Origin of the sequence: Pedobacter sp. BS3 (assembly GCF_008274585.1) — a bacterium.
Taxonomy (GTDB): domain Bacteria; phylum Bacteroidota; class Bacteroidia; order Sphingobacteriales; family Sphingobacteriaceae; genus Hufsiella_A.
Map to the genome: position 1 here is coordinate 1 of NZ_VTRT01000008.1, position 190,776 is coordinate 190,776.

138 protein-coding genes, 2 tRNA genes and 1 other RNA gene are annotated in these 190,776 nt (G+C 42.2%); 29 read left to right on the forward strand and 112 right to left on the reverse strand.

Annotated features, from left to right (window positions below; genetic code table 11):
* Positions 1-110 precede the first annotated feature (110 nt).
* The 42 genes from FW774_RS17855 to FW774_RS18060 all read right to left on the reverse strand — a co-directional run bounded on the left by FW774_RS17855 (position 111) and on the right by FW774_RS18060 (position 61,514).
* Complete coding sequence (locus FW774_RS17855) at positions 111-1,127, reverse strand: FAD:protein FMN transferase (protein WP_149349588.1); 1,017 nt, start codon at positions 1,125-1,127, stop codon at positions 111-113.
* A 234-nt stretch (positions 1,128-1,361) separates the two neighbouring features.
* On the reverse strand, positions 1,362-2,759 hold the full coding sequence (locus tag FW774_RS17860; protein WP_197739883.1) for a putative oxidoreductase C-terminal domain-containing protein: 1,398 nt from the start codon (positions 2,757-2,759) through the stop codon (positions 1,362-1,364).
* A 520-nt stretch (positions 2,760-3,279) separates the two neighbouring features.
* Complete coding sequence (locus FW774_RS17865; protein WP_149349589.1) at positions 3,280-4,635, reverse strand: Gfo/Idh/MocA family oxidoreductase; 1,356 nt, start codon at positions 4,633-4,635, stop codon at positions 3,280-3,282.
* Between the two features lie 13 nt (positions 4,636-4,648).
* Positions 4,649-5,680 (reverse strand): Gfo/Idh/MocA family protein, encoded by a 1,032-nt coding sequence (locus FW774_RS17870; protein ID WP_149349590.1) that lies wholly within the window; start codon positions 5,678-5,680, stop codon positions 4,649-4,651.
* Positions 5,681-5,703: 23 nt separating this feature from the next.
* Positions 5,704-8,058, reverse strand: coding sequence for an alpha/beta hydrolase family protein (locus tag FW774_RS17875; protein WP_242457871.1), 2,355 nt, complete (start codon positions 8,056-8,058; stop codon positions 5,704-5,706).
* A gap of 459 nt (positions 8,059-8,517) precedes the next feature.
* Positions 8,518-10,557 (reverse strand): SBBP repeat-containing protein, encoded by a 2,040-nt coding sequence (locus FW774_RS17880; protein WP_149349591.1) that lies wholly within the window; start codon positions 10,555-10,557, stop codon positions 8,518-8,520.
* Positions 10,558-10,653: 96 nt separating this feature from the next.
* Positions 10,654-12,216: a PQQ-dependent sugar dehydrogenase gene (locus FW774_RS17885; RefSeq protein ID WP_149349592.1), complete on the reverse strand. Its 1,563-nt coding sequence runs from the start codon at positions 12,214-12,216 to the stop codon at positions 10,654-10,656.
* A gap of 14 nt (positions 12,217-12,230) precedes the next feature.
* The gene (locus tag FW774_RS17890) at positions 12,231-13,520 is read right to left on the reverse strand and encodes an acetylxylan esterase (RefSeq protein ID WP_149349593.1); all 1,290 of its coding nucleotides are present in this window, start codon (positions 13,518-13,520) and stop codon (positions 12,231-12,233) included.
* A gap of 215 nt (positions 13,521-13,735) precedes the next feature.
* On the reverse strand, positions 13,736-14,938 hold the full coding sequence (locus FW774_RS17895; protein WP_149349594.1) for a right-handed parallel beta-helix repeat-containing protein: 1,203 nt from the start codon (positions 14,936-14,938) through the stop codon (positions 13,736-13,738).
* Between the two features lie 83 nt (positions 14,939-15,021).
* Positions 15,022-17,097 carry a hypothetical protein gene (locus tag FW774_RS17900; protein WP_149349595.1) on the reverse strand — a complete coding sequence of 692 codons (2,076 nt, stop codon included), beginning with the start codon at positions 17,095-17,097 and terminating at the stop codon, positions 15,022-15,024.
* 103 nt (positions 17,098-17,200) lie between these two features.
* The gene (locus tag FW774_RS17905; RefSeq protein ID WP_149349596.1) at positions 17,201-18,328 is read right to left on the reverse strand and encodes a glycoside hydrolase family 5 protein; all 1,128 of its coding nucleotides are present in this window, start codon (positions 18,326-18,328) and stop codon (positions 17,201-17,203) included.
* A 221-nt stretch (positions 18,329-18,549) separates the two neighbouring features.
* Positions 18,550-19,464 carry a DUF5017 domain-containing protein gene (locus FW774_RS17910; RefSeq protein ID WP_187774946.1) on the reverse strand — a complete coding sequence of 305 codons (915 nt, stop codon included), beginning with the start codon at positions 19,462-19,464 and terminating at the stop codon, positions 18,550-18,552.
* Between the two features lie 27 nt (positions 19,465-19,491).
* The gene (locus FW774_RS17915; protein ID WP_149349598.1) at positions 19,492-21,081 is read right to left on the reverse strand and encodes a RagB/SusD family nutrient uptake outer membrane protein; all 1,590 of its coding nucleotides are present in this window, start codon (positions 21,079-21,081) and stop codon (positions 19,492-19,494) included.
* A 21-nt stretch (positions 21,082-21,102) separates the two neighbouring features.
* On the reverse strand, positions 21,103-24,297 hold the full coding sequence (locus FW774_RS17920) for a TonB-dependent receptor (RefSeq protein ID WP_317132768.1): 3,195 nt from the start codon (positions 24,295-24,297) through the stop codon (positions 21,103-21,105).
* 728 nt (positions 24,298-25,025) lie between these two features.
* Positions 25,026-26,090, reverse strand: coding sequence for a substrate-binding domain-containing protein (locus FW774_RS17925; RefSeq protein WP_149349599.1), 1,065 nt, complete (start codon positions 26,088-26,090; stop codon positions 25,026-25,028).
* A 202-nt stretch (positions 26,091-26,292) separates the two neighbouring features.
* Positions 26,293-27,042, reverse strand: a complete 750-nt coding sequence (locus FW774_RS17930; protein WP_149349600.1) for a glucosamine-6-phosphate deaminase — start codon at positions 27,040-27,042, stop codon at positions 26,293-26,295.
* Positions 27,043-27,071: 29 nt separating this feature from the next.
* Positions 27,072-28,292, reverse strand: coding sequence for an N-acetylglucosamine-6-phosphate deacetylase (gene nagA / locus FW774_RS17935; RefSeq protein ID WP_149349601.1), 1,221 nt, complete (start codon positions 28,290-28,292; stop codon positions 27,072-27,074).
* Positions 28,293-28,509: 217 nt separating this feature from the next.
* On the reverse strand, positions 28,510-29,628 hold the full coding sequence (locus FW774_RS17940) for a right-handed parallel beta-helix repeat-containing protein (RefSeq protein ID WP_149349602.1): 1,119 nt from the start codon (positions 29,626-29,628) through the stop codon (positions 28,510-28,512).
* Between the two features lie 6 nt (positions 29,629-29,634).
* Positions 29,635-32,226, reverse strand: a complete 2,592-nt coding sequence (locus FW774_RS17945) for a right-handed parallel beta-helix repeat-containing protein (protein ID WP_149349603.1) — start codon at positions 32,224-32,226, stop codon at positions 29,635-29,637.
* A 73-nt stretch (positions 32,227-32,299) separates the two neighbouring features.
* A complete protein-coding gene (locus FW774_RS17950) occupies positions 32,300-33,502 on the reverse strand; it encodes an AGE family epimerase/isomerase (RefSeq protein WP_149349604.1) in 1,203 nt (400 codons plus the stop codon).
* Between the two features lie 8 nt (positions 33,503-33,510).
* The gene (locus FW774_RS17955) at positions 33,511-34,983 is read right to left on the reverse strand and encodes a sodium:solute symporter family protein (RefSeq protein WP_149349605.1); all 1,473 of its coding nucleotides are present in this window, start codon (positions 34,981-34,983) and stop codon (positions 33,511-33,513) included.
* A gap of 44 nt (positions 34,984-35,027) precedes the next feature.
* The gene (locus tag FW774_RS17960) at positions 35,028-36,086 is read right to left on the reverse strand and encodes a Gfo/Idh/MocA family protein (RefSeq protein ID WP_149349606.1); all 1,059 of its coding nucleotides are present in this window, start codon (positions 36,084-36,086) and stop codon (positions 35,028-35,030) included.
* 195 nt (positions 36,087-36,281) lie between these two features.
* Positions 36,282-37,703 carry an L-serine ammonia-lyase gene (locus FW774_RS17965; RefSeq protein WP_149349607.1) on the reverse strand — a complete coding sequence of 474 codons (1,422 nt, stop codon included), beginning with the start codon at positions 37,701-37,703 and terminating at the stop codon, positions 36,282-36,284.
* Between the two features lie 29 nt (positions 37,704-37,732).
* Positions 37,733-40,087, reverse strand: coding sequence for a TonB-dependent receptor (locus tag FW774_RS17970; RefSeq protein WP_149349608.1), 2,355 nt, complete (start codon positions 40,085-40,087; stop codon positions 37,733-37,735).
* Positions 40,088-40,097: 10 nt separating this feature from the next.
* Positions 40,098-40,478 (reverse strand): c-type cytochrome, encoded by a 381-nt coding sequence (locus FW774_RS17975; protein WP_149349609.1) that lies wholly within the window; start codon positions 40,476-40,478, stop codon positions 40,098-40,100.
* A 38-nt stretch (positions 40,479-40,516) separates the two neighbouring features.
* Positions 40,517-42,013, reverse strand: a complete 1,497-nt coding sequence (locus FW774_RS17980; RefSeq protein ID WP_149349610.1) for a PQQ-dependent sugar dehydrogenase — start codon at positions 42,011-42,013, stop codon at positions 40,517-40,519.
* Between the two features lie 7 nt (positions 42,014-42,020).
* Positions 42,021-43,172, reverse strand: coding sequence for a plastocyanin/azurin family copper-binding protein (locus tag FW774_RS17985; RefSeq protein ID WP_410522750.1), 1,152 nt, complete (start codon positions 43,170-43,172; stop codon positions 42,021-42,023).
* A 12-nt stretch (positions 43,173-43,184) separates the two neighbouring features.
* Entirely contained in the window at positions 43,185-44,483 is a 1,299-nt protein-coding gene (locus tag FW774_RS17990) for an enolase C-terminal domain-like protein (protein WP_149349611.1), read from the reverse strand.
* Between the two features lie 20 nt (positions 44,484-44,503).
* Positions 44,504-45,574: a dihydrodipicolinate synthase family protein gene (locus FW774_RS17995; RefSeq protein ID WP_149349612.1), complete on the reverse strand. Its 1,071-nt coding sequence runs from the start codon at positions 45,572-45,574 to the stop codon at positions 44,504-44,506.
* 7 nt (positions 45,575-45,581) lie between these two features.
* Positions 45,582-46,598 (reverse strand): NAD-dependent epimerase/dehydratase family protein, encoded by a 1,017-nt coding sequence (locus FW774_RS18000; RefSeq protein WP_149349613.1) that lies wholly within the window; start codon positions 46,596-46,598, stop codon positions 45,582-45,584.
* Positions 46,599-46,611: 13 nt separating this feature from the next.
* Entirely contained in the window at positions 46,612-47,877 is a 1,266-nt protein-coding gene (locus FW774_RS18005) for an Nramp family divalent metal transporter (RefSeq protein ID WP_242457873.1), read from the reverse strand.
* A gap of 75 nt (positions 47,878-47,952) precedes the next feature.
* Positions 47,953-50,316 (reverse strand): hypothetical protein, encoded by a 2,364-nt coding sequence (locus FW774_RS18010; RefSeq protein ID WP_149349614.1) that lies wholly within the window; start codon positions 50,314-50,316, stop codon positions 47,953-47,955.
* 41 nt (positions 50,317-50,357) lie between these two features.
* Positions 50,358-51,026 carry an alpha/beta hydrolase gene (locus tag FW774_RS18015; RefSeq protein ID WP_187774947.1) on the reverse strand — a complete coding sequence of 223 codons (669 nt, stop codon included), beginning with the start codon at positions 51,024-51,026 and terminating at the stop codon, positions 50,358-50,360.
* 245 nt (positions 51,027-51,271) lie between these two features.
* Positions 51,272-52,483, reverse strand: a complete 1,212-nt coding sequence (locus tag FW774_RS18020) for a Gfo/Idh/MocA family protein (RefSeq protein ID WP_149349616.1) — start codon at positions 52,481-52,483, stop codon at positions 51,272-51,274.
* Positions 52,484-52,594: 111 nt separating this feature from the next.
* Entirely contained in the window at positions 52,595-53,761 is a 1,167-nt protein-coding gene (locus FW774_RS18025) for an RsmB/NOP family class I SAM-dependent RNA methyltransferase (protein ID WP_149349617.1), read from the reverse strand.
* A 281-nt stretch (positions 53,762-54,042) separates the two neighbouring features.
* A complete protein-coding gene (gene guaA, locus FW774_RS18030; RefSeq protein WP_149349618.1) occupies positions 54,043-55,572 on the reverse strand; it encodes a glutamine-hydrolyzing GMP synthase in 1,530 nt (509 codons plus the stop codon).
* A gap of 143 nt (positions 55,573-55,715) precedes the next feature.
* The gene (locus tag FW774_RS18035) at positions 55,716-56,168 is read right to left on the reverse strand and encodes a copper resistance protein NlpE (RefSeq protein WP_149349619.1); all 453 of its coding nucleotides are present in this window, start codon (positions 56,166-56,168) and stop codon (positions 55,716-55,718) included.
* A gap of 177 nt (positions 56,169-56,345) precedes the next feature.
* Complete coding sequence (locus FW774_RS18040; protein ID WP_149349620.1) at positions 56,346-57,770, reverse strand: hypothetical protein; 1,425 nt, start codon at positions 57,768-57,770, stop codon at positions 56,346-56,348.
* Between the two features lie 151 nt (positions 57,771-57,921).
* Entirely contained in the window at positions 57,922-58,677 is a 756-nt protein-coding gene (locus tag FW774_RS18045) for a DUF4595 domain-containing protein (protein ID WP_149349621.1), read from the reverse strand.
* Positions 58,678-58,813: 136 nt separating this feature from the next.
* A complete protein-coding gene (locus FW774_RS18050; protein WP_149349622.1) occupies positions 58,814-59,278 on the reverse strand; it encodes a hypothetical protein in 465 nt (154 codons plus the stop codon).
* 59 nt (positions 59,279-59,337) lie between these two features.
* Positions 59,338-60,126, reverse strand: coding sequence for a hypothetical protein (locus tag FW774_RS18055; RefSeq protein WP_149349623.1), 789 nt, complete (start codon positions 60,124-60,126; stop codon positions 59,338-59,340).
* Between the two features lie 191 nt (positions 60,127-60,317).
* Positions 60,318-61,514 carry a helix-turn-helix domain-containing protein gene (locus tag FW774_RS18060; protein WP_149349624.1) on the reverse strand — a complete coding sequence of 399 codons (1,197 nt, stop codon included), beginning with the start codon at positions 61,512-61,514 and terminating at the stop codon, positions 60,318-60,320.
* 220 nt (positions 61,515-61,734) lie between these two features.
* Here FW774_RS18060 and FW774_RS18065 point away from each other — a divergent pair, with 220 nt between their 5' ends.
* Both FW774_RS18065 and FW774_RS18070 read left to right on the forward strand, forming a co-directional pair.
* Entirely contained in the window at positions 61,735-62,070 is a 336-nt protein-coding gene (locus tag FW774_RS18065) for a MerR family transcriptional regulator (RefSeq protein WP_149349625.1), read from the forward strand.
* A gap of 12 nt (positions 62,071-62,082) precedes the next feature.
* On the forward strand, positions 62,083-62,964 hold the full coding sequence (locus FW774_RS18070) for a diacylglycerol/lipid kinase family protein (protein WP_149349626.1): 882 nt from the start codon (positions 62,083-62,085) through the stop codon (positions 62,962-62,964).
* 67 nt (positions 62,965-63,031) lie between these two features.
* Here the strand turns inward: FW774_RS18070 and FW774_RS18075 are convergent, their stop codons facing one another.
* The 15 genes from FW774_RS18075 to FW774_RS18145 all read right to left on the reverse strand — a co-directional run bounded on the left by FW774_RS18075 (position 63,032) and on the right by FW774_RS18145 (position 86,236).
* Positions 63,032-64,084, reverse strand: a complete 1,053-nt coding sequence (locus FW774_RS18075; protein ID WP_149349627.1) for a metallophosphoesterase — start codon at positions 64,082-64,084, stop codon at positions 63,032-63,034.
* 7 nt (positions 64,085-64,091) lie between these two features.
* Positions 64,092-64,493 carry an META domain-containing protein gene (locus tag FW774_RS18080; RefSeq protein WP_149349628.1) on the reverse strand — a complete coding sequence of 134 codons (402 nt, stop codon included), beginning with the start codon at positions 64,491-64,493 and terminating at the stop codon, positions 64,092-64,094.
* A 260-nt stretch (positions 64,494-64,753) separates the two neighbouring features.
* Positions 64,754-68,413 carry a phosphoribosylformylglycinamidine synthase gene (gene purL, locus FW774_RS18085; RefSeq protein WP_149349738.1) on the reverse strand — a complete coding sequence of 1,220 codons (3,660 nt, stop codon included), beginning with the start codon at positions 68,411-68,413 and terminating at the stop codon, positions 64,754-64,756.
* A 261-nt stretch (positions 68,414-68,674) separates the two neighbouring features.
* Positions 68,675-69,277, reverse strand: coding sequence for a hypothetical protein (locus FW774_RS18090; RefSeq protein WP_149349629.1), 603 nt, complete (start codon positions 69,275-69,277; stop codon positions 68,675-68,677).
* A 161-nt stretch (positions 69,278-69,438) separates the two neighbouring features.
* Positions 69,439-70,497 carry a class I fructose-bisphosphate aldolase gene (locus FW774_RS18095; protein ID WP_149349630.1) on the reverse strand — a complete coding sequence of 353 codons (1,059 nt, stop codon included), beginning with the start codon at positions 70,495-70,497 and terminating at the stop codon, positions 69,439-69,441.
* A 65-nt stretch (positions 70,498-70,562) separates the two neighbouring features.
* Positions 70,563-71,591, reverse strand: a complete 1,029-nt coding sequence (cydB, locus tag FW774_RS18100; protein WP_242457874.1) for a cytochrome d ubiquinol oxidase subunit II — start codon at positions 71,589-71,591, stop codon at positions 70,563-70,565.
* 175 nt (positions 71,592-71,766) lie between these two features.
* On the reverse strand, positions 71,767-73,146 hold the full coding sequence (locus FW774_RS18105) for a cytochrome ubiquinol oxidase subunit I (protein WP_149349632.1): 1,380 nt from the start codon (positions 73,144-73,146) through the stop codon (positions 71,767-71,769).
* A 262-nt stretch (positions 73,147-73,408) separates the two neighbouring features.
* A complete protein-coding gene (locus tag FW774_RS20955) occupies positions 73,409-73,549 on the reverse strand; it encodes a cytochrome ubiquinol oxidase subunit I (protein WP_197739884.1) in 141 nt (46 codons plus the stop codon).
* Between the two features lie 465 nt (positions 73,550-74,014).
* On the reverse strand, positions 74,015-75,787 hold the full coding sequence (gene argS / locus FW774_RS18115) for an arginine--tRNA ligase (RefSeq protein WP_149349633.1): 1,773 nt from the start codon (positions 75,785-75,787) through the stop codon (positions 74,015-74,017).
* Positions 75,788-75,959: 172 nt separating this feature from the next.
* A complete protein-coding gene (locus FW774_RS18120) occupies positions 75,960-76,694 on the reverse strand; it encodes a ThuA domain-containing protein (protein ID WP_149349634.1) in 735 nt (244 codons plus the stop codon).
* Positions 76,694-79,273 (reverse strand): phosphoenolpyruvate carboxylase, encoded by a 2,580-nt coding sequence (locus FW774_RS18125; RefSeq protein ID WP_149349635.1) that lies wholly within the window; start codon positions 79,271-79,273, stop codon positions 76,694-76,696. The genes FW774_RS18120 and FW774_RS18125 overlap by 1 nt, the downstream gene beginning before the upstream one ends.
* A gap of 170 nt (positions 79,274-79,443) precedes the next feature.
* Positions 79,444-79,908: an RES family NAD+ phosphorylase gene (locus FW774_RS18130; protein WP_149349636.1), complete on the reverse strand. Its 465-nt coding sequence runs from the start codon at positions 79,906-79,908 to the stop codon at positions 79,444-79,446.
* Entirely contained in the window at positions 79,908-80,366 is a 459-nt protein-coding gene (locus tag FW774_RS18135; RefSeq protein WP_187774948.1) for an antitoxin Xre/MbcA/ParS toxin-binding domain-containing protein, read from the reverse strand. The genes FW774_RS18130 and FW774_RS18135 overlap by 1 nt, the downstream gene beginning before the upstream one ends.
* A gap of 49 nt (positions 80,367-80,415) precedes the next feature.
* Entirely contained in the window at positions 80,416-82,641 is a 2,226-nt protein-coding gene (locus tag FW774_RS18140; RefSeq protein ID WP_149349638.1) for a Tex family protein, read from the reverse strand.
* Between the two features lie 109 nt (positions 82,642-82,750).
* A complete protein-coding gene (locus tag FW774_RS18145) occupies positions 82,751-86,236 on the reverse strand; it encodes a PKD domain-containing protein (RefSeq protein ID WP_187774949.1) in 3,486 nt (1,161 codons plus the stop codon).
* Between the two features lie 354 nt (positions 86,237-86,590).
* Between FW774_RS18145 and FW774_RS18150 the strand changes: the two genes are divergently transcribed.
* From FW774_RS18150 to murA, 3 genes are all read left to right on the forward strand, one after another.
* A complete protein-coding gene (locus FW774_RS18150; protein WP_149349640.1) occupies positions 86,591-88,867 on the forward strand; it encodes an ATP-dependent helicase in 2,277 nt (758 codons plus the stop codon).
* A 50-nt stretch (positions 88,868-88,917) separates the two neighbouring features.
* The gene (locus FW774_RS18155) at positions 88,918-89,580 is read left to right on the forward strand and encodes a DUF4290 domain-containing protein (RefSeq protein WP_149349641.1); all 663 of its coding nucleotides are present in this window, start codon (positions 88,918-88,920) and stop codon (positions 89,578-89,580) included.
* 395 nt (positions 89,581-89,975) lie between these two features.
* On the forward strand, positions 89,976-91,301 hold the full coding sequence (murA, locus tag FW774_RS18160) for a UDP-N-acetylglucosamine 1-carboxyvinyltransferase (RefSeq protein ID WP_149349642.1): 1,326 nt from the start codon (positions 89,976-89,978) through the stop codon (positions 91,299-91,301).
* A 121-nt stretch (positions 91,302-91,422) separates the two neighbouring features.
* Here the strand turns inward: murA and FW774_RS18165 are convergent, their stop codons facing one another.
* The 7 genes from FW774_RS18165 to FW774_RS18195 all read right to left on the reverse strand — a co-directional run bounded on the left by FW774_RS18165 (position 91,423) and on the right by FW774_RS18195 (position 104,532).
* Entirely contained in the window at positions 91,423-92,448 is a 1,026-nt protein-coding gene (locus FW774_RS18165; protein ID WP_149349643.1) for a quinone-dependent dihydroorotate dehydrogenase, read from the reverse strand.
* 620 nt (positions 92,449-93,068) lie between these two features.
* Positions 93,069-96,224: a glycosyl hydrolase gene (locus FW774_RS18170; RefSeq protein ID WP_149349644.1), complete on the reverse strand. Its 3,156-nt coding sequence runs from the start codon at positions 96,222-96,224 to the stop codon at positions 93,069-93,071.
* 76 nt (positions 96,225-96,300) lie between these two features.
* Entirely contained in the window at positions 96,301-97,311 is a 1,011-nt protein-coding gene (locus FW774_RS18175; protein ID WP_149349645.1) for a DUF6528 family protein, read from the reverse strand.
* Between the two features lie 109 nt (positions 97,312-97,420).
* On the reverse strand, positions 97,421-98,980 hold the full coding sequence (locus FW774_RS18180) for a RagB/SusD family nutrient uptake outer membrane protein (protein WP_187774950.1): 1,560 nt from the start codon (positions 98,978-98,980) through the stop codon (positions 97,421-97,423).
* A 77-nt stretch (positions 98,981-99,057) separates the two neighbouring features.
* Entirely contained in the window at positions 99,058-102,432 is a 3,375-nt protein-coding gene (locus FW774_RS18185; RefSeq protein WP_187774951.1) for a TonB-dependent receptor, read from the reverse strand.
* A gap of 214 nt (positions 102,433-102,646) precedes the next feature.
* Positions 102,647-103,888 (reverse strand): FecR family protein, encoded by a 1,242-nt coding sequence (locus FW774_RS18190; protein ID WP_242457875.1) that lies wholly within the window; start codon positions 103,886-103,888, stop codon positions 102,647-102,649.
* A 59-nt stretch (positions 103,889-103,947) separates the two neighbouring features.
* Positions 103,948-104,532, reverse strand: a complete 585-nt coding sequence (locus tag FW774_RS18195) for an RNA polymerase sigma factor (RefSeq protein WP_149349648.1) — start codon at positions 104,530-104,532, stop codon at positions 103,948-103,950.
* A 220-nt stretch (positions 104,533-104,752) separates the two neighbouring features.
* On the opposite strand from FW774_RS18195, the gene FW774_RS18200 reads away from it, so the two are divergent.
* A complete protein-coding gene (locus FW774_RS18200) occupies positions 104,753-105,613 on the forward strand; it encodes a polysaccharide deacetylase family protein (protein ID WP_149349649.1) in 861 nt (286 codons plus the stop codon).
* A 72-nt stretch (positions 105,614-105,685) separates the two neighbouring features.
* Here the strand turns inward: FW774_RS18200 and FW774_RS18205 are convergent, their stop codons facing one another.
* The 8 genes from FW774_RS18205 to FW774_RS18235 form a co-directional block, all read right to left on the reverse strand.
* Positions 105,686-106,003: a hypothetical protein gene (locus tag FW774_RS18205; protein ID WP_242457876.1), complete on the reverse strand. Its 318-nt coding sequence runs from the start codon at positions 106,001-106,003 to the stop codon at positions 105,686-105,688.
* Entirely contained in the window at positions 105,972-106,925 is a 954-nt protein-coding gene (locus FW774_RS18210; RefSeq protein ID WP_149349650.1) for an SPFH domain-containing protein, read from the reverse strand. Before FW774_RS18210 ends, FW774_RS18205 begins: the two co-directional genes overlap by 32 nt.
* A gap of 97 nt (positions 106,926-107,022) precedes the next feature.
* Positions 107,023-109,911: a sugar-binding domain-containing protein gene (locus tag FW774_RS18215; RefSeq protein ID WP_149349651.1), complete on the reverse strand. Its 2,889-nt coding sequence runs from the start codon at positions 109,909-109,911 to the stop codon at positions 107,023-107,025.
* A gap of 429 nt (positions 109,912-110,340) precedes the next feature.
* Positions 110,341-112,338, reverse strand: coding sequence for a RagB/SusD family nutrient uptake outer membrane protein (locus FW774_RS18220; RefSeq protein ID WP_149349652.1), 1,998 nt, complete (start codon positions 112,336-112,338; stop codon positions 110,341-110,343).
* Positions 112,339-112,349: 11 nt separating this feature from the next.
* On the reverse strand, positions 112,350-114,227 hold the full coding sequence (locus FW774_RS20745; RefSeq protein ID WP_197739888.1) for a SusC/RagA family TonB-linked outer membrane protein: 1,878 nt from the start codon (positions 114,225-114,227) through the stop codon (positions 112,350-112,352).
* Complete coding sequence (locus FW774_RS20750; RefSeq protein WP_197739885.1) at positions 114,149-115,906, reverse strand: SusC/RagA family TonB-linked outer membrane protein; 1,758 nt, start codon at positions 115,904-115,906, stop codon at positions 114,149-114,151. The genes FW774_RS20745 and FW774_RS20750 overlap by 79 nt, the downstream gene beginning before the upstream one ends.
* A 151-nt stretch (positions 115,907-116,057) precedes the next feature.
* Entirely contained in the window at positions 116,058-117,014 is a 957-nt protein-coding gene (locus FW774_RS18230) for a FecR family protein (protein ID WP_149349653.1), read from the reverse strand.
* A 96-nt stretch (positions 117,015-117,110) separates the two neighbouring features.
* The gene (locus FW774_RS18235) at positions 117,111-117,668 is read right to left on the reverse strand and encodes an RNA polymerase sigma-70 factor (RefSeq protein ID WP_187774952.1); all 558 of its coding nucleotides are present in this window, start codon (positions 117,666-117,668) and stop codon (positions 117,111-117,113) included.
* A gap of 292 nt (positions 117,669-117,960) precedes the next feature.
* On the opposite strand from FW774_RS18235, the gene FW774_RS18240 reads away from it, so the two are divergent.
* Both FW774_RS18240 and FW774_RS18245 read left to right on the forward strand, forming a co-directional pair.
* Positions 117,961-118,713, forward strand: a complete 753-nt coding sequence (locus FW774_RS18240) for a class I SAM-dependent methyltransferase (protein ID WP_317132769.1) — start codon at positions 117,961-117,963, stop codon at positions 118,711-118,713.
* 126 nt (positions 118,714-118,839) lie between these two features.
* Entirely contained in the window at positions 118,840-119,295 is a 456-nt protein-coding gene (locus tag FW774_RS18245) for a type I restriction enzyme HsdR N-terminal domain-containing protein (RefSeq protein ID WP_149349655.1), read from the forward strand.
* A 232-nt stretch (positions 119,296-119,527) separates the two neighbouring features.
* On the opposite strand, the gene FW774_RS18250 is transcribed toward FW774_RS18245, so the two are convergent.
* Entirely contained in the window at positions 119,528-120,169 is a 642-nt protein-coding gene (locus tag FW774_RS18250) for a hypothetical protein (protein ID WP_149349656.1), read from the reverse strand.
* A gap of 110 nt (positions 120,170-120,279) precedes the next feature.
* The gene (locus tag FW774_RS18255) at positions 120,280-122,949 is read right to left on the reverse strand and encodes a valine--tRNA ligase (protein ID WP_149349657.1); all 2,670 of its coding nucleotides are present in this window, start codon (positions 122,947-122,949) and stop codon (positions 120,280-120,282) included.
* Positions 122,950-123,212: 263 nt separating this feature from the next.
* On the opposite strand from FW774_RS18255, the gene vap15 reads away from it, so the two are divergent.
* Together vap15 and FW774_RS20960 are read left to right on the forward strand one after the other, a co-directional pair.
* Positions 123,213-123,449, forward strand: coding sequence for a type II toxin-antitoxin system VapB15 family antitoxin (gene vap15 / locus FW774_RS18260; RefSeq protein WP_149349658.1), 237 nt, complete (start codon positions 123,213-123,215; stop codon positions 123,447-123,449).
* Entirely contained in the window at positions 123,424-123,621 is a 198-nt protein-coding gene (locus tag FW774_RS20960) for a putative toxin-antitoxin system toxin component, PIN family (RefSeq protein ID WP_197739886.1), read from the forward strand. Before vap15 ends, FW774_RS20960 begins: the two co-directional genes overlap by 26 nt.
* Before the next feature lie 395 nt (positions 123,622-124,016).
* Here the strand turns inward: FW774_RS20960 and FW774_RS18270 are convergent, their stop codons facing one another.
* The 7 genes from FW774_RS18270 to FW774_RS18300 form a co-directional block, all read right to left on the reverse strand.
* Positions 124,017-126,737 carry a carboxypeptidase regulatory-like domain-containing protein gene (locus FW774_RS18270; RefSeq protein ID WP_149349659.1) on the reverse strand — a complete coding sequence of 907 codons (2,721 nt, stop codon included), beginning with the start codon at positions 126,735-126,737 and terminating at the stop codon, positions 124,017-124,019.
* 235 nt (positions 126,738-126,972) lie between these two features.
* The gene (locus tag FW774_RS18275) at positions 126,973-127,575 is read right to left on the reverse strand and encodes a DNA-3-methyladenine glycosylase (protein ID WP_149349660.1); all 603 of its coding nucleotides are present in this window, start codon (positions 127,573-127,575) and stop codon (positions 126,973-126,975) included.
* Between the two features lie 45 nt (positions 127,576-127,620).
* A complete protein-coding gene (locus tag FW774_RS18280; protein ID WP_149349661.1) occupies positions 127,621-128,094 on the reverse strand; it encodes a GAF domain-containing protein in 474 nt (157 codons plus the stop codon).
* On the reverse strand, positions 128,094-128,813 hold the full coding sequence (locus tag FW774_RS18285) for a phosphatase PAP2 family protein (protein WP_149349662.1): 720 nt from the start codon (positions 128,811-128,813) through the stop codon (positions 128,094-128,096). Before FW774_RS18285 ends, FW774_RS18280 begins: the two co-directional genes overlap by 1 nt.
* Complete coding sequence (locus tag FW774_RS18290) at positions 128,813-129,907, reverse strand: AI-2E family transporter (RefSeq protein ID WP_149349663.1); 1,095 nt, start codon at positions 129,905-129,907, stop codon at positions 128,813-128,815. Before FW774_RS18290 ends, FW774_RS18285 begins: the two co-directional genes overlap by 1 nt.
* A gap of 164 nt (positions 129,908-130,071) precedes the next feature.
* On the reverse strand, positions 130,072-130,755 hold the full coding sequence (locus tag FW774_RS18295) for an MgtC/SapB family protein (RefSeq protein ID WP_149349664.1): 684 nt from the start codon (positions 130,753-130,755) through the stop codon (positions 130,072-130,074).
* Positions 130,756-130,861: 106 nt separating this feature from the next.
* On the reverse strand, positions 130,862-131,071 hold the full coding sequence (locus FW774_RS18300) for a hypothetical protein (protein WP_149349665.1): 210 nt from the start codon (positions 131,069-131,071) through the stop codon (positions 130,862-130,864).
* Positions 131,072-131,120: 49 nt separating this feature from the next.
* On the opposite strand from FW774_RS18300, the gene FW774_RS18305 reads away from it, so the two are divergent.
* From FW774_RS18305 to FW774_RS18315, 3 genes are all read left to right on the forward strand, one after another.
* Positions 131,121-132,173, forward strand: a complete 1,053-nt coding sequence (locus FW774_RS18305) for a Gfo/Idh/MocA family oxidoreductase (protein ID WP_149349666.1) — start codon at positions 131,121-131,123, stop codon at positions 132,171-132,173.
* A gap of 300 nt (positions 132,174-132,473) precedes the next feature.
* The gene (locus FW774_RS18310; RefSeq protein WP_149349667.1) at positions 132,474-133,112 is read left to right on the forward strand and encodes an SCO family protein; all 639 of its coding nucleotides are present in this window, start codon (positions 132,474-132,476) and stop codon (positions 133,110-133,112) included.
* Positions 133,112-133,540: a c-type cytochrome gene (locus FW774_RS18315; RefSeq protein WP_149349668.1), complete on the forward strand. Its 429-nt coding sequence runs from the start codon at positions 133,112-133,114 to the stop codon at positions 133,538-133,540. The genes FW774_RS18310 and FW774_RS18315 overlap by 1 nt, the downstream gene beginning before the upstream one ends.
* 164 nt (positions 133,541-133,704) lie before the next feature.
* Here FW774_RS18315 and prmC read toward each other — a convergent pair whose 3' ends face one another.
* The 3 genes from prmC to FW774_RS18330 form a co-directional block, all read right to left on the reverse strand.
* Positions 133,705-134,610 carry a peptide chain release factor N(5)-glutamine methyltransferase gene (gene prmC / locus FW774_RS18320; protein ID WP_207184767.1) on the reverse strand — a complete coding sequence of 302 codons (906 nt, stop codon included), beginning with the start codon at positions 134,608-134,610 and terminating at the stop codon, positions 133,705-133,707.
* Positions 134,611-134,626: 16 nt separating this feature from the next.
* A tRNA-Ser gene (locus FW774_RS18325) sits at positions 134,627-134,713 on the reverse strand.
* Positions 134,714-134,791: 78 nt separating this feature from the next.
* On the reverse strand, positions 134,792-136,801 hold the full coding sequence (locus tag FW774_RS18330; RefSeq protein WP_149349747.1) for an HD family phosphohydrolase: 2,010 nt from the start codon (positions 136,799-136,801) through the stop codon (positions 134,792-134,794).
* Between the two features lie 499 nt (positions 136,802-137,300).
* Between FW774_RS18330 and FW774_RS18335 the strand changes: the two genes are divergently transcribed.
* From FW774_RS18335 to FW774_RS18355, 5 genes are all read left to right on the forward strand, one after another.
* Complete coding sequence (locus FW774_RS18335) at positions 137,301-138,209, forward strand: hypothetical protein (protein WP_149349669.1); 909 nt, start codon at positions 137,301-137,303, stop codon at positions 138,207-138,209.
* A 45-nt stretch (positions 138,210-138,254) separates the two neighbouring features.
* On the forward strand, positions 138,255-140,432 hold the full coding sequence (locus FW774_RS18340; RefSeq protein WP_149349670.1) for a S9 family peptidase: 2,178 nt from the start codon (positions 138,255-138,257) through the stop codon (positions 140,430-140,432).
* Entirely contained in the window at positions 140,432-141,961 is a 1,530-nt protein-coding gene (locus tag FW774_RS18345) for a peptide MFS transporter (RefSeq protein ID WP_149349671.1), read from the forward strand. The genes FW774_RS18340 and FW774_RS18345 overlap by 1 nt, the downstream gene beginning before the upstream one ends.
* A 76-nt stretch (positions 141,962-142,037) precedes the next feature.
* Positions 142,038-143,792 carry a peptide MFS transporter gene (locus tag FW774_RS18350; RefSeq protein WP_149349672.1) on the forward strand — a complete coding sequence of 585 codons (1,755 nt, stop codon included), beginning with the start codon at positions 142,038-142,040 and terminating at the stop codon, positions 143,790-143,792.
* Positions 143,793-143,942: 150 nt separating this feature from the next.
* Positions 143,943-144,683 (forward strand): polyprenol monophosphomannose synthase, encoded by a 741-nt coding sequence (locus FW774_RS18355; RefSeq protein ID WP_149349673.1) that lies wholly within the window; start codon positions 143,943-143,945, stop codon positions 144,681-144,683.
* A 176-nt stretch (positions 144,684-144,859) separates the two neighbouring features.
* On the opposite strand, the gene FW774_RS20795 is transcribed toward FW774_RS18355, so the two are convergent.
* Both FW774_RS20795 and FW774_RS20480 read right to left on the reverse strand, forming a co-directional pair.
* Positions 144,860-144,988, reverse strand: a complete 129-nt coding sequence (locus FW774_RS20795) for a type II toxin-antitoxin system YafQ family toxin (RefSeq protein ID WP_317132770.1) — start codon at positions 144,986-144,988, stop codon at positions 144,860-144,862.
* 145 nt (positions 144,989-145,133) lie between these two features.
* The gene (locus FW774_RS20480) at positions 145,134-145,292 is read right to left on the reverse strand and encodes a hypothetical protein (RefSeq protein ID WP_187774953.1); all 159 of its coding nucleotides are present in this window, start codon (positions 145,290-145,292) and stop codon (positions 145,134-145,136) included.
* A 174-nt stretch (positions 145,293-145,466) separates the two neighbouring features.
* Here FW774_RS20480 and ruvB point away from each other — a divergent pair, with 174 nt between their 5' ends.
* A complete protein-coding gene (gene ruvB, locus FW774_RS18365; RefSeq protein ID WP_149349674.1) occupies positions 145,467-146,489 on the forward strand; it encodes a Holliday junction branch migration DNA helicase RuvB in 1,023 nt (340 codons plus the stop codon).
* Positions 146,490-146,719: 230 nt separating this feature from the next.
* On the opposite strand, the gene rpmA is transcribed toward ruvB, so the two are convergent.
* From rpmA to FW774_RS18425, 12 genes are all read right to left on the reverse strand, one after another.
* Positions 146,720-147,139 carry a 50S ribosomal protein L27 gene (gene rpmA / locus FW774_RS18370; protein ID WP_149349675.1) on the reverse strand — a complete coding sequence of 140 codons (420 nt, stop codon included), beginning with the start codon at positions 147,137-147,139 and terminating at the stop codon, positions 146,720-146,722.
* Positions 147,140-147,183: 44 nt separating this feature from the next.
* The gene (gene rplU, locus FW774_RS18375) at positions 147,184-147,495 is read right to left on the reverse strand and encodes a 50S ribosomal protein L21 (protein ID WP_149349676.1); all 312 of its coding nucleotides are present in this window, start codon (positions 147,493-147,495) and stop codon (positions 147,184-147,186) included.
* Positions 147,496-147,669: 174 nt separating this feature from the next.
* Entirely contained in the window at positions 147,670-150,129 is a 2,460-nt protein-coding gene (locus FW774_RS18380; RefSeq protein ID WP_187774954.1) for a family 20 glycosylhydrolase, read from the reverse strand.
* Positions 150,130-150,187: 58 nt separating this feature from the next.
* Complete coding sequence (locus tag FW774_RS18385) at positions 150,188-151,309, reverse strand: DUF5009 domain-containing protein (protein ID WP_187774955.1); 1,122 nt, start codon at positions 151,307-151,309, stop codon at positions 150,188-150,190.
* Positions 151,310-151,391: 82 nt separating this feature from the next.
* A complete protein-coding gene (locus FW774_RS18390) occupies positions 151,392-152,876 on the reverse strand; it encodes a T9SS type A sorting domain-containing protein (RefSeq protein WP_149349679.1) in 1,485 nt (494 codons plus the stop codon).
* Positions 152,877-152,905: 29 nt separating this feature from the next.
* Positions 152,906-153,856: a hypothetical protein gene (locus FW774_RS18395; protein ID WP_149349680.1), complete on the reverse strand. Its 951-nt coding sequence runs from the start codon at positions 153,854-153,856 to the stop codon at positions 152,906-152,908.
* 200 nt (positions 153,857-154,056) lie between these two features.
* On the reverse strand, positions 154,057-155,406 hold the full coding sequence (locus tag FW774_RS18400; protein ID WP_149349681.1) for a glycosyl hydrolase family 18 protein: 1,350 nt from the start codon (positions 155,404-155,406) through the stop codon (positions 154,057-154,059).
* 28 nt (positions 155,407-155,434) lie between these two features.
* Positions 155,435-156,427, reverse strand: coding sequence for a glycosyl hydrolase family 18 protein (locus FW774_RS18405; RefSeq protein WP_149349682.1), 993 nt, complete (start codon positions 156,425-156,427; stop codon positions 155,435-155,437).
* Between the two features lie 13 nt (positions 156,428-156,440).
* Positions 156,441-158,036 (reverse strand): SusD/RagB family nutrient-binding outer membrane lipoprotein, encoded by a 1,596-nt coding sequence (locus FW774_RS18410; RefSeq protein ID WP_149349683.1) that lies wholly within the window; start codon positions 158,034-158,036, stop codon positions 156,441-156,443.
* A gap of 29 nt (positions 158,037-158,065) precedes the next feature.
* On the reverse strand, positions 158,066-161,521 hold the full coding sequence (locus tag FW774_RS18415; RefSeq protein ID WP_187774956.1) for a SusC/RagA family TonB-linked outer membrane protein: 3,456 nt from the start codon (positions 161,519-161,521) through the stop codon (positions 158,066-158,068).
* 398 nt (positions 161,522-161,919) lie between these two features.
* On the reverse strand, positions 161,920-163,173 hold the full coding sequence (locus FW774_RS18420; protein ID WP_149349685.1) for a FecR family protein: 1,254 nt from the start codon (positions 163,171-163,173) through the stop codon (positions 161,920-161,922).
* A gap of 68 nt (positions 163,174-163,241) precedes the next feature.
* A complete protein-coding gene (locus FW774_RS18425; protein WP_149349690.1) occupies positions 163,242-163,820 on the reverse strand; it encodes an RNA polymerase sigma factor in 579 nt (192 codons plus the stop codon).
* Positions 163,821-164,454: 634 nt separating this feature from the next.
* Here FW774_RS18425 and FW774_RS18430 point away from each other — a divergent pair.
* Positions 164,455-165,135, forward strand: a complete 681-nt coding sequence (locus FW774_RS18430; RefSeq protein WP_149349692.1) for a DUF4982 domain-containing protein — start codon at positions 164,455-164,457, stop codon at positions 165,133-165,135.
* 707 nt (positions 165,136-165,842) lie between these two features.
* Here FW774_RS18430 and FW774_RS18435 read toward each other — a convergent pair.
* Complete coding sequence (locus tag FW774_RS18435) at positions 165,843-166,430, reverse strand: RNA polymerase sigma factor (protein WP_242457877.1); 588 nt, start codon at positions 166,428-166,430, stop codon at positions 165,843-165,845.
* 305 nt (positions 166,431-166,735) lie between these two features.
* Between FW774_RS18435 and FW774_RS18440 the strand changes: the two genes are divergently transcribed.
* Positions 166,736-166,807: transfer RNA gene (locus tag FW774_RS18440), tRNA-Arg, on the forward strand.
* Between the two features lie 127 nt (positions 166,808-166,934).
* Here FW774_RS18440 and FW774_RS18445 read toward each other — a convergent pair.
* From FW774_RS18445 to FW774_RS18475, 7 genes are all read right to left on the reverse strand, one after another.
* A complete protein-coding gene (locus tag FW774_RS18445; protein ID WP_149349693.1) occupies positions 166,935-167,327 on the reverse strand; it encodes a hypothetical protein in 393 nt (130 codons plus the stop codon).
* Entirely contained in the window at positions 167,320-167,940 is a 621-nt protein-coding gene (locus FW774_RS18450) for a SatD family protein (protein ID WP_187774957.1), read from the reverse strand. Before FW774_RS18450 ends, FW774_RS18445 begins: the two co-directional genes overlap by 8 nt.
* Before the next feature lie 188 nt (positions 167,941-168,128).
* Complete coding sequence (locus FW774_RS18455; RefSeq protein ID WP_149349697.1) at positions 168,129-168,593, reverse strand: YMGG-like glycine zipper-containing protein; 465 nt, start codon at positions 168,591-168,593, stop codon at positions 168,129-168,131.
* A 96-nt stretch (positions 168,594-168,689) separates the two neighbouring features.
* Entirely contained in the window at positions 168,690-169,319 is a 630-nt protein-coding gene (locus tag FW774_RS18460) for a Pr6Pr family membrane protein (protein WP_242457878.1), read from the reverse strand.
* 32 nt (positions 169,320-169,351) lie between these two features.
* Entirely contained in the window at positions 169,352-172,060 is a 2,709-nt protein-coding gene (locus FW774_RS18465) for a CHAT domain-containing protein (protein WP_149349700.1), read from the reverse strand.
* Positions 172,061-172,087: 27 nt separating this feature from the next.
* The gene (locus FW774_RS18470; protein WP_149349702.1) at positions 172,088-174,070 is read right to left on the reverse strand and encodes a PKD domain-containing protein; all 1,983 of its coding nucleotides are present in this window, start codon (positions 174,068-174,070) and stop codon (positions 172,088-172,090) included.
* Between the two features lie 115 nt (positions 174,071-174,185).
* On the reverse strand, positions 174,186-175,157 hold the full coding sequence (locus tag FW774_RS18475; protein WP_149349703.1) for a hypothetical protein: 972 nt from the start codon (positions 175,155-175,157) through the stop codon (positions 174,186-174,188).
* A gap of 188 nt (positions 175,158-175,345) precedes the next feature.
* Here FW774_RS18475 and FW774_RS18480 point away from each other — a divergent pair, with 188 nt between their 5' ends.
* Together FW774_RS18480 and FW774_RS18485 are read left to right on the forward strand one after the other, a co-directional pair.
* Entirely contained in the window at positions 175,346-175,933 is a 588-nt protein-coding gene (locus FW774_RS18480; protein ID WP_149349705.1) for an RNA polymerase sigma factor, read from the forward strand.
* Between the two features lie 18 nt (positions 175,934-175,951).
* Complete coding sequence (locus tag FW774_RS18485) at positions 175,952-176,677, forward strand: tetratricopeptide repeat protein (protein ID WP_149349707.1); 726 nt, start codon at positions 175,952-175,954, stop codon at positions 176,675-176,677.
* Positions 176,678-177,716: 1,039 nt separating this feature from the next.
* Here the strand turns inward: FW774_RS18485 and FW774_RS18490 are convergent.
* Both FW774_RS18490 and FW774_RS18495 read right to left on the reverse strand, forming a co-directional pair.
* Complete coding sequence (locus FW774_RS18490) at positions 177,717-178,139, reverse strand: deoxycytidylate deaminase (protein ID WP_197739889.1); 423 nt, start codon at positions 178,137-178,139, stop codon at positions 177,717-177,719.
* Between the two features lie 76 nt (positions 178,140-178,215).
* Positions 178,216-179,355: an ATP-binding protein gene (locus FW774_RS18495; RefSeq protein WP_149349709.1), complete on the reverse strand. Its 1,140-nt coding sequence runs from the start codon at positions 179,353-179,355 to the stop codon at positions 178,216-178,218.
* A 270-nt stretch (positions 179,356-179,625) separates the two neighbouring features.
* On the opposite strand from FW774_RS18495, the gene FW774_RS18500 reads away from it, so the two are divergent.
* The 6 genes from FW774_RS18500 to FW774_RS18525 all read left to right on the forward strand — a co-directional run bounded on the left by FW774_RS18500 (position 179,626) and on the right by FW774_RS18525 (position 185,215).
* A complete protein-coding gene (locus tag FW774_RS18500; RefSeq protein ID WP_149349711.1) occupies positions 179,626-180,243 on the forward strand; it encodes a LysE family translocator in 618 nt (205 codons plus the stop codon).
* A gap of 317 nt (positions 180,244-180,560) precedes the next feature.
* Positions 180,561-180,948, forward strand: an RNA gene (gene rnpB, locus FW774_RS18505) — RNase P RNA component class A.
* A gap of 79 nt (positions 180,949-181,027) precedes the next feature.
* A complete protein-coding gene (locus tag FW774_RS18510; protein ID WP_149349713.1) occupies positions 181,028-182,407 on the forward strand; it encodes a sigma-54-dependent transcriptional regulator in 1,380 nt (459 codons plus the stop codon).
* 15 nt (positions 182,408-182,422) lie between these two features.
* A complete protein-coding gene (locus FW774_RS18515; RefSeq protein ID WP_149349715.1) occupies positions 182,423-182,884 on the forward strand; it encodes a hypothetical protein in 462 nt (153 codons plus the stop codon).
* Positions 182,885-183,109: 225 nt separating this feature from the next.
* Positions 183,110-184,216: a helix-turn-helix domain-containing protein gene (locus FW774_RS18520; RefSeq protein WP_149349717.1), complete on the forward strand. Its 1,107-nt coding sequence runs from the start codon at positions 183,110-183,112 to the stop codon at positions 184,214-184,216.
* A 375-nt stretch (positions 184,217-184,591) separates the two neighbouring features.
* Positions 184,592-185,215, forward strand: coding sequence for a response regulator transcription factor (locus FW774_RS18525; RefSeq protein WP_149349719.1), 624 nt, complete (start codon positions 184,592-184,594; stop codon positions 185,213-185,215).
* An 82-nt stretch (positions 185,216-185,297) separates the two neighbouring features.
* Here the strand turns inward: FW774_RS18525 and FW774_RS18530 are convergent, their stop codons facing one another.
* The 4 genes from FW774_RS18530 to FW774_RS18545 form a co-directional block, all read right to left on the reverse strand.
* Positions 185,298-187,409, reverse strand: coding sequence for a PAS domain S-box protein (locus tag FW774_RS18530; protein WP_149349720.1), 2,112 nt, complete (start codon positions 187,407-187,409; stop codon positions 185,298-185,300).
* A gap of 390 nt (positions 187,410-187,799) precedes the next feature.
* Positions 187,800-189,425 (reverse strand): hypothetical protein, encoded by a 1,626-nt coding sequence (locus FW774_RS18535; protein ID WP_149349722.1) that lies wholly within the window; start codon positions 189,423-189,425, stop codon positions 187,800-187,802.
* A gap of 2 nt (positions 189,426-189,427) precedes the next feature.
* Positions 189,428-190,192, reverse strand: coding sequence for a hypothetical protein (locus tag FW774_RS18540; RefSeq protein ID WP_149349724.1), 765 nt, complete (start codon positions 190,190-190,192; stop codon positions 189,428-189,430).
* Positions 190,193-190,270: 78 nt separating this feature from the next.
* Entirely contained in the window at positions 190,271-190,666 is a 396-nt protein-coding gene (locus tag FW774_RS18545; protein ID WP_149349726.1) for a hypothetical protein, read from the reverse strand.
* Positions 190,667-190,776 lie beyond the last annotated feature (110 nt).

The window sequence follows — 190,776 nt, forward strand, 5'->3', positions numbered from 1 at the left end:
TAGTATTATATTTGAAAACAGATGTAGGATTTAATGGCAGTAGGTTTGACCATTTACACAAAATTCTTCACAGGCTCAAGGCCGGCTATTGAAACCGGCCTTTGTTGTTTTTATTGCAGTAGTTTATAAAATCCCTTTGTCGCTGTATCTGCCACAGAGCCATCCGGCCGGTGATAAATAAAATAGGCTTGCATATCTTTGTGCCTTTTCATGAAGGCTAACGCTTCATTTATGTGCATACCCATTAACGGGCTATCGTAACCATCGGCGGTGATAGCATCCTTAGCTACAATGGTCACGCTGATCATTTCATTTTGTATGGGATAACCTGTACGGGCATCCAGTAAATGCGATATCCGCTTATTCCCGTTTTGATAATATTTGCGGTAATTTCCTGCAGTGGTAATGGCACCTTTTTTCAGCGTCATAATCCGCTCTATAACAGGTGCATCAAAACTGTTATCAGCCGGACCTTCAATACCTACTTTCATGTAAGTGCCGTCAGGCTTTTTCCCTTTTACCCGGAGTTCTCCTCCTATTTCAGCCATATAACACCGGATTCCTTTTTTTTCCAGGAATAAAGCCAGCACATCCACGCTATAGCCCTGAGCAATGCCGTTCACATCCAGTTTTACACAGGGGTCATCCTTTATTAAGTGGTTGGCATTTAAATGAATCTTACCGGAACCGATACACTGCATTAAAGCTGATATGGTTGTTGAATCAGGCAAACCCGTTACCTTCTTCGTACCAAATCCCCATGCCCGTACCAACGGATATACGGTAATATCAAAAATTCCGCCAGTCTCTTTGTACACCTCTAATGATTTCTTTGTTACTGCCTGCAAATACTTATCGGCTATCAGTCCGGACTGCGATTCGTTGAACCGGCTGATGAGCGAATAGGGCTTATAGATAGAAAGTGAGCTGTCTATTTCTGCCAGCAGATTTTCAATGGCCGCTTTAGTGATGATACTATCTGTAGCATAATAAGTAACATGGTAGGTTGTTCCCTGGGCATAACCGCTGATATGGTAAGGTTTTATACCTAATCCCGGTGTTGCGCCATAAAGCGCCAGTAAACAGGCCAGACATAAAGCAACATTCCGTATTGAGATATGAGACATGAGATTTTAGATGTGAGAGGAGTTTAATTAGCCTACCCCTCTCCAAAGGAGAGAGCTATTAGTGCGCCCTGTCTTGTTTCTTGCTTCCATGTTCTTGCTTCTCACTTGAGCCTTTCGCCCTAAATCTCCTGCCTTAAACTTTTTCATGTTCCTTTAGCTTTATTCTTGCCTTATATTATCGCTTTTGGACTATAAACTTAATTTTATATCTTTGATAACAAGCAATTATTATAATTATTTTGCCATTGCCTTTTCAAGAGCCTGCGTAGTTGTATAATATTTAGCGAGCATGTTGGGCACCTCCCATTCCGGCAGTTTACTTTCTCTAAGATACTGTAAAAATCGCTTAGTTACTTCAGCAAAATGAGCTTCATGTCCTACTTTATAGCTATCCGGAATAACTACTTCCCAACCTTTAGCCGACTTTTTATATGCGATACCGGGATATGTTTTCTGCATTTCCTGAAAATTATTTTGCAGAACCTGTTCGTAATTGCTGTTTATTCCATTTATGGGTTCTATGTACAATACTGGTTTATATTGTTGCTCTTTTCCCTGACGGATAATTAGATTAGCTTTACTGCCCCGCATAATAGAATAGTGCAAATCTCCGGCATTTTCAGGAGCTTCAAAATTCCAGGTAACAGATACCTTAGCATGCACTCCTTTTATCGTATAATTCATTTCCCCGTTAGCATATACATTCAAAACACTATCACGAATATCTTTGCGCAGAAAATCCGGAAAAGTATCTAACTGGGTAGATTGCCGGAACTGGGAAAGATTTATGGGTGTTACCCAGCGCTTTGCCGACAACATTTGTATATCCTTACGATAGTCAAGACTTATGTCAGGAAAACACTCCCACTGTATCAGGTCTACCAGGTGCGTGGTAACATCTACCAATCCATCTCCTTCCTGGCTTACATCATAATACCAGGCCGGACGGGTAAGTGGGACACCGGAAACAGTCTTGAAAAAATGATGCACACTTTCTTTGGTTACGGCTGGATACTCAACCGTACCTTTCTCTAACTGCCCGAATATTTCAGAACGTAATGAAAATTCTTTTTGCAGGATACTTGTAATCTCATACCGTTCCGTCATGATATCATATAATAGCACATTATTCTTCTTTGCAGATTCAAACGCTTTTTTCAACAGCTCAAAACCGGCAGAATTAATAGCCATTGGCTTATCGGCCAATACGTTCAGTCCAGCATCTACAGATTTCTTAATGTACGCTGTTTTCTCCTGATTATTACCAGCTATTACAACCACATTACCGGCTTTTTCAACAAGCATCTTTTCAAAATAATTACTACCGGTATACACCTTCTCTACCCAATGCGTAGGGTCTTCAGCACGATTATTATACGATTCGATAAGCTTCAAATGAGCTTTAACTTCCAATCCTTCGGGTGCATATACATGCACTACCGGGCTAACATTATTGTACATACTTTTTTGTACCAATGCAGCATGAAAATGTCCCGGAGCTAATGTAATTAACCGGATAGAATCTACTTCTGAAGTGGCTCCGGAGCCTTGCTTATTGTTCTGACACCCGGTGTTTATAGCAATTACCATGCAAATGAATAGTGTTTTTTGTATTACGTTGGGAAATTTCATATTAAGTTAAAAGTTAAAACCGATAATATGGGTTTAGTTAAACATATATAAGCTGTAAATACTAATCAGAGCCTTATAATGCGGGTACTTCAATCAAAGTATTTTGTAAAGCATGGCCAGAAATACGTGGGAACAGATAGCCCCGCTTTACGCTCATACTACACGGCCCCTCTCACATGCCCGGGCAAGCCTTAGCCACTAAGCAGGTATCCGCTCCAATCTGGTTTAGCTAACACAAGTCAGTGCTACTATTACTAAGAACATGTTTAAATTCCATAGCTGTGGTAATGTAGATGGACGGTGTCTCCACCGTCCATGGCTTCAGCCGCTGCTAGTGTCCTCACCAGCAGCAATAAAACCATTGCTTCATGAAATTTAAACATGTTTTATACTGGTATCAAGTACCGTATTGCGATAGTCTCCGCCATATTTCCATTATCACTTCCAATCTTTTCTGATCGCAGACTATAGGCTATCTTACACCTCTTGCCATCCACTTGGAATAATAACCCTTTACTCATTACACTTTAGGCTCCCAGCCAGGCTGATATTCACGACTCCAATATTTTAAAGCTTCTTTATTATTCAGAATATGCCCATTTTTAGGATCAATATGTAACAATCCGCCAGAACGTTGTGCAATATTACCTAATTGCACTAATAAGGTACTTTGATGCCCACTAATAATATCAGCATTTAATGAAGTGCCTTTACGAATCCCTTCAAAAAAGTTTTGTATGTGTAATGCATCCAAAGCCTGTGATGGATTGGTCAGACTACCGGTATCCACTTTCACATCATTCTTTACTTCTTTAACTACGTTATTTTTCAGGTCATAAATAGTATAACCATTAGTGCCATTTATCTGCATAGAGCCATTATCCCCATAGAAAATAACACCCACACTTGAACCCTCTACTGTCCGTCCGTTACAACTCCTTCCTTCCCAGGTAATGGCAGTATTATTATCAAACTCCATAGCGATTACCTGAGTATCAGGAGTTTCCCAATCGTCCTTATAACGATAACGTCCACCTGCCGAAGTTACTTTTGTAGGATAATCCACTTTTAGCCCCCACCTGGCAAGGTCAACCATGTGAGTACCATTATTCAACGCTTCGCCAGTTCCCCAGTGCCAAAACCAGTGCCAGTTATAATGCAGCAGGTTATCTTTATACTGCCGACGAGGCGCCGGCCCCTGCCACAAATCAAAGTTGAGCCATTCGGGAACAGGAACAGCTTTCCCAATACCAATAGACGGACGATTGTTGGTATACCATGTTTTTGCAAAATAAGGTCGCCCGATTATGCCATCATGTAATTCTTTTATGGCTGCCTGAACATTGGGCCATGAACGACGCTGGTTACCCATTTGGATAACATTTTTATATTTTTTTGTGGCTGCAATAAGAATTTCACCTTCGTTAGGGTTGTGGCTGCATGGCTTTTCAAGATATACGTGTTTTCCAGCTTTCGAAGCTAAAATAGCTGCCGGGGCATGCCAGTGATCGGGAGCTGCAACCACCAGAGCATCTACATCTTTATATTCCAGGGCTTTCCTGAAATCGGGCTGGGCCTTGGGGCGCTTATTCTGTCTTTTCTCTACCTGACCAATACATCTGTCGGCTGCCCGACTATCCACATCACAAACGTAAACTATTTCACAATTTGGCTGACTTGAGAAATTGTTAGCTAATGCTAATCCACGGGCATTTACCCCCATCATAGCCACTTTAATCCGATCATTGGCTCCTAATATTCCAGCATAACTTTTAGCACTAAAACCGGGTAGAACACCACCAAAAGAAACGGCAGCGCCGCCAATTATTGCTTTTTTAATAAAATCTCTCCGTGTGTTTTCGCTTATTTCTTTCATAATTGATTATTTCTTACTTAGTAATTCCAGCTTTTTTAAATATTGAGTCTATACTTACAGAAGCTCCCCCTTTGACCTTGCTTTCATCAGCAGCTTCCATAAATGCACATATCTCCAGCGTTTCTTCCGGTTTTACCGGAACAATACCTGTCTGGAAGAATTGAATAATTTGCTCTAACAATGGATTATAACCTTTAAAATCTCCCAGGGATACAGTAGCCTTTTCAGCAAATACAGTTCCGCCGTAGGCACTCTTTCCCGAACGTGTACCACGAAATGTACCAATACGATCATCCTCCCAAACACCTATTGTTACATCGGTATCGTCTGTATGTACCCGGCTTACTTGTTTACATCCGGTACCCATTAAAGTAAACAATATCTCTACACCATGTATACCGTACCAGAAAAAATCAGGGTGTGTTTTTTCCAGTGTTGCCGGACTGTAGGTCTCTGCTCCTATAATCTTACCGAGTTTACCAGCCTTAACATCGTCTATACCGGTTATATAACGAAGTGACGAAGATGAAAATACCGGAACATTATATCGCTGTGCTGCATCAAATATGGCTTTTGCATCTTTTAATGAAGCTGCTATGGGCTTATCAATAAACAAACGTTTACCTGCTTTAATTACCGGCATAGCTTGTTCCAGATGTAAGCGTCCGTCATTGGTTTCCAACAGCACAACATCTACTTTTTTCAATAACTCAGAAATAGAGCTAACTATTTCTACCCCCATTTTTTTTACTTCTTCTGTGTAGCCCGGTATTCGTTCAACACTTTTGAGTATATCGTTGCTGCCCTTAGGATATGCCGCTACTATTTTGTATCCTCCATACTGAGGTCCGGCATTAAGATCATTTAATGTTCTGGTAAACGCTACGGCATGCGAGGTATCCAGGCCAATAATACCAATTCTTTTACCGGCTTCCTGTCTGTTGTTTTTTGCATACAACGGATCAATTATACCCGATACACCGATACCAGCGCCGGCTATTGCTGCCATTTTAATAAAATCCCTGCGATTACAGTTCTCTTTCATATTTTGTTATTTAAGATATTAATTTATGGTTCCTGATTGATTAAATTACTATAAAAGGTAGCAACCTGACTATACATCGGCACCGTCATCCGGTTAATCTCCCTGGGCGTATCAAATTGTAACTGTTCCGGCTGCTGATATAATTTATACACTGATTTTACAGATGGCATGACTTTCCTAACAGCTTCCATATCTGTATATCGATCTAACACCGGCGAAATGATCAGTAATGGTCGTGGAGCAATACAGGATATGATCTCCGGAAAATCGACTGGAACTTGCTGTGGATCTCCTGCATAAAAGCCCAACCGTGGGATAAATCCGTGTAAATGAGAATAAGTACGTATACTTTCATATCGACCGTTACTTGTGCGCCAGGGCGAGAATGCTGCCACAACAGCCAGACCGGCTATACGATTATCCTGCGCCGCAGCCATAAGCCCTACACTGCCGCCAATAGTATTGCCGAGCAAAAAAATATGCCTGCGGTCAATATCATTAAATGTTTCTAAAGCATCTACACAAGCCCGGACATCACTTACCATTTTTCCCATTTTAGACCATTCCGGATAACGCTGATAAAAATAGGGAGCTTCCTGATTGCGGGTGCCGAAACCAAACATATCAATGGCCATCACGGCAAATCCATGATTAACAAGCTCCTGGAATAACTTACTGTTACCATTGCCGCTATCTTTATCATAACCATACGCATAGCCATGCGCATACGCATACTGATGCAGAAATATAACAACAGGTATCTTGCCATTGGCCTGAACTTTTTTATTGCCTGATTTATCCACTGGGTAATATAACATGCCGCTAATATGATCGCCAATTGCTGTATAGGGCCCTATATAAACCGCTTTTGCTCCGGCTATTTTCGGGCGACCTATAATACCGTCAATCCAGTCAACCCGTGCCGGTATAGTTGGTGCTATTTCACCAGGTTTTATCCCCGGAGGCTCATTTCCCAGTAACCACTGCAAATTATTCAGGAATTGTTTTTTATGTGCAGCAAAAATTGTTGTATCAGGGTAGCTTTCTTTTAAATGTACAGGAGTGATTTTTTGTGAAGCAAGCTTATCGGCTGTATGTTCGTTCTCCCAAACGGTGAAAGAATAATTATAATACAGAACGTTTTCCCAGGGAAACTGCTTCCGATTGAACTTAATATCTAAAAAATCAATGCTTCGTTCCACATCCCTGGCTGCTACCGCATGCTCACCCATACGTGACAATACACCAATATTATCAGGTACACCGAGAAAACTATATACTTTTTTTACTGATTGGTAATTCTGCTCTGTTGACCAGGGATTTAGCTGCCTTTCTACAATGGAATAATGCAGTAATAATATGCGGGGAGCAATAAGAGACAACAATAAATTCTGGTCAATGGGCAGTTTGTCTTCACGTCCAAAGAAAAATCGTAAACGTGGGTGAAACCAGTGTGCTGCATTGGCACAAATATCATCTAATGTTTGGTCACAATACTGCGGATCACTATAACGCCAGGGGGTAACGCCACCAGTTCCGCTACTGCTTGACACTACGGCAGCTATACGATCATCAAACGCTGCAGCCCATAATGATTGTTTCCCGTTACGGGAATGCCCGGTAATTGCAATTTGATTTTTATTGACTTCTTTACGGGTAACCAGATAATCTATTACCCGCGATGCCCCCCAGGCCCGACGCATTAAACAGGTAAAATCATAATCAGGGTAAAGTGCCTGGTATGCCTGTGTATCATCCTTACTGTCTGCACCAGCATACACACAACCGATATATCCCCGCCTCACGGCCAATTGGGCCCAATCACGATGAGTCCATTGTGTCATATATACCGGTAAAGGTCCTTTCTCTTCCGGGAGCATCAATTCAAAAGTCATTTTAGCCTTATAACCAGGGCCAAAATGAAGCGTTATCAGTTGAATATGTGTTCTTTCCTCATACCCATCAGACAAAACTGTAACTTTAAAATCTTTAGGTGGTGGTGGAATTTTACCGGAAATCCAATATTGAAACTGTTCCTTTATCCACTGTCGCTTTGCTTCCCATTGCTGTAAGGTTTGAACAGGCTGGTTTCTGCCGTTTTGATTTAACACTAATGGATCGGGCAACATAGGGATGGATGGCATTTTGGAGAAATCGGGAGGCAACTCCCCTGAACGATGCAGCCATTCTAACCAGGTGCTGTCTTTCAATGTCACCCGTCGGCTGATAGACACACGATGATCCTTCGAAACATTAATAGTTAATATATCTTTCAAATAGGCTTTACGCTTGTCTACATCCGATTGTGCAAACAGCAAAAGCGGCATATATAACATGCTGAACAAGGTAATTTTTACTGAAATATTTTTTATAATCACTAACTGCCTGATTAAACTCAAAGGATAATTAATATGGGATAAACATCAATACTTAAAACAGAGCCTTATAAAGGCAAATTTTTCAGATTCTTGCAAACGTTTACGTACCCGAAAATATTAAATAGTAAATAAAAAAACAAATTCATCTTAATAAAATGTTATGTGATATATATGTTAAAACGGACTTTGATATAATTTAACAATTGTTTTTTACCTGGTTTTGCATCGTGTATTACTGGCTAAGTAACAATATAATTACCTGAAAGGGCCCAACATCCTGAATAACCATTCACCACCGATATCAGGAAATATGGGCCCGATAATTATTAAAACATGTTTAAATTTCACGAGATCATGTTTTTATAGCTGCTGGTGAAGGCACCAACAGCGACTGAGGCCATGAACGGTGTCTTATCAGCCCATTTACAATTACCACATACATGAAATTCAAATATATTCTTAGTTTTTCATCACTTTGATTTTTTGTACTGTACCATCTTGCTGAATTTCTATAATGTATATGCCATCAACCTGATTAGTCAAGTCGGCATTAAGAAAACTTCCGCTAACATTATCTTTCAGCAACACGGTCTGCCCGGATACATTGACTATTCTTATGGAGGCATTAGAGAATCCTCCCTTAGCTGCTATGGTTACTTTACCCTTGCTTGGATTAGGGTAAACTGCATTATTTCTTTGCTGTATTCTATTAGTAAGGGGCACTATATTAGCAGCATAGGCAAAATTACCATCAAAATCAACCTGTTTGAGCCTGTAATAGTTAACCCCAGGTAATGGATGGCTATCTGTATAACTATAGACTCTCCTGGTTGTTGAGCTTCCCCATCCGTCGAGTTTCTTTAACACGATGAAGTTAACATTATCAGTACTGCGTTCAAGCTCAAAATAGCTATTGTTTAATTCTGAAAGTGTAATCCAGGTTAATACATTGCCATCATTTGTTGCATGTCCATTAAAACTTTCTAATGTAACAGGCGTAGTTGTGGTTTGATTTATTTTTAAGATAAAGATATCCCAGCTTCCATCAACAAGTGTTAAGCTACCGGCATCTCCATACGCAGTTGTATGGCCAATACCTGTTATGTACACATTATCATCACCATCTACCTCTATGCCTACGGCCCGGTTTGTGCCAGAACTTCCATAATCTTTACCCCATATAGCTGAGCCATCTGTCCCGGAGAATTTTATTACGAAACTATTATCCTTATCTGCAACGGGTGCTGTTAGCGTAATATCATTCACACTCATTGAATTACGGAAATAACCGGCAACATACGCATTGCCTGCAGCATCCATAGCAACATTATAACCTGCATCACTCGCAGCGCTGCCAAAATAACGGGCCCATTGATATGCACCGTCTGATGCCGCCAGTTTTACAACAAAAGCATCAGCACCACCACCAGAAGCTGAAACATTGCCATTGCCAAAGTTTACCGTACCGGTAGAATAACCGGCAACAGCAACTTTCCTATCAGGTGCTGAGGCAGCGTCTACAGCTATGCTCAATACGTTCACCGTACTTGCTGTATTTATTATTTGTTTTACCCACACAAAATCACCAGTACTATTTAACTTTAAAATGTAACCTGAATAAACAGAAGTACTTGGTGCACTAAGCGTTGCAGAACCTACACCCGGATCGAAATCAACGTTAGAACCCGTAAAGTTACCGGCAACATATATATTATTATCTACATCAGGAGTAATAGCATAGCTGGCGTCTGCAGATGTACCTCCTACTTGTTTTACCCATACAAAATCACCGGCTGCCGTTAATTTAAGTATAAACACATCCCGATCGCCTGACGACGTAAGAGATGCAACTCCATCATTGCTTGGATCAAAATCTATGGTACTTTCAAAATCACCACTTACGAGTATATTACCACTTTTATCCACGGCAATACCTGTCCCTGTTTCGGTAGTTAACGTACCCGTATTTGAAAATACTTTTACCCACACAAAACTACCATCTGCAGCTAACTTCAGTATAAAAATATCTGAGCCGGTAGAGCCTGCGGTTACACTACCACCACCAAAATTTATTGTACCAGCAAAAGAACCCGTAACATATACATTCTTATCGGCATCAACAGCTATCGCCCTGGAATAGGCATGGCCTGAACCTGCAAAACCTTTTATCCACGTAAAATGGCCATCGGATTCTGACTTAGAGATATAAAATGCATTTATTGAGGAGCTTGTTCCGGGTGTAAAAGTGATTTCGGGGGTTCCGCCGAAATAACCTGCCGGTGTTGTAGTGCCATAATAGGAAGCTGTAGTATATACATTGCCGTCGGCATCTGTAGCTATACGCTTACCATTATACTGACTGCCATATTCGGACTTGGCATTCCCAATCTGGCTTACCCATACTTCTGTAGGGGTTTGAGCTTGTCCCTGAGTGATACTCAGAACAAGCAAAAAGGTTCCAAACAGAGCCTTTTTGAGATTTAGTAATTGCTTTTTCATATTTGTAATTATTTAAGAGTGATTAATTTAGCATATTACCGGTTACGTACACGGTTATAAATCAATTGCTATAAAACTAGACCCAAACAAGGTATTTCATTGCTTTTCCGATCTTGCTTTAGCTACATCTGCGTTTGTTACTGCCCCAGCCTTATTACCAAAATGAGACCGGATATAAGTTGCCACCTGGGCAATATCCTGATCGCTAAGAAATTTAAACGAGGGCATTTCCTGATTATACTGAACACCTTTTACAGTGATTGTACCAGATATACCTTTCAGTAATATTCTTAATAGTTTATTCTTATCGTCCAGTACCTGGGCTGTTCCTTTAAGCGGAGGGAAAGTGCCGGGTATACCACTCCCGTCGCTTTTATGGCATGAAGCGCAATAATTACTATAGATTACCGCTCCGGTTGTGGCAACCTGCTTATTTTCTGCTTTTTCAGGTAGTGATTTTTTTGTTGATGGAGCCTTTGCAAGTTTTTTATCCGTCTTTATCTTATATATCCTGATAATTTTGTCATCCCCTGCTTTGGGGTAACCTTCGCCAGGATTCCAGTCTCTGTTACTGGTTGACATATAAACATCACCGGAAGGTGATATACAAACATCGCGTAAACGCCCGAATTTATGGTCGAAGTATATTTTTTCATCCACCAACTTATTGCCTGCCGTATTTAGTTTCAGAATTCTGAACGTTTGTGTTTTCAAGGTAACCAGCAAGATGGAATTTTGCCATTCGGGAATGGCTGATGACTTATAATAATCAATACCGGCCGGCGCAATAACAGGTGTCCATGCTTTTATAGGTTCGGTAATAGGATGTATATTACAATATGTTTTCTCATCGGGCTGATCGCAGTACCCTTCAACATAAGGCCAGCCATAGTTACCGCCTTTCTTAATAATATTAAGCTCGTCTTCTATAGCATCACCATGCTCAGAGCTAAATAGAATGCCTTTGGAAGTATAAACTAACCCCTGGGGATTACGATGTCCGGAAGTCCAGATGGGGCTTCCGGGAATAGGGTTATCGGAGGGAATGGTACCATCAATATTGATACGCAATATTTTTCCGTTAAGGGAACTGCTATCCTGCGAATTTTTTGTCAGAGCAGCATACCCGGTAGACATCATAATTTTGCCATCGGGCGCAATAACAACCCGTGAACCATTATGCCCGGTATGTCCAGGAATGTCTTTTAAGAGTACGATAGGATTAATCAACGTATCGGCAGTATACGTGTACCGTACTAATTTTGACAGTATGGCGGTTCTTTCCTTATATGTATAATCGAAAAATATATAAGGTAGTTTTTTATCGGGATGGATAGCCATACCCAATAAACCCAGGGAACGAATCCGGTAGACTTCGGGAATTTTTAGTAATAATTTTTTTTGCCCGGTAACCGGGTTTACTTTACTTACCGTGCCGCTCTGTTCGGTAAACCATATCCAATTATCCGGTCCCCAGGTAATTTCCCATGGCACATTGAGATTTGCGAGAATGGTTTGTGTACCAATTACCGTTGAATCAAGAGTTACAGTCAGTTCCGGAACTGGAATATTATTCCTGTTACTTAGCTTATTATTAGTGCAGTTAGTAGTGAGTATCCAAGCCATCCACAGCGTTAAGACAAAAAGTAAAATCTTCATAAGGTAACTTCTCTTTATTTTTTACCAGTTAATTTTTCCTGTAGCCAGCTATCCATTCGCACCCGCTGTTCGGGATTATACTGATGTCCTGATTCCTTAATGATTAAAAGCTCTTTAGGCGCTTTAATAGTATTATAAACAGCATATGAGGTTGTTGGGGGACATGTCTCGTCATTAAACCCCCAGCTGTAAAAACCTGGTACTTTAATTAACCGGGCAAAATTTGCCATATCGTAATACTTAGAGGTTTGTATTTCTTTCTGGGTTACACGGCTGGCATCCTTAAGCATATGGGGCCAGCCACCGGCTCTGCCATGTAAATATCCAGTCAAATCAGAAAGCCCGGGGAAATAAGCAACCATATATTTGACCCGGTTATCTAATGCAGTTGTTGCAATGGTAAGTGCTCCACCCTGGCTCCCACCTGCCACAGCCAGATCTTTCCCATCAAATTGCGGTAAGCTGCAGAGATAATCAACTGCCCGGATACATCCCATAAATACACGTTTAAAATAGTATTCATCCCTGTTATCATAATTAAACAACGGATAGCCCTTGAGCCGCCCGGCCGCAAGTTTTTTATAAATGCTATCCGGAAGTGTTAGGGGTAGGCCATGAATCTCTATACGAAGTACTATAAATCCTTTTTCTGACATAGAAATATCTGCGCTATAACGCCCTACACCTGCTCCAGGAACCTTTAAAATAGCCGGATATTTACCTTCTTTTTTAGGTATACTCAATATACCGTAAATACGTGACCCAAGCCTGTAATTTTGAATACCAACCTCATAAACATTTACAGTTTCAGTACATTTATCAGACAATAAGGTCATGTGTGCATCCATTGGGATTTTAGCAGCTTCCGCTTTAGCCTTGTTCCAGAAAGCCAGGAAGTCTTCCGGCATTTCTGTTGTAGGTCTAATATGTTCTGGTTCAAAGGCCGCGGTTGCTAATCCACGGTAATTTTTGCCTTCAATATTGGTTGTAACGATACAACGAAGAAAACCGGGCTCCTTTAAGGAGCCTCCATTTATGATCTGTTTTGCGTCTCCTAATATTAGATCACCTGTTGTAACAGGAGCCATACGTTCCAGGCCTATCTCATACTTAATATGAACGTCCTTTAAAGGTGTATTATCCTTCAATACTTCAACCGAAAATATTGCCTTCTCTCCGATTTTATACACCCAGTCCGTATGATCTGCTATAACTCTAACTATTACAGATTGAGCAGAGACCCCACTGGGTTGTACAGCTGAAAGAAGACCAACCAGGATTAATTTTAGCAATGATTTTGGCATGAATACTAATCAATTATATTGCGACCAAGTCTGAATTTATATCTACTTATAAATAAATTCTAAACCAGGCAGAAGTTGCCTTGAATAAAATCGTTTACGTACCCGAATTTGATCAATAAAAAATGAAATTCCAAATTATTTCGCATATTATAGTATCTTATAAGCATTATGTTCATTTCGTTAGGATATTCATACCATACATCACAGTGTTGCAACTAATGACGATCATCGTAATATGCCAGTGCTGCTGCTTCTGTTGTAGCTACGCCCGCAGTAGTTACCGCTGTACCGATACTGGCAATACCCGTCCACGGAGCAACAGCACCGTACCCACCCTGACAACGATAAAGCACATTATACTGAACATTGGTATTGGTATTTCCTGAAAACCGTATCTCATCGCCATCAAGGCCAAGGTCACTGGACATAATTGCTCTTTTTTGCGTAACCGTACCACTATTTAATGTGGCTGCATCAGTTGCAGATATCAAATGTGTACGCCCTGTTGGGTTATACCCACTATGGTGAAATACTACGTTATATCGTGTGCTCTGATCGCCCGAAGTACTGAAATTAAAAATATTTTTTGTAATCATAAAGCTGGTACCAAATCGTTCATCTCCCGGATTTACATCATTAAATACCGGAATTTCTATGAATATAGGGTTTACGCCACCTGCATAGGTTCCGTTAGATTTAAACGTATTCTCATATACAACTCCCTCAGTACTTATATCTCCACGAAAACGAACAAAGGAACCTGAACAATCGGTAAATGTATTTTTAACCAGTTTTAAACGTGTTACGCCGTAAGCTCCATAAACCATGTGCGAATGAGAGTCTACCCCTACCCTGGTAAATGTACAATGTTTAACAATTACATTGTCTGAACCTGAATAATGTACACCTAAAGCGCCATAATATGCGCTTTGTAAATCAACAAAATAACAGCTATCAATAGTAATATTCGGACTATTTGAAAATGTTACTGCATAATCTGTAACGTCTCCGGTAAATTTCAGACCGTGCATGAGTATATTTTTACAGTTGGTAAACGCAAAAATCTTAGCAACAGAACCATTAAATACAGCTCCACCGGCTGTTCCTGCTGCTTTTAGTGTCAGTAAATTGGTGTTATGACCAATTGAGCCCAGGCTCACTGTAGAAGTTCTGGTATATGTGCCGTTAGCAAATACTACATCAACTGGTCCGGTTTGTAGTGAACTTTGGACATTTGTCCAGAAAGCGGCATTTAATGTGGTTGAGGTAGTAACATTGTAAGTAGTAGTGGCAAGCGTCTGAGATGTCTCTTTTTTCTTATTTTGGGAAAATGTCTCATTCTGCTTTAAAAGTGCTTCTCTTTTACAACTTACCAATCCAATGGGAAGTGTGATAATAATTAATACGATCTTTTTCATAATGATTTATTTTGTTTAGTTGACTTTTAAGTATTAATATCTCTATCTAACTCTACCTGCCGTATTGAATCAACAAGTGATTATTATGGCTCGATTTTCCATAAGTCTAAAGAACGCTGAAAATATATCGCTCCGTTGTTACCTAATGCCAGGCTTGTTCCGGTTATATTGAGCATTGTTGGTTTCATCGACACCGGATCTAGGCTAAAAATTTGTCCGCCTATGCTACCGTAAAGCTTACCATTGGGGTGTACCAATAAAGCATCCGGACGCCACAGTACTCCATTGCGGGTATCATGACATATTTTATGTAGTGAAATAACCTTAAGTTCAACCGGATCAAAAACGAATAGCGTTCCGGCAGCAATTCCCCAGATATTTCCATCTGGGCCGTTAATTAAACAGGTAATTGCTTTTGCACCTGGCACTGGTATCAATTCGGTTTCTTTTGTATTGGTTAAGGGATTCCAAATAAACAATTTGGCTTCCAATGCCTCAGGCAGAATTCCTAATCCACCCCAGACAGAGGTACCACCAATCACCAATTTGTTTGCATATACCAGCGTAATAACAGATTGACCGGCTACAATATCTTTATAACTATTTAATTGTTTGGATTTTATATCATACTCAACTAATACCCCGCCGTTCTTACCATAGTTAGGAACGGTTCCCCAAAAAACCTTATTTAAATCCGGAATCCCCAGTGCGGCAAATGGCCTGTCTTGTCCCTGAACCTGCCCTATTTTATATGGATTGCCTTTTTCAATGTCCCACGGTTTTTCGGTATTATAAACATAGAATCTTCCATGAGGATAAATGCCGAAATACAGGTTTTTACCTAACCTATTTATACTTTCCGATTGAGCTAATCCTCTATAAACCTCGGTTTTGCCTGTTGCGGGATCATATGCTGCATTAGAACCTGCTAAGTATCCGCCTGTCCATATCCTGCCGTCAGGACCGGTAGCTGTTACATTTATACCTATAGGTTGTGCTGGAATATTTAATCTGACCATAGTTTTTTGACCCGTTTTTGGGTCGAATTTTATTAAATTTCCGTAGGTATTCAACAATACTAATACATTTTCAGAATCCCATGTTGCAGCAAGCGCATTGCTGCCGATTGGCATTATTTCTCTGGGTTGTCCGGTAGCATCTGAAAGATTATATGAATAAAGTTTTGCTCCTCCTGAATAATATATCTGTTGTTTTTGGGGAGCTTTAGTAACCGTTTTAACATACATATTGTCAGGCATGGATGTAAAGTTTCTGGTACTGAGGTTATATATCAGGCTTTTTTTCACATTCTCTACAGTAAAAAAAATACAATCTCCACCTTTCAGGTTGTTTACCAACCCCATATTGTAAACAAACTCGTTACGCTTATACTCTTCTGGTAATATGTCTCTTTTAATACCAGTTTTTACATCAAGTTCAATAAGATGAGCATGTGAACCTATACCAGCATAAATTTTGTCACTAGCCTTATGATAGACCAGACTTCTTACATAGTTTTCTCCTTGAACCAAAGGGCCTTTACCAACATCACTAAAACCATCTTTTGGATGATAACGGAATACCCTGCAACTGGGATAAGAAGCACCGAATATTTCACCATTCTTGCCGGGTGTTAAATCCCAGAGATAACTTTCAGTACCTAAAGCCCTACCTACATTCTCTATTTTATCACTTCCGGGTTTATGCTTGTATAGATACCCACCGTAACCACCCGCCAGATACAGCCAACCGTCAGAAGAAACGGTCAGATCCCAGGAGCCGTCGGTTTTATTTACCGGTAGATCAACCACCAATTTATAATCATTGGTATCGAAACCTAATAAATGTGCAGGAACTCCTCTAACTACCGTATATACCAGCTTCTTTCCGCTATCATCTTTGGCAAAAATGCTACCTTGTATTACCGCATCTTTTACCTGGGGTCCCAGGTTTGTCAGTTTTATCTTATCGGATTGCAGCACTGTATCGCGATTGGGTATGAGATCTATTTTCGCTGGGATTTCATCGATCACCTTTACCTTTTCATTAAATGCAATGGCTGTTTTAACCGGATTCATTTTATAGAAATGATCCGGCTGATTTCTTTCTTCTCCGCATGCCAAGGATAACAGGCTGGTAAACAATATAAAACCATTCATTCAGTTGTGATCTGTTTTCATCTACAATATTGGCTCTCTTTATGCTGAATCCAGAAGCTAAGAATTCTATTCTTTATTTGGTGCCCTTCATACTATTTTAAGCTCACTGCCGATTTACCAATATATCTACCAGATTAGGATATAGAACATTTAAATTCTCATCAACAATACTGTAGCCGGCACCTTTATAGTCAAACGATGTACAAGGAGTCTTTTCTTCCTGCAAAATTCCAACAACATCACGATACCAGTTTGTGCGACTAGGCTCTGGCGTATTTTTTAATGTACCAAACTCACCGACAAATACAGGTGCCTTCAATCGCTTAGCCATATTAATACCTTTCATTATCGCCGTCTTTAGCACCGTCCTGTCATAATACCGCTGCCCGGTAGACTGCCAGTTTACTGGTAACTGATCAATCCATTCCGATGGTACCAACTGTCCGGGATAGTTAATGGGGATATCCTGACGTCCGCCGGTAGTAGCTTGCAAACCGTAAGCCGTTAACAAATAAGGGCCGTAATAATGAAAGGTTAATAAGATATTATGATTATCAGGTAATTTAAGTGCATCGTATTTAACATCCCCAGCCGATGTACATACGCCTACTACGATTGTTCGGTCTGGTTCAAGCGCCCGGATAGCACCGATTGCCATAGCGGCCACCCTGTTCCAGTTTTCCGGGTTAGCCGATACCGGCTCGTTCAGCAACTCATAAGCAACCATCGAGTCGGGATACTGAGCCAATTCGCCCGACAAATCTTCCCACAACTTTACAAACTTCCCTGGCTCATTCGGATCGGTGAACAAAGTGTTCTCTGTATTTGTAAACCGGTGATTACGGGTAATATGCAGATCGATCAAAGCCCGCATATTATATTTGATACACCATTGTATTGCCTGATGCAACAGATCAAATCCATATTGACGTATTTTTGTACCTTGAGCATCCCACAAAACCACTTCGTCTATACAGAGCCGTACATGATCAAAACCTAAGTCTGAGAGTAATTTTACGTCGCGTTCCTGAAAAAAGGCGCTCCGAAGCGCACTATTGTATTTCGGTGTTGAAAGCCACGAAGCCACATTTACCCCTCTCCTGATTTCAAAAACATCCGTTTTCACATCCGGAGCAAGTGTTTCATTCTGACCTTGCCCTAAAGCGGTTCCTTTTTTACAGCCTGTCAATGCAATAAAAAGCACGGAAATAATTAATACGATTTTTTTCATGATGATTTATGCTGTTTAGTTATTTGGATATCATCAACAATACAAGTCTTGTCATTCCACCTTAGGCCATCATGGTATAAATAACCCATTGATCGAAGCTCTGTGAAGTATCCGGATCGGGTTAAGATACAGCACTTGCCAGAATTCCATACGTTTAATTAAAAGAGGGATAACAGAGCAATATCCCCCTTTTTACGTTACAACCAATATTAACCAGATATTTAAGGAACAATCTCTAAGTCAACTTCCTTTACTACCGTTCTGGCCTCTTTTATTGTAGCGTTTGTCGCTACAAACCGAGCCTTATAGCTGCCGGCCGTTGTATATGTATAGGAATAAGAATCCTGGTGGGCATCTGAATATCCTTTGACATTCAATGGCCTGTCAGGACCCATATCTTTGCTCCCAACTTCCATGCCACTGCTTACACACCAGTCTTCGGTATAATCTGCCGTATTGCCAGCTGCGTTAGAACGAAGCGTGATAGTAGTTGAAGTAATGCCAGACCGGCCGGTAGTTTCTTTAGGACCGTAATAATATAACCCGAAGCCTGCTGTTGTTTGAGTAGCTAAAGTGGTTAGACCTAACACAGTATTGCTTTTAACTGCAAAATCTCTTATGGCCCATGTACGGCCTGTACCCTTTGTTGGATCGTAAATATACCTTAAACAAAAGTACATAGGCTTTCCATCCACCACCAGGTCACTGACATTAACCTGTCCGCCACTTATATAGGTTGCATTTGTTGCTAAGGTAAACCTATTGGTAATATCTGTCCAGGTAGCCGCCTTAATATCATCAATGGTATATTTCCCATTAAAATCTGTTGATACTAAAATAGAGAACTGATCAGGCTGTACACCATAATTCACGCTTGTTGACATAGTCACCGTAATATCTCCTGCCGGAAGAGTTCTTCCATCCCGGTAATCATAATCATTACCGATTTCGCCTGAATAAAAAGTAATAATGCCTGGATTGCCAGTAAGCTGAAAGTTAACTTCCTCACCTACTTTGTATTCTTTCTTCTCGGTAGTAATAGTTAAGTCCGGATCAGCCTCCAGATTTAACGATGTATCACAAGACGCCATACTAAAGACGCCAAGTAACAGTACCAGATAATATTTTGATTTCATGATCATAATTATTTAAATGTTATTAGATTACCATCCCGGATTTTGTGTCATTAACCTGTTTAGTGTAACCTCGGCAGCAGGTATAGGCCAGGTTAGCTGCTTTGGTGCAAGCGCATCTGCAAAACGGCTTCTATAATATGGCGCCGCACCAAACACACGGTCTATATCCTGTAGTACACTCTGCATCTCAAAAGCAAATACTCCCCAACGGATCAGGTCAAACCTGCGTAACTGCTCAAAGGCAAGTTCTCTCATACGCTCATCTTGTAATTCACTCTTAAAACTTTGATAATCCATGTTGGATAAATCATATTGGTTTATATCAGTAGCTCCGGGCATTAATTTTCCAAATGCACGACGACGAACAAGGTTAATTGCGTTATAAGCAGAGTCTGTTGGATGCCCGCTTACTTCATTTTCTGCCTCAGCAAACATTAACAGGACGTCAGAGTAACGTAATAAGGGAAAATTTTCGGGGGTTTGTCCTGTCGCTTTAGGGGTTACAACTTCATATTCTCTTCGAAATTTAGCTGCTTGCCTATCATATAAACTACTTTCTGTAGTAGCTGTAATCATTGTTTTTGCCCCATTTGCACCGGTATTGTTATACGTAAAATTTGCAATACACCAGTCCCTTCGCAAATCACCAACCGCATATTTATAATACAGTTTGGCCGTAGCCTTCACTCCTCCGAAACCATTTCCTGTTGCTGTATTAGATGTGAGAGGTCCATTTGCAAAACCCACGTATCCTGTTTCTGTGTAGCTGTCTGTTCTGTTTCCCCAAAACTCTACCTCAAAAATACTCTCTTTGATGTCGTACTGATCCTGCGCAATTTTTATAAAAATGTCAGAGTAATCTGGGTTAAGGGCATGTGCCGCCTGCGTATCTTCTATTACTTTCCGTGCCCATTCCCTGGCCTCCTTATATTTAGAGGTATCCTTTAATGGCTCTCCTGCCATGTATAAACATACCCTTGCCAAAATACCCCGCACTGCCGATTTGCTTACCCGTCCGCCAAATCCAATTTCGGTAATTGACGGAACCAAGGCTTCGGCAGCTTTCATATCGGATAAGATCTGTGCGTATACTTCCGCTATAGTATTCCGGGCTGCATCGGTATTCTTAGCTGAAGCTATTGGTGTTGTAAAAATAGGCACACCGCCATATAATTGAACCAGAACAAAGTAATAATAACCTCTTAAAAACAGCGCCTCCCCTCTCATCCGGTCTCTCAAACTGACATCAAGAGACTGGTTCTTATCTACATTAGCGATAAAAACATTTGCCCGGTTAATACCCTGAAACAAAGATCGCCAGTTGGCTGCAACATCGGCATGACTCGATGAGTAATTAAAATATTGCGGCCCATTGATAGGAGTGTTTCTTGCAAAATAGCCTTCGTCTGACTCTATGCCCATACGGTATAGCCAAACCGTACCATATACAGATCCTAACATATCGTATACCCCAGCCAATGCGGATGTCAGTTGAGCCTCTGTCTCATAATAATTTGTGGGCGCAAGAAAATCTTTTGGCTCCTTATCAAAGAACTTCTCACAGGAAGCAGTGGTTAAAACCACCGTAATCAAAACAAAATAAGTTATGTATTTCATGACACGTTCAATTTAACGGATTTAAAATGTTGCTTTAAGTGCTACAACTACGGTTCTGGGAATTGGATACGCGGAAAAATCAAACCCTGGTGTTAAGTTTGTGTTTCGTACCGAAACCTCAGGATCCATACCTGAGTAATTTGTCCAGGTAACCAAGTTTTGTGCCGCAACACTTAAATTCAATTTATTAAGAGATAAATGCTTAATGTACTTTTGAGGAAGGTCATAACCCAGTGAAACTGTTTTTAACCTGAGGTATGAGCCATCTTCTAATACACGTGATGAATGATAGCCAACTACGCCTTGTCCGCCGGTTCTGAATAATGTACTATTGGGGTTATCAGGAGACCATCTGTTGGCATAAGTAGCGTACTGGTTCAGCCCCCCTCTGGGGTTGCCATTTCCATCAAACATCAGCCGGTTAGCATTATATATATCATTACCGTATGACCACTGGAAGAATATGTTCAGCGAAAAGGCTTTATAGTTCAAGTTATTATTAAACCCTCCGCTGTGAACAGGTAGTCCCCGGCCGATAATGGTTAAATCATGCGGGTCAATTGTACCATCATTGTTCAGGTCTCGGTATTTGATATCTCCCGGCTGAACATTACCTGTACCATTGTCAGAAACATTCTTTTTCAAATTATATACGCCCGGACTTGGATTGTCAAAATCATCATAAGTATACACCCCATCCCAGATATATCCATAAATCATTCCCATAGGTCTGCCAATCTCGGATATATACAAGGGGTTGGCATTATACTGAGACTCGAAGGAAGGTGTTACAAAGAGTTTATCCTGGCCATCTGTTAATGCTAATACCTTATTACGATTAAAGCTGATATTAAAGTTAGATAACCATGAGAAGTTTTTACTCTTAATATTAACGGTATTCAGCGTCAGCTCCAATCCATCATTTCTTACACTTCCTATATTTTTAATTGCCGAGGTAAATCCTGTCGAGTTTGGTAATTGGGCTCTCAATAACAGGTCGCGTGTATTCTTCCGGTACAGGTCAACAGTCAAACCAATTCTATCTTTAAATAAACCAAAATCCCATCCAAGATCTATTTGCTCAGTTGTTTCCCATTTTAAATCTGCATTACCCAGATCAGATACAATTGCTCCCAGTACAGGAGTTGAATTATTCCATGAATAAGAAGCAGAGAAAGGAAGTGTTAAACTGGGAAAACGGTCATATTCACCCACACGATTATTGCCTGTTAAACCATAGCTGAGCCTTAATTTAGATTCTGAGATAAAATCAAGATTTTTTAACCAAGGCTCTTCCTGCATATTCCAGGCAGCAGATATAGAAGGGAAATAGCCCCATCTGTTCTCCTTACTAAATTTAGAAGAAGCGTCTGCTCGCATAGTGGCTGTGAGCAAGTATTTTGACTTATAACCATAATTTATCCTGGTATAACCTGAAAATAAAGAATACTCTGATAACAGTGCTGATGAGCTGTAGGTCGTTCCCTGGTCAATGCCACTCATACCCAGATTCTCGTTCGGAATTTGCTGATTAGCGTATCCATACGCGTTGTATTTAGACCCTTGAAAGGATACGCCACCCATCGCCGTTAATTTATGTACCTTATTAAAGGTCTTGGTATAGGTTAGGATATTTTCATTTGACAAAATAGTACGTTCATTATACCCTACACTTGCATTTATTCCACGACTATTAAAATAACTTATTAAGCTTCCCTGGGGGGTTTTTGAGTTATAAAAGTTTTCTGACCGACGGTTATAGGTACTAACCGTACCTGACATCTTTAATTGTAAATTTCTGTTTATATCGTATTGAATATATGCGTTGGTTAAAAAATTAGTTGTAAATTTTTTATTATAAGCATTATTACTGGTTACTACAGGGTTAAATGCAGCATAATATTGAGTCAATGATTCTTCATCCATATCCTCATCCAGCAGGTTTACGCTATCGCTACTGGTAACAGGTCTGAACCCCCAGGCCCTACTAAGCAGATAAGTTGTATACGAGCTACCTTCACCTTCGGCCACAACAGAACCAAAAGAGGTTTGCTTGGTCATATTAGCATTAATACCTGCTTTCAGTTTTTTGCTGATGACCTGGTCAACATTTACCCGCCCCTGATATTTATCATATCCCGTATTTATAATGATCCCATCCTGGCTATATGCAGAGGCCGAGATTGCATATTTTGTTTGTGCGGTTCCACCGCGAATAGCCAGGTTATGAATCCGGTTCAGGCTGTTACGAAAAATCTGATCCTGCCAGTTTATAGCCGCAATATTCTTATAATCATCAAGTGTACGGCCATTGGGATCGTATCTCGAATCAGTAGGTGAAATATCTGCCGGGGTATAAATTGCTTTATATGTTGATGACAGCTCTATCTCATATTTAACAAAATCGTATGGGCTCATTACCGGTATGGTTTTTTGCACCTGCTGAAAGCCAAAAGAGTTATTAAAAGTTACTACCGGAGCTCCGACTTTTCCTTTTTTAGTTTCGATAATTACCACGCCATTAGCTCCACGTGCCCCGTATATAGCTGTTGCTGAAGCATCTTTCAGAATATTCATCGATTCAATATCATCAGGGTTAATGGCAGCATTGTCCGGATCTTCTACCGGAAACCCATCAATAACGTACAAGGGCGAGTTACTTTGAGTTAAAGAGTTATTACCCCTGATGACGATATTCAGTGCCTGCCCGGGCTGCCCGTCTGTAGCTGATACGTTGATACCCGCTACCCTACCAGCCAAAGATTCCTCAAAGGAACCAACGGGTGCCTTATTCATATCTTCTACCTTAACCTGTGCAACAGATCCTGTAAGATCTGCACGCGTTGTTGTACCATAGCCAACTACAATTACTTCTTTTAATGCCTGGGCATCCGGGGTTAAAGAAATATTTAATGTGTTAGACCCAGCTACACTAATTGTTTTAGCCTGGTAACCCAAATATCTCACCTCGAGAATATCATGCGATACCGCCTGAATGGAATAAGCGCCATTGGCGTTTGTGCTAACTACCCGGTTTGTACCTCTAACCTTAATAGTGGCCCCGGGCAATGGTTGCTTTGTTTCTTCATCTACCACAATTCCTTTAATTGTTCTTAAAGTTTGTGCTCTACTTTGATGGGGACTGATTGATAAAAAGAGCAGTAATAAACTACTACAAAGCATCATTAATGAATAAATTGTGCTGTTTTTTGTCATATTAAATTTAGTTTAGGGATTAATATATATTCAATATTTTATGTGTACGTACCCGTTAATTTCAGAAATAAACCAATTGCAGTTTATATTAAATAACGGTTACGTACCCGAAATAGATATTATCAAATTAGTTATTACTTTTACTGGCTCCATAATAAATAAAACAATTAAATATAAAGAAATAAGAGTTGTAATTTATCTTCTGTCCAATATGCTTCTGTAAATAAGCAAATTCACCAATCGTTTACGTAACCGAATATATGAACTAAAAAAAATTTATGCAAGAAAAATGTTAATTTTTTGTTACTAACATCATATATTTTTTCAACAACATTTTTTATGTGCAACTATAAAAGTCATCATTCTTTTCGGTAGAGAAAGCCAGGACTGATTATATTTTGATTTTCTGATAAGCAATCACTGCCTTACATCGTTTCTAATAAAGTTTCAGGATTCACCGATTTTTTTTAGAAATAACCTATTTTTTATGATTTTCCCAGATTACAACTTTAACATTTGGTTCTTTACAATTCTTTGAGATCTTAATGCATTGGATGATATTATTTTAAAATAATGTATAGTTGAATATCGGATTATCATTTTCATACTCCTATTTTATAGCTAGAAACAGTATGTTAGCCTTTGTTGCTTCTAACAACAAACACACATTATCTTTTATAACGGCTGCTATTCAAATATCGCCAGTTTAGCTTCATCTGGTTATAAAGCTAATTCCGGTAGAACTCATAATTTTCTTTAGTGATAATATCAATTGGCATGAAGTAAATCTTATCAACGACAGAATCGTGCACTAAGAAGTTGTATAAAGCCATTATTCCCCTGTAACCCTGCTCCTGGGGTTTCTGACATATTAAGAAATCAATAACACCTGATTTCAGATATCCGATATTCTCTTTAAGGAAATCAAAACCTACCAAGGGAATATCCTTTATGTTTGCCTCCTGCAGATAATGAGCTACGAAAGAAACCCGTGAGTTGGTAACAAAAATTGCCTTAATATGGTGATCTTTTAAAACAGCTATCAGGTTTCTTTTTACCGACAAATAGTCTGTTTCCCGAATATCCGTTTTTATGATCTCGTTATTTTTTTTATTGTCGGCAAAATATGCTCTGAAGCCTTCTTCCTTCCGTAATACGTGGTGCTCAGTATCAATTTCTTTAGATATGTTTACTACCAATACTTTATCATTACTATTTACCAGAAAGCTAACCAGATGAGCCCCGAGATAACCGCTTCGGTATAAATGAGGTCCAATATAGCATAGGCTATTTTGGTTGGGGATATCTGAGTTGATGAAAACGTAAGGTATTTGCCGTTGCTGACAGGCTTCTACAAATGCTTTTGATTCTTCAATAAACATCGGCGCCAGTAATACGCCTTGTACATTATTTTCTAACACTGTTTCGGCCTGTTTTACAAAAGAACTTCTGTCATTCTGGTCAAAAAAGTACTTCTCAATATTAATTCCATAAGGCTTTATTTCTGCTTCGGCCTGTATAATGCCATTAAGTGGAGCTTCCCAATAGTCTGTTTCTTCAGAAACAGCGGGAATCAAAGCGGCAAATTGTAATATTTTTTTGGATGCTAATCTTCGGGCTAAAATATTAGGCTGATAGTTAAGCTCTTCAATAATGGCGTTGATTTTATCTTTGGTTTTTACCGAAACTCCTGTACGGTTATGTATCACCCTATCTACTGTTGCAATTGATACATTAGCTCTCCGTGCAATTTCTTTAACTCCAACAAGCTCTTTGTCCTTATTTTTTTTCATAATTTCTCAGTTAACCTATTATTTCATTAATGTTACAGTTAACCACAATTATAACTTATGTAATTTTCAATTAACGAAACGGTTTGTCTCACAACGAAGATATAGAGAATTATTTTTTCATGTATCATTTAGTATCACTTTCTGTCGAAATAGACTTGTATTTTATATTAATATGCGGATAACCGTATCAAATAAATATGGTCTATATAAGCGCACTGCTTTGCTTATCCAGAAATAAGATAGCTGCCGGATGTTTTCTTAAAATTGTGGAAGGATATTTTTCCTGGATATCTTTATTCAGTGTATTATAAACTGCTTTAGATTTTGTGCTTCCAGGCACCATACAATAAATATAATCAGCGTTTAGCAATGCCGGAATGGTTAATGTTAAGGCTTTAACTGGCACTAAATCCAGATTTTTAAAGCAACCATCGTTTACCTGCTGCTGGCGACATTCCTGATCAAGCTCCACAACTTTTACCAGTTCGGTATCGTAAAAATTTGCTACTGGCGGATCATTAAAGGCCAAATGCCCATTCTCCCCTATCCCCATGCAGGTAATGTCAACCGGATGTTTCATTAACAGGTCGGCATACCTGTTACATTCTGCAGCAATATCCGTAGCATTTCCATTCAGGTAATACACTGCATTGAATGCAACTTTATCAAAAATCCGTTCTTTTAAAAAATTACCAAAGCCTTGCGGTGCATCCGGACTGAGACCAATGTACTCATCCATGTGGAAAGCATTTATCTTGGACCAATCAATATCTTTTTGTATTAAGGCACTAAGGAACTCGTTTTGTGAGGGGGCGGCCGCAAAAATTACATTTATAAACGGTTTGCTTGTTAATAGTTCGTTTAGCTTGTCTGCTACCAGGGTAGCTGCACTTTCACCCAGCTGTTTTCTATCTTCGTATATACGTATATCCAGATTTTCTATTTTTATCATCGTTATGATTTATATTTTAATATAATTACTTAAACCACCGGACTATATTCACTGCTTTTTGAGTAGATTACTTTACCATTAATTATTGTTGTATCAATCATTATATCTTTATCAAATAACACAATATCTGCATCTTTTCCTTTAACCAACGACCCTTTATTGGTATCAACTTTCATGATCACTGCGGGTGTAATCGTCATCATTTTTATGGCATCCAACAGTGGTACATCGGCAAGCTGTATCATGTTTTTTACTAAACTATCGCAGGTAGCTACACTCCCGGCAAAAGCGCTTCTATCTGGTAGCTTGGCTACACCATCTTCTACAATAACACGCATACCATTATGCAGGCTTCCCAAAATGCTTTCACCGGGTGGCATACCGGCGCCCCGCATTGCATCTGTTACCAGGGCAATTCTGTCGGCACCTTTTATCTTGTATACTAATTTCAGCAAAGGCGGCGGCAAGTGCACACCATCAGCTATGAGCTCTACAGTCATAGCATCAATCAGGTATGCGCTCTCAATTACTCCGGCATATCTGAAAGCATTTCTCCGGGAAACTCCCGACATACATGAATAAAAATGGGTAGCATGAGTATATCCTTTTTCATAAGCCTCTAACACCTCTTCGTAGATAGCATCTGTATGTGCTATAGCGGCCAGAATATCCTGGGATTTTAGATATGCCCCCAGCTCCAAAGCGCCTTTCAGTTCCGGTGCAGCACTCCAACGTTTAACAACAGATGTATTTGCCAAAATTTGCTTATATTCATTGGGATCAGGATTACGGATATAACGTGCGTCCTGGGCACCCCGCTGTTTCATTGAAAAATAAGGCCCTTCAATATGCATCCCGATAAATTGCGCTCCCGATTCGTTTTTGGCATCTGCCAGCTCATACAATTCCAGTGTCTTTAATAGATCATCATGTTCGCAACTTAATGTAGTTGGGGTAAGTGCCGTTGTTCCGTAACGGGCATGTGTATCGGCTATTTCCAAAAACGCATCAAGATTGTTATCCATAAAATCATGCCCGCCGCCACCATGCACATGTATATCAATAAATCCGGGTGAAATAAACTTACCGTGCGCATTAATTTCTATTGCATCATTAACATCAATATTATCCTTGCTTACTTCTATAATTTTACCCCGATCAACAAGAACTGTACCTCCATTTATAATACGGTGTGGTGTTATAATTTGACCGTTATATATTTTTAATCTCCTGTTAGCTATTCCCTTCATAATAGGTATCCGTAATAAAATCTCATTTTAATTAGTGTGGCTTTATTCTAAATAACTCGTGTACGTACACGAAAATAGGTTAATTTTAAATAATAACAAAATGTTTATTGTGTATACACTTAAATTTCAGCCCATCAGTTTATATTGATCGTTGTGACCGGGTTGTTCTGCCTTTAAGCGCCGCAGACAAAAAACCGGGTACAACAAACATTCTTACTTAATTAAAAAATATGCTAATATCGCCCCAACCACTCCATCCTTTAAATTGAGCACCATATTTAGGGAAACTACCCATTACAACTGTATGGGTTATATCAACATTTGTGTTGTTACTGATTTTTATATCGTCTGTGTTTACATCAAAATTTTGCCTGAGTAATCTTTTCTTTTCTTCAGGAGTACCGTTTACCAGGATTTCACCTTCGGCGGCTGTTAAAAGATAGTGTTTGCCAACAGGGTCAAAGCCATAATGATGAAAAGCTATAGCATTTTTGGTATTTTTAAAGTGATTGCCTGTAAAGGTATAATGAGTGGCAAACGTCTCATCCCCAGGGTCAATATTATTGAAAAGCGGAACCGAAATAAATGGATATACCGGGAATTTTTCAGTGCGCACAAATGTTGAGTTCTCCACATCTCCGTAATCACAATGGTCTCTAAAACGCACATAATCACCTGTACAATCTTCAAAATAACAGCCAACCACATGAATATTAGAAGCGTAATGAGCATGATACATGAAATGAGAATGACTATCAATACCTACCCGCTTAAATGAACAATCTTTGTAGGTAACACTTGATGTGCCCTGCTGATGTACACCTGTTGCACCATAGATAATTCCTCTCATATCAGTCCAGGTGCAGTTATCTACCAATATATTTTCTGTCGTGTTGTCTTTACCTGATGTTATCTGAAGTGCATAACCCAGCTTTCCACTGCCTGTAAAATTGAAGTTCCTGATAATAATATTTTGTGAATTTTTAACAGCCATCAATACTGATTGTTGTTTATAGCCAACAGGTACGGTGAACAAGGTATTCTGGCCATCACCTTCCAGTGTTAAAGCGTTTTTTTTATTGCCCATTTCTTCCAGTATAAACGGTTTTTCAGTATAGGCTCTTGCATAATCCCCGCTCATAAACTTTACTATTACAGGTTCTTTTCGCAGTGTTTTTTGAACTTCTATCCAAAACCCTGCGTTTAGAAAGTCTGCTGCATTCTCAACAGACATTCCATTACCGTTACCTTGTTTAACAGGAGCTGCGTACCGGATCATTGCCATACTATTTAATGAGGCAAATAGTATCCAGAAAAGAAATAATCTAACTTTCATTTTATATTATTTAAAAAATCTTACACTTTGTTTCCGGTTACCGGCTATTAAAGAAGCTATATAAATTCCGCTATTTAGGTTAGCCGGCAAGGTTACAGTTGTTTGGCCCCGGTTTAAACTTATGTTAGCTTCAGCTAATTTGCAACCCATAATATCGTATATAAAAATTTGTCCGGACATTATTCCATCAGCATAAATTGTTGCTATAAGATGGTTATCTACGGTAGCATATATATTGAACCCATTATGTTTTAAACCTGCATTAATAGCTATTATTTTACCGGTGAATGTAGTTGTTCCATCCATATCAACCTGCTGTAACCGGTAATAATTAACTCCCTGAACGTAATTATCATCTATAAATGAATAGTTATGCCTCTTGTCAGAATTTCCGGCCCCTGTTACGTTGCCTATCTTGTTAAAAACTGCGCCGTCAGTTGATTGCAGTATGTTAAAACGTAAATTATTCTGTTCAGAAACCGTTACCCAGTTTAACCTGATGCCTTTGTCAGATAAAATTCCTTCAAAAGAAACCAGGCTTACCGGAAGAGCTGCACTGGCAAAACCCATCCGGATACTACCCAAGGTGGCTGTAGCCGAGTTATCCTGAATTACGTTTGTTTCGCTATTTGTACCATGTAGCATGAAACTATTTATTACAGTACCCGTTGTAAGCTGGTTTGCAGGTAAGCCCGTTGTGTTTAACTTTACTCCATCTGCCCATATATCATAAGTTCGTGGAGTTACTATATATTCTATACCGTCTCGAACATAGATATGATCAACCGCTGAATTATTACAGTAAATCTCTATATTATACAGTTGCCCACGTTTGAAAAAAGTATTATTTATTTCAGTGTATGAAGCATTACCTGTTTCTTCCGTTTTTTTTCTGTACTGAAAACTAATGCGGGACGGATTACTTGTTTTTATCTCCCAACGGAAGGCGTTAAAGATTTCCGGATTTGAAGTGTTGCCGGTAGCCGTCAGGGTACTGGCATTGCTAAACATGCCGGCACTGCCAGGGGTACTGTTATTGCCTAATATCGCTGTCCAAATAGCACGTGTACTTGTACTATCATTAAACTCAATAGTAAAAAACAGACTGGCAACGGCCGATGTTCCATTAATATCATACATGGAAAATTTTGCCGGGTTGCCTGAGCCGGAAGCATTGATCTTCAACGTTGAATAACCGGGATCTGCATCTTGTAACGTAAAAATGGCGTTTGAACTGGGATAACCGACCCTGGTTACACCTCCGCCGTCAACTGTTGGAATATAGGGCAAAAAACCGGGTGAACTTTGAGTAGATGTTGAATTAATGCCAACTGTTAACGGCGGTGTGCCTGTAAACACTTTACCCATATTGCCTGTGCCTGCCCCTAAGTTGTATGCCAGGCTTGTATTTTCGTTTTTCCATGTACCCGGGGTAGTGTTGGATGTAAGCTCCCAAGATAATGGAGTTGCGCTGGTATTTACCGTAGCTGTTATGTCGCCAATACCGGTCCAACCTTTTGATACTGCCCCATAGGCTGTTTTACTACTCATGGTCACTTTATAGGTTAATGAGCCGAATGTGTTATTATAAATCCTGACCTCATCGGTATTAATCTTAAAATTACCAAGCAACAAGCTTTTCTTTTGTACAGTTGTTCCTGATGTTAGAACAGCGCCTTCTGCCGCCGTTAACAGGTAGTTGCATCCTACGGGATCAAAGCCCTGACTTAAAAATCCAATAGGATATGAAATATTGCCGAAGCTATTTCCTGTAAAGGCATAATGTGTTGCAAAGGTTTCATCACCCGGATCAACATCATTAAAAAGCGGCATATTAATAAAGTAATAATCAGGGAAACCGCTGTTGCGAATAAATGTGCTTCCTTTTACGACGCCATAATCGCAATTATCTCTAAACCGCACATAATCGCCTGTGCAATCCTCAAAATGGCAATCTATAATGCTGATATGGTGACAATCGTAAGCATTATAAATCATGTGCGAACCACTATTTAAACCAATTCGCTTAAACGTACAGTTTTTATAGGTAACGTAGCTCGTGCCTCCGTATGAGCAACCTGTTGCACCATAAACAATGCCACGCACATCTGTCCAGGTACAAGCTTCTATTAATATATTTTTAGTGAAATTTCCGGTGCTGCCCGATGTTGTTATACGTAGCACATAATTAATGCCTCCATTACCGGTAAAGTTAAAGTTTCTAACAGTGATATTCCTTGAATTACGGATATCTACCATTACCGGTTGTGTTGCATAACCAGTTGGAATTGTAAATATGGTATTTGTTCCATCACCCTGAAGCAATAAGGCATGTTGACCGTTCCCCATGCTTTCCAATACCAAAGGGGTCTCGGTATATGCACGCCTGTAATCTCCGGCCAGGAAATTAACTGTTACATCATCGTGCCGTAACAATAATTGCACATCCGACCAAAAAGCTGCATTCAGAAAATCTGCCGCATTTATTGCCGATAGTCCGTTACCGCTACCCAGAGTGGCGGGCGCAACATACCGCACAAGCTGCCCATAACCCATGTACGGGATCAGCAAACTCAGCCATAAGCATAATCTTTTCATTGTATTGTATTTTAGGTTAAAGACTGTTTGTCCTGATGTAAAACGATATGTATTACCCGCAATTATTTAACCATCACACTTCTCTTATCATGCGCTCAAGCTGCGTAATTCCAAGCATTAAAAACCGTGGGTGATGATAATTTTCAATGCGTGTCCCTTCTTCCTGAAAAGTCATTTTTCTATCGCCACCAATATTCCAGAGCGCATATCCATACTTTTTAAGCGGATAATTATTTATAACATAAGTATATACTTTATCAAACCACCGGTAAGCCCATGCATCGCTACTGTGAGATATCAAAAGCAAAAGACCAACCAGCACTTCATGTTGCGCCCATAACACTTTCTCTAACAGCCATTTATTTTGTTCAACACTCTCTAAACAATGAAAAACACCACCATAAACATCATCCCATGCAACTTCTACGTGACGTTTAAACAAAGCCGATGATTGGTCGAAAAGCGTACAATCTTTACGTCTGATAGCTTCGTCCATTATCATCCACAGCGCTTCAATAGCGTGACCGATATAAACAAATTGTGATAAAGAGCCGTCCGGAATACTCAAGTCATGGTTCAGAAATTCGATCATCAAGTTAAACTCTTTATTGAGATGCTTATTCAACAAGGCTTCAATACACCTGTCGGTCAAAGTTTTGATCTGCTCATCCGGCTGCTGTTTTAACAAACTGGTAGATAAATTTAACAGTATCATCCAATGCCCTAAAACCCGGGCTGCTTTGATAGTTGGCACATCTGATCGATAGTCAAAATCATACACATAATTCTCACTGTCATATATCTCAACACATCGAAGTATAATTTCTTTGGCTTTATCTGTATACTCTTCTTTTCCTGTTGCCTGGGCATATTCTATGAATCCCCCGGCAATAAACAGATTTCCATATATATCGGGAGTATGCTCATCAAGCAATTCCCCCGTGCGGGTGTACGACCAGGGCCAGAACGGCTCATCAGGTAATTTAATTTTCATTACTAGCTCTACTGTTTTCTGAACGATATCTAAGTACTTGATATTTTTGTCGATATGGTTATATAGAAATGAATAAACCCAGATTCCCCGACCGTCAAACCAGGTACGTTTATTGGTTGTTATGTTGTTCCCTGCCCTATCGGTATTACACATAAATCCACCATATTCATGATCGATAATATATTGATCCATAAATGGCAAAAAATCATCAAATAGATATTTTTTGTATTGCTCTAATAATTCGCCGGGAGTTAAACCCGCTAATTTGGGTAGCAGCTGCATATTCTGTTCTATTTATCGCTGTTTAATGACATCAGTAACTTATCTGCCTCAGGCTTAAGTGTGGCTTTAGAAAGCATGCCCCAACCAATATAAATAATCATAGATGTTATAATGGGTGCCGATATATCCAGAGCAAGGCTTTCGGTATTCAGGAATTTAGTTATAACAAAGGTTAATAAGCCTCCGAAAATAGACAGCAAGGCTGCCCGACTATCACAATGCTTAAAAGTTGGTAACAAACCGAATATCATTGGAACTGCTGTTGGACCAACCAAAGCTGCAAACCAGGAAATAATCAGTCCGAATACACCACCAAATGATTTTGATTGCAGCGCAATAATGATGGTTACGAGGATAAAAAGAAAAGTGGTTACACGAGCTATCAGCAACATTTTCCTGCTGCTATAGAATTTCACTTTTTTATATACTATAGGTAAAATATCGCGGGTTATAACTGCTGATATAGTATTGGCATCAGCTGCAGTCATTGCCAATGTATTACCAAACATGGAGGCCAATAATAAGCCAATAAGGCCGTGGGGTAGAAACCGCATGGCCAGCAAGGGATAGGATTTAGTAGGGTCTGATAGGTTTTCTAAAAAAATTGGTGCAGCAAACATCGGGAAGAATAATACAAGTGGCCATATCAGGTACAACAGCATGGATAACATGGCTGCTTTACGGGCTTCGGAGCCCGACGAGGATGATATAAACCGCGTTGCCAGATGCCATGTGCCGCCACTATAACTGAAGAAGCTTACAATCATATATGAAACGGCAAATCCAAATGTATAAGGTGAATTGAATAACGCTGAATGTGATGACGGCAGTTTATCCCACATGGTAAAGATACCATTCGCCCCGTCACCTAACTCCAATAAAACCATTATCAACATTAATATTCCGGCAACAAACTGAATGAGGAAAGAGGCTAAATCATTAACCACATCAGCCCATAGGCCGCCCATCGTTATATAAACCATGCTTACGGCACCCACAATTAAAATACCTGTGATAATAGGCAGACCAGTAAATGCATTAATTAAAATACCTATTGCTGCCCACTTTGCGCCTACATCAAATATTTTTATTAATACTCCGCTCCAGGCCATAACTTGCTGGGTTGGCAGGTTATAACGTAATGATAGATATTCTGTTGGCGATTGAATGCCTGCCTTGGAACGAAGCCGGGCCCAGCGGGGAGCGATAATAAATGTAGTGCCAATCATGGCTAAAGCAATACTTAATGCCCACCAGATATACAATGCAAAACCATGAGTATAAGCTATTGCTGCATAAGCTACAAATACAGCTCCGCTATACCCCGAAACATGATGTGAAACTCCTGACAGCCACCAGGGTAATTTACCACCTGCGGTATAAAAGTCGGCTGACGATTTAATACGGCTGTATCCCCACAAGCCCATAGCTATGAGGATAAAAAAGTATACGGCTAATACAATGTAATCTATTCTTTCCATTAAGTTTACTGATAATAATTTATGTTAATTAATGATTTTATTATTTATAGTGGTAACCGAATTGGTTGCCCGATTTGTGCACTTTTATATATGGCAAGGATAATTTCTACAGATTTACGCCCATCGAATTCATCGACTAAAGGTTTTCTACCTGTACGAATAGCCTGAATCATATCTTCTATTTGTTCCAGATGTCCCATATAACTAATTGATAACGGATTGGAGACGCCACCTTCTGAAGCATTTGACAATGAGGCTGCCCTGATTTCTTCATCGTCATTGGCCGGATATTCAAATTGCCACTGAATGATATTATCGTTTTCTACAATGGCTGTTCCCTCAGTTCCCATGATCTCCAATCTCTTAAGTGTACCGGGATATACCGCTGTTGAACATTCAATAGTGCCTAAAGCTCCATTAGTAAATCTAAGTAATGCTATGGCTGTATCTTCCACCTCAATGGATGTATGCTTAATATTGCCTGTATAAGCAAATACTGATTCTACCGGCCCCATACACCATTGTAATATATCTACTACATGAATGGCCTGATTCATTAAAGCACCACCGCCATCCAGGCCCCATGTTCCCCGCCATTTTCCTGAACGGTAATATTCAGCACTCCGGTTCCATTTTACATAAGCGCTACCCATAACCATTTTTCCAAAGCGACCAGCATCAATAGCTTTTTTTAAATGATTGTTACCCGGATAAAAACGGCTTGGAAAAACAGCTGATATAATAACATGATTTAATTGTGCGGCATGGATTAGCTTATCAATTTTATCTAACGTTACCTCCAGAGGTTTTTCAATCAAGCAATGTTTTCCAGCTGTAATTGCCTTTAAAGCTGATTCTAAATGCGCTCCCGAAGGCGTACATATGCATACAATATCTAATTCTTCTATTTTAAGCAAATCATCTATTGAAGAACAAGCTTTACAATGGTATTGCAAAGCAAATACCTCGGCTTTAGCCGGAGTTATATTATATACACCTAACAGTTTTGCACTAGTAACAGCTTGAATAGCCTGTGCATGAATACTCGCTATTGCCCCGGTACCAATTATTGCAAAGCCAAACACCTTGTTGTATTCTTTCATAATCCTTTTGCATTTATCTGCTAAAATCCCATTTAATTACGCATCGGTAACGTACCCGAAAATAAACAAAAAAAACCTATAAACAAGAATTTATATTTAGTTGGGGAAATAATTTATTAAAAAACACTATGTGTCATATACTTCTTTTTTTGCCTGTACGCGGATAAATTAATTTACCAATACGCACCGCATTTATCAGCATTCCGGCAAACTTACCGGTATGGTAACCGCCAAACCTCCATCGGATGTTTCCTTATATTTAATGCTCATATCTTTTGCAGTTTCCCACATGGCTTTTATTACGCCATCTAACGTAACTCTTGCATTTTGAGAATTAGTTTGTAAAGCAAGCTGAGAGGCAGTAATAGCTTTAATAGCTCCCATTGCATTACGCTCAATACAGGGAATCTGTACCAGACCCGCTATCGGATCGCAAGTTAGCCCCAGATGATGCTCCATAGCAATTTCCGCTGCCATTAATACCTGCTGCTGCGAGCCTCCTAAGCATTCGGTCAACGCAGCTGCAGCCATTGCCGATGACACTCCAATTTCTGCCTGACACCCGCCCATAGCAGCCGAGATCGTCGCTCCTTTTTTAAAGAGACTGCCAATTTCAGACGCAGTTAGCATAAATCGTATTATACGATCAATATGAATGCCTTTATTGCAAAAAATTATATCATAGAATAATACTGCCGGTATAACGCCAGCAGCTCCATTTGTTGGTGCAGTAACTACACGCCCAAAAGCGGCGTTCTCTTCATTAACCGCCAGAGCAAAGCAGCTCACCCAATCCAGGATATATTGAAACTTATTACCCGCCTTTCTGATTGCGGTTAACCAGCTATTAAAATCCGTATACTGAGTGGTATTAATAAGGTCTTTATTAATGGAAGCAGCACGGCGTATTACATTTAAACCACCGGGTAATATACCCTCTGTATGACAGCCCCTGTATACACATTCATTCATTACCCGGAATATGTTTAAGACTCCTTCACGAATATCTGTTTCAGAACGCCAGGCCAACTCATTACGCATAATAATATCAGAAACTTTTAAACCCGACTGCAAACACCAATTTAACAGATCATCGGCGGTATGAATAGGAAATGGCAATGTAACTTCAGTATTTAGAGAGGTTTTCTCATCAGGATTTATCACAAAACCACCGCCAATTGAATAATATGTTTGTGACAGGGCTTTTCCGTTCTGAAGAAAAGCCTGAAAGGTAACAGCATTAGGATGAAACGACAACTCCTCTTCAAATAGAAAGCAAATATCATCTGACGCAAACGTAATTTCTTTAAGTCCTCCAAGAAGTAATTGATGTGAGGTATAAATCTGCTGTACCTTTGAATTAATCCCGGATGTATCAAAGGTAACTGGATCATAACCGCTCAAGCCCAATAGCACGGCTATATCTGTTCCGTGCCCCCTACCGGTTTTGGCTAATGAACCGTATAGTAAAATCTTAACCTGCTCAACACTTTCTAATGCCCGTTTTTGTCCAAGCCATACAACAAATTGTTGTGCAGCCCGCCATGGGCCAAGAGTATGAGAACTGGAAGGACCTATACCTATTTTAAAAATATCAAATACAGATATTTGTGTCATTGTTAACTAAATTTATTATTAACAGCTGTTTAATAATTAAAAAATAATTTTACCGAAATACCATACGTACGGGGGTTACCTAAATGCACAGCCCCGAAATCATAAGCATAATCAGCATATTTTTTATTCAGAATATTACTTCCCCAAAAAAACACTTCAGTCTTTGATATCGTAATACCTGTTCTGACATTAATTAAACCATAACCTTTTTGCGCTATCGTATTAGCCATATCAAAAAACTGCTTCCCCAAATATTTCCATTCGCCATGTATTATTAGTTTCATTTTATCAGAAAGCCCATAGGTATCTTTCAATGCCAGTACCGATGTTATGATCGGTGTAAATAATTGTCGTTTGCCCTTTCGTGTAGATATTGAGCTGCCCATCGGGATGGCTGAGTTTTTATAGCGTGCATGTGTATAGCCGAAATTATATAGCAATTCAACATTTTTGAACGGAGTTGAAGACAACTCTACCTCAACTCCTTTACTGTTTAGCTTTCCTACGTTCTGGGTAATTACAACAGCATCAGGTAAAACTAATACCGGCAGTTGTGCATCGACTACACTGGTGAAAAAAAATGCAGTATTTAGTTTTAACCGGTTGTTCAAAAAGACATGTTTTGAACCTATTTCAAAATTATTACTATGTTCTGGTTTATAAGTATGTAACGGTAATTGTGCAGGATCTGAGGTTAACTGCGATATACCACCAGCACGAAAGCCACGATTATAAGCTGCATAAATGTGATGATTATGATTGATATGATATATGACACTGGCTTTGGGCAATAATGCATTAAAACTGACACCCGATGAAGTATCTGCCTGTGTAAGCATTGTCTCCTCTCCTTCCATCCGGGCTTCGCCCCGGACATACTGTGTTTTATATTCATTATCATACCTTAATCCTAAACTACAATCAAGCTTTGGTATAATACTATAGGTAAGGTCGCCAAAAAACGCCAGTCCAAAACTATTTGATTTGTTGGTATTAATACTTGTATAACCCGGATATGGAGCACCAACCAACGCTGCATCATCCCCAAAATGTGTACCTTGCTTTACGGGACTATACTGATAAAAAGAATAAGCGCCTAATGTCCACTTAACAGAAGATGATGCCGGCGAAGTAAAGCTGACTTCCTGAGTTAACACCTGTGCTTTATTCCATTTTCTGCCATAGTTGTTCACAATGGTAATTCCATCAATCGAAGAAAAGTCACCGTCTATAGGTTTGGTATAATAGCGATAATTGTATTGATAGGCGGTTTGTGAATTAAATATAACCCCGGCTCCAACATAACGAACGGTTAATGATGAATTAAATACGTTGTCTTTGAGCAACGTTAAAGCATTCTGATTTAATTGAAAAGGACTGTTAAGAGCAGTTATCATTCCACTAACCAGTGGAAATGCTCCATGATTACGATTGATTACATGTTTTATGTTTAAGGTGTAAGACCATTGCGGACCGGCCAATAACTTAAGGTAATAATTCCCCGAATAGCTACTCTGCCTGTCAAATCTCGAGTTATTATATTGATTAGTATAGAATCCGCCTTGTTTATCGTAGAGTCCGGCCACACCCCAAAAAAGTTTATTTTTTATGAGTGGAGATCGAAAGCTAAAACTATAACGTTGTAAACCGTAATTCCCCAGGTCAAGTCCAACATATCCTTCTGTCCTGTCTCCTGGTTGTTTGGTGATTATATTAATTACTCCGCCCATTGCATTTCTGCCGTACAATGTACCTTGTGGCCCTCTTAAAACTTCAATACGTTCTACGTCTTGTAATTGTGCAATATAAGTATCTAATCCAAACTGGTTTACTCCGTCAATATAAGTAGCAACCGCCTGATCATACGAAGTGGTGGCTATACCACGTATAGAAGTAACATTTCTGTAATCGCCGGAGCTTGATGAATACAGATTGGGAACTATTGCAGTGATATCTTTGATATCCCATAACTTATAATTATTAATTTGCTCTGAAGTAAGCGTAGTAATACTAACAGGTAATCGCTGCATTTCTTCATCTCTTTTTTGCGCCGTTACCAATACTTCGCTTAATGCCACATTTGCATCCTTTAAAACAATTGTCAATGGCTCATTCTTATCTTGCACTTTTACTGATCGGTACACTGTTGTATATCCTACAGCACTTACCTGAAATATGTAACTGCCTTTAACAATATCTTTTATGTTGAAATTGCCTAAGCTATCTGTTATGATATTTATCGTTGTATTGAGAATATATAAAGCAGCGCCGGAGATCGGCAGAGATTTATCATTCAAAACCAGTCCCTTAACAACAACCTGTTGTGCATTTATGGAGAAGCACCTGGTAAATAATAAAACAAACAGGTATACTACTTTCTTCATTCCAGTTGCTTTATTTCTTATCTAAAGAAAGGATATACCTTACTATTTTCTTGGCATCAATAACGGAAATTGAGGCATGAGGAGCCATTGGGATACTTCCCCATACACCGCTTCCACCTTTAATAATTTTATCGGCCAACATAGTAATATTGGAATTTGTTGCAGTATATTTTTTTGCAATATCTACATAAGCCGGGCCTACTAATTTCTCCTGGATTTTATGACATGCAAAACAATCTGCTTTTGCAATCAGTGCTTTTCCTTCTTCAATTCCGATGGTTGAAGTGCTTTGTATAGGATTTACTTTAGTAGTTTTAGGTTCTCCTTTCTGAGCGTACAGGTTGTGGCTCACAAAAACAATTAAGCATGCAAGAATTTTTCTGGTAATCATTTTATAAATAATGTGTTACTAATTGGTTAACATTAAAGTTATTTTGATGGCAGCAGCTTATTAAGTGTATAACAAATCAGGGTATTGGCCAATGGCATGCCACTATTGCTTTTAATTTTATCAAGATTTAATTCATAAATGAACCCGGGTTCCAGGGTCTCTAATTCTAATGATACTTTTTTATGGTCGGCAGATAATTTTACACGCTTTACAGGAATGTTTGCCAATCCAAATTGCTTAGAACCATATTCTTTACGATACTCGTAATAATAATGACGAAACGTATAATTTTCAGGTTTAAGAGCCTCTGTTGAATCTACAGGCTGAGTAAACGTGAGATTAAAACCATCTGCCGTAAGATTCATTGAATAAATATCCATTGGCAGCACACCGGTGTACGTTATATGCTGAATACCTTCATCCCCAAGCCATCCATGCGAGTTCTGACCTACCCATAGGCTTCCATCCGGTGCAAAGGCCAAACGGTTATTCCCTTTGCGCAATCCCTGATTATCTATAAACGGAATGCAGGCTCCCTGCAATTCCCCTCCAACTTTCTCCAGCATTACTCTTACAATGCGTTCCCGGTTCATTTCGCCTACTAAGAATTGCCCTGAAAATGGCCCGAACTTTCCCTTAGTATCATCGATTACTGGCTGTGTAGGCGAGTTTGCTATAATGCCATGTGGAAATAATACGGAAGCTTTAGTACGCATGTTATCCAGCTCTGCAACCGGGACAGCAAACGGCGATCCTTTATTCCAGTCTTTTTGCCAAACCAGGCTGGCGGGATGCCCGTAAAACTTACCTTCCTGAACGTGATAAAATGTACTGGTCCCCAGCCAATCTCCCTGGTTATCTGTAGCAAATAAATTACCTTGAAGGTCAAACCCTATTCCATTAGGAGAACGAAATCCTGAAGCAAAAGGATGCAATTTTCCGTCGGGAGTTAACTTCATAATCCAGCCACGGTAAGGTACCGCAGAAAACATTTGCTTACGTCCGTCATCACCATCACGACCCAACAGGTTAATTTTTCCACGCACCTCTTTTCGTATTCTTCCTGCAGAAGATGACGCATTCAAGGCAATATATAAATTACCTTTTTTATCACTTACAGGCCCATAATTAAACTCGTGGTAATTTCCTGATATACCAAAATCGTCGGTAACTTTCTCGTATAGGTCAGCCTCTCCATCGCCATTGGTATCTTTAATCCTGGTTAATTCAGGCCTTTGCATAATCAACAATTCGGAGTTACTAATTACCAGTATCCCCAAAGGGTCGTGCAAACCTTCCGCAAACAGTTTCCATTCCCTGATTTGCGGATTATAAATCATCACTTCACCCCTTGTAAAACAGGCAACCAGATTCCCGTTAGGTAAAAAAGCTAACCCTCCTACTTCACTGGTTAACCCGGCCGGCATCTCAATATTCTCTACAATATATGAGCTTACAGGAACCTGTTTATAGGGTACCGCCTCAACAAACAGACAAAAACATAATAATGCACCCAAAATTTGCTTATTTATCATCGTGTTATTATTTTTTCTTTGGAATTATCATCACAATAGTAAATTCTCTGGCCTGTTTGGCTGTTAGCTTTAGTTTACCATTTTCCCATTCGCCGACAGATGAATGATAGATCACTTCTTGCTCAGAGCCTGAGACAAACCAAACTGCCTGATGCACTTTGGGAATTTTAAACGTGCGTACTAAGCCACTCCCATCCATCTTTGGAGCTATCAATTCATACACATCCAAACCATTTAGGGTATAATGAAATTCCGGATACCTGTTAATTAGCCTGTATCCTTTATAATCTACTTTTGGAATAGCATCAGCATATTTTACCCGCAACGGATAAGCTGTTGTATCTTTAAAGAAGATACTGCCAACAACATTGGCAAGAGCATCGCCTTTCCCTTTCCATAAATCTGAATTATCCAGAAAACCACCTTTCCAGGCAAATCTCAAACGGCAGGTGCCTGCATCCCAACAGTAAGATAAGTCTCTTGGCAGGCTAACTGCTATAGCAGCCGGGCTTGCTCCGTTAATAAACACGCGATATAGGTATGGCGCTAACGGTGTATATGGATGCAAAGGCTTATTCATTTCATGGTGGTCCTGATGCATATTCTGTACAGGCTTGTTCGCTGCAACAGGCTCTGCCTGTCGTCTACCGGGTGGTATATGCGTATCATTTCTAATATCCGGCAAATTGGCATTAGTAGTTACATACATAGCACCATACATGATATAGCCATGTCCCGGGTACGTACACACATAAGGATAAATACCACCTTTCTCTGGCGCTGTAATGTCTAATACCTTAGTTTGCTCCGGCGCTGTAACCGGAATAGCCCACATTACTTTTGATGATTTGGGAATATAATTCATCTCCGGCCCTTTATCGCCTAATTGCAGCGCAGCATTAACCACATCTTCACGTGCATCAGGTTGGGTTATTACCAGATTATGATCCATATCATCCGTATTAGAAAAAACTATTTTGACTTTAGCGCCGGGATTAACTTTAAATCTTGGTAAGCTAAATTGCAATCCTGTTAATACATGAATGGATACAATGGTTGTATCTTGAGCACTGACCTGCAGAACCAGGCCTGATAACACTATAAAAGAAATCAAACCCTTATTTAAGAGATTGCACATCTGACGCTGCCAATATACCATCAATTTCATATTTTAAAACTTAGTAGTAAACATTCCCTGGTAATGTGATGACTGCTTAAATATTCCTCCGTTGTCTAAATAAAAACTTTCATCCAATTCAAATATGCCGTTCTTTACTTTTGTCCACGAAGCATTTGCGCAAGGGTGATAATTCATCATAGTTTGCCAGTTACTGTAATTCATATCACCATTTATTTCCATCAATCCCATTTCAATACCCGGAAAAGGGGCTAAACGGGAGGCCATATTTTTATTCCAGTCTATTAATATAGGGTTAACCGTTAAATCGGCGCATAAACATGGTACATTATGTTTATGTGCCAACTGGGCCAGCTTTAATGATAAACTTAATGTTTTAGCAATACTTTTTAATACTAAAGCACTATAACCCTGTTGCAATCGTTTTAATGCACTGGCTTCATCATGAATGCTTTCATCGCCTGCTATTCTCACTTCAATGTCAGATACATCTTCATCGTAATCTTCTTCAAACGGTTCCTCATATAACAAAATCTGGTCAAACGCTTCTATTTTTTTAGCATGCTCCAAATAGCTGAGTATACTCTCCTTAGTCTTATATCTGCCATTGGCATCCATCGTGTAAAGTAATCTGCCGTTGGATGTCTGGTGAGTACGCATATCCTTTAATGCGCAATGTATCTGCGTAAGTCTATCCTTATCTCTCTCCAGCATTTCATTCGGTGATCCCGGGTATCCGGTTTTAATTTTAAAAATAAAATAACCTTGCTGCGCTGCCCGTTGTATCTCAGCAACAGGCATATCATAAGAGACCTGATAGATTACTCCTATTTTGTTATTGCGATGAGATAACGTATAGCCATAAGGTTCCGGGAGCATCGAGTGAAAATCTGAGTAATTATTTTCGGCAGCATATAACATCCAGGCGGCATTATCAATGCTTACCAACGCATTGTAAATAAAATTTACATGTAAATCTGGTTTACCGGTTATCCTTTTAGCTGAATTTATAGTTTCGGGCAGCAGGTTGTCCAATAGCTCAACAGGATTAGTAAATGTGCTCTTCCCAACCAATTTCAATACCTCACTAACCAGCGCATACATTAATGCATTACCCCCGGCCTCAGAGTAAGTTGTAAATAGTTTAGCATCTCCATACAGAACGCTTTGCGTGGCCAGACCTATTTTATTGATACCTGAGTCTGACTCCAGTTTTGACACAATCTGCCATAATTCTGTAAGATAATTACCTTTAAAGCCAAAAGGTCGCACCAGTTTCTCCCGTTCAAAATTTGAATCAGTGCGAAGAATCTGTATCTTTTTAATACTCATTGATAGTATTGCTTCGTATTTTAAACCTTGACCGGATTTTCACTGCGAAGCCATTCTGCTACAAAAGCATCATCTGTAAGATGTGGATAAGCTGAGCATACACGATCTATTTCTTCCATCTGCCCTGCAGAAAGCTCTTCCTGCGGATTTAAACACCAGCGCCCGTCTAATAGCCCCTGCCTGCGTAGTACCTCATGAATACCCGGGATGCAGCCATGAAAACTGTGCGCCGAATCAAATATGGCCGCGTTCATATCTGTAACCTGAATTCCTTTGGTAAGCAGATCTGCCATATCGCCCCTGCCAGAGGCTTTGCAGTTCTTAATTTCTTTTAATAGCTGTACAGCGGCATGGGTCCATACCGCCCAATGACCTAATAAACCGCCAACAAATTCTTTTTCTACCGTTTTACCATTTATTGTAAAACGATAGGTTGTTAACAAATCAGCAATAATATTATCATCATTACCGGTATACAACGCAATTTCGTTGCTACGACTTGAATGACACACGGCCCTTACTACGTCCAGGGTTTGATAACGGTTAAAGGCGGCTACCTTTATGGCCTCAATATTGGCAATTTCGGCAAATTCAAGCCAGAAGTCATAGCTAAAAATTCTCCCCCCGACACTGGGTTGCAGATAAAAGCCAAATACCGGAATTACAGCTGCAACGGCACGCACCCGGTCAAGTATTTGTTGTTCTGTCCAATTTTGTAGGCCACCCATGCTAAGCAAACCCAGATCGTAATTATATTTAATTGCAAGTTCAGCTTCCTTAACAGCCTGTTCTGTTGGTCCACAAATACCGGCAACCTTAATAAAAGGATATAACAATTGTGCTTTCTCTACTTCTTCAGCAGCCAGCATTAATACGGTTTCATACAGATTCACTTTAGGGTCCCTGATTTCAAACTGTGTACTATGTACACCTACTGCTATTCCACCCGCTTCTGCGGCTATGTAATAACGGGTTAATCTACGCTGGTGGGCTTCATCAAGCCTGCGCTTTTCATTCAGTGCCAACGGATGAGCAGGTATCACTGTACCGGCGTGCAGTAGATCTCTTTTGTTCTTTCTTAATGCTTGCATTATCATATTAAAACTTACCCTTTCTTTCCTGAAAATGTGTCGGCTTATTTAGAATTTCACCCCCTTGTTGCAACCATGCAGCTATCAATTCTATCATTTGCCGAACGCTTACCCTTGGGTATCCAAATAAACGATGCGCCTCTGAAGCATTATTTAGTAGCGCTGTTGGTTGTACCTCGTTTTCAAATACGGGCTCTTTTTCAAATATTAACCCAAATTGCTCCGCAAGCCACTTTACCGATAGTGTTTCAGGACCGGTTACATTTAGTATTTTAGCCGGCACATCGCAATGTTTTAAAGCCCTGATAGCTATTTCATTGGCATCACCCTGCCAGATTACATTGACATTACCTGTTGTTAAATCAATTGGCTTACCTTCTAATACAGATTTTGCAATTTCAAGTAATACACCATAGCGCAAATCAATGGCATAATTGAGCCGGTAAATCAACGTAGGAATATTGTAAGTTTGAGAGAAGTATTGAAAAATCCGTTCTCTGCCCAGGCAAGATTGGCCATATTCACCTATCGGCGATACCGGGTAATCTTCTGATGGCCCGCCTGATGTAACAGAGACAAAAGGATATACATTTCCGGTTGAAAAAGCCACAATTCTGGAGTTTTTATACCGTTCTGCCACCCGGCCAGGTAAATAGGCGTTCATGGCCCAGGTAAAAGCTTCTTTACCGGTCGTTCCAAACTTATTACCTGCCAGATAAAGCACATTTGATGCATCAGGTAAGGCGGCAAGGTGTTTTTCATTAAGCAGATCGGCAACAATGGTTTCAATCCCGTTAGCTTCTAATTCAGCCTTTGTCTCTGCATCTGAAAAGCGGGATACACCGATAATACGTTTACTTGTACCAGCCTTAGCTGTAGCCTGACGGGCCAGCTTAGCCATAGCAGGCCCCATTTTTCCACCTACACCCAGAATAATAATATCGCCCTCAATATCGCAAATATCGGCAACAAGCGCATCTGATGGTTTTAACAGTTCCTGTTCTAATACTTCTAATTCAGTCATCTTAAATTTATTATTAAAAAAATAGTTCCTTAACATTAATAGCGGCCAATAATATGAGGATGATAAGCCCCAGGAAACCAAATATTTTTACGGTAACAGTGCTCGTGTGTTTTCCCATAATTGCGGTATCATTAGCAATGGCAAACATGGTTATTCCAATAAATGGTACAATAAGAATGGTAATACTTTGAGCCAGAATAATAAGCTCAAGCGGAAGTTTACCAAAGATAATAGCTATAGCCGCACCAATACACATAACCGCCGCAATAAGATACTTAACCTTTTTTGAATTAAGCTGGTTCCCAAAACCAACGGCGTCGCCTAATAATGTACCACCTAATGAAGCGTTGCCAACAAGTGCAGAAAAGGAAGCCCCAAATAAACCACATAAAAAGAGTTTAGCTGCATTTTTACCGAAAAGTGGCTCTAATGCTTTGGCCATGTCTGTGGCGCTGTTCAATTTTATACCCTTAGGAAATAAAACTGTAGCCGCACAAAGCAAAACAATGGTAGCCATTATCCCCAATATGATAATCCCGGTAAGGCTGTCTGTGCTTGATTGCTTTACTTTGGGGTTAATGCGTTTTCTCTCCTGAACAAGATAGGATTGATAAAATGCCCCTACTACTGAAAAGCTCGAGGCAATAAAAGCAATGATAAGTTCCAAAGAATGGTCGGGAATCAGGGGAACAAAGCCCGGCAGAACGGTATATAGAACCGGTTCTACCCGTACTACAGTGGTAGTAAACGCTATAAGCATCAGCCCTACAAGAAGCATCATTATTTTCTCGAGGGTTTTATAAAATCCTTTAAAAAACAATAACCCAATTGCGACGATGTTGAAAATCACGATCCATTGTACAGGCGATGTTTGCGTTAATTCTCCGATAGCAATACCGATGCCGATTGAATTGCCTGCCTGAAATGAGGCTGCTACCATAAAAATCCCTATGCCGATAGCAACCGAAACCCGCTTTCCCCATTTTTGCCGGATGGTGGTTAATAATGACTGATTAGTTGCAATGCCAATTCTTGCCGACATAGAGGTAAAAACCGCCATAAAAAATATAGCTACCACAATAACCCATAACAAGGTATACCCATATTCGGCCCCCAACTTGGAAGCTATGGTTATTTTACTTGGGCCGAAAACCAGAGCTGCAGTTATAATTCCAGGACCTAAAGAAAGAAACCACTTTCTGATTTTATGAAATATATCTGATTTTAGATTACCCTTATGATGGCCCATGCTTTTTACCTGAACTGATTCCGTTTTCATTAGTGATTATCAAAAATTTACAATATTGTTTACGTACCCGGTTAAAATCTAAATAGATTTATGCATGACTATCAATTATAAAACAACTTCAGGTTCAAGCTCATGATGACATTTCAACATAACAATAAATTGTTGCTTAAGCGCAATATGCTTGCTCTTGTAATAGTTTAGCAGATCACGGCCTAAAATTGTATTTAAGTGATTAAAACGTACTTTTTTGTTAACCTGGACAAAACCTATGTGATCGGCTAATTCAGGTTTCAACACACCGCTCACAACCGGAGCATGCAATGTACAATTCGTAAAGAATGTTCCTAAACTTGCAGATAAGCTATAAAAAATTGTATTAGCATCTTTAATTACGGGCTGAAATAAACAACTAGCGAATGTAAGCCGACCAGGCATTTCATTTTTTAAACTGCCAGTTAGCCGTGATACACTGCAATGTTCTATAGAAATAGCTGCGATATTGCCACCAAAATCGGCATTCAGGCCCTTACAATCTCTTATATAGATTTCCGGATATAAGGCATATTCATCTTTATACTTTTCACCCTTTTTATTGCGGATACTGATATGCAGCCTTTCATTTTCATCCGGTTCTTCCAATTGTACATTATCAAATACCATACGAACGTTGGATTCAAACCTCACGCCATCATAATGCCCTTTGCGACCAATATCATAGCCCTGCGGATCTGGTATTGTTAATAGCCGGACTCCCCTTGTTCTTCCTTCGACTAACACATTTCTAAATACTATATCACGTGGAAAAAAAAGACGTTGTCCCTGCTTCATCCTGGAGAAATCAGGAATGTGCATTAGCCACAACGATTTGTTAGCATCAGTTACAGCATTATAATCAATAATCAGGTTTTCTACCGTAATAGAACGTCCAAACCCTATTGGATATTTATAGTTAAAATCCATTGGATTAAAATCCAGAAAAGCGGTTTCTGCGGCAGTAGCCGGAATAAACCGGCAATTATAAATCCGGATAGGTCCATCCCATTTTGAACCAAAATCCCGACGGAAATTTATAAAGCTTCTGCTGTAGCAGGACGTATTTTCGAGTAACAATTCGCCACCACCGGTTACTGAAATCCCCCTATATCCTATTTCAGAATCTTTAATATGTAAGTTCCAGCAATGAAAATGTACATCCACACGATTTAAACGGCAATTCTGTACTTTAAAGTTTTTGTTCAGATTTGTTCCAAATACCCCCCAATGTACCGGTCCACCTTCGGCGGTAACATTGCGAAAAAGACCGTTCAGCATCCGGGCTGCACTTATGCCATACGTACCGGCGGGTACATCGTGCACTGTCCCTTCCCTGTCCTGCTCAAACGGAATGAGATGTACATTTTCCAGGGTAAAATCAAATACTTTAGAGATGGCATAAAAACCGCCACGCGGACTTGATGCCACATCGGCTTTACCTTGCTCTAAACCAATATACTGGTTACGAATAATTGTACGACTACGGTTAATACCAAATCCGCACTTGAGATAGGTTTTGCCCGGACTGTTTCCTGATAGATAAAACGTTCCACCATCAATTATAAGATAATTATCGTCTGCCGGATAAGCTGTTAAGCTGGTGTAATTCTTAAACTCCCAGGCAATATCGCCTATTATTTCACCATGTTCGGCTACATAAAACAGTTCTTCCCTGGCCCAGGATTGCCCTGTAAACTTTGCTCCTGACCGGAATCCTATACGATCATTATTATCAGCAACAATAATCAGTGAATTTTTGTATGGTGCAAGCTCCGGGATACGCTTAGTACCGGGCTTTAACACTGCCAGAAAATTCTTTCTGTCCGTATCGTTAAGCTGTATGGTAACTGGTGTTTTTTTACTGTTTATCTGAAACCGTGGTAATTTACTATTAAAGGCCTCATTTATATGAAAGATAGTACTTCCCCATTGCACATTATTCAATATTGGAATATTACCGGTTTTTTCAATCCAGTATTCACCACTAAGATTTATTACAGGGATATTTTTTGTATTAGCGTAGGTATGAGCCTGCTTTATCTGGACACCATCATCGTTTTTTCCATCACCAACAGCCCCGAACATTTTATAGTTTACACTGCTTACATTGATCAATACTGCACTTAGATTGTTATCCAAACTTAGTTCTGCACCGTCAGATTCTTTTTGTTTCCGAACAACATATTCAGTTGCACCACCATCGCCAACGGTATAATAACCTAAAGTACGTACCAAAGTACCCTCCCGTAATGAAATATCTTGTTTTAACTCATTAACAGTATGATATAATTTATATACCACCTTATCGGTATGAACCAAAACATTAGTTCTCTCTGAAAAAGCCGCCGCCGGTGTAACGGATAAAGAAGTAATACCAAGTACTTTGAGTGCTTTACGCCGGTTGAAAAAATTGCCAGTCTTGTTATTTTGTTCCATACTGATTCTGTTTCTATACTATATCACGGCTCAACAAACTATTAAAGTTTTTGTAAGAATGAAACTAATTCCCCCATTCTCTCATTGGTTATCAGGTCATATCTGGCATGCCCTTTCCCTTTCATTATATGTATTTCCGTTTTAGAATTTCCTATTTCATCCATACGCTTTTTTAATGCATACGCATAGTCAATGTGGATGAGTTTATCCTCATCGCCATGAAATATCAACAATGGAGGAGCACCTTTTTTTATTACATCTGAAGTTTCCAACCCTCCCCACAAGTCAACAACCGCCTTAATCTTCAGTATATTTTGGTTCGAGGCATAAGCTGTATACAATGCAGTTATAGCTCCGGCAGAACCACCGGAAATTACTATTGAAGATGAATTTAAATTATGGGCTTTAGTATGTTGTTTTATCCACGCTAATGCCATTTGAGCATCCTCAGAAGCGATTTTAATAGCCTTTTCAAGCGCAGGGTTAAATTTCCCATCCGACGGAAGGCCTTTTGACATATTTGCACTACAACTGGCTCCAGGTATTTTATGATGCTTTAAATACAACCGGTAATTAATTGAAACTACTGCATAGCCGAAAGAAGCCAGTTTAGAACAGAACGCCTCTGTCCCCTTTTTATCGCCACCGCTAAAACCACCGCCATGAATAAACAGGTATACGGGTAATGTTCCTTTAACAATAACAGGCATATACAAATCAAGTGTCCTGTCAGATGAGGTATCACTACCTATAGAATCTGGCCGGACAGCATATCGTATATTTCGGTAAATATTTACTTCTCTCCTGTTTTTTACTGCTACCTTTAAAGATTGTATGCCCGGATGGGCAGAAGAAACAGGTGTACAAAGAGCCAGCACTACTAAGCATATATAATATCTCATGACCTACTTTTTAAGCATTTGCCAAAGTTTTTGAGAATATGATAAAACTGTTTTTATATTGAATATTCAGGTTTCCAAACTTGTACATTACCAGTATCTGCCGCATTATTTCCCATATGTACAGCTATAGCTGCATTCTTACCTGTGTATTCATTTGATACTGGCTTTTTACCGTTACGAATGCATTCGGCAAAATCAAGTAATGCATACACTGTAGGATCACGCTTGAGGCCATCAGTATTCTCAAACTTAACAGGCACCCCCTCTCCTTGTGTCCACGCCTCTATAGTTGCCCCTGTAACACCGTCAACTGTACCCAATTGTTTTTTCTTAGCTTCCGGGTATAAAAATGCCTGATCACGTTGTATCTCAATGGTACCTTTTGTGCCCAATATCCGGATAGAATAGCCTCTAAATTCATTGGTTAATATGGATGATACACTAGATTTTATTCCCCCGGGGTATTCATATATCATACGTACATTATCATTGGTTTCCCGGCCGTCTTTCCAGTAATCAATTCCTCCAAAGCCGGTAACTTTCAACGGATGACTGTTCAGCATCCAGTTTACAATATCGATCTGGTGTGCGCTTAATTCTGCAAGTAAACCGCCCGAATATTCCCGATACATACGCCAGTTAACCTGTCGTTCTGTTTTTAGATCCTTCACGGGCCTCCTCCAATCTGAATTACGATGATATTGACATTCAAAGTGCATGACCGTTCCGAGCCAGTTTTGATCTAATATTTCTTTAATTTTATGATACAAACCAAAATAACGATATTGATGTCCAACCTGTAATGCCAGTTTGGAGTTCTTCATCTTTTTAACCAGAGAAAGTGCCTGGTCAATAGAATATGTCATTGTTTTCTCTACATACACATGCTTACCGGCATCAAGCGCATCTACAACCATCTGATAATGCAGATAAAGCGGCGTAGCAATAATCACAGCATCAATATCTTTATTTTCAAGCAACCTATGATAATCTGTATAGGATTTTGCACCCGGGGCACTTAAGGTTAACCCACGTTTCAGATTCTCATCTACAATATCACAACAGGCTATCAATGATATACCCGGTAAACCTTTAAGCAGTTGTGCATGACCTGTACCTCTTTGCCCAATACCAATTAAACCAATCCGTACGGTATTGTCATTATTGTTTTTACCTAACGCGGGAATGCCCAGAGTAGTCAATCCTGCTATAGCTAAAGTACCTGTAGTTATAAATTTTCTGCGTGAAATATTATTATCTGTCATATTTAAAGGTTAAAATAGCATTAAATCAATATTGTGTACGTACCCGAAATTACAGGTATTTTTATTAAAAGCAAATTTTAATTGGAAATATTTTATTCTGCAACAAATTTATTACCGTCCCACCAACCTCGCCACAAACATGGTGTCCGCCTTGGTTTCGTAGCCTGCTATCAATTGCTGTTCTTCTGCGATAAGGTTAAACTGCTCTTCGAGGTAGGCTACTACATCTTCATTTTCAGCCCTAAAAGCAGAACAGGTAATATAAATTAAAGGCTTACCGGGCTTAAGATAAGGCAGCACATTGCCGGCAATAGTTTTTTGGAGGTTCTGAAAAAAATCGATACGCGATTCGTTAAACTGACTGATCATTTCCGGCGTACGTCCCCAGGTACCCGAGCCGGAACACGGTGCATCGAGGATGATACCGTGAAAAGCATAATGATGCAGAATTTGCGCTTGGTTTTGTGTCAGATCAAGCTGCTTACGCTGAAAGCGGCGTAACCCCGCATTAAAAAAGCGCTGTTCTAAATTATTCAGAACGCTTTCGCGGATATCGGACACCAGTAACTGAATATCGGGCTGTTGATCAAACAACAATAATGATTTTCCACCAGAAGCCGCACAGGCATCCCACCAGTATTCAGACGCAGACGGTTTAAAATAATTCCCGGTCTGCTGCGATGAAAGATCCTGAACCTCGAATAAGGCATGTCCGGAAGGAAAAAGCTGATCGAGCTTTGTACCATTAGCCAGCCGCAACGCACTCTCTCCTTCTTCGTGGTAAAGGACACCAGCTTCATCTAACCTCGATTTAACAATACCTTCTTTACCCCGACGCAGGCGAATAAACAGGTCGGGTTGAATAAAAAACGAACGAAGAAAACATTCTTTATCGATGCCGGCAGATAAATAGCCGGTAAAAGGAAAAACCTGGTCTAAACGGAAAGTTGTCTGATTTTCAAGCCAGGTAATTTTTTCTGCCAGGGGCAATGCTATGTTTTGGTTAAGCTCCGGAGAAAAGTGTGCAAGAAAATCCTGCGGGGCAGTATGACATAGAAATTCGGCAATAAATAAGCGTTCCTGAACAGACAAATCAGTACAAGCCTTTCCTAACCTGAAATAATTATACAGCAACCGGGAGGCCGTGCGCCGGTCAGATGAGCCCATTTGCTTGTGCTGCCGGAAATAGCCCGGCAGGAATTTTGCCAGAGGTTCATCCTGCGGATAAACCTCTAGTATTTTTAAAAATGTACGTAAATGCTGCTCAGAATATTTCAAAAGGAAAAATTAAAATAACAATCAACTGAAAATTAATCAATTATTCAAAATCACAGACAGAACTAAAAAGCTCGGAACCCCGTCACCCTGAATTTATTTCATCCCGAAACTTCGGGATGAAAGCGGCGCTTATACTACTATTTAGGAGATTCCGGGTCCCCCGAGTACTCGGGGCGGAATGACGGCAGGAGCTTTTTAGCTCCTTAACTTGACGCATATACGACCATTCGGGATACAGGACTCAACTTTTTACTTTTGACTTCCCACTTTTAACTTCATTGTTATTCCCACTCAATGGTGGCAGGTGGTTTTGAACTGATATCATACACAACCCGGTTTATCCCTTTTACATTATTAATGATATCGTTGGATATTTTGGCCAGCAAACCATAAGGCAAATGACTCCAGTCGGCAGTCATGCCATCAACAGAGCCAACGGCACGCAGACAAATCACATTTTCATACGTACGCTCATCACCCATCACACCAACCGATTGTACGGGCAGGTAAATAGCGCCGGCCTGCCAAACCTTATCATACCAGCCGCTTTCCTTTAAATTATTAATGTAAATCGCATCCGCTTCCTGCAAAATGGCAACTTTTTCAGGCGTAATATCACCTAAAATACGGATAGCAAGGCCAGGGCCAGGGAACGGATGGCGCCCCAATATCGTATCATCTATATCTAAAGCCTTACCTACCCTCCTCACTTCATCTTTAAATAAGGTATTTAATGGCTCTACCACTTTCAGTTTCATGTAATCGGGTAAACCACCTACATTATGATGCGACTTGATAGTAGCCGAAGGCCCTTTCACCGAAACCGATTCAATTACATCCGGGTAAATAGTGCCTTGTCCAAGCCATTTTACATCCTGAACCTCGTGGGCCGCATCGTCAAAAACCTCGATAAATACCCGGCCAATGGTTTTGCGCTTCTTTTCAGGATCACTTATTCCTGCAAGCTGGCTCAGGAAACGCTCTTTGGCATCGATGCCACGTACATTGAGCCCCATGTGACGGTATGAATCCAGCACCTGCTGATATTCATTTTTGCGCAACAAACCATTATCCACAAAAATACAATGCAGGTTCTTCCCGATGGCTCTGTGCAGCAATACCGCTGCAACCGAAGAATCTACACCACCGGATAAACCCAATACAACTTTATCATTACCCAATTTCTCCTGTAATGATGCAATAGTAGTTTCAATAAACGAATCGGCGGTCCAGTCCTGCTTGCAGCCACAGATTTTCACCAGGAAGTTTTCAAGCAGTTGCTTCCCGTCAATACTGTGCGTTACTTCGGGGTGAAACTGGATACCATACGTTTTAGTGCCTTTTACATGATAAGCGGCAACTTTTACCGTATCGGTACTGGCAATAATTTCAAAATCGTCAGGAACCTGTGCAATAGTATCACCATGCGACATCCACACCTGCGATTCCTTTTCTATACCACTTAATAATAAGTTTCCAGGTTCAATATATTGCAGATTTGCCCGGCCATATTCGCGTATGGTTGACGGAACTACTTCGCCACCTGAATGCTGGGCAATGTACTGTGCCCCATAACAAACACCTAACACCGGAAACCGTGATTCAAGTGATTTAAAATCAACCTGCGGCGCATCGGCCTGGCGTACCGAACAGGGACTTCCCGAAAGAATTACGCCTTTTACAGCTTCATCAAATTGCGGCAGGTGATTGAAAGGATGTATTTCGCAGTAAACGTTGAGCTCTCTGACTCTGCGGGCTATCAGTTGTGTGTATTGCGACCCGAAGTCAAGAATGATAATTTTTTCTTGCATGGGCAAAGATAGCAAATTTGTTGTCAGCCCAAAAAGCTAAAAGCAGAAAGCTAATTATCATTGGCTGTTAGCTAATAGCTGTTAGTCTTCTGTCCACTATCCACTGTCAATTATCAACTGCACAACTGTATGTTAGCCACTCGCTACTTCACCTTCTTCAGCATATAACTCAGTTTTGAGGTAATGGGACGGCCATCCTTGTCAAGCATATAAAGGTATTTCGGCTTAGCCGAATATTGTACATAATAACGCTTATTCTGCGGATTGCTTTCATCGAGTATCACTACAAGCGCACGCTTATCTTTTTGAAAACCATTTCGCACCGTGTAACTGCCACGTGTCATAAAAGGAGTTCCATTATCCTTTTTCAGGTATTTCTCGCTTAAAGAATAGGTACTGTCGGCAAACAGAACCAGTCTGGTATCAATACCCGCACAATCAGCACACGGAAGAACGCCCGCAAACGAATTTGTCACCGGTTTCTCACTTAACGAATCAGCAAGCGAGGGATCGGTATCGCCTTGTAACTTCACTTTATCATTACGGTGACAACCAAGCACACCCAACAGAAAAAACAATACCATGCAATGCTTCATTTTATTCAGGCTATGCCTAATAAAACAAATGCAGCAAAAAAAGTTTTTGCTTATAACAAATAATAAGTGGCTAAGAAAAAACCGAAGGGCTTATTAATACTTTAAAAAAACATACTAATAATTGAAACCTGGCAAAATGTAGTGCCTGCAAGTCTTTACTACCCTGCCATTACCCGTTTATAACGGTATTATGCCACCGCCACCACAGCTTTGGCAACCGTGCGTATAGGTGGTGGTTTCGGTTATTATTCTTCCTTTGCTCAATGTTTGGTCAATTTCGTGTTCTTTATACGTTTGAGTTGCTCCCTTGCCCTGGCAGTACGGGCATACCTTGTAACCTTTAATGCTTTTGTACATTGCTTTGTTTTCCAGATTGTCTATTTTCTCGAAAGCCTGTAAATTACCTGCACTTGTAATAGCTTCTAAACTTACCATGCCGCCTTTATAAGCAGCTTTTTCGGGCTGTAGCTTGTATATACGCAGTGTTTTTTGGTTGATAACGTAGCTGCCGTTAAACGATAGCATGTTAACCCTTTGCTTTAGCTGGTTTTCTGGTAAATTATTTATTTGCGCCTGCTGTTGCGCTTTCGCCTTGCCCTGGTCAAGAATGGCCTGTGCGCTGGCAATGACATTCGCAGAACTGTTTGTCAATTCAAAGCTGTCTAAAAGCTGCCCGGTCAGGTAGTTGTAAGTATTTACGAAAGACAGACTCATATCGCTGTTATCAACCATCCGCTTATGCTCCAGCACCTTAACAATAGTATTTTCGGGCGAGATAAAGCAAATTTTTGTTTTCGCCCAATGAATACTTTGGGGGTTGGCAATAGGGAACGATTTTATCTCTTTATCATCCTGATCCCTGCATTTAATAAAATTAGTAGTAACTCCTTCATTTCCCGTTATGCTAACCAGTTCTACCTTATGGTATTTCAGATTTTCCTCGCCCTTTACCACGTATCTTCCCAACTGGGTGTTGTAGTAACTTTTAGGGTCGACAACATCTCCATCTACAAATTTCTTTTCTTTAATGCTATAGTATCGGTTGTCTTTACGGTTCTCATGGAAATTTTTGTCCTGTTGGGTAATTACAATCAGCTCTCCCTTTTCCGCCAGGTGAATACGGTACATCTTATCCGCTATTTTCTCTTTTTCGAGGGTTTTAGGGTCTATGATGTATAAAATATTCTGGTTTCTGCCCTGATTGGGCTGTATCACGGGTATGCGTCCGTCCGATGCAAATTGGAGCTGCCCCCATCCCCAGCCAATATACCTAAAGGTGTTCAGGTCGATTAATGCGGCCCAGGGCCTGACATCTGAAGGGTTCTTTTTTATCAGGTAATTTAATCCTGGATCAGTATTGGCGCCTTCGAAAAGACCGAGATCCCTAAATCCGCCCAAGTCAGCGGCTTTCTTTATCCATATTGTTTTTTTCTGAGGGTAATCCCACAAAACGGCTTCATCAAGTGACATCGTCAAACAGCGTTTACCGTCGCTGCTGAAAAAGACTTCCCATACTGCAGATGATGGTGTGTGCGCTCCCGATTGTGCATACAGCATTAGGCTATTTACCATAATGACGAGTATAAACAGTATCTTTTTCATTTTTTGGATTTGCGTATTGCAATATGCATATTTCTGAAATAGCAGACAATTTGCTGCGTTTTACTGCTGGCGCCACCAGCAGCAGCTAAATCATGGACGGTGTCTTCACCATCCATTTACAATGATCACATCTATGAAATTTAAACCTGTTCTAAGGTATAGTAACCTCAAAAGTAACTTCATTAATCTTGCTTCCTCCATTTAACATGTCGAACCATTGTTCCACTACCTTGGTGATGTTGCCATTAGCATCAAAGGTGTAGGCGAGTGTTATTTTCATGTTTTGACTGGCATTCTGACGAACAATTTCAACGGGGTGGTTTTTCGACAAAGGTATCAACTGAGGGACCGTGCCTGCCCAAATCATTGGCAAGGCATCTGAGAAATCGCCAAACAGCAGCGCCAGAAGCTCAGGTTGCAGATAGGCTTTATTCGTCTTGTTGTCGTAGGTTACGGTCATGTTGGTAACAAGCGAGCCGTCTGTCTGCTTTACTTTGGTTACATTGCCGGCAGCATCGTAGGTAAACTCGCGGGTAGAAGCATTGCTGATACTGCCAGTGGTTGTACGGTAGCGGTTCCATTGTTCAATACGTCCGCTGGCATCGTACTCTGCCTCCACATTCCATATTTGGTTAGGGTTACTGCTGTATACATCAGTTGACTTTTGGTAGCGCCCCTGACTGTTATAGGTTACGGTGAAAGTACGTTTAATTCCGCCGTCCATGTCTATCTCTATCTTGCTAAGCTTGCCGGCATCGTAAGTTATGGTGCTGATATTGGTTACTTTTACCGGACTGGTGTTCAACTGCTCCCACTTTATGGTTTTTAGTTTCTCATCGGCAGAGGTGTACGTCCAGCGAAATTGCGGGGTAGTACCGCTAATTTTCGTAATAGATGCGTAGGGCACGGTTACCGAAGCGGGATTGTTATTCGGATCGGGGTCTGTTTTTTCTTTTTTTTTTTACATCCGCCAACAAAGGTTAACGCTGCAAGGCCGGTAGCCAATAAAAATAATCTTGTTTTCATGGTATTTAGTTGTTGAGTTAGTCAAAATTTACTTCGGCAAAGCCGATGTGGGGCATACAGGCCTTACATTTTTCCAAATCGGTCATTTTGCTGCGGCCTTTTGGCAAACATCCCCTCAGTTCGAGATTGAACCTTATCCAATAGTTGGCGCCCAGCCGGTTAAAATGAGCCAGATTGTTGTAGTTCAGGTCTTTCCATCCGCCGCCCATTACCAAACCAACATAACCCGTTAATTTTTTAGGCCCTTTGTTGGTGATCTGTACCTCAAATTTCCCGGTAGTGCCGTAGTGTTTTATTAATTTACAGGTAATCTCTACCTCTTGTGTACCTCCCCAATGCGATTTTAGCACCATAGTTTGCGGTGCGCTCCACGAGGTATCGCTTTGCGGCATGTTTAAAGGTGCAAGTTGGGCGTTGCTGCTATACGTAATGGCAAATAGCAAAATGGCTGTTGCCACCAGGGTTTTTGTTAGATGTTTCACTGTTTTTTTGTTTTTAATGTTGAATAAAGTCATATATCGCAGATAGTGTGGTTTTCGGGTCAAAGTATAAATCCTACCATGATGTCTAACCTGTTCGAGGCATCGTTTCTAATCCCTCTGTCAACTAAAGCATTGTAGCGTACTCCGGCAAACATTTGTTTATTGGTATTAAAATCTGCACCGAGGGTAAAGAAATGTGGTTTGGGATATTTAGGGTCGGTTTCTTTGCTCTTTATGCCGTTTACCAGGCTGATGTCGTAGTTAGTATAAGCGTCAATCCAGCACCATTTGGCAGGGACGTACGATACCATAACGGCAGGGCCGGCAGCAAGGTAATAGCCCCAGGGATCCTCCTTTACGCCGTTAACCCTTGACCCGTAAATATAATCGCCGCCCGAAATGCCGGCCGAGAACAAAAACCTGTCTTTGGTTACGATGTTTTTACAATATTGCGCCCAGCCAAAATAACCGCCGCCATGGGCATGGTCTTTCCAGGCGTGTTTGCGTGTAGTGGGCACTACACCATTCTTAACGGCTTGTGCGGTTTCGTAGGTTTCAGGAAATATCCATAACAGGTCGCCCAGCGTAGGATTTACGTATCTTAACCTGAAGCCGCCCTTACCGAGCTCGTTTTTGAATATGCCGATATTCAGGGAATATGCCGAGTACGAAACCGTATATTTCGAAGCCACATCGGTAAACCTGCCGTAAAGCCTGAACCGGCTTTCGGTAAAAAGTTTTTTGCCGCTTTTATTCTGTATATCAGAAAAACGTTGGCCATTAGCCACATACGCCTGTGTTATAGCTAATAAAGCAACGAATGCTGTGAGTGTAACGGGTCTTTTCATAATGTAATTGTTTTTCCATTAAAATTTGACGATATAAAATTCAAAAACACATTTCCTCTCGTCTATACCCAGAAATACGGATATTACGTAACAGGAAAATCGCATTTTATTTATGGACTAAATATCCATATAGCTGCCCATAAGGGTTAGCATCGGGAGGCGTAAAGAAGTCTAATCTTGGTAAGTTTGTACTAATTGAGGGGCAATGAGTGCTCATCTTTAAAAGCCTGCGGGGTTTTGCCCACCTGCTTTTTGAACACTGAAAAAAACGAAGCCCGCGAATTGAAGCCGGATGCTTCGCCAATATATTCTATTTTATAGTGCCGGTAATCCGGGTGAACCAATAGTTGTTTTGCTTCTTCAACACGGTAATGGTTTACCATTTCAAAAAAGGTCATTTTTAGCCGGCTATTGATAAAGCCGGATAATACTGCCGGGCTAACAGACAGTATTGCAGCTACATCGTGCAGCTTTAGCCCGGGCCTCACATGTATCTTCTGGCACTGAAACAGCTCATTCAGCCTGGCGTTTACCTCATTGATAAATTCATCTTCGTATACCGGCGACTGCCGGCGCTGTTTATTTGAGGCTTCAACTTCTTCAATAAAGCTATTAAGCGGCGCCGCTGCGGCCGTATATGCCTGATATTCCGGCTTGCTATATATTACGTGGTAAGAAAGCCCCTTGTATATCATGAAACCGTACATGATAAGGGCTGTAACGGGGGTTGCAATTAAATCGGAGTAAATATGGGCTTTGCCTGTTATGACCACAGGTAATGAATAGGCCAGCAATAACAAAATATTTACTGATATGATACAGATCAAAAATGCTTTCTGCCACTTTACAGAAGTTTCTGTTTCGGATATACCTAAATCAAGCGCCCGTGCTTCGTACACCTTCGTTCTTCGCCAGGCTATGTACAGGTAAATACCAATGTGGATAAGCAGGAACAGGTTGATGCAATTAATATAAGTATTGTTACCTGCAAGCACATCGTTAAAAACCCTAATTAACTCGTTACCGGGAATGAATAGATAATATACGGAGCTTGTAAAAACTATTAAGGCAGGTACAAAGTGCAGTATTTTACCGGCCGCCGCATTGCCGCCTTTTCCCTGTATAAAGTGCAGGTACGACAACAGCACAGGCCCAAAAGTAAGGTTTATACCGATGTTTACCGGAGCCAGAAATAACAGGTTATGCTTGCGGAAAATAATAAAGATTGCATTGATCATGATGGTAATAGCCGGGTATAGCAGTAAAAAACCAAGAAAAATATTAGCTTTTATGTTATTCTTTCTGAAGAATAAGCCGCATGAAACGGTTAGCAACACGATGGTTGCCAGTAGGTTCAATTGTAAGATGAGCGTATTTGAGATATACATGGCGTTAAGTTAGCAGTAATGGATTAAAGGTATAAAAGTTTCCGTTTTTTAAGCATCAGGCTAAACAACGAAAGAACCTTTCACCTTTTTACCCCGAAAGGTCGGGGTTTTCCCACACTGCCTGTCCCCAGAGGAACGATTCGCGGATTCAACTTTTTATTTCTGAATTTTTATTTTTGAATTTTGAATTTCTACTTTTGAATTTTGACTTGACACGATCATGCCTTATAAAGAACGCGATATCAATAAGTTATACTATACCATGGGCGAAGTGACCGAGATGTTTGAAGTAAACGCCTCTCAGATAAGGTTTTATGAACGTGAGTTTGATATCTTACAGCCTAAGAAAAACAAAAAAGGCAACCGGTTATTCTCTCCTGAAGATGTTGATAACCTGAAAATTATTTTTCATCTGGTAAAAGAAAAAGGATACACGTTACAGGGTGCAAAGGAACACCTGAAATCCAATAAAGATACGGCTAAGGATAATCAAAAGATCATCAATTCGTTAGAGCGTATAAAGCAATTTTTGCTTAATGTAAAAGAGCAGTTGTAAACGGCAGAGTGTGTGAAAGTCCTTTTTGTCATTAATCCAAAATCAGGACGCCAACCTGTAGCAAACCTGGAAAGCCAGATTGCTGATGCGGCGGCACAGAGTGGATTTGAATACCAGGTGCACCTGATGGAAGCATCCAATGAGGAGCAACGAATTTCCCGGCTGATAAAAACGTACCGCCCTGAAATTGTAGCCGGCGCCGGCGGAGACGGCACCATTAACCTGCTGGCCCGCATTTTAAAACACACGCCCGTTAAATTATTAATTCTTCCTATTGGGTCGGCTAACGGAATGGCCCGTGAGCTGCAGCTTGGCAATCATATTGATGCCTTGCTGCAGCTGATCTCTTCCGGGAAGACCATTGCTATTGACCTGCTACAGGTAAACGGTCATATCTGCATACATCTGGCAGATGTTGGCCTGAATGCCCGCATTGTTAAACGCTTTGAACTGGACACCCGCCGCGGATTGCTAACTTATGCCCGGCATCTGTTCAGGGAAGTGTTCTTACTCAAAACCTACAAATTTATTATCCGCAGCAATGACCTGGAAAGCCTGCACAAAGCTGTATCGCTAACTTTTGCCAATGCTTCCAGGTATGGGACTGGCGCCGTGATCAATCCTATTGGCCGAATCAACGATGGTAAGTTCGAATTGGTAATTGTAAAACCCTTCCCGAAGATCTACTTGTTTGCCATCGCCTGGAAAATGTTCAGGGGAACCCTGCAAACATCCGATTATGTGAAAGTGATCAGTTGCTCCGAAGCGCATATCATCTCGTCACGGAAAACCACCTTACAAATTGACGGTGAGGTAATTGGCAAGGTTAAACGGATATCTGTTGAAATATTGCCCCAGGCATTACAGGTAATCGTTCCACCGGAATCGTTGTGACAAGTTGTATGCCCAACCTGTTAACCAAGCTTTCGGATTCATCGACGGTAGTTTTGACTTTTGACTTCTAAAGTATCTGCTTCTCATACGCCAGCTCCCCTTCTTTACGGATATGGTTCACTACCCACGATGATAAATAAACCGAACCATCCGGCTGAAATACCAGCTTAAAAAAACCCTTTGCCTTTCTGCCAAATTCGAGATATTTACCTTCCTGGATCACATATTTCAGCTTTGACCCTGCCCCGCTAATGATGAAGTGATTATTGTTTTTGCAGATATATTGCAGGTTATGTTCATGCCCCGAAGCATAGATCAGGTTGCTGTACCGTGAAAAAATAGCTTTCATCTGCTTACGCAGATTACGGTATCGCGGATGCGCCATATCTTCCTCTGCACCAATAAACTTACGGTAAAGCGGTAGCAATGAACCGATAATCGGCAATGGAATATAAGCATCTTTATCATAGATGGTTAAAGGGAATAAATGATGTTTTAGTTTAAATCGCCCGCCGTGAATGGCGTAGCTGTACACCGGGTGATGCCCGGCTATAACAACACGCTTATTCCTGTTCTTTTCAAGTATCTGCTCCAGAATAGTAAAGAAATCATCTTCAGACGCGGCCCGGCAACCGTACCGCTGTCCTATCGGGCGAACACCTTTTTGCATCCACCACTGGGTGTTAATGAGCACAATGCTCAGTTTATCATTTATAGAAACTTCGGTTGGGCCGGGGCATCCCTTACTCGGCAGGAAGATATTTTTACCGTCAAAGAGTTTCTCCAGGTATTTTTCCTGCCGCAGGATATAATCATAGCCGTCTTTACGCCCTTTATTCCAATCGTGATTACCCGGGATAAACAGCACTTTACCCGGATAATCCTTTAATGCTTCGTGATGCGCTTTCAGGATCGCTTCGGCAGCTTTTCTAAGCAGATGCCCTTTTGGGGGAAGACCACGGGGATAAATATTATCTCCCAGGAAAATAATAGCTGATAAATGATTTGGCTGAATATGGCTGTGAAGCATTTCCAGCACCGCGTCCGGTTTGCCGGTTGCCACACTGCCGGTATCGCCGATCAAAAACAGGTCAAACCTTCCGTTCTGCTCATCAGCCATTAAGCGCTTATTTTTTAAAGGTCATCAGCAGCATATTCGAATCGTACAGGTAAAGCATACCGTAACGGATCTCGTACCGGTTAGCTTTTTGCAGATTGGTAAGAATCAGGTTCTCCTGATCCATCAGGTTGTTGCAAAACATTTTTGTTGAACCAATTTTACTGAATTTAATGGATTTAGACCGGGCTTCATATTCTCCAAAAAAGCTGTTACAGGCAGCCTTCCCTGAGATCTTATCGCCGTCTTTGAGCTCCAGGAAAGCATTATCTCCAAAATCGACCGGCTTTTGATCCAGGGCGATCAGCTTCCAATGCGTATTCTCCAACGCCGGCTGATCTGAACTCTGTGTCAAGGTTTTACAGGCTGATACACTAAGCAGCAAAGCTATAGCGGACAAAATATATTTCATGTTTAACGTTTTAACGAATAACAATTATAGGTAATTTCAGTTTTGAAACCTACACGTGAGTTCGATAATAATCCCCACCGCTTGGTCTGTCCCCCGACAGACCAACATTATTCGTTCCGGCCTGTCGGGGGACAGGCCGGGGAAAGCTCTTAACCTGACGCTAATACGTACGCACGGGAAGGATCGTCGAAATTGACGGTACTTTCTGATTTTTTCTAACAACCGCTTTTAGAAACTTTACACGAAACTTCCCCTGCAATTTACCGCTGTTCCAGCCACTTCCGGGCATTCACAAAGGCCTCCATCCAGGGCGATACCTCATCATTTCTGCCTTTAGGATAATTCGCCCAATGCCATTGAAACAATGAACGCTCAATATGCGGCATCATTACCAAATGCCTGCCGGTATCGTCACACAGCATCGCCGTATTAAAATCTGAATCATTTGGACTGGCCGGATAATTCTCATAAGCGTATTTGGCAACTATGCGGTATTTATCTTCGGTATACGGCATTTTAAAACGTCCCTCACCATGCGACACCCACACACCCAGCGTACTACCGGCCAATGAGGAAAGCATCACCGAATTATTTTCCTGTATCGTCAACGAAGTAAAGATACTCTCGTGCTTATTGCTGCGGTTGTGCAGCATCTTTGGCTTCTCGGCATGATCTTTATTAATAAGCCCCAGCTCAATGAACAGCTGGCAGCCGTTACAAATACCAACCGATAAGGTATCTTCCCGGTTAAAGAAGTTCTCCAAGGCAACACGGGCTTTCTCATTGTATAGAAACGCACCGGCCCAGCCCTTTGCGGAACCCAGAACGTCCGAGTTGGAAAACCCTCCTACCGCACCAATAAACTGAATATCTTCCAGCGTCTCACGGCCTGCTATCAGGTCGGTCATGTGCACATCTTTTACATCAAAACCTGCCAGGTACATGGCGTTAGCCAGCTCACGTTCAGAGTTGCTGCCCTTTTCGCGGATAATGGCAGCCTTGATACGGGGTTTTGACGCATCCCAAACCGGCTTTTTACCATCAAAATGTGCCGGGAATGCATACCGCAATACCTGGTATTTATAGTTATCAAAGCGCTCCTTTGCTTTTTCGGCGCCGCTTTGTTTAATGTCCAGCAAATACGATGTTTTGAACCAGACATCACGTAAATGATCAATATCAAAGCTGAAGCGCTCAGCGCCATTTTTCACGTCCAGCTTAGCGGATGACGTAACCTGACCAATATTATAAAAATGCACCTTAGCGGCCGTTAACACCGGTTCTACCTCTGCCGAAGCCTGGAACACCACACCCATATTTTCGGCAAATAGTACTTTGATGCTATCCGCTTCACCCAGTGCCGATAAATCGATGGTTGCACCCAGATCACGGTCGGCAAAGCACATTTCCAGCAAAGTGGTAATTAAACCGCCGCTGCCGATATCGTGTCCGGCGGCAATTTTACCGGCTTTAATAAGCTGTTGCAGTATATTGAACGCATTTTTAAACGCTTCTGCATCGGTAATATCCGGCGTTTCGTTTCCAATTTTATTGACAACCTGCGCAAATGACGAGCCGCCCAGCTTATACGTATCGTTAGAAAAGTTGATATAGTAAATATTGCCGCCGTCTTTTTGCAGCACAGGTTCTACCACTTTCCTCACATCGCTGCAGTTGCCCGCAGCCGAAATAATGACCGTTCCGGGAGCAATAACCTCATCGTTTTTGTACTTCTGCTTCATGGAAAGCGAGTCCTTCCCGGTAGGAATATTAATTCCCAGGCTGATAGCGAAATCAGAACAGGCTTTTACCGCTTCGTATAAACGGGCATCTTCACCCTCGTTCTTACAGGCCCACATCCAGTTTGCAGAAAGCGAAACGCTTTTCAAACCGTCTTTCAGCGGCGCCCACACGATATTGGTCAATGCCTCGGCAACTGCATTACGACTTCCCGCAGCCGGGTCAATAAGCGCCGACAGTGGCGCATGCCCGATGGATGTGGCAATACCTTCCTTACCCTGGAAATCCAATGCCATAACACCGCAGTTATTAAGCGGCAATTGCAGCGGACCGGCACATTGCTGTTTGGCAACACGGCCACCCACACAACGGTCAACCTTGTTGGTAAGCCAGTCTTTACAGGCTACAGCCTCCAGTTGCAGCACCTGCTCCAGATAGGTATGCAGGTTAGCCTTATCGTATGTAACAGGCTGGTAAGCACGTTGCACACTTTTATCTTCCATTACCATTTTCGGCGAGCTTCCGAACATATCTTTCAGCTCCAGATCCATTGGCTTAACACCGGTAGAAGCAGATTCGAAGGTAAAACGGTGATCGCCGGTAACATCGCCAACCGTATACATCGGCGAACGCTCCCGGTCGGCAATTTTCTGTAAGGTCGCGATATCGCCTGTTCCGATGACCAAACCCATACGCTCCTGCGATTCATTACCGATAATTTCCTTGGCAGACAAGGTCGGATCGCCCACAGGCAGCTTATCCAGATCGATTTTACCACCGGTTTCTTCTACCAGTTCCGAAAGGCAATTCAGGTGGCCGCCGGCGCCATGGTCATGTATGGAAATGATGGCATTATGGTCGCTCTCTACCATGCCGCGAACCGCGTTGGCTGCCCGTTTCTGCATTTCGGGGTTAGAACGCTGGATGGCGTTCAGCTCAATACCGCTGCCATGTTCGCCGGTATCAGCGGATGAAACGGCGGCTCCACCCATGCCTATCCGGTAGTTTTCGCCGCCGAGAATGACAATTTTATCGCCGGCCTTTGGATGATGTTTCTGTGCCTGGCTGGCCTTTCCGTAACCTACACCTCCGGCAAGCATAATCACCTTATCATAGCCCAGCTTACGGTTATCTTCCTCGTGCTCAAAAGTTAACACAGAACCCGTAATTAAGGGCTGGCCGAATTTGTTTCCGAAATCTGTCGCTCCGTTAGACGCCTTGATCAGGATATCCATAGGCGTTTGGTACAGCCATTCGCGTTCTTTAACGGCTTTTTCCCAGGGGCGGTTTTCTTCCAACCGCGACAGCGCCGTCATGTAAACGGCTGTTCCGGCAAGCGGCAAAGCCCCTTGTCCACCGGCAAGCCTGTCCCTGATCTCTCCGCCCGAACCGGTCGCTGCACCGTTAAACGGCTCCACCGTAGTGGGAAAATTATGCGTTTCCGCTTTAAGCGAAATTACCGATTCAAATTCTTTTACCTCGTAAAAATCGGGCACATCGGCACGTTTGGGCGCAAACTGCTGAACAACCGGCCCCTTAATAAAAGCCACATTGTCTTTATATGCCGAAACAATATCGTTAGGGTTTTCTTCGGATGTTTTCCGGATAAGCTTAAACAGCGAAGTTGGTTTTTCTTCGCCGTCGATGATAAACTTACCATTAAATATTTTATGGCGGCAATGCTCTGAATTTACCTGGGAGAAGCCGAAAACCTCCGAATCGGTAAGCGGACGACCTAAGCGTTTAGACAGGTTTTCAAGATATTCAACCTCTTCATCGCTTAAAGAAAGGCCCTCCTGTTTGTTATAAGCAGCAATATCGGTTATTTCAAGAACCGGCTCCGGCTGAATATGGATGGTATAAATATCCTGGTGAAGGCCATTGTATTTTTGCGACAACATAGGGTCGTAATCCGAAAAATCGTTACTCACCCGCTTAAATTCTTCTATCCGGATGATGCCTTCAATACCCATGTTCTGGGTAATTTCAACAGCATTGGTACTCCAGGGGGTTACCATAGCGGCACGCGGGCCCACAAAAAAGCCTTCCATAGTCGGCCCGGATTGTAATTTGGCGTTACCAAAAAGCCACTCAAGTTTTTTAACGTCTTCTGAAGAAAGTTCGCGGTTGGTCTGTAAAGCGAAAATAGTGTCGGATTGACCTGAAAAGAGGTGAATCATGCTCATATTTTAGAAATACAAAGGTAGCGTAAAATTTTAAAATTCTGTCGCTCCGGTTGGATTATTGTGCTTTATTACGTTGTGCGTATAATTTGCCGAGGAGTTAAAATTGTTTTGAATGGTTGGATTGCTAAATTGTTGGATTTGTTAGGTTGACAATCGTTGAATCGTTGAATCGTTGAATTGTTCAATTGTTGAATTGTTGTACTACGCCAAGAGCGCCAAGTTTGTCGCGACAAATGATACTTATTCCGAAGCAGGCTAACGTACGCAACAATAAGAAATTCCACCACAGCCGTAGCAATACGGAGGTTTGATCTTACTTCGGGATTTCCTGAACTCATTTTCCAGATCGATACTTTTGTCTACGATAGTAATTAGTACCTGGGCTTGCCTTCTCAATGTTGTAGATTCAATAGGTGTGTTTGATTTTCTCTCCGGATAAACCGCCTGGAAACCAGCTTTAATTCTTTTGCTGCCTACAGTGATTTCAAAAGCTAAATGATCGGGATCCAAAAAATTTATTTTACTGCATTGTTCATCATCTTCACACTTTTTAAGGGCTTCAATTCCCTGTGATTTCAACGCCTGCATCGTTGTTTTTACAACCTGCCGAGGTAAATCTTCCCTGATCTGAAAGTTCTTAACTTTTCTTACGGTAATGAAAAGGATCTTTTTTAGGGGTCTAAAAAAATCACTCGTAATATAGCCAGTATAGCTATTGTCTTTTTGCTCAATCAGGTAAATGGTTTGCGAGGTTCCAATCATGGAGATCTTATATTCTCTCCATAAATTGTCCTGGGCATAAGTGAAGTGAGAAATTATCAATACTAATAATCCTGCAAATGATATTTTTTTAAGCATATAAGATTGACGAGAATGAATAGTAAACTATCGGAATCGTATAATAACGATCTCCTGCCATAACGTTAGTTAGTTTTTAATAAAGATAACTTATTTCGCGATAGAATCGCAAACCTCGGGTATCCGCGTTACAACTGCGAACGATAGTTTAATTTAACACCCTACGCCAAATCTATTTCTTTGGTCAGATAAACATCCTGTAAAGTGTGTAATAGTTTAACGCCTTCGTCAAATGGCCGCTGAAAAGCTTTCCGGCCTAATATCAGGCCTGTTCCTCCTGCCCGCTTATTGATAACGGCGCTCCTTACAGCTTCGGCCAGGTCAGCTTGTCCTTTGGCTTCGCCACCGGAATTAATCAAGCCGGCACGTCCCATGTAGCAATTGGCTAACTGGTAGCGGCACATGTCTATAGGATGATCGGACGATAATTCGGTATACATCCGCTTATCGCTTTTAGAGAAGTTGATAGCCGTAAATCCACCATTTACATCAGGCAATTTCTGTTTAATAATATCGGCCTGTATGGTTACGCCGAGATGATTGGCCTGACCGGTGATATCGGCTGCCGTTTCATAATTCACACCGTCCTTTTTAAAGGCATTATTACGGGTATAGCACCATAACACACAGGCCATTCCCAGCTCATGTGCCCGTTCAAAGGCTTCGGCTACTTCAACCAGTTGCCGGTTCGACTCTTCGGAACCGAAATAAATGGTAGCTCCTACCGCTGCCGCACCCAGGTTCCAGGCATCTTCAACCGAACCGAACATCACCTGGTTGTATTTTGTGGGATACGTTAACAGCTCATTATGATTCAGTTTTACCAGGAATGGAATTTTATGCGCATATTTCCGGGACAACATTGCCAGGTTTCCAAAAGTAGTGGCTACGGCGCTGCTGCCTCCTTCAATAGCCAGCTTAATAATATTTTCAGGATCGAAATACATGGGATTGGGCGCAAACGAGGCACCTGCGGTATGCTCAATACCCTGGTCTACCGGCAGTATCGATAAATAACCCGTTCCGGCAAGTCGCCCGTGGTTATACATGGCCGAAAGATTTCGTAAAACCTGCGCATTGCGGTTAGATTGCACAAAAATCTTATCTACAAAATCCGGAGAAGGCGTATGCAACAGGTCTTTACTAATGGTTTTACATTGATGATTGAGCAGGTCTTCGGCCTGCGAACCTAACAGTTCTGTAATAGCAGTATAACTCATGGCCATTTTATTTTGATGTACAACAATCAGAAAACGCTATTGTTGAAGCAGACTTAACAACACAACTAATAACTGGTTTCATCGAGCTTAACTTTTCCTTTAAACGTCCAGAATACAAAGCTGGTGTAAGCAACCACCAATGGAACGCCGATAGCGGCAACAATAAGCATGATAGTTAACGATTTCTCTGATGATGACGCATTTTGTACGGTTAGATTATATGCCGGACTCAACGTTGACAACACCATATTGGGATAAAGTTCAATAGCTACAATAATTAGCAGCAGGCTTACCGTTATGCTTGACGATACAAAGGCATAGATAAAACGATGCTTAGCCACGCTTCGCGTGATATTGGCTATACTGAATACCATCGCTACCGGTATCAGGAACATCCAGGTATGATGCCGGATGGTATTGGTTAAATGCGGAATATACAGCAACGTATAAAAACTAAGCAATAAAATACATATTGAAAAAAAGATGGTGGTATTGCGCACCATAATGGTCAGCTTGGTGTACAAACGGTTTTCGGTTTTCATCACCAGGTAAATGGCGCCGTGCATCATAAATAAAGCCAGCGTGGTAACCCCTACCATAATAGCATACGGATTGAGAAAATAAAACAGATCGCCGGTAAAATTCCCGTCCTGATCAATGGGAATACCTAATAACATGTTTCCTAACACTATTCCCAACAAAATGGCAATGGTAGCGCTTGAAAAACAGTATGCATAATCCCACATTTTACGCCACCACAACATGGGTTCCTTGCTTCTGAACTCAATGGATATAGCCCGGAATATCAACACGGTAAGGAACAGCATAAACGGGATATAAAACGCGGAGAAAACCGAAGCATACACTTTTGGAAATCCGGCAAATAAAGCCCCGCCACCTATTACCAGCCACACTTCGTTTCCATCCCATACGGGACCAATGGCATTTAGCGCAATCCTGCGGCTCGCTTCTTTATTGAAAAACAGGTGCAATGCTCCTGCGCCTAAATCAAAGCCATCTAAAATGGCGTACCCGGTAAAAACCGCTCCGATAATCATAAACCACCAGGTGGCGTAATCGATACCTAAAAACATGGTAATTCAAATTAAAAAGTCAAAAGTCAAAAAAGAAACAACGGTTACTTAAGGAATATTTCTTGTTAATTATAACCATATCAATTAATAATATCTGACTTATATGTTACAAAATATGCAGAATGGCCTATGCCATGGGCTTTTTTAATTTCTAATTTTGACTTCTGACTTAGCATTACAGTGTTCCAATTTCTTCGGCCATAATTTTATGTTGCGGACTATGATCGATATCGCCTTTTGAATATGGCCCATGCGTAATTTTTTTATTAAGCAGGTAAATAAACAATGCAAAAAGCAAAGTATAAACCAGCATAAACAAGATCAGCGAAAACAGTACCTGGTTGGCTGTAACGGCTTTAGACAAGGCATCGGAAGTTCGCAACAATCCATAAACTACCCAGGGCTGCCGGCCTGTTTCGGCTGCGTACCAGCCTACCTGGTTGCCTATCTGCGGAAGCAAAACAGCCCACACAAATACCATCATCAGCCAGCGTTTTTCGAACAATTTACCTTTATACCAGAGCCAGCATGCATATAACGTGAGTAAAATCATCAGCATTCCCACGGCAATCATCAGGTGATAACTTTGAAACACAATATTTAATGCCGATGGCCGGTCTTCGGGCTTAAAGCTTTTCAATCCCCTGATAGGCGTTGTAAAATCATTATGTGTCAAAAAGGTCAACCCTTTCGGTATTCTCAGTCCGACGGTTTTCTGATTTTTTGTATCAATATAGCCGGCAATATACATATCGGCGACAGCCAGGCTGTCAAAATGCCCTTCGAGGGCAGCCAGCTTCGCAGGTTGATACTTGGCTACCACTTCCGCTGATTTATGTCCGGCAAACAATTGTGCCAGTCCGGAAATGGTTGCGATGACCAGCGCTATTTTAAACGACGAGCGGGCGAAAGTAATATGCTTATTTTTTATCAGGTACCAGGCGCTGATGCTTAGCACCAGGAATGAACCGGCCAGGAAAGCGCCAATCCAGACATGGCATACCCGCTGTATGGATGATGGATTAAAAACCATAGCCCAGAAATCGGTTATTTCGGCCCGGGCTTCCAGGCCGGAACCCACAATGTGATAACCGGCAGGCGTTTGCTGCCAGGAATTGGCCACCACAATCCATATCGCCGAAAACATAGAGCCCAACGTAACCATTACGGTAGCGAAAAAATGCACCTTAGAGCTTACCCTGTTCCAGCCGAACAGTAAAACGCCCAGGAAGCCAGATTCAAGCGCAAAAGCGAAAATCCCTTCGGCTGCCAGCGCTGAACCAAAAACATCGCCTACATATTTGGAATAGGTTGCCCAGTTCGTTCCGAACTCAAATTCCATCACGATACCGGTTGCCACACCTATACCGAAAATCAGGGCAAAGATTTTGGTATAAAAACGGGCCATATCCTCGTATAGCTTATTGCCGGTTTTAAGGTACATGCCTTCCATTGCCACCATAACCAAGCCAAGGCCGATGCTTAACGGCGGATAGATGTAATGAAAGGAGATGGTAAATGCGAATTGTATGCGGGCTAATATTTCTACATCCATAACCAGACTGTTGATGAAGGTAAAAATACATGCTATAGCTTAAAAAAGAGAAATTTATATCACCATGAAGTATTTTAGAATGAATATGAATTGAAAAATTCAAAAGTAAACACCTGAACTAATCTTAATTCGCAACTTGTCTCCGATAGTTCGAAAAAACAATTAAAAGTTGGCCGGTCAAGGGACAAGACCAAGATTGAAGAAAATATTTTGATTTTTGCTCCCCGAACAGCGTTACAAACGCTGGATAATAATGCACTCGTTATTGTAAACGAGCGCAAGCAGGATACATGCCTTCCATTGCCACCATAACCAAGCCAAGGCCGATGCTTAACGGCGGATAGATGTAATGAAAGGAGATGGTAAATGCGAATTGTATGCGGGCTAATATTTCTACATCCATAACCAGACTGTTGATGAAGGTAAAAATACATGCTATAGCTTAAAAAAGAGAAATTTATATCACCATGAAGTATTTTAGAATGAATATGAATTGAAAAATTCAAAAGTAAACACCTGAACTAATCTTAATTCGCAACTTGTCTCCGATAGTTCGAAAAAACAATTAAAAGTTGGCCGGTCAAGGGACAAGACCAAGATTGAAGAAAATATTTTGATTTTTGCTCCCCGAACAGCGTTACAAACGCTGGATAATAATGCACTCGTTATTGTAAACGAGCGCAAGCAGGAATATTTTTGAATTTTTATTGCCCAACAGCGTTACAAACGTTGAATATCAATACACTCGTTATTGTAAACGAGCGCAAGCAGGATTAATAAAGTCAAAATTCAAAAGTAAAAAATAAAATACCTTAGGTCAGTTAAGTAAACATTCTCCTTGCTTTTTACTTTCCACTTTTAACTTTCTCTACATCCGCTCCGGCACATCAATACCCAATAAGCGCATGGCTTTTTTCAGCACAGCCGCCGTAGCGTCTGATAGCCGCAACCGGAACTGCTTTACATCTTCATGCCCGGCCTTTAAGATGGATTCTTCGTGGTAAAATTTGTTGTACAGCTTAGCCAAATCGTAGGCATAATTGGCAATCAATGCCGGACTAAAGCCCTGTGCAGCAGCTTCTACCTGCTCAGGATAACGGCTTAATTCAATGATCAGATCGCGTTCTGTAGGTGTTAAGGCCCTGTTGTATGTTCCTTCCTGGTTTTGTTTAGTAAATTCTGCCTTAGCCAGTACCGAACGAATGCGGGCATGCGTGTACTGTATAAATGGACCGGTATGCCCCTGAAAGTCAATGGACTCGTTCGGGTCAAACAACAGGCGTTTTTTAGGCTCAACTTTTAACAGGAAGTATTTTAAAGCGCCCATACCGATCATACGATACAGGCTTGCTTTCTCGTCTTCAGAAAATCCTTCTACTTTACCCAGCTCTTCGGTGCGCTGACGGGCCGTTTCAACCATTTCAGCTATCAGGTCATCGGCATCAACCACGGTTCCTTCACGGGATTTCATTTTACCGGATGGCAGATCAACCATTCCATACGATAAATGAAACAGCCCCTTTGCCCACGACTTACCCAGCTTTTCGAGGATAAGGAAAAGCACTTTGAAGTGATAATCCTGCTCATTACCCACTACATAAATGGATTCATCCATCTCGAAATCATCGTATTTCAACTGGGCTGTTCCCATATCCTGCGTAATGTAAACCGATGTTCCATCGCCACGCAACACCAGCTTTTCATCCAGTCCATCGGCTGTAAGGTCAATCCAAACCGAATTATCTGCCTTTTTAAAGAAAACACCTTTATCCAGGCCTTCCTGGATAATATCCTTGCCCAGCAGGTACGTATCAGATTCGTAATAATATTTATCGAACGATACTCCCAAGTTTTTATAGGTTACGTCAAAACCGGCATAAACCCAGCCGTTCATGGTTTTCCAAAGCTGTATGATTTGCTCATCGCCGGCTTCCCATTTTTGCAGCATCACCTGCGCTTCTTTTATTAAAGGCGCATTCTTTTTAGCGTCTTCTTCGCTTTGACCGGAAGCTTTCAGGTCATCAATCTGCTTTTTATATTCTTTATCGAAAATAACGTAGTACTTACCTACCAGGTGATCGCCTTTCAAGCCGCTGCTTTCGGGAGTTTCACCGTTACCGAATTTCTGCCAGGCCAGCATGGATTTACAGATATGTATACCCCGGTCATTCACCAGGTTGGCCTTGATCACTTCGTATCCATAGGCTGAAAGAATTTCAGCGACTGAAAATCCCAGTAAATTATTGCGGATATGACCTAAGTGCAGCGGTTTATTGGTGTTAGGCGATGAATACTCTACCATCACCTTTTTGCCATTAGACTGGAATACACCAAACTGCGGTTGTAAAACGGTATGCGTAAATAAATTTATCCAGTAATTATCAGATAAGGAGATATTTAAAAATCCCTTAATAACGTTGAAACCGGCTATTTCGCTCACATGCTCCTTCAGAAAGGTGCCTATTTCCTGTCCGGTTTGCTCCGGCGATTTCTTCGTATATCGTGTAAACGGGAAAGTAACCACGGTGATCTGTCCTTCAAATTCTTTACGGGTTTGCTGCAAAGTAACATCCGACGGACTGATATTTACCTGGTAAAGATTCTGGAGGGCGTTGGTTACGCCGTTAATAATGAAATTCATGCGGCAAAAATAGAAATCTTATTCCTAATAGGAATAATTTTCTCTTCTACGATAGTATCTTCCCCAGCCTGTCTCCTGACAGGCTGGAACATATTATAAAACATATTTGGCCTGTCGGAAGACAGGCCAAGCTTAGAGAAATTCTGTTTAATAAAGCTATCTGGATCAGACACTAATCCTTCCCGGCAGCATATTGAATCCCGCCCCAGATATGCTTTAAAAAGGCTTCGTCGGTATAATTTTCTTCACGATGCCCTAAAACGGTATAGAAAACCCGTCCACCTTCAAATTCATGGTACCATGATGCCGGATGAAAATCGCCCATTGTTCCACCTTTGTATGTTTTCTCATCCAACGTGATGAGGGTATGAATATCCGGGTTTACATCCTTAAAATTATACCATTCGTCGGTATGTACCCACGGCGATTTCAGGTCCCGTGTTGAAATATGCGTGCTATCTGTAATGGTAAGCACAGCCTGCTGCTGTTTGGGATGTTTCAGGAAGTATGCGCCGATCAGCTTCCCGTACCAGGGCCAGTCGTACAAGCAATCGGTAGCGGCATGTATACCTACCAATCCGCCGCCCTTATGAATGTAATTCTGAAAAGCGGCTTTCTGAGCTTCGTTAAACAAGCTATTACCCGTAGGGCTCAAAAAAACAATAACCTTGTATTTCTTAAGCTGCTTATCGGTAAATAAAGCCGGGTTAGTTGTGGTATCTACGCTAAAGCCCTTCTCCTCGCCCATTTTCTGCAAAGCCACAATTCCGTTGGCAATACTTTTATGGTGATACCCTTTGGTCAGCGAAAATACCAGCACCCTGAACTTTGATTTACTATATGCTCCCGGCACTGCAACCAGATACAAACCAATAAACAGGATACAACTTAAAATTGCCTTTTTCATTAAGCCAGGTTTCTACCGGCATTTACAATGCCGTATACCGTACGAATGATCAACTTATTGTATATATCGGTTTGCTCTTCGCTTAATTTGCCTGTTTTCAGTTGCTGCAAGGCATAATGCTGGATAATGACCAAGGGCAATACAATCCGTTCCCGGATAGCAATAGAACGACGTTCTATCGGGTAATTCTCCATCAATACCGAAGTATTGGTAAGCTCCAGGATCAGTTTTTTGGTCAGTTCAAACTCAATACGCAACTTCTCCCAAAAAGCGCCAAATTCTTTATCTTCTTTCAGATAGGATGTTATCCGGAAATCAGATTTGGACATTGACATCATACAGTTGTCGATGATGGTTTTAAACTGTCCGGATGTTTGATATAACTGTACCACATTATCCCACAAACCGGCATCTTTAATATCCTGCAATGCCGTACCAACGCCATAGAAACCCGGAATATTCTGTTTCAGCTGGCTCCACGATGTTACAAAGCTAATGGCACGTAAATCTTCCAGTCTCAGCTCGGCTCCCGAATTACGTTTTACCGGCCGGCTGCTGATGTTTATCTGTGACAGCAATGTTAACGGACTGAGTTTCTCCAGATATTTGATAAACAGCGGATCTTCGCGTAAAGCAACAAAGTTTCTATAGCTGTCTTCGGCCATTTTAGCAAATAATGACTTTTGCGAATTGCTCATAGTTTCCTTGTCGGCAGAATTCAGAGCAGAAACCAAACCGGCATTAATCAGCTGTGAAATATTGTAATGAGCCGTATCCCACGAACCGTACTGGCTGCTGATGGTTTGCCCCTGTATGGTCAGCTGAATATGATCGTTGGCAATTTCGCGACCCATTGTAGCGTAAAATTTCTGTGTTTTACCGCCGCCACGTGCTGGTGGGCCGCCACGACCATCAAAAAACGCCAGCTGAATATTGTGTGTACGGGCAATGGTTGTAAGCTCTATCTTGGCCTTGTAAATAGACCAGTTGGCCATCAGGTAACCACCGTCTTTGGTGCTGTCAGAAAAGCCCAGCATCACAATTTGCTTATTACCACGGCGTTTAAGATGCTCTTTGTAGAACGGATGTGAATACAGCTTATCCATTACGCTGGCCGCGATAGTTAGATCGGGCACTGTTTCAAATAGCGGCACAAAATCAATGCTCAGCTCTTCGGCTTTCCACCCGCTCCATAAAAACAGGTTCATGAGTTGCAGAATATCTGATGCCTGCTGACAGTTACTGATAATGAAACGGTGACATCCTTTCTCGCCGTTTGCCTGTTGTATATCTTTGATCAGGCGGATAGTTTGCAAGGTATCTTTAACCAGAGGATCATCTCCATCGGTGCACTGAAAATCGTGCTCTTCAAATGTAATATGCTTGAGTTTCTGTTCTTCCGGTAAAGAATCGTAATCTTCTGAAGTAAAAGAGGTTATCCCAATACTTTCGCGACAATGTTTATGTGTATTACGCAGTACACGGCTATCCTGCCGGATATCCAGCGAGGCAAAATAACATCCGAAAAGTCGCACCTTACGGATAAGATCTTCCACTACATTGATGAATAAACTATCGTGATCACTTATAAGTACTTCCTTGATCTTTTGCAGGTTTTCAATAATTTCGTCCTGCTGATTGGCCAGGTTTTCCTGATCGCTAAAACTGTTAACATAAAGTAAATCATAAAGTTTACTCATATAAGTCTCTACACCTCTGAAGGTTATGCGACGCTTAAGCACCCTGAAATCGCGGTAGTAGCAACGGAATAATATTTTACGGAGCAGCTCGGAAACTTCGCGTGTGCCTTGTGTTGTTACATTAGGATTGCCATCGCGATCGCCCCCGGGCCAGAAACCCAGCTCAATAAGCTGATGCGATTCCAGTAATGGTGCATCATCAAACTCATCCTCGATTTGTGATTGTATGGCAGCGCTAACCGGATAGAATACATTTTCAAGGAACCAGGCCAGGCTTACGGCTTCATCAACCGGTGTAGGCTTATTTTTATTAAAGAAGGGCGTTTTACCTAATTGTTGCAGCAGCAGGTTGACGTTGCTGATATCATTTTGCTTAACCGCTTCGGTCAGATCGTTGATAATGGCCAGCACCGTACCCGGATAAAACTGCGTAGGGTGAGCGGTCAGCACTATGCGTAATGAAAACTCCTGCAGCTTTTCCCGCATTTTTTCTTTTAATCCCGGCGTATTGGCCGCCTGCCGCAATAGCCCTTCCAGCGAGGCCGAATCTTCGGAACGGGAAGTTTTATTGAAAGCAGAATCTTCTATGGCATCAAAAAGCACCACCTGCCGCTCAATGTAACGTATAATACGAAACAGCAGGTCAATGCGGTCGGCTTCCTGCACATATTGCTCATACTGTCCGAAAAAGCTCTCGATAATATTTACCGGCGACAATTGCTGCTTGACGCCCTGTTCGCAATGAGAGGTAAAAAATGGCAACAGGATACCGGTATGCTTCACCTTGTAAAAGGGCAAGGTTAAAAACAAGCTGTTGTACAGCTCGAACCGCGTAACTACTTCGTTGTTAAATGTGGCTTCTTTCTGACTGAGTTTCATTATAAGAACAGGGTGTTAGATGAAATTGATAAAACTTACTGCCCACCAGGAGCAATTTGTCTGTACCGGCTATAAACTAATAAAGTTTATGAATCCGGTGCAAAAATAAAAGTATTACGTTGTTCGCAAAGCATTATGCTTAAAAAGCTGTAATTATCCGGTTATTCATACTATTTTACCAGCCTGGCGTCAACAGCCAATTTCTCTACTGATTCAATTTTAACCAGATGATGATATCCCGGGAACAGGGGATTAAGCAAATAATTGTATTCAAATTTATTAACGGCCGACCTGACTTTAATGGCTATAAACTGCTGTTTCTCCATCAGAGAATCGCCCAGGCTTTTATTTTCAAGATTACCGATTTCCTGCCAATGTTTTGGATAATCCTTATCAGGAAGCGTATAAATTAGCGAACTGTCTTCCCTGATATGTAAACCTGTCAGGTATAAATCCGGGGGAATATTTCCAGCCTCAAAATAAACCAGGTTTTCAAGATACGCAAGTGAACTGTTTTCGCTGGTATAAAGCATATACGTTCCGGGATTATTCCAGCGGCCCCCTTCTTTAAACGCCCCCATACCGGAAATATCCCTTGCCCGTTTCTCAGATTTGGCTATGCGATAAACCAGCATCAGGAGTAAACGCCTTCTTCAATCCGTCCCAAAACATTATCAACCATAGTTAATCCTGTAGGCATATAAAATAAATCAATGGGTTTCAGCTGATTTAAGGCCCGGTTAGGTGTATTAAGCCATTGCTGTACTGCTTTCTGATCTTCAAAAACCTCAAAGGCGTGACTCACTACTTTTGCCACTTCTATGATATGTGAAGACGTATACTTATCAAGCACATCATCACCCTTTTTTCGTTCAAGCGTTTTGACTGAAAGGTGTAATATATCTTCGGCAAAGCTTTTTTTGGTCATACCCATGTGACTAACCAAGGCATCTAAAGAAGCTTTTTTGATACCCTCGTTACTCAGCGAGATCAAATCAAACGCCGATTTGATTTTTTTATGTATCAACCCGGCGCCACCTAACAGGTACACCAGATTGGCAACAGGGTCTTTTCGTTTTTGCAGAACTTCCATAACAGACATTTTTACCAAATGTATGGAAAATTTGTCGTACTTAAAAATCCTATCCAAATTTACTTTTCAGGGCTGCCAGCTTGCTTTGCATATCATTTTCCGGTCTTCGCTGCGGTTTACCAGCCGGTTTTTTAGGAGATGGCTGGCTTTCAGTATCTTTCATTGATAACGAAATCCGCTTACGGGCGGCATCTACTTCAGTTACAGTTACCATCACCTTCTGATGTACTTTTACTACCTCATTGGGGTCTTTTACAAAACGGTTTGCCAGTTGGCTGAGATGCACCAAACCGTCCTGGTGCACGCCAATATCTACAAAGGCGCCGAAATTGGTAATATTGGTTACAATTCCCGGCAGCTTCATGCCGATCTTTAGATCGTCAATGGTATTAACGCCTTCGGTAAAGCTGAATTGCTCAAACTGCTCACGCGGATCGCGGCCGGGCTTGGCAAGTTCCTGCAAAATATCATTCAACGTTGGCAAGCCCACCGTATCTGAAATGTAATTTTTCAGGTTGATGCTCTTGCGCAGCTTTTCGTCTTTCATCAGATCAGCTACGCCGCAACCGGCATCTTTAGCCATTTGCTCAACCAATGCATAACGCTCGGGGTGCACTGCACTGCTATCCAATGGGTTATCCGCATGGCGGATACGTAAAAATCCGGCTGCCTGCTCGTACGCCTTGCCACCTAAACGCGGTACGGAAAGCAACTCCTCGCGGCGTTTAAAGGCACCGTTTTTATTACGATGTTCTACAATATTCTGTGCCAGCTGCGGCCCTAATCCCGATACGTAAGACAGGATCTGGCTCGACGCCGTATTCAGCTCCACGCCTACGGCATTTACACAGCTGATAACCACATCATCCAGCGAGGTCTGCAATTTATTCTGATCCACATCATGCTGGTACTGCCCCACTCCTATAGATTTCGGATCGATCTTTACCAGCTCGGCCAAAGGATCCATCAGGCGGCGACCGATAGAAACGGCTCCCCTGACGGTCACATCTTTATCCGGGAATTCCTGCCGGGCCACTTCGGAAGCTGAATAGATGGATGCGCCGCTTTCGCTTACCATCACCACAATTACTCCCGGCAGATTCTGCTTACGGATAAACGTTTCCGTTTCTCGTCCGGCAGTTCCGTTACCAATGGCAATGGCCTGTATGGCATATTTTTCAACCAGGAAAGCCACGGTTTTAGCGGCTTCCTGCTCACCTCTTCCGCCGGTATGCGGAAAGATGGCCGTATATTCCAGCAGCTGACCCTGCTCATCCAGGCAAACCACTTTACAGCCTGTACGGAAACCGGGATCAATAGCCATCACGCGTTTTTGGCCCAAAGGCGCAGCAAGCAGCAACTGGCGGGCATTTTCTGCAAATACCCGGATAGCTTCTTCGTCGGCTGCTTTTTTGGTAACCAGCCTGATCTCCGTTTCCATCGATGGTTTGAGCAAACGCTTATAACTATCGGCCACAGCCAGCCTTACCTGGTCTGAAACCGTGTTGAAGCCTTTTACAAACATGCGGTCGAGGATAGCGATCGCTTCATCTTCCGGCGGCTGAATATCGAGCCACAGGACTTCCTCTTTCTCCCCGCGACGCATAGCCAGCACCCGGTGCGAAGGCGCCGTTTTTACCGGTTCGCTCCACTCAAAATAATCCTTGTATTTAATACCGGTTTCTTCCTTTCCCGGCGCAACACGGCTCTGGATAGTCCCTTTCTCCATAAACAGGTTACGCAATGCGGCACGGGCTTCGGTATGCTCGGCAATGTATTCGGCAATAATATCGCGTGCTCCGGCCAAAGCATCTTCCTCGCTGTTTACGCCCGATTCTTCATGGATATAGGTAGCGGCTTCGGCCTGTAAATCAATGGATTGCTGCTCCAGGATAAGGTCAGCCAAGGGTTGCAGCCCTTTCTCACGGGCCACAGAAGCACGGGTTTTTCGTTTGGGTTTGTATGGCAGGTAAATGTCTTCCAGCACAGCCATGGTTTCGGCTGCCTCTACCTGCTGCTGCAATTCGGGCGTGAGCTTACCACTTTCGGTTAATGATTTTAATATTGCTTCGCGGCGTTTATCCAGCTCACGTAATTGCTGCATACGATCGCGTATGGCGGTTACCTGCACCTCGTCCAGCGAACCGGTCAGCTCTTTACGGTAACGTGAAATAAACGGAACCGTTGCTCCCTCATCCAAAAGTGTAATGGTGTTTAACACCTGTTTTCCAGCCAGCGAAAGTTCGCCGGCAATCTGTGCGATGTGTTTATCCATAAAAATTATCAGCTGGCGAAATTGTGGCTAAGTAAGGATATATCCAAGAAAAGTTTTAATTAATGGCTAACGGCTGATGGCTATTAGCTGATAGCTATTGGCTAACGGCTTATCGCACAATAGTTATATATCCTGTCATCTGATTCCGGCCGTTCCTGGGATTAATGATGTAATAATACGTGCCTGTGGGCAGATCCTGACCGTTTGCTCTGCCATCCCAGGGAACGGTGTAACCGACAGAATGATATACCCTAACGCCATAGCGATTAAATACATCAACTGTACACCCCGGATAGCTTCCCAGGTACTCAATGGCCCAGGTGTCGTTACGCCCATCGCCATTAGGGGTAAACGTGTTGGGAACTTTGGGCGCTTTAAGGATCGTAATATTCACCTCATCCGAAACAGAACAGTTATTAGCCGAAATAGCGGTAAGCGTGTACTGAGTATCCTTTTCAGGCGATGTTAGCACCGGATCCAGAATATTCGGATTACTTAGCCCGGCTGCCGGCTCCCATTTTACGGATGTATATCCCGTAGCACGGCCATGCAGCCGAATACTGCCGCCATACAGCATCACGGTATCATTGCCTGCATTAACGGTTGGCACAGGCCATACGGTAATATCTTTTGAGGCTATATCCTGGCATCCGTTGGCCGCGTTGAACGTATAAGTTATGGTGTGTGTTCCCGGGCCTGCTTTGGCCGGGTCGAATAAGCCGCTCGCAGTTATACCATCGCCGGAATAGGTTCCGGCTCCGGGAACATTGCCGGTTTCCTTTGCCTGCGTAACCATAAAGGGCTCTGCATTCTGGCATACCGACTGCAGATCGTTAAATTGTATAGCCGGGGAAGCGTACAGCGTAATTTCACGGGAAACAGTGTTAGCACAGGATATACCTGAATAGGCCACCAGCTTTACTGTATATGTTTTTGTTGCCGGCGAGGTGAAGGCCGGATAAGTATGCGGATGAGGTTGGCCGGGCTGCCCGGCTTCTTTACCTGTTGGATCATTATCCGCATCGAAATACCATTCTACACGGGTTATTTTACCAAAATCTACAGTAGAGTTATCTGTAAAAATTACCGGCTGGTTGCTGCACAGAGGCGCTGCATTTTGAATGGTAAAATCAGCATGAGGCTGGGCGCCGTTCACGGTAAAGGTCTTTACGGTAGTTTCAGAACAACCGTATTTAGAAGTTACAGTGAGCGTTACGGTGTAATTACCTGCCTCGCCATAACGGTGCGATGGATCTTTTTCTGTAGAGCTGTTCGGGTTTACGGCAGTGGCATGGCTATCGCCAAAGTTCCATAAATACGTAAAATCAGCCCCGGTATGATCTGAAATTGTACTTTTATTGGTAAAGGTGGCCTTTGCATCGCTCAAACAAACATCGGGCATTTCAAAATCAGGCACAGGGGTTGGGTACACTGTAATTGGCAAAGCATACGGTTCGCTGATACAACCTTTATCGGTTTTTACCTGTAATGAGACGGTATATCTACCTGCCGCTGCATACGTATGCCTGGCCTGGTCTGATGACAAAGTTTCTTTTGTACCATCACCAAAATCCCACATCCAGGAGGTGATGGCCCCACCGGTAGCCTGGGATATATCTGTGAATACGGCTTCTTTCTGTTCGCAAATAATTGCCTGCGGGCTGAATTTAGCAGCAGCCTTATTTATTATAACAGATTGTGTAATAATTGCCGGATCGCAACTTGTTTTGGTGCTTACCGCAAGTTTTACCTGGTACGTTTGGGCGGCTGTAAAAATATGTTCCGGGTTCTGCACATCCGATGTTGTACCATCGCCAAAATCCCAATGCCAGCCTATAATGTCAGAGCCTTTGCCATCGCTCTTATCTATAAACTTCACAGGATCGCCAATGCAGGCTTCTGCCGGCGCAGTAAAACCGGCAACTGGCGGCGGGTTAATGGTAAAATCTGAGGTAATATCTTCGGTAGCCCCGCAACTGGAAGCAGTAGTGCGGGTCACGGTTACCTTCCAGCTATAATCGCCGGCAGCGGTATAAACCGCATCTCCGGGATAAGTGTATGAATAATACGTTTTCCCGTCTTTCTGGAATATGGCCGGCGAAGGATTGTTATCGGTAACCGTACCTTTACCATCGCCGATATTCCATTCCAGCTTCAAAGCCGGGTACAGCAGGTTGATCTTTATGGCCATCGGTTCGCCCACGCAGCCCGATGTAATTACCTGCGCTGGCGTTGACTTTTTATCAACCTCGAAGGTGAAATTTTGCACATTAGCCCCGGCCAGGTACGCATACGACTCAATCTTGCCATATCCGTACGCAATAGCCGAAAAACCACCATTGGCCGTTAAATGGTGCTGTTCCTGCAAGTTGGTTACATTGATAATGGCATAGCTGTAATCGGAATTAGGTATGGCCGTAAACGATGCCGAATACGATACCCCGTCTATCTGGAAAGAAGAGGCATCGGCGGTTTTAATAATGATATTCAGGTAATAAACGTTAATATTTGTCGAGACTTCCCCAACACTGCCGAGCTTTGAGTAAACGGTAATATCGTCCAACGTTTGCTCCACCGGGTTGAGCATGGTAATTTCGGGATCACCAGGATAGGTATATACGTTACTATTGGAACTATTGTTAACATTGCAGCCTTGCGAGGTTTGGTACTGGGCTACGCCAATAGGTTTGGTAGCCGAAATTTGTACCGGTGCAGCAGAATAAAAAGTAATGATGCTTCCTTTATTATAGGGATTAGACAAGGATATGTTTATATTTCCCTTTATGGTAATATTAGTATTATCTTCCGATACAATAATTCGAAAAATATCCTGACTTCCCCTGGTAGCATTATAGAATGGTGCGGTTACAAAGTTTTTCCCCCAGGCTTCCACCGGGAATACCTGCTGATATAGATTATCACCACTCCCTGCGCTTTTATTATTACCGGGCTCACAGAAATTAATCCAGCTACTCCCTGAAAACACAGCAATCGGCTTACAGTTAAGCACCTCGATATAGCTACCGGACAGGTCATCAGCAGACTGATATTGGTATACATCACCTTTATCTAATGTAACTGTATATGATTGATTGGCAGCCTGGTTATTTCGCGAGGCTTTTGTAGGCGTTATTTGTATTACAGTGCCGTCCTCTGTAGCCACAATAGCAAATTCAGAATATACCGGATTATTATTATTACCTGTTGTTAAACTTTTACTTTGGTATGAAAAAGCATAATATAACTTACCCAAAGCGCTGGTGGGTAACACCATAGTACCGCCGGTTTGAGCCTGATATGATATTACACTGTATAGGGAAATAGGGACATTGGTCACAACATGTACACCTTTTCCGCTTTCTATAGTTTCTGATGTACTGACGTATGCACTGGATGGATCAATGGTAACCGGCGTTGCCGAGTTAGCAGGAATAGTTCCCGAAAACAATGGTGCTGCTGATGTCCCGATAAAAACCTGGTAATTGGTCGCCTGATCGGCAGATAGAAAAAGCGTCATTTTTGAAGACGGCCCATTGACGTGCCCCATATAGACCACCCAGAAATCCTTCCCTTTGTTTGAAGAATTTTGAGCCATCGCCCAATTGCACAAGCCGACCACAAGCAGCAAACACTTTATAAGTGCCGTAAAATATTTTTGCATGAATAAGAGCTATATCATCAGCGGTTAGCCTAATCTTTCAGAAATTAAATATAAGAGTAAACTTGTGTTTCCGGGTTTAATTGCCTGCAATTTATTTTTATGGAAGCGTTGAGTGAGTATTGAGTAACGGGTACTGCGTATTGAGCCCTATACCATTAAGCCTTATCATTGTCAATTGTCAATTGTCAATTATCAATTATCAATTATCAATTATCCGCTCATTTTAACTTTTGACTTTCAGCTTGAATGCAATTTCTTAATTTCGCATGAGAAAAACAGGAGTTACTATTGGAATATTTAAAGGGCTTAAACCCTTCGCAAAGAGCAGCAGTTGAACAAACCAGCGGCCCGGTAATGATCGTGGCCGGAGCCGGTTCGGGTAAAACACGGGTTATTACATATCGTGTGGCCTACCTCATCGACCAGGGAGTTGATCCGTTCAACATCCTGGTGCTTACCTTTACCAACAAGGCGGCCAAAGAAATGCGTGAACGTATCAGCAACGTAGTGGGAGCCGAAGCCAAAAACATCTGGATGGGCACATTCCACTCGGTATTTGCAAAAATCCTGCGTGTTGAGGCCGATAAGATCGGATACCCACATAACTTTACCATTTACGATACCGACGACAGCAAAAGTCTGCTGCGTGCTATACTGAAAGAACAACAGCTGGATGATAAGCTGTATAATGCCAACTTTGTGTATAACCGCATTTCGTCTGCAAAAAACAACCTCATTTCCCCTGCCGAGTACCTGCAGAATGAACAGATACAGGCCGAAGATTTTTCTACCGGACGTGGTAAGCTGGGTGAAATTTACCAGATCTACACGCAGCGTTGCTTCAAGGCCGGCGCTATGGATTTTGACGACCTGCTGTTTAAAACCAACGTGCTGCTGCGTGAGCATCCCGATGTACTTTACAAGTACCAGAACAAGTTTAAATACCTGATGGTTGATGAGTACCAGGATACTAACTTTTCGCAATACCTGATTGTGAAGCGCCTGGCAGCTATTAATGAGAATATCTGTGTGGTTGGTGATGATGCCCAGAGCATTTACGCTTTCCGCGGAGCTAATATCCAGAACATCCTCAACTTTGAGAAAGACTATCCCGATCTGCATGTATTCAAGCTGGAGCAGAACTATCGTTCCACACAGAATATTGTAAACATTGCCAACAGCATCATCGCCAATAATAAGAACCAGCTAAAAAAGCATGTGTATTCAGAGAATGAGGAAGGCGATAAAATAAAGGTGGTCAGGGCGTTCAGCGATAACGAGGAAGGGAAAAACGTGGCCGAAGCTATTATGCAGGAACGGGCGCTGAAAGGATTAAACTACCAGGATTTTGCCATCCTGTACCGCACCAACGCCCAGTCGCGGGCAATGGAAGAAGCCCTGCGCAAGCTGAACATCCCGTATAAAATTTATGGTGGATTATCCTTCTATCAACGTAAGGAGATCAAGGATCTGATCGCCTATTTCAGGCTCACGTACAATCCTAACGATGAGGAAGCATTAAAACGGGTGATCAATTATCCCCGGCGGGGCATTGGCGATACTACGGTAGAACGCATTATCATTGCCGCCGATAAGCATGACCTCAGCTTGTGGGATGTAATTGTTAACGCCCACAGCTACATAGAAGCCCGGAGCGCCGGCGCCGTAGCCAACTTCGCGACACTTATCCAAAGCTTCCAGGTAATGGGTAAAGGCAACAATGCTTATGATACCGCCCTGCACATCGCCCAGCATTCGGGTTTGCTGAAAGATTTGTACGACGATAAATCGGTTGAGGGCTTAAACCGCTATGAAAACATCCAGGAGCTCCTTAACGGGATCAAGGAATTTAGCGAACGTGAAGATATTGAAGAACGTGGTTTGGATATCTTTATGCAGGATGTGGCCCTGCTGACCAACGATGACAACGATAAAAATCCCAATGCCGATACGGTTTCGCTGATGACCATCCATTCGGCAAAAGGGCTTGAATTTCCGCATGTGTTTGTTGTTGGCCTCGAAGAAAACCTGTTTCCTTCGCAAATGTCACTCAATTCGCGGGCCGACCTGGAAGAAGAACGCCGGCTATTTTATGTAGCCATTACCCGTGCCGAGAAAAAACTTACCTTAAGTTATGCTACTTCCCGCTATCGCTGGGGCACATTAACCAGTTGCGAGCCAAGCCGTTTTATCGACGAGATCGATGCCAAATACCTGGAACTTGATTTCAAGGCTCCGCAAAAAAGTGTTGGCGGTATGTCATTCGAAAACGAGCGCAAGGCATGGTCAACATCAACAGCCGATACTTTTTCAAAACCAAAAGCAGCAACGGGCGTTAAAACCACGTCTGTTCTTCCTAAAGCGCATGTACCCAGCCAGGGTTTCAAACCATCCGATACATCGGGATTACAGGTAGGTATGGAAGTAGAGCACGAACGGTTTGGCTATGGCAAGGTAGTTAGCCTGGAAGGCAACAAACCCGACATCAAGGCAACAATATTTTTTAAAGAATTAGGACAAAAGCAACTTTTACTTAAATTTGCCAAACTACGCATTGTAACATAAGCACTAACACAGTGACGGGGACAATTCCCAAAAATTGCTAAACAGGAAAAATGAATTTTGATTATAACAGCACCAGGGAGAAATTAATTCTTGCCGAATATGGCCGTAATGTGCAAAACATGGTGGCCTATATCTGTACCCTTCCTACAAAAGAAGAGCGCAACCGCCATGCACAGGTGGTGATAGACCTTATGGGATTTTTAAATCCCCACTTACGTGATGTGGCCGATTTTAAACACAAATTGTGGGATCATTTATATATTATATCCGGATTTAAGATCGATGTGGATTCGCCGTATCCCAAACCTTCCGAAGAAAATATACACATTAAGCCTGAACCGCTTAAATATCCGCAGAACCGTATTCGTTACAAACATTACGGCAAAACGGTAGAATATATGATCGAAAAGGCCAAGCAAATTGAAGACCCTGACCGGAAGCAAAATATGGTACAGGCCATTGCCAATTTCATGAAGATATCTTACGTTACCTGGAATAAAGATACCGTAGCCGACGAAACTATTATCAGCGATCTGAAAGAGATGTCGAACGGTGAATTGGTTTTACAGGACAACGTAAACCTGAATAAGGTAGAGTTCCGCGTACCGCCCCCGGGCAACCGTCAGCGTAACAGCAATCAGAACCAGAGCTCAAACAAAGGCAAGCAGAATAACAACCGCAACCAGGGTAAACGGAAACAACAACGTTATTAAGGGTTGCAGGTTATGAGTTATGAGTTATAAGTTATAAGTTATAAGTTATAAGTTATAAGTTATAAGTTATAAGTTTTACGTGGCCAATGGTTCATAGCTTATAGTCCGGAAGACCGAAAGTCAGAAAAGACAGGAAGCAACCTTTAATAATTAACAGTTGACAACTGACAGTTGACAATGCCTGTATGATTTATAGGTTATGATTGAGAGACAAAAACATAGAAACAAAACAAAGAGCATACTCCTACTCCCTCCCTCAGGGAGGGCCGGGGTGGGCTAATAGACAAGAAACAAGACGATAACATAGTCTGCTTATTCCCTCCCTTGCGCCACCGCTAAAGCTAAGGCGGCACGCGGTTGGGAGGGTTGGGGGGGGCTTTTTACTTTACCATCAGATGAATGCTTTCGAAATATACGGCGGTAAACCGTTACGTGGCGAGATAATTCCGCAGGGTGCAAAAAACGAAGCGCTGCAGGTTATTTCGGCGGTGCTGCTTACCAAAGATAAAGTTACCATCAGCAATATACCCGATATTAAAGACGTAAATAAGCTGATCGAGCTGTTAGGCGATCTGGGCGTACGCATTGAGCGCATCAGCAAAGACACTTATACTTTCCAGGCCGATAACATTAACCTCGATTTTTTTCAGTCGGATATTTTTAAAGCCAAAGGCGGAAGCCTGCGAGGCTCCATCATGATCGTTGGCCCGCTGCTTGCCCGTTTCGGTAAAGCCGCCATCCCTAAGCCGGGTGGCGATAAAATCGGTCGCCGGCGTTTGGATACTCATTTCCTGGGATTTGAAAAACTGGGCGCCAAGTTCAACTACAATACTGAGTCAGGCTTTTTTAACATCGATGCCAGCAACCTCAAAGGAACATATATCCTGCTGGACGAAGCATCGGTAACCGGAACAGCCAATATTGTAATGGCGGCAGTGCTTGCAAAAGGTAAAACCACGATCTACAATGCCGCCTGTGAGCCCTATTTGCAGCAGCTTTGTAAAATGCTGAACCGTATGGGAGCCAATATCTCCGGTATCGGTTCAAACCTGCTAACCATAGAAGGTGTTGACGAGCTTTCAGGAACGGAACATCGCCTGCTGCCGGATATGATAGAGATCGGTTCATTTATTGGCCTTGCGGCAATGACCGAATCTGAAATTACCATTAAAGATGTACAATTCCAGGAGCTGGGCATCATCCCCGATGTATTTAAACGCTTAGGCATACAATTCGAGCTTCGTGGCGATGATATTTATATTCCGCAGCAAGCGCATTACGAGATCGACACTTTTATTGACGGATCGATCATGACCATTGCCGATGCGCCCTGGCCGGGCTTCACTCCCGACCTGCTGAGCATCATCCTGGTGGTTGCCACACAAGCCAAAGGCAACGTGCTTATTCACCAGAAAATGTTTGAAAGCCGCCTGTTCTTTGTTGATAAGCTGATCGATATGGGCGCCCAGATCATTCTGTGCGACCCGCACCGGGCAGTGGTTATGGGCCTGAACAAACAGGTAAAGCTTCGTGGTATCCAGATGACCTCGCCGGATATCCGTGCGGGGGTTTCGCTGCTTATTGCCGCCTTATCAGCCAACGGACGTTCTATTATCCACAATATTGAGCAGATTGAACGCGGTTACCAGGATATCGACATCCGCTTACGGGCGCTTGGAGCCAATATTACCCGGATCGATGCCATGCCGGCGACACATTGACGCTTTATTCCCCCCGGGGAATAAAATAAAGTGCCTATTGCTGCGTAGAAATAGATCCAGGGCCCCTGAGAAGCTAAAAGGCTTGTACTCCCTATGGGATCGGAAATGCTTTTAAGTTGGTTTATTGCCTGATCAGGCTCCGTTTTATCCGGCTGATCAGTGCCGGGCCTTCGTAAATAAAGCCCGTGTACACCTGCACCAGGCTGGCGCCAGCGTCCAGCTTTTCCTGTGCGTCGCGGGGTGAATGAATACCTCCTACCCCGATAATTGGAAAGGCTTTTCCTGATTTTTCGGACAGGTAACGGATCACTTCGGTTGAACGCCGCGTTAAGGGCTTGCCGCTTAATCCTCCGGTTTCTTTAACAAGCCGTGGTTCTGATGATAAACCTTCGCGGGATATGGTGGTATTTGTGGCAATAACTCCGGCTATACCTGTTTCTTTCACTATTTCGATAATATCATCCAGTTGGGCATCGGTCAGGTCGGGAGCAATTTTTAACAAGATAGGTCGAGATATACCATTCTTTGAATTTCGCTGCTGTAACGTATTCAGAATTTGCTTTAACGGTTCTTTCTCCTGCAAATCACGCAAGCCGGGCGTATTCGGCGAGCTTACGTTTACCACAAAATAATCAACCACATCAAACAATTGCTCAAAACATTTGATGTAATCGCTAACCGCGTCCTCGTTAGGTGTAATTTTATTTTTACCAATATTTCCCCCGATGATCAGGCCGTTCCGCTTTAAACGCCGCAGCCGCTCTGCTGCTACTTCCACACCCTGGTTGTTGAATCCCATGCGGTTTATCAGGGCTTCGTCGGCTACCAGGCGAAACATGCGTGGTTTCTCGTTTCCCGGCTGGGGCAGTGGCGTAACGGTTCCAATCTCAATAAAACCAAAACCAAAAGCCGACAGGGCGTCCACCCATTCCGCATTTTTATCGAAACCTGCGGCCAATCCTACAGGGTTTTTAAACGTGAGGCCGAATACCTGACGTTCTAACGACGGATGCTCAACATTGTAAACCGAGTTTACGAGCTTTTTGATCACCCGTACCCGGTTTGCCCGCTTTAAGGCAGAAGTTACCAGATGGTGGGCATTTTCGGGTTCAAAACGAAACAGCAATGGTTTTAGTAAAGCGTACATGCCGCAAAGGTAAGGACATTTGATTTACGATTTACGATTTTTGATTTACGATTTAGGCAAAAGGTATTCCTTTAGGAGATTTTTTGATTTAAGACTGGGTACGAAGCATTACTGCACATTTGATTTACGATTTACGATTTTTGATTTACGATTTAGGCAAAAGGTATTCCTTTAGGAGATTTTTTGATTTAAGACTGGGTACGAAGCATTACTGCACATTTGATTTACGATTTACGATTTTTGATTTACGATTTAGGCAAAAGGTATTCCTTTAGGAGATTTTTTGATTTAAGACTGGGTACGAAGCATTACTGCACATTTGATTTACGATTTACGATTTTTGATTTACGATTTTATGCTCAAGGCATCTCCTTACCAAAGAACTCTTTGGAAGAACGATTAAGAATTTCCATTTTTATCATAAGTTAATGTGAGTTCGGGATAGGAAACGCACAATCTGTTATCAGCATTTATAACACTAATAATAGCGATATTTGAATATTTTAAGCAATAGTGCGGCGTTGCAAACGCCGTTTTCGGCATCCCGATTACAAATCGGGACGAGCCCCTGCTTGACAAGCCAGGGAAACGGGATTCGTATTTTCGCCCGGTTTTACCGGTTAGTATGAAAAAACCGTAAAATCTTCCTGCAGGCCATAACCGTATGTCTGATACTGATTACCCGGCGGATAGGATTTTATATTATACCATTTGCCGGGGTCAACCAATCCCGGTGCAGGATTTTTATGATGCGGCCCCAGCAGGTTCTTTAAACTTCCGATAACCGCTACCTCAATCTTATTGGTCCCTTTTTTAATGAATGGCGTTATGTTCAGCGTATTGGGTTCGGACGTGATGATGCCGGCAAATACATTATTTACTTTTACGGCGGCAACAGTTCCATTCCATTTACCTAACTGCACCTCGTATTCTTTCTTTACATCCGAAACCGTTACATTTTTACTGTAGGTTACCGACTGACCATACATCGGCAGCCCTTGCTTATTCCAATCGCCTAAAGCCAACGTGCCGGGCCGGATAATTTTCCAGCCTTTAGCTGCCGGAACGAGGTTAAAATCGCCCAAAATATATACCGGTTCTATCTCGGCGTATACACTCATTGGCGAAACCGTTAATGAAATACTGTTTTTGCCGGGTTTGAGATATTTGCCAATTTCAATAACACCAAATGAACGGTCGAGCCACCATTTACCTTTTACAGGCTGCACTTTTATTCCATTAACGGCTATGCTCTGCCATAGTTTGGGTTGTTCAACAACAGCCCTGAAATGTTCTGTCGTTACATCGCCGGCAATATCGAAATAATAGGTTGCCGTGTATCCTGTACCCACGGAGAAGGTATCGCGGGCCACAATTTTATCTTTAAACTGTGTCCGGTTATTCCACGGGTTGCCAACGCCGTCGGTAAAACCGAAATGCTTAAAGGCGGTATTCGATGCTAAACCGACATGCATATCCTTGTAGCTGGTATCCGGTTTATGTAATTGCAAATCGCAGAAATCAATGGTCAGGGTATTTTCTGCCGGTCTTGCTATTTGTAACGGGCCAGTTTTAACAAGGGTTCTATTGCCGGGTATGGTATAGGATTTATATCCCGTCTGCTTTTTATTGCTGATAAACAGCATCATGCTGCCGGCAGCCGGTATATCAAACGAAACGGATATTTTCCCGGCATATTCCTGTTCAGGATAGTCCTGTATTTCGCCGGTAAAGAGGTTCATGTACAAGGCATCTTTTCCCTGAATGGTAAGCGTTCCCACCGAGGCTTCGGTCATGCTGGCATTGGAAAGAAACAGCAGCTGCCCATCCGAAAATTGCCGGCGCTGGTAGTACAGGTTACCTCCTACCGGGTTTGCCCATATGCCTGACAAGGTAAAATCTTTTGGTAACAGATGCGTACGAACAATACCTTCATTCGGTGTATCGACATGCAGCATGTTGGCTTTAGCCGTGTTAAAATCATCCAACTGCTTGTTTTCTGCACCATCCAGGTATGTGAGCTTTTCAAAAAACAGCACCTTGCCTCCCTCCCGTACATACTGCTTTAACAAGCGGAATGTAGCATTATCGATATTTTCCATCCCGGGAGGAATTACTACCGTACTGTATGCCCGCTGCCCGATCACAAATTTTCCGTTCTCGATTTTCCCGTGATCTTTGATGATATTTTCGGAGCCTAAATCAAATTCGGCATGTGTTTTTTGCAGCAGGGTCACAAAATCATTGAAGCTCTTACCGATCTCAAAAAAACGCTTGTTTTCCTTACCCCTGAAGTAATACATCCAGGCAGAGGTTGTTGGCTCGATAACCAGGATATCATTTTTTTGCTGACCGGAAGCAAGGCAAAGCGATAAACGGGCATAATAGTGATTCAGCGCTTTATAATACGGCCACCAGGGCTCGTGGTATGAAAAACTTGGCGGATAATCGTATTTACGTGCCCCGGTAAGCGTCATGAATGATAAATGCTGATTCAGGAAGTTAACACCGAGCACAAATTCCCAGTCGGCCAGGCGTTTCATATCCTTAAATGTCAGCTCCCAGCCCGAACCACCATAGGTTTCTGAAAGCGTTCTTTTTTTACCGAGCTGGTTGGCCACGCTACCCAGCTCTTTAACAGCCCTGATATTGCCAAACTGAACCGGCTTTTCCTCGTTAAACTGGTTGAACAGCATATCTATTCCCGGCATCTGGTGCCAGGCGTACATGGCCATGTTGTCCGGTCCGTGGTACGGGCTTGGCCAGCCGTGCTCCCAGTAATGCCCCGTCCAGGTGAGGTTGTGCTGTTCCATGTACTGATGCATCGGCTTTGACCACCGGTCTATAAACAGTTGCAGCAGCGTTTGAAAATAGTTGTGCCTTACCCGTTTCCAGTCGCCGGTTTCCTCGAATAGTGACGGCAGGTTGGGTTGCAGATCATAGCCCCACTTTTGCTTAAAGGTGCTGAACAGATCAGGTGTCCAGCGTATGCAATCCTTGCCTTCATTAACAATGGTCGGCTCGTCTGAGAATACACCGGGAACCGTTTTACCAAATTCGGCGCCGGCCACCCTTTCGTAGCCTTTAAACGTAACATCAATGAATTTTTGGGTCACTCCTTTTGCCATGAGGTCAACATACGATACGCCAATAGGCCCCGCCACGGTTCCCCGGTTTGACTTCTGGTAATTTACCTTCCGGAAAAGCCGGTAGTTCCCGGTTTTCCCTTTTTCGGCCGGCAAATTATTGGTAATGTCTCTGTATTGGCCGTTTTCTTCTTTCAGGCAAACAAACACATCTTTTGTATCGGCCGGAATACTGCTTACCTCATCCATATACAGCATCTGGCCCTGGTTATACGCCTCGGGCATCTGCTCTCCTACAAGACCACCGCCGAAACCGGTAGGATATGAGTTTTCATCGTATATCCACACTTTTAATCCCAGCTCTTTGCCTTTCTGTTCGGCATATTGAAACAGGTTATACCATTCATCAGAAAGATATTCTGTGATCAGGCCGGGCCGGGCATGGACAATTACGCCGCCAAAATCATTTTTCCTGTAATCCAGCAGCATGGAATCGATGACCGGTTTGGTCACTTTAGCATTCCAAACCCAGAATGGTGTAGTGCCATATCCTGCACGGGGATCGCGAAAAGCGGTTTTTAATGCTTCAAAGCTATCCGGGTTCTCTTTATTATCATCCCGGTTTTGAAAACCGAGCGTAAGAAGTAATGTAGCGGTTAAAATACTGAACAGGATTGTTTTTAATTTCATTTTTATCAGGGACATTATCAGAATTACTGTCTTAAATTACAATTTTCTATATATGAATGACGAATATAAATCAAACTTAATTACACTGCTTAAACTGACCATCAGCAGAATAACTAAATATATTTTCTAACAACCAGCGTGCTTTATAAATTCTAAGATTGTTTTGCATATAAAGCGATTCACCATTCATGCTCAAAATTTCATCTGTCCACCAGGATATTTTGCTCCGTATAATAATTGTCGGGAAGCCGGCCGGCCCTGATGAAACGCTTTTTACACCCACGGAAGATTGTGCGATAGGAATAACCTCGAATTGTTTTGTATCGAACTTGTATTGGTACACCTTACTTCCTCCCGATAACCATAAGGCATCTTCGCCATATACCGGGAACAGGTCATGCAAGCCTTCGGGAAGCGTCAGCGAATAGGAAAAAGTTAATCCGGGAGCTGCACAATCAAAATTATACGTATACGCCTGTAAATCCAAAGCCGAACCAGCCCATAAAACTTGTCGTTTTTTGTCCCATACCACGTTATGCCCATCGTTGATGGGATACGTTTTAGTATACACATTATCCGGATAATGCAGGGTGTCTACCTTAACCAGGGTAAGCTTATTACCAGCAGACGAAGCAGCTACAATATTCCCATCGGGCAATAATTCTGCAGAATGCACATTACCGCCTACATACGCATAAAACATCAGTTTTTTATCTGCTATGCGTACCAGCGCTACAGCTTCGCCTGTTAATAAGATGTATTTGTTATTATAGACCGGCTTGGCTTCTGTTGGAGAAGAAAGCCATTGTATATGAGCTGCCGGAATAGTGGTGTTCATTGCAGCAGACCACTCCCATATCATGGTTTTAGATGGCAGATCCACTATCGCTATCCTGTTTTGAGACTGCTCGCTTAGTATCACGCATTTCTCGCATTGAGCAACAGATGCAGGAGGCGGTGGTAAAGCTGCAGGTGGTTCCGGCCCAGAAGTACCGGGCGGTGCGGGGTCTGTCTTGCCGCATCCGCAGAAAAACCAGGCAACATATATAAGTAATACAATGTTTTTCATCAATACAATACTTTTCATTGTAAGCGGAATTTAGTTATCTGATCAATGAGCCCGTCCTCCGGTTATTGTCTTTTTTACACCAGCAACAATATACCGGATACGGACAGGCTCATACTAACACCATTAATCAATAACCGGGATTTTGTTCTAATTTTTCATTAAGCAAAATTTCGGCGTTGGGTATAGGAAATAACAACCGATCCTGGGTAACATTATAGCTACCTGGCTGCAAATAGCTGTATTTTTGTTTCTGACTTACCCCAAAAGCATTCATCACAGTAATGGCATTCCCTGTACGTACTAGGTCTATCCACCGTTTATTTTCAAAGGCAAGCTCCACTCTTCTTTCATGAAGGATAATGGATCTAAGCGCTCCAGGATCTGTTGTGATAACAGGGCTTACGCCAGCGCCAAAGGCCCGGTCCCGCACCATATTCAGGTAAGTTAATGCCTGCGGCGATTTACCTGGCTGCTCATTTAAACTCTCGGCCAACAGCAATAGCACTTCTGCATAACGGTATACCGGCCAGTTATCGTTTGTTTGATTTCCGATAGTATGTGCATGCAGAAATTTCCTGGCAAATGGTCTTCCTACTTTACCTGCCGGCGCCGTATAACCTGCAATAGGCTTAACCGCTGTTGCTGTAAAATCATCATTAGCATTGAATGTTCCTTCGGCAACGGCAATAGTAGCATCTAAACGTTTATCGCCCGGCTCATAATCATTTATCAGGTTATCTGTAGGTGTATTATAGCCACCCATATCCTGAATAGTGTTTTGATTTACGCCGGTTATGATTGTTGAGCTTGCCATCCGCGGAATGTAGTTATAAACTGATGCAGCCGTATTAGGTTGCGGAGTAGCCAATGCGGTATTGAATTGTATCTCAAATATAGATTCTTTGCTGTTTTTGTTGGCTAACTGATACACATCGGTATAATTTGGCAACAAATCATATCCCATTAACAGTACCTGGCGCAATGCTGATTCAGCCAGATCATATTTTTTCAATGTAACGTATACATCGCCCAGTAAGGTGAGCGCCGAACCCTTAGTTGCCCGACCTGTTTGTGGAAATGCCGGAGGTGATAGCTTTTGCGCAGCATCCGTAGCATCAGCTATTATAAAATCATATACCTGCTGTACTGTTGACCGCGGTATGTAGGTTTCGGCACGGCTTAGTGGTGCATGCGGATAGATGGGAACTCCACCATAATAACGTACCAGTTCCAGGTAAGAAAGTGCCCGCAGAAACCTGGTTTCGCCAATTATTTTATCTTTACTCTCTGCCGGAAGTGTAATATCATCGATATGATCTAATATGGTATTGGCTGCCGATATGGCGTTGTAAGCAGCATTCCACTTGGCAGGTGTTTGTGTGTTCAGCTTATCATCCAGGAAATCTGCCACGGCATATTTGTTAACTGTAGCTACGCCCTGATCTGATGATTTATAATCATAGTGTGCATTATCTGACCGCATTTCGCCCATCAGCCAGGCACTTTTATTATTATAAATGCTTCTTACCTGTGCATACGCACCATTTAGCGCCAGGTTAAAATCATTCTCGGTCTTAAAATAATTACCCAGGTTAATGGTAGTGGGATTATTTTCTTCGAGAAAATCTTTACAGGATGCCAGACAAAGTGCCAGCATCAATAAACTATATATTCCAAATCTTTTCATCTGTATTAATTTGTTTATAAACGGTAATACACCGGCAGATACATCCGGCTTGTTCTTACTATATTTTAGCCGTTCCATTATAATCCCAGGTTAAGTCCGAACGTAAATGTGCGGGCCAACGGATAAGCTCCAAAATCCTGCCCCTGGCTTACTGAATTCAGCCCGGAGGAACTCACCTCCGGATTTCCCGGATAACTGGTAAAAATAAATGCGTTTTGTACAGTAGCATACAAGCGCAGATTTTTGATGTATGGCATACTACGGAACTTATTAAAGGTATAGCCCAAAGCAATATTATTTATAGTAAGGTGCGATGCATCGTGTACCCATAAGGTTTGATTGGCACGGTATGCCGCTGTTGTATTTGCAAGCGTCCGCGGAACCCGTCCGTTACCGGGATTTGATTCCGAGCGCCAGCGTTGTAACAATTCGGGTGGCCCGTTAAACACCCCATCCAGGTTATAGGTACTTTCTTCCATACCGTTATACAGATCGTTGCCGTAAGTACCCGACAGCGTAATATTTAAATCAAAGCTTTTATAACGGAAATCATTGCTGAGACCAAAAATAAAATCCGGATTAGGATCGCCGATAACAGTCATATCTTCGGGAAAAGTAATTTTATTATCACCGTTCAGGTCTTTATAACGTACCGTACCTGCCCGCGATAATGTTGTTGACGATGCCCCATAATACTTCGGGCCTTTATCTGCTTCGGCCTGTGTCATAAATACGCCATCAAATACATAACCATAGAACTGGCCAATAGGCTGACCTACCAATGTACGCCAGTCGGTAAATTCACTTAAGGTTGTACCGGGCCTATCAGCAAACGAAACGTTATTCAGTCCTATCCGCTTCACAATATTCCTGTTAAATGAAATGTTAAAGCCGGTGTTCCATTTAAAATCATGTACTAAATTCTTAGTGCTTATAGTAAACTCATGTCCCCATTGCCTGATATCGCCCAGATTATCCTGAACGCTTGAATAGCCGGATGACTGTGGAACCGGAACTGTAAACAACAGCCCATCGGTAAACTTATTATAATAATCGTACGTAACGTTAATTCTGTTTTTTAACAAACCGATATCTATACCGGCATCAAACTGTTTGTTGCGCTCCCAGGCCAAATCTGCATTTCCCAGGCTGCTCTGTACTTTTCCGGAAGCCAGACCGTTGCTGAATACGTAGTTGCTATTGGCAATAACGGGTGTTTGCGTATAATTGCCAATTTCATTCTGCCCGGTCAGTCCGTAGCTGGCCCTCAGTTTTAAAAGACTTACCTGCCGGATATTTTTCATAAAAGGTTCGTCACTGGCAATCCAACTGGCACCTATAGAAGGAAATGTTCCCCAGCGGTTATTTGCGCCAAAACGTGATGAACCATCACGGCGCAATGAACCTTGAACGAAATATTTATCTTTATAACTGTAGCTTACCCGCCCTAACACAGACAACATAGACCATGCCTCGGCATAGCTGTTAGAGGTTGTAAAACGTGTAGCCGCGTTTAAATAATGGACATTATTGTCCGGAAAATCACGTCCTACGAGTGTGCTCCAATATCGCGTATAACGCTGAGCGGTAAAACCGGCAAGAACTTCCAGCGAATGGTTAGCAAAACTTTTTTTAAAGCTTAGCAGGTTTTCGTTTAACCAGGTATTACCATTGTCAACTACCGATTCGCCCAGGGCCGAATCATTACCGGGGCCTGGAAATTCTACCGGAACATCGTTAAAACCGCCCAGGGCAGTAGAGGGAATAAACCGTTTACGCTGTAGCTGGGCAAGATCAACACTACCCGAAGTTTTAAAGGTAAAATCTTTCAGGAACTTAATTTCAGAAAATGCGCTTGCCAATAAACGCAGCCGGTTGGCATCATCGCTTACTTCTAACAACTGCCGCAAGGGATTGGCCCAGGCAAACAGGTTGGTAAATCCCTTAATGCCCAAAGCCAGGGAACCGTCAGGGTTATAGGGCGAGCCCATAGTTGGTATCATGGATGCTGATGCAAAAATGGCCCGTTGACCATCTACGTTAAAACTTGAACCCTGCCTGTTATTATGCTCCAGTTGCATGGAGGGCGCTACGTTCACGCCTACTTTAATATTTTTATTGAGGGTAAAATCACCATTAACACGTAATGAAAATCGCTTATAACCCGTATTGAGCACGATGCCATCCTGGTCAAAATAACCGCCTATTACACTTAGCGCTGATTTATCAGTAGCTGTTGAGAATGATAAACTATAATTCCGGGTAGCCCCTGTACGGGTTAGCACATCGAACCAGTCTGTACCTGTACCATACTGCTCCGGATTCTGGTATACGTCAGGAATACCTCCGGTATACCCTTCATATAAGGCCTTATCCTCGTAAAAACCTTTCATATAAGTGGCCAACTGAGTGGCATTCATTACCGGCGGCGTAAGCTCTTTCATGAGCGAGGCCATACCGTAATACGAGCTAAAGTCAACTTTGTGCACACCTGCCTTGCCACGTTTGGTAGTAATTATAACAACACCATTTGCTGCCCGCGAGCCATACAATGCCGTTGCCGATGCATCTTTCAACACCGAGAAATTTTCAATTTCATCGGGATTAATGTTATTGATGTTGTCAACAGCACCAATCATAGGTATACCGTCAACCACAAATAAGGGTTGTACACTTGATGTAAATGAAGCGGCTCCGCGGATGCGAAGATCCATACCCTGCCCCGGGCGGCCGGTAGCCTGGGCCAACTGCACGCCGGGAAGCTTTCCTTCCAGACGTTCTGCAAAAGTCCCGGTAGGCTGATCTGCTATATCTAAAGCTTTTAAGGTGGCTACAGCACCTACCACCTCTTTTGCTGATTGTGTGCCATAAGCCATTACAACTACCTCATTTAATGCCGTTACAGTTTCTTTTAGTTGCACATCAATAGAGGTCTGGCCATTTACGGCTATTTCCTGCGTAGTAAAACCGATATAAGCAAATACCAGCACTCCTGACGCATCGGGTATGGTGATGGCATAATTACCATCATTGTCGGTATTAACAGCAGTAGCTGTGCCTTTTAATCTAACAGTAACGCCCGCAAGAGGCTGGCCCTTGGTATCTGTTACTTTACCCTTTACCGTTATCTTACTTATAGCCGGCTTTATCAGCGCATCCGCAGCCTTACGCACAACAATAATATTTTGCACTATGCTGTATGTTACCTGCTGCCCCTCGAAACATTTTTCGAGCACGTTTTTTAAGTTACTGTTTTTGACATTGAGCGTAACGGGATGGGCATTTTTTATAATATCAGCATCGCACAAGATATCAAAACCTGTTTGCTTACGTATCGCTGTAAATATTTTTGCAATTTTTGCATTCTTTTCTGATAAGGTAACCTGCTGGGCATATCCCGTAGCATTAACCTGCATTAAGCCGGCAAGCAGAAAAAATACAACAAGTTTCATGATTAACAATAGTTTATAACCCCTGTAATATTTTCTATTACAAAGCTCATAAGAATAAAATTCCATATCTTTGAATATTAGGATTGGTTTAATAATTTGTTGTCACTCATTATTGTGTCTGTTAAAAGACAAGACCACCTAACCGCATACAGTGCGGCAATCAGGGGCGTTCCAACCGCTCCTGATTTTTAGGTAATCATTAGAACGTAATATTTTATTTCATAACGATTATCCTCCTTTCCCCGTTATATTGTGTTTCTATTTTAAAATGAACAACTCCTGTAAGCTCAAGCATTTTCAATACTTCCGATACATTTTTAAACCGCGATACGGTTCCCCATAAAGCTTTGTCTTTCAAATTATCCTGATACACAATTTCTACATTATACCAACGCGATATTTTCCTCATGATGCTTTGTACAGGCTCATTAATAAACATAAAGTAGCCATTCTTCCAGGCCACAGCCTCTTCTATATTGATATCGTTATTTACTGTTATTGCCGTTGGGCTAACCTGCGATAGTACAGCCTGCTGCCCGGGATGAAGTTTTACTCCGGCATCCAGAAGAGCAGCGGAATTAGGTTTAGATACCTTTACACTACCTTCTAAAAGGGTGGTTTTTATAACTTCCTCATCGGGATAGGCATTAATGTTAAAGTGTGTGCCTAATACTTCTACCCGTTGTCCTTCGGCCATCACAATAAACGGCACCCAAGCCTCTCCCCGCCCCGCCAGCCGGCTGGAGAGAGCGTGTTGTTTCCCCCTTTGAGGGATCAAGGGGGCCTTTGCCACTTCAAAATAACCTTCGCCCGTTAATGTTACCAGTCTCTCATTACCTGAAAATGTGGTAGGATATGTTAACGAAGATGCCGCATTTAACCATACCCTGGTGCCATCGGGTAATACAACCTGGTATTGCCCGCCTTGTGGTGTGCTTAATGTATTATATGCCAGTGGTACGGCAGACGATGCATCTGCCACATGATATACCAGTTGTCCATCTGCTGTTTTGGTAACCCGGATACCTGATTGCTGTGCAAGCTCCCCATCTTTTACATCAGTGAGGCTTATTTTGCGACCATCGGCAAGGGTCAGTATCGCTTTATTACCTCCGGGAGCAATATCATTTTTCTGGTTTACCACTAACGGCTGTTTACTGCCCGGATATTTCCAGAAATATAAACCAATAGCGCAAACAAGAATAACTGCTGCTGCATATTTCCAGAACCTGCTTATACTAAACACAGGGGCTGTTTTCGCTGGTGCCGCAATAACTGCCTGCAAGCGATTAAGCATCTTCGCCTCGAGCTCTTCTTTTGTACCAAGTTCCAGCTCATCCCAATCCTGCGTATGCTGAAATGAGTTGAAATAGTCTGCAAGCCATTGTTCTTCCTGCGGAGTAGCTTGTTTATTAAGATATTTATCGACTAATTTTAAAAATTCCTGCTTTTCCAATTACCTGCTTTTTGATAATAAGAGTAAAAAAGACAGGTTATCCCCTACGTGATTAAAAATTATTTTTTACTTTGAAAAAGCAGGTTAAGCATTACAATAAGGGTTGGTAGATTATTTAAGGATAGCCGAACCTGCTGCAGGGCTTTTGTGAGATGATTTTCTACTGTTTTTGTTGAAATATTTAGCCGGGCGGCAATTTCTTTATGTGATAAATGTTCCTCACGGCTTAGCAGGTACACTTCCCGGCATTTGGGCGGTAATTTTTCAATCACCATGTTGATCTGATGCACTAACTCCCGGTGTTCAATATTTCCATAATCAGGTTGGGTGATCAGTTGCTCTGTTAAACGGTCAAAAATTTCGTCCCGTACTTTACCACTTTTAATTTGCCTGTACACTTCATACCTGACCGCGGCAAACAGGTAGGCTTTCAGAGATATATTAATGTGTAGCTTATCCCGCTTATCCCAGATCCTGATAAAAAGCTCCTGGATAATATCCTCACAAGCTTGTTTATCTTTGAGCACATTGTATGCCGCTGTAAACAAGGGGCTCCAATACCTCCGGAAAATTGCTGTTAATGCAGCATCATTGCCCGAGGCAAGAAGTTGTATCAGCTCTGAATCGTTTACAGCATTTACCATAGGCTACAACCGCTTTAACATAGTGCCACCGAACTATTCCGCAGTCCAAAAAATCAAAGCAGTAAATTGATTAATATTCAAATCAAATTTATACTAATAACGCATATCATTGTATAACTTCCATAAATTTATTTTGAATTTTTTATTAAGAACCTGCTAAAAAAACCACCTTTTATCCCAGTATTATTAACTATTTTCGCACCGTTAATACAGATTTTATATGATTTTAAGAATTACCTGTGGAATACTGATTAGTGGAAGTGTATTCCTGCTCTCCTGTCAATCTAAATCGGCCTCCAAGCTGCCGCAAACAACAACCGAAACCTCACCGGAACAGAAACCCGGTGCAGCTGCATCTCAAGCCTCAACTGCTAAACCGGCCACCGCTGCCGAAATTATTGCCCGCAAACAGGTGCCGGTATTATGCTATCACCAGGTACGCGACTGGAAGCCTACCGACTCTAAAGTGGCGAAGGACTATATCGCACCTATTGACGTGTTCAAAGCGCACATGAAAATGCTGGCCGATAGCGGTTATCACAGCATTTTGCCCGATCAGCTGTATGATTACCTGACCAAAGGCACTCCGCTGCCTTCAAAACCCATTATGCTTACGTTTGATGATACCGACCTGGATCAATACACCATTGTTGCTCCTGAGCTAAAGAAATATGGCTATAAGGCCGTATATTTTGTAATGACCGTATCGCTGGGGCGCCCTCATTACATGAACAAACAGCAGGTTAAGGAGCTATCGGATGCAGGCAACGTTATTGGCAGCCATACCTGGGATCATCATAATGTTAAAAAATACCAGGGTAAGGATTGGGAGATCCAGATTGACAAACCTACCAAAACGCTGGAGGAAATTACGGGTAAGAAAATCGAGTACTTTGCTTATCCCTTCGGGTTATGGAGCCATGAAATCCTGCCGGAGATTAAAAACCGCGGTTTCAAAGCTGCTTTCCAACTGGCTGATAAACGCGATCCGGAATATCCGTTGTATACCATCCGGCGCATTATTGCCAGCGGCTATTGGAGCCCGAAAACATTGCATAATAACATTGTACGCAGCTTTTAATAAAGGCTCTGTAAGATATATCAACGCAGACGGGTTGCAAACCTGTCTGCGTTTTTAGTTTCCAGGAATTTCTCAGGCAATTATCTTAAAGGTAATCAGTATTGTAATAACAAATATCAGGAGCAATCCTGCCATGAACGCATATTCAGCAATATTCTCAAACACAACATGCAGCCTGATGCTTTTTCCTCGTATACTTAGAAATGCGAACAGACAGCTTACCATAAAGATCAATAAGGCGGTGGCAGTCAGCTCATCAACCAGGGTTTGGTCGCTTAATTTCAGGAATTTAAGCGAGGTTAATACCAGGAAACAAAACCCCAGCAGGTTTGACGACGCGTTTAAGATGTGGCTGGTTTTATTGCTGTAATCCTGTGTCATCGGCATCATTACCGGGTTGCTGTTTCAACATGGTCATACTCATCATTTCCTGCATGGTGCGTTTCATGCCTTCGCCGGAACCATCTAAAAATATCACATTCCCTTTAGAGTTTTCCGAAAAATGCTTGATAGCCTCCGTCCACATGGTAAACAGAATTACCGAGGTATCCATATCGGCACGCTGCATTTCCAACGCGGCAACAGACATCCCTTTGGCCACTTCTTCGCGAAATAAGGCAATACCCTGTCCACGCAGCTGAGCGGCTTCGCGTTCGGCTTCGGCAGCTATCTTAATGGCATTTCCCTCAGCCTCGGCGGCTTTTGTTTTGGTGATCAGCAGCGCCTGACCTTCGTTTTCGGCCGCGGCTTTCAGGTTATTGGATGCCACCACCTGGCTCATGGATTTCATGATAATATCATCAAACGTAATATCATTCAGCTGTAAATCCTGTAAGTGATATCCCCAGCCTTCCAGCGTCTGGTCAATCTGCTCTTTAACATGCTCTACAATGTCTTTACGCAAAATCAGCACATCGGCCTGCCTTTTGGTAGCTACAAATGCCCGTATTGATCCTTCCACTGTACGAATCAATGCCTGCATCAGGTTACGTTCGTCCACAAATTTGAAAGCCACGTTCTTTATCGTTTCCTCTTTCTGGTCAAGCACCGAGTAGAGCAGCATCGCCTTAAAATAAACGTTTGCCTGGTCTACCGTAACGGCCTGAAACTCCAGCTCTACCGAGCGGTTTTGCACTGAAATTACCGAATACACACTCTCTATGAGCGGGATTTTAAAATTCAGTCCCGGCAATAAAATACGCCTGTACTTACCAAAAATGGTGATCACAGCAATACGGCCCTGCTTTACCGTAGTAAATGACGATGCCAGTATAACGATTACAATGAACAAGAGAATATATCCCGTTACCATAAGCTGAATTTTTAATAATTCAATAAAGATATATAATTATCCGGGTTACCATTAAAAATGTGAAATTACTTTTAGCACTTCGATGTAATAACTGTAATTATATGAATATCTCCCGGATAATATCGTAACTCACCATTGTACCCGGATCAAAATCTTCTGATAATAAATAATTCAGCAAACTGTACCGGAATTGTGCAGCCACTTTCCGGTTATCTAAATCTGTAGTAATATCCATGCTGCATAACATTAGTTTTCCGTTGCCGGCTTTTACTTCTGTTAATACGGATAGCTTTCTGTTGACTTTCCAGGATGGGATCATCTGGATTAAGGGCTTAAAATCTTTAGGGAAAGGATTTTTCGCTTCAAAATCATCCAAAATCATTGGCGAAGCTTTTACCAACAGTTCCCACCACTGCCAGTTTCCGTGAAAGTCTGTGGGAAAATACTTAAAAACCGGATGCTCCGGATTGGTTAACAAACCACATGCGGAAGTTTCTCCACCGTGAAAATCAAAAGCCGTCCAGTAAAATGTACCGAAACACTGTACCAGCTTACCTTTTAAATGTTCACGTTCCGGCAGTAATAGAACGGTTTTACCCTTATCTAATGCCGTTTTCACTTCTTCATCAAACGTTTTCGCAATCAGAATATCCGGAGTGTCAATAGATGGCAAATATTGAGGATAAACCCAGAAATCCCAGTCATTTACCACCGCATCCATAGAAATTTCGAGTGTATATTTCGCAGGAACGGAAAAAGAAGCTAAACTGGCAGTGATGTTTCCAACCGGCCGGATACCTTCATCTGCGTATATTTCAGGATCAAATTCTTTTTGATAAACGGTTTTTCCATCGGCAGATTTAATGATACAGGTAGTTTTAGCGGGTTTAAACGGTTTCCCTGAAAAATTATACAGATCAACATCAGCTTCGAAATGTTCGTTTGTAAACCAGGTTCGTTTTTTTATCCGGGCCAGGATAACCAGCGAATTACAAAACTTAATTACACGGCCTGATGTGACGTATGGTTTGGCGTCATAAAAGAAATCCATAAAGCCTACGGGAGCTGTCCCCTGACCAGGAAAATCCTGCAAGGACAGCAAATGAAAGCCACCGATTCCTGACGTTCTCAGATTTGCTTCAATTTCTTCTTTGTATAGTTCTACCTGCCATTTTCCCGAAGCGTTTACAAAATCGGGTACCTGATGCAACATTCCGCGTTCTTCCAGTTGGTCACGGGCAATATCCAAGTACGTAGGCTGCAAACTGCCGGTAAACTTTTTGGGCAGGTTAATTACATCGGGATAAGCGCAGCGTTGCGCAATTTCGTGGGATATGAACGGCCGGGAATCGTCTTTAACCGCCTGTATATAATCTCTGGTAGTAGCAGGCTGAAACTGGTAAAAGTAAGAGGGCTCGGGCCTGGGTGGCCAACCCAGATAATATCTTGCCCGTGTTCCTTTTTTTGAAGCGCCGCCAACATAGTAATCGGCAGCATCCAATAAAGGTTTTCCCCCGGTTTTGCCGGTATACAGCCTTCTTTTGTCTTTTTTCCAGATGGTAAACAGGCTTTCCAGGTATTCTTTCTTAATGCTCTTCTCGTTTCCCAATGCCATCATGATGAAACTGGGATGATTGCCGTAGCGTTTCAGAATGGCTTTACTTTCTTCTATTAAAAAATTAAGCTGAACAGCAGTATTATCGCTGGCCCATTCGCTGCATTCAGGCTGAAGATAAATTCCCACTTCATCTGCTGCGGCAAAAGCAGCCTCAGGCGGACACCAGGAATGAAATCGCACCAGGTTCATTCCCCAGTCTTTATACCGTTTCCACAAGTTCTTCCACCAGGTTGCGTCCATTTCAGGATAACCATTTACCGGAAAAATTGCACAATCCACATTGCCCCTGAAATGAACTACTTTATTATTCACGGAAACCTGTGTTCCTTTTACGGTAACTTTCCGCATACCAAATTGTACCGTTTCTGTATCTGAATAGTTATCCGACCCACTTTTGCCCTTGAATCTGGCATTAAGCGTATACAATACGGGATGATGCTCATCCCACAGAGAAATGTTATCTTCTAAAGGGTAATCTACCTGCAAATAATATCCATTGGCCGATACTGTAATTGCCTTACTGACAGCGGGCAGTTTTTCTCCTGCACCGGTCACAGTTAATTCTAAAATACCGGTGGCATCATTTTTCAATAAACTGCCCATAGTAAGCGCTACACTTATTTTCCGGTTTTCAATATCGGGGTAAACCTGCATGTCATCAATCCACACCTTATCCGTGATACTGAGCGCTATCCTTCCCACAATACCATTCCAGGTTCCCTGTGTTTGTTCTGAAATGCTGTGTGGCATATCGCCGACGTCTATTTTCCTGGAATTATCAACCCGGATAGCAATGGTATTTTTTCCCTCCGAAAGAAAACCGGTAATATCATAGTGATGGGCTGTTCCCAGATAGTTTTGCGAACCGGCCCTTTTTCCATTTATGTACACAGTACTTTCCCAGTGTACCCGCTCAAGCAGAAGTGTGACACGCTTATTTTTCCAGTTCTCGGGGATAATAAATTCCTTTGAATACCAAACGGCCCCCAGGTAATGCTTTTCAGGCTGAAGAAATTCATAATTTTTAACATTTCCCGGCTGACGGTATTTCTCGTAAACCGGACTGGTCTTCCAAACGCCTTTTAGCTTACCATCCCACCACTCTGTTTCGGCTGTCACTTCATTTCCATATCCCTGCGCCTGTATAGAACCAGGTAATTTTGCGGTTCCGGCAAACCTGGTTTTATACCATTCTTGTTCAATGCCTTTATTTTCAGGATCTAAACGAAAATACCAATCTCCGGCTAACAGCTGGGATGTTGTCGTAGTGGTGCCGGAAGTAAAATTACGAAACAGCCGGCAGGCCGGAAGCATTAGCCATGCGCTGCCCAATGTGGTGTTCTTTATAAAATTTCGCCTGGTTGTCATTATGGATAATTAAGAATTAAAGTATAGTAAAGTAAAGATGATCAGGTTATTTAGTTAATAACTGCCGGCTCATAAGCTTTTGAATTTTAATAAAGGTATTCAAAAGCTGGAGAAGCAGTTACATTCCCTGCTTTCTACCTTTTACCCGGAGTACCGGCAGGCCTCTTATCATCTGTTTTACTAAAGCCATTTCTGGCTCAGCAATATGTTCAGATCAATAATTGGCGCTACCGGTCCGGATCAACTATTGGGTAAAATAGTTATATTGTTAAACAGTACACTTATTAAAGCATGACCAAAAAGCCATTACGTCATTCTGTCCGAGTGTTGCAGAATCTCTTTCACAGGCAGCGTATAGGTTGTTGAGGTCTGTCCCGGAATTACCGGGACAAACGACGTTTGTTCATGGCTTTTTGGTCATGCTTCATATTAAAAACCTATTGGCCCCTCGTTGGCATCAAGCGGCCAGCCGGGGTTTTGATAAATCGGAGACGTGCTGACGTCATTATTTTTTGATGTAATAAGAAAATGCTGAATGGCAATCGGGTTAAAATAATGTGCCATGGTCCACCTGTAACCGTTATACACTAACGAGGTTGGCGTTTTTTGATACACACGCAGGTAAGGACTTAACGATGGCGCAGAAACAGTACTCTTATCGCCTATGCCATAAGTAAGATTTGAGGCCTTGTACCAATATTGCATGGGCCCCCAGAGCTTAAATCCTTCAATATGATAGGGTGTGTTTATCATTTGATCCATGGCTCTCCACCTGCGCAGATCCATGTAACGCAGTCCCTCGCCCATTAGCTCGCAACTGCGTTCGCGACGTATATTGTACAGCACTTTATCTACCATCTGCCCGGCGGAATAAACTCCCCAGTCATTTTTTGCTTCTATTGTCAGATCGGTGGCATTAATGGTTTTCTGGAAATCAGGATCTACGCCACCCCGTATCCTGATCTTCCGCCAGTAAGATTCTGCCGTTCCATCCAGGGTTCCGTTCTTCTCATAGCAAGCCTCCATATAATTCAGGTAAGCCTCTACTGCCCGGAATACAATGCTTCCTACATCGCCTTTGCCGTTACCTAATTGTGCGCCATCGTACACATTCCCTTTACGACCTATGTACCCGGTGGGATGGTCGTGATTTCCTAACAGGTTCAAGATATCCGGGTAAGGAACAACCGGCGTAGCATGAGTACCCAATGGCGATGGATGCAGGATATTGATCTGGCCGGGCTGGGCCAGGAACAGCCATAAACGGCCATCGCGGTTTATCCGTACCAGGTGTACTGAATCATCGCCGGCATAACCTGATCCCGGCGCATAAATGGGTAAGCCATTGGCCATTACAAAGCGGTCAACGTATCCCCGCGTATAGCCCCAGTCGCGGTGCGACTGGATAACATTGGGAATGGCATTGGCAATACCAAGTCCCAGATCATAATCACGCCATAAAAGTACCTCGCTAAAGCCGGACAGATCTGTTTCGCTAAACATTCTGCAAAACGGGTTGGCTTCGCTGGCTAAGGCAAATGCCTCATTTGTGTTTTGTGATTCTGCCGTCATGGTGTTATTTACCAACGGGACAGCATCGGCTACAGCTTTAGCGGCATCCATAGCCTGCGACAAAAAGAAATCGATCTCGCCGTCTATGCTTCCTGAAGGGAAGTTGTAAGACGCATTGTAATCCTTGCTTTTGCCCGGCCAGCCAGGGCCATTTGGCACAAAGGCTGTTCCCTTGAAATATTTTAAAAAGGTTCCTTCGTAAAGGGCTACACGCGATTTAACTAATTGTGCACAGGCTTTTGACAAGCGGTTTTTCTTACCATCCGGCGCAACGGGGCTCATCAGCAAAATGGCCGAATCTAAATCTGAGAGAATAAAGCGGGCCACTTCTGTTTGCGGGGCACGTTTGCTGGCCGCTGTCAGCACTTCCATATTATCGGGAAGCGTTGTTTTAATGATGGGGAAATCGCCCAGGGACTGAAGTTTCTGGAAATAGGCCCAGGCCCGCATAAAATACATTTCGCCGATGTAGTGTTTGATATTTGTGCTGTTGCCGGTAATGGTACCTGCATTATACCGGGGCATCACGGTTTGCAGGAAGTAATTGCACTGAAAAATATCGGTAAATGACCACTGGCCACCGCTCTGCCCTACTTTCCATTGGCCGGGAACGTATTTGTTATCGTAAGTTCTCCGTGCCTCAATATCGGTATGACTGTCGCCATCAAAGTACCCGAATATAGGTAAATTGTCGTATCGTGCTATTGCGTAAGCCGCCAGCTGCGATTCTTCTACCAGGTAATTTTCCGGTGTAATGTCAGAAAGCGGCTCCCGTTCCAGGAAATCTTTCTTGCATGCATTAAACAATGCCAGTACAACCACGCCTGCCAGCATTAATATTTCTTTTGTTTTCATCTTTTTAAATTTTATAAGGTTATACTTACACCAAAAGAATAGACTTTAGATAAGGGATAAACGCTCCCGTTCCAGCCGCCGTCAATGGTTTCGGGGTCGAACATGGTTGCGATATTGGATATGGTCCAGACATTTTCGCCGGATACATAAGCCCTGAACTTGTTAACTCCTAATTTTTTGGTGATGGATTGTGGTATGGTATACCCTACCTGGAGGTTTTTCAACCTGATATACGATGCATCCTGTAAATATTTGGTTTGAACCAGCTGATTTTTAGCACTTAATAAAGGGCGTGGATAATAGGCATCCAGGTTTTGACCAAGCGGATGGTTGGGGTCGTCCCGGAAATAATCGGCATGTTCTTTTAAGCCTGCCGAGCTGTATATGGTGGTAGAAGCTCCCCAGAAGTAAAAGCTGTTATTAAAATAATCGCGTTTCAGCACTCCCTGAAAAAATGCCCGAAAGTCAAATCCTTTATAATTGGCTCCCAGGTCTAATGAAGCCAGGTACCGTGGCGTGCTGTTGCCGATAAGAACTAAATCGCCATGATCAGTAATGGTATTGGCACCGGCATTGATCTTGCCATCGCCATTTACATCCACATACATTAAATCGCCGGCTTTCCAGTTGCTGCCCAAAGCATTCTGACCACCGTTGGGCAACGAAGCTAAATGCGCATCCATTTCGGCCTGGGTTTTAGCTATACCAATGGTTTGATATCCCCATATTTCGTTCATCATGTGCCCGGCCAGGTAAGTGCTAAGGCTTCCCGTTGGGTTAGGATATTTTGTGATCTCGGTTTTAGAATCGGATAATAAGAACCGCACATTGTACCCTAAACCATTATGTAAACGGTCTTGCCATGCTACATCCAGCTCAAATCCCGAGGTTTTAAGGCTTGTATTATTCGCTTTAGGTACAGGTGTGCCTAAAATAATCGGTAGCTCTGGCGCCGGGCCGGTCATATTGTCGGTATAACGGGTAAAGCGCTCAAAGGTAGCGATAAGTCTGCCTCGCAGGAAGCTGGCATCTACACCGATGTTCCAGGTTCTTGCCTGTTCCCAGGATAAATCGGAAGTAACCAGACCCGGAGCCGATGCCGTATTGGGTTTTGCACCGTTGACCAGCCAACTACCATTAGCGGTTCCGGTAGGCATAGTACTGTATGTGGGATACCAGTTATTTGTATTCTGGTTGCTCAACTCCCCATAAGAACCACGTATTTTAAAGGTGTTTACATACTTTTGTAAAGGTTCCCAGAAAGATTCTTTATCAATATTCCATCCCGCAGATGCTGACGACGAATAGATCCAACGCTTTTCACGACGAAAACGTGATGAACCGTCGTAACGAAGATTGCCTTCAACTAAATAACGCTCTTTATAATTGTAATTAATCCGACCGAAATAGCCTGCGGTAGACCAATGCTGATTGGATCCGGCAACGCTGGGAGGCACCGCCTTACCGTTAGGGTCATTACCCGATGTTACATCAATTACCGTAAGCGAGGGAACAATAACACCCTGGCGCTCGGCCATCATATAATGGGTTTTCATTAATTCGGACTGCATACCAAGCAACACTTTGAAATTATGATTCCTCAATGACCGGGCGTATTCCGTATACAGGTTGGCATTTAGGTAATTATCACGGCTACCTTCTTCATGCACTTCAGATGCGGTGCTTGCCGGGTACGGATTGCCATTTACATCATGATTATAGGTTCGCTGAAGATCCCAGTGGTAAAATATATCGGTAATGCTGTAGTTAACATCTCCCATCAGTTTCCACCCTTTTACAGGCTCAACAGTTAGTTTAAGCTGCTGGGAAATTCCATCGGTTTGCCTGTTACCCCGCCCGCCATCTCTCTGAGACCGAGGGCCGGGGATGGCTCATCATATAAATAGCCGTTATTATCATACAGCGGCAATACGGGCCATCCCTGCCGGGCAATGTTTTGATTAAGCGTATTCGTCATCCGGCTGGGCCGGGCAAATTCTTCGCGGCTAAACCTGCCGATATAGGTTAACGATGCTTTCTTTGATAATTTACCGTCAATGTTAGCTGATGTATTATACCGTTTAAAATTGTCGCCGCCAAACCGCATTAAACCGGTCTGGCCCAGGTAACTGCCTGCTACATAATAGGTAACATTTTCATTTCCACCACTGGCGTTCACCGAATATTCCTGCGAAGGTGTCTTTGTTTTGTATATGGCCCTGTACCAGTCTATATTATCATTACCTTCAAAATAGCCATCGGCCCAAATATTTTCCTGGCCGGCACGCGGAATAATGGTAGTAGTTATTTTACCATCCATATAATCTTTAATACGCTGCATCCGCACGTCGGTAAAATATACCCCCTGCCCTGAATTGAGCCTTGCATCATTAAAATAGGTGGCAAAGGTGTATGAATCCATCATTCTGGGGAGCAAAACGGGACTGTTTGAACGAAAATTAGCATTTGCACCGATCAACGGTTTGCCGGGTTTCCCCCTTTTCGTGGTAACCAGGATAACGCCAAACGGCGCCCGAGAACCGTATATAGACGAAGCTGACGCATCTTTGAGCACAGAAATATTATCAATATCCTGCGGGCTGACAGCATTAATATCGCCTTCCATACCGTCTATTAAAATAAGCGGGCCACCTTGAGATCCTGCTCCGATTGTTCCAACGCCGCGAATATTAATACTGGGCCTGTTCTCTAAACTGCCGGCCAATGCGCCGCTCTGGGTAATGTTCAACCCCGGAGCCATACCTTGCAGCGCCTGTGCAACGTTAGATACCGGGCGTGAGTCTAACGCTTCAGAATTTATGGTTGATACAGCTCCCGTCAGGTTCACTTTTTTCTGTGTACCATATCCTACCACAACAACCTCGTTCAGCGCCTTCTGATCGGCTTCCAGCATTACGTTGATCTGGCCGCGGTTATTAACGGGCACTTCAAGAATTTTATATCCGATATACGAGAAAATAAGCACGGCATCGTCTGAAACATTGGTTATGGTTAGCGAATAGCGCCCATCTTTATCGGTAGAAGTGCCTGTATTGGTTCCTTTTATGGTGACGCTTACACCGGGCAACGGCTCTCCTGTTTTGTTATCGGTTACCGTTCCACTGATTTGCAACTGCCTTAAATTGAGATCGGTACGAAGCTGAATATCGGGCGTATTAAAATCAAATCCTGAAGTTTTAAGCAGTTCCTGCCTGCCCGGGGCCTGTGTTACTGTTATTGTATTATTTAGAATTTTAAATGCCAGGTTCATTTCTGAAACCAGCTTTTTTAAAATACTCTCCACCGTATTGTCTTGTCCGGCAATGCGTATATTCCGGTCGGTGTCTACTTTCCGGGCATCGTAAACAAATCTAAAAGTGGTTTCTTTTTCAATGATCTTAAAAACCTGCCGTACAGATTTTGTCTCCAGGTTTTGATGAATAACAGCGTTCATCTGGGCGCTGGCGCTGTATCCAAGTAACACATTATAGGTAAATAACTGGATCAGCAAAACGATTAACATTAGTCGCGATGACATAATGAGAAGTTTTAATAAACTTTTTTTCATAATTTTATGAATTGGTTAGAGTGATACGTCAGCAGCATGAGCGACCAAACTTATACCGCACTGACGTGTTAAAATTTTACCATAAATTGAGCCGGAGGCCCGTCATAGCTTCCGGCCTTTTTAACTGCTGTCTGTATACATTATTTAATTTTTATTGTGAAAGAATTACTTTGTCCTTCTCTATGCGATAATGAATATTATAGTTGAATGAAAGGCTTTCCAGTATCTCCTTTAATGAAAGGTTTTTATATTCTCCGTTCAGCTTCCAATCTCTATCTGTAAGGGCCGAATAATCAAACGTTACTCCATAGTACCGCTCCAGATCGCTAATAACCTTTTCAATACCGGCATCTTTAAAATACAGTACGTGCTCAGTCCAGCTAAGCCGTTCTTTTGCTGAGAAATGGTTTTTATGCAGCTTTTTATTTTCGTGCCAGGTAACCTCTTCTCCCGGTTTCAGGATAATTACGTTTGAGCCTTGCGATTTTTTCTCATCCTGTATTTTAACCATGCCTCTCTCCAGCGATACGAACGTTTCTTCGCCGGGATAAGCCGAAACATTAAAAACTGTACCCAGTGCGGTGGTAGAAATATGATTTGAGTAGACAATAAACGGCCGGCTTTTATCTTTCTGAACTTTAAAATACCCCTCGCCGGTGAGGTAAAGCTCACGCCGGCTTTTTCCGTAATCTTCCGGAATTTTTAATTCTGACATCACATTAAGCATCACCACGGATCCATCCGGAAGATTAACCTGCCTGGTTTCGCCATAACCCGTTTTAAACTTTTCGCCGGTCCACCATAATACTCCCCCGGTATAATGATTAAACAACCACACCCCGGCAATAAACGCCAGCACGGCAGCGTATCGCAATAAATGCTTAGCTTCCCAGCTTCTGTACTTCGGAAGCGGCTTTAATCCCTCCAATACCGAAATTAACCGTTTCCAGTTTTTTTGCTCCCTGCGCCTGTATCGTTTCTCACTCAGAAAAAACGGATACTCATCAGCATCGTTGGCATCAATCCATAAGTGGATCTGTTCCTCCTCTTCGGGCGTACATTGGCCTTTGATATATTTTTCAATAAGGGCACGGTCAACTGGTTGCATAAATTATATATAGCACTCCTTTGGGGAGTTTTATATATACAGTGTATAAAACGGCCAGATACCCTAAGAAAAATTTAAAAAAATCCGGGAAGTGCGTTATAACTGTGATAGCACCAGCAAAACACATACGGCAAGCTCTTTGGAAAATTTCTTTAAAGCAATTGAAATATGATATTCAACCGTTTTAACAGAAACGTTCATGGCCTCTGCAATCTGGGGATAAGTAAGACCTTCAAAGCGGCTAAGGGAGAACATTTGCCGGGTTTTGAGCGGTAATGATTCCAGCAATCTTTCAATCAGGCGCTCCAGCTCTTTACAGGTAAGATAATCTTCGGGACTATTTGCCGGAGCATGGGCCTCATAATGATAGCTTTGCTGCCTGTTTTGAAGTTTGAGGTAGAAAAACGATGTGTATTTAACGGCCTTAACCAGATAAGCCTCTATAGAAACTTTAATATTTAAATGCTGCCTGCGATACCATAACGAGCTAAACACATCCTGAACTATATCTTCGGCTTCAGATTCAGACCGTACAATATAGTAAGCTATATTATACAATTTCCGCCAGTACAACTGATAAATTATTTTGAATCCTACCGGATCATTTTCCTTTATCCGCTGTAACAGTTCATTGGTTTCAAATACCTTCTCCATGTTCATTGAAATATTCGCAAGCTAAATTGCAATAGCAATGTTATCTTTACATTAGACAATTGATAACTTAGGAATGGCTACTCAAACATAGGAGCTAAGGGCAAAACATGAAATGTGCTATTCGCCGGAAAAGATAGATAATCTTCCGGCGTTGCGCTGTAGGGGGTAATACATCACTTCTTAAAATTTTTTATTATTTAACATTTCATTAACATTTCTATCCAATAAAGGGTTGTATATTTGTATCGTTAAAGGATTCCCCCTTTAATATTTAGGTTTATAATTGGTTAGTTTGAAAGCTCCTGCCCATCAGGAGCTTTTACTTTTTTATACCTTTGGGCTATTCATGGACGTTTACGGCAGCGCTTTACGCGATTTTTATAAAAATAAACTTTCTGAGATACTTTGGCTGCATAACTCGTACGGTGAGCCAGAGGAGATGCCGGTTGAAGAATTTTTCAGGAACGAAGCGGATATGCCTGATATTGAGCTTGCTGCGCTGACCTGTTGCACCGGCCAGGTACTGGACATTGGCGCCGGGGCAGGCAGTCACAGCCTGATTTTGCAGCAGCGGGGTATAGCGGTAACCGCCTTGGAGCATTCTGCGCTGGCCTGTACAATTATGCGTGAACGGGGCGTGAAAACTATTATTGAACAGGATATTTTCAATTACGGGGATAAGCGTTTTAATACGTTGCTGTTACTTATGAATGGTATTGGCCTTTGCGGGACGCTTTCGGGACTTGAATTATTTTTAGACCATGCCAGTAATTTGCTCCTCCACGACGGGCAGTTGATCTTTGATTCTTCAGACATCAGTTACCTGTATGAGGATATTGCCAAACCGAAAGACAGGTACTACGGTGAATTATCCTATTGTTATGAATATAAAGGCCAGATGGGCGACTGGTTTAACTGGTTATATATTGATCCTGAAACCCTGGCTGCAATAAGCAAAAGGAAAGGCTGGCAATGCCAGATACTGGATTATAACGAAAACGACCACTATTTAGCCAGACTTAAGAAGTTGACAGTGGAAAGTTAAAAGTGGACAAGGGACAATGGACAATGAAAAGTGTTAAATTGCTTCTATTGTTGAATTGATAGATACAGGTAACAACTAATCACGAACAACTAACCAACTAAAGAGCCAAAACCCTAACTTTATGGCATGTTTGAACCCATCGCTTTAAACCTTCCGGCTTATCCGTTCAGGATGAAAACTGAGAACGATAAAGTTTTCATTTTTGATGAATTGCGGAAGAAATATCTCGTATTAACGCCCGAAGAGTGGGTCAGGCAGCACTTTATTAATTATCTGGTGCTGGAGAAAAAATATCCCAAAACACTGGTTCAGCTCGAAGCCGGGCTAAAGCTCAATCAGCTGCAAAAACGCACCGATGTAGTAGTTTTTAACCCGCATGGTCAGAAGATACTGCTGGTAGAATGCAAAGCTCCTTCCGTAAAAATAACACAGAAAACTTTCGACCAGATTGCCCGGTACAACATGGTGCATAAAATCAGTTTATTGGCCGTAACTAACGGCATACAGCACATTTACTGTCGCATTGATTTTGAAAAGCAGACCTATCAGTTTCTCCCGGATCTGCCTGAATATTCACGGTAAGGGGTGTCTCCTTTGACTGGGTAAAACAGCAAACAGCTTCTTCCCGGACGCATAAATTTCTATTTTTCACACAAAGAACACCAGGCATTTCACACAGAGAGCGCATAGCATGATTCTTTGTATTCCTTGCGCCAAGCGAAGCGTTGTAATGATCTTTTCGTGAATGCCTTCAGAACGCAAAGATTTGCTCTGCAAGCAGTAGCAGATTTTTTCACACCTCTTCGATAGACAATTACTGGTTATTAACCCGGATGCTGGTTAACCGTACATCCATTCGGTATAGCAGCCTGTTAGTAGTTTCTACCGTTTTTTCTTTCTGAAAATCCCTGATTTCATTAATATCGATATTCTTTTTATCTATCATATCCAAATGACCGCCAATGCAAGGCTGTTCCTTTTCTATGGTTCCGCCGTTAAAACTAACGATTTGACCCGGGTCAACATTCTCATAGAAGTTATTGAATGTAAGCGGCATTAAGCCATTTAGCTTTTGTATTTCTTCGGTATTTAGCCCAATCTGAAATCCATCCTTGGTATGGTACGGCGAATCATCAGCACTCACTTCCAGATATTTAATGTGCGTAAACGGAGCGCTTTTCTCTTTCCAGAATACATTGACCTGTTTAGATGTGCCATCCCATACCGATGTATAAACACCCGAAATAGTATTTTCGTGCTCAGATAACGCCTTTGCACCAAAACGCTTCTCCAGGTCGGCATACGTATCACTTATCTTTACTTCCCCGATCCCCTCGCAGGTGATCAGGTTTTTGTCTACTTCGGCAGATGCCCCTTTTTTGCCTTGCGGCGATTGACAAGCCGCCATGCATACCGATACCGCTATCAGTACATGGCTTACATTCATTTTTTTCATAAAAAGATGTTTAATAAGTAAAAATTATCTTCGATGAGCTCGCTAAAGCTCGGTTTAAAAGTAAAAAGTAAAAAGCCCAAATAAAGCCTTTGTCACAAAATTGATATCATTTAAGCATTTAGCTCAGTTAATGATTCCTGCAGGATAATCAATTTCGCTTCCGCGTCTGCTTGTTTCTTACGCTCATTAGCTACTATTTCGGGTTTTGCATTTTGTACGAAACGTTCATTAGAAAGTTTGGCGTTTACTGATTTCAGAAAGCCCTGCAAATAGATGATTTCCTTTTCAATACGTTCAATCTCGGCTTCCTTATCGACGTTATCTGCCAGGGGCACAAAAAACTCATCGGTACCGGCCATAAAGCTCACAGAACCAGCAGGTTTTTCGGCGGCAAAATCAACCTCGCTGATATTGGCCAATTTGATAATAAGCGATAAATACTGCGAATAATCAATTCCCGAATTCGCCCGCACAACTAATTTTAGCGGTTCTTTTGGCGATAGCTGTTTGGCATTACGAATATTACGTATTTCTGATATCGCCTGTTTTACCTGCTCTACATCTTTTAACAGGGTCTTATCTACGGATCTTGCCACCGGATAAGCAGCCACAATGCAGCAATCAGTTGCAGTGCGTTCCCCAAAAAGCTCATCATGCCACAGCTCTTCGGTGATAAACGGCATAAATGGATGAAGCAACTTCAAAATGTTCTCAAAAAACTGCAAGGTAGCTGTAAATGTTCCCTTATCGATGGGTTGTTGGTAGGCAGGCTTGATCATTTCCAGGTACCAGGAGCAGAAATCATCCCATACCAGCTTGTAAATGGCCATCAGCGCCTCAGACAAACGATACTGGTTAAAACATTCCTCAATTTCTGTCAATGCTTCGTTGAAACGGCTTTCAAACCAGCTAACTGCTTTCTGATTGTCCCCGGCTTCTTCCGAAATTTCCCAGCCTTTTACCAGCCTGAACGCATTCCATATTTTGTTGGCGAAGTTGCGCCCCTGCTCACAATAGCTTTCATCAAACATCAAATCGTTACCCGCAGGCGAGCACAGCAACATCCCCACCCGAACGCCGTCGGCGCCATATTTTTCTATCAGTCCCAGCGGATCGGGTGAATTACCCAACGATTTAGACATCTTACGACCCAGCTTATCGCGTACAATACCGGTAAGATAAACGTTTTTGAACGGTGCTTCACCCCTGAATTCATGACCGGCCATGATCATCCGGGCTACCCAGAAAAATAAAATTTCAGGAGCGGTTACTAAATCATTGGTTGGATAATAATACTGTACATCGGCATTTCCTTTGCTTTCCGGATCAGCAAATACGGTGGTATCAAATACCGAAACTGGCCACAGCCACGATGAAAACCAGGTATCTACCACATCTTCATCCTGCTGCAAATCCGCTTCGTTAACTGATACTTGTTTTTTACGAAATTCCTCAGCCGCCTCGCTCCTGCTTTTGGCAATAACGTAATCGCCGTCAGGCAGATACCAGGCCGGAATACGCTGCCCCCACCACAACTGCCTGCTGATGTTCCAGTCCTTTACATTTTCCATCCAGTGACGGTAGGTATTGATGTATTTATCGGGAATCAGCTTTACCCCGCCATTTAACACATAATCCAGGGCCGGTTTGGCCATTTCGCTCATTTTGCAAAACCACTGCAACGACAGTTTAGGCTCTATCACCGCATCGGTACGCTCAGAAAATCCAACCTGCGATTTATATTCTTCTACTTTTTCAAGCAAGCCGGCTTCCTCAAGCATTACGGCAATCTTCTTCCGGGCGACAAAACGATCTATTCCAATCAATTCGGGGATTTCGGCATAATTGTTTAACGTACCATCGTCATTCAGAATATCAATAACTTCCAGCTTATGCTTTAATCCCAGCTCATAATCGTTCAGGTCGTGGGCCGGTGTAACTTTCAGGCAACCGGTACCAAATTCCATGTCCACGTACTCATCTTCTATGATAGGTATTTCACGGTTAACCAGGGGAATGATCACCTGTTTGCCTTTCAGGAATCTGAAACGTTCATCGTTCGGGTTGATACACACCGCCGTATCGGCCATAATGGTTTCGGGCCGTGTGGTAGCAATAGTTATGTAAGTTGAAGGGTTCTCTTCATCCGCCTTATACTCTTCGCCTTTTACCTTATACCTTATATAGTACAGCTTCTGGTTTACCTCCTTACGGATAACTTCCTCGTCAGAAACGGCGGTTTTCCCTTTCGGATCCCAGTTTACCATGCGTATACCGCGATATATCCAGCCCTTTTTGTACAGGTGGATAAAGGTATCGGTTACCGCTTCGGAAAGCGCTTCATCCATGGTAAAACACGTACGATCCCAATCGCAGCTGGCGCCCAGTTTTTTGAGCTGCTCCAGAATGATGCCGCCGTACTTCTCTTTCCACTCCCAGGCATGGGTCAGAAACTCTTCGCGACTAATATCCTTTTTTTCTATACCCTTTTCTTTCAGCATATTTACCACCTTGGCTTCGGTAGCAATGGATGCATGGTCTGTTCCCGGAACCCAGCAGGCATTTTTGCCCATCATCCGGGCACGACGGATCAGCACATCCTGTATGGTATTATTGAGCATGTGCCCCATGTGCAAAACGCCGGTCACATTGGGCGGAGGCATTACAATCGTATAGGGTTCCCGGTCGTCGGGCACCGAACGGAAGAATTTATGTTCAAGCCAATACGTATACCATTTATCTTCTGCTTCTTTAGGGCTATAGGTTTTAGATATGCTCATGTATGTTGGTTCAATTCAAAAGTTAAAAGTCAAAACAAGCAACCTGTTTAATGTTAGTGGCATCGTTATTTGTAAATTGCGATACGTTAACTTAACAGTAGCAGTTTGAAAATAAAGTGCAAAAATAGCGTTTTAAAGCAATATTTAAGCACGAAGGTTGATGCAGTTACCTGCGTACCAAAGAAAATTGGGTAAGTTGTCACATCAGCAGAAATTTTGTATAATGATTTTTCGTAAATTTGAAATAGTAAGCATTTAAGCACATGAAAACAGCATTGCAAATAGATATAACATTTGACCAAATTTTATCTATAGTAAAGCAGCTGCCACAACAGCAAAAGTTAAAACTGACCAAGGAACTGGAAAAAGAAATTATCGACTCGAAGTTATCCCGTTTATTAAAAACATTCAGGGCAAAAGACCTGGACCTGCACACGATAACCAAAGGAGTAGAAAATGTAAGACAGGAAATCTATGACAAGCGTCAAAGTAATTTTTGATACCAACGTTTGGATTAGCTTTCTTATCGGCAAACGCCTTGCAAAAATAAGGCACCCTATCTCGAATGGTAGCATAACTACAGAGCAACTTCTCACCGAAATAAAAATTGTAACGAGCAGAGAAAAACTCAAAAAGTACTTCCTCCAAAGAAAGCGTAAAAGAATTGCTTGATCTTTTAGAAAATACAACACAGATTCTAACGCCCGCAGAATTTGAAGAACAACCTGAAGAATATCCCCGAAGCAATTATCAATAACAAAAACACACCCATGTAACAATATTTTTATCAGAGCACAGTTATAATCATATATTAAATTGGTGATACGTGATGAAGCTGCTTTCAAATCATAAATTGACCTCTCTGCTGCTCAACTACTTCCTTATCCGGAAACTATTTGGCTGGTTTAATAAATAATTAACGATCCTCAAAAATTTATTCGTGTTTTACCAGGGCAAACGTGTCAAAATTAAACTATGGGTGCTCTTGAAAAGTGCGCTATGAACCTACGGCGTTACAAACGCCGGATAACGATGCACCCGTTATAAACGGGCGCAAGCTTGTCACATTATTTTACAGTATAACGGTATGTTCCGCGGGCTACGTTTCCTTCAGCGTCAAAACCTTCTACAATAGCACGATAGGTGCCTCTGCCATCGGCATTGTAGTACTCAAACGAGGCATTCCCGCTTTTATCGATCAGCACATTAGGATTCCAGTATATGGTTGTGCGCAGGTCGTTGCCGGGAACGCTTTTACTGGGCACATCATATTTGGGCGAATAAAATTGCCGGGCTTTATCGTAGCCTTTCGGCGAAATGGTGAGCTGGTTACTCTGCGGCAGCATTCTTTTCAGATCGTCAATTTTCATTGGCGTGCCTTTGGGCGCTTCCTTCATGTTAATGACTACCACACCATTGGTGCTATACAGCCTGTTGATACCGCTCACGCCGTCCTGGAAAAACACTTCTACAGATTCTATCTCGGCTGGATTAAGGCTGCTGACGTATGGAATGTCGGCGGGCATACCTTTTACAAATACCTGCACGGGTGTACGGCCGCCGGCATTGTAATCGCGGGTGAGGTATAGATTATCATCCGCATAGGTAAGACCGGCCGTCATCAGGCAATTCAATATCATGCCGCAGGCAGTAAACTGGTCGCCGGACAGAGTTCGGTCGGCGAGCATGCTTAACCCGGTTAAAGCGGGATAATCTTCGTGGCTGGGTTTCTTGCTTACTTTCTCGGTAATTACCACCTCTTTCAGCACATTCATGCTGCGATGCTGGCGTTCACTGTTTTTCAGATACGGTGCAAGGGTGCTGTCGATATTGATAACTTCCTCATAAGGTTCGGTTTTAACCGATGCTGCCGGAGCGTAGGTATTATCCAGCATGATCATCATGTTTTTACCGTTCACATTGTATTTGGCGCTCACTATTACCTTCGATGAATCGGGAAAAACCAGGTTAGAGAACTTGAACTTCCCGTAGGCGTCGGTTGTGGCTTCGGCAGAGAAATGTTTATCGGGAACCTGGAGACGTACTTTACCTTTAAATACCGGCATCCCGTTAAGGGTACGCAACGTTCCGCTGATCTCTATACCCTGCTCGGGCATAAAATACAGCTTGGGATATTTGCCCGCGATAATATCGGGGTATGAAAAATAACGATAGCCCTGCGTAAGCATCAGCACATCCAGATCTGCCAGCCGCTTTGCATCGATATGATTGAAATAATAATTCGGTTGTTCGATATAGCCTTTCAGATCTGACGACAGCAGCATGGCGCTCAGAATGGATGTTTCAGCGTTTTCATTATATGGCACCTTGGTTTCGTCAACCACAGCTACCGAGAAATTGCCTTCCACGGGCTGTTTATCTCTGCGGGCAGCCACCGTCATTTTAACCCGCTGGCGAATGGTATAGGCCGGTTTCTCGGTAGTAACATTCAGGCTCAGATCGCCGGCATGCCGGATAAATGCCAGCCGCTCGCTCAGGGGCTGACCGCCGGAGGTTAACAGGGTAACCTGGGCCACACCTGAAGGAAACTTTGATTTGGGGATGCTGGCTGTAAACACCTGGCTGCGCAACGCGGCCTGGGCCGCATAACATACAATACCTCCGCTTTGGGCGATAATGTAAAAGCTCTTTCCGCGATATTTGGCAAAGAAAGGGTCGTTAGCAATAACTTTCACACTCAGACTTTCCGCGTCTTTATTGTTTACACTGATGCTGATACCTTCGTCCTGCACCTGCGGAAGATTGTAGATGTGGTGTGTTCCATCGGGAAAGGTAACGTTGGCCTTGTACGTTTGCCCGCTTTGCGGAACCAGAATAAATGTTCCCATGCCTAAGTGCTGCGACTGAAATTTGGCAACTTCTACATTGTCTTTATCCAGTATCACACCTTTAACATCTACGCCCAGTCCATTGGGTTTGATGGCTTTAAACGCTACCTGTAAGGGAATGCCTGCGTTCAGGGCGCCGCCCTCGGGGAAAAACTGTACATCGGCGGCCTGCTGTGTAATTATTCCTTTTAGCTGGAATGAGCTACTTAACGACCGCTGAACATCTACACTTAACGCCGTTTGTAAAACACCGGCCTTCGGCACTTTTTTGCCATCGGTTACGGGAATAGTAAGATAACCGGCGCCGTCGGTAGTGCCCCTGCCCTTGCTTATTTCATCAAATCCGTCCAATACTTTCCAGCTTACCCGCTTGTTGATATAGGGCTTACCGGTTTGATCTTTGAACTGTATGCGGGCATTTACTTTCGGACTTCCGCCCGTAACCGGGATGCTTGTATACGAAATATGGGTTACCAGCTCTTTGTTGATGGCGTTACCTACCGGGATGGTCTTGGTAAAAATCCGTGGATCCTGGAAATTGAGCATCCAGTTGGTATAGGCCCTGATGTGGTAATTGCCTTGTTTATAGGTGAGCGACGGCAAAGGTAATCCGCCGGATGCTGTTCCGTTGGTAACCAGCAGCTTAATGGTTTGCACCAGCGAATCGGCATCGTTAACCACATCGATATACAAAACTTTGCTTAACAGCGATGGCTGATAGTTGGCGGTTAAATAGGCTTTGTACCAAACGGTGTCGCCAACGGCATAATAAGGTTTATCAAATTGTATATATACCTTTTCCTGCGGAAAGCTGGCAGCGTACTTTACGGTTTTGCTGATAATGGAATCTAAACGGATGCTATCCTGCTGTGAAAATGCCGGAACAGTAAGGGCTATACTAAACGCTAAGAAAAGGGCTAAACTTTTTAAATAACTCATCAGGACAATTTAAGGCGTATGAATTTCGGCTAAATTTATTTATTCTGGCGCTGTATTGTATGTATTTTTTTAAACTTTAACATAATTTTACAATTCAGGGCTAACGTTTAAACCAGGTAAATCGCATAAAATCAACTTGCTTACAACAAATTTGGCATCAAAGCAACTATCTCAAATTTCCGGGATTTAGCCCTGTTCAACTTTAAACTTTCCACCTTAAACTTCAGACTTAACATTAGTTATTTTTAGCGCTAACATATTTGCTTCCCCGCAGGTAGAAACGCCAGGGAATACTTTGGTAAGGTTCTGATACGTTCAGTCCGATGCGTGCCGACGCGGCAATTTGTTCGTCGGGATAATGCAGACCTTGATCCTCAATCCACACTTCATTGCCGGTAAGCGGAACTCCGTTATGCAATTTGGTTAATCCAAGTGCCTGGGCCAAAGCTCCCGGCCCGCGACAAAGACGGGTATCCTGGTTAAAGATATTCCGGCGCAAACGTATCGTCTCCAATCCTACGGTAGGTTCTATAGCCCGGATGAGGATAGCGTGAGATTCGTCAGGATTACCCGTAACAATATTGAGCATGTGATGAATGCCGTAACAGATGTACATGTACACTACCCCGCCGGCACTGTACATCATTTCGTTTCGCGGTGTACGTTTATGGTTATAAGCATGCGAACCAGAATCCTCCGGCCCCCGATACGCCTCGGTTTCTACAATAATGCCGCCGGTTAGCTGTCCATCCACACAGGTGAATAAGTATTTACCTAATAATTCGCGGGATAAGGCTACCACATCATCTCTCCGGTAAAAATCAACGCCAAGCTTCATGCAATAAGTTAAAAGTGGAAAGTAGAAAGTTAAAAGTCAAAACAATTATAAAATTAATGAAGCGAATTTTTCGAGCCAGGTGCGGTCGGTTTCATCAAAAAAATCCGGAAACTCGCTGTCCACATCCAATATGGCTATAACTTCTCCTGCCGGGTTGAATACCGGAATTACAATTTCTGATCGCGAAAGCGAGCTGCAGGCAATGTGCCCGGGAAACTGATCAACATCGGGCACAATAATATTTTGCCGTTGCTGCCATGCCGTACCGCAAACGCCTTTTCCTCTGGCAATGCGGGTACAGGCTACCGTTCCCTGAAAAGGGCCTAACACCAGCTCATCACCTTCAACGAGATAAAATCCTACCCAGAAAAAACCGAACTGTTCTTTTAAAGCGGCGCATACATTGGCCATGTTGGCAATCCGGCTGGTTTCGCCGTTCAACAATGCTGTAACTTGCGGGTAGAGCGATCGATATTGATCTTCCCTGCTTCCGCTGATGATATTCAGGTCTTCTGCCATTATGTTTTTTGTTCCGGGATAGTTTCAATATTGCGTTTACTGTATTTTTCCAGCTTTTGCAGGATAGCCAGCGAAATGACAAGCCATAATGTGCCGGTACAGAAACCGGCCAGTACATCGCTGGCATAATGCACCCGCAGGTAAATCCGGCTAAAGCCGATGCTTAAAATCAGCAGCAGCAAAGCAATGATAATGAGTGTGCGCTTATATCCTGATGAAACCGTATGCCAGCAGATGTGTATCAATAACCCGTAAAACGTCACGCTACTCATGGCGTGTCCGCTCGGGAAGCTCAGGCCGTGTGCAGGCTCCAGCAAGGGTATCAGTGGGCGTTGCCGGCTGAACATAAATTTGAGTAAAAACATCAGTATCACACTGGTTAGTGCAATTACCGGAACTTTTATAGAATACCAGCGATGTTTTTTAATAAACAAATAATACAGGGTGAGCAGGATATTAGCGGTTATCAGGAACTGGTAATTGCCTAAAAACGAAAGGAACAGCATCAGGCTGGTGTTCCGGTTACTCACCAACGAGCGTACATAACCGAATGCCGCATCATCAAAATATTGGGCTTGATCTACAAAAACATACTGAACAATGGCTAAAAATGCCACCAATGCCAGTATGACCAGTGTCAAGGCGATCAGTGTTTCGGTGGTAAACAGCAACAGTGCCGCCACCGTACGATTGTATACATGCTTTACGTGACGGATCATTATATCCGGAAAATGTTTTTAATCAGCTTTACTTGTTTCTGCATGGAGATCTCATCGCCGAGCAGAATGCCCCATGGACGCAGGTCGTCAATACGATCAAACACTATTTTCAGCATGGCGATATAAGGCACGCACAAAAACATGCCCGGTATTCCCCAGATCATTTCGCCGATAATAATGCCCAGCATAACTATCAACGCATTCAGCTTCACCTTACCTCCTACCACTACGGGCATAATAATATTGCCGTCGAGCGAGTGAATGAGCAAAAATGCAATGGCTACAAACAGCGCTTTTGCAGCGGATGCCGTTGCAAAGGTGATAAGCACACTGATGAGCAATGCCGTAAAAATGCCGATATAAGGTACTACATTAAAAATGCCGGTCAGCATACCCAATAATATGGCATACTTCACGCCCATAACAGACAGTACAATACAGGTAATTACGGTGAGGATACACATTTGCAGGAATAACCCGGTAATATATTGCTTGATGATACGCTGTATCTGCCGGGTTATCTCAAATATGGTATCGGCATGCTGCTTATTAAACAGGGCCAGTAAAAACTGGAAAAGCAGTCTCCTGTTCAGCAGGATGAAAAAGGTGAATAATAAGGTAAAGAGATAAAATAATAAAGTGGATGATAATGTGAGCAGCGTTATGCCAATTACCGAAGCGGTTGATGCCAGCATTTTGGTGGCGCTGTCATTGATATATGTAATTTGTTTGTTGGCGTTAATGTTAAACCGGTGATATATCCATAGCTGCAGATCGTGGAAAGCATTGGTGATCTGTGCTTTCAACATGGGCCAGTCGCTGATCAGGTTACTTAACTGGTTACCTAACAGAAATAATACCAGGCTGACAATAATTACCAGCAGCAATACCGAAAACAACGCTGCCAATCCGCGTTTCATCCTGCACCGGCGTTCTAAAAATGAAGCTGCCGGCATCAGCAGAATAGCGAATAAAAAGGCAAACAGTAAGGGTGCAAGTATCTCCTTGCCGAGAATGGCCAAATATCCCATGGCAATGATCATGACCAGGATAAATGCGATACGTGCATAAAAGGGTAAAATAATTTCTTTCATAGTGGTTAGTTGTTTAGTTAGCCTCATCCCTAACTCCGCCAACTGGCGGAAGAAGGGAACCGGTCTGTGCTTCTTGACTTGTCTCTTACTTCTTTGCTCTTGTTTCTATTTAGCCTTAAATCTTATGCCTTATGCCTTTCATAACTCTAAAACCGTGCATCTTTTCATGTGGTTAAATTTACCGAAACGATCCCGTTTAAGCCCCGCAGCTGCTCTATAAATGCTATCATATTGTTTCGTGGGGTCAGCTTATCCATCTCAAAATCAAATTCCTGTTTTTTATCTTCAGAATCGGCATATAAGCGGATCTCTGTAAATACTACCTGATTGGCAACGGCCAGCTTCTCAATATCCTGCAATACAACCTTGCCTTCCTGGGCAATAACCTTCAGGGCATGTATACGTGAACTATTAAAAATTCGTTTTTCGATAGGTTTTATTACAGCCAGGATGATAAGTATCAATACGGTTGTAAATGTGGCCGCAACATATAAGCCACCTCCAACGGCCAAACCAACGGCAGCTACAGACCATAGTCCCGCAGCGGTGGTCAGTCCGCGAACAACCTGACCGCGAAGGAACAGGATAGTGCCTGCACCGATAAAACCGATACCGCTAACTACCTGCGCCGCTACACGTGAAGGGTCTAATTCAACGCCGGGTTTACCAACTACATCAGAAAATCCATGAATAGAAACGATCATGAACAGACACGAGCCTGTACAGACCAGCATGTGGGTACGCAGACCGGCAGCCCACTCCAATCGCTGTCGCTCCAGGCCAACCAGCATACCCAGAACAACGGCAATGCAAAGCCTGATAATGGTTTCAGGAATAACGTAATCCATTGAAAATTTGAATTGATTATTCTACAAATGTATCCTTATTTGGTTTAGAATATGAATAAAAAGTAGACTAACCCGGTTGTCGTATCGGAAAACAACAAACAAAATTTCAGCCCAGGTACGCCTTTATAACCGCTTCGTAGGGCTCTTTAACCAGGTAAATAAACGGTTCTTCGTCCTCATGCGACGCTTCCAGGATAATCCGTGTTCCGTTAAAGGTGGGCTCTATGGTAATTACCCGCTTCTTTTCGAATGTAACCAGTTGATTGTCTATCAAAAGTGTAAAGAAATCGGCCATACTCATAATACGTTGAAACAAACAAATAGTTTATTGTAAATTCACACCGGTAAAACAAGCAGGCAACAGGATGAAAAAAATACAGGTAGGATTGATCGGTTTTGGCATGGCAGGCCGGGTTTTTCATGCGCCCATAATCAGCAGTGTTCCCGGCTTTAACCTGCATAGCGTCACAACAAGCAAACCGGAAAGTGCAGAAATTATCCGGCAGAAATACCCGCAGGCAACAATTAAAACCCGGGCCGAAGAGGTATTTGCCGATGCTGCCATTGACCTGGTTGTGATTGCTACGCCAACACATTCGCATTTTGAGCTGGCTCAGAAGGCCTTAGCTGCCGGAAAACATGTGCTGGTTGATAAACCGTTCACCGTTACATCACAGCAGGCCGAAGAGTTGATACAACTTGCCCAGGCTCAAGACAAATTGCTCACGGTATTTCAAAACCGGCGGTGGGACAGCGATTTTAAGACGGTTAAAAAGGTTATTGAAAGCGGATTGCTGGGGCAACTGGTTGAACTGGAAGTTCATTTCGACCGCTTTCGCAATTATATTAAGGGAGGTACCTGGAAAGAGGAGGATGTGGATGGCGCCGGTACCTTATACGATTTAGGCGTGCACCTGGTTGACCAGGCGGTAACACTTTTTGGTAATCCGCAGGCAGTAACTGCCGATATCCGTGCCCAGCGACCACAAAGCCGGGTGATCGATAATTTTGAGATGATCCTGCATTATCCCCAGCTAAAAGTTACCTTAAAATCCGGCTACCTGGTGAAACAACCGGGGCCTCATTTTATTCTCCTGGGCGATAAAGGCTCATTTGTAAAACAGGGCATGGATGTACAGGAAGAGCAGCTAAATAATGGTATGACGCCTTTAGAGCCGGGCTTTGGCAAAGAGCCGGAAGAACTGTGGGGAACCATCAGCACTGAATACGAAGGCCTTGAAATCAATGGAAAAATCACCAGCGAAATTGGTTCCTACATCGATCTATATAAAAATATAGCCGGGGTAATAAACAATGGTGAGTCGCTCATTGTTACCCCGCAGCAGGCAAAAACCAACATCCGCATCATTGAGCTGGCCCTGCAAAGCCAGGCCGAGAGAAGGACTGTGGAGTTTTAAAAAGCCTCATCCCTAACTCCGCCAACTGGCGGAAGAAGGGAACCGGTCTGTGCTCCTTATCTTGTTTCTTGCATCTATGTTCTTGTCTCTAAATGCTATCCATCATGAACTATACAGACATTGTCAATTATCAACTGTCCATTATTAAAAATTGCTTCCGGTCTTTTCTGACTTTCGGTCTTCCGGACTATAAGCTATGAACCATGAACTATAAGCCTACCTAAAACCTGCAACTTATAACCTTCTATCTTGCAATCCACCTTTGGCAGCGCTATCTTTGTTGGCATAAACACCATCGTGATGAAAAGAATCAGCTATTTCCTGCTTTTAACCGGCCTCCTGTCTTCCTGCGCACAAAAAGAACAGAAACTGCCTATACTGGGCAGTCGCGAACCGGTTGAAAAGACAGTGGATGGTAAAACCGTGGTAGATACGGTTTATCAAACCATTCCGTCCTTCAAATTCATCAACCAGGATAGTGTAACGGTAACCGAGAAAGACTTTGATAATGTGGTTTATGTTGCCGATTTTTTCTTTACCAGTTGTACCAGCATCTGCCCGGTTATGCACCGCAACATGCTGAAAGTATACCATGCTTATAAGAACAATCCCGGAGTTAAAATTCTATCACATAGCATTGATTCCAAATACGATACGCCGTCCGTGATGAAAAAATATGCTAAAAAGCTAGGCGTAACAGGTAATCAATGGCAATTTGTTAACGGGCCACACGATGAAATCTACAACATTGCCGCAAAAAATTATCTGGTATCGGTAGAAGAAGACGGTAACGACCCGCAAAATTACATCCACCAGGGTTGGTTTGTGCTCATTGATAAACAAAAACGCTTACGCGGAGCCTATGACGGAACTAATCCCCAGCAGGTTAACCAGCTTATAAAAGATATACAGGTATTGCTTAACGAATATAAGCACTAATGAAACGCATCATCACCCTAAGTCTCTTACTGCTGGTTTGTATCACCATTATTTTTAACGCCTGCCAAAGCCAGGCCGAACTGGATTATGCCCGGTACTACGTGAATGGAAAAGGCTTGTACGAAGCACATTGCCAGAACTGTCACGGAGAGGATGGTAAAGGCTTAGGTCAATTGTATCCTCCACTAACCGACAGCCTGTTTCTAAAGCGAAACCGCACCAAGCTCGGCTGCATTATTAAAAACGGCTTATCGGGCAAAATTGAGATCAACGGACAGGAATTTGATGGCCAGATGCCTGCCGAAACCCAGATGACCAACATGGAAATTGCCCAGCTGGTAACCTACATCACCAACTCCTTTGGCAATAAAAATGGACTGTATGATGTCAATGCCGCCGCTGCCGACATAAAAAACTGTGATAAGTAATTTTCAGCATTATTCTTGTATATCCGGGAAGAATATTGGTAAAGTACAGAGCATTTCCGCCAGGTTTAATTTCCTCTTATCGCGAATAATGTTAGCTTTAGGAAAAGGGCATCATTTTATATCTATCATCACAATTAGCGAATAGATCATTTAACCCGAAAACATCATCGCATCGCTTTCACCATCCGGTCTTTCCCGTTAAGGTCTTTACGTAGCTCTACCACAGTGAATCCTTTATCTTTCAATAAACTAATCGTTTCGTTCCCGAAACGTTCATTGATCTCGAAGAACAACATGCCATCCCGGTTAAGCTTTTGCAGCGCAAAACCGGCGATAGCCCTGTAGAACAATAATGGCTCTGCATCAGGAACAAACAAAGCGGTAGCCGGTTCGTGGTGTAATACGTTGGCAGACAGCATACTTTTTTCAGTTTCTGCAATGTATGGCGGATTGCTGACAATAACGGAATACGTATTTGGCCCCAGTAAAAAACCGGCCGGGTTTAAGATGTCATCCTGGTGAAAACCTACAGACACCTGGTTTAAAGCGGCATTTTGCCGGGCAACATCCAGCGCAGCAGCCGAAATATCCATAGCACTAACCTGCGCCCGGGGGAACTTTGTTTTCAGGCTGATGGGAATACAGCCACTGCCGGTACCTATATCTAATATTGTAGCAGGCTGTTCCGGAATGTTCATCTCTTCGATGATCCAGCTTACCAGCTCTTCGGTTTCCGGTCGTGGGATCAGTACCGCCGGATTTACCTTGAATGTTAAGCCGAAAAATGTTGCTTCGCCTAAAATATACTGTACCGGTTTGCCCGATCTTAACGCTTCCAGCACCCGGATCACCTCTTGCTCTGCCCTGCTATCCAACGGTTCATTCCCTTTTAACACCAGTTGCGGCCTGCTTAAACCGCAAAAATGCGACAGGGTATAATAAGCCAGTTCCCGGGCCTCAGAAACGTCGTACAATCCGGATAACGTAGTTTTAAACAGGCTGATGGTTTCGGCGAAGGTCATGGAGCAAAACAAATTACCGCAAACAAAAATACCCGCTATTGCGGGCATTCACTTGCGTTCTTAGCGGAGAGAGCGGGATTCGAACCCGCGGTACCGTTTCCAGTACGACAGTTTAGCAAACTGTTCCTTTCGGCCTCTCAGGCACCTCTCCTTTTCCGTTGCTTACATACTTAATTTGTGCAACCGGGCTGCAAATATAGCAAATCAATAAAGCCTTCAAAAAATATTTTTATTTCTCTGCTGCAGCGTAATCAATGCGCACGTGGTAGATGCCAATCAGCATATTTTTAAATATCACTTTAATGGTTTCTATATCTTTCAGTGTGATATCGCTGTCGTTAAGCTGTCCCTGCTCCAGCTTGTAATCCACAATGCGATCTACCAGATCGCTAAGGCTTTGAGCCGTAGGTTCTTTTATACTTCTTGATGCGGCCTCAACAGAATCAGCCAGCATAAGCACAGCCGTTTCCTTAGAAAAAGGTATGGGCCCCGGATACCGGAAAATATTCTCGTCCACTAACTTTTCAGGAAAATTTTTCAGGAACGATTGATAAAAATAATCTACGCGGGTATTTCCATGATGGGTGCGGATAAAATCGACGATCACTTCGGGCAGGTGATTGCGGCGTGCCATCTCTATGCCCTTATGCACGTGCCTGATAATGATCTGTGCGCTTTGTTCGTACGACAGTTTGTCGTGCGGATTGCTGCCTTTGTTCTGATTTTCGATGAAATACTGCGGATTTTCCATCTTGCCGATATCATGATACAATGCTCCGGCCCGCACCAGCAAGGCATTGCCGCCAATTTTAAAGATAGCCGCTTCGGCCAGGTTAGCTACCTGCAGCGAATGCTGAAATGTGCCCGGCGCTTTGTACGACAGCTCCCGCAACAGTTTTGAATTGGTATTGGTAAGCTCAATCATCGTGATATCAGAAACCACGCCAAACATACGCTCAAATGCGTAAATAAGCGGATAAGCCAGCAAGGACAGCAACACACTGAATATAAAAGGCACAAAGTTTAACCATTCAATATCCGTTAATGTGCCTACCCTAATGAGCGAAATTCCCAGATAAGCCACAAAATAATTCAGCAATATCAGTAAAGCTGATGTAAGAAACTGTTCACGTTTCACCAGGTTTTTGATGCTGTAAATGGCTACCATACCGGCTGTGATCTGGATAACCGCAAATTCAAAGCTGTTAGGCACAAAAAAACCGGCGATCAATACTACCAGCAGGTGAATATTCAGCGCCAAACGGGTATCAAATAATATCCTGATAATAATGGGCACAATGCAATACGGAATGTAATACAGGTTAGGGATTTTCAGCTTAATAGCCCACGACAGCGCAACCAGCATAATGGTTATTACCAGCAATATCAGCGAGATGAGACGGTTATCGCCAAAAATATCCTTCCTGAAAAGGTACAGGAACACCATGAGTAATGTTACTACCAGTCCAACTAACAGGAACTGCCCTAACAAGATCATCCGCTTATCGCCTATGATCTTTGCATCCTGCTCATAAGTCTCGCGTAACGATTCCAGTTTCTGGTAAATCTCGCCCGTTATAACCGATCCGTTTGCCACAATGAGTTCTCCTTTTTGCACCATTCCCCGCGTGGTAGATATATTGCTCAACGCTTCGGTTTCCAGCTTATCCGTTAAACGGTCATCATAAATGTAATTCGATTGCAAATGATCTTGCAAAAGGTCTATCAGCCAGGCTTTATTTTTTAAGCCGGTTTTGTTCACCTCATCCTCGGCAAACCGTGATGCTTGTTCAATAGTGAAGATATCGGCTGTATTAAGCTGCTTAGCCACATTATTGGTTAGCAGCGTAAAATTATAATTAGCATTATTCTGCTGATATTTCTTCGATAACGTGGATATACCCCGCTGGTAAATTTCTTTGAGAATACGCGTTCCTATGGCGAGGTATTCAGGCTTTAGCTTATCATCAACAGCGGCATTATCCCAACGCAGGTTGAAATCAGAAGTAAACGTTTCCAGCTGCCGGCTGGCAACACGCAAATCGTTTTGATATACCGGTAAAACCGATTTCAAAATCTCAGCCTGGCTTTTCTCAATCTCAGCATTGGTTTTATTGATTGGAAAATTATAAGGTGAGATCAGGTCTTTCTGCATCCAGACCTTACCCTTTTCATATTCGTATTTAAACCGTGCCTGCTTGGGTAATGACAGCGTAATCACGGCCACGCTCAACACCATCATTACAAATTTGATATTCGCCGAATATTGCTGGTACAAGCCTATAGGACGGTTTTTGTTCCCTTTTGTCACGTTACTATTACTATTTGCGGTTAATTTCCAAAATTACTAATATTTATGCCAAAAAAGGTGGAAGGTTGTAAGTTGTAGGTTTTAGGTAGGTTTATAGTTCATGGTTCATAGCTTATAGTCCGGAAGACCGAAAGTCAGAAAAGACCGGAAGCAAGAAAAGGTGGAAGGCAGAAGGTTTAAGGCTATAATTAGAAACAAGAGCAAAGAAGCAAGAGACAAGACAAAGACATAGAGAGGTAAAAGGTGGAAGGTTTAAGGCTATAATTAGAAACAAGAACATAGAAGCAAGAGGCCAGATATTAAACAGAAACTACTCCCTCTCCCTTGGAGAGGGTTGGGGTGAGGCTAACCAAAAACTAACAACGAATTATTAATTTAAAACCTGTGCCTTGTTTTTACTTTTAACTTTTTACTTTTAACTTTCAACATGAGAACATACTTATTGCTTGCCATCCTGTTTACTATGTGTTCGGTTTCCGCTTTTGCGCAACAACATGCAGAAGGCGAAAAATACATCCGGCAGCTTGATCTGTACCAGGACAGCCTGAATGCATTAAGCTATAAAATGATCAATGATCCCATTGATCCGCAACGCTTTAATGCCAATTATGCCTTTACCAGGATGCTTGTAAAAGCGTTGAAAACACCGCATTCCTTCAATTATAATTTTGATTCGCTGAAGACCATCAGCATTGTAACACCTCCCGACCGCCGTTTCCGCATTTTAACCTGGCACGTAATGTACGATGATGGTAGCTACCGTTATTACGGATGCATACAAAAGAATAATCCCGACGGAAAGCTGGATATGTTCGGTATGGTTGATTATACCCCGAAAATCAAAGATCCGGCCGATACCGTAACCAGCAACGATCGCTGGTACGGCGCCCAATATTACAGCATTGTACCGGTGTTGTACAATACTCCCATACAATATTATGTTTTATTAGGCTGGAAGGGCAATACTGCTAAAAGCACCAAAAAGGTTATTGATGTGTTGTATTTTAAAAACGGAAAGCCTGTTTTCGGGATGCCCGTATTTGAAAAAACAACAGCTAAGCGTATTATTTTTGAATACACACGCCAGGCATCCATGCTGCTTAAATACGATGCAAAGACCAACATGATCGTTTTTGATCATCTGGCCCCGCCAGACCCGAAGCAGAAAGACAATTTTGCAATGTATGGCCCTGATTTTACGTATGATGGTTACAAGCTTTTTAACGGCCGGTGGAAGCACTTATCCGATTTACCGTTAAAGAACGAGCCCACAGATACAGATAAAGATTTTAACGACCCCAAAAATCCGCAAAGAAAAATCAGCAGAAAATTTTAAAATCAGCTTGCTGATGTGCATTTTTAGAAGATTATTACAACGTTAATGAAAAAAGTACTGATTCTGCTCCTGCTTTGCAATGGTGCGTTCGCACAGGTTAAGAAAGATTTTACGCTGGAGGATATTTTTAAGAAAGGAACATTTGTTGCCCGCAAAGTTTATGGATTACAATCGCTACATGATGGTAAAACTTATGTATCTATCGAAACCGATCCGCTTACCAACCTGCGTTATGTAGCCCGCAATAAGTACAGCGACGGAAAGCAGGCAAGCATTTTATATCGTGAAAACGAGCTGATGTATAAAGGCGAGCAGCTACCGATAAGCACCGATTTTAATGCCGGTGAAAGCAAAGTACTGATCTCAGCCGGCGAGGAACCTGTTTACCGGCGTTCTACCAAAGCCAATTATTTTGTTTACGATATTACGGCAAAGAAGATCACCCAGATATCCGATAAAGGCAAGCAGCAATATGCCACCTTTTCGCCCGATGGCAACAAAGTGGCATTTGTTCGTAACAATAACCTGTTTATCAAAGATTTAGTTACCGGCAATGAGCAAAAGATCACAACTGATGGGAAAATAAATAAGATCATCAACGGCGGCTCAGACTGGGTTTACGAAGAAGAATTTTCCTTCGCACAGGCCTTTTACTGGAGCGCCGATAGTAAAAAAATAGCCTATTATAAATTTGATGAATCGCTGGTTCCCGAATACAGCATGACGATGTACGATGGTCTCTATCCTACCGAATATCGCTATAAATATCCAAAAGCAGGCGAACGGAATGCCACCGTAAGCATTCATGTGTATAACCTGGATGACCAGTCGACTAAAATCATGGATGTCGGGCCCGAAACCGACCAGTATATTCCCCGCATTCGCTGGACAGCCGATGTGAATACACTGTGCATTTTACGGATGAACCGTCACCAGTCAAAGCTGGATTACCTGCTGGCGAATGTGGCAACAGGTACTTCAAAAGTCATTATGACCGAAGAAGACAGATCCTATATCGATATCAACGATGAGAAATTAACCTTCCTGAATAACGGGAAAGAATTTATCAACGTGAGTGAACGCGACGGTTACAATCATATCTATCTTTATGATATGAACGGAAAAATCGTCAGGCAGATCACTAAAGGCAACTGGGATGTAACCGATGTATATGGCGTTGACGAAAAGAGGAAGCTCATTTATTATCAGTCCGCAGAAAACTCTCCACTGCAACGCGATATATATGCTATCAGCTTTGACGGTAAGACCAAAAAGCGCTTAAGTAACACCGCCGGAACCAATGATGCCACGTTCAGCGCCGATTTCAGTTATTTTATTCTAAAACATTCAACAGCCAATTCACCGGCTACTATTACCATTAACACCAATACCGGGCAGCAGGTGCGCATGCTCGAAGATAATGCCGAATTACGTAAAAAGCTGAAACACTATAATTTCAGCAGCATTGATTTCTTTACATTTAAAAATTCAGAGAATGTAACATTGAACGGCTATGTGATCAAACCGGCTGATTTTTCGCCCGGCAAGAAATACCCGGTGCTGCTGTATGTTTATGGCGGTCCCGGAAGCCAGCTTGTAGCCGATAGCTGGGGTGGAGTGAGGAACATCTGGTTAAATTATATGGCACAAAAAGGTTATATCATCGCTTGTGTAGATGGCCGGGGAACCGGGTTTCGCGGCGCCGTATTTAAAAAAGTCACTTATAAAAACCTTGGACATTATGAGACGATTGACCAGATAGAAGCAGCGAAGTGGTTAGGGCAGCAATCTTATGTAGATGCGTCACGCATCGGTATCTGGGGCTGGAGCTTCGGCGGATATATGTCGTCTCTATGTATTACCAAAGGCGCCGACGTATTTAAAATGGCTATCGCGGTTGCTCCTGTAACTACCTGGCGATATTATGACAGCATTTATACCGAGCGCTACCTGCAAACACCGCAGGAAAACCCGGACGGATACGACAACAATTCTCCTATAAACTTTGCATCCAAACTAAAAGGCAAATTTTTGCTGATACACGGAACCGGCGATGATAACGTACATTTTCAAAACAGCGTCATGTTTTCAGAAGCGCTGATACAGGCCAACAAACCGTTTGAACAGGCTTATTATCCGAACAAAACACACAGTATTTCCGGCGGAAACACCACCTTGCACTTATACAGTAAGATGAGCGACTTTATTTTAAAGAATTTATAATGACAGACACAGCATCACAACCGGCAACGCTCGAAGAAATACAAAACTTTGGGGGTAAATATCCCAAACAGCTCTGGTACCTGTTTTTTTCTGAAATGTGGGAGCGCTTTTGCTTTTACGGAATGCGGGGTATGCTTACCTATTTTATGGTTACACAGCTGTTTTTTAAGGACGATGCGGCGCAACTGCAATACGGTGCTATACAAGCGTTTGTGTATGCCTTTACTTTTGTAGGCGGCTTATTTGCCGATAAAATTTTAGGATTCCGGCGCTCGTTATTCTGGGGAGGTTTGCTCATGATTGTGGGCAGCTGCATTTTAGCATACGATCCTAAAGCCTATTTCTTCCTGGGGATAAGCTTTACGGTAGTAGGTACAGGTTTTTTTAAGCCCAACATATCCACCATGGTTGGCCAGCTATATAAAAGCGGCGATTATCGCCGTGATGCCGGTTTCTCTTTGTTTTATTCAGGCATTAACCTTGGCGCCCTGTTAGGAGGATATTTATGCATTGCCATTGGTAAAAGTAACCATCCCTGGTCGTGGAATTTAGCGTTCGGCCTGGCCGCTGTTGTAATGACCATTAGCTTGATAACCTTTGTTTTTACTAAAAGATCATTAGGCCCTATCGGACTTTCGCCCTTTGAAAGCAGACAGTTGGAAACCGACAATCGGGATACTTCATCCGAACAGAAGTGGAAACCACTGCTGGTTTTTATAGGCTCATTAGCAGTTATCCCGGTTATCATGAAAATGGTTTCCAAAACCGAGTACACCGATTATTTCATGTACACCATCGGCCCTTTAACGCTGCTTTACCTGTTTTATGAAATGACACAGTTTTCAAAAGCAGAGGTCAGGAAATTATGGGCAGCACTGATATTTATTATTTTCTCCATCATTTTCTGGGCATTTTTTGAGCAGGCCGGCGGTTCATTAAGCCTGTTTGCGGCTCGTAACCTGGATAATAAGCTCTTAGGCCTTATCCCGGTTGACCCCAACGGGGTGAACAACTCAGCAAACTCATTATTTGTTATCATTTTTGCACCCATTATAGGATTGATCTGGTTATCGCTATCGAAAAAACGGAAAGAGCCTAATACTGTAGTTAAATTTGGCCTTGGTTTTATTTTCCTGGCTATAGGCTATTGGGTGTTTTTCGCTACCCGCTTTTTTGCAAATGCGCAGGGCATCGCCAACCTCGATGTATTCACCTTCGCCTATTTTTTTGTAACCCTTGGCGAGTTGTGCCTCTCTCCCATCGGCTTATCCATCATGACCAAATTATCGCCACACCGGTTACAGGGCGTGATGATGGGAACATGGTTCCTGGCCAGCGCTTACGGGCAATATGTTGCCGGAATTATTGGCGCAGGCATGGCGCAAAGCAATGAACATTATACCGTATTTCAGCAACTGATAGACTATACCAGCGGCTACAAACAGCTCGCCATATATGCGTTCATATCAGGAGTTGTATTGATTATATTGTCGCCGGCTATCAGAAAGCTCATGCAGGAAGTAAAGTAATAGTATATTATTTATTGACTGTTTTAACACCGGTTACCTGTTTTGAATTTTAACTTTAAACTTTTGACTTTAACACATGAACAACGATCTATTTAAACATAAAGTTATAGGCCATCCGGAAGGATTATTTGTCCTGTTTTTTACCGAGATGTGGGAGCGTTTCTCCTACTATGGTATGCGGGCATTGCTGGTACTGTTTCTTACTTCGTCTATCATGGGCAATAATCCCGGCTGGGGATGGTCCAGAGAAAGTGCGTTAGCAATATATGGCTCTTATACCTCACTGGTGTATCTTACACCCATTTTAGGGGGCTACATAGCAGATCGTGTTATTGGTTATCGCTGGGCAGTGATTTTGGGCGCCTCAATTATGACCTTGGGTCATTTATCAATGGCGATGGAATTTCACCATGCTTTTATGTATATCGGTCTCTGTTTGCTGGTTATTGGTAACGGCTTATTTAAACCCAATATCACTTCTGTCTTGTCCGAAATGTATAAAAATCATCCCGAGAAAAAAGATGGCGCCTATACCATATTTTATATGGGCGTAAATGCAGGAGCTTTTCTGGGGATGTTGCTATGCGGCTATATTGGCGAAAACCCTAATTGGGGATGGAGCTATGGTTTTGGCCTGGCAGGTATTTTTATGCTTGTAGGCGCCTTGCAGTTTTATTTCACTCAGAATATATTGGGTTCTATAGGCCTAAAACCGGTAACCGATAAAGCTAAGCCCCTGCAAACAGAGGAAAATGCCGAAATGGAAAAACGCAATCCATTTTCACGATTTGATCTTATTATTATTACCGCTATTTCTTTAATCGGTCTTATTTGGATTATTAATGATCCAATATCAAAAACCAGTACATTAAACCTGTTTAAATTCCAGGTCGGTAACCTTGACGGTAGTAGTTTTGCCATTCTAACAGCATTTATTTTGTTCCTTTTTTTAATTGTAAAACGTATATCACAATATGCACCCATATTACGAGATAAGATGATAGCCGTTGTTGTATTGTCATGTATCTCCATATTTTTCTGGGCCGCCTTTGAACAGGCCGGTGGTTCGATGACCATATTTGCCAACGATTATACAGCCAGGGTGTTGCAGGGTAATGCCAAAATTGTTTTCAATGTGGTGAATACCGCCATAACCGTGGTGCCGCTTATCATCATTACGTATGTATTGCTCAAGCTATTTGGCCAAACATTCGGCCGGTTCGCATTGGGTAATATTATTCTGGCCTCAGGCTTCCTGATTATATGGATTTTAGTGATTTACATGCTTAAAAATCAATACTATGACGAAAAAGCAGAAGTGCCTGCAACCTGGTTTGGTATATTAAATTCCTTATTTATTATATCATTTGCTCCGCTGATCTCTAAAATATGGGAAAGTAAATTTAATCCGTTTGCCACATTTAAAAACGGTTTTGGTATGATCTTACTAGGCGTTGGTTTCGCGGCTTTGGCATTCGGTGCCAGTACTATTCCGCAGGGGGCAAAAGTAGCCTCGGTAAGTATGATCTGGCTGATATTGGCCTATTTCTTCCATACTATGGGCGAATTGTGTATCTCGCCGGTAGGACTGTCGTATGTCAGTAAACTGGTTCCGGGACGCATGATCGCCATTATGTTTGGCATGTGGTACCTGGCTAGTGCAATTGGTAATAAAATAGCCGGTACTATGGGGGGCATGATCGATGAAATAACTTTGCAATATTCCATGTCTACCTTCTTTTTAATTTTTACCTTCGTACCTGTCGGTTTAGGCATATTGATCATGCTGTTAACGCCAGTAATGAAGAAACTGATGCACGGGGTGCATTAATAAAAGGTGGACGGTGAAACGGCAAAAGGTGTAAGGCAATATAAAAAGTCGAAAGTTAAAGGTTGAAAGTTAAAAGTTAACTAAAAGCGCAGTCCGGCTCCCCTCTCCCTCGGAGAGGGGTTGGGGGTGAGGCTTCAATACGTTCATACAGTGTCTGATAGTTTAGTTATAATTCCTACATACAACGAGAAAGAAAACATTGAAAAGATCATCCGGAAAGTGTTTTCGCTTCCGCATAATTTCGAGGTTTTAATTATCGATGACGGTTCCCCGGATGGCACGCCACAAATTGTAAAACACCTGCAGGAAACCGAATTTCATGGCCGTTTACACATTGAGGAACGGGCCGGTAAACAAGGCTTGGGCACAGCTTATATTCATGGGTTTAAATGGGCGTTAAAGCGCAGCTATGAATTTATTTTCGAGATGGATGCCGATTTTTCGCACAATCCCGAAGATTTAATACGCTTACGGCAAGCCTGTCTTGATGGCGCCGATATGGCCATTGGGTCGCGTTATGTAAAGGGCGTTAATGTAGTAAATTGGCCCATGAGCCGGGTACTGATGTCGTATTTCGCATCAGTGTATGTACGCCTGATAACTGGAATCGACATCCAGGATGCTACCGCCGGTTTTAAATGCTATCGCCGTATTGTGCTCGAAACCATTAACCTGGATAAAATTAAGTTTGTGGGCTACGCCTTCCAGATTGAGATGAAGTTTACAGCCATTATGCACGGATTTAAGGTGGTGGAAGTTCCCATTATTTTCACCGACAGAACCGAAGGAACCTCTAAAATGAGCACCCGCATTTTCCGTGAAGCCTTTTTAGGTGTTATACAGATGAAAACCTCCAGTTGGTTCAGGAAGTACCCGAAAATAAACGGATAAGGACTCGGCTTAGTGGACAGTTGACAATGGATAATGGACAATTGAGAATTGAATGACAGTGGGCAAAATGAACAACTTTTAATAGCATTGGAACCATGTTATTAAAGTTACCAGAAGCGCCAATTTTCGTCCTGTTAATTAGGTGCGATAATAGTGTCTGTCATAGGAAAAAACTATTAAAATAAATCACTGTGTGTTCCGGTTCGCGTTAATGTTATGAGTTTTATGGTTTCGTCTTGCTTCCAAATTAAAAGCCAATCGGGTTTTATATGGCACTCCCAATAACCATCCCAATTTCCAGACAAGATATGTGGTCTATATTTTTTCGGAAGCTTACCCTCTCTACCAATAGCGTAACTACATCGTCTAAAAGAGAAACTTTCAATCCACGTTTTTTAGCTAATTTTAAATCCTTTTAAACCTGCTGCTTTCTTCTAATTTATACATAAATTAGCTATAAAGCTGTTTTCTAAAATCTTCAAGTGTGGTTTTTGTTGTTTTCCCACTTTCAACTTCTTTAATAGCTTTTATAGTTTGCTTATTAGGCTTTTTTAACGATTGGGCATTCGGCTTATCTGAGCTTTTTTCTGAAATCTCAACATAAGGCAAGTTAGACAGATAGTCTATAAGCGCCTTTACTTCTTTCTTTGATTGAGTTTAAGTGTAAGTTCCATAACGCTATTTCTATAGTACAAAAGTACAAAAAACCATTAAAATCCTGAAAGTCCATAAAATCAAGTCTCCCTTTAAAGGATTTAGGGGCCAATCTGCTATATTTGGTCTATGAACGAAAACCTTGATCCTTCCTCCGAAAACCTTGGTCCGGCGGAACGTGAGATTGAAAAAGTATTGCGGCCACAGGCGTTTGAAGATTTTACCGGTCAGGCTAAAATACTGGAGAACCTGCGCATCTTTGTTCAGGCGGCCAGACTGCGTGGTGAGGCGCTGGATCATGTGTTGCTGCATGGCCCTCCCGGATTAGGAAAAACCACCCTTTCTCATATTATTGCCAACGAAATGGGTGTAGGCATAAAAATCACTTCCGGGCCGGTGCTGGATAAGCCTGGCGATCTGGCCGGTTTGCTGACCAACCTGGAATCCGGCGATATCCTGTTTATTGATGAGATACACCGGCTTAGTCCGCTGGTAGAAGAATATTTATACTCGGCGATGGAAGATTTCAAGATTGATATTATGCTTGAAACCGGCCCTAACGCCCGTTCGGTGCAAATATCGCTGAACCCATTTACATTGGTAGGTGCTACCACCCGATCCGGTTTACTTACTGCGCCCCTGCGGGCTCGTTTTGGTATTAATTCGCGACTGGAATATTATGATGCCAAGCTGCTTACGACCATTGTGCTGCGGTCGGCATCCATATTAAAAACACCAATAACGGATGAAGGCGCTTACGAAATTGCCCGCCGCAGCCGGGGAACACCACGTATTGCCAACGCATTATTACGTCGTACCCGCGATTTTGCACAGATAAAAGGCAACGGAAATATTGATACCGCCATTGCACAATATGCTCTTAACGCGTTAAATGTTGATGAGCATGGCCTGGATGAAATGGACAATAAGATACTGATTACCATTATTGACAAGTTTAAAGGCGGCCCTGTAGGTTTAAAAACCATTGCTACGGCAGTGGGTGAAGATGAAGGAACTATTGAGGAAGTGTACGAGCCATTCCTGATACAGGAAGGCTACCTGATGCGTACCTCACGTGGGCGTGAATGTACCGAAATTGCTTACAGGCACCTGGGAAGATTAAAAACCGGGGGTAATCAAACGCTTTTTTAAGTTCTTAATGATACGAGCTAAAAAGCTCGCATCCAATGCTGAGGAATTCAAAGCCTCTGATTGCGCTCGTTTTACAATAACGAGTGCCTCATTATCCGGCGTTTGTAACGCCGCAGGCTTCATAGATAACAACGCATACATCGTTTTGAACGCTGCCTGCGTTAATAAATAATAAAAAAAGAGCCGCATATCCAGATATACGGCTCTTTTAATGTATTTAAACCGAGGAGTTATTCTGCGCTTTCAGCGACAGCTTCTGTTTCTTCAGTTGCTTCTTTCTTTGCAGCAGCCTTTTTAGCCGGAGCTTTTTTAGGAGCAGCCTCTTCTACTTTCTCAGCCTTAGGTTCTGTAGCTTTTTTAGGAGCAGCTTTTACCGGAGCTTCAACAGCAACAGGCTGTGCGGGTATAACAGATACGTATGATTTGTTATTCGCTTTTTTCTTGAAAATAACAGTACCATCTGCCAGGGCGAACAAGGTATGATCTTTACCTATACCCACGTTCTTATCAGGATGATGTTGTGTACCACGCTGACGAACAATGATGTTACCTGCAATAGCGGTTTGTCCGCCGAAAATTTTGATACCTAAACGTTTGCTATGCGATTCGCGACCGTTCTTGGAACTACCGGCCCCTTTCTTATGTGCCATGGATTTATTTTTTAGGGCTGAATCTCAGCCAGTGCAACCTTAAATTATAACGAAATACCAGTAATTTCTATTTTAGTAAATTGCTGACGGTGACCGTTTTTCTTTTTATAACCTTTTCTGCGTTTCTTTTTGAAAACGATTACTTTATCACCTTTTAAATGCGACACGATCTTAGCCGAAACTTTAGCGCCTTTCAATGCATCTGCACCTACTTTAACATCACTTCCGTTTGCAGCTAACAATACACTGTCAAATTCAATACTAGCGCCTTCATCTCCCTGTAACCTGTGTACAAAGATCTGCTGGTCTTTGGCAACCTTAAATTGCTGTCCGGCTATATCTACTATTGCGTACATGTTTGTTAATTAATTATTTTTTAATTTTTAAATGAGGCGCAAATATAGGGTTTATAGTTTAAAAGAACAAATCTTCTCTTTTAGAGTATTTCAATCAGAGCATCAGTCCCGGCACAAACCTTGCGCTCCAGATCGTAAAAATTCACTACTGAGCGATTTACATACGATTCTGCTTTATTCGCCCATATCAATTGATCTTCCTCCCCGCCCATTCTGGTTAAATATCCTGAAAGTTAAGCGTTGACCAGCAGGTAAAGGATGGCTATACTTCGGGCTGTACAATGTTGGTTCTGTGCCGTCTGTTGTATACCTGATTGCTAAATTTGGATACTGCGAATTTGCATATACTTTTCCGTTCTCTATTTTTATGCCGGGCGTTGGTATCCTGTAATTAAACCCACTAAGAAAATAATCTAACCGGTTAAGCTCGGTCTGTCCTACGGCATTTACAAATGAGTTATATGCCGCATCATACATCTGTTTCGATTTTGCGGAACCTGGTTCGGTTGCCCAGCCTGGATTTTTTGCCCAGGCCCGTTCTATTACTCCAAAAAGCTTTGGAAAAAGAAGGTACTCAAACGTATTTTCAGAGAAAATTATCTCGCTCCACAATGGGGCTTGTATTCCAACTATGTTTTCTTTCCCTTTCTCTGTTAGCTGAACTTTATTGTCACCGTAACCTGCCCTTAAAGGCTTTCCTTCTGCATCCTCTATTGGGCTTTTATAATAGTTATATGGTATAAAAGCAAATGGCTTATCTACATCAACATAACCGCCCCAATATTGACCGGGTTCGAAATAGCTTTTGTTATAAGACAGATCTAAATACATGTTGGTTACGTTTGTAAGCACCACTTTATAACCTGCATTGGCTAACCTATAAGCTAAATCTTCATTGCCTGAAAGATTGTTCCATACATCGGCGTGGAAATTTTCTGTTGAAAAAAGTGGGTTCAAAACCATTTTCCCTTTTACCTTTTGTAATCCTATTTCTTCCCAACCTGATAAGTAAAGGCCCCTTTGCTTCAACATTTTATTAATTTTATAAAAATAATAACTCCAAAGGCCTTCTGGCTTTTTAACTGTACCTGATTGTATTAAAGCGGCAACGGCCGGCGATTTTTCCCATACGCCTACAGGTACTTCGTCACCTCCGAAATGTATAGTGCTCAATTCTGCACCTGCGTCTTTGTACATGGAAATAAGTTCATCACTTACTTTTTGCAGAAATGTATAGGCTGATGGCATTGCCACATTAATTACATTATCGTTAAACCCCTGTATTGAACGGTACCGGGATTGATCGTTTAAATCGCAAAGCAGGTAGCGTTCTGCTTCCTGCCTGTTGTTTAGCCTGATGAATTTTTGATACCGGGAATCCATTGATTTAATGGCAGCACGGGCATGGCCAGGTGTTTCTATTTCCGGGATAATTTTTACATGCCTTGATTTGGCAAATTTTAATAACGCTACAAAATCACGCCTTTTTAGATATCCGCTACCGGTTTTATTATTTCTATAAGGGCCCGACCCATACGAGGGAACAATTTGATTAAACTCTGTCACTGTATGTCCCCGATGCCCTCCAACTTCCGTTAGCTCGGGTAGACCTGGGATTTCCAGCCGCCAACCTTCGTCATCACTGAAATGCAGGTGAAGCACATTAAGCTTATATAAAGCAATCACCTCAATTACTTTTTTAATTTGTTCGGCCGACTGGAAATTTCTTGCAATATCCATCATAAAGGCCCGGTGTTTAAACCGGGGTTCGTCATTAATCTGAAAAGATTTAATGGTTATTTTACTCCTGTCGCCTGCCCAAACACGGTTTGGCAACAGGAGCTTTAATGACTGCAAAGCATAAAAGACTCCGGCATTCGTTGTGGCATTAATTTGAATTTTATCCGGATTTACTTTTAACTGGTAAGCTTCGTCTTTGAGATTTTTGATATAATTTATTACAATGATATTAGTTTTTAACGAACCATTGATAGTGGGAGTAAAACCTGCCAGAGTATTAAAATCTTTTACAAAACCGGTTACTTCTGCTATGAACTTGGGGGGAGTTATAATATTCAGTTTTGGCGACACAACAAATTCCCCCTTTTGGCGCTCGTAAAAATAAGGTGTTGGTAATATTGGAGAAAAGCTACCGGCTTTCAGTAACGTGGTTTTAGCATTTTTCTCGTACACTAACTTAGCTAACTCCAATTCACTGGCCTTAACATTTTCAATTGTATGGGTTTCAAACTTTATCGGATAAGCTGTCGTATCGTTATCAAGGACCAGGTAAAACCCCTTGGGATAATCTGTAAAGTTTTTAATTGTCCTGGTAAGGATGTCAATTTTAAAAGTCTCACCTGTTTTTAATGTCCTGAAACCTGGCTTTGGAGAGAGTTTAAAGAAATCGCCATTAATGTGCGTTATTGTTACCGGTGCTGTTGTTGAATCTAAAACTCTGGGATTAGAGAAGTTGAAATAAATTGTCCACCCTGAGGATCTTAATTCGGTGTTGCCCGGGTTTTTTAACGTTAAAGATGATAAAGTTTCCCCGGTATTTTGGTAAGATACCGCTGTTACCTGAAATGAAATTTCCAGGTTAGGGTTTTGTCGCGGTTTTACAAGGGTTGCCATTACCAAAACTGTAATTAGCAAAATTAAATTCTTCATTTATAACTGTTAATTACCGATTTTAAATTCTGAGCCGTATGTTTTTCTTTTCGAGCAAGCATGTAACAGTTACTATTAATAATGCATAAAGCAGTGATTTTAGCAACCCTATTTCCGCGGAGCGCCAAAATACAGGTAAACGAAAAGTCACAAAACCTAACAGAGAGTAATGGATGTATGGCAATAAATAACACGTTAAGGTGCTGGTGCCCGCTGGCTTAACCAGCTTATACCAGTTTATCTTTTTCTTTACATCGGTAAGGAAAACAAAAAAAGCAAAACAAATAATACTTAACGCGGCACAAATGGTTGCCCACGATGGGGTTGCCCTGATTTTTGATATACCCCAGACAGAGCGTGTTGCAATGCCAAAGCTCAACAGTATTATGGCCATTATTAAAAGACTAAACCAGAACCGATTTTTAATGCCCATGGTTCTGTATAGAATAGCAGTAATTGCACCTACGGTGGTAAGTGTTGGTAATGCACCGTCCTGTATAACCCAAACTCTATTTTTTACAACATCCAGAAAGCTAAGCCAGTTAAAATAAGGTGCTGCATTCAGGAAAATAAAAAGTGCTAAAATTATTATCTGGGCAGCCAGTTTACCTTTAGTAAGTAAAAAACATAGGCTGGAGATGAGATAACACCAGCCTATTAATCCTAAAATACCCCACCAATAAGTTTGCATGGCTCCTAAGCCGTTCCCCGTTTCGGTACGATATAATAATGCCAGGGTAAACAGTAAGGTTATGCCTGTTAATTTCAACGCGATAGCTCGTTTTGACGTGGGATACCGGTAATCTAACCAAATCAGGAACAATGCACTTATTAATAACAGCATCCAGACTGGTTTGGGCAAAATTGTATCGCCGCCGTAAACCTCCGCGTTCACCAGGAACAGGCCCATTGTAAGCAATGCCAGCGTTCTCCATAAAATATGAGTTACGATGCCGACATTATTTTCTCCTTTTTTTCTTCGCCCATCAATAGCGTATGGAATAGAAAGACCTACTATGAACAAAAATGCAGGAAAAATAAAATCGGCCAGACCCATATCATCCACGTGTGCAGATGCATGGCCCAGCCAGCCGGGAATATCAACCAGGGTCCATAGGTCATTCACAAAAATCATCAGAAGCATAATTATTGCTCTGAATGCATCAATAGAAACTAATCTGCTTGTTTTAGGCATATTCAAAACCGGGTTTGCTTTTTTTGAGGTATTATTTTAGAAATTTCACACTTTGTCTTTGGTTACCTGTAATGAGTGTGGCTACATAAACTCCTTTGCTTATTCCGTTTACGGGAAGCTCAATATCGTTATATCCCTCCTTTAACTCAAAATTACCCTGGCTAAGTTTCCTTCCGTTCATATCTGTAATTGTAACGGTTGAGTTTTTTACAACGGCAGTGTAAATACTCATTTTTATTATGCCGGAAGACGAACCCAGCACGGTGATTTCTGTGGGGTTATCCAATGTTTTAACGACAACTGTTTTAGAATACTGATGAATAGTACCGTCTAAATCAATTTGGCGTAATTGATAATAACTCGTACCTGCTAAAGGGTTTTTATCTATATACTGATAGTTTTGGGGAGTATTCGTGGTGTTATTCCCAGCCACTTTATCAATCACTTTAAAATCTGTTGGGTTAGCTGATCTCAAAACCTCGAAATAAGAATTATCTTTTTCAGAAGCTGTTGCCCAGTTTAGCTGTACCTTATTTTTGAGCGTAACCGCGTCAAAAGACAGCAATTTTACAGGCAATGTACTGGCAGGAACATACGCCATTTCAATTTTCCCTACCGACAGTTGAAGGTCTGAGGAGCTGTTTGCTGTAAATATGCCCACACTATTGATTGAAGTATTGGTTGTATTCTCGGTACTTGCCGGGAAATTATATTGTGGCACTCCTGCGCTTATTTGATACGATTTTTGATTATTATTAACCCATAAATGATAAGCGCCTGGCAGTACTGTGTAAGTAACTGAGTTTCTCACATAATCTGCAGGTGATGGGGAATTATTACAGTAAAATTCGAACGTATTATCTATATCCTTAGTTAAGGGTGTCCCTGTTTGCGAGTTAAAACTACCATCATACGCTACCTCTATAAATCGGGGCGTAACATCAGATCCTGAACCATCAGGACCTGTCCTACCCCTTCTGTAAGCCCAGGCAGGAGAGTCTCCCCCATAAATGTCAAAGCTCAAACCTCCAAAAATACTTTGGCCATTATCATAATAAGTGCTAAAAAGAGTTGGATCATTATAAATGTTGGTTTCATCGGCTGCATCATCCGAGGTATTGCCGAACACAAAAAATACGTTGCCCGTATTTGTACCGGCATTTAATTTTAAGGTAACTATAATGCTGGTAACTGCCGATGTGGTGGTGTTTTTGTAAAGAGAAAACTTGCTATAATCTGCAGTAGTACTTGCTTTTGCTATCATTTTTGTAGCTGTACCGGTACCCGAAAAGGTAAATTGCGAATTACTGTTTGCCGGCAACATTACTTTAGCCAAGCCAGAAGGTGGCACCGGTAAAAACGCAGATGAGGCGGTTGATCCGCTGGAATAACCCGGGGTTCCCGCAGATGCAGAAAAATCATAGCTATATATTGTTGAAGCCTGGTTTACCCAAACTCCCTGGGCAGACACAAAGCTGCTCAGGGCGCATAACGCTGGTAATAGTAATTTTTTCATAATCTTATATTTTTAAATGATTTAGTAAACTATTTGATAGATTGTACAGAGATATTGCCGAGTAAAAACTCCAATGCATTGGGTCTGGGGGTGATGCTGCCAGAGGTATTAAACGAGATACTGTTTATGGCAGAGCCTAAAGCTGTTTCTTTGCTCGACGGAAAATTATATTCGCCCAGACCCACATTAATTTTGATGTGCTTTCCATTTACCCACCATTGATACGTTTGCGGCGCAACCTCAAAGCTTACCCCATCTCTGGTATAGGTTTGCGCCTTATCAGAATTATTGCAATAAATTTCTATGGCATGGGCTTTACCTTTATTAAATGGGGTTGGTTCTTTAATTTCAATAAACCTGGGTGCCTCGGTATCTTTTGTGCCCATTCGTGGTTGTCTGTAACTGTAAGCTATAAATTCACCTTCAAACACCTCCAGCTTTATTGCTCCAAATAAATCTTTAGTATCCCACCATTCAGACATTTGTATGCCATTATTAAATGTATTTGTATTGTCCGGTGCGTCTGTAGCTGTGTTACCAAATGGTATCATGATTTCTCCGCTGGTTGCATAACTGTTCACTGTCAGGGTAAAACTAAAAGCGGTAACAGCGGATGTAGGGAGCCTATACAAAGCGAACTTGCTTATTTTTGCCACTGATGTTTCAGTAGGCTTTCCTGAAGATGCGACCATTTTAAGGTTAACCGCACTTCCTTTGCCCTGCAAAGCAAAGGATGCGCCGGTGTTTGCATCTATAGAAAGTTTAGCTGCGCCCTTTTCAGGAGCCGGCAAAATGCCTTGTTCTTCGCCGTTTATTGATACAGACTGTACCATTTGGGCGCTACCGGAGAATTTTGCTTTACCGGCTTTGCCTGATAAATTATACTTGATTGTTACTTCTGCTCCATTCCATTTTCCCTGAGCATTTACCGCCGAATGAAAAATGAAAAACGCTATAAGTGTAATTGCTATTTTTTTCATCTGTTTATATTTTTATTTTTTATAAGATAATGCAGTCCCCTACCATTAACGCATTATTTTTTGCGTTGAAAACCCAGGCCCAAGCCTGGGTTTTAGTTATTATCCCTTATTGCTATGTGTAGTTGCTAAGGCTTATACGTATATAAACAAACCCGAACTGAATTGCACCACAAGAAAAAGGATCGCCGGGTTCATATCTGCTATTTAAGTTTATTTGAAACTACATTTAGTAAAGAACTTGTTCCTGCAACATCATAATCTTCAGCCCACAGGTATGCGCCTTTAAATCCATTCGTCTTTATGTAATCGGCTTTCTGAGTTACCAATGGCAAACCGTTATAATAAGCCCCCTGAGCAATTTTATCGGTATGCTCATTCTGTGGCGCACTTGCATCGGCCGCAACAATATCTTTATACATCATATAGCCGTAAGATCCCCAGCTCAGATTGTTTCCATTCGCATCAATCGCATCGTATCTTAAGCCGAATGCAGGTATACCAATAACAAGTTTATCTTTAGGATAGCCTTTTGTATTTACCCAAATGTTGGCAGCATCAATCATAAACTGAAGGCTGGACGGCTGACCTCTTGGCGCACCGGGTCCAACGGTTAAACCATCTTCAAAAGCATGTACGTTTATCCAGTCTGCCGCCATAAGGCTCAGATACTCCCAGTGCAGATAATTTACAGTTACTGTTGCGGTTACAATAGCACCGGCAGGCAATGCTGCTTTCAGTTCGTTTAGAAATGGAGCTACCGATCTGGTCATCTCTGCAGAAACATCATAAGAATCATTACCCAGATCGGTCATCATGATATCAACACCGTCTAACTTCCTGTTTGCTACATACGTTTTAATATTCTCTATCAGTGTCGCCCTTTTGTCGGCAGTGTTTATTGAAAGGCCGAAATCGGTACTATTGTATAATGACCAGCCATCAATACCCGACAGCCTGCCTGTTATTCCCAGTAAAACGGGAACCCCGTTAATATGACCACGAGCTACAATTTCATCAATATTTTGATTCGTGTTACCCTTGGAATAATCAATTGCAGTTGATGATATTACCCTTGCCCCGTTAAAAGCTACGTGAGTTACTTTTGACCAGTCAATATCTGTTGCCTTACCATTTTCTGACAGGTATGCCATTATTACATGGGTATAATCTTTCGGTGTATAGGTATCAGGGCTTACCAGTATGTTGGAAATCCTGGTAGAGGTTTGCCCGTTATAGGTTGCTTCTACACGAAGCTCATACTCGCCACCTGCTGTTGGTGTAAAAGTATAAGCTGTATCGGTTGACACTTGCTGTCCATCAACTTTCCAGACAATCTTTGTTTTCTCAAATGGTTTTGGCGAGAAAGTTAACCCATTATAAACTGCCGACTGACCTTGATTAATTACCCTAGTGCGTGCAATAAAAACACCGTTATTATCAAAAATACGGGGATGAAAATTATCATCTATCTGCATTTCTTCTCCGTTCTTACATCCGTTGAACGCGAATAGCGAAACGATGGTAAGTATTAAGCAGGCTAATTTTTTCATGATTATATTATTTTATCAATAAATAACTTTATTTTTTATTCTGGTTAATAACCGACAACAGGGATTTTGCATCATTGGTATCGGCAAAAATGTGCCATATCATTACGCCCCCGGCATTTTTATCGGTAACAAAATCTACCTTCTTTTTAATAGTCGGCATACCGTTATAGTAAATGATGCCTTTATTGGGCACGTTAACCGTATCCAGGTTTTCTGAGCCCGGATATTGTGTAATGATTTCTTTATAAGTATAGCTTTCCTGGATATCGGGGCCGAAACCATAACCATAAAAAGGCAAGCCTAAAACCAGTTTAGCTACGGGTATTGCCCGTTTTATGCTCCAGTAGTTAAAATCGGCTACTGCGCTTTCGTAGGTTGAATGCGGACCTGGCTTATCTTTGGCCCATGGCCCGGTATGATCATAGGCCATAATATTAATAAAATCAAAAAGCGCCAAGGTTTTGTCAGAAACTGCATCTCCCTGCCAGGTTGCCTGTGCCGAAGTAAGCAGCTTTTTTTGCGGGGCCAATCTTTGCGACAGGGCAGCAATAAGGGGCTCGTAATTGGCATCAATAAAATCACCTTCCAGATCGACATCAATTCCATCAAAATTATTAGTCTGTGCAAAGGCTACCATATTGTTAACCAGGCTTTGTACTTTATCAGGCTTTATTAAATCTTTTAAGTAAGCAGAAGCATTTCCGCCACCTATTGAATAAAGTACCTTGATTTTTTTCGTATGAGCTTTTTCAACTACGGCCGCTACTCCTTGTGGCACAGAAAACATCCCATTCACATCGGGATTAATAAAGGCAATGTTAAGGTGGGTTATTCTTCTAAAATCAAACCCTGCCGATACTGAATCCAGATTGCCCTGATTAAACATATAGCCAACTATCTTAAACGTTTCGGATGATGGGCCGGCAGTATATTTTCCTACCCCATTCATTGCCTTACTACAACTGGTAAAACAGATAAATACAGCGCACAAGAAAGCTATCAATATTTTCACTTGTTTCATGATCCTGTATAAGTTATTTATCCCACCAAACTCGCCCGTTCCAACTATCCACGCCTCCAAGCGCCGCTAAGGCTTCGTTAAAATTGGCTTTATTCTGTTCTTCTTCAGAGTAAGGATATTCAAACCTTCTGGGAATGGTTAAACTCTGACCAGTCTCGGAGATACCAGTCGCGGGAGCCAGCGCAGGGAAACCGGATCGCCTCCAGTTGGCATAAGATTCCGGCCCGTTAAGTAATAAGGCCACCCATAATTGGTTGTTAATGTATTCTATTTCCCGGCCTGCCACCAAACCATTACCCTGAATAAATGTATCGATTTCTGATTGTGGAATGTCAGGCCCATCGGGGAACAGGCTTAGTTGCCTGCATGCGGCTTCCAATCCTTTTGCATAATGCTCATTAGCGGTAGCTCCAAACGTAGCGCCGAATCTTATTGTGGCTTCGGCCAGTAAAAACTCCACTTCTGCATAAGTGAGGTGTAAATATGGCGCATTGAATCTTAATAAGAAATTGGCCAGTTGGCATTTTTGATCGTTATTTGTGGCTGCTATTGTTCCCTTACCGGGCACGTTTATACTTATCTCGGGAAGGAAATCATCCCATATATAAGCTCCGGGCCTTACACCGACATAACCCGTCAGCGGAACCAGCTGATCTGTAATATCTGTACGGTTTTTAGGGGTACTGCTGCTGGCGTCTATATAATAACGGACAATATACTTGAGCCGGGGATCATTGGTATTTCTTAATTGATCTAAAAAAACTGTTGTAAAACGCCCGGGAACAGCACCACCATTAAAAAACGATGCTGATACGGCATTGCCCCTGACATTACCCTTTCCTACTTCTTCGTACGGATTTTGTATGTCTTCATGCTTTAACATACAAATGTCGTCGTTAGAGGTAAAAACCCCGGCATTGTATGCGGCCTGCGCTTCTGATTTTGCCTTGGCCGCGTCAACTTTAACTAAACGCATGGCTAAGCGCAAATGCAGCGAATTTGCAAATTTCTTCCACAGGGCAATATCTCCGTTGTAGAACAAGTCGCCTTTAACGGCATCTTTGCCAGGATCTAATTGCGCCGAAGCTTCGGTTAATTCCTTAAAAAAGTCATCGTAGATTTCTGATTGTTTATCAAATTTGGCTTTAATACCTAAACCGGCCTGAAAATAGGGTATATCACCATAAAGATCTGTTATCCTGGCAAATGAGTACACTTTCATAATACGGCACACGGCATTTAGGTTAGTTTTATCGGCTACTCCCGTTGTCCTTTTAACAGCATCAATAATATTTACCAAATCTTTGGGATACGTTTCTTCCCACAGTACCCCCATTACATTGGGGCTGTTAAAGTAAATTCCTCCCCAACGGTTACTGTACGATCCGGCAATTTGTTGCACCAATGGCATGGTCATCATGAAACTGGTTCTTTCATTACTGTTTAAATCCCCCGAATATCTCAATTGAACTGTTGTAAGCTGAACAGAAGGATCCATATTAGCGGATTTCGTTGGATCGATATTGGTATCGCCAAACTTTTTGCAAGAGACACACATCAATACAAAGCATAAAGCTATCGATGTGAATTGATTTATATTCTTTTTCATTGCTTTTTCATTATTAATGCCCGTCCCAATTAAAACTTAAAATTCAAGTTGAAGCCGTAGCTACGTCTTCCGGGTAATGAGCCATATTCAATTCCCTGACCATTTCCGTTATTGTAATTAGAGTCCGGATCTACATTAGGAACATTTTTATAGATGATAAATGGGTTTCTGGCAACCAGGCCCACCTGTACATCTTTTAGTTTCCATTTTCGGGTCAGCGAAACAGGTAAATTATAACTTAGGGTCAATTGTCGCATTTTTACATACGAAGCATCATAGATATACGGTACAGCTACTGCGTTTGAAATATCCCCTAAGGTGGTCCAATAATTAGATGGTTCTACCGCAGTGGTATTTTGTACATAAACAGGATTTCCATCTGTATCAACACCTGTCTGAACAACTCCTTTTGGAACCAGTCCTCTTACCTTGCCCTGGTCTCTCCATTGTTGAATGGTTAAACCCGCGGCTTGCCTTTCTTCTTCCGATTGAATCCATTCTGCCCTACCCTCTAACGTAGTGAGCAATGAACCGTTTGCCGCGGCAAAATAATTGGTCAGTGATAATAAATCAGCTCCGTACTTTACATCTATTATGGCAGATAAGCTAAAGTTCTTATATCGCACATTACTGGTCAACCCGCCGGTCCAATCGTAAATACCTTTACCTAAAACCTCACGGTTAGCGCTTAATAAAGGTTGAAGGGTAACCGGATCAAGGATTATATCGCCTTGTGAGGTTCTTTGATAATTATAGCCCAATATTGAACCGTATGCCTGCCCGGGCATTGCTACAATAGAAACACCTGCCCACCTCGCGTCAGACAGGCTGATAAAAGGTGTTCCTTCAGCAAGTGATTCAACTTTATTTATATTTCTTGCAAACACTATGTTCAGGTCCCAGCTAAAGTTCTTTCCTTTAAGAGCATTTCCATTTACAGCTACTTCTATACCTTTGTTGGTAATAGTGCCCGCATTAACAATTTGAGAGCTGTAACCTGAAGAAGGAGAACTGGGCACAATGTTCAGCTGATCTTTTGATTTTGAGTTGTAGTAGGTAACATCAAGCCCTAACCTGTTTTTAAAGAACTTCAGTTCAGTACCAAACTCATAATTAAAGGTTGTTGTCGGCTTTAAATTATCGCTATATCTCACCTCTGTAGAAAGTCCCCCTGTAGGCATGCCATTAAAAGATAAGGCGTTGCTCCGGTAGTATTGAGAGGTTAGATAGGGATCTGTATCTGAAGCAACCTGAGCTACCGAAGCTCTTAATTTTCCGAACGACAAAATCTCTGTACCCATTTTAAAAGCATCAGAAAAGATAAAACTGCTGCTTAACGATGGGAATAATTTACTATTGTTATTAACCGGCAAGGTTGAAAAAGCATCCTGTCTAAGCGTTGCGTCAATATACAGATACCCTTTATATCCTGCAGAAAGCAGTCCATAGGCCGAATTAAAGCTTCTTTTACTCCCAATTGGAGATACGGACTGGGTTGTATAGCTTGTGGGAATAATCACATCTGTGATTGCCTGATCTGTAAATTGATTAACCGTACCAGCCCTGTTATTTCTGGTTATACTAACGCCTAACCGGGCAGACAGGTACAATGACGGGGTAACCTGACGCTGCATTGAAACTAACGCGTCCGCTTCTATAGTGTTGTATTTTACATTGTTCTGATTTAAAGTACCTGTTAAAGCACCAGGCGTTGTTCTGGGGCTAAAGGACTCAAAATCAACATTGGTTTGATCTGACGCCGCCCTCGCCTGAAAACTTAACCAGCTTAGGATATTATAATTGAACTGCGCTGAAGCCAGCAACCTGTTCTTTCTGGTATTGTTCCACATCTCGTTAATTACCCAATAAGGATTTAAACGATACTGGTTACCATTGTTCCAATCCAGGTAACTTCCGTCCGCATTTTTATATTCATGGGCAAAACGGGCCTGATCTACTGTATTAGCCAGGGATAAAAACGCGTTTCCGATATTCGCCGGGTCATCTGCCAATGAAGGTCGATTGTTTACATCTTCCGTCATATAAAAGGCTCTGGCAGTCAGGGTGACCTTTGAGCCAAACTTTGAACTTCCACTAAACGTAAACGAGTTTCTGTTAAGGCCACTTTTAGGAATGATATCGTTATTAGTGAGGTTTGAATATGAAAAACGAAAATCATTGTTATCTATGGCATTAGAAAACGACAGCGTGTTTACAAATGTAGAACCTGTTCTGAAAAAGCCATCTATATTATTCCTGACATAGGCGTAAGGAACTCTTGCACCGGTACCTGTAATCACGGTCAGGTTAGGATCGATACGAGCGCCGAAACTCCTTGTTAATGTATTATAGTCCTGAACCTGCAGTGTGTTGACTAACTCGTTTGTTCCTTGTCCATACAAGGATTGATACCCGTCATAGCTGGTTAGTTGCGACTCGATGGATGTAGTACTGTTAAACTCTATGCCTAAACCTTTTTTGCCCCCGCCTTTTTTTGTGGTAATTAAAATCACCCCGTTACCTGCTCTGGAGCCATATAAAGCCGAAGCCGAGGCTCCTTTTAACACGCTTATTTTATCGATATCATCCGGGTTAATCGCAGAAATAGCGTCTCCTAAATCTACTCCCGAAGCGTATTGGCCAGATCCTGTTCCTCCGTAATTGGAATTGTCAATAGGTATACCGTCAACAACGTATAACGGCTGGTTATTTCCGGTTAATGTTGTGTTTCCTCGCAGAGTAACCTTAGAAGCAGCCGTAGGCCCACCGGCTGTACCGCTAATTATCAACCCGGGCACCGTACCGGCAAGTGAGTTAATTACATTGGTTTCCCTGGCTTTATTAAATGTTTCTCCATCAACTTCTGATACCGCATAACCTAAAGCCCGCTCTTTCCGCTGTATGCCTAAAGCTGTTACCACTACTTGTGATAATTTGATTTCTTCCGGCTTCAGATTAACGATTACCGTTGTTTTAGTATCATCAGCAATTATTGAATAATCTGCAAAACCAATGATCCTAAACCTGATAATATCGCCTTTATCTGCCTGAATGGTGAAGCGTCCTTCCTCATCAGTTGATACCGATTTGCTTTTGTTAATATTGGTAACCGTAACCCCTGGCAAAGCAACGTTCTTTTCATCGGTTACCTTACCTGTAAGGTCTATTGTTTTAATTTGTACTGAAGACAACGCGTCCTCTTTAATTACTATAGATTTTTCATTAATACTGTAAGTTAGGGAAGCGCCAGAAATACAGTACTGTATTACCTCTTCTACAGGCGTATTGATAAAATCAGCTTTGATGGTCTTTTTATCATTCAGCGTTTCGGGCAAATAAAAAACATCGTATCCTGTTTGTCTTTTAATTGTTTTAAACACCTGTTTGATGCTTACCTGACTCTGGCTCATGGTAATTCGTTGCCCATAGCTTACGGCACTTACTTGTACTATAGTTGCACACAATAAAATGGCGACGAGTTTCATTCTTAATATCCAGTTAGTTTTATTCACCCGGCGCAACCCCTTGCTGATCTTTAGCGGAAGGTGAATTTTTGATATGTGGCACTTAAGCCAGCATACACTTTGCATGTAAAAATTGTACATTTTCATCAATTTGTAATTGTCGTCTTTAGCGATGATGAAGAAATCGCCAATATTGTTTCAACCAACAATATTGTCTAAGTTTGACAATCTGTTTAAGTTCAAAAATGGTTATACTACTTTTTTGTCGGGACAGAAAATTGACCGGTGGTGGTTCCAAGCACCCCGGTTTTTCATCATATCCGGTTAGGGTCCTCTTTGTTTTCTTCTCATATCTGGTTAGTTTTAATTGGGATTATCTTATATATTGATTTTCGCTTGTCTTCGTGTTTACATGAAATCTATTTCAGAATAACTTTTCCATTTTCTATACTGAAGTGCAGCGCACCCGCGAGTTCCATAGTTTTCAGCACTGTCGAAATATTCCTGTATTTGGAAATAGTTCCTGCCAATGGTCTCTCCCTTAAATGTTCATTTTTATACACTACTTCTACGTCATACCATCTGGCCACTTCCTGCATCGCTTCGTCCAGGGTTTTTCCTGAAAATTGGAAATAACCATTTTTCCAGGCAATAGCATCTTCTGCGTCAACATCTGCTACTTTAATATTTCCTCCGGTAAAAACAGCCTCCTGGTTGGGTCTTATTATGCGTGAATAACCTGTTTGTAGTGCCAATATCCTCACACTGCCCTCAAGTAATGTGGTTTTGATTGCTTGTTTGTCTCCATAGGCATTAATGTTAAAGTGCGTACCCAATACTTCTACCTGTTGGCCTTTAGTAATTACTATAAAGGGTAATCTGCCCTCACCCCGGCTCTTTCCTTTGGAGAGAGCGTTTGCAGCGCCGGATTTCTGGGAATTAAGGAGAACTTTAGCTACTTCAAAATAACCTTCGCCTGTTAACGTTACCCGACGCTCATTGCCGGTAAATGTAGTTGGGTAGATTAATGATGAAGCCGCATTGAGCCACACTTTGGTTCCATCAGGCAAAACAACCTGGTATTGCCCGCCACGGGGAGTTTCAATGGTGTTAAAGGCAACCTCTCCTCCTGCCTTCTCCTCCAAAGGAATCCTTTCGGATAAAGGAACGGGGGCTTCTCTATTGGCTGTATAAACCAGTTGTCCATCGGCCGCCTTGGAGATTTTCACACCGGTTTGTTCGGCAAGCTGACCGTTAGCGGCATCGGTTAACGATATCTTTTTACCATTGCTTAATGTTAAAATAGCCTTATTGCCACCTGGCTTAATTTGAAGCCGGGTATATTTTTCTGTATTATCCTGCCGGGTTATATAATATACAACCCCAATTAACGATACTACCAATATAGCAGCAGCTACACGGGCCCAGTTGGGGAGCACCCTTATTACTTTTGTTTGTGCTTTGGTATTTAAAGCAATCCTGTCTTCTATCAATTGATATAGTTCGTTTTGAAGCCGGCTTTTTTCAGTGCTGTCTAATTTAGATGTGTAGCTATCCTTTTGGTCAAAGGCATTATAATACGCATTCAGGAATCTTTTTTCCTCCTCCGTTGCATTTCCCGCCTGAAATTTATCAAGTATTTCGAAAAATTGCTCTTTTTTTAGCTGTTGCATGTATATCTTTTATACACGTATGCCAGCAGCATGCTTTTGCCCAGTTGCTGATGAAAAAAATTAAAAAACTATTTTTGGGTCAATAACAGGAAAATATTAACAATGAATATTGCCGTTTTAAGTTTTGCAAGCGCCCGACCTAAATGATTTCTTACAGTTTTGGGCGAGATGTTGAGTTTTTCTGCAATTTGATCGGGAGTAAATCCTTCCTTATAACGCATATTAAAGATAATACGTTGTTGTTCTGGCAAGGCATTTATTAATGCTTCATACGCGGCTACCAGTTCTTTTCTAAGCACAACTGCGTCCGTATTGCCGCCGTATTGTTCAAGTTCATTATAAATCTCTGTCAGGGGAACGAAACGTTGCCGCTTTTTAAGATGGCTAAAAACCTGGTTCTTGGTTACTGTGGTCAACCACGCCGGCAAGTTCTTAATTTCTGCGCTTCCAGCTTTGCTCCACAGGCAGGCAAAAACATCCTGAACAACATCCTTAGCATGATCGATGTCATCAAGACGTTTAAATGCTTCGTCTATAACATCAGACCAATACCTGTTATATAATGTCTGAAAAGCTAAAGCGCTTCCATCACTCAGTTCACTAAGTAATTTACTGTCTTCTTCGCTATGTTTCTTACCTGCAAGCATGCGGTCAATACACAAATCTAAAAAACTTTACCAATAATATACTATGCATAAATTTTAAAAGAAAACAATATTGGTATGAGCCAAGTTTACAAAAGTCAGTCTTTTTTCCATGCTTAATTATGCCGTTACATATCAATACTTTAACTGATATTATAGGTACTTTACTTTAGGCGGATTTTCATTCGGAGATTTGCGAACAAAGTAGAAAATAAGACTTTGATTTGTAAAATATTCCTATTACGGCAAATAACGATAAAAAATAAGGTCCCCTTCAGATTGTATAGTATAAATAGAATTATTATGCATAAGCAAAACCCGGTCTGAATTTCCAGCAACGACCGATAACTGTGGTCTGTAATAACTATACCCTTGTTAATTTTTTGCTGCCGGATCATTTTCTGGAGTTCTCTGATCGCTATCGGTGATAGCGCTTTGAAAGGCTCATCCAATAAGGTATAACCTGATTTTAAGGAAAGGATCCAAACGCATTCGATAATTCTAAGCTCCCCGCCGGACAATTCGCTTATTTTCTTATCTCTCAATGCATAAATAAGCTCATTATGCTCGATTGGATTTTTCAGGCGCCATTAAACCCCGTGGATATTTCCGCCAATCTTTATGGAGTAGTAAGCCAATGGCATATTTGGGCACTTATCCCATAGGGGTCGACCAAAATAAATATTTGGAAGATGATGTGCTTTCGCAAATTGAACAGGCCGAAAACCAGACCGGCAAACTATCAATGGACGCATGGGCTAAATGGAACTATCAGCAAGGTTCGAAAATTAGAGTGGTGTGCTATACCAACGCCGCAAAAGCGCAGCTCGTGCTCAACGGTAAAAAAATTGGCAAAGCAAAACCTTACAATACCAACACGGGCATTATACATTGGGATATTCCTTTTGAAGCGGGTAAGCTGGAAGTTGTAGGGCTAGACAAAAACAACAAAGAAACTGCCAGATATGCCATAAACACCCCTCAACAGGCTTATGCCATAAAGATTACAGAAGCCGATAGCAAGATTGAAAAAAATGGCGGTGTAGCCCAAATTCGCCTGCAAATAGTGGATAAAAATGGCGTTAGGGTGGCCCACGCAAACAACGAAATTTTATGCAACGTAACCGGGCCTGGCGAACTGTTGGGCCTCGAAGCAGGAAACAATGTTGATATGGGCGATTATACAGATAATAAGCAAAAGGCTTACAAAGGAATGCTTACGGCATATATTAGGGCTACAGGAAGTTTGGGCGATATTAAAGTGGAATTAACCGCCAAAGGTATTAAAGGTGAAAAAGTTAATGTTGTAGTTTATTAATATTAATATGAGGTGAGCTGCGCCTATTTCCATTATTGGCTTTAGTTGATGATACCTCAACTTTGGAAAGCTGTTGATTTTGGGAATGTCAGAAGTGTCAACAAGGATAATAAGTGCATTTCTTAATTCTTTTATTTCACCAAGTATCTATTTTTCTACAGCTAAAAATAAGCATAAAAAATACCAACTTCAACTAAATAAGCACAAAGCCATCCTAATAAAGTAGCTAACATCATATATATAAAAGTTTTCAATCTCCTATAGTAATAGCTCATATTGATTATAAAAATTAATATTCAAACCACTTCTTAAAAACCCCTTTGCCGACGCTTCCCCCTATCCGTAGAGTTTCCACCGATTTAAAAAAATTGAATTAAGATTACAACAGAAAATTGATAGTTTTCGTCATCTTTCAGATTTGAAGACAGAGCGCACTATCAATAACTTAAAAAGCTGTTGTACAGTTTCCGAAGGGCTCTACGGATTAACATATAGAAAAGAGTCTACAGACTCTTGTAAACAAATATAAAATTCCATGTCGGCATACCATACGTACCCTGTTTCAAATGAGTTCAAAAACTCATTATTATTTCACCAATCCGGAGTGACACTTGCGCTGAACACTCCGGACAGGTGAGTTGGTTAACCGTTCTCAACAAACTTGGATATTTAAATTTTCAGCCTTTCAGAAACTTAATTCAAGAAAACTATAAATGAAGAAAGAAAACAAAAAACAGGTAAGTAATTCCGTGGTAATCGAAGTGCCGGCGTAACGTTTTTAAAGCAGCAACCAAATGGTTTTTAACAGTATTTTTTGAGATATTTAACCGCTCTGCGATCTCCTCATGCGATAACCCGTCAAACCTGCTTAACCGGAAGATCAATTGCTGTTGCTTGGGAAGTTCGGATATAGCATTCTCGGTAAAACGCATTAAATCAGACAGAAACACGATTTCTTCTGTATGATTATCATATTCTGTAAGCAAAGCAAACAATTGATCGCGAAGCTGTTGTGTACTTGTACCCTTACGAAAAGTATCTAAAACCAGCCGGCGGGCTATAGTAAATAAATAGGGATGTATGGGTAGTGTTTCATCCAGCTTATCCCTACTGGTCCATAAACTTAAAAACGTTTCCTGTACAATTTCTTCGCTTTGCTCCTTATTTTTAAGAAAAGCATAAGCAAACTGGTAAACTTTACGATAGAAACGATCGTAAACAAGCCGAAAAGCATCCTGATCGCCTTTACGTAAGCGACCAACATCATCTGAATTAATCATCGGCTCATGCGACATAATTGGACAGTTTACCTAAAGCGTTAATTTTTGGGATGACCAGCAATTAGCTCAAACTTATGAAAATCTGCTACAAATGCAAAAAAGTTGAAAGTGAAAAGCTGAGCGCAGCGCTCCTGCCACTTGTCTCGATAACTCAGAGTTCGAGTTAAAAGCCATGCATAAAATACCTGTATTCTAAATGCTTAAATAAGACATATTATTCCATTAAAATCACACGGCCTTATATTTTGCTTTAAAAAATCGACCTGCTTTGTGCATTTACACAATGAAATTTAATAATGTATTTATATCTTTGCGCCACTGCACCCGTAGTTCAATGGATAGAATGTCAGATTCCGGTTCTGATGATAGGAGTTCGAATCTCTTCGGGTGCACAAGCCAGGCGAAAAAGTCAGTATATGATTTTTTCGCTTTTTTATTTGGAGACACTTGCACGCATGACTGAATACTCTATTGGATTTGTTGAGCGATTGCTATCTTATCAGGATATAAAACGGCACTTTACTTACCCAATAAGCGAGCGAACAATTCTATTTTGTCAAATTCTGTATACAGATGGGTATAGCCTATTGCAACGCAAACCGATAATAAATTCCCTATTAAATAATAGTCATTAAACTTATTATCCAATTCTCTTTTATTTTCTTTGTTGTCTGTTGTTTCACTATGCTTTAATCGTGTAGCAAGCTTTAAAGCACTAAAGAATGTTAACGCACTGGTTTGAGAGTTGATCAGGGCAACCATAAGAAATGTCCTTTCCAATACTCCCTTTATAACCGATCGCCAATCAATACCGTTCTTTTTATACCATATTTGTGCAATTGCGCTAAATACAAATGCCAGAATAATCTCACTTACAAGCATTATACTGAATAATATAGAAAATTTACCCATACGATGTTTTGGCAATATAGTTTATAATTTTTTTCATGGCTTCATATTCCTCAACCTTGAGTGATTTTTCCCGCTTCCACATTAACGAACGATTTTTATGAAGTTTTTCGGCAACAAGTTTATAATCTTTCAATAATAGGAAGTTCTTTATCAATTCTCCATCTTTTTCGATATTCCAATCATCTACAACCTGTTGATATACGATAAATGCTTCATTTAATATCCCGGAAAGCTCCTGATTTGTGAGCACAAAGTTGAATCTTTGGGGGGTTTCCTTTAAATTATTCAGGGTTTCCCGGGCTTGCGTTAACCCCGGTCCCAACATCCCATAAGCTATTTTACTGTTAATAGGAGTTTCTATTTTACCCTCCATCAGCACATACCTGAGCTTAAAGGGAACTGCGGTAACAACCATATCTTCTTCCAAGGCTAATATAGTATTAACCGCACCTGATAAATCCGTCATTACACCTTGGAATTCATCTCCCAGGGTAATGGTTAAGGGGGACTGAATATTCTTTTTACAACTGGTATTAATACGATCAACCGATTGTTTAAAGCTATTTATTAATCGCTCCTGGTTTAAATCGCGGCTTTTTATAATATCAGCCATTAGTACATAAGACAGTGCATTCATAATGTTGCACAAATATTGAAATAATTATATTAATTTCAAATAATGTGAAACAAATAGCATTATTTCACATTTTATGAAACAAGCCCAAAAATCCTGTTTATATACAAAAAGACCGCTGCGATTAACAGACGGCCTTTTAATATATGTTGATTTGAAGTTCGCGTTTATTTAGCTCTGCCGGATTTTTTATCTTCACCCCGGCCAATGGCATAACCTGTTCCTGCACCTATCAAACCTCCGATAATAGCACCCCGGCCATTTTTCTTATCGATAATTGCACCACCCACAGCGCCGGCTCCGGCGCCAATTACAGCGCCTTTAGCTGCCGAGCTCCAGCCTTTTTTCTTGGTTTGAGTGGCTTGCGACTGTGTTGTTGTACTTGAATAGGAAGTATGCCGAACACTATTTTCCCGGCGAGCCTGAGCAGCAAGAGCTGCCTGCTCCTGCTCTTTTTTCTGCGCTTCGGCCTTTTTAAAACTATCCAGCTTCAGGCTGTCACGCACCATTTTTAAAGAGTCTTTATATTTCTGGGCCACTACATCTGTACCGTTTGCCCCGTTCATTTTAGCATCACTGTTGCACGCTGCTACTATAGCGGCTATCGCGACAAGAGATAATATTGTTTTCATCTGTTTAAGTTTTATTTTGACTTCGATATGCTAATCCTGATAAAGTTAGCAGAAAAGCATATACCAGCTTTATCAAAGAAAAAACTATGCCAGCATTCATACCGGTCTCCTTCCGACCTGCATTTTTGCTATTAAAACTACAGCAAACGATACTAACAGAAAGGCCAGACCTACTATCAGGCTGTTTCTCAGCACAAATGGGTATCCAATTTTATTGACATCAATAAAAGGGTACGGGTAAGTTTTTAGATAAAGTCCCAACAGCAGAATGTATACAAAATAGCACAAAGGATAAATCAACCAGCGAAACGACGTTTGCCAGTTTAATTCCTTTTTAGGTACGTATATAAACCAGTATAAGCTAAAACTTAACGGGATAACCACATGCAACAACTCATCAGCCAGACGCTGAAGACCTGCGGGATGCCATAACCCGCGAAGGATAACATTGTATATTATCCCTACTATTACAATATACACAACAGTGCCGCCCAACACGGTAGGACGGGTAAAGAAACATGCACCATAATCTTTATTCGTTATTAGTGCAGTGCAACATATTGCAACCAATATATTGGTTAATATGGTAAAAAAGCTAAAGAATGTCATCACGGTTTGGAACACCGGCGATGTACGGTTAACAAGTATAAGATATAACTGAAGCAAAATGGCGAACCACCCTGCTAAAGCAATCAAGAAAAGGAATAAGGTTTGTTTAGTTAGCATTGACATTAAATATACAATTTATCCTGCAAATACTATATCCAATATTTCTTATATTTTCCTGAGCGCCAAAATACTATACCCATAACCAGCAAAAACAACACTGCTCCCACATACCAATACCAATGTGTTAAAGCAGGTTCCGGTTTTAAGGTTTGCGGCTTACCGATATAAACCAGGTCGGCCCAGTAATAGGGTAATAACATGGCGGTATTGGCGTGTTTTGTACCAAGCCATTGCAATTTAGCCTGACGCAGCGCATTAGCCGTCGATTCTCCTTTTTGAAGATGTTCATAAAATGCGGTAACCAGCCCGGAAGCGGCTTTATCATTTACATTCCATAAACCGGCCAGCACTCCCCGGGTTCCGGCAGCAATAAATCCATACGACAAACTAAGCACCCCCTCGCCTTTCGCAACTTCTCCATCGGCGGTACGACATGAGCTTAATACCACCAGCGACGGAACCTGCTGCTGGGCCGTCAGCTCGAACAGGAAAAAGCGTTTATCGATGAATTGTAATACCGGCTCATTTTTAAACGGATAAGAATGAGTACTGATGTGCAGGATATCGGTTTGTGGTAAAACGGCCTTAAACGTTTCCAGCGTTGCCTTTCGGTCTGTATAAAAGCTACCGCGAAACTTCCCGCTGATGGCTTTTGCCTCGGCCGCGACAGCAGGGATGGTAACGGCGGTATTGGGTGTCTGGGTAATAAAAAAACCGGCAAAGGTTGTTTGCCCGGATTGTTTCCTCGGCGCCTCGTTTAACCAGGTATTCAGCGAGTAGCTATATTGAATGTCAGTACGATGCAACAGAAACGGCCATTTTCGGATATCTGCTACATAATCAGGTCGGGTAACTAATGCATCAAACGGAACAAGGCCAAGTACATCATCGGCAACTATCAACACCTTTTCATGCTCGGTTCCGGTTAAACCGGTCAGGTATTTCCGGTAAATAGCGAACGATTGCTCATAAAAAGCCTGCGGATTATTCATCATGGCTGCTGCACCCTGATGATACCAGATTTGCAGGTAATCTTTAACAGCAGCCAGCTCCGTGGTGGCATTATTAATTCTGCGGATGTCGAGCACCTTACCTTTTTCTGCCGCGATGATATAAACGGCGCTCGTATCGGCAAAATACTCAATCAGCCTGTACCCGGCAGGGATACGCTGCAAAAGTGCATTGCCGGTCAGCACCGTATGCTGTGCAAATGCCGAAGCCGGGTATTTTAACCGGATTTGTTTATTGACCGAGGCCAGCTCATACTGCGCCTCCTGTTTATTTTGCTGAAGTTTCTGCTTATCGCGATGATTAACCAGCGCTTCACGCTCATAATACACAATAGCCCGTTCCAATGCAACCCGCCGCTTGAAAAGCGTATCGGTTTGGGCTAAAGACGCGTGCTGCCTGTTGCGGTTCACCTGCTCTGACAACACCCGTGCTTTAGTACGCTCCGCGATATCCAGCAGGATTTGCGCATAAACAGCGTCATGACTTTTTTGCCAGATGCGGTAAGCGATATCCATAGCCATTCCGGCAACATGTTTCGCATCGCCCTGGTAATGCAGCTTATCACTAACCGTAGCGTATTCATTTCTGGAACGTTCACCGGTTTCCAGCGCCAGCAGGATATTATCCAGTGCAGCCCGGTCGTTGCCAAGGGCAAGCAGGCACCTGGCACGAACAATAAAGGCGTCGTATAAACGATTCTCGCCGTATAATACCTGCTTATCCGGCAAGGTTGTCCGTGTAAACTTGTATGTGGGGAGCAAAACATCTAATGCCTTGTTCGCATCATCCAATGCCTTTTCGGGATGTTTATCGTCAAGCCAGGTATTGGCGGTTTGTATCATCAGACCGGCCATTTCACGCCTGCGGCTACCCTTAAAGTACCGGTTGATTACATTCAATCCCTGGTTGTAATAACTTCGGGCAACACCCGGCTGATTATGCTTACGGGCCAGGTTACCGGCCAGTGTATAGGCGCTTAGCAACCAATAAGCCGTATTGGCCGATACATTGGTTTTCGTTAAAATGGCCAGGGCCTGCTCAACCGCGATGGTCGCTTGCTGATAGTCGCTATCATCATACCATACATCGGCCAGTGTATTGTATAACAGGCCTTTTTCGGATACGTCTTTTTTGAGATACAGAAATCCTTTTTTACAACAGTTTAACGCCATAGCCAAATTGCCTGTTGATTTATAGGAAATAGCCATATTGCTGTACACCGATGCTATCAGCACACTGTCTTTACGGGCAAAGGCCATCGCCAGGTTTTTATCCTGTATAAATAAAGCCCGCGAATAATCGCCCAGGCGGGTATAATTGTTTCCCAGGGGTTTCAGCAGGTATTCGGCTATGTCGATTTGATTGGAGGGATGCTTCTGAAAATAGGCGTAAGCCTGCTCATAACAATCAATGGAGCGTAACACATTGCCATCGTAAAGCTGGTAATATCCCTGGTTAATCAGCAGGTTCAGAAAGGCTTCATGTTCGGCGGCGGTAGCCGGCTTTCGCCAAATGCCTGTGCCGGTCTGCATCAGTACGGCAAGCCGTTTATCCGGGTTTGTATGACTGTAATCAATGCGGCTGTATATCCACTCGGACAGGTTATCGGCTTTCCTGAGGCTGTCCAGGCGGTTCTGTACCACATTTCCGGGTATCGCGAAAGCAAGAGCAGGGCAGCATACCAGTACCAGTACAATGAAATGGTGTACATATTTCCTGCTGTTCATTGAAGCCGTGTTTACCGGCTAATTTAATTAAATTTTCCAGCTCAGGTAAAAGTACAGCCGTTGCCCCTCTTTACCGGGATAATAAAGGTAGCGCATACCCAAAGTCGGCCCCGTACGAACCAAACCAGCCTGCACATCGCCGAACAGGGCCACTTTCCAGGTATTAAAGCTGCTTTTATCCACAGCGGATTTCTCCTGGAACATCTCTGTTGTGCCTTGTGCATTAGCAACATATATATTTTTAGTGGTTTGTTTGGTGGTGCTCAGGTTGGCATTTACCAGTGTTCCGGCTCCTACTCCTACCCAGCGATTCAGGTTGTAACGTAATTGTACCGGGACAATATCAATGGTTACCACCTTGCTTCTCAGGTATTCATCGGTATGGTCTATTTTATAATCACGCCCGTTATAAACAATATAGCCTTCGCCGGTATGGCTAACCAATGTTTCCGATTCATCGTACCGGCTTACATATATTTCGGCCTGTAAATATTTACGATACGGCGCATAAGGCGAGATACTCAACCCGAAGCTGAAATTATTATTCCCGGTAAGCTGTTTGGAAGCATGCCCGGGCCGTGTGCCGTAAACTGCTATAATGCCGGGTGATAATCCCGGTTTAAAGACTCCGCGGGAGCGATTGGTATAAATAGGCTCATTTTTATCGAATACGATGGCTGCCTGACTGGCAAACGGCAGCTTTTTAGGTTTCTTAGTGAAGCGTACGCTATACTCAATGTATCCCTTGGTAGAATCCACATCGTTTACCCCTTTCTGCTTCACGCCGGGCAGGTAAATGTTTTTGAACACAAACTGTACGCTATCTTTAAACCGCAGGGTATCTATACAGCTCTGACCGGCGTAGGCCGAATCGCAGGGTAAACAACGCGGCTGCATATCGCCTATTTTCAGGCTGCTGACATCTACTACACCGGGCATTTTAACACCGATGGCTACTCTTTTAGCAGGCCCTTCGCCGGTATTCTGGAAACGTACCTTGTATTTCAACTCTCTTTTTTTGCCGGTAAACCGGTAATTCATCCGCCGGTTTTTGAGCATCATTTTATTCGGGTCGTGTGAGGCGACAATCTGTAGCTGCAAATCAAAGGTTTCGGGTTTCAATATGGGGTCGTCGGGAACAAACATCCCCGACAGGGTAACTACCGCGTTGGTGTCCTGCACCATTTCGGGCGTAGTTTTGAGCGATACAAAAAGGTAGCGTTCTTCGCCGGATTTCAGCCCGTTAAAATCCCATACGACATTTGCCCGGTATGCTTCATGCTTTTCTTTCGCACTGCTTCCGCTTGCCTTTTTCTGCTCTTCCGCCTTAGCGGCAGCGCCTTTCTGCTTCCAGTCTTCGACTGTTTTACCCGGAACATCCACATAAGCTAACTGCATATTCAAGGGCGATGCCGAACGTTTTTCGCCATGATAGGCACGCACATCCTGTAATACAAAGTTATTTTGCTTAAACTCCTTTTCGTTATACCATAAGGCGACCTTGCCTTTCATCTCCAAAGCGCCCCATTCGGGTTTATTCCGGTAACCTATCAGCAAAATCATTTCTTCGCCGGGACGCGGCATCCGGTTGGTTTTCATTTCAAGGCTTCCGCCGGATTTGAAAAACGCCGGTGCGTTGACCGCGGCAATGGCTGTTGTTCTACTGGTTATCAGGATACGCTGGGGACGGCTTGGAGGTGGTTTCCCATCATCGTAATTATTGGTGGCATACAGGCGTACATTATATTTTCCCGTATCGGGATACGTGTGTAACGGCTCTTTCTCGAACGAAAACTGTCCGTCGCCAAACTCCCAGAAATAGGAATAGAACGGCGCAGGTGCTCCTGCAACGGGTCGTAAATCGCGTAAAGCGGAACTGAATCTAACCTGGTTGCCGGTTACCAGCGGATGAATGACAGCGGGAACGGTATCTGTAGCAGGCGTTTGTGCACCGGCACACAAACCTATCAGGCAGATAGTTAACGTAAGATAGAGGCGTTTCATTTCCATGGTTGATAAGGAAAGTTTAGCAATTATACATATTCCGTTTTACGAAACAAACAGCGATGAGCCTGACGGCCCATCGCTTAACCACTTATCTGTCCCAAAACATCCGGAGTTCCTGTTAATAACCATCTAAGGCATTGATAGCGGTCTGAATAGCATCTTGTGTAGTTTCGCTTAAGCTCAGGGTTTCGCTCATGTTGGCGGTAATGGTGGCCTCTTTCTGAGCCAGGTAATAATGACCATCCTTGATAGCGAACGATATGAATTTACCTTCAACGCCAACAGGCATGACATCGTCGTAGCTCTTTACTTTATTGGGTCCGTCGGGAGTGTACAGCTGGGCGGCAACATTGCTTCCCTTAGCACAGAAGTACACGAACGTTTCACCGCTGAATCCACGGAAGGTAGCTAATGCACCGGGGTTATTTTGCAGCTCTACCCGCACGGTAGTTTTAGGATTGCTGTAGCTGTAGAACACATCGGTATTAATCCAGCCCAGGTTACCGAAATCAAAAATAAAGCTGTCGGTTGTTACATCGCCTTTCACGTCGCGTTGTCCGCCTTGTCCGTTAGCATTTTGCGGCGGATTTTGCCATACCATCTGCTGGGCATCGTTTTGTACGCCCTGCCAGATGTTGGTATAGGGTTTTCCGTTAGCCGGGATAGAAATCTTTACGGGCACGGCCAGCTCGTTATCCACGCTGCTGCCATTAGCTTTTACATCAATGTAGATAAAACCATGCGATTCGAGCGGGGCGCCTGAAATGTGATTGGTGTTGGTTCCGCTCAACAATACCTGGCTGCGTTTCAGCATTTCGTAAGCCTCTACGGTTACTGTACCGCTTACCGGGCTTCCGTTTTTGGTAAGCGAACCGGCCGGAAATGTAATTTTAGTTCCGCCGGCCAGTGTAACGGTTTGCGGTAAGGCCGAAGCATTGATGCTTACGGTTTGTTTTTTCGAGCCTAATTGCTCAGTAAATTCCTTCGCACTGCGTACAGAACCGGTACGGTCTGTTTTATCTTTTTTACATGCGGTAAATGCAGCTAATAAAACTGCTACTAATACGGGGGTTAATGTTGACTTTTTCATGTTATGTTCAATTTAGTAGTGCCTACTCGTTTATGGCCTTTCAGCATTCGCCATTTGTTTTTTGATGATATATCAGGCCCGTTTGATTTTTGTTACCCCTGTTACCTGAAAAAAATTTCAGATGTTTAACTTAGAGGCTGTAAAACAGGTTGAACCGGCTGAATAAACCTTTGATTAACACAAATAAAATGGGCAAAACACATCCCGACCAGCAATACATTACGGCGCTGCTTACCAATAACCAGGTATTGATTGGGCAGATCTACAGTAAGTTCTTTGGTAAGATAAAACGGTATATCGTTAACAATAACGGCTCGGAAGATGATGCCGCCGATATTTTCCAGGAAGCGCTTATTGACATTTACCAGCAGGCAAAGCATAAGGCGTTTGTGCTTACGTGTCCGCTGGAACCCTTTTTACTGATGGTATGCAAACGCAAATGGCTTAATGAACTGAAAAAAAGAGCGGTTATACCGGTAACAAATCAGTCCGACGATTTATTATCTATTGGTGAGGATGTTTTTGCCCAGGCAGAAGAGCTGCTGAGGCAGGATGAAGAAGCCCGCCACTTTGCGGATATGTTTAAAAAGTTGGGTGAACGGTGCCAGGAGATTATCAGGCACAGCCTTACCGGCGAAGCACAGGAAAAAATCGCGGAAACGCTGGGCGTAACATACGGCTACCTGCGCAAAAAGAAATCGGAATGTATGGCGACACTGATTCAGTTAATTCAAAAGTCAAAAGTCAAAAGTCAAAAGTTAAAAGTTAAAAGTTAAAAGAAATACCATAAAATCATGGAAACCTACAGCTTTGAAGATATTTCACGCTTTGCCGACGGCGAGATGACGGGAGAAGAATTAACCCGTTTTGAGGAGCGCCTGCAACAGGACGAGAACCTGCGAAACGAGGTGGCTTTTTACCGTAATGTACAATCGTCGTTGCGGATGAAACTGGTAAAGGATGACCAGGACAAAGCTCTTGAAGATACCCTGCACAGACTTTCGAAAGAGCATAGCAGCCGTACCGCGAAGATTGTGCCTATGCGCCGGTACGCGGCCTGGGCTTCGGCCGTAGCCGCCGTCTTTGTAATTTTCATGGTTTGGATGCCCTGGAAGAAAGACCTTTACCAGCAATACAACACCACCGAAATGCTGACTACCGCCGAGCGTGGCGATGCTACCACCAATAACATGCAAACTGCTGCCGATGCCTTTAATAACAAGGATTTTGAAAAGGCCAAAACATTACTGGCACAAGTGGTTCAGGCTGAGCCGGATAACAGCATGGCCCGGTTTTATTATGGTGTTTCCTTACTGGAAACCGGCGATATTGCCCAGTCCAGGAAAACGTTAGCTGATGTTTACCAGGGTGCGTCCGTATTCAAATACGAAGCGGCTTTCTATATCGCACTAAGTTATCTAAAGCAACACGACAAGTCTCATTGCAAGGAATGGTTAATTAAAATCCCAACCGATGCAGCTAACTATGATAAGGCGCAGGAGCTGTTGGGGAAGTTGTAGCCCCTACTCCCCTGAGGGAGAGAGCCGAAATATAGCATATTTGATTGAGCGAAGCTCCAGCTTCGTTCAACCACTTTAAAGCCTCTGGCTTTAGTTATAAATCAGGTTAGGCTGCAAAGCCAATCAGCAACAAGGGTGACTATCCGGATTACAAATCCGGGGTTATTACCGCCGGGATTACAAATCCCGGCGAGCTAAAGGCGAAGCTCCGGCTTCGTTCAATTACCTTAAAGCCTCTGGCTTTAGTTATAAATCAGGTTCGGCTACAAAACCAATCAGCAACAAGGGTAACTACCCGGATTACAAATCCGGGGTTATTACCGCCGGGATTACAAATCCCGGCGAGCTAAAGGCGAAGCTCCGGCTTCGTTCAATTACCTTAAAGCCTCTGGCTTTAGTTATAAATCAGGTTCGGCTACAAAACCAATCAGCAACAAGGGTAACTACCCGGATTACAAATCCGGGGTTATTACCGCCGGGATTACAAATCCCGGCGAGCTAAAGGCGAAGCTCCGGCTTCGTTCAATTACCTTAAAGCCTCTGGCTTTAGTTATAAATCAGGTTAAGCTGCAAAACCAATCAGCAACAAGGGTGACTATCCGGATTACAAATCCGGGGTTATTACCGCCGGGATTACAAATCCCGGCGAGCTAAATCACATAGTGATTCCTTCGGAACAAATCTCACCGAGCTAAAGCTTTACTCAATCACTTTATTTTACTTCCAGCTATAGTTACACCAATTCACTCCAGCGAGCGGGTCAATACCCAATACCTGTACCCGGTAATGGCTTGCTGTAGCTTGGTCAGCCTGGCAGGATCCTTCCCTGAATACCGTGGAAGAACAACATTATTCACTTTGACAAGGATTTTAAATAACCATTTCATCTATTCACAAAAACCAGACTTGACACCAATGTTATCCATCATACTATTTTATGCTGCTAATATGAGCAGATTACCCCGTTTTAACTTTCAATCCCAAACCCCGAATTACCCGGGGGAGTTTCACTACGTTCAACTTTTAACTTTCCACTTTTTCACTGAGATTTAACGGCCTCCACCCCAAAACGGTTTAAAAAATCTACGCCTTCATCGCTGGACAAGCCTTTATAAGCTGCATAGGATTCCTTGTAAATCACTTTTTTGATACCCGATGAGAATATCAGCCGGGCACATGGCAAACAGGGCGATAAGGTGACATACAAGGTTGATCCGGCTAACTCAGCACCGTTCTTTACCGCATATAGAATAGCGTTTTCCTCGGCATGAAGCGCCAGCGAGCAACTGCCACGGGCATCCCGCGGACAACCGGTTTCCGGCCACTCCTCATCGCAATTGTGCGTCCCTGCCGGCGGACCATTATACCCGATAGATATAATGCGGGTATCTTTGGTCAGCACTGCTCCCACCTGGGCTTTCACACAATGCGACCGCCGGGCCAGGTTAGCTGCCAGATCCATAAAAATAGTTTCAAATGCCGGCTTCTGTATCATTAATAAAATGCTGATCAATGTAATGGCGCTAACATAACTATTTTTATAGATTACCGGAAGCTTCATCCAGCCATTCCCAATAATTTTCCCGGTGGATAACTTGTGTTATAGCCGGTTTATAGGTTTCTATAAACACTTTCGGGAAACGAACTTTTATATCAGGCTTCCATTTCAGTTCAAAAGCCCTGAGTATTCCATCCTGTTCTTCAAGATAATCCACTTCAGCCTGGCTCCTGTTTCTCCAAAAATATGTATTCCCGGAGAAACCGCTATAAGCCAGTTGCTTTTTCCGTTCACTGATAATAAAGTTCTCCCACAATGCGCCTGTATCATTACGCTGGCTTAACGGAGAAAAGTTATTAATTATGGTATTTCTTACGCCATTATCATAAAAATATATTTTCCGGGTGCTGTTTATTTCATTACGCAGGTTCCTGGAAAAAGGAGGAAGCCGAAAGATTACAAACGTTTTTTCCAGCAGGTCTATGTAAGCGCTCACTGTTGCCTTATCGGCGCCAACAGCCTGTGCAAGCTCATTGTAAGAAACCTCGCTACCTACCTGCCAGGCCAAAGCCTGTAAGAGTTTCAACAATAATTCCGGTCTTCTGATACCGCCTGATTCCAATATGTCTTTGTACAAATAGCTTCCGGCCAGATTGCTCAGAATTTCCTTTGCATTATGCGGATGGGTAATGACCTCCGGATACATGCCCGTGATCAAAAAATTTTCTAACAGAGGTAATGTTTTGGCAAACGATTCATGCTCCCTGATCTCCAGCCACGATAAAGGATACAAACGGTACTCCCACTTGCGTCCGGTAAGGGGCTCATTGATCTTACCGGCCAATTCCAGGGCCGAAGATCCTGAAATAAATAATTGAATATCTTTTTTTGCATCAATGATCATTTTAGCGCTCAGCCCTATATTTTCCATCCGCTGCGCCTCGTCTATTACAATTACTTTGTAATTACCAATATAGCGGTTAATAAATGCCTGGGTTGGATTGCTCCATAATAAACGGGTTTCAGGATCATCACCATTAATGAGCAAATAATTGCCTAATGATGCTGCTATTTCAGTGATCAGGGTAGTTTTACCAACCTGTCGGGGCCCTAACAAAATGATCGCTTTTTTATAATCAATTTTATGAACAAGTACATCTTTTAAAGTTCTGTTTATCATATTTTGGCGATTATATTCTCCAAATATACCAACATTTAGCGAACATAATCCCCAAATTATAATTTTTAAAGCTCAATATCAAGGTTAGGGAATAAAGCAAAAACTCAACTAAGCAATATTCAACTGATATACAGTAAGCAACTGACTCTAAATATTTTACCGGGCTCCATACTTTTTCCGCATGAAAAAAAGAAACATTTTTCTGCTTTAAACTGTCTATCTTAATTTATTTTGCTTAAAATCGCAGCTATTAAGAACTAACAGCGCTTAATGATCGAGTCAATTATATCAGGCATTGGGCTGGGAATTGTGCTATCGTTTGTAACAGGCCCCGTATTTTTTGCACTCATAAAAACCAGTATCGAGAAAGGTTTTCATGCCGGTCTCTCCCTGGCCGGCGGTGTATTGATGAGCGATATCATCTACGTATCGCTTAGTATTTACGGCTCCTCTTTCCTGGCCATTGAGCGCCAATACCGCACCCCTATCGGATTGGTCGGCAGCATCATCATGCTAAGCATCGGGGCTTATTACCTGTTCAAAAAGGTTAAGATCAACTACCAGAAAACTACCTCCAAAAAGCACAATACCGGTTATTTCTTCAAGGGATTTTTGATGTGCATCTTCAACCCGGGGATGTTATTGTATTGGGTTACCGTAACGGGAGGGGTAATGTCTATCAGTGGAGGGAACCTGAAGCCACAGCAAATACTGCCGTTCTTTGGCTGTATACTGATCACCCAATTCAGCATGGACAGCCTGAAAGCCTACTATGCCAATAAGCTGCGCTACCGCATTAAAGAAAACACGCTGGCCTGGTTTAACCGCATTGCAGGAATATTGATCATTATTTTCGCCTTCCGGCTGATGTTTGGGGTATTGCATTAATTCAAAATTCAAAAGTTGAACGTAGTGAAACCCCGACTATTCGGGATTAAAATTCAAAATTCAAAAATTGGAAGCTCGTTGTAACGCCAAAACGCGGGCTTACAACCAAACTTCTACTACCGTCCCTGAAATGATTATTTACACCCGAAAACATCATCGTATCGCTTTCACCATCCGGTACTTCCCCTTAAGGTATTGAAATTTGATCATGGCAATGCCAAACTATCCACCAAAAAAGAAAAGTGGTGATCAATGAATTAAAACTCTTTGCACAAATTCAAAACAGAAAAACTGACGCTTTTATCACTATATTTGCACCTGCAAGCCGTTCTATCGCTCAGTCCCCGTAAATGCGGGATGGAGAGGAAAGTCCGGGCAACACAGAGCATCCTGCTTCCTAACGGGAAGGCGCCGGTTATACGGTGACGGAAAGTGCCACAGAAAATATACCGCCTGCTTCGGCATGGTAAGGGTGAAATTGTGAGGTAAGAGCTCACAGCTTTTCCGGGCGACCGGGATTGCGGTAAACCCCAGGAGTTGAAAGACCAAATAAATCCCGAACCTGGAATGGCTCGTTCCAACGCGGTTCTGCTGCTTTCGGGAAGGGTAGGTCGTTAGAGCCGGTTAGTGATGGCCGGCCCAGATAAATGATAGAAATCCGGCTCAGGCCGGATACAGAACCCGGCTTACAGGCTTGCTTTTTTTACAGACCCAAAACAAACCATATACAATTGTGTTTTAACAACATGTTTAGAATTCAGGGGTAAACCCGGCTTAAGCTCTTATGACAAAAATTTTAATTATTGATGATGAGCGGGCTATCCGCAACACCTTACGGGAAATTTTAGAGTACGAAGATTATATTGTTGACGATATTGACAATGGCATTGAAGGCCTGGAGCTGATCAAAAAAAATGATTATAACCTGGTTCTGTGCGACATAAAAATGAGTCGTATGGATGGCATGGAAGTGCTTACCGAAGGGCTGGCCTTAAAACCGGACCTGCCATTTATCATGATATCCGGCCACGGAACCATAGAAACAGCCGTTGAGGCCAGCAAAAAAGGTGCGTTCGATTTTATTTCCAAACCGCCCGATTTAAACCGGCTACTAATCACCGTTCGCAATGCGCTCGAAAAAGGGAACCTGGTTACCGAGACCCGTGTATTAAAACGCAAGGTGAGCAAAACCCGCGAAATACTGGGCGAATCTCCGGCGATATCACGTATCAAGGAAACCATAGATCGCGTTGCCCCTACCGATGCCCGCGTATTGATTACCGGCGCAAACGGCAGCGGTAAAGAGCTGGTTGCACGATGGCTACACGAAAAATCAAACCGTTCTGGTGCACCGCTTATCGAAGTGAATTGTGCTGCCATTCCTTCAGAGCTGATAGAAAGCGAGTTATTCGGGCATGAAAAAGGCTCGTTTACCTCGGCCGTTAAACAGCGCATCGGTAAGTTCGAGTCGGCCGATGGCGGCACGCTTTTCCTGGATGAAATTGGCGACATGAGTCTTTCGGCACAAGCCAAAGTGCTGCGGGCCTTGCAGGAAAATAAGATCACCCGGGTTGGCGGCGAGAAGGAGATTGATGTAAACGTACGTGTGATAGCGGCAACCAATAAGGATTTGCTTAAAGAAATTGAAAACGGCAATTTCCGGATGGACCTGTACCATCGCCTGAGTGTGATCATCATTCATGTACCGCCGCTCACCGAACGCAAAGACGATATACCGGTGCTTGCCCAAAGCTTTTGCGAGGAAATTTGCAGCGACTACGGCATGCCAACCAAAAAATTTACCGAAGGGGCTATCGCAGCATTAAAAACACTTCCCTGGACGGGAAATATCCGCGAACTGCGTAATATGGTAGAGCGCCTGATCATCCTGAGCGATAAGAGTATTACCGATGCCGATGTACGGAATTTTGCTAACCCCTCCGTGCCGGGAGGCAGTACCGGCGGAGGCACATCATCCACAATGGATTATGACCAGTTTGCCAACTTCCAGGAATATAAAGACCATGCCGAACGCGAATTTATCAAGTATAAGCTGGAGAAAAACAACTGGAATGTATCAAAAACTGCCGATGATATTGATATTCAACGTAGCCACTTATACAGCAAAATAGAGAAATACGGCCTGAAACGGGTAGAGCAGTAAGTTTTTTAGTTGTTGATGATCAGAAGCTCATATTACCGGGCTGCTTCTGATCGGAAAACTTTACCAGAGACCGGTCTTTTTAAATTTCATGAAATCATGTTTTTATTGCTGTTGGTGGAGACACCGGCAGCGGCTGAGATCAATAGGAATGACGTTACAGAAAAGATTGCTTTGATTGTCTTAAGCAATATTGCAGCGTTGCAAACGCCGTTTTATGGCATCCCGGTTGCAAATCGGGACGAGCCTGCATCCTGTTTGCGCTCGTTTGCAAAACGAGTGCATAAATCTCCGGCGTTTGTAATGCCGGTAACAGCTGCCTTTGATTATCTTAAGCAATATTGCAGCGTTGCAAACGCCGTTTTCTGGCATCCCGGTTGCAAATCGGGACGAGCCTGCGCCTTAACCCGGACTCACGTTAATTTATGTTTTTCTATAAGTAACCAACCTCATCAATTAAAAATCATTTATAATTCTTAATTAAGATAACATTGTTTCTAATTTTCTTCGAAGTACTGTAATATTATTAATTTCGGTTTCGGTATCTGTCTATATAGCTTGAATCATATTTGTTTTATTTTCTTAATAACAGGGGTTGCTGGTTACCTGCTTGTTATTGCATTACTAATCCGTTTTAGTTATGAGCATCGCTTAGCTAATATAATACTGTGCTCAGCCTTTGTTTCTATTATATGGTGTACGTTAATGTGCCTGTTATTTGTTAGCGGAGAAATAAAACATTATCCAAACTTATTTAATACAGGTATTCCTCTCTACTATCTTTTTGCTCCGGCGGCTTACCTGTACGTACGGTTACTATTGTCGTCTCAAAAAAGGTTAAAAAAATACGACTGGCTCCATTTAATGCCCTCCATACTGGCGCTTATTGGCATTTTGCCGTTTATCTTTAAAGGTTCTGCCGATAAACAACGTACTATAAATATGATCGTCCATGATCCCGGCTATTTTTTTACATCTTCTTATTTCATTATCCCTCAAAAGATCCATTTTCTGATCCGAAAGATCCAGGCTGTTATCTATTTATTTTTTCAATGGAAATTCACGCTTTCTTTTAATAAAGAGAATATGCCCCGGCCCACTAAGCGTTGGATATATTATTTTAATATATTGGTTTCTTTCCTAACCATAGCCATTGGGATAATGGTTATAAAAGTTTTTTTTATCAAAGACGGTTACCTGGGCAGAGAATCGCTTTCTGTATGCATCAGCATAGGTATGTTCAGCTTGGGTATCGGACTGTTCTTCTTCCCTCATCTGCTTTATGATATGAAAGCGGCATTTACTGCGGATAATATACATCTGCCGGATGGACCATCTTTAACCAGCCCTTTACCCATCCTGGCGGCTTCTGATGAGGTTTACGAAAACAAATTACCACAGGAGGACAAGAAAAGTAAAGAATTAATTATAACCGGTAAAGTATTAGCTGATATCATTATAAAACTTGAAGAAAAGCTGGAAAAGCATCAATTATATCGCCAAAAAGGACTTACCATATATATGCTCGCCACCCAGTTAAATGTATCTACCAGGAATTTATCATACCTGTTAAACCAGCATTATAAGCTTAGATTTAATGATTTTATAAACATTTACCGTATCCGGTACGTAAAACAGAAAATAAAAGAAGGCTTTTTAAGCAATCTTACCATAGAGGCTTTAGCCGAAGATGCCGGTTTTTCATCCAGGAGTACATTCTATACTGTTTTTAAGCGAAAAACGGGTATGTCGCCCGCTGAGTATATTGCCAAACTGCCGGATACCGCCAGCAAAGAGCTGAAGATACCATAAACCCGGTATTTGCCGGCGTATATAGCAGGTTACCGGAGTGTGCTGATATGTCCAAACTACCGTAATCCGGACATAAACACGGCTTCTTTTTACCGTGACTGATCTTTTTGACGCTTATTTTTGCCTGAACAAATATTCAGATTGAAGAAATGCAAGAAACATTCAGACCTCAGCACGCTAAACAGAATTATGACCTATTTGAGTTACTCACCCAAACACATAATCAGCCTGCTTTGTAGTAGCCGGAACCTATATGTTTTTACAGGTTTTTTTTTGACAACTATAGTTTACAACAGCCTTCATTAGGCCATATATATTTTTCTTTGTATAAGATGAATGCTCTCGATGTTAGCCGAAACTTAATTCTCTCACAATATGATATCAATAGGAATAATTGACAAAGACACCTACTTTCTATCCAGTCTCAGTAACTATTTAAAGAGGTTTGTTAATTTTAATGTAGAATGCCAGTACCATGATTTAAATGAATGTAAAAAGGAGCCCAAAACGTTAGAGAAATTAGATATTTTATTGCTCGACCAAAAAACAATACGTCTTAGTGATATTAAACACCTGAACCAGTACACCACGGCAAAGCAGATCTTTTTAACCGACGAGGTTCATCCCAGGGAGCTTATTTCTGTAATTAAGCACGGTGCATCGGGTTACATTTTAAAGACAGGAAATTTTTACGAGATCTTTAACGCTATTTCTATAGTGCACACCGGGGGATGCGCATTGGGGCCCCAAATAGCTAAGATCATTGTTGATTCGATTAAAAACGAATCGCACCCGGAATGGCAGGTTTTAACTAAACGCGAACAGGAATTTGCGAGAGAGGTTTTCAAAGGCTTAACTTATAAAGAAATTGCAAATGAGCAGTGCGTAAGCTTGTCTACCGTTAGCTTTCATTTGCAGAATATTTATTTAAAACTTAATGTTAAATCACGGGCCGAGCTTGTTTCAAAGTATTCTATGATGGAATGCTGGAGACATTAATGCATACCCCGGCCTTATCCGGATTTTCTCAGCACCCTTTTTCAGATTTTTAAGACATTTGAAAAAGGGTGTTCTTATATCCTTACAGGTCATGATGATGAATGGTATCAGAAATATTTTTGATGATATGATCTAACTCAAGCGCCGAACGCTTTAATAATATCCAGTATTCGTTACGTTCAGGTTCATCATTACATACACCTGCTATATCTATTATGCCCAGAATATTTGCTACCGGCCTTCGTATTTCATGCGAGCTCATCCAGGCTACCCTTTTTAATATTTCTGTTTGCCTGCTTAACCGGGCTTCGCGTTCTTTTTTTTCTGTGATCTCCTGCTCTATAGCCACAAACCCCGACAGATTGCCCTTATCATCAAATACTGCTGTGCATGTAATTCTTACCCAGTATTTTCTGCCGGTTTTGGTGTAATTTACTATCTCAACAGAAAAAGACTGCCGGTTTAAAAGTGCATAGCGCATTTTGTTCCTGGTATTTTCATCTGTCTCGCTGCCCTGCAAAAGCAGCCCCGGAGATCTTCCCAGGGCTTCCCGGAATGAGAACCCGGTGAGTGATGTAAAGGCCGTATTAACCCAGGTTATTTTACCTTCCGGATCTGTAATAATGATCACATTATCAATTTTCTCTATCAGGCTGATCAGTCTTTTGTTTTCAATATAGATCTTCTCTAACTCATCGATATCCTTCAGGGCGCCTATTACCTTAACGGCTGTGCCGCCGCTGTAAATTATTTTACAATGGTCTACTATAAACTTGTATGCCCCATCGGCACACCGGAAACGATAATGCCGGGTTAAGCTCAGGTAGTTATTCCGGGTAGCATGGTCAAGCTGCCCGTTAGCCTTATTGGCATCATCCGGATGAATTTTACCGATCCACCATTCTTTAGTAACATTTACAGTGGTTAAATTATATCCGAAAACAGATGCTATAGAGCGGTTCCATATAATGGAATTATCCATAATATCCCATTCATAAATAGCATCATGCGTGACATTAAAGATCAGCTGATAACGCTTCAGGTTCTCGCGAAGCTCTTCTTCTTTCTGCTTTTTTTCTGTAATATCCTGCATGGCGCCAATAAGCCTTAACGGGATACCCGCACCGGATATATCAAGAAAGCTGCGTTCAAGAACGTGCCTGTAGCTACCATCGGCGCAGCGAAAACGGTACTCTTCTTTTCTTTTTTCAATTTTACCGGCAATACCGGCCTGTACCTTCTTTTTGATACGCTCTATATCATCCGGGTGGATATGATCATACCACCACTTTACAGAACCTGCCTGGATTGGTTCATGTCCAAAAATTCCCTTTAATCCCCTGTTCCAGGTAATTTTACCGGAAATGAGATCCCACTCCCAGATAGCATCGCTTGTTGCTTTTGATAAAATATTATAACGTTTTACATGCTCAATCAGCTTCCTGTTAGCTTCCAAACAGGCCGTTACATCCCGCGAGGTAATGATGGTTCCGTTTACCGCAGGATCATTAAATGCATTTACCAGCGTAACCTCTACCCACCGGTAATGCCTTTTACTGTAAACATACCTGAACGGCAATATCTTAACCTCCGGCTCTTTACCTATTTTGCTGAATTCTTTTAAAACGCGAACGCGATCTTCGCGGTGGATGAAAGAAAAGCTGTTATAACCCAGTACATCCCGGCTTTTTACACCCCAGTACTTTTCTACAGCAGGACTTATGTAGGTATACAGGCCTTCTGAATTAATAACAGCCATCAGGTCTGTGCTATGCTGTAGCAAAGCCTGAAGCCTTTTTTCTGCCAGAACCGGCGTGTTTTGTGTAACCGGTGTAAGAACCGATATGGTAAGAAGTATGACCTTGTTATCTGAAAAGGCAACCGGCCGGCCTGTTAATTTCACACAAAATGCCTGGCCGTTCTTTTTTACATGCTTGTTCCATATTGCAGTAGCGGGATCACCTGTTTTTATCCCGGTTATGGCATGATTAAAACCGGAGATTTTACCAGGCCATAAATTCCTAATATCCATACCCAGAAACTCATCGTATGTGTAACCATACGCTTTAACGGCCATTAAATTTGCATCCAGAACCTGAAAAGTATCTGCATTGAATACTAACTGGGGTAGCGGACAATGATTAAAAAGCTCCCGATAATTTACTGTCTTTAAATTGGCAAGCTGTGGTATCATGGATATTTTTCAATACAATTTCACGCTCTTAAAGCATGAAACTTCATTTAATGCATATCGTTAGTAAAAAATAGCCTTATAAGTTCGGGCCATACTTAAGGACAATAGTTTCTATAACCATCGGCTATAGTGGATGCGGTTTACGTCCTGAGAAGCAGTAAAACAAAAAATACATAATCCATAAGCAGCGTTGCCGGTAAAGACTGCCATATATATTTTTCCGCCCAGCTATCGCGAGCTGCCTTATAGAGTAAGAAAAATGTCATCGTTAATTTATTATTGCTCAGCTTTTCTGTGAACGTACGGGGGTGAATAGCTCCTTAAACAGGATGACGGAAAATCAGGCTTTTTAGACACCCCCGTACTACATGATCTTATACTGTAAACAACTTATATTTTACTACATTCCTCAATCAATATCGCCCGGTTTTTTTCAGGTGATATATCGCCGATATGATCATCAAGTCCAACTGTAGTACTTAAATTATTCTTATCAATCAGATAGTTTTTAATAATCTTTACATGATCTCCCCATTGCGCTTTAAAATCATAGCGTTGGCCAAGTTGCAAGAGCGTAGTTGTAAGTTTTCCCTTTTTAACTACGCCAAGCAGTTTATAGGTTGCATCTGCGGCACCTGCTGTTTTGTAATACAAATAAAAATCGGGTGGTGTTACTATTCCTTTATTAGGACATTTTACTGTTAAAGATAAGGTTACTCCTACAACAGGAACAGCAGGAGCGGCAACCTGTACATTTAATCGTCCTCCAGAGCATGGATTAGCAATAGTGCCCACGGCCAGTTGTTCGCCCGAAGTGGTCAGCACTTTGTAACTTACTGCGTATGAGGGTAAATTATTAAGCGCATATTCTAAACCATTACTAACAATTACAGTATTGGTTTCCAGAAGTTTACTACCATCGCTATTCCAGATTTGCAACACCATAGGTTGCGTATTAACATTAAGCCAACTTGCGTTAAATACCAAATTTGGACTACTGCATGAAGTAGTTTCGACATACTCATTTAAACTGTAATACGTAAGGTGATTAGTAGTAAATTCAACTACAAACTTGCCGTTTACCAGAGTAACCGTTCCCTCTTTTTCGTAACTCCATTTACCTGTATCCTCCGAATAGCTCCAAATAGATAATTTATCTCCAACCTTTACCGCATCATTGGTTCCAGCCATTTTATATGAAGGGTTAACTTCTAATAATAGGGAAATAGGCTGATCAAATTTTTTGACTTCCTGTCCATTAATCGTGAACGTAACTTTTGCAACCGCTGCTGTAGTAAAATAGGTTGATATGGTTTGACCATTAGGCCCGTTTACATCTTCGGCTGCAAAAGTGCCTCCTGGAAACAGATCGTTATTATCTGAATTTTGTGCATTATAATTAACTACCGATAGGTTCAGTAAATTACCGTTAATCTGGGTTCCTGAATTGTCTAAAAATTTAGTGCCGGCAGGTACCGTAACCGTAACAATTTCAGGCACATCGGTTGTAGCCGGAGAGCTTACCACGATAGGTTGCGCAGGTGTACTGTTAGTAGCAAGTGCTTCATTTGTATTCACAACGGTAACCGATGCCGGAGGATTACTAAGCTTTAACAGTTTAACATTCTTTACCTGGTGAAACTGCTCCTCATTAATAGTTACAGGTACAATCATGGTAGCATAGCCTTCACCTGTTATTTTTAAACTAAACTTCAATGGATTTCCTCCCTGAGGATCATAATGGGGATCTATACCTAATGTAAGCAAGCCGCCGTCCATTGACAGATTTTTATTTCCGCTGATATCGTACACCACACCTGCATCTTGTCCAATTGCACTGACACTCAATCCTTCCGGAACATTACCTGTGGTGGCTTCCCGGACATCAAACAATACCGAATAATGAATAATATCAGCGTTTATTAAAATATCGATATTCTCTTTAGCTTTGTTACAACTTAAAGACAACAAAACCATTAATACCGTTACAGAAAGTACATACAACTTAGTTCTCATATCTAAAAAATATTATTAATTAAAGAATAATTAAAGGTGACCTGGAATGAAGGCATCCATCGATAATATTTATCAAGGTTATGCTTTAATTGCTGTTGATTTTGATAATTATCAGCTAAATAATTCGTTCCATTTAATTTTACCGAAGGAGAAGCCAGGTAAAACGTACCAACGCCAATATTTAATCCAACACGGTTAGAAATTCGCAAGTTGTTCAAAGCTAAGCCTACATATGGGGCAAATCCTTTCCAGTTTGATTCAGCAGTCAGTTCACCTACTTCATCCGGACTTAACTGAATATCCCCGTAGTAGTAAGGGTCTTTCAGTTTCATTTTTGCTGTACCTTTAGCAGAAACAAAGTAGGAAATGCCGGCACTTAACGCTATATTCTGTACTGTTTCAGCGTATGCATTAGGAAAAAGGTCAAAATCCAATAACAAATGAGCCTGAGCAATATTAGCATTTAAATTCATGCTTACTGCTCTGGAAGGAAATGCCAGGTAGTTTTTTGAACCCTGAAACGGAAGATAAGAAGCTCCTGCATGCAATTGCCAGCGTGATCCTAAAAACGCATAGCTTTCAATACCAATTCCCTGAAAGCCTAAAGATAGACCTAAGGTAGCCGGGCGTAACCCGGTAACGTCAGATGGATCAATAATAGCCTGGGCTTTCGACGGATGGGAGGCATTTGGCCGAATGTTTGCCTTTGCCAACATCGTTATGCACACTCCAATACATAACGGGATGAATTTTGTCATTGTTTTCATGTTTCCATTTTAGTTTAGTTCTTGATAATTTATTTAAAGAGATATTCAGAGAGACACTACCGTTTGAGAATAACGGATTTACATACCGCGATTCAGGGATGGTATGGTGTAACAACTTAATCCAACCGCTGATGCATCGGCTTCAGTATATGATTGCACTACCACTAATCCTAATGCGTGAATCAGCAGGAAATTAACTTCTTTTCTATCCAAAGCCACCACTGTATGCAGATTTCCGGCATTAATCTGTTGTGCACTCAGAAGTTGTAAAACGTCGTTGGTTACCGGAAAAATTATCGGAATATCCGTTATGACTGAAACAAAATCATGTATTGATTTCTTAAGTTTCTCTATATTTTCAAAGTCTGAAGACAAAATGCTGAACACTAAAAACTTATTTTTAACAAGATTTAATGTATACCATATTGCCGGTCTTTTTAACTTCAAACCCGGTTGCGCACTATGATGAGCCATTTTAGTATCTCTTACTCCACGGTGACGGATTTAGCCAGGTTACGGGGCTGGTCCACATTGCAGCCACGCAGCACGGCAATATGGTAGGAGATCAGCTGCAACGGAATGGT

Excerpts from the sequence above, each read along its gene's own strand:
- FW774_RS17855 (WP_149349588.1), bottom strand. The coding sequence starts at position 1,127 with ATGTCTCATATCTCAATACGGAATGTTGCTTTATGTCTGGCCTGTTTA.
- FW774_RS17860 (WP_197739883.1), bottom strand. The coding sequence starts at position 2,759 with ATGAAATTTCCCAACGTAATACAAAAAACACTATTCATTTGCATGGTA.
- FW774_RS17865 (WP_149349589.1), bottom strand. The coding sequence starts at position 4,635 with ATGAAAGAAATAAGCGAAAACACACGGAGAGATTTTATTAAAAAAGCA.
- FW774_RS17870 (WP_149349590.1), bottom strand. The coding sequence starts at position 5,680 with ATGAAAGAGAACTGTAATCGCAGGGATTTTATTAAAATGGCAGCAATA.
- FW774_RS17880 (WP_149349591.1), bottom strand. The coding sequence starts at position 10,557 with ATGAAAAAGCAATTACTAAATCTCAAAAAGGCTCTGTTTGGAACCTTT.
- FW774_RS17885 (WP_149349592.1), bottom strand. The coding sequence starts at position 12,216 with ATGAAGATTTTACTTTTTGTCTTAACGCTGTGGATGGCTTGGATACTC.
- FW774_RS17890 (WP_149349593.1), bottom strand. The coding sequence starts at position 13,520 with ATGCCAAAATCATTGCTAAAATTAATCCTGGTTGGTCTTCTTTCAGCT.
- FW774_RS17895 (WP_149349594.1), bottom strand. The coding sequence starts at position 14,938 with ATGAAAAAGATCGTATTAATTATTATCACACTTCCCATTGGATTGGTA.
- FW774_RS17900 (WP_149349595.1), bottom strand. The coding sequence starts at position 17,097 with ATGAATGGTTTTATATTGTTTACCAGCCTGTTATCCTTGGCATGCGGA.
- FW774_RS17905 (WP_149349596.1), bottom strand. The coding sequence starts at position 18,328 with ATGAAAAAAATCGTATTAATTATTTCCGTGCTTTTTATTGCATTGACA.
- FW774_RS17910 (WP_187774946.1), bottom strand. The coding sequence starts at position 19,464 with ATGAAATCAAAATATTATCTGGTACTGTTACTTGGCGTCTTTAGTATG.
- FW774_RS17915 (WP_149349598.1), bottom strand. The coding sequence starts at position 21,081 with ATGAAATACATAACTTATTTTGTTTTGATTACGGTGGTTTTAACCACT.
- FW774_RS17920 (WP_317132768.1), bottom strand. The coding sequence starts at position 24,297 with ATGACAAAAAACAGCACAATTTATTCATTAATGATGCTTTGTAGTAGT.
- FW774_RS17925 (WP_149349599.1), bottom strand. The coding sequence starts at position 26,090 with ATGAAAAAAAATAAGGACAAAGAGCTTGTTGGAGTTAAAGAAATTGCA.
- FW774_RS17930 (WP_149349600.1), bottom strand. The coding sequence starts at position 27,042 with ATGATAAAAATAGAAAATCTGGATATACGTATATACGAAGATAGAAAA.
- nagA (WP_149349601.1), bottom strand. The coding sequence starts at position 28,292 with ATGAAGGGAATAGCTAACAGGAGATTAAAAATATATAACGGTCAAATT.
- FW774_RS17940 (WP_149349602.1), bottom strand. The coding sequence starts at position 29,628 with ATGAAAGTTAGATTATTTCTTTTCTGGATACTATTTGCCTCATTAAAT.
- FW774_RS17945 (WP_149349603.1), bottom strand. The coding sequence starts at position 32,226 with ATGAAAAGATTATGCTTATGGCTGAGTTTGCTGATCCCGTACATGGGT.
- FW774_RS17950 (WP_149349604.1), bottom strand. The coding sequence starts at position 33,502 with ATGCAGCTGCTACCCAAATTAGCGGGTTTAACTCCCGGCGAATTATTA.
- FW774_RS17955 (WP_149349605.1), bottom strand. The coding sequence starts at position 34,983 with ATGGAAAGAATAGATTACATTGTATTAGCCGTATACTTTTTTATCCTC.
- FW774_RS17960 (WP_149349606.1), bottom strand. The coding sequence starts at position 36,086 with ATGAAAGAATACAACAAGGTGTTTGGCTTTGCAATAATTGGTACCGGG.
- FW774_RS17965 (WP_149349607.1), bottom strand. The coding sequence starts at position 37,703 with ATGACACAAATATCTGTATTTGATATTTTTAAAATAGGTATAGGTCCT.
- FW774_RS17970 (WP_149349608.1), bottom strand. The coding sequence starts at position 40,087 with ATGAAGAAAGTAGTATACCTGTTTGTTTTATTATTTACCAGGTGCTTC.
- FW774_RS17975 (WP_149349609.1), bottom strand. The coding sequence starts at position 40,478 with ATGATTACCAGAAAAATTCTTGCATGCTTAATTGTTTTTGTGAGCCAC.
- FW774_RS17980 (WP_149349610.1), bottom strand. The coding sequence starts at position 42,013 with ATGATAAATAAGCAAATTTTGGGTGCATTATTATGTTTTTGTCTGTTT.
- FW774_RS17985 (WP_410522750.1), bottom strand. The coding sequence starts at position 43,172 with ATGGTATATTGGCAGCGTCAGATGTGCAATCTCTTAAATAAGGGTTTG.
- FW774_RS17990 (WP_149349611.1), bottom strand. The coding sequence starts at position 44,483 with ATGAGTATTAAAAAGATACAGATTCTTCGCACTGATTCAAATTTTGAA.
- FW774_RS17995 (WP_149349612.1), bottom strand. The coding sequence starts at position 45,574 with ATGCAAGCATTAAGAAAGAACAAAAGAGATCTACTGCACGCCGGTACA.
- FW774_RS18000 (WP_149349613.1), bottom strand. The coding sequence starts at position 46,598 with ATGACTGAATTAGAAGTATTAGAACAGGAACTGTTAAAACCATCAGAT.
- FW774_RS18005 (WP_242457873.1), bottom strand. The coding sequence starts at position 47,877 with ATGAAAACGGAATCAGTTCAGGTAAAAAGCATGGGCCATCATAAGGGT.
- FW774_RS18010 (WP_149349614.1), bottom strand. The coding sequence starts at position 50,316 with ATGGAACAAAATAACAAGACTGGCAATTTTTTCAACCGGCGTAAAGCA.
- FW774_RS18015 (WP_187774947.1), bottom strand. The coding sequence starts at position 51,026 with ATGCCTGTTATTGTTAAAGGAACATTACCCGTATACCTGTTTATTCAT.
- FW774_RS18020 (WP_149349616.1), bottom strand. The coding sequence starts at position 52,483 with ATGACAGATAATAATATTTCACGCAGAAAATTTATAACTACAGGTACT.
- guaA (WP_149349618.1), bottom strand. The coding sequence starts at position 55,572 with ATGCAAGAAAAAATTATCATTCTTGACTTCGGGTCGCAATACACACAA.
- FW774_RS18035 (WP_149349619.1), bottom strand. The coding sequence starts at position 56,168 with ATGAAGCATTGCATGGTATTGTTTTTTCTGTTGGGTGTGCTTGGTTGT.
- FW774_RS18040 (WP_149349620.1), bottom strand. The coding sequence starts at position 57,770 with ATGAAAAAGATACTGTTTATACTCGTCATTATGGTAAATAGCCTAATG.
- FW774_RS18055 (WP_149349623.1), bottom strand. The coding sequence starts at position 60,126 with ATGAAAAGACCCGTTACACTCACAGCATTCGTTGCTTTATTAGCTATA.
- FW774_RS18060 (WP_149349624.1), bottom strand. The coding sequence starts at position 61,514 with ATGTATATCTCAAATACGCTCATCTTACAATTGAACCTACTGGCAACC.
- FW774_RS18065 (WP_149349625.1), top strand. The coding sequence starts at position 61,735 with ATGCCTTATAAAGAACGCGATATCAATAAGTTATACTATACCATGGGC.
- FW774_RS18075 (WP_149349627.1), bottom strand. The coding sequence starts at position 64,084 with ATGGCTGATGAGCAGAACGGAAGGTTTGACCTGTTTTTGATCGGCGAT.
- FW774_RS18080 (WP_149349628.1), bottom strand. The coding sequence starts at position 64,493 with ATGAAATATATTTTGTCCGCTATAGCTTTGCTGCTTAGTGTATCAGCC.
- purL (WP_149349738.1), bottom strand. The coding sequence starts at position 68,413 with ATGATTCACCTCTTTTCAGGTCAATCCGACACTATTTTCGCTTTACAG.
- FW774_RS18090 (WP_149349629.1), bottom strand. The coding sequence starts at position 69,277 with ATGCTTAAAAAAATATCATTTGCAGGATTATTAGTATTGATAATTTCT.
- FW774_RS18095 (WP_149349630.1), bottom strand. The coding sequence starts at position 70,497 with ATGAGTTATACTGCTATTACAGAACTGTTAGGTTCGCAGGCCGAAGAC.
- cydB (WP_242457874.1), bottom strand. The coding sequence starts at position 71,591 with ATGTTTTTAGGTATCGATTACGCCACCTGGTGGTTTATGATTATCGGA.
- FW774_RS18105 (WP_149349632.1), bottom strand. The coding sequence starts at position 73,146 with ATGGATGTAGAAATATTAGCCCGCATACAATTCGCATTTACCATCTCC.
- FW774_RS20955 (WP_197739884.1), bottom strand. The coding sequence starts at position 73,549 with ATGGATGTAGAAATATTAGCCCGCATACAATTCGCATTTACCATCTCC.
- argS (WP_149349633.1), bottom strand. The coding sequence starts at position 75,787 with ATGAATTTCATTATTAACGGCGTAACCAACGCCCTCCAGAATCTTTAC.
- FW774_RS18120 (WP_149349634.1), bottom strand. The coding sequence starts at position 76,694 with ATGAAAAAGGCAATTTTAAGTTGTATCCTGTTTATTGGTTTGTATCTG.
- FW774_RS18125 (WP_149349635.1), bottom strand. The coding sequence starts at position 79,273 with ATGAAACTCAGTCAGAAAGAAGCCACATTTAACAACGAAGTAGTTACG.
- FW774_RS18130 (WP_149349636.1), bottom strand. The coding sequence starts at position 79,908 with ATGCTGGTTTATCGCATAGCCAAATCTGAGAAACGGGCAAGGGATATT.
- FW774_RS18135 (WP_187774948.1), bottom strand. The coding sequence starts at position 80,366 with ATGGAAGTTCTGCAAAAACGAAAAGACCCTGTTGCCAATCTGGTGTAC.
- FW774_RS18140 (WP_149349638.1), bottom strand. The coding sequence starts at position 82,641 with ATGGATAAACACATCGCACAGATTGCCGGCGAACTTTCGCTGGCTGGA.
- FW774_RS18145 (WP_187774949.1), bottom strand. The coding sequence starts at position 86,236 with ATGGCTCAAAATTCTTCAAACAAAGGGAAGGATTTCTGGGTGGTCTAT.
- FW774_RS18155 (WP_149349641.1), top strand. The coding sequence starts at position 88,918 with ATGAATTTTGATTATAACAGCACCAGGGAGAAATTAATTCTTGCCGAA.
- murA (WP_149349642.1), top strand. The coding sequence starts at position 89,976 with ATGAATGCTTTCGAAATATACGGCGGTAAACCGTTACGTGGCGAGATA.
- FW774_RS18165 (WP_149349643.1), bottom strand. The coding sequence starts at position 92,448 with ATGTACGCTTTACTAAAACCATTGCTGTTTCGTTTTGAACCCGAAAAT.
- FW774_RS18170 (WP_149349644.1), bottom strand. The coding sequence starts at position 96,224 with ATGAAATTAAAAACAATCCTGTTCAGTATTTTAACCGCTACATTACTT.
- FW774_RS18175 (WP_149349645.1), bottom strand. The coding sequence starts at position 97,311 with ATGAAAAGTATTGTATTGATGAAAAACATTGTATTACTTATATATGTT.
- FW774_RS18180 (WP_187774950.1), bottom strand. The coding sequence starts at position 98,980 with ATGAAAAGATTTGGAATATATAGTTTATTGATGCTGGCACTTTGTCTG.
- FW774_RS18185 (WP_187774951.1), bottom strand. The coding sequence starts at position 102,432 with ATGAAACTTGTTGTATTTTTTCTGCTTGCCGGCTTAATGCAGGTTAAT.
- FW774_RS18195 (WP_149349648.1), bottom strand. The coding sequence starts at position 104,532 with ATGGTAAATGCTGTAAACGATTCAGAGCTGATACAACTTCTTGCCTCG.
- FW774_RS18200 (WP_149349649.1), top strand. The coding sequence starts at position 104,753 with ATGATTTTAAGAATTACCTGTGGAATACTGATTAGTGGAAGTGTATTC.
- FW774_RS18205 (WP_242457876.1), bottom strand. The coding sequence starts at position 106,003 with ATGATGCCGATGACACAGGATTACAGCAATAAAACCAGCCACATCTTA.
- FW774_RS18210 (WP_149349650.1), bottom strand. The coding sequence starts at position 106,925 with ATGGTAACGGGATATATTCTCTTGTTCATTGTAATCGTTATACTGGCA.
- FW774_RS18215 (WP_149349651.1), bottom strand. The coding sequence starts at position 109,911 with ATGACAACCAGGCGAAATTTTATAAAGAACACCACATTGGGCAGCGCA.
- FW774_RS18220 (WP_149349652.1), bottom strand. The coding sequence starts at position 112,338 with ATGAAAACAAAAGAAATATTAATGCTGGCAGGCGTGGTTGTACTGGCA.
- FW774_RS20750 (WP_197739885.1), bottom strand. The coding sequence starts at position 115,906 with ATGAAAAAAAGTTTATTAAAACTTCTCATTATGTCATCGCGACTAATG.
- FW774_RS18230 (WP_149349653.1), bottom strand. The coding sequence starts at position 117,014 with ATGCAACCAGTTGACCGTGCCCTTATTGAAAAATATATCAAAGGCCAA.
- FW774_RS18235 (WP_187774952.1), bottom strand. The coding sequence starts at position 117,668 with ATGGAGAAGGTATTTGAAACCAATGAACTGTTACAGCGGATAAAGGAA.
- FW774_RS18245 (WP_149349655.1), top strand. The coding sequence starts at position 118,840 with ATGTTTGAACCCATCGCTTTAAACCTTCCGGCTTATCCGTTCAGGATG.
- FW774_RS18250 (WP_149349656.1), bottom strand. The coding sequence starts at position 120,169 with ATGAAAAAAATGAATGTAAGCCATGTACTGATAGCGGTATCGGTATGC.
- FW774_RS18255 (WP_149349657.1), bottom strand. The coding sequence starts at position 122,949 with ATGAGCATATCTAAAACCTATAGCCCTAAAGAAGCAGAAGATAAATGG.
- vap15 (WP_149349658.1), top strand. The coding sequence starts at position 123,213 with ATGAAAACAGCATTGCAAATAGATATAACATTTGACCAAATTTTATCT.
- FW774_RS20960 (WP_197739886.1), top strand. The coding sequence starts at position 123,424 with ATGACAAGCGTCAAAGTAATTTTTGATACCAACGTTTGGATTAGCTTT.
- FW774_RS18270 (WP_149349659.1), bottom strand. The coding sequence starts at position 126,737 with ATGAGTTATTTAAAAAGTTTAGCCCTTTTCTTAGCGTTTAGTATAGCC.
- FW774_RS18275 (WP_149349660.1), bottom strand. The coding sequence starts at position 127,575 with ATGAAGCTTGGCGTTGATTTTTACCGGAGAGATGATGTGGTAGCCTTA.
- FW774_RS18280 (WP_149349661.1), bottom strand. The coding sequence starts at position 128,094 with ATGGCAGAAGACCTGAATATCATCAGCGGAAGCAGGGAAGATCAATAT.
- FW774_RS18285 (WP_149349662.1), bottom strand. The coding sequence starts at position 128,813 with ATGATCCGTCACGTAAAGCATGTATACAATCGTACGGTGGCGGCACTG.
- FW774_RS18290 (WP_149349663.1), bottom strand. The coding sequence starts at position 129,907 with ATGAAAGAAATTATTTTACCCTTTTATGCACGTATCGCATTTATCCTG.
- FW774_RS18295 (WP_149349664.1), bottom strand. The coding sequence starts at position 130,755 with ATGGATTACGTTATTCCTGAAACCATTATCAGGCTTTGCATTGCCGTT.
- FW774_RS18305 (WP_149349666.1), top strand. The coding sequence starts at position 131,121 with ATGAAAAAAATACAGGTAGGATTGATCGGTTTTGGCATGGCAGGCCGG.
- FW774_RS18310 (WP_149349667.1), top strand. The coding sequence starts at position 132,474 with ATGAAAAGAATCAGCTATTTCCTGCTTTTAACCGGCCTCCTGTCTTCC.
- FW774_RS18315 (WP_149349668.1), top strand. The coding sequence starts at position 133,112 with ATGAAACGCATCATCACCCTAAGTCTCTTACTGCTGGTTTGTATCACC.
- prmC (WP_207184767.1), bottom strand. The coding sequence starts at position 134,610 with ATGCCCGCAATAGCGGGTATTTTTGTTTGCGGTAATTTGTTTTGCTCC.
- FW774_RS18330 (WP_149349747.1), bottom strand. The coding sequence starts at position 136,801 with ATGGTGTTGAGCGTGGCCGTGATTACGCTGTCATTACCCAAGCAGGCA.
- FW774_RS18335 (WP_149349669.1), top strand. The coding sequence starts at position 137,301 with ATGAGAACATACTTATTGCTTGCCATCCTGTTTACTATGTGTTCGGTT.
- FW774_RS18340 (WP_149349670.1), top strand. The coding sequence starts at position 138,255 with ATGAAAAAAGTACTGATTCTGCTCCTGCTTTGCAATGGTGCGTTCGCA.
- FW774_RS18345 (WP_149349671.1), top strand. The coding sequence starts at position 140,432 with ATGACAGACACAGCATCACAACCGGCAACGCTCGAAGAAATACAAAAC.
- FW774_RS18350 (WP_149349672.1), top strand. The coding sequence starts at position 142,038 with ATGAACAACGATCTATTTAAACATAAAGTTATAGGCCATCCGGAAGGA.
- ruvB (WP_149349674.1), top strand. The coding sequence starts at position 145,467 with ATGAACGAAAACCTTGATCCTTCCTCCGAAAACCTTGGTCCGGCGGAA.
- rpmA (WP_149349675.1), bottom strand. The coding sequence starts at position 147,139 with ATGGCACATAAGAAAGGGGCCGGTAGTTCCAAGAACGGTCGCGAATCG.
- rplU (WP_149349676.1), bottom strand. The coding sequence starts at position 147,495 with ATGTACGCAATAGTAGATATAGCCGGACAGCAATTTAAGGTTGCCAAA.
- FW774_RS18380 (WP_187774954.1), bottom strand. The coding sequence starts at position 150,129 with ATGGCAACCCTTGTAAAACCGCGACAAAACCCTAACCTGGAAATTTCA.
- FW774_RS18385 (WP_187774955.1), bottom strand. The coding sequence starts at position 151,309 with ATGCTTCTGATGATTTTTGTGAATGACCTATGGACCCTGGTTGATATT.
- FW774_RS18390 (WP_149349679.1), bottom strand. The coding sequence starts at position 152,876 with ATGAAAAAATTACTATTACCAGCGTTATGCGCCCTGAGCAGCTTTGTG.
- FW774_RS18395 (WP_149349680.1), bottom strand. The coding sequence starts at position 153,856 with ATGAAAAAAATAGCAATTACACTTATAGCGTTTTTCATTTTTCATTCG.
- FW774_RS18400 (WP_149349681.1), bottom strand. The coding sequence starts at position 155,406 with ATGAAAAAATTAGCCTGCTTAATACTTACCATCGTTTCGCTATTCGCG.
- FW774_RS18405 (WP_149349682.1), bottom strand. The coding sequence starts at position 156,427 with ATGAAACAAGTGAAAATATTGATAGCTTTCTTGTGCGCTGTATTTATC.
- FW774_RS18410 (WP_149349683.1), bottom strand. The coding sequence starts at position 158,036 with ATGAAAAAGAATATAAATCAATTCACATCGATAGCTTTATGCTTTGTA.
- FW774_RS18415 (WP_187774956.1), bottom strand. The coding sequence starts at position 161,521 with ATGAAACTCGTCGCCATTTTATTGTGTGCAACTATAGTACAAGTAAGT.
- FW774_RS18420 (WP_149349685.1), bottom strand. The coding sequence starts at position 163,173 with ATGCAACAGCTAAAAAAAGAGCAATTTTTCGAAATACTTGATAAATTT.
- FW774_RS18425 (WP_149349690.1), bottom strand. The coding sequence starts at position 163,820 with ATGCTTGCAGGTAAGAAACATAGCGAAGAAGACAGTAAATTACTTAGT.
- FW774_RS18430 (WP_149349692.1), top strand. The coding sequence starts at position 164,455 with ATGGCATATTTGGGCACTTATCCCATAGGGGTCGACCAAAATAAATAT.
- FW774_RS18435 (WP_242457877.1), bottom strand. The coding sequence starts at position 166,430 with ATGTCGCATGAGCCGATGATTAATTCAGATGATGTTGGTCGCTTACGT.
- FW774_RS18445 (WP_149349693.1), bottom strand. The coding sequence starts at position 167,327 with ATGGGTAAATTTTCTATATTATTCAGTATAATGCTTGTAAGTGAGATT.
- FW774_RS18450 (WP_187774957.1), bottom strand. The coding sequence starts at position 167,940 with ATGGCTGATATTATAAAAAGCCGCGATTTAAACCAGGAGCGATTAATA.
- FW774_RS18455 (WP_149349697.1), bottom strand. The coding sequence starts at position 168,593 with ATGAAAACAATATTATCTCTTGTCGCGATAGCCGCTATAGTAGCAGCG.
- FW774_RS18460 (WP_242457878.1), bottom strand. The coding sequence starts at position 169,319 with ATGCTAACTAAACAAACCTTATTCCTTTTCTTGATTGCTTTAGCAGGG.
- FW774_RS18465 (WP_149349700.1), bottom strand. The coding sequence starts at position 172,060 with ATGAACAGCAGGAAATATGTACACCATTTCATTGTACTGGTACTGGTA.
- FW774_RS18470 (WP_149349702.1), bottom strand. The coding sequence starts at position 174,070 with ATGGAAATGAAACGCCTCTATCTTACGTTAACTATCTGCCTGATAGGT.
- FW774_RS18475 (WP_149349703.1), bottom strand. The coding sequence starts at position 175,157 with ATGAAAAAGTCAACATTAACCCCCGTATTAGTAGCAGTTTTATTAGCT.
- FW774_RS18480 (WP_149349705.1), top strand. The coding sequence starts at position 175,346 with ATGGGCAAAACACATCCCGACCAGCAATACATTACGGCGCTGCTTACC.
- FW774_RS18485 (WP_149349707.1), top strand. The coding sequence starts at position 175,952 with ATGGAAACCTACAGCTTTGAAGATATTTCACGCTTTGCCGACGGCGAG.
- FW774_RS18490 (WP_197739889.1), bottom strand. The coding sequence starts at position 178,139 with ATGGATCTGGCAGCTAACCTGGCCCGGCGGTCGCATTGTGTGAAAGCC.
- FW774_RS18495 (WP_149349709.1), bottom strand. The coding sequence starts at position 179,355 with ATGATAAACAGAACTTTAAAAGATGTACTTGTTCATAAAATTGATTAT.
- FW774_RS18500 (WP_149349711.1), top strand. The coding sequence starts at position 179,626 with ATGATCGAGTCAATTATATCAGGCATTGGGCTGGGAATTGTGCTATCG.
- FW774_RS18510 (WP_149349713.1), top strand. The coding sequence starts at position 181,028 with ATGACAAAAATTTTAATTATTGATGATGAGCGGGCTATCCGCAACACC.
- FW774_RS18515 (WP_149349715.1), top strand. The coding sequence starts at position 182,423 with ATGATCAGAAGCTCATATTACCGGGCTGCTTCTGATCGGAAAACTTTA.
- FW774_RS18520 (WP_149349717.1), top strand. The coding sequence starts at position 183,110 with ATGTGCCTGTTATTTGTTAGCGGAGAAATAAAACATTATCCAAACTTA.
- FW774_RS18525 (WP_149349719.1), top strand. The coding sequence starts at position 184,592 with ATGATATCAATAGGAATAATTGACAAAGACACCTACTTTCTATCCAGT.
- FW774_RS18530 (WP_149349720.1), bottom strand. The coding sequence starts at position 187,409 with ATGATACCACAGCTTGCCAATTTAAAGACAGTAAATTATCGGGAGCTT.
- FW774_RS18535 (WP_149349722.1), bottom strand. The coding sequence starts at position 189,425 with ATGAGAACTAAGTTGTATGTACTTTCTGTAACGGTATTAATGGTTTTG.
- FW774_RS18540 (WP_149349724.1), bottom strand. The coding sequence starts at position 190,192 with ATGAAAACAATGACAAAATTCATCCCGTTATGTATTGGAGTGTGCATA.
- FW774_RS18545 (WP_149349726.1), bottom strand. The coding sequence starts at position 190,666 with ATGGCTCATCATAGTGCGCAACCGGGTTTGAAGTTAAAAAGACCGGCA.